The organism is Campylobacter sp. CH278 (assembly GCF_004378845.1).
Taxonomy (GTDB): Bacteria; Campylobacterota; Campylobacteria; order Campylobacterales; family Campylobacteraceae; genus Campylobacter_D; species Campylobacter_D jejuni.
In genome coordinates this window covers 1-221,627 of sequence record NZ_RYXZ01000003.1, presented here as the reverse complement: position 1 = coordinate 221,627, position 221,627 = coordinate 1, and the positions used below count along the sequence as shown (strand labels likewise).

Below are 221,627 nucleotides of genomic sequence, written 5' to 3'. Positions count from 1 at the left end.
GAATTGTGTTTAAAAAAGAGTTTGTTACTGGTTAGGGTTTTTAGAGAGAATAGGGTGTTTTTAGGGGTTTGGAAAGTAATAGAGGATAAAATTTAAAATTTTCTAAGTTAAAATTACATAGAATATATTAGCAATATTTTTGAAAAGATGTCGAAAATTTGAAGGCATCAAAATGGATTTTATAAATTTTCTTAATCATTTTCAACCCATATCTAAATCTTCTCAGCAAGCTAGTGTATATAAATCTTTTAAGTTGAATTTAAAACCAAAGATTCTTAATGAAAAAGACGAAAATTCCTCTTCATTTCAAGATCAAAAAACAGATGTAGCTCAAACTATGCTTCAAAGATTAGAAGATGAAAAAGTTTTCAATCAAAAGGTAAGTGATAAAGTGAAAAAAGCTGAAAGAGGTATGACTACTATATATTTTAGAGATCCTATTACAAATAAACTCGTTCGTAGTGCTTTAAGTTCAACAGCTATCAATAAAATGGGAATTGAATTTGATAAAGAAGATATGACTAAAAGACTTGATGGATCATATATATTAAGTGGAAAAGCTGAAAATTTCGTGGCTGGATGGTATGCTGATATAGCATATACTAGAGCTTATATGGCTAGCGATAGAAATAATGATGGATATTTAGAAGATTATGAGCTTGAAGATACGAAAAGTGGTTTTGTAGCACAGGAAACAAATTTAGGACTTTTTGTGCAATCTTATACACAATTAAATGGTAGCGTGGATACTCTATTTGGTTTTGAAAAAGATTTTAGAGAAATGCGTCCAGATGATACCAAAGATACAGATTATGCTGGTAGAACTATAGGTTTAGAGCTTGATAAAATGATAAGAAAAGATGGAGATTTTGATGGAGAGCTTAGTTTTAGCGAAACTGGCATGCAAGCAGTAAAAACCAAAGCTCCAAATTCTGGATGGACTGAAAGTGTAGGTATATTAACTTTAACTAAATTTGATCAAACTAATACAATAGAAATTAAAGATATCTTGGATAAATTAGGTAAAGGTGTAAAATATGATGATTTAAGTGAAGATGAAAAATCTCTACTTAAAATGCAATTATCTGATAAAATTTTTGATGAAGTTGAAGATAAAGAAACTGGTAATAAAAAACTTGTTTTTAATCTGGATAAATTTAAAATTTTCTATGAAGCTTTTGTGGATTTATTCAAACAAAGAAGTGCAAAAATGCTAGGTTTAAAACCTGAAGATGCAACTAAACTTAATTATGACAATCTTGGTGAAATTGTCAACGAAATGAAGCAAACTTATTTTGATACAAATTCTACAAGTTATGGAAAAATAGCTGATTTAATTAAAATTTGGGCTTAGTTTTTATAATTATCTTGTAAAGTGTATTGTTATTTTTATTTTGATATATTGATATATTGTATTCTTATAAAAAAGTAACTAATAAAAGTTTAGTCATATAGACTAAATAAAATTAAGTATATTTTTTTATATTTATACTTGACAAAATAACACTCAATGTTGTATAATACTTCTAGCAATCAAAAAATAGAGTGCTAAAAATTTAAGGAAAGAGCTATGAAAAGCCGAGATAAAAAGGATTTGATTTTAGATTCTATCATCCAAACTTATCTTTTAGATAATGCTCCTATTGGTTCAAATGAATTGAATTTAAATCTTTGCATCCCTGCTTCAACTATACGCGTCTATCTTAAAAGGCTTAGCGACGAGGGTTTGATCACTCAGCTTCATATAAGTAGTGGTAGAATTCCTACTATTTTGACAATGCAAAATTACTGGCAAAGTTTTTGGAAAAAAGAACAAGATCAAGATATCAATATCAAAAGTGAGAATTTTTTAAAAGAGTTGAGTAAAGAATTTGAAATTTACTGTCTTGTTTATGGTGGTAGAAGCTTAGTGCTTAAAGAAGTGCTTGATCTAAATGCTAAGTTTATAGTGCTTGATTTTAAAGAAGAAGAGCTCGTTTTAAAATATGAAAAAGAAGCATGGAATTTTTTACAAAGTCTTATAGGATTGGATCTTTTTAGCATAGAAAAAATAGCTTTGAGAGTTCATTTTATCGATCTTGTAGAAAAAATAGCTAGCTTAAGACAAAATTTGATTTGCTATAGAAGTAATGAAGAAAGAGCTTATCAAATTTATCAAAATGATGAATTTGTTAAGCTCTTAGATTGCGGAGTTCATCGTTATTTTAAAGAAAGTCTTGAATTTGAACCTTTATTTAAAGAAGGTTTTATGGGGCTTAAGGTGGATGCGCAGTTTTTGGGCGAAGATGTAAATATTATCTTAGCAGGTAGTGTTTATACGGATTATAAAAAAATATTACAATACATAAAGGAGGCGGCGTGAGCGAGCAAAAGCAAGAATTTGAAAACGAAAACGCAGAAAATTCTGAACATTTGCAAGATGAGAATTTGCAAAATATCGAAGATGTTGAGCAAAACAAATTGCAAAAAGACTATGATGAATTAAAAGACAAATATATGCGTGCAAACGCTGAATTTGAAAATATTAAAAAAAGAATGGAAAAAGAAAAGCTAAGTGCTATGGCTTATGCAAATGAAAGCTTTGCAAAGGATTTGCTTGATGTTTTAGATGTTTTAGAAGCAGCTATTAATGTCGAATGTCATGATGAAATTAGCTTAAAAATCAAAGAAGGAGTGCAAAACACTTTAGATTTGTTTCTTAAAAAACTTGAAAAGCATGGAGTGGCTCTTATCAAAGAAGAAAAAGAGTTCGATCCAAATTTACATGAGGCAATGTTTCATGTAGATAGTGAAAATCATCAAAGTGGTGAAGTGGTTACCGTGCTTCAAAAAGGCTATAAAATAGCCGATCGCGTAATCCGCCCAACCAAAGTTAGTGTAGCAAAATAAATTTTAATAAAAAGGATAAAAAATGAGTAAAGTTATAGGTATAGATTTAGGAACAACCAATTCTTGTGTTGCTGTGTATGAACGCGGTGAGAGTAAAGTAATTCCAAATAAAGAAGGTAAAAATACAACTCCTTCTGTGGTGGCTTTTACAGATAAAGGCGAGGTTTTAGTAGGAGATAGTGCAAAACGCCAAGCGGTAACTAACCCTGAAAAAACTATTTATTCTATTAAAAGAATTATGGGTTTGATGATCAATGAAGACGCGGCTAAAGAAGCTAAAAACAGACTTCCTTATCATATCACTGAAAGAAATGGTGCTTGTGCGATTGAGATTGCAGGGAAAATTTATACTCCGCAAGAAATTTCAGCAAAAGTTTTAATGAAACTAAAAGAAGATGCTGAAGCTTTCTTGGGCGAGAGTGTTGTAGATGCGGTTATTACTGTGCCTGCATATTTTAACGATGCGCAAAGAAAAGCGACAAAAGAAGCAGGAACGATAGCAGGACTTAATGTATTAAGAATTATCAATGAGCCTACTTCAGCAGCTCTAGCTTATGGACTTGATAAAAAAGATAGTGAAAAAATCGTGGTTTATGATCTAGGTGGGGGAACTTTTGACGTTACTGTGCTTGAAACTGGCGATAATGTAGTAGAAGTTTTAGCAACAGGTGGTAATGCTTTCCTAGGGGGCGATGATTTTGATAATAAACTTATTGATTTTCTAGCTAATGAATTTAAAGATGAAACAGGCATAGATCTTAAAAATGATGTTATGGCTTTACAACGCTTGAAAGAAGCAGCAGAAGATGCTAAAAAAGAATTAAGCTCAGCTAATGAAACTGAAATTAATTTACCATTTATCACAGCAGATGCAAGTGGGCCAAAACACTTGGTTAAAAAACTTACTAGAGCTAAATTTGAAGGTATGATTGATTCTTTGGTAGCTGAAACCATCACTAAAATCAATGAAGTAGTAAGCGACGCAGGTCTTAAAAAAGATGAGATTAAAGAAATTGTTATGGTAGGAGGCTCTACTCGTGTTCCTTTAGTGCAAGAAGAAGTGAAAAAAGCTTTTAATAAAGATCTTAACAAGTCTGTAAATCCTGATGAAGTTGTAGCTATTGGTGCGGCGATTCAAGGTGCGGTTATAAAAGGCGATGTTAAAGATGTGCTTTTACTTGATGTTACTCCGCTCTCTTTGGGTATAGAAACTCTAGGTGGGGTAATGACTAAGATTATCGAAAAAGGTACAACTATTCCAACTAAAAAAGAGCAAGTTTTCTCAACCGCTGAAGATAATCAAAGTGCTGTAACTATCAATGTTTTACAAGGGGAAAGAGAATTTAGTCGTGATAATAAATCTTTAGGAAATTTTAATCTTGAAGGAATTCCACCAGCACCACGCGGTATGCCACAAATCGAAGTTACTTTTGATATCGATGCAAATGGTATTTTAACTGTTAGTGCAAAAGATAAAGCAACAGGTAAGGCTCAAGAGATCAAAATCACAGGTTCAAGCGGACTTAGCGAAGAAGAAATTAATAACATGGTAAAAGATGCTGAACTTCACAAAGAAGAAGATAAAAAACGCAAAGAAGCTGTAGATTCTAGAAATGCAGCTGATAGCTTAGCGCATCAGGTAGAAAAATCTTTAAGTGAGTTGGGTGAAAAAGTTGCCGCTGCTGATAAAGAAAATATCCAAAAAGCTCTTGATGATTTGCGTGAGACTTTGAAAAATCAAAATGCAAGCAAAGAAGAGATTGAAAGCAAAATGAAAGCTTTAAGTGAAGTTTCTCACAAACTAGCTGAAAATATGTATAAAAAAGATGAGCCAAATACAGCTAATGATAAAAAGAAAAAAGATGACGATGTAATCGACGCTGAAGTTGAGTAATCCTAAAATCTCCATTCAAGCCTTTTTAAAAGGCTTGAAAATTTTTTAAAAATTTTTAGGAAATGACAAAATCTTTAAAATATAATCCTTTTATTAGCTTACTACCTAATTTTTCATTGATTTTTTTAAGCAATTCTCTTTGAAGTTCTAATTTAAAATCAGATAATTCATTTTCTTGTATTTCTTTTGCTAGAATGGTTTGAATAATGATATCTCTAATAACAGGCAAAATTCTTGTAAAATTTTCTGAAGAAATCTTACCTGTTAATTCCAAATCAATAGCACAATGTATATATTTTTGTCTGCCAGATTGTGATAGGTTAAGAGTAAAAGGTTCTAGGGAATAAAAATAGTTTGTATGAAAGCTATACGAAGAATTTTCTTGTCTTATATTTTTAGAAGATTTATTAAGTAAAAAGTAGGTGATAAAAACAATGCAAGATAAAATACATATAAATAAAAAAATAATCAATACTTCCAGTGGTTTTAGTATTTTTTTCTTGATGCTTTTTTCTTTTGAAATAAAATTGAAATTATGTGGATTATTTTTAAAATTAACAATATTTTGTTTGAGCTTTGGCAAATCATAGCGAATAAGGTTTGTTACGATATTTAAATCCATAGCTTGACTATTATGAGCCGCAATATTTCTACTTTTTGAGAGTCTTTTCATATCTTCTTCGCGAAAAATTACCATAACTTCAGCATCTGCGCTATCTTGAATATTTTTTATTGTTTCTTTAATATTGATTAGGGACATGAAAATAGCTTTTTGTTTGGTTTCATTTTTTAAAGCTTGCACAAGTTCGCCTTTAGTTTGTTCAAATATAAAATCAATTTCTTGAATTATTTTGTCTAATTTATATAAATTCTCTTTTTGCATCATTTTACCTAGTATTTAATTTACTTATTCTAACACAAGCAAACTAAACTTAGCGTAAAATAAAATCAGTCTAAAAACTTTTTAGATATAATCTTAATAAACATAAAAGGAAAAATTTGAATTTATCATTTAAAACCTTTGATATTTCAAATAATGAAAGATTAAAAGCTAAAAAAATACAGGGTAAAAAATATGAAATTTTTCTTAATGAAAATGAGCAAAGTCTTATAACTCCTAAAGTGTCTTTTAAAGAAATTTTGAGGTATTATTATCTTTATCCAAAAAATGCCATTCCTTCTTTTAAATTACCTTTTTTCAAGCCTGATTTGAGTAGTTTTAGCATTCCGCATATTACTTGGCTTGGACATTCTTCGCTTTTTATAAGTTTTAAAGAATATAAAATTTTGATTGATCCTATTTTTAACACTCATGCTTCGCCTATTTCTTTTATCAATAAGGCTTTTAAAAATACTCCTTTTATAATGTAAATGATTTTAATGAAATTTTTGCTGTGATTATCACGCATTCGCATTTTGATCATTTAGATACTAAGAGTATAAAAGCTTTAAAAGAAAAAGCACGATTTTTTATCACACCTTTAAAAGTGGGAAATTATCTAAAAAGCTATGGGGTGAGTGAGAAAAAAATCATAGAGCTTGATTGGTGGAGTGGAGTAGAATTTGGTGATTTAAAAATCATTGCAACACCTGCACAGCACAGTTCAAGTAGAGGAGATGGTAAAAACAAAACCCTTTGGGCTTCTTTTGTGATGGAATTTTTAAGTGTAGATAAGAGAGTGTTTTTTAGTGCAGATGGAGGATATTTTACACATTTTAAAAAAATAGGTGAATATTTTGGAAGTTTTGATCTAGCTTGTCTTGAAAGCGGACAGTTTAATATCGCTTGGCCATATTCACACTCTTTTCCTGAACAAATTTTAAAAGAAGCAAAAGATCTTAATGCAAAGGCTGTCATGCCTATACATTGGGGGAGATTTTTAGCAGGAACTCACGCGTGGAATGAAGTGATAAAATTTCTTTATGAAAATTTAGATTTACCGTTCTCACAAACCTATAAAATCCTATAAATAGATATAAAACTCTATAAATGGGATTTTTGTTGTATTCCTGTCTCAACCTTGCTGGTTATTAAATTATTTATTGCTAAATCCTTTAATAGAGCTGTCAAGTCTTCAGGCGTAAATTCGGCTTGAACTAAGCCTATTTTTTCTTGTGCAAAGTATTTTAAATTTAAAGAAGCGTTATAATCTCTATCAATGCTTAATCCGCATTCTTTACAATGATAAATTCTGTCTTTTAGCTTTAAATCTTCTTTTATACTTTTGCAAGAAGAACAAGTTTTAGAACTTGGATAAAATCTAGGAGCTTCAATAATTTTTCTTTTATGATATTGTGATTTATAACTAAGCATTCTTTTAAATTCATAAAAGCTTACATCGCTTATAGCTTTAGCTAAATGATGATTTTTTAGCATTCCTTTGATATTTAAATCTTCAAGTCCTATGTAGTTAAAATTTCTTATTATTAAACTTGATAATTTATGTAAAAAATCAGCCCTAATATTTGAAATTTTAGAGTGTAGTTTATTAAGCTTTATAGACGCTTTTTTATAGTTGTTAGACTTTTTAATACCTTGTAATATTTCTTGCTTGGTTTTTGCGTGTTGTTTCTTACTTAGTTGTCTAGCTCTTTTAACCAAAAGCCTATTTAGCTTATTTAAAGGCTTAGGTGCTTTTATCTGTAAGCCGTTAGATAAACTAATAAAGGATTTTAAACCTACATCTATACCTAGACAGTTATTAGTGTTTAAAACTTTTTTATGTGTCTTATGAAAGTTTTCTTCATTAATCTCTACACTAAAAGAAGCAAAGAATTTGTTAGCCTTTTGGCTAATAGTGACGGAGTTAATCTTACCTTCAAATCTTAATTTCTCACGCATTTTTACAAGTCCAAGATTTGGCACTTTAAGATACTTTTCTTTTTTAAAACTTACTTGGTCTCCGCTTATATAATAACTTCCAAAGCTTTCTCTTTTTTTTCTTAAATTTAGGATAGCTCACCTTAGCTTTTTTTAAGTCCCTGAAAAATGCTTGAAAGGCAAAGTTTAAATTTAAAAATGGCTGTTGTGTAGCATATTTGCTGACTTCATAGACAAAGGGAAACTGCTCTTTTTTAATGGCATTAAACTCTTTTTTAAGCTCAAGATGAGACTTTTTAATGCCTTGTTTATAATACTCTTGCCATTTGGCTAATCCCCAATTATAAGCTAAACGAGAGCAACCAAAAGCTTTTTTGAAATGTGTTTTTGCTTTATTGTTTGGAATTAATTCTATTTTATGAGAGATTGTCACTTATAACCTCTTGCATAGATGAAAGAAGCTTTTTATTTTTCTTGCTTCTACTGCCATAAAGTCTAGCTGAAAATACTGTAATAATCTCTAAAACATCTTTAGCAAGTTCTTCTTCAAATTTAATACTTTCATCGCCTTTATTAATAATAATAACTTCGACTTCTTTAGCTTCACAAATTGCAAATACAAGTTCAGCTCCAAATCTAAGCAACCTATCTTTATGGGTTAAAACTAATCTTTTTACTTGTCCTTCTAAAATAAGATTTAAAAGCTTAGTTAGTCCTTTTTTATAATAATTCATGCCACTGCCTAAATCTTGAATGATTTCATAATTAAATCCAGCTTTAGCACAATAAAGCTCTAAAACCTGCACTTGTCTTATTAAATCATCTTTTTGGTCGTGGCTACTTACTCTAGCATAAGTAATAGTTTTAAGATTATCGGCATTAAATTTAATATTTTTATTAATTCTTTTTATGGATTCTAATTTATACCTACGACTACCGCCTTTTGTGATTTCATCAGGCTTTAATAATCCCTGCTTATCCCAATTCCTAAGAGTTTGTATGGTAACACCAAGAAGCTTTGAAGCTTATCCTATTGCAATTAACTTATTCATAAAGAAATATTATCAAAAAATTACAATAAAGTCAATATTAAATATATAAATAATTAATATATTTTTACAGTTTTTTATATATTATTTAATTCAGTTTTTAACCCCTTATCACACCAAAAATGGGCGAGGCTTATGAAATAGGGGCTAAATTTAAACAGGATTTTTGGTGGAAAGAAGGATAAATTAACACAAGTTTATAATTTATATTTTGGTTTTTGCTATAGTTTTATAAAACTAAAAAAGGAGATTTTGTGAAAATCATTCAATGGAATAGGGCGGAATTTAACCCAAAAGAAGTGAAAATCAATGTTTTAATTGACAATGAAAAAGGTAAAGAAATTCAAATTTTATTAGCTAAAGACAGTGTGATGAAAGAGCATAAAGCTCCTTTTGCTATACATGTTCAAGTTTTAAGTGGTAAAATTTGGTTTGAAGTGGAAAAGGAAAAATTTGAATTAAATGTTTTAGATATGATAAGCCTAGAGGCAAATGTAGCGCATTCTTTAGGTGGATTGGAAAATTCTATAATAAGATTGAGTTTAAATAAATCAGATAGTGTTCAAAGGGTAAATGCTGTGCTTAAAAAGCCTTAAAGTAATTTTAAGGCTTTAGGGCTTAATAAGAAGCAATGAAATTTGCTATTCTTTTTAAACCTTTTTTGATAAGCTCATCGCTTGTGGCATAAGAAAGCCTAAAATATCCATCCATTCCAAAACCTATACCTGGAACAACGGCAACTTTTTCTTGTTCAAGCAATTTTTGGCAAAATTTCATAGAATCTTTTTCTATTTTTTGTATATTTACAAAAAGATAAAAAGCACCTTCTGGTTTATAAACACTGATATTTGGGATTTGTTTAAGCATATCTAAGGCTAAGTTACGGCGTTTTTCAAAGGCTTGACGCATTTTTTCTATATCTTTATCACATTCTCCATTTAAAGCAGGAATGGCCGCATTTTGAGTAATGGAGCAAATATTTGAAGTGCTTTGTCCTTGAAGTCTTTTAACGGCTGAAATTAGGGCTTTATTTTTACTTGCCATATAGCCAAAACGCCATCCCGGCATAGCTCCACATTTGCTAAGTCCGTTAATGGTCACAGTGCGTTTTAAAGCATCTTCGCTTATACTTGCAAAAGCTACAAAATCAAAACCATCATAGCGAAGTTTTTCATACATTTCATCACTTAAAACAGTAATTTGCATTCCTTCTAAAACTTTAGCAATTTGAGTTAATTCTTCTTTAGAATAAATCGACCCTACAGGATTTGAAGGAGAGTTTAGCATTAAAACCTTGGTTTTAGCTGTGATAGCTTTTTTTAATTGTTCAGCGGTAATTTTAAAGCCATTTTCTTCTAAGCCTTCTATAAATACAGGTTTTCCACCTGCAAATTTTACCATTTCAGGATAGCTTACCCAGTAAGGACTAGGGATAATGACTTCATCATCTTTTTCTACTAAACATTCTATACATTCAAAAAGAGAGTGTTTTGCGCCTACATTGGTGATAATTTCGCTTGTTTCATAATCAAGATTATTATCTTTTTTAAATTTGATTTGAATAGCTTTTAATACTTCAGGAATTCCCGCAACAGCAGTGTATTTTCCACATCCTTTTTCAATAGCACTTATGGCGGCATTTTTGATAGTTTGTGGTGTGTCAAAATCAGGTTCACCTGCTGAAAAACTAATGATATCTTCGCCTTTGGCTTTAAGTTCATTAGCAAGTGCAGTGATGGCTAAAGTGATAGATTCTTCTAAAACTTGAGATCTTTTTGTAAGCATTTTTCAATCCTTAATAATTTTTGTTTAATTTTAGCAGAAAATTGCATTTTTACAATAAATTTAATTTAAAAATGAGTTATAAATTTCAATAAATGTGAAAATTTGTATTAATTTTTAGGAAAAATTAATACGCATAATAATACATATAATTTTATGTATTATAAAAAATTATTATTTTTGTGATTCAGGTTGTTTTAATATAAGATTTTCAAGTTCTAAAATTTTCTTTTCTAACTTTTCTAGTTTGTCATCGCAATTTGCATCTATGGCTCTAATGTTTTTATTTTTACGCTCTTCGATAATATAAGCAGGAATTCCAACGGCAGTTAAATTTGCACCTACATCTTTAACCACTACAGCATTTGAGCCTATTTTGGCATTTTCTCCTATGGTGATATTGCCAAGTACTTTTGCGCCTGAGCCTATGATCACTCCTTTTTTTATGGTTGGATGGCGTTTAGTACCTTTTTCTAGGCTTGTTCCACCTAAAGTAACGCCTTGATAAATTAAAACATCATCTTCTATAATTGCTGTTTGACCTATAACCACTCCATTGGCATGATCTATAAAAACACGTCTTCCAAGTTCTGCGCCAGGGTGTAAATCTACCCCAGTTAAGAATTGTGAAATTCCACTAATCATTCTTGCAATACGTTTAAAATTTCTTATATAAAAAAAATGTGCAAAGCGGTAATTTACTACAGCCCACACTCCAGGGTAATTAAAAAAAAGTTCTATACAAGAATTAAAAGCTGGATCTTGTGCCTTTGGCTGAGAAAAATCTTCTTTTATAATACCCCAAAAATTCATCTAAACTCCTATGCTTTTTAAATAACCATTATCATTTAAGAAAAGATAAAGTTCCCCTAAAATATGCTTTTTTTGCTTGTCATTTACAAGCTTAGAATTACTTATGCGTTCATTAAGTATATCCATGATAGCGTGTATATCATAGTCTAAATCTTCTAAGGCATCAAGTATGGATTGTGCTTCTATAATCCCCTCAACTTCATAGCCTTTTTCATTGATACTTATAATAGCTTCAGTGGGATGAGTAAAAAGATTGTGTTTCATTCCAAGTACTTCTTGATAGGCACCTACAAGAAAAAACCCTAGAAAATAATTTTCTTTTTCTACATCTACATCGTGTAAAAATAAAGGTTTATCTTTAGAGTATGAAATTTCTCCATCACTATCGCAGGTTATATCCCAAATACTTGCACTTCGAGTCGGTTCTTCATCTAAGCGATCAAGTGGCATGATAGGGAAATTTTGTTCTAAGCCCCAAAAATCGGGTATGCTTTGAAAGAGTGAAAAATTTACCAAATACCTTTCTTGTACTTCATCTTGTATGGCAAGTAAATCCGCAGGATTTTGCTTATCGCCTAAAAGTAAGATGGCTTTTTTTGTAATCAAATGAGTTAAAATTTCAGCATTGGAACGATCTTGTAAATCCACATAGCCCAAATCAAAAAGAGTTAAAATACTTTCTAAATGATCTATGCTATCATGCAAGTATTCTAAAGCATTGGAAGGTTTTATGCTTTTATAAAGATCATAAAGCTCATCGATAAGTTTTGGATTTTGTTTTTTAAGTATGAGTTTGTTTTCTGCGTATTCTTGAGAAAAAAGTTCTAATACAGGAGCGATTAAAACAGCGTGATTGGCTGCTACAAAACGCCCACTTTCTATGAAAATATCAGGCTCTAAATCTTTTTTTTGTTCGGCTATGTTTTTTAGGATAAAAACTACATCGTTAGCGTATTCTCTTAAGGTATAATTTCTACTTTTTTCATTTTTAAATTGTGAGTATTCCACAGCTAAACCGCCACCAAGATTGATAGCTTTTAGATTTTTAGCTCCCATTTTTCTAAGTTCTGTGTAAATATTTCCTGCTTCGTTTAAGGCTTTTTTTAAAGGATGAATTTCGGTGATTTGTGAGCCTAGATGAAAGTGAATCATGGTAAATTGTTCTAAAAGTTTGTTTTCTTTGAGTAAATTTACCGCTTCTATGAGTTCAGTGGATGTAAGTCCAAATTTAGAATTAATCCCACCACTTTTTGCCCAAATTCCAACTCCAGCAGAATGCAAACGCACGCGTAAGCCTATATTTGGTTTAGGTTTAAAGCGTTCTTTGGCTATGTCTATGATAGCTTCAAGTTCATTAAGTCCTTCTATGGTTAAAGTGATATTATGTCCCATTTCAGCTGCGATAAAGCCTATATTGATAAGTTCTCTATCTTTAAAGCCATTTACGGTAATAGGTGCACCTTCGTTATTATAAGCCATAGCGAGTAAAAGCTCTGCTTTAGAACCTGCTTCAAGTCCGTAGTTATAGTCTTTTCCAAGCTTTACAAGATTTTTTACAAAACCAGGGTATTGATTTACCTTTAAAGGATAAACAGCGTTAAATCCTCCTTTATAGCCAAATTCCTTTCTTGCTTTATTGAAATTTCCGTAAATATTTTCAATTTGTTTTTGAATAAGATGAGGAAATCTTAAAAGTAAAGGTCCCTTATATCCATCATCTCTTAATTCTTTAACTATATCAATAATAGCGGGCTTTTTTTCGTGATTGATACAAACTTTACCATTTTTGATAATAAAATTTTCATTTCCCCAAATATCAATACCATAATCCATCATAAAACCTTCTTTAAGTCTGAAATTCTAATCATTTTTTCTTCTTTTTTTGCTAAATTTTTATAAAACAAACTTTCATTTTGTGCTTCATTTTCTCCCATACAAAGAAAAATTTCAGCATTATTTTTATCCGCGTTTTCAAGATGTTTAGCTAGTTTTCTTGCTTCATAGCTTAAAAGCACTTTATGTTCTTTTCTTAAATTTGTAGCGATATGCAAAAGTTTTTGGATATAAATTTCATCCATAGCACAAAGATAAATTCCTTCTCTTTGGACTTTTTCTTCTTTTTGTTCTAAAATGGCTATAATTCTTTCTATACCCATGGCAAAACCTACACCAAAACCACTTTTTCCATCAAGATATTCAATAAGTCTATCATATCTTCCACCCCCAGCAATAGCAGCTTTTGCACCAATTTCATCGCTAATGAATTCAAAAGCCGTTTTAGAGTAGTAATCAAGCCCTCTAACAAGCTTAGAATCCACTTCAAAATCCACTTCATTTTCTTTTAAAACGCTTTGTAAAATTTCAAAGTCTTTTTGGCAAGATGAGCATAAATTTTGATTTAAAAGCGGAGCATCGTTAAGTAAGCTTTGGCAATGTTCATTTTTACAGTCTAAAACACGAATAGGATTTAAGTTTTTTCTACGCAAACAATCCTCGCAAAAATCTTTTTTGCTATCTAAAAAATGTATTAAATTTTCACGATATTTTGGCATACATTCTAAACAGCCTAAAGAGTTAATCAGTAGTTTAAATTTAATATCTAAGCGTGAAAAAATTTCTACTAACATTAAAATAATACTTGCATCTTCATAAACGCTTGCGTTTCCAAAACTTTCAACGCCAAATTGATGAAATTCTCTTAAGCGTCCCTTTTGGGGTCTTTCATAGCGGAACATGGAACCATGATAAAACCATCTTTTCACACTAGTGTTTTTATCGAGTTTTTTTTCTATATAGGCACGCACCACCCCAGCAGTTCCTTCAGGACGCATGCAAACATGATTTTCGCCTTTATCGATAAATTCATACATTTCTTTGCCTACTATATCAGAACTTTCTCCTACGCTTCTTTTAAAAAGGGTGCAAAGTTCTAAATGCGGTGTGTTGATAAAAGTAAAGCCATAGTTTTTAGCTACTTCTTCACAGGTTTTAATCACTTTTTCATAATAATATGCATCTTTATCTAATAAATCTTTCATTCCTTTTAAAGCGTTAATCATTGTAAAAATTCCTTTATTTGTTGGTGTAATTTTTCTTTATTTTCTTTTGCGTTAAGTGTTAAAATTTCTATAGAAATTTTTTCTTTTAAAAAATGAAGCACTTTTTCGAGTTTATCTTGCACGCTTAAAAAATACTCAATGCCACGTTTTTCTATGCTATCTAGTTCTTTTTGATTGAGGCGTTCTTGGATAAGGTTTGCATCTCCTTTTAAAAAGATAATTTTTTGTGGAAAAAAATTTTCTAAAGCAAAACTATTTAAAGCAAAAAGCAAATCATTTTCAAAATCTTTGGCATAAGCCATACCTGAAATAAAACTTCTATCGCTAATAATGAGTTTGTTTTGATTGGTTTTTAAGATTTCTTCAAAATGTTGAGCACGATCAGCTAAAAAAAGCAAGAGTTCAGCTCTTTTGCTAATAGGATGAGTTTTATTAAGTAAAATTTCTCTTAAATGTTTTCCAAGTTCTGTTCCGCCAGGTTCGAGTGTGAAAATGGCGTCTTTATAAATTTCTTTTAAAAGTGAAATTTGCGTACTTTTTCCTACGCAGTCAATACCTTCAAAAACTACATACAAGATTGATCCTTTAAAAAAGGTAGAATTTCTTTTGGAACAAGAGAACTTACATCACCCCCATGTGCTACTATAGAACGCACAATAGAACTTGAAATAAAAGCATGTTTTAGACTTGGCATAAGATAAATGGTTTCCATATCTTCCCAAAGTGCGTGATTTGCATAGCCAATTTGCAATTCGTATTCAAAATCACTCACCGCTCTAAGTCCACGGATTATAGTATTAACTTTTAATTCTTTGGCTAAATCTACAAGTAAATTATCAAAAGCAATGATTTTAACATTTTTTAAATTTTGTGTTGCAAGCAGGGCTAGTTCTTTGCGTTTTTCTAAATCATAGCAAGGTTTTTTATGTTCACTTTTTGCTATGGCAACGATGACTTCATCAAAAATTTTTAAAGCCCGTTTTATAACATCTAAATGCCCGTTGGTAATAGGATCAAAAGTCCCAGGATATAAACAAGTCATTTTTGCTCCAATTTTTTTTAAAAATATAACAAATTTAAACTAAAAATTTTGCCATTTTTCATATAAATTGTGTTTTATTTCTAAAAGATCTAACCATTTACCTACGATAAAATTTTCCATTTGCTCTAGATTGTTTGCTTTAGAATAACTTGCGATAATAGGAGGTGCGATGATAACTCCCATTTGGCTAAGTTTTAACATATGTTCTAAATTTAAAGTAGAAAAAGGCATTTCGCGTACACCTAAGATGAGTTTTTTTCTTTCTTTTAGGGCTACTGCTGCAGCACGCATTAAAAGAGTGTCTGCAAAACCAGCGTGAATTTTTGCTAAACTTGAAATCGAACAAGGAGCAATGATAGTTTTTTCTATTTCAAAAGATCCACTTGCTACACTTAGACTTAAATTTTTATCATCTAAAAAATGAGTGTATTTAAAATTTTCTTGACAAATTTCTTCTAAATTTGCTTGATTTTCAGCTTTGAAGCTAAGTTTTGCACCTTGGGTTAAAATACAATAAAGTTCGCATTGATTTTCTAAATTTTTTAATAATTTTAAGCCTAAATTGACACTGCTTGAACCAGAAATTCCTAATAAAACCTTCATTGTATAATCATCCTATTTTTACCCACTACGATGCCTTGCATAACTTTACCTTCTTTGTTTTTTGCACGAATCCTTTCGCCCATATTTGCACTTTGCAAAGCCACAAGTTCGATTAAAACATCAACATTTGCTTCGCTTAAAACCCCGATTATAGGATCATTTCGGCGTATTAAAGCTGTGGTTTTAAACATATTTGCTCTTAAAATGGTGTTTTTGTTAATATTGCTTTTAGCTACAAGATTATCCACATCATCTAAGGTTAAGGCATTTAAAGGAACTTTATCAAAATCAATCAATACGCTTTTATAGTCAAAAGCTCCAAGTTTATCTCCTCTTTTTATAGTGCGTTCGCTTTTCAAAACTTCTAAATTTGCCTGAATGAAATATCTAAAAAATACATTTTTTTGTATATTTTGCGGAGTTTTAAATTCGGCCCTTAAAAAGCCTTGTGCTTGATTAAAACGCCCATTAGCGATTCTTAGAAATTCATATTGATCAAAATCTTTAGGTAGCGATGTTATTTTTAAATCAATTTGAGAAATTATAATTTTAGGGAAATTATTTCTAAATTCTTTAGCTAGTGCTGTTTTGATTTCTTCTAAACTAGCTGCTTGGATATAATTTATCACAATAAAAAAAGTTAAAAAAATAATTTTCATTTTTATCCTAAGAATTATAATGCAATAAATAGTATTTTAGCTTTTATAAGTTTAACAAAGCCTTTAGAAGGCTTTGTATAGAGTTAAAAAGTAGGGATAACAGAGCCTTTGTATTTTTCTATGATAAAATTTTTAATTTTATCGCTTGTTAAAATTTCTTTAATAACAAGACTTTTTTGACTTGTTTCTTCACCTTTTCTTGTAGCTAAAACAATAGCATATAAACTATCTTTATCTTCCATAAAAATACCATCTTTTAAAGGGTTTAAACCTGCTCCAAGAGCATAGTTTGTGGTAATAACAGCCAAATCAGTATCATTTAGGGCTCTTGGAAGTTGAGCGGCTTTAAGCTCTATAAATTTAAGATTTTTTGGATTTTTACTTATGTCAATAGGGGTTTTAAGGGTGCTTTGACTTTTAAACTCTATTAAATTTGCTTTAGCTAGTAAATCAAGAGCTCTGCTTTCATTGGTAGCATCATTAGGTATAGCGATTTTAGCACCATTAGGAATATCTTTTATATCTTTTATGGAGCTAGAATATATAGCCATAGGAACTAAAACAATAACACCTAAAGAACTTAAATTTGTTCCTTTGTGGGTATTAAAATCATCTAAAAAAGGTTTATGTTGATATAAATTTGCATCTAAATCTTTTTCATTTAAAGCGATGTTAGGTATATTATAGTCATTAAATTCCTTAACTATTAACTTCCAACCTTTTTCTTGAAATAAGGGTTTAGAGAAATTTAAAATTTCAGCATAAGGCGTTGGTGTTGCACCTATGATTATGGTTTTATCTGCTCCAAAACTAAGGCTAATTGTAAATAAAACACTTAAAAATATTTTTTTAATATTCATGCTATACTCCTAAAAAGCTGGGATTAATATATCTTTATAATGTTCATTAATGATGGCTTTAAATTTATCGCTTCTTAAAATTTCATCAATTACTTTGGTCTTTTCGCTATTTTTATCTTCTGAGCGTACCACAACATAATTTACATAAGGGCTATTTTTATCTTCCCTAAAAATAGTATCTTTACTTGGATTCAGACCAGCTCCAAGTGCGAAATTAGAATTAATTATAGCAATATCAACATCATCTAAAGCTCTTGGAAGTTGCGCGGCTTTAAGCTCTATAAATTTAAGTTTTTTTGGATTTTTGTTTATGTCCAATGGGGTTTTTAGAGTATTTTTGTTAAGCTCTATTAATTTTGCTTTCTCTAAAAGCTCTAAAGCTCTACTTTCATTGGTGGCATCATTAGGTATAGCAACTCTAGCACCTTCTTTAAGATTTTCTAAATTTTTGATTTTTTTACTATAAACTCCTACTGGAGCTATAAGTACAGACGTTGTTGCAATTAAATTTGAACCTTTCTTTAGGTTGTATTCTTCTAAAAAAGGTTTGTGTTGATATAAATTTGCATCAAGTTCTTTTTCCTCTAATGCACGATTGGGCAAAATATAGTCTGAAAATTCTACTATTTTAAGCTCATACCCTTTGTTTTTAAAATCATCTTTCATTAGTTCTAGTAAGCTACCAAAAGGATTTGGAGTGGCTCCTATAGTAATGTTTTGTGCAAATAGACTAGATAAATTTAGAATGCAAGCGAGTATAATAATTTTAAATAAATTCATAAAAACTCCTTTGTATTTAAGAAAAAAGTCCCTAGGTAAGGGACAAAATTAAAAAGCAGGTAAAACAGATCCGTTGTATTTTTCTATGATAAATTGTTTGATTTTATCACTTTGTAGAGCTTGGATTAAGGCTTTGATTTTTGGATCGTTTTCATGTCCTACTCTTACAACAAGAATGTTTGCATACGGGCTTTCTTTATCTTCGATAAATACGCTATCTTTTGCAGGATTTAGATTTGCAGAGAGAGCGTAGTTGGAATTAATTACAGCAAAATCAACATCATCTAAAGCTCTTGGAAGTTGTGCGGGCTTTAATTCTACAAATTTAATTTTTTTAGGATTGTCTATAATATCAAGAGGTGTTTTTAAAGCCTTATCTTTAAATTTTACCAAACCTTTTTTTGCAATAATATCTAAAGCTCTACTTTCATTGGTTGGATCATTTGGAATGGCGATTTTAACCCCTTCTTTAATATCATCTAGACTTTTGTATTTTTTGGAGTAAACAGCCATAGGTTCTATGTGTATGGCAGCTACTTTGATGAGTTTGGTGCCTTTGTTTTTATTAAATTCTTCCAAATAAGGAGTATGTTGGAAAAAATTTGCATCGGCTTCTCCGTTATCAACAGCTAGATTAGGTAAAACATAATCCGTAAATTCTTTGATTTCAAGTTTATAGCCTTGTTTTTCTAAATCAGGTTTTACTTGCTCTAGGATTTCAGCATGAGGGACGGGAGTTGCTGCAACTGTGATGGTTTCTAATGCATTTGCATTAAGACTTAATGTTAAAATACTTGCTATAAATAAAGATTTGATTTTCATTTTTTTCCTTTTTAGTCATTTTGTGCTTGCTTTAATCTTAATAAATTCACTCTGACTATCAGGAAGAAGCATATAAAAACTTGTTGATAGTCAGATTAACGCATCTGATACATCATTTTAATTCCTTTAATTTTTTGTTTAAATTTTACTTAAAAAAACTTATACTTATCTTAAAAGGAGATATAATCTCCTTATTTTTTGAAACCTTTATAAAGCAAACTTCCTAAAAATAAGATAAAAACAATTGCTTGCCAAAAGAAATTTTCATCATTGTTTATATTGATAACTATGCTAATTCCAAGTAAAATCAATAGAGTGGCGATGATATATGTAGTTTTACTATTTTTAGCCCAAGTATAAAATAAATTACCTAGAATTTGAACTAACTGAACTAATATAAGTAAAATAACTACAGTTTGAATCATAACTTCTTTGTTAAATCTTTCATAACCATAGCGAATAGCGACATCTCCCAAACCTCCACCACCGACAGTTCCAGCAAGAGCAGAAAAACCAATGGTAAAGATTAAAGTTAGGGTAATTCCGCTAATTATAGCAGGAAGAGCCTCACTAAAGATAACCTTGAAGATAATTTGAATATTGCTAGCACCATAACTTTTTGCAGCTTCTATGATTCCTTTGTCTATTTCTTTAAAAGCGCTTTCAAGCATCTTTGCCAAATAAGGAGCTATTCCGATAGCTAAAGGAACTATGGCAGCATTTGTACCTATGCTTGTCCCTACTATGATTTTAGAAAGTGGTAAAAGAACAACTATAAGAATTAAAAATGGAAAGGCGCGTAATATATTTGTAATAAAATCTAAAATACTATAAGCGATTTTATTTTCTTTAATTCCGTTTTTATCCCAAATAGCAAGTAAAATTCCAGGAATAATAGCCAATAAAAATCCAAATAGTACAGCCATTAAACTCATATAAATTGTTTCATTAAGCGCAGGTTTTAAAATGTTTTCATAATTTTCACTGAAACTTGTAATAGAACTTAAACTCACTTCTTTAATATCCTGCCAAGAAAATTCATTAAAAAATTGAGAAATTCTACTAAAAAAAGCACTGATGATAGAGATGTTTTCTTCATTCATGATGCCACCTCCCATAATACTCCACTTTTTTCTATGTAATCAAGAACCTTGTCTTTATCCTTTTCATTTATATTTATAACTAAATTTCCCAAGGCTTTTCCATTAAGTTTTTCTATTTTACCCCAAACTATGTTAAAGTCTATATTTAGAGTTCTTGCCATATGAGTGATGACGCTATTTTGGGCAACTTCTTTTGGAAAGTAAAGTTTGATATTAAGTCCGTGTTCAGGCAAGAAATCACTTTCCCCTAAAAATTCTTTCATTTTGGCATTAGGCCTTAAAAAAAGCTCATCAATTGCTCCACTTCCTATGATTTGTCCATGTTCAAGTAATAAAGCTTTTTGAGCTATGTCTTTTACCACATCCATTTCGTGAGTTACTAAAACAACAGTAATCCCAAATTCAGCATTGATTTTAGATATAAGCTCTAAAATATTTTTTGTAGTGTTTGGATCAAGAGCCGAAGTGGCTTCATCGCTAAGTAAAATTTTTGGGTTTAAAGCTAAGGCTCTAGCAATAGCCACGCGTTGTTTTTGTCCCCCACTCAGTTCTCTTGGATAGGATTTATTTTTATGATCAAGCCCTACGATTTCAAGTAAGGAATTGACTTTTTGGGCAATTTCTTTTTCGCTCATGTATTCTTTATTAAAAAGCTTGGCATGAAATTTACACTGAGTATAGTGTGTTCTTAAAGGCATAGCAACATTTTCAAATACATTTTTGCGTTCCATTAGGGCAAAATTTTGAAAAATCATCCCTATATCTTTTCTAAGCACCCTTAGCTCTTTTGATTTTTTTTGACTTAAATCTTTAATTTCCTGATCAAAGACTTTTAAGCTTCCTTCTTGATAATTCTCAAGTCCATTGATACATCTTAAAAGAGTGGATTTTCCAGCTCCACTATGACCTACTATGGCGTAAATTTCACCCTTTTTAATCTCCAAAGAAACATCGTTTATCACGAGTTCCTTACCATAATATTTTTTTAAATTTTTTATTTTTATCAAATTTTTTAACCTCTTAGATTTTGAAGTTCAACTGATATTTTTTCAAGCTGAATTTTTAAATTTTCTAGAGCTTCTTTATTTTGCTCCACCACCTCTTTAGGTGCGTTAGCGATGAATTTTTCATTTGAAAGCATGGAGTTAAGCTTGAAACTTTCTTTTTCAAGCTTATTTTTTTGATTTTCAAGTCTTGTTAAAATACCACTTAAATCAACATTTTCAAGCGTAATAAAAATTTCTAAATTCTCGCTAACATCACATATTGCCTTTGGTAATTTTTCTTCACTAAATTCTATTTGCTCGCACTTTGCGAGCATCATGATAAAATTCATATAAGCTTTGATTTCATCTTTGATTTTTTTATCGTTAAATTTGATATAAGCTTTTTCTATTTTAGAATTTCCAAGATCGATTAAACTTTTAGCACGGCGGATACCAACTATGCTTTCTATGAGCAAAGAAAAGATTTTTTCTATATTTTTATCTTGTTCTTTAAATTTTGGATATTTGCTTATCATAATAGAAGGGCTTGTTTTAAGTTCTGTATCGCTTAGTTTATGATACAAATATTCACTGATAAAAGGCATAAAAGGATTTAAGAGTTTTAAAGCTTCTTTGAAAATACTACCAAGTTCTTTAACGCTCGATTTTTCTGCTTTGCTAAGCTCTATACCCCAATCGCAAAAATCATCCCAAAAGAATTTATATAGAGTATTGGCTGCATCATTAAAGCGATAATTGTCTAAATTTTCTCTTACATCCTTAACACAAGTTTGAAATTTGGTATAGATATATTTTGCTAATTCTGAATGAAGTGTGATATTTTCCAAATCTTCAAATTTACTTTCATTTAAAAGCAGATAATTTGTAGCATTATAAATTTTATTTGTAAAATTTCTAACTTGTAAAAGTTTATCATTGTTAAGTTTAATATCGCGTCCTTGTATAGCAAGAAGTGCTAAAGTAAAGCGTAAAATATCAGCACTATATTCTTTAATACTTTCATTTGGATCGATGACATTTCCAAGACTTTTACTCATTTTTCTACCTTGCTCATCTTTCACAAGAGCATGTAAATAAATATCTTTAAAAGGCAGTTGATGTAAGGCATTGGTGCTTTGAAACATCATTTTAGCCACCCAGAAAAATAAAATATCAAAACCTGTAATGAGTAAAGAATTAGGATAAAAATCTTTTAAATCCTTTTCAGACCAAATTTTATCTTTACCCCAATTTTCATTCCCCCAGCCTAAAGTGCTCATAGCCCAAAGTCCTGAAGAAAACCAAGTATCAAGCACATCTTCATCTTGTTTGAAATTTTGACTTTGACATTTTGGACAAGTTTTAGGCGTATGTTGGCTTGCCCATTCATGAGAGCATTCGCAATAATACACAGGAATTTGATGCCCCCACCAAAGTTGTCTTGAAATACACCAATTTCTTAAATCTTTCATCCAGGCATTAAAGCTATTTATCCAGTGATTTGGGTAAAATTTACTTTCTCCAAGCGCAACTTTTTCTATACTTTCTTGGGCGATTTCTTTTTTTACAAACCATTGTTTGGAGATATAAGGTTCAACTATATTGTTGCAACGATAACAATATCCTATTTGATTGTTATGCTCTTCTATTTTTTCTATAAAACCAAGACTTTCAAGTTTGGCTACGATTTTTTCTCTTGCTTCTAAGCGTTCTAAACCTTGAAACTCTAAACAATGCTCGTTTAAAATTCCTTTTTCATCAAAAACACTTATAAAATCTAAATTATGTCTAAGTCCTACTTCATAATCATTCATGTCATGAGCGGGAGTAACTTTTACAACTCCTGTTCCAAATTCTTTTTCTACATGCTCATCAGCTATGATTTTAATGGCTTTTTTGCTTATAGGCAAAATCACTTCTTTACCCACAAATTTAGTATAGCGTTCATCATCAGGATGTACCATAACTGCAGTATCGCCAAAAAAAGTTTCAGGACGCGTTGTGGCTACTACTAAAAATTCATCGCTATCTTTTAAAAAGTATTTAATATGATAAAGTTTTCCTTTGTTTTCTTTGTATTCAACTTCTATATCACTTAAAGCGCCATCGTGAGTACACCAATTGATCATATAGTTTCCGCGTACAATAAGTCTTTTATCATAAAGTTCCACAAAGGCTTTTTTTACGGCATTAACCAAACCTTCATCCATAGTAAAACGCAAGCGACTCCATGCAGGAGTGATGCCTAGTGTTCTCATTTGGTCTAAAATTTTTCCACCGCTTTGCTCTTTCCACTCCCAGACTTTTTCTATAAATTTCTCTCTACCTAGTTCTTCTTTTTTAATGCCTTGAGCAAGGAGTTGTTTTTCTACAACATTTTGAGTGGCAATACCTGCGTGATCAAGCCCTGGTTGATAAAGAACCTTATAGCCATCCATTCTTTTGTAACGCGTCATAATATCTTGTAGAGTAAAAGTTAAAGCATGTCCTATGTGTAAAACTCCAGTGACATTAGGAGGAGGCATCATAATGCAGAAATTTTTATCTTTTTCTTGTATGGTTTTATTGCCATCGATCTCAAAATATCCGCGTTCTTCGCAAATTTGATAATACTCTTTTTCTAAATTTTTATCATACATTATTTGCCTTTATTGTTTTAGCTTATTTATATAGAGCTAATTTCTATAATTTCACAAAACGGGAAGAAATATTGTGCTGTATTAAGTCCAGTTTTCAAACTTTTGATATGTTTAGAAAAATCACTTCCTTTGCCATCTTTTCTAATTTGAAGTTTAAGTCTTTCTAAAATTTCTTCACGTGCTACATGTTCATTTAATTCTTTTGGATTGTTTAAATATGGGCTTAATCTATCTAAACTAATATATTTATAAGCTTTTTTCATATCTGAAAAGATAATTTCTTTGTTATAGATAGTTAATTTCATTTCCCCTTTTGGTAGCATTTTAACAAAAACACTTAGATAGTAATCTTTTGCATTATCTTGTATAACGCTTAGCATATCTTTTAACAAATTGATTCTGTATTGGCTTAAAAATTTTCCATCTAAAATATAAACTTTCATATTTTCTGTGCTAAGTTCAGGCTCTAAACGACTGTTTTTTCCTATGCTTAGATACTCTCTAGCAGTGTTTAGATATTTATTTTTGTTTGATTTATTTGATTGAAGTTCTTTTTTTACAGCTTTTTCTCTTTCTAAGATCTTTTGTTGTTTGCTGATTTCTTTTTTAAGGGCTTCTATTTTGGCTTGTTTATTTTCTTGTTTTAATTTTTCTTTATCTGTATCTAAATTTTGCTTATTTTCATTTGTGTTAATATTATTAGTTGTATTGGTGTCGTTATTTAAGCTTTGATTGTTTTCGCTTATTGATGTATTAAATATATCGTTATTTAAGCTTTGATTTTCATCTAATGGGTTTGTTTCTTGCTTTTGGATGGTATTGTTATTGGTATTTACATTTGATGAACTATTGTTGGTTTGGATCGAGGATGAATAGGAATTATCATAGTTATTGGTATGCGATTTTTGTTCGGTGTAAGTGTTGGTATTTAAGGTGTAATTCTTTGGTTTTGAATACTCAAAAAGATAATAATAGGTTCCACCTAATATTACAACAATAGCAATTAATATGCCAACAATAATAGAAAAAATTTTCAAATTCATTTGCTATCCCTTAAAAACAGAAAGTTAAATAATTTTAGCATTGTACTATAATCTAATATAAAGTAATTTTAAATTTTTATATTTTTAAGTAATTTTTTTTTATAATTTTAACTTTTATAAGGAAAATAATGCCACTTTCAAAATTAAATAATGAACAATATCTTGCTGCTACTGCTGATTTTGGACACAATCTTGTTATTGCAAGTGCAGGGACGGGAAAAACTTCTACTATTGTTGCAAGAATTTCTTATCTTTTAAGCAAGGGAGTGGCACCTCAAAAAATTATGCTTTTGACTTTCACAAATAAAGCCAGTAAAGAAATGATAGGGCGTTTAGGGAAATTTTTTGATAAAAATATTACCAGTAAAATACTTGCAGGAACTTTTCATAGTACGGCTTATACCTTACTTAGAAATGCGGATAAAAATATAGCCTTAAAGCAAGCAAGCGAGTTAAAAACTCTACTTAAAAGTGTCTATGAAAAAAGAACTTTTAGGCATTTAAGTGATATAAAACCTTATCAATCAAGTTATTTATATGATCTTTATTCTTTGTTTCAAAACAAAGCGCACAATCAAGATTTTTATACTTGGTTTTGCCAAAACTACGAAGATCAAAGTATTTATGCTGAAATTTATGAAGATATTTTAAAAGAATATGATAATGAAAAAAAGCGTTTTAATTATGTAGATTTTAATGACTTGCTTATCAATCTAAAAGATCTTTTAAAAGAAGAAAAATATGAATTTGATGAAATTTTAGTAGATGAATATCAAGACACAAATACTTTGCAAAGTTCCTTAATAGAGGCTTTTCATAGTAAAAGTTTGTTTTGCGTAGGGGATTATGATCAAAGTATTTATGCTTTTAATGGAGCGGATATTAATATCATAGGTGGGTTTAAAGATCGTTTTAAAGATGCAAAAATTTTTTCTTTAAATAAAAACTACCGTTCATCAAGAAGTATTTTAGCTTTGGCTAATAAAGTGATTTTAAATAACGAAAGATTATACCCAAAAGAACTTATTGTTACAAGAAATGATGAGTTTAAAGCCCCATCTTTGCTTACTTTTGAAGAATTATTTGATCAGTATCAAAATATAGCCAAAATGATACTTACAAGCGGAGTAAGTTTGGAAGAAATTGCCGTGATTTTTCGCAACAACTCAAGTGCTGATGGGGTTGAAGTAGCTTTAAGGGAGCAGGGCATTGCAAGTGTGAGAAAGGGAAGTGGAAGTTTTTTTGAAAGTTTAGAAGTTAAAGCTTTTAGCTCTATGCTTGCTCTTGTGGTAAATCCTAAGGATATTATGGCTTTTATTCATTTGGTTCAATACACCAAAGGTGTGGGTGGAGTTTTAGCAAAAGAAATTTTTGACGCACTTTTAAAATTAGGGCATGGAAATTTAATAAAAGGTTTTTTAGATCCTGATAAAAATGTAAATTTGCAAAATCATCAAAAAAGAAATTATCAACTTGGGCTTTTTGCGGATTTAGAAGAATTAGCCAGCGAAACTCGTTTTAAAATTGAGAGTGAATTTGATGCACATCCTATTTTAAAACTTTCAAAAATCAATGATTTATGTGCTAGAAATTTAGAAAAAATTTATCTTTTTTTAAAAAAAGCTATGGAAATAAAACATTCTTTGACTTTGGTAAATTTAATTTGTGAAAATTCTTTTTATAGAGAAATTTGTGAAGAACTTGCAACCAAAAGAGCAACAAATAAAGCAGGACAGGTGGATTTATTAAGAAAGAGTGAAAATTTAGAAAAAATAGAAACAAAATTCAATGTCTTAAAAGAACTTACAAAAAATTATAGCGATATTTATAAGTATTATAATTTTCTAACTTTAGGTGCAAGTGAAATGAGTAGTGGCAAAGGAGTTAATTTGCTTAGTGTACATGCAAGTAAGGGCTTGGAATTTGATCTTGTTTTTGTGATTGATCTTGCGCAAGGTCGCTTTCCTAATCAAAAGCTTATGGGAATGGGTGGAAGCTTAGAAGAAGAAAGAAGGCTTTTTTATGTTGCAGTAACTAGGGCAAAAAATATACTTTATTTAAGCTATGCTAAATATGATAAAAACAAAAAAACTTCTTTCGCCCCTTCTCGTTTTCTTATAGAAGCAGGGCTTTGCAAGGGAGAGTTAACTATAGATTGATAAAATTTCCTTTATATTATTATAAAGAAAGGTTTATTTTATGAAAAAAATATTAATTTTAAGTTTAGCAGCAGCAAGTTTTTTAAATGCTGAAATTTTAGTTTATGGTCCAGGTGGTCCCGCTCCTGTGCTAAAAGAGCTTGCTTTAAAATTTGAAGAAAAAACAAAAGAAAAGGTGATTGTAACCGCAGGTCCAACTCCAGCTTGGATAGATAAAGCAAAAGAAAATGCAGATTTGATTTTTTCAGGCAATACTTCAATGATGGATGATTTTGCTAAAAAAATTCCAAGTTTAAGTTTGGAAAATTTAAGCGTTTTAAATGTGCGTCCATCAGGTATTATCGTGCGTCCAAATAATCCAAAAAATATTAAAAATTTTGAAGACATTTTAAAAGATGACATAAATGTTATGGTGGTTGATGGCGCAGGACAAGTTGGACTTTATGAAGATATGGCTTTAAAAAGTGCAAAAAGAGAAAATTTGGTAAAATTACGTAAAAATATAAAAATTTATGCTAAAAATTCCAAAGCTGCTGTAGATGAGTGGAATAACAATCCAAATATTGATGCTTTAATCATTTGGTCTCATTGGGCAAAGGCTTTAGGCGATGATAAAGCTTTATTTATCAAAGATAAAAATGCAGTGATTTATCGTGCAGCTGAAATAGCTCCTACAAAAAAAGGTTTAGAAAATAAAAAAGCTTTAGAATTTGTAGATTTTATTAAGAGTAAGGAAGCTCAAAAAGTGTGGAAAAAATATACTTGGAAAGAAGTAAAATAATTTTGAGTGAAATTAAAAAATAATTAATATTTATAGGATATAATCACTCCTAAAACATTAATTGCAATAATGTTTAAAATATCAAAAAAGGAAATTAAATGAGTACAGTAAATTTTAAAGGAAATCCTGTAAAACTTAAAGGAAATTCAGTAGAAGTTGGAGCAGATGCTCCTAAGGTAAATCTTAAAGCTAAAGATTTAAGCGTGATTGAAATCGGTGCAGCGGGTAAAACTCAAATCATTTTAAGTGTTCCAAGCTTAGATACACCAGTTTGTGCTACAGAGGCTAGAGAATTTAATAAAAAAGTAGCCAGTTACAATGGTGCTGAAGTGATTGTAGTAAGTATGGACTTACCTTTTGCTATGGGAAGATTTTGCAGTACAGAAGGTATTGAAAATTTAAGTGTTGCAAGTGATTTTGTGGCAAAAGAATTTGGTGAAAAATATGGTGTTTTGATAAATGAAGGTGCTTTAGAAGGGCTTTTAGCTCGTGCCGTATTTGTGATTAAAGAGGGTAAAGTGGCATATAAAGAACTTGTAAATGAAATCACAGAAATGCCAGATATTGCAAAACTTGATGCATTTTTTGGTGGTTCTAGCTGCTGCGGTGATTGTGGTTGCCATTAATTTTGATTAAGCCCATTCTTAGGGCTTAATTTTTATATCTTCATTTTTTTATTATTTTAAGTTGATTATATTTTAATTGTCAAGTTGATTATATTTTAATATTTATTTTGTGTAAGAATAATATAAAAAGGACAATAAAACTCCTATAAAATAGAGCTTTAAAATTATTATTTTTATTAAAATTTCAAGAGATTTTTATACTTCATTTTTTATAATAAGATGATTTTTTTATTTTGGAGGAATAAGGATGAATAGAAGGGATTTTATTAAAAATACCGCTATTGCAAGTGCTGCTAGTGTTGCAGGGCTTAGTGTTCCAAGCTCTATGCTTGGCGCGCAAGAAGAAGATTGGAAATGGGATAAAGCTGTTTGTAGATTTTGTGGAACTGGCTGTGGAATTATGATAGCTAGAAAAGATGGCAAAATCGTAGCAACAAAAGGTGATCCTGCAGCACCCGTAAATCGCGGACTTAATTGTATCAAAGGTTATTTTAATGCTAAGATCATGTATGGTGAAGATCGTCTTGTTATGCCTTTGCTTCGCATGAATGAAAAAGGCGAATTTGATAAAAAAGGCAAATTTCAACAAGTTTCTTGGCAAAGAGCCTTTGATGAAATGGAAAAACAATTTAAAAAAGCTTACAATGAACTCGGCGTTACAGGTATAGGGATTTTTGGTAGTGGGCAATACACTATCCAAGAAGGTTATGCTGCTTTAAAGCTTGCAAAAGCGGGTTTTAGAACAAATAATATCGATCCAAATGCAAGACATTGTATGGCCTCTGCAGTGGTTGGTTTTATGCAAACTTTTGGTGTAGATGAGCCATCAGGCTGTTATGATGATATAGAGCTTACAGATACTATTATCACTTGGGGAGCTAATATGGCTGAAATGCACCCAATCCTTTGGTCAAGAGTAAGTGATAGAAAACTAAGTAATCTTGATAAGGTTAAAGTTGTTAATCTAAGCACTTTTTCTAACCGTACTTCAAATATTGCTGATATTGAAATTATTTTTAAACCAAATACAGATTTGGCTATTTGGAATTACATAGCAAGAGAGATTGTTTATAATCATCCAGAGGCTATGGATATGAAATTTATCAAAGATCACTGCGTATTTGCAACTGGTTATGCTGATATTGGTTATGGTATGAGAAATAATCCAAATCATCCAAAATTTAAAGAAAGTGAAAAAGATACGGTTGAAAAAGAAAATGTAATCACTTTAGACGATGAAGAGGCTACTTCTTTATCTTATCTTGGCGTTAAAGCGGGTGATAAATTTGAAATGAAACATCAAGGTGTGGCTGATAAAAACTGGGAAATTTCTTTTGACGAATTTAAAAAAGGTTTAGCCCCTTATACTTTAGAATACACTGCAAGAGTAGCCAAAGGTGATGATAATGAGTCTTTGGAAGATTTTAAGAAAAAACTTCAAGAATTAGCTAATCTTTACATAGAGAAAAATCGCAAAGTCGTAAGTTTTTGGACTATGGGCTTTAATCAACACACAAGAGGTTCTTGGGTAAATGAACAAGCTTATATGGTACATTTTTTGCTAGGAAAGCAAGCTAAACCAGGTAGTGGAGCCTTTTCTTTAACAGGACAGCCAAGTGCCTGTGGAACAGCTAGGGAAGTAGGAACTTTCTCACATCGTTTGCCTGCAGATATGGTTGTAGCCAATCCAAAACACAGAGAAATTTCTGAAAAAATTTGGAAAGTTCCTGCAAAGACTATCAACCCAAAACCAGGTTCTCCTTATCTTAATATCATGAGAGATTTAGAAGATGGAAAAATTAAATTTGCATGGGTGCAAGTGAATAATCCATGGCAAAACACTGCAAATGCAAATCACTGGATTGCAGCAGCAAGAGAAATGGATAATTTTATTGTTGTAAGTGATTGTTATCCTGGAATTTCAGCAAAAGTAGCTGATCTTATTTTACCAAGCGCTATGATTTATGAAAAATGGGGTGCTTATGGTAATGCTGAAAGAAGAACTCAACATTGGAAACAACAAGTCTTACCTGTAGGTGCTGCCATGAGTGATACTTGGCAAATTTTAGAATTTGCAAAACGCTTTAAGCTTAAAGAAGTTTGGAAAGAGCAAAAAGTGGATAATAAGCTTACCTTGCCAAGCGTTTTAGAAGAGGCAAAAGCTATGGGTTATAGCGAAGATGATACACTTTTTGATGTGCTATTTGCCAATAAAGAAGCAAAAAGCTTTAATCCAAACGATGCCATCGCAAAAGGCTTTGATAATACCGATGTTAAAGGTGATGAGAGAAAAATTCAAGGCAGTGATGGAAAAGAATTTACAGGCTATGGCTTTTTCGTTCAAAAATATCTTTGGGAAGAATATCGTAAATTTGGCTTAGGGCACGGACATGATTTAGCGGATTTTGATACCTATCATAAAGTAAGGGGTTTAAGATGGCCTGTGGTTAATGGCAAGGAAACACAGTGGAGATTTAATACTAAATTTGATTATTATGCTAAAAAAGCGGCTCCAAATTCAGATTTTGCTTTTTATGGTGATTTTAACAAAATGCTTACAAATGGGGATTTAATAGCTCCTAAAGATGAAAAAGAGCACAGTATTAAAAATAAGGCTAAAATTTTCTTTAGGCCATTTATGAAAGCACCTGAAAGACCAAGTAAAGAGTATCCATTCTGGCTTGCAACAGGAAGGGTTTTAGAGCATTGGCATAGTGGAACTATGACTATGCGTGTGCCTGAGCTTTATCGCGCTGTGCCTGAAGCACTTTGCTATATGAGTGAGAAAGATGGAGAGAAATTAGGCTTAAATCAAGGTGATTTGGTTTGGGTGGAATCTCGTCGCGGTAAAGTAAAAGCAAGAGTAGATATGCGCGGAAGAAACAAACCGCCTGTAGGACTTGTGTATGTGCCGTGGTTTGATGAGAATGTATATATCAATAAAGTTACTTTGGATGCGACTTGTCCACTTTCAAAACAAACTGACTTTAAAAAATGCGCTGTAAAAATTTATAAGGCTTAATTTAGGGTTTTGATTAAATGAAAGGTAGAAGAGAATTTTTTGTTAGTGCTTTTAAGGCTGCATGTTTATGTACAGGAGGTGGATTTTTGGCTAATTTGGCTTTAAAAGCCGATGATAATTATACCTTGCGTCCTCCTGGGGCTGAAGATGAAGCTAGATTTTTAAGCAAATGTATTCGTTGTGGGCTTTGTGTAAAAGCCTGTCCTTATGATACTTTAAAGCTTGCTAGCTTGTTAGATAGTCCAAAAAATGGCACGCCTTTTTTTAAGGCAAGAGAAATTCCTTGCTATCTTTGTAAGGATATTCCTTGCATTAGAGAATGTCCAACTGATGCTTTAGATAAAAAGCATTTAGAGCAGGGTATAGAATCTTTGAAAATGGGTATTGCTATTGTTGATAGTGCTTCTTGTGTGGCACACTGGGGAATTCAATGCGATGCTTGTTATAGAGCTTGTCCTTTGATAGATAGGGCTTTAAAACTTGAGCTTAAACGCAATGAACGCACCGCCAAGCACGCTTTTTTACTACCTAGTGTGGATCATGAAGTGTGTGTAGGTTGTGGGCTTTGTGAACTTGCTTGTATTACTGAAAAACCGGCCATTCGTGTTTTGCCAAGGGAGTATGTATTGGGAAAAGCAGGATCTCATTATGTAAAAGGTTGGGATGAAAAAGATGAAGGTCGTATAAAAAATGCAGATACTTCAAAACATTTTGATGCTAAAAAAGCAACCAATTATTTAAATGATGGAGAACTGTGATGAAGTATTTAATTGCTAGACGCATCGTTCAGCTTGGAATTTTAGCGCTTTTTAGTTTTAAAGCTACAGATTTTATCTTGCAGGGAAATTTAAGTTCTTCTAGACTTTTTAATACCATACCTTTAAGCGATCCTTTTGCGGTTTTGCAAATCATTCTAGCAAGCTGGAGTATAGATTTAGTGGCTTTAATAGGAGCTTTGATTATATTTTTTATCTATGGTTTGCTTTTAGGAAGGGTTTTTTGCTCTTGGGTTTGTCCTGTTAATTTAATCACAGATTTTGCTGCTTTTGTGCGAAATAAATTAACCCTTAATAATAAATTTTTAATTTTGCCTAAAAATTTACGCTATTTTGTATTGGTCTTGGTTTTAGTCCTTTCTTTTGTATTTTCATTGCCTGTGTTTGAAAGTTTTTCTTATATAGGAATGATACATAGAGGGATTATTTTTGCTACAAGTTCTTGGATTTTTGTAGCCTTTATACTTTTTTGTATCGATACTTTTTTAAGTCCTAGGGCAATTTGTTCACATTTTTGTCCACTAGGAGCTTTTTATGCTTTTATTTCTCGTTTTGCTTTGCTTAAAATAAAGCATGATAGTGATAAATGCACTAAATGTTATGAATGTATCCGTATTTGTCCTGAAAAACAGGTTTTGTGGATGGTTGGAAAAGAAAGTACTAGCGTGAAATCAGGAGAGTGTATAAGGTGTGCAAGATGTATAGAAGTTTGTAATGATGATGCTTTGAATTTTAATATTTTTGATTTAAGGAATAAATAATGAAGAAGAAATTGGTTTTATTAGGAAGTGCTGCAGTGGTATTTTTTGCTGCTTGTGCAATGAATAGTGGGGTAAGTTCGGAACAAATTGGACTTAGAAAAGCAAGTTTAGAAAATGAAAATAAAGTAAATTTAGTGGAAGCAAATTTCACAACTTTACAACCTGGGGAATCTACTCGTTTTGAGCGTTCTTATGAAAATGCACCACCATTAATTCCGCATGCTATTGAAGATTTGTTACCTATAACTAAAGATAACAATATGTGCTTAAGCTGCCATGATAAGGCTATAGCAGCAGATGCTGGTGCAACTCCACTTCCTGCTAGTCATTATTATGATTTTAGACACAATAAAACCACAGGAGATGTGATTAGCGATAGTCGTTTTAATTGCACTCAGTGTCATGTTCCACAAAGTGATGCAAAACCTTTAGTGGGAAATAGCTTTAAACCTGAATTTAAAAATGAACAATTAAAAAGTCGTTCAAATTTAATTGATGTGATTAATGAGGGTGTAAAGTAAATAAATGAAAAAATTTCTTTTTATTTTGAGTCTTTTTTGTGTTTTGTCTTATGCTTATGAGCTGAAATTAAATGCCAATATAACAGCTTTAAAGCTTGATAAGCAAAACTTATATATAGGCACTGATAAAGGTGAAATTTTGCAATATAACATTAAAGATAAAAGTTTAAAAGAACTTTTATCTTTGCCAAAGATTAAAAATTATTATGGTGATGATTTTGCTAAAATTTACAACATTGATATTTTTAAACATACACTTTTAATACTTAGCGAGGGTGATTTTGGTGCTAAAAATTTAAGTTTTTATAAGGAAAATTTACAAATCAAAAAGCTCGAAGAAAATAGCATAATAAAAGCATTTTTTATCAATGAAAATACTTATCTTTTGATTTCTATCGGTTCTGAAATAGAATTGATTGATAAAAGCTTAAAGAATATAAAAAAATTTAATTTTTCCCATTCTAGTCTTAATGATGCAGCTTTAAACGAAGATAAGAGTAGGCTAGTTGCAGGTTTTGAGAGTGGCGAAGTGGAACTTTTTGATTTGAAAAATTGGAAGATGTTAAAGAACTATGATAAAATACATAAAGATAATATCTATCAAGTAGATTTTAAAAATAATGTTATTTTAAGTTGTGGAACGGATAGGCGCATAGGAGTTGTAAAAAATGAAGAACAAAATTTTTTACAAAAAGATTTTTTGATATATGCTTGTGCTTTAAGTCCTAATGGAGAATTGGCTGTTTATAGCGATAATGAAGCTGGAATTAGTGAAGTTTTTAGCACAAGTGATTTTAAGTCTGTTAAAACTTTTAATAATGAAAATTTGATGAGTGAGTTTATTATTTTTTTAAACAATAAAGATTTTATCGTTTCAGGCTTTGGTGATAGTATAATGTTTAGGAGTATTGATGAATAATCTTTCTAGTGTTTTGATTTTAGCAAAAGAAGAATATATAAATGATTTAAAAAAGGCTATATCTGAAATTCCTTTTTGTTCTGTAGAACTTTGTGAAAATGAAAAGATTATAGTTGCGATTGAAAGTGAAAATTTAGAAGATGAATTAAATTCTTATAAAATGCTTGAGAAATTGCCAAATATTGTCAGTATTAATATGGTTTTTTCTTATCAAGATTTAAATGATGATATCCAAAAAGCAATCAATAGCGGCGCAATAGAAACGATAGAAAAAAATGAAAATGCTGAGAATATTCGCTACTATGGTAGTGTATTTAATCAATTTTCTTAAAGTGTAAAGTATATATGGTATTTTTAATCCCATTGCTTATTATAATTGGTGTTATTTTTGGAATTGATTATGTGTATTTTAAAAATCAAGATTTAAAAGTGCAAGTTAAAAAAGAACAAAAAGAATTAAATTCTAGTTTAGAGAAAGAAAAAAAAGAATATATAGAAAAATTGTTTAAAACAAAATAGACATTAAAAATCATATTATTTTCTTAAAGATAAATTAAAAAGCTTTTTGCTAGAATTAAAGAAAAATTTTAGGAAATAGTAATGAAAAATACAGTCACTGAAGCTTCTATCTATGAGGCTCAAGGGTTAAAAGATGAAGCTTTGGAAATTTATAAAAATATCTTAAAAGAAGATCCGGATAACCAAAACGCTATCGATGCGGTTCGTCGTCTTAGTGGTTTTAGATCCAAGCATAAAGATTTAAACACTCAAATGTTGGATTTTTTTATTAATATGAAAAGCGATGAAGAAATTAATGAATTTAAAAGGTGGTTGATAAAAATATGAATTTGGAAGATTTAGCCAAAAAAACTATTAGCGAAGTTAGCTCTATCATGGAAGAGCAAAGAAGACAAAATGAAATTTTAAAAGAGCAAGAATTAAATAGAAAAACTGAAATAAAAGATGAATTACCACCTATGGAGTTTGTATGCGAAGAGCTTGATACTCCGCAAGACTTAGAAGATAAAATTTCTATGGCAAAATTTGAAGAAGAGCAAAAAGTACAAAATAATATTGAAATTTCTACTCATAAAAATAAAGAGTTTAAAAAAGAAGAGCCTTTTTTACAAAGTGAAAATTTAAATCCTAGTGTTATGCCAGAGGTTCAAACACTTAATGAGGATATTTTTTTAAAACATCTTAGAGAGAGAATTTTAGTTCTTTTTGAAGGTTTAAATAGCATAAAAAAAGATGATCTTGAAAATAGGTTAAACTTGACCATAAATTTTTTAGAGTTTTTACTTGCAAATATCGAAGATAAGCTTAAAAAATAATCCCGATTTACAGTTTATTGCTGAGTTTTTAAAGCCTTATACTAAACGAGCGTATTTGGTTGGAGGTAGCGTTAGAGATTTGTTTTTAGGTTTAAAAATTTGCGACTATGATATAGAGCTTTATGATATAAAACCTAAAGATTTTGAAAAGATTATGCAAAAATTGGGCGCACAAGGCTTTGGAAGAAGTTTTTTTGTGTACAAGTTTAAAAATTATGATTTAGCTCTTGCTAGAACCGAAAACAAAATAAGCTATGGACATAAAGGTTTTGAAGTTCAAATTTGCAATGATGAAAAACTTGGCGCCAAAAGACGCGATTTTACCATAAATTCTATGATGATTAATCTTTTTAATGATGAGTTTTTAGATTTTTATGGAGGATTAAAAGATCTAGGAACAGGCTTTTTAAGATATATTGACAAACAAAGCTTTCAAGAGGATAGTTTAAGAGTATTAAGAGCGGTAGTATTTGCCTCAAGGTTTAACTTTAAGATAACTAGTGAAAGCTTGAAATTGATGCAAAGTATGGATATAACTGATCTTAGCAAAGATAGGATCAATGCGGAGCTTTATAAATTCTTTAAAAGCCCTAGACTTGATGTTGGCTATAGATATTTGCAAGAACTTGACTTAGAAAAACAGATTTTCGGCTTTGAGAGTATTTTTAAGAGTTTGGAATTTCAAAATTTACTCAGACAAAGTAGAGAATTTGTAACAAGCGATGCTTTATTTTTGTATTTGTATTTGAATTTTTTTAATTTAGAAAAAGATATATTTTTTAAAAGAACTAAACTTAAAAAAGAATACCTAAAATACGCAAATCAAGCTTTTTATCTTGATGATATAAGTGATTTTGAACTAGCAAAAATTGCTTTTGAAATGCCTTTGAAGGAGTGGCTTGGACTTTGGAGTAAAAAGCGTATTGAACAAGCTAAAAGATTAAGGCTTTATGAGAATAAGTTTGAAAGTAAAATTTTAGCAAAAGATTTCATAAATGCTGGATTTTGTGGTAAAATTCTTGGTTTAAAGCTTCAAGAAGCAAGAGAGAATGAATTAAAAGAATATATAAAAAGGTTTGGTTAAATGATTTCTGTATTAAAAATTTGTACCAAAGATCAAAAAGGTTTAATCTATAGAATTTCTGATGTTATTTTTAAATATCATATCAATATAGTAAAAAACGATGAATTTGTAGGCGAAGGAATGTTTTTTTTTCGTGCTCTTTTAGAAGGTGAATTTGATAAAGAAGCTTTTATAGGAACGCTTGAGGCTATGCTTGGACAAGAAGCCTTGATAGAGCTTTGCGAGAAGAGAAAAAAAGATATTGTTGTTTTTGCTACTAAAGAAAGTCATTGTTTGGGAGATTTGCTAATAAAGCATTATAGTAACGAACTTGAAGCAAATATCAAAGCTGTGATTTCAAATCACAACTCTTTAAAGGATTTAGTTGAGAAATTTGAAATTCCTTATCATTTTATCAGTGCTGAAAATTTAGATCGTAAAGAGCAAGAAAATCAGATTTTAAAATGTCTTGAACAATATAAATTTGATTATTTGGTTTTGGCAAAATATATGCGAATTTTATCTCCTGATTTTGTTAGGCATTTTGAAGGTAAGATTATAAATATTCACCATTCTTTCTTACCTGCATTTATAGGAGCAAATCCTTATAAACAAGCTTTTGAAAGAGGGGTTAAAATAATTGGAGCTACGGCACATTTTGTAAATAATAATCTTGATGAAGGTCCTATTATCACTCAAGCTGTTTCGCCTGTAAACCATGAATTTACTTGGCAAGATATGCAACAAGCAGGTAGAAATATAGAAAAAGATGTTCTTTCAAAAGCACTTGATTTGGCTTTTGAAGATAGAATTTTTATACATAATAATAAAACTATAATATTTTAATGCGATAATTTTATTATAGTTTTATTTAAAGCATTAAAAAAATAATCAATATCCTCTTTTTCATGCGTATAATGCAAGCTTATTCTTAACCAACCTGGTTTTGTTTTAAGTTTTTGATTATCTTTTAAGCCTAGCAAATCATGACCATAAGGCCCAGCACAAGCACATCCAGCGCGTGTTTCTATGTGGTATTTTTTGCTAAGTTCGTAAGCGATATCAAAAGGAGAAATTCCTTTGATATTGAAAGCAAAAATAGGCAATCGGGTTTTTAAATTCTTTGCGTATAAAATTAAATTAGGTATAGTTTTTAGTTTTTTAAAAAAATAATCTTTTAGAATTTCTTCTTTTTTTTCTATATTTTTAATCCCTATAGAATCTTTGATTTTAAAAGCTAAGCTAGCGCGAATGAGTTGTAAAATTCCAGGTGTTCCTCCTTCTTCTAAAGCTTCTTCATTGCAAAGGTAGCATTGTGAAGTGCGAGAAACATAGCCCACAGTTCCACCTGCTGCAAAGCTAGGCTTGTTTCCACAAAGATCTTTTTTGATGGCTAAAAGTCCAGAACCGCCAATGCCACCGATTAATTTATGAGAACTTATAAACAACGCATCATAGTATTGACAAGATATGTTTTTATAAGGAATGAAACTAGATGCATCAAAAGCAACTATCCCTTTAAATTTACGAACCATTTCAGAAATGCGTTTGTAATCACTTAATATCCCAGTAACATTTGAAGCTAAAGAAAAGCTAGCGATTATTTTTCTTTTTTTATTTTTTTGTAAAGTTTTTTCTAGAAAATCAAAATCAATTTCTCCATTTTTATCTAAGGGAATTCTAATACATTCACATAAGCCTTCTCGAAATGAAAGTTCATTAGAATGATGCTCATAAGGCCCTACGATAACTAAAGGTAAAGTATTTTTATCAATTTGCGTAAAATATCTTTCTTTTACAAGAGGAGGAATGTAAATGCCGATCAATTCTTGAAATTTTTTAATAGCACTGCTTGATCCTGTTCCGCAGGCTATAAGGGCAAAATTTTCATCTAATGATAAACTTTTTTTTATATCTTTTCTTGCTTGTTCGTAAATTTGTTGAGTTTTAAAAGAATTTAAAGAGCTATCAGAATGTGTATTTGCATAGGTTGGGAGAATTTTTGAAATTTCTTTTTCTACGCATTTTAGAGCTAAAGCACTTGCTGTGAAGTCAAAATGCAAAATACCTTTTTTTAAGATCAATTCTTTTTTTAAATCTGAAATTTGCAAATACAATCCTTATAAAAATTTGCTAAAATTATACTATAAAAATGCTTTATAAAAGGAAAAATATAAAATTTAAGAACTTTGTAGATTTGCATAAGAATTTGTCTTTAAGTAAGCTTTTTGATTTTTATAGTGTGTTTGAAGGTTTTGAAAAATTAAACATTTTAAATTTTGAAGACGATGTATTTACAAATATAGAGCGAATTTTGCTTGATGATTATCTAAAAATTAAAAGTTATTTCGCCTTGGATGAAACAAGTTCTTACGCTCTTACTTTACTAGCTAAAAACAATCGCAAGCGTTTTTCTATCAATAGAAAAATTCAGCATTTTAAAGCTTTATCTACACTTAAATATCTTTTAGAAACAGGTATAATAAAACTTGAGTATAGTAAGGAAGCCAAAAAAATAAAAGATAAAAGACAAAAAATCAAAAAAGAACTAAGATCTTATGTTGTCCAAGATAAGATTATATTTAGCAATCATTTTACTCGTTTCTTTTTTTATTTTTTAAAGCCCAATGAAAAGCTTATTTTGCAAAATCGTTATAAAGAAGTTTTAGAATGCATTAAAGAAAAATTTGAACTTTATCAAAGTTTTTGTTTTGAACAACTTTCTAGAGAATTGCTTGAGAAAAAATTCAATATCAATGGAGTGCAAAGTTACTGGGATAAGAATTTAGAACTTGATCTTTATTATCAAGATGAAAATTTGTGTTTTGTCGGAGAGGTTAAATTTAAAAATAAAAAAATTTGTAAAAATATTTTAAATCTTTTAAAATCAAAAGCAAAGTCTTTAAATTTGGCTCCAAATTATTACATTATAATCTCAAAAAATGGTTTTAGCAAGGAATTTGATAAAATATACGAACAGAATTTGCTTTTACTTGATTTGAATGATTTTAAGATTTTATTAGAGGAATGATAAATGAATGAAAGTATTTTAAAAAGTTTAGACTCAAATGAAAAAGAAACCCTACAAAAAGGCTTAGAAAGTCTTATAGAACAAACTTATGTAATAGAAAATGAATACAAAACTTTAAATGAAAACTATAATTCCTTACGCGCAATGGTTGATGAGATTATAGAGGTGTTGCCTAGTGCGCTTTGGATTTTAGATAAAGAAAAAAATATTATTTTACAAAATCAAGAAGCCTTGAAAAATCCAAAATTACTTAGTATTATTAGTCTTGATAAAATTCGCGATGAGCTTGAATTTGAAGGTAGGTTTTATGCGGTAAAAATCATAGCACATAATGAAAAAACTATAGTTTCAGCTACAGATATTAGCGATGAAAAACGCAATGAAAGGCTTGCAAGCATGGGTAGTGTAGCGGCTCATTTGGCACATGAGATAAGAAATCCTATTGGATCTATATCTTTACTTGCTTCAACCCTTTTTGCTCGTAGTGAGCTTAAAAATAAGCATATAGTTCTTGAAATCCAAAAGGCTATTGCTAGAGTAGAGCGTATCGTAAATTCAACTTTACTTTTTACTAAGGGTGTGCACATCAATGCTTTAAATTTTAATCTTTTAGAGTTAAAAGAAGAGTGTGAAAGTGCCATTAACTCTTATAATTTCACTTCTCAAATAGACTTTGAAATATCTTTTTTGGATAAGCAGATTTGTGCTGATAAAGCTCTTCTTGGTTTGGTTTTGCAAAATTTGATTTATAATGCTATTGATGCGATAGAAGAAAGCGAATGTGAAAAGCCTATGATTAAAATTTTAGCAAGTTGTGATAATGAAAAAATATGCATCAGAGTGTATGATAATGGTTGTGAAATAAAAGATGAGAAATTGGTTTTTGAAGCTTTTAAAACAACAAAACTTAAAGGCAATGGGCTTGGCTTGTCTCTTTCTAAAGAAATCATAAACGCTCATAAGGGAGAGTTAAGTTTTCAAAGCGATCCTAAGAATTTTTATTTTACCTTACCTTTGGTGTGATAAATATTTTCTTTTCACCTCAAAACGGAACAGATCTTGCTTATATTATTTTAATATATTTAGGTTGAAGGCAGAAAAATCTAAATTAAGGAATTAATATGAGTATCTTTAGCATCAATGATAACTCAAACTATGGTTCTATACTTTCACAAAGTAAAGCTAATAAAGAAAGTAAAGAAAATTCTAAAATAAGTTTTGCTAATGCTTTTTTAAAACAAAATGCCAGCAAGTTAAGTGATATAGAAAGTAAAAATTCACAAACTCTAGCAAGAAGTGAAATATTAAGTAACAACAATGCATTAAGCAATAATTCAAATTCTACTAATATATCAAATAGTAGTAATACTAACCTTAGTATTAATAATGCTACTAAAACAAATTCTCCTAATTATGATATATCAAGTGAATTTAAAAACTCTATTTATACTCTAAAATATAAACAAGTAGATTTAAGCACTGATACAGCCTATGGTTATAGTGTAGATAAAGATGGTTATATGGGAAGTGATTTTAACAAAGCCGCAGGATTACCTGAAGATTTTAAGATACATAAATCTACTTTGGATGAGATAGAGAGATTTAATCAACATGGTATGGCTGATGAAACTAGCGGAAACTATTATGATAGTTTTGATATGGCTTCTATTGTTAAATCCTATTATAATAGCTTTAATCAAGTAATAAGTGCATTTCCAAATGATAAAACAAGCTTTAGTGAAGCAGATTTGGAACAATTACCAAAAGGACTAAATTATGGTCGTAATGAAAACAAAGAAAAAATTGTAAAAAATATATTTAATGCGGAACAATTTCACGAAGCACAAGCGATTAAATATTCTACTATGAATTTGGATATGAACCTTATGAAACTTGACTTTTCTCCACAAAGCATGGAGCAAGGACCTTCAAATGAAGGTGAATTTAATCCTGATATGTCAGTTTATCCACAAAATGAAGATGGAAATTATTCTAAAGAAGCTTTATTTATGAGTTTTTTAAAATCCTATCCGCCTTTTCCATCTCCAAATCAAGTTGTTTTTAGTCCTGAAGCAAAAGTTCGTGAAGCAAAACTTGAGCTAGAAATGAAAGCAAATCCTTCTTTTAGCGTTTCCTTAGACGACATCATGACAGGAAAAGTTGATTTTGCAAGTTTATTAAAAGGTTATGCACAAGATGGCTGGCTTGATGCAGGTATTTATGCAATGGAAAAAGGAGTTAAATGGCAAAATGTATACGTAGGCAGTGGAATCTCTTTTGATAGAGAATTTCATCAAGCAAAAGCTAATGGTTGGAAAGCAAGTAGTGAAAGTATAAATTCTTTTGCTGATTCTATAGCGGATAGACTCAATAATCTTTTAGAACAAACTAGGGTTTAAGGAAGTATTTGCACGAAGTCAAATTAAAAATATGATGACATTTGCAAATACTTATGCGAATCACATAAAGCTAGGCGCATCGTTTGAAAAGAGTATTAAATCTCCGTTTTTTGTTTCTTTAGCTAGAGTTTGAACTAGCTGGCTTTTTTCTTTAAGTATAATGGTTTTTATTTTTAACTCTTTTTTGAAAATTTCAGCATTGATTTGTGCGCTAATGATAGCAAGATCAAAACACTCATTAATGATTTTAGCAAGTTTTATATTTTCTTCTTCGCTTACTTCCACTATACCAGGACTTACTAAAACTTTGCGTCCTTTATAGCTTTTACAAAGTTCATAGCTTGTGCTCATACCTTTAAAATTTCCATTAAAACCATCATCTATGATAAATTTAGGCTCTCTTGAAAGCACTTGCAAGCGATGTTCTACGGAGTTTATATTTAAAACTTGCTTTTGAATTTTTTCTAGTTTTATACCAAGATAATGAGCACAAAGTATACAAACACAAAGATTTTGCGCGTTAAAATCCCCTAAAATTTGACTTTTAAAATCATAGGATTTATTTTCTATATCGATTTTAAATTCTAAACCTTCAAGACTTGAATGAATAAGACTTAATTTATCATCATAAAGGCTGATGAGTTTATCTTCTTCTTTTTGGGTGCTAGAGTGTAAAAAAGCCTTTTCTAGTCTTTTGGAATTTAAGGCTTCAAGTTTGGTTGATCGGATATTTTCAACACTTTTAAAATACTCTAAATGTGCATTGCCTATCTCTCCTACTATGCTGATGTGAGGTTGTAAAAAACGAGTGATTTCATCAATATCGCCTTTAAGTCTAGCACCTGCTTCAGCTATGTAAATTTGAGTATCTTGACTTAAATTGGTATTGATATCAGCAACTATACCTAGCAAGGTATTGACAGAGCGTGGTGTTTTGTAGCTTTTAAAGTCATCTTTTAAAAGTTCGTATAAAAAATTTTTAATACTTGTTTTTCCAAAACTTGCGGTAATGAGTATGATTTTTAAATTTTCATTGGCTCTTAGTTTGGCTTTGGCTTGTTTTTTATAATATAAATTTGTAAAAAACTCATAAATTTTAAGACTAAATAAAGCAAAAGGAAGGCTAAAAAGATTAAAAAGAAAAGAAAAACGCAAAGCAAGTATAGCAAAAATAGCATTATAAACAAAAACAAAAACAAAAAACCATTTAACCTTACTTGTAAAAACAAGCTTTTTATCTATACCTTTGTTCCAAAAATACAAAATCGGAGTATGGATCAATGCAAAATATGCCAAAGAGTATAAAGGAAAAGCTAAGAATAAAAAATAAGGAATAAATAAAAAATACAAATGCCACAAAGGTTTATGATAATGAAAAAACACGCGTTTAAATTTATAAGAATACCATTGTAAAGCACTCATAAGATAAAAAGCTATACAAAAATTAAAAAATAAAGAATTGATAAAATAAAGAGTATTGATAAGCATTTAAATTTCCTTAATTTTTTGAGCAATGAAAGCAGAATGTTTTAAAAAGAAAAAATGATCCCCCTCTAAAGGATAAAAAGTACTATTTTTTAAAAATTGATGCATTTTCTCGCCACAATACAAAGGCGTAGCTTCATCGCTTTTTCCCCAAAAAATCAAGCTTTTAGCCTTTTGCTTGGCAAAAATTTCACTAAAATCCTCATCAACAACCCTTTTAAAGGTTTCATACATCATAGGACTAAGATTTGCTCCATCTTTACTAGCAAAATAGCGATAAAATTTTCCCAAACCAAAGAGTTTTAAAATTTTAAAAATACGGATTTTAAAACGCACTTTTAGGGATTTTTTAGCTAAAATTCCTGCACTTGAAAGTAAGATTAGGGTGTCTTTTTCCTTTGCGAGCAGGGTGCTTACTTTTCCACCAAAAGAATGCCCCATGAAAAAACAGACATTGAGTTTTTTTTGTTTTAAAAAAAGTTCTGTGATATTGGCATAATCTTGAGTGTTTAAAATTTCTTCCACGCTTGAATTTCCAAAACCTGCCAAATCCATATAAATTTGACAAAAATCTTTTAAAAAAGGGCAAAAACTTTGTTTCATAAGTTCTTTATTAGCTCCCCAGCCGTGTAAGATAAGTATTTGCGGCAAGGAAAGATCACCTAAAATTTCATAAGAAATTTGATAAGTTTTGTTTTTATAAGAAAGTTGAGTTTGAGCCATTTTAAGCCTTTTGATTTTTGTAGATATTTTCTAAAAGTTGCATGGCATTTTGTAAGCGTTCAAATTCTTTCATACTAAGCATTACAGCTTCAAATTTGTTATTTTTTAAAATAACTATTTTTCCACTTTCACTTTTTTTGAGTTTTTCCATAATGGGACTAAAATTTCTTACCACCTCGGTGGCAGTGTAAATTTCATCTTGTTTAAAAGAGAGCATTCTTCTTCCTAAAATACGCTAAATTTTATGTATAATTTAGCGTATTTTGACTTAAAAGCTTATAATTTTCCTTTTTGTCCATTGATGGAGTGAAGGAAGTTGTAGTTGATTTTTATCATTTTTTCAAGTGAAATTTGATCAGCTAAAGCGTTTAAAGTGGTATTAAAATCTTTAAAAAGATAATTAGCCAAAGAACCAGGGTTTGGGTTGATTTCATTTAAATATACTTCATTATCCAGTATAAAAAAATCGCAGCGTATTAAAGCACCTTTAAACAAAGGATTGTAGATCTTTTTAAAACTATCTTTGAGTTTTTCTTTTAATTCTTCGCTTAAATTTGCTTCTATAAGCTCATTGTGTCCTGAAAAGCTAAGATATTTTTGTTCAAAGTCTAAAAATTCTTTTTTCTTTGGCTCTTCTATGATGGAAAAAACAAACTCATCATTGATCATGCATCCTGCAAGATTGTATTCTTTGATATTGTTTTTAAATTCTTCTACCACAAGATCATTATCAAATTCAAAACCTACATCTTTGGCGTATTCTAAATCTTTTTCATCTTTTACTATGCTAATACCTATACTACTTCCAAGTCTTGCAGGTTTGATAATGCAAGGAAAATTAAGCTTTTCTTTAGAGTTTTGATTTTTTCTTAGCATGGTATAATCAAGTGTTTTTACTCCAACGCTTTTGGCATAAAGTTTGGTAAGTTCTTTGTTAAAAGATAATACACTAGCTTCAAGTCTAGGTCCTATAAATTTAATAGAATAAAACTCAAATAAAGCCGCAATTTTTCCATCTTCTCCATCTCTACCATGGATAAGATTGATCACGTATTCGCACTCTAGTTTATTTTCTTTTAAAAAACCTTTGCTAAAAAAACCTCCTTGTTTAATGAAGAGTTCTTTTTCTTTTTTATAAGCTTTGGTGCTAAAAGTTTTAGAATTCATTTTTTCACTTGGGATATGATAAAATCTTCTTTCTTCATCGCAAAAAATAAATTCTAAATTTTGATTGATAACTTTTTTAAGCACCACAGCACTTACTATACTGATCTCGTGTTCATAAGAATTTCCGCCAAAAAGTATTGCAAATTTCATTTTATTCCTTTATCCTAGTTTTTTAAGAGCTTCTTTGATGAGTTCGCTTGTGCTTGTTGCTTGAGCGCTTGCTAAAACACTTATGATTTTTTCTTGTTTAAAGCCTAGAGTAAGAAGTGCGGCTAAGGCTTCGCTTTTATCATCACTCACATTTTCAAGTTTGGTTTTTGTATCTGAAAGTTCTACTATAATGCGTTTTGCACTTTTTGGACCTATACCAGGTACTTTTTTAAGCGCACTTTCATCGCTTAAACTTAACGCTTTGTAAAAAGAATTTACATCAAGACTAGAGCATACCGCCATAGCAGTATTTGCACCCACTCCATTGACTTTTAAAAGCATTTCAAACATTTTTTGCTCGTCCTTATCCAAGAAGCCATAAAATTTATTAGAATCTTCTTTGATGATTTGAGTAATAAAAAACTCGTGCTTTTCTTGAGTTTGAATTTTAGCAGAACAAAAAAGCGAAATAAATATCCCATAGCTTAAACCACTAGCACATTTTACAATGATAAAAGTAGGTTCTTTTTTTGTGATTATTCCTTCGATGCCGACAACCATGCTATATCCTTTTCTTCATAATCTAATTTTTTATGTATTTCTATACTTTCTTGGTTGTTTTGTATGACTTTTTTAATGCTTATAAATTTAGCACTTTCATTAATAAATGAAGAGTAAAAAATATCTTCTTTGGGCTCTAGAAGTGAAAATTTGACCTCATTCATATCAGTCCATTTGCCACTTTTATTTATAAAAGTTGCTTCAAAAAGCATTTTTTGCAAATTGATTAATTCTAATTGTAAAGATTTTTTGCGTTCAAGAAGTTCTTTTTCTTCATTTTGTAGTTTATTTAATTCAAGATTTTGTAAAGAGAAATCTTTTAGGGCTTTTTCGTATTGTATAGGAACATTTTGACCTTGATTTTTAAGTTCTGTTATCTTTTTTTCAACACTTAAAATTCCATTTTTACTTGATAAAATGTATTGTCTTATTTTATTCATTTTATGATTTAACTTAGAAATTTGCTCTCCTAAAATCGCAAATTCTTCATCATAATTTTTATCAAGAGTTTTAATTTTAGCATGAAATTTATTGTTATCCCCGTTAATGCGTTCTATTGTGGTGTTTTCAAAAAACACACAAGAATTATTACTTTCTAAATTTTCTATATAAATTTTATCAGCTTGTATATTTCCACCTAGGCTTTGTTTAATTCTTACTTCTTTAGCTTTGACTGTTCCACCTTCGAGCAAATCTATATTTAAAATTTCGGCTTCTGCAAATCCTCTATGAGTTTTTATATAGGCTTGTTTGGCTTGAATTTTGGCTTTAGAGTGTGTAGTGCCTTCAATTTTCATTTTAGCGGCATTAAGTTGAGTGTTGCTTCCTACGCTTCCGACTACATTTAATTCTTCACATTCTATCCCAACGCCAGAATTTACAGCATCTTTTACTTCTGAAAGAAATTTTATATTGATTTTGACATTTTTGTCTAGTCCAGCTCTTATAATCCCTATATTTTTAAAATCTACCCCATTAAAATCTAGTTCATTGGCGATATCAAATTTTTCACCATCTTGTACTACATAACCTTTTTTTAAAGCTATATATTCTGTGTATCCATCTTGCTCTACTTGTTTAAAAGCCGAAGAACAAGAAAATTTAACTTTATTTTCATTTGCGGCTAAAACTTTTAAGGTGTGTAAATTTAAGTCTTTTCCTTCTTTACCTTGTTTAAATTTGACGTGTTTTAAAACAACTTCATTTTCATCAACAACAATAATACCTGAGCGTTTTTCATCGATAGTGTAGTTTTTGGTTTTTTCTTTATAAGTCAAGATCAGGGATTCATCTTGACTTTCTATAGGATCAATACCTTGTGCAACGGTGATTTGTATAGTTTTATTTAAAGGGGTATTTTTATGTTGGTTGCAAAAAGACACTAAATTTTTCTTAAAATCAAAAATGCGGATACCTATTAAAAATTTAAGTTTCAACATCTTTTTATAAATATTTTGCAAAAGTTCTAGTGCTAGTTTTTCATGAAAGTCTAAATTTGCAAAATCAATTTGAGCAATTATTTTGGTTAAATTTTTATTCGCAACCAGTTTGACTGCTTGAGATGCTTTGCTTTGGTTTATGCCGTGGAAAATTTCTATTTTGTATTCTTGCTTGATTTGAAGATCATTTTTTAAAAAAATTTCATCTTTATCAAAAAGAGTTAATTCTTTTTCAGAGATTTTTTCCCATTCTAATTCTCCAAAACGATATTGTGTAGAAAATGCCAATAAACTAAAATCAAGCTCATTTAAGCTAAGGTTTGTTTGTGAAGCTACGCTTAAAAGCTCTCGAGCTGGATTTTCTGTATAGGCAATAATTTTTTCATCCAAAGTCAAAACTTTCCCCTTGTAAAAAATTAAGAATGTAATTATAGTCAATTTTTAATCAATTTTAGTTAAAATAGTTCTCTTTATATTTTGAAATTTATGAAAAAAATTAATGAAGAGTTTAGTATTTAAAAATTTTATTGTCAATGCTTTAGGAATTTTATTTTCAAGAATTTTAGGGCTTGCTAGAGATGTTTTAATAGCGCTTTTTTTAGGAGCAGGGCTTTATAGTGATATTTTTTTTGTGGCTTTAAAAATGCCTGCTTTTTTTAGAAGAATTTTTGCAGAAGGGGCTTTTGGACAAAGTTTTTTGCCTAATTTTGTAAAAGCGAAAAAAAAAGGAGCTTTTTGCGTTAGTGTAATGATGCAATTTAGCCTTATAGTTTTTTTATTTTGTCTTTTGGTAAGTTTTTTTTCCTCTTTTTTTACCAAGCTTTTTGCTTTTGGATTTAACGCAGATACTATAGCTTTAGCGGCTCCTTTGGTGGCGATTAATTTTTGGTATTTGTTTTTTATTTTTTTAGTTACTTTTTTAGGAGCTATTTTAAATTATAGACAAAAATTTTTCATTACCTCTTTTTCTGCGGCATTATTTAACTTAAGTATTGTTATAGCTGCCTTTTTTGTGGATAAAAATGCACCGCAAAATACACTTTATTATTTTTCTTATGCAACGGTTTTAAGTGGGGTGGCACAGCTTATTTTACATTTGCTTGTTTTAAAAAACAATCCTGTAATCCGTGCTATGGCTTTAAGTATAAAATTTAAAAAAGCCAAGGCTAAATTACAAGGTTTTTATGGCAATTTTTTTCATGGAGTTTTAGGTTCTTCTGCGACTCAATTTAGCTCATTGCTTGATACAACCATAGCTAGTTTTTTAATGAGCGGGAGTATTTCTTATCTTTATTATGCAAATCGTGTATTCCAACTCCCCCTTGCACTTTTTGCTATCGCTTTAACTCAAGTTTCTTTTCCAAAAATTTTAAAACATTTAAAAAGTGGTCAAGAAAATTTAGCCTTAAAATTTATGCAAAGAGCATTAGCGCTTTTAAGCATTTTGCTTATTGCTTCTAGTATTATAGGTTCTGTGTTTGCTTTGGAAATTTCAAAGCTTTTATTTGAAAGAGGAAATTTCACTCACGAAGATAGTGTGATTACGGCTTATGTTTTGATTGCTTATCTTATAGGGCTTTTACCTTTTGGTTTGCAAAAGCTTTTTTCTTTGTGGCTTTATGCAAAATTTAAACAAAAAACAGCAGCTTGGATCGCGGTAAAATCTTTAATTATCAGTGCTTTATGTTCTATGGCTTTTATATTTTTGATTAAAGATGAAAGTTTAAAGGTTATTGCAGTAGCACTTTCAAGCTCTATTAGTGCTTTTTATTTGCTTGGAGCCAATATCAAAGAATTTGGTTTTAAGAAATTTTTTGCTTTAATATCTATTAAAATTTGCTTATTGGTTATAGTTGCTTTGATTGTTTTTACGATCTTACTTGTTTTGATTAAACCTTATATTTTAAGTTTTTTTATAGGAATTTTTACAAGTTTTAAAGGAGTTTTTTAATGAGATTATTAGACAGTGTAACAAAAGAGAAAATAAAACTTGATAAAAAAGATATTAGTATTTATTTATGCGGGCCTACGGTTTATGATGATGCACATTTAGGACATGCAAGAAGTAGTGTTTGTTTTGATCTTTTGCGTAGGGTTTTACTTGCTCAAGGCAATAGGGTAAAATTTGCTAGAAATTACACAGATATTGATGATAAAATTTTAAAAAAAATGGCTCAAAGCGGTCAAACTTTAGAGGAAATCACGGAATTTTATATTAAAAGTTATGAAGAGGATATGAGGGTTTTAAATGTATTAGATCCTGATTTTAAACCTCGTGCAACGCATTATATAACAGCTATGCTTGATTTGATTAAAAAGCTTGCTAAGGATGGGTTTGTTTATACTCTAGAAGATGGAATTTATTTTGATACAAGTAAAGATGAAAAATATTTAAGCCTATCAAATCGCAATTTAGAAGAAAATATCTCTCGTCTAAGTAATGAAGTGCAAAAAAGAAATGAAAGCGATTTTGTGCTTTGGAAATTTGATGAAAATTTTTACGAAAGTGAATTTGGCAAAGGGCGTCCAGGTTGGCATACTGAATGTGTTGCTATGATTGATTCTATTTTTGAAAATACTCTTGATATACATGCTGGAGGGATAGATTTGCTTTTTCCTCATCATGAAAATGAAGCTGCGCAATGTCGTTGTGGATGTAAGAGAAAATTAGCAAATATTTGGCTTCACAATGGTTTTGTAAAAATCGATGGCGAAAAAATGAGTAAAAGTTTAAATAATAGTTTTTTTATAAAAGATGCTTTAAAAGAATTTATGGGCGAGGCTTTAAGATTTTATCTTTTGAGTTCTCATTATAGATCTCATTTTAATTATTCTTTATCGGATTTAGAAAATGCTAAAAAACGTTTAGATAAATTTTATCGCCTTAAAAAAAGATTGGATTTAGGTGAAATTTCTGATTTTGATGTTTTAAATGATATTGAAATAAAAAGCGAAATTGCTAAGCAAATTTTAGAGATTTTAAATGATGATTTAAATATTTCTAAAGCCTTAGCTCTTTTGGATGATTTTATCAGTAGTGCAAATTTAGAGTTGGATAAAGAAAGCAAAAATAAAATTTTAAAACAAAATATCAAAGAAGCTTTAAGTGAGCTAGCTAAAATTTTTGGCTTTGGTTTTATGGATACAACTTTATATTTTCAATGGGGTGTAAGCAAAGAAGAACGAGAAGAGATTGAAAAGTTAATTTTAGAAAGAACTGAGGCTAAGAAAAACAAAGATTTTAACACAGCTGATGCAATAAGAGAGCAATTAAATAGTAAAAAAATCACTCTTTTAGATACTCCAAATGGAACAATTTGGGAGAAAATAAATGCATAATGAGATGAATTTAAAAGAGGTTTTAATACGCTTTAAGCCCTTTTATAAAAGATATTGGAAACAATTTGCTATAGCTATTTTTGGTATGATTTTAGCAAGCGGAGGAACTGCTGGAAGTTTTTATGCTTTAGAGCCTATTTTAAATTATATTTTCGTTGAAAAAAATGAAGCTTTACTTTATACAGTGCCTTTTTTGCTAGTATTGATGTATTTTTTTAAAAATCTTGGAACTTATTTACAAAGTTTTTATGTTTCCTTTATAGGAACAGATATGTTAAGAGTATTGCGTGCTAGGGTTTTAAAAAATGTTTTACGCTTGGATATGGATTTTTTTAAACGCTATAGAAGCGGAGAGCTTGTAAGTCGTTGTACTAATGATATTAATGCGCTTCAAAGCATAGTATCAAACATTATTCCTGATTTTTTTAGAGAGCTTTTAACTGCTATAGGGCTGCTTGCGGTAGTCTTGTATCAAAGTCCTACTTTGGCTTTTTTTGCTTTAGTGATTTTGCCTTTAGCTATTTTTCCTTTGGTATGGTTTGCTAAAAAACTTAAAAAATATGCAAGAAATATACAAGAAACAAATTCGGATTTGCTTTCTTATTTGGGTGAAATTTTTTCAAATATTGAATTGATCAAAGCTAATGATAATGAAAAAAAAGAAAGTGATAAATTTGCTAAGCATAATGATACTTTGTGTAAATTAAACCTAAAATCCGCACGTATTGACGCACTTACAAGTCCTTTAATGGATATGATGGGTTCTGTTGGGGTTGCTGTGGTGATTATTGTAGGGGGTAGAGAGGTTATCAATGGTTCTATGAGTGTGGGAAGTTTTATCAGTTTTGTTTCGGCACTTTTTGCGATATATACTCCTTTAAAGCGTCTTTCGTCTTTATATGGAAAACTTCAAGGTGCTGTTGCGGCAAGTGAAAGAACTTTTTATTTATTGGATTTAGAACCTCAAATTAAAGGTGGAAGCAAAGAATTAAAAAACATTGAAAAAATTAGCTTTGAAAATGTTGAATTTGCTTATGAAAACCCACATAAAAGTGTTTTAAAAGGCGTAAATTTTGATTTTGTTAAAGGGCAAATGCTTGCTCTTGTAGGGACAAGTGGGGGTGGTAAATCTTCTATTATTAATCTTTTGATGTATTTTTATGAAAAGCAAAAAGGTAAAATTTTACTTAATCAAGAAGATATTAGCACTTTTACCATAGAAAGCTTACATGCTAAAATAGGACTTGTAACGCAAAATATTTATCTTTTTAATGATAGTTTTGCTGCAAATATTGCTTATAGCGAAGAGTTAGAAGAAGAAAAAGTCATCCAAGCTTTAAAATTGGCCAATGCCTATGAATTTGTTAAAGAAATGGGCGGGATTTGGGCTGAAGTAAAAGAACATGGTAAGAACTTAAGTGGAGGGCAAAAACAAAGAATAGCAATCGCTAGAGCTTTATATAAAAATCCTGATGTGCTTATTTTTGATGAAGCAACTTCAGCTTTGGATAATGAAAGTGAAAAAGCAATAGTTAAAACTATAGAAAATTTAAAACAAGACAGATTGATTTTAGTGGTTGCACATCGTTTAAGCACTATAGAAAATGCAGATAAAATAGTAGTATTGGATAAGGGCAAGGTATTGGCAATAGGTAAAGATGAAGAGCTTTTGCAAACTTGTTCTTTGTATCAAAAATTTAAAAGTAAAGAAAAAACAAAGCCTAGCTTTAGTTAATTTTAGTTAGAATTTCAAAAAGGATTAAAAAATGGCTTATGAAATGATAAAACCTTTACTTTTTAAGTTAAACCCTGAGCATGCACATGCTTTGGTTGAATATAGCTTAAGGGCTTTAAGTGCTAGTTTTCCAGGAGCTTTAAGTTTTTTAGCACACAAATATATAGTTGATGATGAGAGTTTAAGGCAAAATTTACTTGGACTTGATTTTAATAATCCTGTAGGTTTAGCAGGAGGCTTTGATAAAAATGCCACTATGATAAGACCTTTGAGTGCTTTAGGATTTGGCTTTTTGGAAGTGGGAACTTTTACTCCAAAACCTCAAGAAGGCAATGAAAAGCCACGCCTATTTAGACTTGTAAAACAAGAAAGTATACAAAATGCTATGGGTTTTAACAACGAAGGTGCTGAAAAGATTGCTTTAAGACTCGCAAAAACTTATCCTTTTGTTTTGCCTTTAGGGGTAAATATAGGGAAAAATAAAATTACTCCAAATGACAAAGCCTTGGAGGATTATTTCACTTTGTTTAGAGATTTTAAGGATTTGTGTGATTATTTTATCGTCAATATCTCATCTCCTAATACTAAAAATTTAAGAGAGTTGCAAAATGATGATTTTTTAAATACCTTGCTTGAAGAAGCCAAAAAAATCACTTCTAAGCCTATTTTGATAAAAATTGCTCCTGATATGAAAATAGATGATGCTTTAAATTTATGTGAAAATGCTATTAAAAAAGGTGCAGATGGGTTTATGTTAGCCAATACTAGTGTTGATTATAGCTTGCTAGATAATAATCGTACTTTTGGTGGTATTAGCGGAAGGCTGATTACGGAAAAAAGTGGTATTTTTTTCAAAGAAGTAGCTAAGATTCTTTTTGGTAAAACCTTGCTTATTGCAAGTGGAGGGATTGATAGTGCTGATATTGCTTATGAGCGTATTAAAAATGGGGCTAATTTGGTGCAAGTTTATACAGCTTTGATTTTTAAAGGCCCTTCTTTGGTAAAAAATATCAATCAAAATCTTATAGAGCTTTTAAGAAAAGATGGTTTTTTACACATTAGCGAAGCTGTTGGGGTAAATTTAAAATGATTGCTTATGAAAAAATTCAATTAAAAAACAAGCTTGAAATTTATGCTTTGCCTGTAAATAAAAATAGCGATGTGATTAGCGTTGATATTTTTTATAAAGTGGGTTCAAGAAATGAGATCATGGGAAAAAGTGGCATAGCTCATATGCTAGAACATTTAAATTTTAAAAGTACTAAAAATTTAAAAGCTGGCGAATTTGATGAGATTGTTAAGGGTTTTGGTGGTGTGGATAATGCAAGCACAGGTTTTGACTATACTCATTATTATATTAAATGTGCGAAGAAAAATTTAGATAAAGCTTTGGAACTTTTTGCAGAACTTATGGCGAATTTAAATTTAAAAGATGAAGAATTTCAGCCTGAAAGAGCAGTGGTTTTAGAAGAGCGTAGATGGAGAACAGATAATAATCCTTTGGGATATCTTTATTTTAGACTTTTCAATCACGCATTTATGTATCATCCTTATCATTGGACTCCTATAGGTTTTTTTAAGGATATAGAAAATTGGAGCATTGAAGATATTAAAGAATTTCATAGTATTTATTATCAACCTAAAAATGCGATTTTACTTGTAAGTGGCGATATAGAAAGTAAAGAAGTTTTTGAGCTTTCAAAAAAACATTTTGAAAAGATTAAAAATACTAAGACTATACCTAAAATTCACACAAAAGAGCCTAAGCAAGATGGAGCAAAAAGAATATATTTGCATAAAAACTCAGATACTGAACTATTAGCCCTTGCTTATAAAATTCCAAATTTCAAGCACAAAGATATACCTGCTTTAAATGCTTTATCCGAGCTTTTAGGAAGTGGGAAAAGTTCTTTAATGAGTGAAATTTTGATTGATAAATTAAATTTAATCAATGATTATTATGCTTATGTTAATGATTGTATAGATGAAAATTTATTTATTTTTATTTGTAATTGTAATCCCAATGTTAATGCAGAAAAAGTAGAAAAAGAGCTTTTAAAAATCATTGATAAACTTAAAATGGGTAAAATTTCTCAAAAAGATTTGCAAAGAGTGAAAAATAATGTCAAAAGTGATTTTATTTTCTCGCTTAACAATGCTAGCGCAGTGGCAAATATTTATGGTTCATATCTAGCAAGAGGAGATATCAATCCTTTGTTAAATTATGAGAAAGATATACAAAATTTGGAATTAAAAGATTTGATTTCTTGTGCTAAAAAATATTTTATTCAAGAAAATTCAACTACGGTAATTCTAAGAAAGGATTCAAATGGATAAAAATATTATTATTGGGGCGATGACTGCTCTTATTACACCGTTTAAAAATGGAAAAGTTGATGAGCAAAGCTATGCAAGATTGATTAAAAGACAAATAGAAAATGGCATCGATGCAGTAGTTCCAGTAGGAACAACAGGAGAAAGTGCAACTTTAACCCATGAAGAACATAGAACTTGTATAGAAATAGCCGTTGAGACTTGCAAAGGAACTAAGGTTAAGGTTTTAGCAGGTGCGGGAAGTAATGCAACTCATGAGGCAGTAGGTTTGGCTAAATTTGCTAAAGAACATGGTGCCGATGGGATTTTAAGTGTGGCACCGTATTATAATAAACCTACACAACAAGGACTTTATGAGCATTATAAGGCTATTGCGCAAAGTGTAAATATTCCTGTGCTTTTATATAATGTTCCAGGAAGAACAGGTTGCGAAATTTCAACAGATACTATTATCAAGCTTTTTAGAGATTGTGAAAATATTTATGGAGTAAAAGAAGCGAGTGGAAATATCGATAAGTGTGTGGATTTGCTTGCGCACGAACCTAGAATGATGCTTATTTCGGGAGAAGATGCGATCAATTATCCTATACTTTCAAATGGTGGAAAGGGAGTGATTTCAGTAACTTCAAATTTATTACCCGATATGATTAGCGCTTTAACTCATTTTGCTTTAGATGAAAATTATAAAGAAGCTAAAAAAATCAATGATGAGCTTTATAATATCAATAAAATTTTATTTTGCGAAAGTAATCCTATTCCTATTAAAACGGCTATGTATATAGCTGGATTGATAGAAAGTTTGGAGTTTAGACTTCCTCTTTGTTCTCCAAGTAAGGAAAATTTTGCTAAAATTGAAGAAGTGATGAAAAAATATAAGATCAAAGGATTTTAATGAATACAGAATTTCAAGGAAAAACTTTAGTAATCAGCGGTGGAACTCGTGGGATAGGTAAGGCTATAGTTTATGAATTTGCTAAAGTGGGTGCAAATATAGCTTTTACTTATAATTCTAATGCACAAATTGCTGACGAAATGGTACAAGATTTGGAGAAAAATTATAAAATCAAAGCTAGAGCTTATGAATTTAATATTTTAGAACCTGAAACTTATAAAGAACTTTTTGAAAAAATTGATGCGGATTTTGATAGAGTGGATTATTTCATCTCAAATGCTATCATTTCAGGACGTGCGGTTGTAGGTGGTTATACTAAATTTATGAAATTAAAACCAAAAGGAATTAATAACATCTTTACAGCCACAGTTAATGCTTTTGTTGTGGGCGCACAAGAAGCAGCTAAAAGAATGGAAAAAGTAGGGGGTGGAAGCATTATTTCTATCTCATCTACAGGAAATTTAGTGTATATAGAAAATTATTCAGGTCATGGCACAGCAAAAGCTGCCGTAGAAGCTATGGCAAGATATGCGGCTACTGAACTTGGAGAAAAAAATATCCGTGTAAATGTCGTAAGTGGTGGGCCTATTGAAACTGATGCTTTAAGAGCTTTTACAAATTATGAAGAAGTAAAACAGGCTACTATAAATTTAAGCCCTTTAAATCGCATGGGGCAGCCTGAAGATTTGGCTGGAGCATGTCTTTTTCTTTGTTCAAGTAAGGCAAGTTGGGTAACAGGACATACTTTCATCGTTGATGGTGGTACAACTTTTAAATAAAAATTAAGAAAAATCAATGGATTTTTCTTAAAAATATTTTTCAATCAAGTTTTAATTTCCATCCTAAAAAAACACTTAATAATGCAAGTAAAAAAATAAAATTTAAAGTCCAATTGCCAAAACCTACAAAACCTATAGATAATACGCTGTAAAAAAATCCTCCCACAGCTGAATAAATACAAATCGTACTTAAAGATCCATTTTCTGCCATTTTTTTACATGGGCAGATTTTATAAAATTTTTTATCGTTAAATTGATTTTTCTTTTTATTTCCCAAAAATAAACCAAAAAGGGCAAAAAGATTTAAAAAAATAAAAGCATATAATAAAATTTGATCTAATTCCATTTTAATATACCTTAAAAGTATCTAAGCCAAGAGGGTAGATGGACTTGCTCTTCTTTTAAAGTAGTCTCTTGTCCATGTCCTGGTAAAAGTTTAAAATCTTCTTTGTAAGTCATAACTTTTTCTAAGCTTTGTTTCATTAAATTTGCATCTGAATAAGGAAAATCCCATCTTCCTATGCTTCTATAAAATAAAAAATCTCCACTAAACATGATATTTTTACCTACAATTTCTATCATAGTGCAACCTGGTGTGTGTCCTGGTAAAAAGTGAAATTTAAAATCAACTCCGCAAATATTTAAAATATCTTCATTATCTACTAAAAAATCCGCATCGCTAGAATCATAGCCTTGATTGAAATCATCATGTAGCATAAAAGCATCATTTTTGTGAATATAAATGGGGATGTTGTATTCTTTTTTAACCTTGGCATTATCCCAAATATGATCATAATGCCCGTGAGTATTTAAAATCGCCAAAGGTTTTTTTACATGTTTTTTGATAAATAAAAGTGCATCAGTTCCTGGATCAATGATAAATTCACCCTTTGGGGTAAATAAAATATAGCAATTAGTTTCATAAACTCCACAAGCTTGTTTGATAATTTGCATTTTTTACCTCTTTAATAAAAAATTTGCCTTAAATAAATATAATTATACATTAAATTTTTAAAAGGCAAGCTTTATGGATTGGCAAAAGATTACGGAAAAAATGTGTGATTTTATACAAGAAAAAGTGAAAAATTCTCAAAGTCAAGGTGTGGTTTTGGGGCTTAGTGGCGGGATTGATTCTGCTTTGGTAGCAACGCTTTGTAAAAGAGCTTTAAAAGAGAATGTTTTTGCTCTTTTAATGCCAACTCAAATTTCAAACAAAGCCAATCTTGAAGATGCTTTAAGGCTTTGTGCGGATTTAAATCTTGAATATAAAATCATAGAAATTCAAAGCATTTTAGATGCTTTTATAAAGCAAAGTGAAAATACCACTCTAGTATCTTTGGGAAATTTTGCAGCTCGTATTAGAATGAGTTTGCTTTATGATTATTCTGTTTTGAAAAATTCTTTAGTTATAGGCACTTCTAATAAAAGCGAATTACTTTTGGGTTATGGTACGATTTATGGAGATTTAGCTTGTGCTTTTAATCCTATAGGATCGCTTTATAAAAGTGAAATTTATGCCTTAGCAAAATACCTTAACTTGCATGAAAATTTTATCAAAAAAGCTCCAAGTGCGGATCTTTGGGAAAATCAAAGCGATGAGGCGGATTTGGGTTTTTCTTATGCAAAAATCGATGAAGGTCTAAAAGCCTTAGAAACTAATGATGAAAAACTTTTAAGAACGCTTGATCCTTCTTTGATTGCTATGCTAAAAAATCGCATGCAAAAAAATGCTTTTAAGGGAAAAATGCCTGAAATTTTGGAAATTTAAACAATGAGTGAAGAAAAAAATTATGAACTTTGGCTTGATAATTATTTTTTTAAGCCCAATTTTTGGCAAAAATGCCTTACTTTTGTACTTTTTCCCTTAAGTGTGCTTTATGCTTTTTTTGCGATTTTAAATACTTTTTTTCGTAAAAAAATAGTTTTTAAAAAACCTGTTATTAGTGTAGGTAATTTAAGTTTTGGAGGTAATGGAAAAACCCCGCTTTGCAAAGCTATAGCAAGGGAATTTGATGGCGTTTTTATAGTGCTTAGGGGCTATAAAAGAAAATCTAAAGGTTTGTTTGTTGTTAAAAATCAAAATGAAATTTTATGCACCTTAGCACAAAGTGGCGATGAAGCTATGGAGTATGCTTTTGAAGAAAATATCAAAGGCGTGATTGTGAGTGAAGATAGAGTAAAAGGTATTGAAAAAGCTTTTGAGTTGGGAGCTAAAATCGTTATACTTGATGATGCTTTTTCTAAATTTCATATTAAAAAATTTGATATTTTACTTGAAAGTAAAATCAAACCTTATTTTAATTTTACTTTGCCAAGTGGAGCTTATCGTTTGCCGAAAATTTATGAAAAAAGGGCTGATTTTATTGCATTAGAAGGCAGGGATTTTGTGCGTTATTCTTTTGTAAAAGAAAATCCAAAGGCTGTTTTGGTAACTGCTATTGCTAAACCTTTTAGATTGTATGAGCATTTTATCAAAGCAAGGGCTTGTTATTTTTTTAAAGATCATTATGAGTTTAAAAAAGAAGAATTAGAAAATTTGCTAAAAAAACATAATTGCGATACACTAATGCTTACTTTTAAGGATTTTGTTAAAGTTAAAGATTTTGGTTTTAAATGTCAAATTATAGAATTAAATATAGAATTAAAAGATTCATTAAGAGAAAAAATAAAAACTTATATCAAGGAGTTTGAACAGTGAAATTGGTCGAGAGTAGAAATGTAAATAATGTGTCAAGTTTTAAGGAAGCTTTGATTAACCCAAACGCTCCAGAAGGAGGGCTTTACTCACCTTTAAATTTGCCTATTTTTGAAGGAGAAAAATATGCCAATTTGTCTTATAAAGATTTTGCTTTAAAGCTTATAGAAAGTTTTGGTTTTGGCGAAGAAGAACTTTTTAAAAAGGCTTTGAAAAGTTACGAAAGCTTTGATGATAAAAATACACCTATTTCTTTGCAAAAAATCTCTGAAAAAACCTATATTAACGAGCTTTGGCATGGGCCTACAAGAGCTTTTAAAGATATGGCTTTACAGCCTTTTGGCGTGCTTTTAAGCGAATTTTCAAAGGATAAAAATATTTTAATTATCTGTGCTACAAGCGGCGATACAGGGCCTGCAACCCTAAAAAGTTTTGAAAATGCAAAAAATGTTAAAGTAGCTTGTATGTATCCAAAAGGTGGCACAAGTGGAGTTCAAGAGTTGCAAATGCGAGCTTTAGATAAGGATAACTTGAAAGTTTTTGCCATAGATGAGGATTTTGATGCAGCGCAACGCACTTTAAAAGAATTGCTTTTTTCAAAAGATTTTCAAAATGAAATTAAAGCTTTAAATTATGAGCTTTGCGCAGCTAATTCTGTAAATTTTGGGCGTATTTTATTTCAGATTATTTATCATTATTATGCGAGTTTAAAACTTTTTAATGAGTTTTTAGAAGAAGTACAAATCATCGTTCCAAGTGGAAATTTTGGCAATGCTTTAGGAGCTTTTTATGCTAAAAAAATGGGAGCTAAAATTTCAAAAATCAAAATCGCTTCAAACGCAAATAATATTTTGAGTGAATTTTTTAATCAAGGCGTTTATGATTTGCGTGAAAAAAGTCTTAAGAAGACTATTTCTCCAGCTATGGATATACTTATTTCATCTAATATCGAAAGACTTTTGTTTGCGAAATTTAAAGATAAAAGAACTAAAGAACTGATGAATTTGTTAAAAAATGAAAGATATTTTAAACTTGAAAAAGAAGAATTACAAAGTTTGCAAGAAGATTTTGAGGCGGATTTTTGCACCGATGAAGAATGTATGCAATTTATCAAACAAAGCAAGATTTTAATCGATCCGCATACCGCAACTTGTTTTAAAATGCTTGATCCTTTAAAACCTAGCATTATCACTTCTACAGCAGAATGGACAAAATTTACTCCAAGTATGATAAAAGCTTTATATGATAGGGATTCTAAGAATGAAAAAGAAGATTTAAAATTTATAGCTAAAGAGTTTAATGTCCAAGTTAAAGATGAAATTTTGGCTTTATTTGATTTGAAAAATAGTGATGAAAAGGTATTTGAAGCCAGAAATATAAAAAAAGAAATTTTAGATTGGATGCAAAAATGATTATTATTCCTGCAAGATTAAAATCAAGTCGTTTTCATGAGAAAATTTTATGTGATATAGGTGGAGTGCCTATGTTTGTGGCTACTGCAAGAAGAGTAAGTAGCGTGGATGAAGTTTGTATAGCTTTAGACGATGAAAAGGTTTTAAGTATCGCTAAAGAATATGGTCTAAATGCGGTTTTAACAAGCAAAGATCATGAAAGCGGTACGGATAGGATTAATGAAGCTTGTAAGAAACTAGCTTTAAAAGATGATGAGATTATTATCAATGTCCAAGCTGATGAGCCTTTTATAGAATGTGAAAATTTATTAAAATTTAAAGAATTTGCAAGTTCTTGCTTGGATAAAAAAGCTTTTATGGCGAGTTGTTATAAAAAAATCACTCAAGAAGAAGCTATGGATCCTAATCTGGTTAAAGTGCTTTGCGATAAAGAAGGGTATGCTTTGTATTTTTCAAGAGCTAAAATCCCTTATGAAAGAGAAAATTACGAGGAAAGTTTTAAAGGGCATTTAGGCATTTACGCTTATAGTGTAAAAGCATTAAGGGAGTTTTGTTCTTTATCAAGTTCTGCGCTTGAAAGAGCGGAAAAGTTAGAGCAATTAAGAGCTATAGAAAATGGTAAAAAAATCAAAATGCTTGAAATTTCAACAACAAGCATGGGGATTGATACTAAAGAAGACTATGAAAGGGCTTTAAAAATTTATTTAGAAAAATAACTCCACCCCAAAACGGAACAGATCTTGCTTATATTATTTTAATATATTTAGGTTGAAGGCAGAAAAATCTAAATCAAGGAATTAATATGAGTATCTTTAGTATCAATGATAACTCAAACTATAATTCTATACTTTCACAAGCAAAAGCTAATAAAGAAAGTAAAGAAAATTCTAAAATAAGTTTTGCTAATGCTTTTTTAAAACAAAATGCTAGTAAATTAAATGAAATTCAAAATGCAAATTCACAAACTCTAGCAAGAAGTGAAGTATTAAATTCTACTAATACAACAAATACTAGCAATAATACTAATTTTAGTATAAGTAGTAAGACAAGTTCTCCTAATTATGATATATCAAGTGAATTTAAAAACTCTATTTATACTCTAAAATATAAACAAGCAGATACAAGCAATATTGTATCTTTAGCTTATGGTTATGGAGTAGATGCTAATGGTTATATGGGAAGTGATTTTAACAAAGCCGCAGGATTACCTGAAGATTTTAAGATACATAAATCTACTTTGGATGAGATTAAAAAAGCTGCCGAAAATGATCCTGTTGCTTCAAGTATAAAAGAATACTTAGGCGTAAGCGAGTATTATACTAATATCGATATGGCTGAAACCATAAAACAATATTATAATCTTTTTTCTAATGCTTTAGGTCAAAGTTTTCCAAATGATAAAACAAGTTTTAGTGAAGCAGATATAAATTCTATGCCTAGTGGATATGCTATTGATGGATTTTATAATGGATATGGAGCTTTCAAACATCCAGATGCAATAAGAAATGATGATATTGCTATTAAGAGTATAGCTGACTATTCTAATGTTTTAATTTCAAATATTTATAGAAGTCAAGAGCAACTTAACGAAGCAAATAGTATTTACTCTGATTCTGCGGGATTAATAAGTGGAATTAAACCTGAGACTTTAGGTTTATCCTTAGAAGAAATCAAAAATGTTTCTAAAGGTGAAGATTGGCAGTTTAATCCTGATATGTCAGTTTATCCACAAAATGAAGATGGAAGTTATTCTAAAGAAGCTTTGTTTATGAGCTTAATAAAATCTCAAGAAGGGCGTATTTTATATAGTCCAAAAACCACACTTAATCCAACAATAGAAGCTTATAATAGGGCTATGGCTAAAGAGAGTTTTAGTGGTCCAGCCATACACTTAGATAGTATTATGACAGGTAAAAGTGACTTTAAAAGCTTTTTTAGATACTGGGCAGAGCGTGGCATAGCAGAAGGTGATTTATATATGTATGAAAATAACATTCCTAAAGAATCTGCTATGGGTAATTGGGCTTTAGACGCTGAAATTAAACAAGCTCTTGCTAATGGCTGGAAAGCAAAACCTAGCACCATTAATTCCTACGCTGATTCTATAATGGATAGACTTAATAATCTTTTGGGACAAACTAGGGTTTAGAAGTTTTAATTTTTTAAGTTTGAAGCAAATTGCTAATAACAAAATAAGATAAAATTAGTATAATTTTTTTACAAAAAATTTTGAAAGGAAATTATGAAAAAAATTATTTTGATTTTTATCTCTTTTTTTGCTTTAAATTTGAGTGCAAAAGATTTGGTTGTAGGAATGGAGCTTGGATATCCGCCTTTTGAAATGAGCGATAAAACAGGCAAAGCAAGTGGAATTAGTGTGGATTTTTTAGAAGCTTTTGCAAAGAAAAACGGCTATAAACTTGTAGTAAAAAATATCGCTTGGGATGGTTTGATACCTGCTTTAAAAACAGCCAAGATAGATCTTATCATGTCTTCTATGACAATTACCGATGAGAGAAAGAAAGTGGTGGATTTTAGCATTCCTTATGCTAAGGCAAATTTGGCTATTTTAACTCCTTTAAACTCTGATATTACAAATATCAAAGATTTAGATAAAAAGGGTAAAATTTTGGCTTTAAAGCGTGGTTCTACAGGGCATTTATATGCGGTTAAAAATTTAAAAAATGCAACTATTAATTTATTTGATAAAGAAAATGCTGCTATTTTGGAAGTGATTCAAGGCAAGGCTGATGGATTTTTTTATGATCAACTTACGATTTATCGCACTTGGCAAAAACATCAAGATACAACTAGAGCCATTTTGACACCTTTTCAAGAAAATCCTGAGTTTTGGGGTATAGCAGTGCAAAAAGGTAATGCAGAACTTAAAAAAGAGCTTGATGAATTTATTGCAGAAAGCAAAAAAGATGGGCTTTTTGATTCTTTAGGAGAAAAATATCTTAAAGATGTTAAAGATACTTTTAAAAAGAATAATTTAGAATTCTTTTTCTAAGAAGGATTTTCCTTCTTAGGTTACAAAGCTTTCCACAAGCCTTTGCACTAGCAAATTCCATCCATCCACTAATACAAAAATTAAGAGTTTAAAAGGTAAAGAGATCATAGTAGGAGGTAGCATCATCATACCCATAGCCATTAAAACTGAGCTTACAACCATATCTATGACTAAAAAGGGTAGGTAGATTAAAAACCCTATTTCAAAAGCAGTTTTAAGCTCTGAAATCATAAAAGCAGGAACTAAAACCGTAAGGGGAACATCATCTATGGTTTTGGGATTGGGTAGATTGCGTATGCGATAAAAAAGGGCTAAATCTTTTTCTCGAGTATTTTTAAGCATAAAATCTTTAAAAGGCTTTGCTCCTTTTATAAAAGCCTCTTCATAGCCTATTTTTTCTGCTAAATAAGGTTTTATACCTTCATTATAGGATTTTGTAGCTACAGGTTCCATGATAAAAAAAGTTAAAATTAAAGCCAAGGTTACTAAAATGGTATTAGGTGGCATACTTTGCGTCCCCATAGCTTGTCGCAAAAATGAAAATACCACAATAAGACGCAAGAAAGAAGTCATAACAAAAACTATACTTGGAGCGAGCGCAAGTATGGTTAAAACAATCACTATATTTAAAGTAGTAACAAGCTGATTAGGTGTATTGGGTGCACTTAAGCTTAAATTTACTGTAGGGATAGTTGCTTCAGCAGCAAATAAGCTCATGCTTAAAAGTAAAAATAATAATATTTTTTTCAAAATTTAAAAACCTTTTTTTGTTTTTTACTAAAGAAATTTAAATTTTATCTTTTGATGACTAAAAACTAGTTTAAGGGTATTAGGATTTTAACTTTAAACTGCTAAAATAGTCTTTTAGACTTCTTAATGACAAAGGTAAAAAATGAAAACTTCTATTTTGATTTTAGCGGCAGGATTAGGCACTAGAATGAAATCACAAAAGCCAAAGGTTTTGCAAGAGCTTTGTCAAAAAAGTATGATTTTACACATTTTAAAAAAGGCTTTTGCTTTAAGTGATGATGTAAGTGTAGTTTTATCGCATCAAAAAGAACGCGTTGAAAAAGAAATTTTAGAATATTTTCCAAAAACACAAATTTTAGAGCAAGACTTGCAAAATTATCCAGGAACTGCGGGAGCTTTAAGGGGGTTTGAGCCTAAAAATGAAAGAGTGTTGATTCTTTGTGGTGATATGCCTTTGGTTGAGCAAACAAGTTTGGAAGCTTTGTTGAGTAATAATGCAAAATTAAATCTAGCAGTTTTTAAAGCAAGAGATCCTAAAAGTTATGGTAGGGTGGTGATAAAAAACGATAGCGTTGAAAAAATTGTCGAATTTAAAGATGCAAATACACAAGAAAAAGAGATAAATACTTGCAATGCTGGGGTTTATGTGATTGACTCGAGGCTTTTAAAAGAGCTTTTACCTTTGATTGATAACAATAATGCGGCAAAAGAGTATTATTTAACCGACATTGTAAAACTAGCAAAAGAAAAAGATGTGATGATTAAAGCGGTTTTTGTAGATGAAGATGAATTTATGGGGATTAATGATAAATTTGAACTCAGTATAGCTGAAAATTTCATGCAAGAAAAAATTAAAAAATACTGGATGCAACAGGGTGTGATTTTTCATTTACCGCAAAGCACTTTTATAGGTACAGATGTTGAATTTATGGGTGAATGCGAAGTATATGAAAATGTAAGGATAGAGGGTAAAAGTAAGATTATAAACTCTATCATTAAAAGTTCAAGCGTGATAGAAAATTCCATTGTAGAAAATAGCGATGTGGGGCCTTTGGCACATTTGCGTCCAAATTGTGAGTTAAAAAACACTCATATAGGAAATTTTGTAGAATGCAAAAATGCAAAGTTAAATACCGTAAAAGCAGGGCATTTGAGCTATTTGGGAGATTGTGAGATAGATAGTGGAACCAATATAGGCTGTGGGACTATTACATGTAATTATGATGGGGTAAAAAAGCATAAAACCATCATAGGAAAAAATGTTTTTGTAGGTTCTGATACGCAATTTATCGCACCTGTAAAAATCGAAGATGAAGTAATCATAGCAGCAGGAAGCACAGTAAGTGTCAATGTAGAAAAAGGTGCTTTGTTTATCAATAGAGCAGAGCATAAAATGATAAAAGATTATTATTACAAGAAATTTCAAAAATGAAAACCATACTTTTAGCCATTAGCGGTAGCATAGCTTTTTATAAATCTTACGAGCTTATTTCTTTGTTTAAAAAAGAAGACTTTAGGGTGAAAGTTTTGCTTTCTAATGGTTTGTTAAAATTTGCTAGCAAAATGAGTTTTGAAGCCTTGGTTGATGAAGTTTTATGCGAGGAAAATGAAAGTTGGCAAAATTCAAACAATCACATAGCTTTTAGTAAGGATGTAGATCTTGTTTTATTTGCTCCTGCAAGTGTTAATTCTATCAATAAACTTGCTTTTGGTATAGCGGATAATCTTTTTATCCAAACCTTAATCGCAGCAAATAAACCTCTTATCATAGCTCCTGCGGCAAATACAAATATGTTTCATCATTTTAGCACACAAAATTCTTTAAAGATACTTAAAGAAAATAAAGCTTTGATTATAGAGCCTATTTGTAAAGTTTTAGCTTGTAAAGATGAAGGCGTAGGAGCCTTAGCTGAAGTTAAGGATATTTTTAATATCACCAAAAGAGAACTTTTAAAAGAAAAGTTTTGGTGCGATAAAAGCGTAGTTATCACAGGTGGTGGCACAAGGGAAAGAATCGATGATGTGCGTTGTGTGAGTAATTTTTCAAGTGGAAAAATGGCAAAGGCCATAGCTGATGCTTTTTATTTTTTAGGAGCTAGGGTAAAACTTTTAAGCTCTGTGGAATTTGATACGCCTTATGAGCTTTGCAAATTTGAAAGTTCTAAGGATCTAAAGGAGCTTTTGGATAAAAATTTAAATCATGATTTTTTGATTATGACGGCTGCAGTGAGTGATTTTATCCCTCAAAGTGTAAAAGGAAAAATTAAAAAAAATGAGCATTTGCAGGGTTTAAATTTACATCTATCTTTAAATGAAGATTTGCTTAAAACTTGTAAATTTCAAGGCAAAAAGATAGGTTTTAAGATGGAATTTGATTCTCAAAATGCCTTAGAAAATGCGAAAAAATCTCTAAAAGATAAACAACTTGATATGGTTTGTCTTAATATCATTGATCAAAAAAATTATTTTGGAAGTGATCAAAATGAACTTTATTTTATCACTTTAAACAATGAAAATAAAAGCACTTTGCAAAGCAAAGAAAAATTGGCATTTGAATTAGTGAAATGGTGTGAAAAATTATGAGTATGATTAATTCTACCTTGCCTATACAAATGAAAGTTTTGGCTAAATCAGGCTATGGACATTATACGCTTTTGTTAAATCACAAAAAGATTCAAACTAAAAGCATGATAGAGCTTGAAATTGGCGCTGAATATTTAGCTGAACTTTATATGCAAAATGGTGGAGTTATACAATTTAAACATCTTTCAAAGCGTCCTAATTTTAAACCTTTTGAAGAGGGATTGGCTTTGATAATCGCTATTTTAGAGGATAAAATTTCTTATAAAAAATTCATCATACAAAATCTTTTAGATTGTAAAGATATAGAGCGTTATCAGATATTAAAAGAAATGCTTTTTGCAAGTTTTGAAAATATTTATCATATTCCTTTTATTTTTGAAAATAAATCTTGCTTGTTTCAAATGCGTAAAAGAGCAAAATATTTAGAAATTTACTTATATTTTAGTGTTTTTGGAGCTTTGAAAATTTTAATAGACTCGCAAGGCATTAGTGTTTTTACACCTTTTGCTAAGGTGCAAAAATTTTTAAATGAACATTTAGATTTTAATGTATCGCAAGAAAACAAGATTGAACCTTTGTTTGTTTTTAAAAGGCTTTTTGATTTTAAAGGATGAAAAATGAATGAATTAAAACACCTTGCTGTTGTTATGGATGGCAATAGGCGCTGGGCTAGGGCTAAGGGTTTTTTGGCAAAACTTGGATATTCTCAAGGAGTCAAAACTATGCAAAAATTGATGGAAGTTTGCATGGAGGAAAATATTTCAAATTTAAGCCTTTTTGCTTTTAGTACGGAAAATTGGAAGCGCCCTAAAGATGAAATTGATTTTATTTTTGAACTTTTAGATCGTTGTTTAGATGAAGCTTTAGAAAAATTTGAAAAAAATAATGTGCGTTTAAGAGCTATAGGTGATTTATCGCGTTTGGAAGATAAAGTAAGAGAAAAAATTACCTTAGTTGAAGAAAAAACAAAGCATTGTGACGCACTTTGTGTTAATTTGGCTATAAGTTATGGTGCAAGAGATGAAATTATAAGAGCTGCTAAGCGTGTGATTGAAAAAAAACTTGAGCTAAATGAAGAAAATTTAACGCAAAATTTAGATTTACCTTTAGATGTGGATTTGATGCTTCGCGTTGGAAATGCCAAAAGACTTTCAAATTTCTTACTTTGGCAGTGTTCATATGCTGAAATTTATTTTAGTGAAACTTTATTTCCATCTCTTACCAAGAGAGAATTTAAAAGGATTATTAAAGAATTTAGAAATAGAGAAAGAACTTTTGGAAAATGATATTTTTCATAATAATTCTAGGGGCTTGTTTGGGTTCTTTTTGCACAAGTTTGGCAAGTAGGATAATTGAAAAAAAGCCTCTTTTTATCTCGCGCTCTTTTTGTTTTTCTTGCGATACAAAATTAAAATACTATGAAATTATTCCTATTTTTTCTTATATTTTTTTAAAGGCAAAATGTCAAACTTGCAAATGTCATTTGCCTATTTCTTTGTTAATCAATGAAATTTTAGGCATAATTTTGCTTATTTTGGCTTATTCTTTAAGTCAAAATTTTTATGATTTTTTATTTTTATCTCTATTTTTATTTAATCTTTTCTTGCTTTCTTTAATTGATATTAAACTCAAAGCCGTACCACAAATTTTACTTTGGAGCGCTTTTTTATTTGCTTTTTTTTACGCCTTTAGGGAAAGTGAAATTTTACATTTTTTGATTTTTAAAGAGTTTAGCGGAGGTTTTTTGCTAAATGCTTTTAGTTTTGGAGGATTTGTTTTTTTATTAAAAAGTTTGGTTTTTTTTCTAATGAATTTCCGAAAAAAAGATGAAATTTTAGAAAATTTGGGCGATGCTGATATTATCATTATGTCTTGTATAGGTGGAATTTTAGGTTTTGAGTATGGATTTTTAGTATTACTTATAGCTTCTATTTTAACTTTGCCTTTTTTTATTTTTTTTAAAATTAAAGCAATAAAAGAGCAAGAACTTGCTATGATACCCTTTTTAAATATCGCTTTTGTGGCAGTTTTATTTTATAAAAACTTAGGATTATTCTAATGAAGCTTAGTTTAAGATATGTTTTAAATCAATTTTTAAGTACGAATTTGTCTATATTTTTCGTACTTTTTGCTATTGTATCTATGGTGTTTTTTATTCAACTTGCAAAACTTACTTCAAGCATAGAGATTAGTTTTTTGGATCTTTTAAAGCTTTATGGGTTTATGTTGCCTAGAATTTTAATTTTTACCTTGCCTATATCTTTTTTTATTTCTTTAACTTTGGCTTTGTTTAGGCTTTCTAAGGAAAATGAAAGCATAGTACTTTTTACTTTGGGATTTTCACCAATGATTTTGGCAAAATTTTTCCTTAAAATTGCAAGCTTGATTAGTGCTTTTATGCTTGTTGTGGCTTTGGTAATGATACCTATAGTATTTGAACTTCAGGATAACTTTGTAAACTATAAAAGCACTCAAGTGAAATTTAACTACAAAACAGGAGAATTTGGACAAAAATTTTTAGACTGGATGATTTTTATAGAAAAACAAGATAGTGATAAGTATGAAAACATAATTATGTATCGCCCTAAACATAAAGCAGATGATAAAGAACAACTTATCATAGCCAAAGAAGCGCATGTGCAAAGAAAAGATGATAGCTTTGCTTTTAGCTTGAATCAAGGCAAAATGTATAATTTTGAGCAAGGTCAAAGTATTTTTAGTGGAGAATTTGACACTTTAGTAGTAAATACTCAGTTTAATACAGACAATCTTCAAACAAAGAAATTTTATGAATACTGGAATGATTTAAACGAAAATCCACAAAGAGCAAGAGAATTTGTGATTTATACAACTATAGCCTTGTTTCCACTTGCTAGTACGCTTTTTGCGCTTTGTTTTGGTTTGGTTACTTATCGTTATGAAAAAGGCTATGTGTATTTAGGTATGTTTGGAGTGATTGCTATATATTTTGGACTTTTAAGTTCTTTTTCTCAACCTCCAATTTTGGCTTGCCTTGGAATTTTTTCTTTAAGTTTATTTGTTTCGGCTTATTGTTTTAAGAAAATGATTTTGAGTCGTTATTGATGAAAATAAAAATTATATTTTCTTATGATGGCTCTGCTTTTTTAGGTTCTGCTACTCAGCCTCATAAAAAAGGTGTTCAAGATGCTTTAAGTGGGGCCTTATCGCATTTGGGTATTTTTTCACCTCTTTTGATGGCTTCTCGTACAGATAAAGGAGTGCATGCAAGCTATGCTGTAGCTAGTGTAGAATGTGGAGATCATTTTGTAAATTTAGAATATCTCCAAAAACAACTTAATAAATTTTCCCATCCTTTTATCCATATCAAAAAAATTGAAAAAGTAAAAGATGATTTTGAGGTAAGATTTGATGTAAAAAGTAGAGAATACCGCTATATATTTTCTCACTCTTCTTATAGTCCTTTTATGGCTTCTTATGTACATTTTTATCCTAAATTTGACCTAGGTAAAGCTAATGAGCTTTTGGGTTTTTTTGTAGGAAAAAAGGATTTAAAGTTTTTTTGCAAAAGTGGAGGAGATAATAAAACGACTTTAAGAGAAATTTTTATTGCTAGAGCTTATGCTTATAAAGATTTTAGCATTTTTCATTTTAAAGCTAATGGTTTTTTAAGAGGGCAAATTAGATTAAGCGTAGCAAGCGTTTTAAAGGTTTTAGAAGGAAAAATGAGTGAAAAAGAACTTAAAGAACAGATTGAGGCTAAAAAGCAATACAATCACTTTTTAGCACCGCCAAATGGGCTTTATTTAAGCCGTATATGTTATTAAAAACTTTCATAGAAATTAAAGGCCTTTTGGGTTAAAATTTTTCTTATTTCTTCTTGATGTTCTTTGCCTTTGGTTTCTAAAGTAATTGAAATCATCGCATCGCCATAATCAAGCTTGGTAGAAAATCTATCATAGTCGATTTTTACTATATTGGCATTGGCTATTTTTAAGCTGTCTGTAAGGTGTAATAATGCCCCAGGTTTATCTACTAAAGTAACATGAATTTGCATTTTTCTGTAAGATTTAAATAAACCTTTTTCTATGATGATATTTAGCATTTGTGCATCGATATTGCCTCCGCTTAAAACTACGCCAATTTTTTTATGATTTTGTGTATTTATTTTTTGATGAAGCAGGGCAGCTACACTCGCAGCTCCTGCACCTTCAACTATGATTTTATGTTTTTCGAGTAAAAACAATACCGCATTAGCTATTTCTTCATCATCAACTTGGATAAAATCATCTACACATTCTAAAATAATATTAAAATTAATAGGATTTGCATCACGCACAGCAATACCATCGGCTATAGTGCGTACGCTTTTTGCATTTTTGATTTTTTTAGCATGAAAACTTTCATACATTGCAGGAGCTCCTTTGGCTCCAACTCCGATGATTTTAATGTTTGGATTGATTTGTTTAGCTGCACTTGCGATACCGCTTATAAGTCCTCCGCCTCCAACAGGTGCGATAATCATATCAAGATCGCTTATTTCATCAAGCATTTCAAGCATCAAAGTTCCTTGTCCTGCCATTACAAATTCATCTTCAAAAGGATGGATAAAACTAAGATTATTTTCTTTAGCATAAGAGGTTGCAAAGGCATAGGCTTCATCAAAATTATCCCCTTTGAGTATCACCTCTGCTCCTAAGTCTTTTGTAGCAGAAACTTTTAAGAGCGGAGTGGATTCTGGCATTGCAATAACTGCTTTAATGCCAAATTTTTTTGCACTAATAGCCACGCCTTGAGCATGGTTTCCCGCGCTTGCGGCAATGACTCCATGTTGTTTTTGTTCAGTGCTAAGATTGGCTATTTTATTATAAGCTCCACGAATTTTATAAGCACCTGTAATTTGTAAATTTTCATTTTTAAGATAAATTTCACTTTGACAAATATCACTTAAAAAAGAAGAGTATATGAAAGGAGTTTTGTTTACAAACCCTGAAATTTGTTGTTTTGCTTTGTAAATTTTATTAAGCTCTAACACTATTTTTCCTTTGTTTTAAAATGCGGATATTCTAGCATAATGCAACGATTTTGTATAAAATTTATATCTAATTTTTTACATTCTTCTTTGGCTGTTTCATTACTAATACCAAGTTGAAGCCATAGGTTTTTAATATTTTTTTCAACAAGCTTAGGAAGAATTTCTAGTGCCACTTCGCCTTTTCTAAAAAGTATAAGTGTATCGATTTTTTCTTCTATTTGATCTAAATTTCTATAAACTTTTTCATTTAAAATAAACTCTTCTTTAGGATAAATAGGAAAAATTTTATAATTTTTTCTTTGTAAAAATTCTGCTACCCTATAAGAAGCTTTTGTCTTATCTGGACTTAAAGCAAATATGGCAATATTTTTACTTGTATTTATAATATAAGAGATAGTTTCTTTTTCATTCATTATTAACCTTTGTTTTGGTATTTTATCTTAAATGATTAAAAAATTAACTAAAGTGAATTCAAAAAATGAAAAAAGTGTTATAATATAGCAAATTCCGAAGTTTAATAAGGAGGGAAAAATGGAAGAATTTTATCCATATACTTTAACAATCCATCTTCTTTGTGCTATTTTGTTTATAGGTTATTTGTTTGTTGATGTATTTGTTTTGGGCGTAGTTAAAAAGAAAAATCCTAATTTTGACAAAAGTCTTTTTAGTGCTACTGGGGTTAAAATAATGCCTTTTGTGGTTCTTTTGCTTTTTTTAAGCGGAGGTGCTTTGGCAGGTTTTCATTTCAAACCTTTAAATTTACTTTTTGCTGTAAAAATTATTTTGGCTTTTGGAATTTTATCTTTAGTTGTTTTTTCTTTATTTTGTCATTTTATATTAAAGAAGAAAAACCCGCTTGGTGCTTTTATCCACCCTTTTGTATTTGTGCTTTGTATCGCGATAGTAATACTGGCTAAATTAATGAATTATTTTTTTATACCTTGCTAAGAAATACTCCACATTCAAGATGTGGAGTATTGGCAAATTGATCAAAAAGAGCAAACTCTTCCACTCTATGTGTTAGGCTTAATTCTTTTAAATTTTCTTTTAAAGTGATAGGATTGCAAGAAATATAAATAATATTTTCATATTTTTTTATTAAGTCAATTACGCTTTTATCAAGTCCTGTACGGGGTGGATCAACTAAAACATGAGAGAAATTAAAATCATCTAATCGAATATCTTTTAAACGAAAAAATTCTCTTTCTTTTTTGATAGCAAGACTTAATTCTTCGCTTGAAAGTCTTGCAAAGTAGATATTTGTTGTATTGTTAAGTTTGCAATTTTTTAAAGCAAAATTAATATTGCTTTTTGAAATTTCAGTGGCTAAAACTTTAAAAAAGAATGGTGCTAAAGCTAAAGTAAAATTTCCATATCCACAGTAAAGCTCAAGTAAATCCATTCTTTTTTGAGTATTTAAAATTTCACACACCCAAGTAATCATTTTTTCATTTATAGCAGTATTAGGCTGAATAAAACAATCGTTGTTAAATTCATAAAATATTTTTCTATCTTGAATATTTAAAGTTTGTCTTAGATTTTCTGTTTTAAAAATAAGTTTTTTGCCTTTACTTCTTGCTATAAGGTTGATATGAAGAATATTGCTTAAATTTTCTAAATTTGACTTTATATCCTCTATATTTTTATGATAGAGTAAGGTTACGCTAAGTTCTTGCTTTGTGGTTAAAAACTCCACGCCAAAAAGTTTTTCTTTTAATTTATTATCTTGACGCAAGTATTCTAGAAGTTTTGGCATAAAAGCACAAATTTTTTGATCAGCAAAATCTAAATATTCTATAATGTACTTTTTTTTGCTTTTTGGATCAAACATTGCATAAAAAAGCGTATCGTTTTCATGATAAAATGAAAGTTCAGCTCTTGTACGATAATGTTTATCTTTTGAGGCAAAAAGTTTAAAATCCTTTGTATAAAATTCTTTAAAATATTTTTTTATGAAAGAGTGTTTTTCATCTAAAGTGAGAAAATTTCCAAAATTTTCAAGACTCATGGAACTTTCTTTCCGATGAGTCTTAATAAAAGCGCAATAAGTATGAAATTTAAAGGCAAGACAAACCAAACGCTAAGTCCTAAAGATACAGGAATATATCCAGCGATTAAAGAAATGCCACAGATAAATAAAGCATAAGGAATTTGTGTTCTTACATGCTCCATATGATCGCATTTTGCACTCATAGATGAAAGGATTACATTATCTGAAATTGGTGAGCAATGGTTTCCAAAAATCGCACCTGTTAAAACGCAGCTTATATTAATAACCATATAATGATGCATAGCATTTGCATCCATACCATTGATTTTGGCGATTTCATGAGCTAAAGGCACAGCCAAAGGCATTAAAATCCCCATAGTTCCATAGCTTGTTCCTATGGCAAAAGAAATGGCTGAAGCAAAAGCAAAAATAGTAGCAGGTAAAATAAACTCAGGCAATTTATCTGCAAGCAAACTAGTGATAAATAAAGAAGTTCCTAGATCTTTTACTATACTTGAAAGCGACCAAGCAAATAAAAGCAATACTATGGTAAAAATCATGGTTTTCCAGCCATATATCCAAGTTTCTACCGCTTCTTTAAGATTGAAAATTTTACGACGCACCCCGATAAAAATCGCTACAATAGCAGCAAACAAAGCAGCTTGGAATAACACCACAGAAGAATCAGCATTTCCAAAAGCAGCCCTAAAAGTTTCAAAAGACAAAGGATTAGCACTTGCTTTTGCAAGTTCTTCGCCTTCTAAAGTGCTAAGTCCATTAAAATAAAATCCTAATATAGCTAAAATGATTAAAGTAAAAATAGGAACAATAGCATCAAAAGCACGAATTTTAATACTTTCTTTTGGTGCTAAAAATTGATCTTCTAATTCAGCAGTATCTAGTGTGCCTGATTTAGGTAGAGGAGCAATTTGTCCTGTGGTTCTTGCACGCACTTCAGCCTTGTACATAGAACCAAACTCACGTCCCATGATTGCAGTCATGACTACAAAAAAAAGCATGAAGATATTATAAAAACGATAAGGTATGGTTTCAACAAAAATTCCAAAAGCACTAATATCGCTAATGCCTATGTGTTCATAAGCGGTTTTAATTAAAGAAACTTCTAAGCCTATCCAAGTAGAAATTACAGCTATTCCTGCTACAGGAGCTGCGGTAGAGTCGATAATAAAGGCAAATTTTTCACGAGAAATTTTAAATTTATCCGCCAAAGGACGCATAATTGGACCTACGATCAGTAAATTAGCATAATCATCAAAAAATATTAAAAGCCCTAAAAACCAAGTGTTAACTTGAGCTGATACAGCTGATTTGGCTCTTTTGGCAAATTTTAATGCTACAGCTTTTGCACCACCCATTTTTGTGATAAGTGCCACAAGACCACCTATACAAAGAATTTGTAAAATGATTCCTGCATTTACTGGATCTGAAGTTGAACCTAAGATATAAGAAATAATCTTTGAAAAAGATTCTACTGCGGTATTATAAAAATTTATAAAAGCTAAATGTTGTGCTTTAAAAATATTTGCAGAAAGGCTAAGTAGAAAAGTTCCGCTTAAAACTCCAGCAAAGAGTGACAAAATAACATCTTTTGTGATAAAGGCTAAAGCAATAGCAACTAAAGGCGGTATAAGCGTAAAAGCTCCAAATAAATTAGCATTTGCAGCTGCTTCTGAGGAGTTTGCAAATGCAACTAAAGGTAAAAACAATAAAACTAAAAATTTATTCATTCATCTCTTTCTATATAAAATCCATTCCAAGTTTGTGTTACCGGCATCAGCTCGATTTCATTAACATTAATATGGCTTGGTAGGTTAATGATAGACATTACCACTTTGGCAATATCATTAGCACTGATAAATTGCGTATTTTCATACACTGCGTCAGCTTTTTGGATATCTCCTTTAAAACGCACTTCGCTAAATTCAGTTTTGCAAAGTCCTGGAGCAATGTTTGTTACTTTGATATTGCTTCCTCTAAGATCATTTCTTAAGGCCAATGAAAATTGTCCCACAAAGGCTTTGGTTCCACAATACACATTGCCTCCAAAATAAGGATTGCGTCCTGCAACCGAACCTAAGTTAAAAATATAAGCATTTTTTTGTTTACGAAGTATAGGAATAACAGCTTTTGCAACATATAAAAATCCTTTGATGTTTGTATCTACCATAGTGTTAATATCTTCAAGGTTTAATTTATCAAATTCATCTACCCCTAAAGCTAAACCTGCATTATTAAAAAGCACATCAATTTCTTGAAATTCTTTGGGTAAATTTTCAATAGCCTCAAAGATTTCTTTTTGATTTCTTACATCTATGCAAAGCGTGTAAATCTTATCTTTGTGAGCATTTTTTAACTCTTCTAGACGCTCTTTACGTCTAGCAAGGGCGATTACTTTGTAGTCTTCTTGTATAAAAGCTTCAACGCAAGCTCTACCAAAACCTGAACTAGCTCCTGTAATAAATGCGGTTTTCATTCTAAACTACCTCCGTAAAATAGATTTTCATTTGCTTTTAAACCCAAGCTTTTTAGATAATCAGCATTTTCTTTTTTACCTGCTGCTAGCGCAAAGTCAAGTGCATTAAAACCAAGATCATCAACAGCGTTAAGATTTGCTCCTTTTGAGATAAGAAGTTTTAAAATTTCAACATTTCCATAAGCTGCAGCATGCATTAAAACATTTTTTGAAGTGTGCTCTAGAGCACAAAATGTAATAAAATAAGGCGTATTTGAACCTATGTTCGCACTTAATGCTAATTTTTCATTGTTATTAATATATTTTTGATTAACATTTGCTCCATTATCAAGAAGTAGTTTTATGATATCAAGACGATTAAACTCTATGGCATAAAAAAGCGGAGTTTTACCAAAGGCATTGGCTTGATTAACATTCGCTCCATTTTGGATTAAAAAATTTGTATTTTCATAATTTTCCAATGCGTAAAAAATAGCACTTTCATAACCTTCGTCAATCCTAGTGCCAAAACGAATCAAAAGTTCTAAAATTTCTTTTTCTCTTTGATTTAGAAGCGCTGCTTGTAAGGCTATAGTAAGATCATCTTGACTTGGATTATTTGAAAAAATAAAATCTTGTATATAAGATACCGAATAATTTTTATTTGACATGATTTTTGCTAAAGGACTAATGTCTTTGTAAATTTTTGTTTCTCCAACAGCCCAATTTAAAAATTCGTTTAAGGCATTGCTAGTATAGTAAATATTGCTACCTTTGTCAAAATTAAAATTGCTTTCAAAATACTTTTCTAAAGGTTCTATAGCGTTATTGTATTCTTGCCAAAAAGCTTTGTAAAGTCTAAAATTTCCTATACTTTGATATGCCCAATATCTAAAGTAAGATTTTAAAATATCATATTTTTTTTCTAAATTCTCAGGTGTATCTAAAGTTTTTTGATAAGTGATGGGGTCGATGGCTATTTTTAACAATAGCAAATTAAATTGTTGTAATTTTGGTAAATAAGCTATACCATTACAAGAACTATTTCCTCCACGAATTTCATTGGAAATTGCATAGAGTTTTTTTGTAAAATCTTGATTTTTTAAAGATTCTTTGCAATTTAGATAATCTAAATTTGAACTTTCGTTTAGCAATGTTTTATTGTTTTTAATGTTGTCGCAGTTAATGGCATCGCTAGCCATTAAACTTGCAAAACAACAAAAGGAAGTGAATAATAACTTCAATATTTTTCCTTTGAAAATTTTAATTTTGTTATTTAATCCAAATAAGTATTAAATTTGAATTAATTTTCAAGTTTGAAATTTTCAATCTCATTAAAATTTAAATATCTATAGATATTTGCCTTATGTTCATCACTTAGCTTTTCGCTGACAATTTGTAAGTATTCTTCCTTGCTTGGAATTTTACCCAAAATAGCGCAAACTGCTGCAAGTTCTGCACTGCCTAAATATACTTTAGCACCCATTCCCATACGGTTATCAAAATTTCTTGTAGAGGTTGAGAAAACTACAGCTCCATCATTTACTCTAGCTTGATTACCCATACATAAAGAACAACCAGGAACTTCTATTCTAGCACCTGCTGCGCCAAAGATGCTGTAATAACCTTCATTGGTAAGTTGTGCTTTATCCATTTTTGTTGGAGGCACTACCCAAAGTCTGGTTTTAAGTATGCCTTTATCTTTTAAAATTTCTCCCAAAGCTCTATAATGTCCTATGTTTGTCATACAAGAACCTATAAAAACTTCATCTATATTTTTTGGACGCTTATCATCGGCTAAAATTTCGCTTAAGGTTGCCACATCATCAGGGTCATTTGGACAAGCTAGGATTGGCTCTTTAATGTCATTAAGATTAATATCTATAATATAAGCGTATTTTGCATCTTTATCTGCTCTTAAAAGAGTAGGGTTTTTAAGCCATTCTCTCATTTTTTCAGCCCTTCTAGCAAGGGTAGCTTTATTCTCATATCCTGCTTCTATCATAGCTTCAATTAAAGAAATATTGGATTTGATATATTCGCTTACACTTTCTATGCTTAAATCCACACTGCAAGCAGCTGCAGATCTTTCAGCACTTGCATCGCTGAGTTCAAAAGCTTGTTCGACTTTTAAGTTTGGCAAGCCTTCTATTTCTAAAATTTTTCCTGCAAAAATATTTTTCTTATTTTTCTTTTCAACAGTAAGTTGTCCTTGTTTGATTGCATAATAAGGTATAGCATTAACCAAATCTCTTAAGGTAACCCCAGCTTGCAATTCTCCGCTAAAACGCACTAAAACACTTTCAGGTACATTTAAAGGCATAGAGCCAGTAACCGCAGCAAAAGCTACAAGTCCGCTTCCTGCAGGGAAAGAAATTCCTATAGGAAAGCGTGTGTGAGAATCCCCACCCGTTCCTACGGTATCTGGCAATACAAAACGATTAAGCCAAGAGTGAATAACCCCATCACCTGGTTTTAAACTCACCCCACCACGACTTGTCATGAAATTGGGTAAAGTTTTATGTAAATTTGAATCGCTTACTTTTGGATAAGCAGCTGTATGGCAAAAGCTTTGCATCACAAAGTCTGCATTAAAACCTAGGCTTGCAAGTTCTTTAATTTCATCTCTAGTCATAGGACCTGTAGTATCTTGAGAGCCTACAGTTAAAGTCATAGGTTCTATATACATACCTGGACGCACACCTTCAACTCCACAGGCACGACCTAGCATTTTTTGAGCCAAGGTATAACCACCGCTTGAAGATTTAGGTTGTTCAGGTTTGGTAAAGATGTTTTCACTTTCCATTCCTAAAAATTCTCTAGCCTTAGCACAAAGCCCACGACCTATGATAAGTGGGATTCTTCCTCCTGCTCTAACTTCATCTAAGAGAGTGTTTGGACTGAGTCTAAATTCTGCGATTGTAGAGCCATTTTTTATGATTTTTCCCTCATAAGGATGAATTTCAAACTCATCGCCCATTTCTAAGTTTGTTACATCACAGATGATAGGTAAGGCCCCACTATCTTGAGCAGTGTTAAAGAAAATCGGTGCTATGGTTGAACCCATTACTATACCACCGCTGTGCTTGTTTGGTACACCTTCTATTTCTTTTCCTAAGTGCCATTGTATAGAATTTATTGCTGATTTTCTACTTGAACCTGTTCCTACAACATCACCTACATAAACTACTTCGCGACCGCTTTTTTTAAGCTCTTTGATTTTTTCTAAGGATCCTGCTTGTCTTACCTTTAGCATGGCATTTGCATGCAAAGGAATATCGCTTCTTGTAAAAGCATCTCCTGCAGGGCTTAGATCATCGGTATTTGTTTCCCCTGCTACTTTGAAAACTATACATTTAATCACTTGAGGTAATTTTTCTTTTTTGTTAAACCAGTCCGCATTTGCCCAGCTTTGTAAAACTTCTTTAGCGTGTGGATTGTTTTTGCTAAGTTCAGCTATGGTATGAAAATTATCATGTACAAAAATAATATTTTTCAACACTTCTGCAGCATCTTTGGCTATGTTTTCATCTTTTAAGGCATCGATTAAAACTTTAACATTATATCCGCCTAGCATAGTTCCAAGCATTCTTAAGGCTCTTTTTTTGTCTATGTTCGGAGTGCTGATTTTACCTTTAAGTATAGAATCTAAAAATTCACATTTTACTAAAGCTGCATCATCAACACCAGGATTTACTCTATTTTCTAAAAGATTTGCAAGCTCTTCATTATTTTCATTTTCAAGTAATTTACAAAGTTCTCTAGTTTGATTTGCATTTAAAGAAAGGGGTGGTATACCCAAAGCGGCTCTTTCTTCAACAAGTTTATTGTATTCTTGCATAAAAGACATTTTCTACTCCTTAAATATTTTTTATTATAATTGTAGCTCTTTGAAGGATAAAAAATGTTTAAAGTTTATTATAAAATGCCTTTATGTTACCTATCTTTACATAGTGATGGAAAATTTTTAACTAGAGTTGATTTTTGTGATAATAAAAGATCAGAAAAAAATTGTAGTTTGCTTGACTTAGCAAAATATGAACTTGATTTATATTTTACTCATAAGCTTAGAAAATTTAGCATTCCTGTTTTGATACAAGGTACAGATTTTGAATCAAAGGTTTATAAGGCTTTAATGAAAATTCCTTATGGTAAAATAGCTACTTATAAAGATATAGCAGAAAAAATTAATCATCCAAAAGCTTTTAGAGCTGTCGGAAATGCAAATTCTAAAAATCAGATTCCTATTTTTATACCTTGTCATAGAGTTATTGCAAGTAATGGCATAGGAGGATATAATGGAGGGCTTGAAATAAAAAGATTTTTGCTTGAAAATGAAGGAGTGAATTTAAAATAAGCTTGGGGTTTGATTTTCTTTGTTTTCAAATTCTTGTTCAAAAATATCATAATTTTCAAGAATTAAACAATATTTAAAATTTTTTAATTTTCTTAAATCTGAAAGCTGATTATAGGAAAAATCACAAAATAAAGAATTTTTAGAAGCAATTTTAAAGTCTTTTATGTTTTTAAATTTTTCTTTCCAGAATTCAAAGGTATTTTGGTTGTTGCTTACAATAAACGCTTGAGAGCTTGAACCAAAAGGAGTGATTTCAAATTTATCATCAATAAAATAAATTTTAAAATCATCAATCTTATTAAAATCAAATATTATTTTTTGATTTTTTTCTTTTAAAAAAGAAATAATTTTTGCAAAACTATTTGCGTAAAAAAAAGGTAAATTAAGATTTTTAAAATATAAATTTTCACAAATCAAAGTTGTAAAAAAGAAGCTAGATCGCGATAATAAGGTAAAATTAGCATCTTTTAGACTATGAGAATAGGCGCAAAGTTTATTTAAGTAATTTTCTTCACAGTAGCAAAAAATTTCACCCTTTTTTGCTTTGATTAGTTTTTCAAAATCAGCAAAAATATTTCCTTTTAAAATGTTAAAATAAAAAGCCTTGCAAAGACTTAGTTCGTAAGATTTAAAAAGTAAAAATTCATATTCTTTATCTTCACAAAAAAAGCGTAAAAATCTTACAAGAGCTTGTTCTAGATTTTCTACTCTAAAGTAAAAAATGTCTTTATCTTCAATAGTAATGTCATTTTCTGTAATTATAGCATAAGCGCCTTTTTTTACAGCTTGGGTAATTTCTTTTTTATCGTTATTAAAGAAGGCAAAGCCTGCTTTAAGTTCGTTTAAATTTATGGCAAAACCTTCCACACTTAAAACGCTACCTTCATGAATGAGCGTTGCATTTAAAAGTTCACCTAAATTGCTAATTTGCATATTTTAACCCACTAAAGAACCGTTTTGTACAAGTTGTTCAGGGGTGATTAAAACAAGTTTATCTCCGCTTTTTGCAGAAAGTATCATACCATCGCTTTCATGTCCAAAAATTTTAGCTTTTTTAAGATTGCTTATAATGCAAACTTGTTTACCGATTAAATCACTGGCTTTATAGTATTTTGCTATGCCTGAGAGTACTTGACGGATTTCTTTATCGTCAAGTTCGAGTTGAAATTTCAAAAGTTTTTCACTCCCTTCTATATTTTGACAATCAAGTATCTTAGCGACTTTGATTTCAATTTTTGCAAAATCATCGATTTTTATTTTAGGACTTTCTTCTTTTTTAGGTTCTTCTTTAATTTCTTGTTTTAAAAGAGCTTTTTCTACTTTTGGAAATAAAGCTTCGCAAGGATTTGCTTTGAAATCTAAAAGTTCATTGCCAAGTATCATTTTTGCGTAATTTGCAGGCGAAATTTCAAAATTTAAAGCTAAAGCCACTTTTTCACAGGACTTTGGTAGAGTAGGGCTTAATAAAAGGCTTGTTTTGGCTAAAATATTTGCACAAAGTGCTACTAAAGCATTAGCTTGTTCGTGTTTGTTTTCTTTGATTAAATTCCAAGGTTCGTATTTGCTAATGGCTAAATTTGCTACGCTTAAGGCTTTAAAAAGTTCTTCTAAATAACGATTACACTGTAAGTTTTCTAAAAATTCTACCGCTAAATTTAAGTGTTCTTTTGCTTGATTTAATTCAGCATTGTAAAATTTTAAAACACCTTCTTTTGAAATATTTCCTTGAGAATATTTTGTACTCATACCTATAATGCGATTAAGTAAATTCCCAAATTCATTGCTTAGTTCAGCATTGATACGATTTATCAGCATATTTTCGCTAAAATCCCCATCATTACCAAAAGGTACTTCTCTAAGCAAGAAATATCTAAAAGCTTCGCTTCCATAGGCATCAACCACTTCTTTAGGTTTTACAACATTGCCTTTAGATTTGCTCATTTTTTCGCCTTCTTTAGTCCACCAGCCATGTGCACCTATAAATTTTGGCAAAGGTAAATCTACGCTCATTAAAAAAGCTGGCCAATAAATGGCATGAAAACGCAAAATATCTTTTCCTACTAAATGCACATGCGCAGGCCAAAATTTAGCATTTTCTCCCTTGCTTTGAAAATCAAGAGAGCTTATATAGATAAAAAGTGCGTCAAGCCATACATAAATAATATGTTTATCATCATTAATTTCTTGAGGCAGTTTAATCCCCCAATCAAAACTTGTTCTTGTAATGGAAAGATCTTTAAGGCCGCTTTGGACAAAATTTATAAGTTCGTTTTTTTTGTTTTTTGGTAGGATGGGATCTTTTTCTTCATACCATTGTAAAATTTTATCTTGGTATTTTGAAAGTTTAAAAAAATAACTCTCTTCTTTTAAAATCGTAGTGTTTTTGCCACAATCTGGACAAGAACAATCATTGATAAGCTGACTTTGAGTAAAAAAGCTTTCGCAAGAAATACAATAGTGTCCTTCGTATTCATCTTTATAAATATCGCCTTTTTGCCACATTTTTAAAAACATAGCTTTAACAAATTCAATATGCCTTGTATCAGTTGTTCTTGCGTAAATATCATAGGTGATTTCAAATTCATCCCATAATTTTTTAAATTCAAAACTGATTTTATCAGCATATTCTTGAGGAGTGGAATTTCTTAGTTTGGCAGCTTCTTCGATTTTTTGTCCATGCTCATCTGTTCCTGTTAGAAATCTTGTTTCATGTCCTTGCAAACGATAAAATCTTGCTAAAGTATCGGCTATGATGGTAGTATAAGCATGACCTAAATGAGGCACATCATTTACATAATAAATTGGTGTTGTAATATAACGCATTTTTTTCCTTTAAAAGTCAAATCCGCCTTCGGTTTTACCCTTAGACATACTGTTATAGACTGCATCAACATAATTTTTTCTAGTTTGGCAGTTAAAAATTTCATCGCAATTATAACAAGAGTTTAGGTTTTTTGAGTTTTGACATGAAAGTAAAATTTCTTTTTTTTTATCCATATCTTGCTCAAATTCATCTCTAGCTTCATTCATTGTAAGCCTTTAAAAGTTTTGAAATTTCATATTCTGAGCCAAAAAAACAAGGAGTTGTCGCATGGATTTTATCAAATTCAAGTTCAAGTAAGGAGCGGTTTTTTCCATTTGTAGTTTTTCCGCCTGCTTTTTCTATGATAAAGGCTAGAGGAAAGACTTCAAAAAAGGCACGAAGTTTGCCATTAGGCGCATCTTGTGTTGCAGGATAGCTAAAAATGCCACCCCCTTTTAATAAAATTTGATTGATATCGCTTACCATGGCCCCAGAATATCTTAAGCGATATCCTTCATCAAAAAGACTTTTGATAAATTTAGCGTGTTTTTCTTCCCAAAATTTTTGCGTTCCGCCTGTAGCATTAATCTTGCCTTTTTCATTCATTTTAAGATCTTTTATAAAAATAAATTCATTATTTGCATTTAAGCGATAAAGTTTTGGCTGATCTTTGCAAATCACAAGTTCTAAGCGCGCTCCATACATACTATAAAGTGCAGCTCTTAAATTTTTAGCACTTGCTTTTTCTTCATAGATGGCAAAAATAGAACCTATGGCAAAATTAACATCCATTAAACTAGAACCATCTAAAGGATCATAAGCTACGATAAAATTTGCCCTTTCGTTAAGCGTTAAAATTTCGTCTTTTTCTTCACTTATGATGGCTTTAATGCTTGAACATTGACTTAGAGTTTTTGTGATGATTTCATCGCTTAAAACATCAAATTTGAGTTGGGTATCGCCTGTAAAATTTTGATTTTGACTGTAGCTTGTATCGGGAAATTTTAAAGCGTTAGAAATTTCTAAAACCGCTTTTTGTATATAAGAAATCACTTCTTGCATTTTATAATTCTCCTTGTAAATTTTTAGCATTTTTAAGTATGTATCGACAAATAGCTTGTATATCGTTTAAATCAAGCCAAGTAAGATAAGGGTGAGAAATTTTTTCATAGCTTGCAATAGCGTTTGAAAAAGTAAAATAACTTTCATCAATTTCTTTGCAAAATACGCTAATGCGTGGTAAATCAAGAGTTTTTAATCCTTCAACCAAACAAATGTCAAAATCAGGGCTTAATTTTAAAGCTTTTAAAATATCTCTATTTTCATGAGAAAAAAAAGTTGTTCTTGTAGGACTTAAAACCATGACTTCAGCCCCACTTTGAAAAAATTTAAAACTATCTTTACCGTTAAAATCAAATTGAGCTTTATCGGCAGGATCATGTTTAATGATTAAAACTTTTAAATTTTGTTGCAAAAAATTATCAGCTATTTTTGTGATAAGTGTAGTTTTACCTGAATTTGACGGGCCGCTAAAAGCCATGATAAGTTGTTTCATAAAATATACTCTTAATTTTTTTGTAAAATTATATCTTTTTAAACCAAAAAATAGGGTTAAAAGGCTACAATAATACTAAAAAATATGGAAAAAGAATGAAAATTTATAGTGTAATTTTAGGTGCTTTTTTGCTTGGAGCTTGTTCTTTAAAAGATCAGGCGATTGTGGATACAAATTTAAAATCTCAAACTTTAATGTTTACTCAAAAATACAAAATCACACAAGATAAGATTAATGCCATTATAACCATGTCTTATTTAAACCCAATTCTAGATAAGACAAGCAAAGATGATGTATTGGCCTTGTCTTTTACTCCAAATACATTAAAAATTCAAAATTTAGAAGTTTTTATCAATAATAAAAAAGCCAATATTGAAAAACTGGATGATGAGTACTTAAAATATATAATACAAAACAACTATACTGATTATTTTAAAGTATCTCTCCCTAATGTCAAGGAAGAGACTAGGCTTGTAGCTAAGATTTGTTTAGATCATTTGCCTTGTTTTGAATTAAATTTTCAAAAATATCCGAAATCTTTATACTATCGTTCAGAAGATGTCGATACACAATATAATTAGCTAGAACTTTTTTTCCGTAAATTCGGCTTTCTTGATAAGGAACTAGCTCCATAGACAAGAAAGGTTCAAATTTGCCTGTCTTAAACATATCATTTCTTGCAAGCATACGGTTAGTAAATCCTATACCGCCATTATAAGCATAAGCGACAAAAAGTGGAGATTTTAAACGCGATTCAAGGTAATTTAGATGATAGTTTCCAAAGTAATATGCTATTTCAGGTTTAAACATAAAATCTTGATCGAAATTTGGAATTTTTAATTCTTTTTCCCCTATGTGATTGGCTAAAAATGGCATAAATTGCATCATGCCTAAAGCATAAGAAACTGAAATAGCAGTTGGAATAAAACGACTTTCTTGTCTGGCAATAGCCAAAATTAAAGCTTGTCTTGTTTTGTTATAGTCTTTTATATTATCATAATAAGGCATTATAAAATAATGTTTTTTAAAATTATTTTTGCGTTCTAATATGTAAGCATAAATAGGCAAGGTTTCTTGTGTGTCAAATTCTTTTGCCAAGACATCTAGTTGACTTGCGTTAGCATCGCGAATTTGTTTGTTTATTTTTTGCCAAGCAAAAGGATCTTGCATATTAAAATTATTTTTTTTCTTGCTTGGATTAAGGCTTTCTATCTTTGGAAAAGGTGTGTTAGTAAGTTCTTTTGCGTAAAGACTATAAATATTTAAAGAAGAACTTTGTGATAAAGTTTTTAAATCTTCTTCATTGTTTTTAATCAACCACATCCAAAATATAGCATTGTCTTTATTGCTTTGCGATTTAAAACTTTGAGCCGCCTTTTTAAAAAAGTCATAAGCAAGCTCTGTTTTATCATAAGTTAAGGCATTGACTCCCAAATAGAAAGCAGAATCTTCACTTACATTTTCAGGATTTATTTCTAGCATAGAATGTCTAAATTTTGGATTTTCTTTTTTAATAATAATATTTTGTGCAAAATCTTTAAAACCAATGTGGTTTGGTAGTTTATTGACTAAACTTGTATTTAAATCTAAGTCGTATTTTTTAGAATAATTATAAAGTTTAAAAAAACCATTAATATCTTCTTTTTGTACTATATAGCTCATAGGATCAGAAGTATTAAAAGCTAGCAATAAATTTGTCAAATCAGGTCTTTGATTTTTAAAGGTTTGAGCTAAAGTCGTTCGGTCTTTGGAATTTAAACTCGCTATAAAAACTAATGAATTTAAGCGCACACTTTGACAAGTTAAATTTGCATCTAAGATAGTATTTGCTGTATAGGTATAGCATTTAGCATATTTTGGGTTGATATAAGGCTTTAAAGGGATGATTTTTTCAAGTTCGGATTTAATTTTTCCTATATAGCGAAAAATATGAGAATTTAAATCTTGCGCATCTTTTTTACTGATTTTATTTTTTTCTAAAAGCCTATAAATATAATAATCCTTAGCAAGTGAATTTTCTTCCTTTTTGAGTTTTTCTATACTATATTGTGTAGCATTTAAACTTGAAAAAATAAATAAAAAAACGAGTATTTTTTTTATCACAATATACTCCTTAAGATATTCCCAAGAAAAATGCCAAGAAACTGCAATGCTAAGACTATAATCAAAGGCGCAAGATCAATATTACCAATGCGTGTTGGAATTTTTCTAACTAAGGCGTAAGCAGGATAACTTAATTTATATAAAATTTGCACTATGGGATTATAAGGATCAGGGTTTACCCAGCTTAAAAGTGCTGTGATGATAATAATCCAAGTATAAATGTTAATGACAATTTGTAGTACTTGAAAAATAGAAATAATAAAAGAGTCTATAACCATAGTTAAATCCTTGCTAATTCGTGAATAAAATTTTTAATATAAGGATAAAGATCACCAAGCTCAGGTCCGTGGATATTTCCTGTTAAAATTATCCTTAAAGGCATGAAAAATTTTTTACCTTTTAAGTCGCTTTTGCTTAAAAGTTCATTTTTAAAATCTTCATAGTTTTCAAAAAGTTCAATATCTTTTAAGAGTTCTTTTAAAATTTTACATTCTGTTTCAAACTCTCCAAAGTCTTTTGTGCTAAAAATAGCTTGCATTTTTTCTTTAAGTTCTTTTATGGTGCTTGCTTCTTGAGTGTAAAATTTAGCAAGTTGTGCAAGATCTTTGTTTAAATCTAAAATTTTATTAAGCTCATCATCTTTGATCATTTTGATATGTTCACGATTGATTTGTAAGAGTTTTTTAAGATCAAATCTTGCGGGAGCTTTTGAAACTTTAGAAATATCAAACCATTTTATAGCCTCTTCTAAGGTAAAAATTTCACAAGGAGTTTTATTGCCTAGCATGATCAGATAATTTGCGATTGCGCTAGGTAAAATTCCACTTTCAAGTAGCCATTTTACAGAAGAATGTGCTTCTCTTTTACTCATTTTAACACCTTCTTCGTTTAAAATGATAGGCAAGTGTGCATAAGTCATAGCTTTATTATAACCTAAGCTTGCGCGGATATGTTCTTGTTTTGGAGTGTTTGAAACATGATCTTCTCCGCGTATAATACAAGTGACATTTTCAAGCATATCATCAACCGCACAAGCAAAATTATAAGTTGGAGTTTTATCTGTTCTCATGATGACAAAAGAGTCTATATTTTCAGGCTCAAAACTTAATTCACCTTTGATAAAATCAGTAAATTTCATAGTATGAGTAGGTTTTTTAAGGCGGATAACAAAGGGTTTTTCGCATTCTAAAACATCAATATCGGCTAGTTTTTCACAAGTGCCATCGTAGCGATAAGCTTTACCTTGTTTTTTAGCTAGTTCTTTTTTTGCTTCAAGTTCTTCTTCGGTGCAAAAACAAGCAAAAGCTTTCTTTTCGCTTACAAGTTTTAAAGCCATTTGGCGATGGAATTTTAAATTTTCACTTTGTATATAGTAATGCTGCCATGAAATACCAAAAAGATTTAAAATTTCTTTGATTTCTTCTTCTTTTCCTGCTATATTTCTAGCCTTATCAGTATCTTCAATACGTAAGATAAAATCCATATTTTTTTGTCTTGCACAGATATAATTAAAAATTGCTGCGCGTAAATTTCCTATGTGCATATCACCTGTGGGAGAAGGTGCAAAACGGTACATTTTATAGCCTTTAAAATTATTTAAAAGCTTATTATAACAGAAAAATTTATACGGATATTTAATTTTACTTGGTTATAATACTTTTATGATATTTTTAATTTTTTCTTTCATTGTATTATTGATTTTTGGCTTAGCAAATGTTTATATTTATAAAAGATTAATCAAGAAAATTACTCTTTTTAAGTATTTTTATAAAATTTTTGCCTTTATTTTTATTGTGCTTTTTTTAGCCCAAGCTGTGTTTTTAATATTTCGTAGAGATGAATATTTAAGTGATGCTTGGTATGAAATTTTAGCCATGCTTTATGCGCCGACTTATTGTTTGTTTTTTATGACTTTAGCTTGGGATTTTATTAAATTGATTTTAGCTCTTATGGGTAAAAGAGATAAAAAATATAATCTTATTTTGCGTTTGATTTTTGAGTTTTCTCTTATAGTTTTAAGTGTGTTTTTAATTTATGTAAGTATAAATAATGCTCTAAAAACACCTGAAGTAAAGAGTGTTGATGTTGAAATACCAAATCTTAAACAAGATTTAAAAATTGCCATGCTTACTGATATACATTTGGGTAAAAATTTGCATGAAAATTTTTTAGATAAGCTCATCACTAAAGTGAATTTGCAAAGTCCTGATATGGTTGTAATAGTAGGAGATCTGATTGATACTAATCCTAAAGATTTAAAAAATTACATCTCAAAACTTAATGATTTTAATTCCACTTATGGAACTTTTTATGCCTTGGGAAATCATGAGTATTATCATGGTATCAATGAAGTTTTGGATTTACTTAGAAAACATACTAATATGAAAATTTTAGTCAATCAAAATTTAGATTTAGGTTTTATAAATATTGCTGGAATTGGAGATTTAGCCGGACTTAATAAGGGTTTATATGCTCCTGATTTAGCAAGAATAAAAGTGGATTTAAATACAAGTAAAGCTAGTATTTTACTCACACATCAACCTAAAACAGCTTTGCTTTATGATTTAAGTGATTTTGATCTTGTTTTAAGTGGGCATACGCATGGAGGGCAAATTTTTCCTTTTATGTTTTTAGTTAAACTTCAGCAAGGTTTTGTTCATGGGCTTTATAATTTAGGAGAAAAAACTAAGCTTTATGTGAGTAGTGGCGCAGGATTTTGGGGGCCAAGTCTTAGAGTTTTTGCTCCGAGTGAAATAGTGATTTTAAATTTAAAAGGAAAAAAATGAGTTTTTCAAAAGAAAGTTCAAGGCTTTTTGGTTTTGTAGCGGGGATTAAATTTCCTAAAATGATACAAAAAGTTATTAATGAAAATTATGTTAAGTATTTTAATATCGATATGAGCGAATTTAAAGCTCCTTGTGAATACGAGAGTTTAAATGCTCTTTTTACAAGAACTTTGCACATTCCAAGGAAACTTGAAGAAGGTTTTATCAGTCCAAGTGATGGTAAAATTTTAGAGTGTGGAAGTACTTTTTTGGCAAATGAAGAACATTTTGCTTTTTCTATAAAAGAGCATACTTATAGCGTTGAGGAGCTTTTAAAAGATAGCTTTGAAAAAGATGAGCTTAAAAATGGGCTTGATTATGTCAATATCTATCTTTCTCCAAAAGATTATCATCGTTATCACAGCCCTTGTGATATGCAAATTTTGAGTGCAACTTACATAAGTGGCGCCCTTTATAGTGTAAATGAAAAGCATTTAGAACGCATTAGTAATTTGTATGTAAAAAATGAAAGAGTGAGTTTAAAATGTCAAAATGAAAAAGGTATTTTTTGGCTTGTTTTTGTAGGAGCGCAAAATGTAGGAAAAATGCGTTTTAATTTTGATACAAGCATACAAACCAATGCTAAAATTTCTCATAATTTTACTAGAAAATATGAAAATTTAAATTTCAAAAAAGGCGAAGAACTAGGAAATTTTGAACTGGGTTCTACTATAGTTTTAATCTCTCAAAAAGGGATTTTAAATTTTAATTTAAAAGCAGGGCAGGGTATTAAATTTGGAGAAAAAATAGCGGATTAGTTTTTAGGAGTTTTATTTGCCATTTGATAGATAAAGGCAAAAACTTCAGCCACAGCTTTATACATATTAGGTGGAATTTCATCACCTAAGTCAAGTTTGCTTAAAATTTCTATTAAATCTTCATCTTCTTTAATGGGAACTCCGTATTCCTTGGCTAAAGAAATAATTTTAGCAGCACTTTCACCTTTGCCACTTGCAAGCACTTTTGGGGCAGAGTTTTTTTCTTTTTGATAGCCTAGAGCTACAGCTTTTTTAATCGATCTTTTGATTTTACTCATACTTTTTTATCCATACCCATTTCAAGATCTAAATTTTTCATATTTCTAGTATCAAATTTACTTCTTATGATATCACCTACGAAGAAATTTGCACTTAAAAGTCCTGCTTTATTGATATTTCTTTTAAGCTCATGGGCATTTTCATAGATGGTTTTTCTAAATTCAATATTTTCTGCCATAATATTAATATCTATATATTTTTCATTATTTAAAGAAATAAGAATTTCCAAATCCCCAAGTTTTGCAAATTTGAGTTTAATCTGAGCAAAAAATTTATCCTTTTTTCCGCGTCTAAACATAATTTTAGAATCATTTAAATCATCCCAAGAAAAAGGCAGATAAGTATTGATAGAATCATTAGCTAAAGACATAAGCTGATTGATTTCAATTTGCGCTAAAAGACGATTAGCTTGATTATATATAGCTTCATTGCCTTCATTTTTAGCTAAATTTGAAATTTGCAAAAGTGTTGATTTTACATCATGATGTAAAGATTCAGCTATATCTTGTTCTGTTTTTGGTTTAATTTGCGCTAGATCTTTGGTAGAAAGATTGAGTTTGTGTTCGAGATTTTTAAGTTCTGCTTGATTAAGCTTGGCATTTTGAGTATAGGGTTCAAGTTCTTTTAAGCTTTCATTAAGTCTACGAGAAAGATTGCTTAAATTTTTACTTAAATCTTGCACTTGTTCTAGATCTAAATTTTCTACATTAAATGCTAAATTTTTTACAATATTTTGTTTTATAAATTCCTGATTTTTAAAAATATTTTGCATAGTTTGGTTATTGTTAGATTGAATATTTTGAGAATTATTTAAATTTTGCGTGTTGTTTGTGTTAGGATTTGAAGTGTTGGTATTTGTATTGATTGAAGTTTTGTTTTCTGTTTTTGTTTCATAAAATTTTGGATTTTCTTTGATATTTTCTTTTGATTTTTCTTGTTTTCCATCTTTAATTTTTTCTTGGTTTGGAGTAGAGTTTTTTATATCATTGTCTGGCTTATTTTCTGTTTCATTGTTTTGAATATCATTTTTTGTATCTTGGGTATCTTCTTCGTGAGTTTTTATATCAGAATCTAAATTTTCATCTTCTTTTATATCAGTTTCTTTTGCATGCGAATTTTCTTCGTTTTTTGAATCTTGCTTAATATCGGTTTTAGTATCATCTGTGAGAGTTTCTTCTTTTGATGCTTTTATATGTTTTTCTTCATCTTGGTTTTTTGTGTTATGATTAAGTTTTTCTTCTTTCATATTTTCTTTGTTACTTAAAAGATTTTCTAAAATATTTTCTTTATCTTGTATTTTAGAAGCTTGATTGCCTAGTATATTTTTTAAAGTATTTTCAAGTTTTTCAAAGGCGGTAGCAGTTTGCTTAAGGATGTTTGGATCTTTTATCATTAAATTTTCTGGCTTATTAAGAGCTTTGAAAAAATCATTTTTGATGGAATTTAATTCTTTTAAAATTTTATTAGCTATAGGGGTGATTTTTTCTTGAGCATGACTGGGATTTTTACTTATATAATTTTTAAAATTTTCCAATTTAGAACTTAAATTTAAAAGTGCTTTAAAAGAACTTTGATTTAAAATTTGCTTATTTTCAATTTTGCTAGAATTAATAATATTTTTTAATTCTTTTAAAGTGTCTTTTGGGCTTAAATTTGTATTTGCAAGCTGGGCTATCTGAACGCTTAGTTTTTTACTACTAAGACCTTTGATTGTACTTAAAAGAGAGTGAAAACTTTTGGGTAGTAATTCTTCGTTTAGAGCATCTTTTAATTTAGCTTCTAAAAATACGCCTGAATTTTTAAACAAAGGAGCTAAGTTATTGTTTTTTATTTCACTGGCAGGTTTTAAAATTTGATTTAATCTGTCTAAAACTTGTGTAAAAGTATCACTTTTTGCAAGTTCTGTACTTAAGATTTTTAATTCATTAGCAAAATTAGGAGCTAAATTTAAATTTTTTCCTTGTTTAAGTACAGGGGAATCGGGATTTTTTTGAGCATTGATTTGATCTAAAAGTTTATTAACAAGTTCTTTTAATTTGATACCTGTTTCATTTTGAACAAATTTTGCTAGTATTTCTTCACTACTAGCGTCCTTGCTTAAACCTAAGTTTTGCTTTAAAGCTTGTGCAAGTGCTTCTTTTGGATTGTCCTTTAAATTTGTTTTATCTTTTGAGGTAGAGTTATCTACTTTTAAATCATTTTTTTGCGTATTGGCAATTTGACTTGCTAGTTGAGTATTAATCATCAAATATCACCATATTTCCAGGCTTTTTCTTAAATTTTTTATTTAAAATATTTGGTTTATTGATAGCAAAAAGAATTAAAAATGCTAAAGAAACTATATAAAACCATATAAAACCTTTGATTTCAAAATATTGCATTAAAAAACCTAAAATTAAAGGGCCAAACAAAGAGCCCAAAGAATAACAAAAAAGAACCCCACGACCTAACTCTACACCTTTATTTTTGTTTACTAAAACATCATTTGCTCTAGCAAGTGCTAAAGCATATAAACAAAATATTCCTATACCAAGAGTAATTCCTAAAAAATATTGCATATACAAATGAAGTTTAAAAAAGATAAATATAAGTATAGTGATAAATCCTATGCTTGCACAAGTGATAATGGCAAATTTGCGACCAAGTTTGTCTGAAATAGTTCCTATGATGGTTTGTGCAATAAAACCACCTAAAACCCCACAAAATATAAAATAAGAAACCGCTTTTGTATCAAAACCTTGCAAAAGTATAAATAAAGATGCCATAGAAAAAAAGCCATTTATAAGCATTCCAGCTATAAAGCTTGTGACGATAGCTAAAGGAGCTATATCAAAAATTTTAGGTATAGAAATAGGACTTGATGCGGGTAAAACAGGTTCTTTGATTTTAATTAGATTTAAAGGTAAAGATGAAAGTAAAATTAAAGTTGCACTGAGAATAAATACACTATGTTTGCTCAAATTTAACGCTATGATTAAAACTCCAATACCAAACGCAAGATAAAAAACAATTTCATAAAAACCTAAAATTCTAGATCGAATGGCATTTTTGCTTTTTTCATTAAGCCATGATTCTATGACCATTAAAAGTCCATAGTAGCAAATTCCTATGAAAAATCTTAAAACAGCCCAAAAAATAAGATTTTCGCTTACTGTATGAAGCATAGCTGAAATTCCAAAAATAGCACCAAATAGCCCAAAAGAGCGTATATGACCTATACGAGAAATAATTTTATGAGCACTGATAGTTCCAACAAGAGCGCCTACAAAAAAACAAGAACTTACTACTCCAACAGCTAAAGAACTTTCTCCGTTTTCTTTTAATATAACACCTATAGAGCTTACTATCAAGGCATTACCTGCAAATAAAAATGCCATACCAGCAAAAAGTGCTGTCATTGATTTAATAATTTTTTTTGGACTCATACTTTTTTATATATAAAATAAAAATAAACACACAAACTAGCAAGGATGAAATTCCACAAATATAAGCAAAGATATCTAATTTATCTTGGCGATGTAAAAATAAAAATCCAGCAACCAATATTACATAAGCCATCAATTTAAAGAGAGTAAAAAACATAGCAAAAAAATGGATTTTCTCTTTAACATTTGGCTTTAAATCGTCTTTTAGAACTTTAAAATGAATAATTTTTGATAAATTTTGTTTTTTTTTGATAAAAAGCGATGAAATGAAATTAAAATTTTTTTCATAATTTTTTGATTTTTTTATAATGACTTTTTTATAATTTAAATAAGAAGCAAAAATAATCAATAAAACACTAAAAAAAGCTATTTCATAGCTTAAAAATGTATCTAATTTAAAATGATTTAACGATGAAAATATGATCCAAAAAAATAAATGAATAATGGCAAAAATACAAAATAGAGCTTTTTTATGTTCCATTATTTGTTCTTTTCTTTTTGAATTTTTTCTTTGATCAACTCATCTCTTTCTTTAAATTCTTCATAGCTTTTTACTTGAACTTTATAAGCTTTGTAAACATTAAGTATAGCAGCACTGATCCCCCAAAAAACTCCAAGCCAAAAAAGCCAAGGATAAGGAGTAAATTTTTTAAGTAAATATCCTATTCCCACACCTATAAATACAGCAACAACCATAGAGATACCAAGACTTAAACCATCCGCAGCTTCAAGAGTTTTGCGAATGATTTTTTGTCTTTTGCTGTTGGAATTTTCTAAGTGATTTTTTTCTTCTTTTAAAATATTGCTCATATTCTTTTAAAGCTTTCCCTAACAGCCTCTAGTGTTGTATCTACAATTTTATCATCCATTTTTGAACATATAAAGCCTGTTTCAAATTGAGAAGGTGCTAAATAAATTCCATTTTCAAGCATATTTTTGTGAAATTTTGAAAATAATGCTAGATCAGATTTTAATGCATCTTGGTAGTTTGATACAGGATCTTTGGTGAAAAAGTATCCAAACATAGAACCTACATGACAAGCTTGCAGCGGAAGTCCTTTTTCATCTGCTAATTTTTTCATTCCTTGGGTAAGTTTTTTTGCTAATTTTCCAAGTTTGTCATAAAGCTTGGTTTTCTTTTTGGCTTTTGTAAGACTTGCTATACCTGCAGCCATTGCCAAAGGATTTCCACTTAAAGTTCCTGCTTGATAAACTCCACCCAAAGGACTTAAAATATCCATAATTTCAGCTCTAGAAGCAAATGCTGCTGCAGGTAGACCACCTCCTATTACCTTACCAAAAGTAATTATATCTGCTTGGATATGATTGATTCCATAGGAACCAAGGTAAGATGCTCTATATCCACTCATTACTTCATCAAAAATCAGCAGAGTTTGATTGTTTTTACAGATCTTAGCAAGTTCTTCTAAAAAATCTTGTTTAGCTGGAACTAACCCCATATTTCCAGCAATAGGCTCAATGATAACACATGCAATATCTTTATTTTTTTCAAAAAGCTCTTTAACGCTATTTATATCATTATATTTCGCTACTAAAGTGTGTTTAGCTACATCTTCTAAAACACCTAAAGAACTAGGAGAGTTAAAAGTAGCAGCACCACTTCCTGCACTCACCAATAATGAATCAGAATGCCCGTGATAACATCCTTCAAATTTTAAAATTTTATCTTTTTTAGTAAAGCCACGGGCAAGACGAATAGCACTCATGGTTGCTTCCGTTCCACTGCTTACAAAGCGGATTTTTTCTAAATGTGGAAAATCAGATAAAACAAGCTTGGCAAGTTCAGTTTCTAATAAAGTTGGAGCTCCAAAACTTGAACCTTTATGAAGTGCTTTTTGACAAGCTTTTTGTATATCTTTATCGCAATGTCCAAAAAGTAAAGGCCCCCAGCTTTGAACATAGTCTATATAAGAATTTCCATCTATATCGAAAATATAAGCACCTTTTCCATGAGAAATAAATTTTGGCTCACTTTGAACATTTGCAAAAGCACGAACTGGAGAATTTACACCACCTGCGATGAATTTACACGCTTCTTTAAAAGCTTTTTTGTTTGTCATTTTTCTTCCTTGCTAAATTGCTTGATGTAATTATATAAAGTTACAATTTCATCATTTGTTAAAGAGTAATTTGGCATGATTGATTTTGCGTCTTTACTCTGATTAAGAGAATTTTTAAAATTCTCAAAACTAAGATTTTGTATACTTGGAACTTTATAAGCTGTTTTAATACCATTTTTCATATAATATCCTAAAATTTGTTCGCTTCCATCTGCCCCATGACACTCTTTGCAGCTAATGCCTCTTGGATTTTCATAAAGCATTTTAGAGTATTCTTTAAGAGTGATAAAATCAGCACCAAAAAGACTGATGCTAAATAAAAAAAACATTAAAACAATTTTCAAAGTTTCACCTTGTTAATGAAGTTTTAATATGATACAATTTTTACTTTAAAAAAGTGATTAAATTTATAGAAGGAAAATAATGACTTTGCTTGATGGTAAAGCTTTAAGCGCAAAAATCAAAGAAGAATTAAAAGAAAAAAATCAATTTTTGAAAAGCAAAGGGATTGAAAGCTGTTTAGCTGTTATCTTAGTTGGAGATAATCCTGCAAGTCAAACTTATGTAAAATCTAAGGCTAAAGCCTGTGAAGAATGTGGAATTAAATCTTTAGTTTATCATCTTAATGAAAATACTACACAAAATGAACTTTTGGCATTGATTAATACCTTAAATCACGATGATAGTGTTCATGGAATTTTGGTTCAGCTTCCCTTACCTGATCATATTTGTAAAGATTTAATACTTGAAAGTATTATAAGTAGTAAAGATGTTGATGGCTTTCATCCTATTAATGTAGGATATTTAAATTTAGGTTTAGAAAGTGGGTTTTTGCCTTGTACTCCACTTGGAGTTATGAAGCTTTTGAAGGCTTATGAAATTGATTTAGAAGGAAAAGACGCTGTTATTATAGGTGCTTCAAATATAGTAGGTCGTCCTATGGCTACTATGCTTTTAAACGCTGGAGCTACAGTAAGCGTTTGTCATATTAAAACCAAAGATTTGAGCCTTTATACTAGGCAAGCTGATTTGATTATAGTAGCAGCAGGTTGTGTGAATTTACTTCGATCGGATATGGTAAAAGAAGGAGTGATTGTTGTTGATGTTGGAATCAATCGTCTTGAAAGTGGAAAGATAGTTGGAGACGTGGATTTTGAAGAGGTATCTAAAAAATCTAGTTATATAACTCCTGTTCCAGGTGGAGTAGGTCCTATGACTATAGCCATGCTTTTAGAAAACACAGTTAAATCTGCTAAAAATAGACTTAATTAGGGAAAATCTATGGAAATTTTAAAGAAATTATATAAATTTTCACAGTCTTGGACTGGAACTGTAGTTATTGTTCTTTTGGTGATTTTTTTCTTTATACAAGCTTTTGTTATTCCTTCTGGTTCTATGAAAAACACCTTGTTGGTAGGGGATTTTTTATTTGTTAAAAAATTTAGCTATGGTATCCCAACTCCTCATATTCCTTGGTTGGAAATTCCTGTTTTGCCGGATTTTAATAAAGATGGGCATTTGATAAAAGCACAAGGGCCTCAAAGAGGAGATATAGTTGTTTTTAGAAATCCTAGAAATGAAAAAGAACACTTTGTAAAGCGTTGTGTAGGCATAGGAGGAGATAGGATAGTTTATGCAAATAAAACACTTTATGTAAGAATGCATGAGGGTGATGATTTCATGAGAGAACATTATCCGAATGATCTTGTTACTCTTGGAGGGCAAATTTATGTAAAAGAACCTTATAAACAAAAAGGTATTCATTATGATCCAAAAAAAGATATAGAAAGTGATATTTTACGCTTTCTTAGCATAGGTGATTTTGCCATGTCTCCAACTTATATTAAAGAACTTGGAAATCATATAGGTTTTAGCGGCGGAAATGCTTATGTTTTTGATGTACCTGAAAATGAGTATTTCATGATGGGTGATAATCGCGATTATTCTTATGATAGTCGTTTTTGGGGTTCTGTTCCTTATAGGTTGATAGTAGGTAAACCTTGGTTTGTATATTTCTCTTGGGATAAAGATAAAAATGTTCGCTGGGAAAGGATAGGGCGTTTTGTTGATACCTTGGAAAATGATGAACAATATATCCATGATCATGATGATGAGGATAAATTAAGCTAATGTTTGTGAAAAACACAAACATTATATTTTTAAAAGCGTGATTTCATCACCTTTTTTTAATTCACTTATATTTTCTTCACTTATAAGTAAAAATTCACTTTTAATAAGTGGAAGTATCATACCAGATCCAAATTTATTTTCATTAAATGGTGTAAAAATATCTTTTTCTAAATTTCCTAAAATGAGATTATTTCTTCCGCTTTTAAGCTTTAAATCCATACCCATTGTAGCATGAAATTTTAAAGGATTGTCTAGGTTTCCACTTAATAAAGCAATAATTTTTTTAGCAAAAATAAAACAAGAAAGATAGGCCGCCATAGGATTTCCTGGTAAAATCAATACGAAATTCTCACCCTTTCTATAAAGCTTAGTAGGTCTTGCAGGGCGTGCTTTTAGTCCTTTAAAAAGCGGAGTAAAGCCTAATTCATCTAAAGCTTTTTCCATAAAATCAGCCTCGCCAACGCTTGCACCTCCTGAAGTGATTAAAAGATCAAAATTTGTATTTTCTAAAGCCTCTTTAGTGCTTTTAAAATTATCTTTGATAATACCTAAATAAGAAGCATTTTGAAGCATGGTTAGTAAAGGCAAAGCATTAGCATTATAAATACTTTCTTCATCGCATTCTTGCCAAGGTTCTTTTAGCTCATTTCCACTTGAAAAAATTCCTATGCGAATTTTTCTTATGACTTCTATTTTATAAAGCCCTTGAGAAGCAAGTAGGGCGATATGTTTATCATTAAGTTTAGTGCCTTTTTGAAGCAAAAGTTCGCCTTTTTTTAATTCTTCGCCTTTGTAGCGATAGGCATTGTATTGTTTAGGAGCTTTTTTAATGATGAGTTTATTTTCTTTTATACACTCATCTTCTAACATTAAGATAGTATCAGCATTTTTGGGCATTTTAGCCCCTGTCATAATTTTATAGCATTCATTTTTAGCAATTGTATAAAAATTTTTATCTCCTGCGAAAATAGTCCCTTTAATCTCCAAAGCCTCATTGACATCAGCATAATTAAAAGCATAGCCATCAAGAGCAGCATTGTCAAAACTAGGTAGATTTTTTCTAGCGTATAAATCTTTAGCTAAAATTCTATCTTTTGCTTTTTCAAGGTTAATAAGCTCACTTTCATCTAAATATGAAATTTGGTTCTCTAAGTCTTTTAAGGTTTCAAAGATATTTTTCATTCTTTAAGCCTTGCGATTTTCACACCTAAACTTTTAAATTTTTCTTCCAAATTTTCATAACCCCTATCAAGATGATAAATTCTATGTACTTTGCTTGTACCTTTAGCTGCAAGAGCTGCTAGGATAAGTGCTGAAGAAGCACGCAAATCTGTAGCCATAACATCAGCAGCATTAAGTTCTTTTCCGCCTACTATAGTAGCAATATGACCATTTAGCTTAATATCTGCACCCATTCTTAAAAGTTCACTTACATGCATAAAACGATTTTCAAATAGTCTTTCATCGATAATGCTAGTTCCATTAGCCTTTAAAGCTAGCGCCATAAACTGTGCTTGCATATCGGTTGGAAAGCCTGGATATTCGCTTGTCATGATTTCTATGGGTTTAATTTCTTTAGCAGGAAGTAGAGTGATACTATTTTCTGTATTCAAAGTTTCAAAACCCATTTGATGAAGTTTTGCTAAAACTGCGTTTAAATGTGAAGCATTAACTTTATCTAAAGTGATTTTAGAATTTGTAATGGCTCCAGCACAAAGATAAGTTCCTGCTTCAATTCTATCAGGTATAACACTAAATTCTTTAAATTCTAAAAGTTCTCCATCAGTGCCATAAATTTCAAGCTCATCTGTACCTATGCCTTTGATTTCAAGTCCTGCGTCTTTTAAAACTTCGCAAAGTTGAACAACTTCGGGTTCTTTTGCAACATTTAAGAGTTTGGTTTTGCCCTTAGCTAAAGCCGCTGCCATGATGATGTTTTCACTACCTGTAACCGTGATTTTATCAAAAAGAATTTCATTGCCTTTTAAATTTCCACTAGCTACAACATAGCCTTGCTTGATTTGTATATTTGCCCCCATTTTTTCTAAGGCTAAAAGATGTAAATCAATAGGTCTTTGTCCTATAGCACATCCTCCAGGCAAAGATACTTCACAATGCCCAAAACGAGCAAGTAAAGGCCCTAGGGTAAGTATGGAAGCACGCATTTTGCGTACAATGTCATATTTGGCTATGGTTTGATTAAGGGTGTTTGTGTTTAATAAAGCACTATTATTTTGAAAATTGACTTTAGCTCCTAAATTTTCTAGCAAAGATATAAGAGTTTTTATATCAGCAACATTAGGAACATTGTTGATTTTTACTTCGTTTTTAGCAAGTATGCTTGAAACGATCAAGGGTAGGGCGGCATTTTTTGCCCCGCTTATTGCAACATTTCCGCTTAAATGATTTGTGCCTTCGATTTCTAGATAAGTCATATTTTTCCTTGAAAAAGTTTAAAAATGCACCATTATAGCATTCTTAAACTTTTGAAAAAATATAATCAAGCTTGTTGGCTTTGGAGTTCTTGAATTTGAGCTTGAATTACATCTGCTTGAGATTTTAGCACATCAATTTGTTTTTGAAATGTCGTTTTCATTTGTTCGTTAGCGTTTGTCATTTTTTGAGTAAGTTCTGCAATTTTAGCTAAAATTTCAGCTAATTTTGCTATTAAAGCCTCTAATGCGGGATTTACGCCACCTTTGCTACTTTGAATGGAATTTTGGTCTTTGCGGTTTTCTATTTTTTCTTGACTTGCTTTGATTTCGTATTCTTTTTCATTATTTGAATTTGCTTGACTTAAACTTCTTGCTTCATCTGAAATTTGAATTTTAACCACATTGTCACCATGAATATTACTTGCCAAATCATTGTCTTTGTTTATTTGTGTTTGATAATTGCTAAAATTTTTTATCAAAGTATCTATTTTCATCTTAAATCTTTTTAAATTAATTTATATTGTTATCGGTTTTTTTATTTATAAATTTATATTAATGATAATTATTTTAAGGATATTTTGTTTTAAATTTTTATATTTATATTTTAAATGCAAAAAAGACTAAAGTTTCATAAAGTTTTTAAGTATTTTTTTACCTTTTTGAGTTAAAACCGCTTCAGGGTGAAATTGCAATCCATAAATAGGATATTTTTTATGTTTAATTGCCATAATAATATTTTCTGAATTATGAGCTAAAATTTTGCATTTTTTAGGCATAGAGCTAATATGTAAAGAATGATATAAACAAATTTCAATTTCTTTTTTAATACCTTTAAAAATAGGATCTTTTTTAAAATAAAGTTTAGAAATTTTACCATGCATGGGATTTTGCATTTTAGAAACCCTACCGCCAAAAATTTCAGCTATACACTGATGTCCTAAACATATACCTAAAATTTTTTTATTTTTTTTAAAATATTTGATTGCTTTTAAGCTTAATTTAGATTCCTTAGGAGAATGAGGACCAGGAGAGATGATAAGATGAGTGAAATCAAATTTTTCTAATTCTTTAGCTTTTTTAAAGGCATCGTTTTTTATCACTTTACATTCAAAACCAAGTTCTTTAAGATAATAGATGATGGTATAACTAAAAGAATCATAATTATCTATAAATAAAATTTTCTTCATTGTAATTTTACCTTTTTTAAACTACGCACGGAATTAATGCAATAAATATTTTCTGCTTCAAATAAATCTTGTTTAAATAATACTTTTTCTTTTATCAAACCAAGATTGATTAAGAAATTTCTATATACGCCATTTAACATACCGCTTTGAATTTGTGGAGTATAAAATTGAGCGTTTTTTTCTAAGATGAGATTGGTTCTTGAGCCTTCGCAAAGTTCATCTTTTTCGTTAAAAAAAGCTATGTCATAACACAAGTTTTGCTGCCATTTGTATGAGTGTTGATTATAAAAAGTACGTAAAGAGCTTTTGTGATAGAGATTGTCACTTTTTGAGTTAATTTTATCATCACTTAAAAGCAAAATATCGTTTGAATTTTGTTTTAAGGCACTTTGTTGAAAATCGTATCTTCCGTCTTTGTATAAAATAAGCTTTAAAATTCCTTCTTTATGTGGATTTTTAAAGGGTAGGGGAAAATTATAAAATAAAGAATGTTTTTTGTGGAAAATTTTTTCATCGAGTTTAAAAAGTGTAAAATTTTGATATTCTTTATAAGAACTTTTTTGGTTTAAAATATTATAAAAATCTTTAAAGAGCTTGTGAGTATTAAAATTAAATTTAAGAGCTGAATTTATAAGCCTTAATAAATGTTCTTTTAAAAATAAAATTTGAGAATTTTTAAAATACATGGTTTCAAAAAGATGAAAATCACAAGGATTTAAGATCGCGCTTTTAAGTTTTAATTCTTCAAATTCATCTTTGAATTTTGAGTCCCAAACCAAGCCACTACCGGTGCTATAAGTATAAATTTCATCTTGTTTTTCTAAGGTGCGTATGGCTACGCTAAATTTATTTTTATTTTTGTGTATTAAACCTATAGTTCCGCAGTAAATACCACGATCTCTTTGTTCTAATTCTTCAATAAATTTAATGCTTTCAAGCTTTGGAGCACCTGTAATAGAACCACAAGGAAAGAGAGCTTTAAAAATTTGATATAAAGAAATATTTTTTTTAAGTTTTCCTTGTACGCTTGAAGTCATTTGATGTAAAGTAGGGTGACTTTGAATTTCAAAAAGTTTGGTTTTTAAGCTTTTTTTTGTGATGATTTTTGAAAGATCGTTGCGTAAAAGATCACAAATCATAATATTTTCACTTAGATTTTTTGTATCATTTTGCAAGAAAATTTTATTTTCTTCATCTTTTATAGGATCTTTATCACGCTTAATTGTGCCTTTCATAGGTTTTGTAAATATTTTTCTTTTTTTGGTCTTGAAAAAAAGTTCAGGAGAGAAGGATAAAATTTCTCTTGTTTCATCTTTTATAAAAGCTTTAAATTCAGTATCTTGTCTAGAAAGCAAAAGTTTAAAAAGTTTAAAAGAATCCATTTTGCTATGAAATTTAAAATTTTGAGTGAGATTGATTTGATAAACTCTTCCTTTGGAGATTGCCTCTTTAACCTTGATGAAATTTTCTTTGTAATTATCTTGATCTAAAAAATTTATAAATTCAGGAAGAAATTTTTCTTCATCAATATCTTCTTTTTGAAATTTTTTTCTTTTTTTAAAAGCAAATATAGACAAATAAGCTTTTTTACTTATGAAATTTTTATCTTGAAAATATCTATATAGCTCATAATCAGCAAGCATTAAAATATAAAAATCATTTTTATATTTTTCTATAAATTTAAAGCACTTTTTACTTTCTTTGTGGTTAAAGGCTTTTAAAGTGTGTTTTAAATCATGGTAAAAATATTTATCAAAAACAGCATAGTTTTCAAGAGTCACTTAATTCCTTTGCAACCTGTGCGGCAAGTTTTAATTTATCATTATCAAAATGAGTATAAATTCTTGAAGTATTTAAACTCGCATGCCCTAAAGCTTCTTGAACTAAAACTAAATCTTTTTGCTTTTTATAAAGTAGGGTGGCAAAAGTATGACGCAACATGTGAGCACCATTTTTTTGTTTGCGAATTCCTGCACGAAATAAAAGCTGTTCTACTATGCGACTGACATAAGATTGAGTCAGTGGAGTGCCTTTTTTATTGACAAAAAGTAGGGCGTCTTTGCTCATATAATTAATACTTACATTTTTAAGCAAATCGTAAATAAGTTCTTTTTTTATCATTACAACACGATATTTATTGCCTTTAGCTCTTATTCTTATGATATAAAGATCGTTTTCTTCACTAATATCACCCATTTTGATATTGATAGCTTCGCTTACCCGTATGCCTGTAAAAATGATGATTTTAATAATAAGTTTATTGCGTACAGTATTGTTTCTAAAATCTGCATTTTCAATAGCATCAAGAAATTTTTTAAGCTCTTCTTCACTCATAAATTCAGGTAATTTTACCCCTTTAGAACCCGCTATACCTGCCCAGTTTTTAAGATTAATATCGAAAATATGCGCTTTTTCATCTTCTTCATTTTGCTTGTCTAAAAAATCAAAAAAATTAATCACAGCAATACGGTAATTTTTTTTACTTGCATCTGATAAAGCACCTGTTATACTTGCTAAAACTTCTACAATGAGTTCTTCATCAATCTGTTTTAAAGAGTAAAGCTTGTAAAAATTTAAATATTCAAATACTTTTTTTAAGGGGTTAAAATAAGTATTAACTCCACTTAAACCAGCATTTCTTGCTTTTTTTGCTAGAGCATCAAGTTCATCAATATTTTTTACACCTTTTGTAAGAGCAAAATTAACTTCTGCTAAAGCTTGTGGATTTTTTAGCTCTTTATTAGATAGCGAATTGAGTTTAAATTTTACATATTTTGCCAGCCAAAATAAGAATGATTTTTCAAAATTTTCTTCACAATCTAAAGGGTATTTCATAAAAACTTTTCCTAAAATCTAAAATTTTTAGCTTTTTAACTATAAAAGGTATTTTAGTATTAACTTAGTAAAAAAAAGCTTTTTTAGGAAAAAGTTTGTTTTTATATGCAAGGCAAAAAGATTGAAATATTTTTATTAAATAAATCTTATATCAATCATAAAAAGATATGATAAAAGGTAAAAATATGTAAAATTTATAATTTTGTATTGAAAACTGTAATTTTCAAACTTTTTTATATGCACCTAGATTATTCTACTTTAATATAGATTAAGCTACTATTTTTACATACTTTTATGATTTTACCTTTTGAGTGAAATAAACTTATCCATAAAATATAATGTAAAAAATTGATAATTTTATTTTGTAAATTAAAATTATATTTTACTTTTCTTGAAAACTATAAAGAATATTTAAAAATTAAATTATTTTATATTATTATCAAAATATACATAAAAATGATAACTTGTGCATTAAATTTTTTAATCCCCTATTCTTGATTTTTAGTTAAAGTAAATATTCTTAGTTATAAAATTTTTAAGAATATTTTTATTTTAATAGTTTTATAATGGTTATTACATAAAAACTTAATAAAAAGTTTTATCAAAACCAAATTTCAAGGAGAAGGTAATGAAATTTCCAGTAAAATTAGCAAGATCTATTGTTGTATGTGCTTTTTTAGCAGGTATAAGTGCTAGTGCATTAAGTGAAGGTAAAGAATATGTAATTCTTAAAAATCCTATTGCTAACGCTGATAATTCATTGATTGAAATTTTTTCTTATCGCTGTACTCATTGTTATGATCATCACAAATTTAATACCATGGGTAAAGTTAAAGAAAAATTACCCAATTTAACTTATAAATTTTTATCCTGTAAGTTCTATGGGAGATTATGGAAAGCAAGCTAATGAAATTTTTGCTTTTGCAGCATTTAAGGATGGTGTAAATAAAATTGATCCTACGGATAAAAATAGTTTAACTCATAAAGTTGCTGAAGCTTATTTTAATGCATATTTTAAGAAAAAACAAAGATGGGAAAATGGTAAAAATCCTGAAGCTTTTTATAGTGTCGGTTTAAAAGCAATGAATGTGAGTAAAGCTGATTTGGAAAATTTCTTAAAAACTCCAGAGGCTGCAGAGCTTTTAAAAAGTTATGAAATTGCCAATCTTATTTCGCAAAATTATGGCACCCCTGCTTTTGTTGTTAATGGAAAATATCAAATCATTCCAAGTGCAATCAACTCTCCAGAGGCTTTGATTGAAATTACTAAAGAACTTAGTAAGCAAAAATGAGTTGTATAAAAATGAAAGATAAATGCAGAAATTTTTCACTTTCCAAATGGCAAGATACGCGTGAACCTTGGTTAATTTTGATTATAGTTACTATAGGACTTACTTGTATAGCACATTTTTTATTTCAAGAATATCTTTTTATGGAACCTTGTGAACAATGTGTGTATATAAGATTTGATATGCTTGTTATGGCTATAGGTGGTATGATTGCATTAATCAACCCTACAAATAATATTATAAAAATTTTTTCTTATAGCTTAGCTTTTTATGGAATTTGGCTTGGCTTGGAGCATTGCCTAACTTTAAATCATATTCATGAAGTGGTTCATTCTGAAAATCCTTTTGCAGGTGTAGATGGATGTCGTGAAATTCCTATTTATCCATTTAATTTACCTTTGCATGAATGGGCTCCTAGTTGGTTTTTGCCAACAGGAGAATGTGGGATGGATACCCCTGTAGTTCCAGAAAATGCTTATAATCATCTTAATGCTTTTCAAAAATTTTTTATAGGAACTCCACCTGATTTTGAAAATGGGCTTTATAGTAATGGTTGGTATTTCATTCCTGGTTTAAAGTTTATGAATATGACAATTTGCTGTCTTATAGCATTTTTATGTTGTTTTATTGTGCTTTTTGCAATGTTTATAGCCTATGTTTTAGATAAAAATAAACCTAATGCTAAAATTTTTGCATTGGTGATTGTTATTTTGGTTTTGGTGCTTAATTTTATAGGCGAACCAAAAAATCCAAATCAAAATATAGCTAGTTTAAATCATTTAAATCAAGTTGTTTAAGGATACTCTTAAAATACGCAACAAATTATTTTTGTTGCGTATTATTAAAATTTTATTAAGCTATTTTAGGATGGCTTAAATAATTTTAAAGGATTGATCATGAGGCTTAGCAAAACTCTTTGTATGGCACTTTTGGCGGGTTCTACCCTACTTGCACCTAATGCTTTAATGGCCATGGGTGGTCCTAGTGGAGCGAAAATAGATTGGCAAATTCAAGGACAAATAGGTGCAATTAAAATGAATCCTTATGGATTGTCTCCTTTGACCGCTATTATCATGGATAATGGTTATGTCTTAAGTGATATAAAAGTAACCATTGTTCCTAAACCAAATGGTCAAACTATTTCTTATAATGTGAATTCTAAAATGGCTAAGACTTATGGTGGAATTCCTATTTTTGGACTTTATCCTTCTTATTTAAATACAGTAAAGGTAAGTTATACTAAAACTGCAAATGGTAAAAGTCAAAAAGTCGTTGATGAGATTTATAAAATTACAACTCCAGGGGTTAGCATAGAACCAAGTGGAAGCACTGATCAAAGAGGAACTCCTTTTGAAAATGTGAAAGTATTAAAAATGGATCCAAAATTTTCAGATAGGTTATATTTAGTAAATAATGCTCCTGGAAAACAATCTGGCAAAGGCTCACAATCTGTATGGAATAATCCTGTAGGTGGTGCTATGGAATGGGATGAAAATTCAAATGTCTTTATCATAGATACCAAGGGTGAAATCAGATGGTATTTTGATAACGATAAGCTAATGAACTGGGATAATATTTACAATCGTGGAATTATGATGGGTTTTCATCAAAACAAAGATGGAGCTTTAACTTGGGGATTTGGCCAAAGATATGTAAAATACGATGTTTTGGGAAGAGAAATTTTCAATCGTAAATTACCTACTGCCTATATAGATTTTTCTCATGCTATGGACAATATGCAAAATGGACATTATTTATTAAGAGTAGCTTCAGCAAATACCTTACGTCCAGATGGCAAGCATGTACGCACAGTGCGTGATACTATTATAGAAGTAGATAAGAATGGTAATGTTGTCGATGATTGGAGATTGTATGAGATTTTAGATCCTTATAGAAGTACTATTATAAAAGCTTTAGATCAAGGTGCAGTGTGCTTAAATATAGATGCAAGCAAAGCGGGTAAAACTTTAAGTGATGAAGAGCTTGCCAAAATGGATGAAAGTGACAAATTTGGAGATATAGCAGGTACAGGTATAGGTAGGAATTGGGCTCATGTAAATAGTGTTGATTATGATCCAAGTGATGATAGTATTATTATTTCTAGTCGCCATCAAAGTGCTGTTGTTAAAATTGGTCGTGATAAAAAAATAAAATGGATTTTAGGGGCACATAAAGGGTGGAATAAAGAATTTCAAAAATATTTATTGCAACCTGTAGATAAAAATGGCAAAAAAATTGTTTGCGATGATGATTATAGCAAATGCCCAGGTTATGAAAATGAAAATGGTGGATTTGATTTCACTTGGACACAGCATACAGGCTGGAGAATTGATAGTAAATCAAACAAGCGTTATATTTATATAAGTGTTTTTGATAATGGTGATGCAAGAGGAGCTGAACAACCTGCATTTGCAAGTCAAAAATATTCTCGTGCTGTAATTTATAAAATCGATCAGCAAAATAAAACTGTGGAACAAATTTGGGAATATGGTAAAAATCGTGGAAATGAATGGTTTTCTCCTGTAACTTCTTTAACTCAATATGAACCAGATAAAGATTCTATTATGGTTTATAGTACAACAGCCGGAATGGCTTTTGATCTTAGTAAAGGTGTAAGTGTTGGAGAGCCAAAACCTGAAATTGATGAATTTAACTGGGGTGCTAAGGAACCTTCAGTTCAAATTCAATTTAGCGGTTCAGGAACGGGTTATCAAGCAATGCCTTTTAGTGTTGATCAAGCATTTAATCCTAAAAAATAATAACAATAAGCCCAAAAAATAAATTTGGGCTGCTTATTTATTTTTTTTAAATAAAATTATCTTTGAAAATTTTATTTAACTAAGGATATAGTATGCGTAAATTTTTTTGCAAATTTGTTTTAACGCTTGTATTTTGTTCAAGTTTTGCATTAGCAAATAATAGTTTTATTACTCTTAATCCAAGTTTGCCTAACTCTGAAAATAGTGTAATAGAAGCATTTTCTTATAAATGTATACATTGTTATAATCATCATAAATTTGGAACTCTTGAAAAATTAAGAGAAGCTTTTCCAAATTTACATTTTAAACTCTATCCTGTAAGTTTAATGAATGGAGATTTTTCCAAGGAAATGAATGAGCTTTTTGCCTTTGCTCAATACAAAGATGAACAAAATGGTAAAGACGCGAGTTATTCTGATAGTTTATCTCATAAACTTGCCGATGCTTATTTTGTTTCTTATTTTTTAAACAAGCAAAGAAATTTTTCAAATTTAGATGAATTTTACGACATAGGCTTAAAGGCTATGAATGTAAATAAAAATGAAGTATTAAATTTTTTAAATACCCTAAAAGCTAAAGAAATTTTAAGTGAGTTTCAAAGAGCTAATGACATAGCTAAAACCTATGGCACCCCTGCTTTTGTTGTTAATGGAAAATATCAAATTAACCCAAGCGCAATCAATTCAATGCAAGATTTAGAAGATCTAGTTAAAAAATTAAGCAATATGAAATAATAAATTTTTAAGGCAATAAAATTGCCTTAAAATTATTTTTTGATCATATTTGTATAAGGTCCATAGCGATGTTGGGTTGTAGAAAAGCTATCATCATAAGGTCCTACATCCATATCTAAAGGCTTAACCTTTCTATCTGGAAAGTCTTTATCTCTATTTGCTTTAATAGGACGAGCTTGTGAATTCATGTAAGCTGCTACATCATAAGCATCTTCAAGACTTAAGTCAGGCGCACCTTGAGGCATATTTTCTTTAATATAAGAAGCAGCTTTGATAAGACGATACATTCCAGCCCCTGTATTATAACTATCATCACCCCAAAGTGGTGGATAAAGATAATACGCCCCTGCGCTATCCTCATTTTTAAGCCCTAATCCATTTTCTTGATGACAAACAGCACATTTATCCATATAAATTGCCTTGCCTTTTTTAGGATCAGCTGCTCTTGAGATGAAATCTATCTTTTTAAGTCCCTGCCCTTCTATCTTAGCTCCTACTGGAACTCCTTGAGATAACCATTGCATATAAGTTAGCATGGCTTTCATTTCAGGCGCATCACTAGGCATTCTTTTGCCATTCATAGAGCGTTCAAAACAGCCATTGATCCTATCTGCTAAGGTAATTACTTTATCTCCTCTGGCATTATATTGCGGAAATCTTGCCCAAATTCCTACAAACCCTGATTGATTTTGCACACTTCCACCATTAGCATGACAGCTTGAACAAGAAAGATTATTTCCCGCAAATCTTTTTTTAGGATCTTTGGCATGCGGACCCACATATTTGCTTGTTTCATTAAGAATTTTATTTCCCAAAATAACCATTTTACTATATTCTGAATTTTTTGGCATTTTAGTTTCATCTATAGTGCCATCTTCATTTAAAGCCTTAGGCAAATTCCATTTAGCAACGGGTAGATCAATACCTGTTGCACTTTTAGTTTTTTCCAAATTTAGATCTAAGGCTAAGGCACAACTTCCACATAACAACAAAGTTAAAACTATAGAAAATTTATTCATCAATTTTCCTCCTTATTTTGCGTAATTTAAATTCAGTATAAGACTTTATTTAAAAAAAGTCAATAAAACCTAATTATATTTTAAGAAAAAAGCTTTAAACCTTAAAATAATATTTATATTTAAAATAGAACTTATAAATATTTAAAGCAAAAATAAAGTTTTTTTGCTATAATAAAATCTTGCAATATTTTTAAAGGTTAGGTTAATGAAAAATTTAAGCATTCAAGAAAAAAAAGACTTAGACAACTGCGTTTTTCAAAATCTTGGAAGGCAAGATGCTTTTACTTTAAGTGCGATTTTTAAAAATTTTTATTTAAAAATTAAAGCATTTATTTATTCTAAATAATACCACTTAAAATCTTTTTTTGTGTAAGAAAGATCTTTAAAAGAAGGCGATTGGATAAATAGTTTGCACTCTTTATCCAAATTTTCTATTCCGTATATTTTCATAGCCATTCTTGAGTCATGTTTTGTAAGTTCTATTCCAACGCAATCTTGATTGTTGATTTTGTAAAGCAAAGTACCACCGTCTTTTTCATCTATATTTAAAATATCCAAATTCTTATTTTTACTCATATCTTTTACATCTTTACTAAAAGAATATCGGAGTTTATAATATATCATAATATCCTGCATGGTATTTTTCAAATTTTGCAAATTTTCATTAATCAAATATCCATTATTTTTATAAAGTTTTAAAAAATCTTCATTAAGAAATTTTTGAAAACTTTCATCTTTAGATAATTTTTGACAAGAATTGTAGCTATTTAAAATTCTAACTTGACTGGCTTCTATTAAAAGTTCAAGGCAATCTTTATTTTCTTGTGAAAATTGCACTAATTTAACTTCTTGAATCTTAAAATCTTTGTTTGGTTTTTTTTCATAAGCAAAATCATTTAATTTTTCATAAATATTAGCAAAACTTAAAGAATATAAACTAAAAAAAAATAAAATACACTTTTTCATTGAAAAAAATCTTTGTATTTATTTTTTAAAAATTCCACCACTTCTAAAATTTCATCAACTCCTTCTTTATTGGAATTTTCGAGCACATTATCTATATTATCAATATAAGCTTCTATTGCATTTTCTAATTTTTCTCTTTTAACTCCAGCGTATAAAAGCATAGCTTCTAAAACTATGCTAAGTTCATATTGTAAATCTTCTAGTTCATTTTTTAAGGTTTTATTATTGTTTTGATTCATTGTTTTCCTTTTTAAGTTCTTTGCTTTTGATTAAATCAATAATTTGAGCCTTAATATAGCTATAATTTGTCCCATCTTTAAATGTTGCAAAAAGTCCACCACTAGCATTTTTATGTCCACCACCACCTACTAAATTTTTAGCCATTAAACTTACATCTATTTTTCCGTTTGCACGAAAACTTAAGGTTTTTCTAGAACTAACATCAATAAAAAAATCATAATCAGGATTTTTTACTAAAAAATCATTTCCAATAACAGAAGTATTGCCTATATTTGAAGTTAAGATACCTTTATGGCCTTCATATTCTATGCTAAAATTTTCTTTTAGCTCACTTAGTTTTTCAACTACAAAATAAGAAATTAAATTAGAAAGAGTATCATCATTTTTTCTGGAAAAATAATCCTTTTTTATAAAATGAGTAGCATTATCGAGTAAAATATTCGCATTTTCTTTTCCTATAAATTTCCAAGCCTTATCAAGCAAGAAAAACATATAATCAATTTGCGATTCTTTAAACATCACGCGATTTATTTCTTTTGCATTGGCAATCAAGCCTAAAAAAACCTTTCCAAGTTCAAAATTTTCATCCTCGCTTAGCCAAATATCAACAGCATTAACCACATCAACAAATTTTGAAAGCTCTAAAACAGGGGTGCAGATTTTAGAGAAAAAATCATAAACAATTTTAGTTGCACATCTTTTAGAATCAAGTAAATACCAAGAATATTTTTGAGCACATTCTTCGCCGCTCTGATGATGATCAAGAAGAAAAATTTTAATATTTTTCTCTTTACATTTTTTTTCAAATTCTTCGCATTGATTTAAATTTAAATTTAAATCTGTTATTAGAATAATAGCTTTTCCGAAATTTTCATCTTTTTCTATATCACCTATAATAGAGTCAAAATTTTCATTAATTTCTTTACCATAATTAGAATTATAAAATTTCACATTTTTAAAATAAAAATTTACTACAAATTGACAAGCATAACCATCAAGATCTGTGTGCGAAAGATGATAAATTTTCATTATATTCCTTAAAGTTCTATCCTAATAATACCCTCTGTATTAAAATTTGTATTTTCTGCAATTTCTGCAAAACTTAACACTACTATATTAATGCTAAAATTATAACAAATATCAGCAATGAATTTTCTAAGTTGCGGTTCAACGCAAAGTATAAAAGGCTTAATACGACCATTTGCTACTGCGGCAACTTCAGCCCTTAGAGTATCTACTAAAGTGCCTGTTTGAGCTACACTTAAAGGCAAGTGATAACTTCCATCTCTAAATTGTACATTTTCCATTAAAACTGCAGAGCTAGCAGAGTCTAAGATAAAAATATCCAAATTTCCTTTATCATCTAAATACATATTTGTAATCATCCTAGCTAAAGACGCCCTTACATGTTCAATAATCATATCAAAACTCTTGCTTACTTCTGCTATATCACTTACAGATTCTAAAATAGTAAGCATATCTTTAATTGGTATGTGATGTTTAAGCAAGTCTTTGAGAATTTTTTGAATAAGACTTACAGGTGCAACACCTAAAGCACCTTCTACGATGATTGGATAATCATTTTTAACCTTATCAAGAAGATTTTGCACCTCTTGGCGTGTAAGAAGTTCACTTGCATGCGCTTTGATAAGTTCGCTCATATGTGTTGAAATAACACTTGCAGGATCTATTACTATATAGCCATTTAATGTTGCTTCATCTTTTAAATTCGCATCAATCCAAAGTGCATCGGAGTTAAAAGCGGGTTCTTTTGTAGCAATCCCTTCTATCTCTTCTGTGATAAAACCACTATCCATGGCTAAATATTTATCCGGATAAATTTCAGCACTTGCTATAGACACGCCCTTAAGTTTAAAACTATACTCATTTGGTTTAAGTCTTAAATTATCTCTTATTCTTATTTTTGGCATTAAAAATCCTAAACTTTCAGCAATACTTCTTCTCATTGAGCGAATTCTTTCTGTAAGTTCGTTTTCAGCAAGCTTAATAAGTCCGTATCCAAGTTCAAGTTCTAAAATTTCAACTTTAAGTATGTCGTTAATCTTGTGCTCTTCTTCTTTGAGAATTTCTTCTTCGCTTTTCTTAGTAGGTGCTGCCGTTGTCCCACCTGCTCCACTTTGAGATGCAGCTGCAGCACTTGGTTTGCTTTTTTTAACTGTAGTTATATCAATTTTACCTTCCTTAACCTGCTTGGTAAGATAGCCAAGACTTAAAAATACTAAAGCCATAAAGCCCAAGGATAAAGTTGGTAAACCAGGCACTAACGCAAAGATAAAAAGTACAAAACCTACTATTAAAAGCGTGCGATATTCGCTTAAAAGTTGAGTTAAAGTTCCTTCTGCAAAATTTTCCTCATCTTTGCTTGCACGAGTGATAATTATAGCGGTTGCGGTAGAAGTAATAAGCCCTGGAATTTGCGATACAAGTCCATCACCTATGGTTAAAATAGTATAGGTAGAAGCAGCATCGCTTAAAGCCATATCGTGCTGAAAAGATCCTATTAAAAAACCACCTATGATATTTATAATAGTTATGATAATTCCTGCAACAGCATCTCCTTTGATAAATTTAGAAGAACCATCCATTGCACCATAGAAGTTTGCCTCAGCAATAACTTCTTGACGTCTTGCTCTAGCGGTTTGTTCATCAATAAGTCCTGCATTTAAATCGGCATCAATAGCCATTTGTTTACCTGGCATCGCATCAAGTGTAAATCTTGCTTGTACTTCAGAAACCCTTGTACTACCTTTTGTCACAACCATGAAATTAATCAATACTAAGATACAAAATACAATCACACCAATGACCATATTTCCACCAACAACAAATTCTCCAAATGCTGCTATAATCTCACTCACAGCTTCAGGGCCGTTTTGCCCTTCGCTTAAAATCATCCTTGTAGTAGCTATGTTTAATGAAAGCCTAAATAAAGTAATAATCAAGATTAAAGTTGGAAAAGTTGTTAAATCTGTCGGCTTAGGTATATAAATAGAAATTAAAATAATTAATACCGATAAAGCTATACTTAAAGCTAAGAAAAAGTCCAAAATAGGACTTGGTAAAGGAACTATAATAATAGCTAAAATACAAACTAAAAAACCAACAATAGTCAAGCTTTTAGCTTTTAAAACAGGAGCGATTAAAGGCCCCAAGAAAGGAAAAACTAAATCGACTATTTTATTTTTTGCCATTATTTTTCATAATATCTTCTAAAGTAATAGAATCTAAAAATTCATCTACTTTATTTTGTAAATTTACTAACATAGGCATTAAGGTGCAATTTTCTTCTTTATTATTTGGACAAGTGCCACCACTGCATTCAAATACACTGATATCCTTTTTTTCAGCACTATTAACAATTTCTTTTATAGTATATTGACTTGGTTCTTTGATTAAAACAAAACCACCTTTTGCCCCTTTAAAGGATTTTAACAAGCCATCTTTAGCTAAAGTTTGTAAAATTTTAGCTAAAAAACTTTTAGGAATATCAAGCTCTAAAGCTAAAGAATCTACATCTTGAGGTGTTTCTTTTTGAGAAATATAAATTAAAGAAAGTAAAGCGTATTCGCTAGCTTTGGTAAATAGCACAGATTCTCCTTATTATAACTATAGAAATAGCTGTAATTATAATAAATAATTCTTAGAAAAAGACTTAAATTTTAACAAAACCTTCTAAAAAAGATAAATTCAGTTTATTTTTTGCTTTTTAAGATAAAATTATAGTTCTTTAATTTTATTATTTTACCAATCAGGAGGTCTATCATGGCTTTGGATTCGGCCAAAAAAGCAGAAATAGTTGCGAAATTCGCTAAAAAACCAGGTGATACTGGTTCAACAGAAGTTCAAGTAGCTCTTTTAACTGCAAGAATTGCAGAACTTACAGAACATTTAAAAATCTACAAAAAAGACTTTTCATCAAGATTAGGACTTTTAAAACTTGTAGGTCAAAGAAAAAGACTTTTATCTTACCTTAAAAGAAAAGATTATAATTCTTATAGTAAGCTAATTACCGAATTAAATCTTAGAGATAAATAATTTCAAGCCCTTTTTATGGGGCTTTTGCCTTTTAAATTTCTTCTTTTGTAATCAGTTTTATATATTAAAAATACAAGAAAATCTTACAAGATTTCCCTTTGTCCTTTGGCATCAGGTTCGCTTAAAATCCCGTTTTGCGTAAGTTGCTCGATAATATTTGCAGAGCGGTTATAGCCGATTTTTAAACGGCGTTGCAAATAAGAAATGCTTGTTTTTCCATCTTCTAAGATTACTCTTTTAGCTTCTTCATAAAGCTCATCTACTTCCCCATCAAAGCTTTCATTTGTTGTAACACCCACGCTTTGCTGATCTTTTAAAAAGCTTTCATCATATTCTACGCTTTGTTGATCCTTTAGAAAATCGACAATTTTTTCTATTTCAAATTCACTTGCAAAAGGTGCATGCAAACGCACTATAGAGCTTGTTCCAGGAGGAGTAAATAAACAATCCCCTCTTCCAAGTAAACTTTCAGCACCCATAGCATCTAAAATAACTTTAGAGTCAATTTTTTGCCCTACTTTATAAGAAATTCTACTTGGTAAATTTGCTTTAATTAACCCCGTTACAACATCAACAGAAGGTCGTTGTGTAGCTACAATCAAGTGAATTCCACTTGCTCTTGCCATTTGTGCAAGTCTTCCTATATAAAATTCTACATCCTTACCCGCAGTCATCATCAAATCAGCAAGTTCATCGATAATTACTACAATAAAAGGAAGTTCTTCTCCGCCTAATTCTTTCATTTTTTCATTGTAATTTTCTATATTTTTGGTTTTTGCATCAGCCATTAAACGATAGCGTCTTTCCATTTCAGCCACCATATTTGAAAGCGCATTGACTGCTTTTTTTGGATCTGTGATAACAGGAGTTAAAAGATGAGGAATATCATTATAAATGCTAAATTCAAGCATTTTAGGATCTATCATCATCAAACGTAAGGTTTTTGGAGAGTTGCGATACAAAAGACTTAAAAGCATAGAATTTATCCCCACGCTTTTACCACTACCTGTAGTTCCTGCGATGAGTAAATGCGGAAGTTTTTTAAGATCAGTTACAAAAGCATTGCCTACTATATCTTTACCTAAAGCTATGGTTAAAGGACTTTTAGCGTTTTTAAAAACTTCGCTTTGTAAAATTTCTCTTAGATAAATGGTTTGAATTTCATCATTTGGAACTTCTATACCTACAACATCTTTTCCTGGTATTGGAGCTTGAATACGGATTGATTTTGCCATTAAAGCCATAGTTAAATCATCTTGTAAATTTAAAATACGACTTACTTTTACATCTGCACTAGGGCGAAATTCAAAAGTGGTTACCACAGGGCCAACATAAGTGCTTATAACATCGCCGCCTATTTTAAAACGACGCAACTTTTCAAGAAGATTATAAATTTTTTTATCTATTTCACTTTCATTAATCTCTTGTCTATACTCTTTTGGGTTAGCCAAAAAATCTAATGGCGGCAAGGTGAAATCTTTTGGTTTTTCTACTTCACCTTGCTCTATTTCACGCAATAAAGCTTGATTAATAGCAATTTCTTTAGCTAAAACTGCTTTTTGAAGTTTAATTTCTTGATCATTTGTTTTTTCATCATCAATTTTAGTTTCTGTATTTTGGATAAAATCGAGTGTATTTTTATCTTCTATAACTATTTCATTTATATTTTTTATAGGAGTAGGTTCTACATAAGGATGATTTAACTCTTCTACAATGGGAGCAAATTCAAAGATATTGTCTGCTTTATCTGGATTTTTATTTTCATTTATTTTGTTTAATTCTTCTGTTTCTGTTTTAATCGTTTTTGAGTTGTTAAAACTATATTTATCCCCTTCTATAATATCACTTGAATTTATTGCATCATATTCTTCTAATTTTTTAATTTCCTGTTTTACTTTATTTTCTAAAATTTCATTTTGATAAGCTTTGTATTCTTGTTCTAGTTTTTCTTTTTTTATCAAATTTTCTCTAAGTTCAAGCTCTTTTGTAAAAATTTTTGGTTTAACTTCTTGTTTAGAAACTGGAATTTCAATATTTTTACGCTTATAACTTGGTTCATCTAAATTTTTATTTGTATCTATTTGCTTTATATCTTCAAGTTTTTTAGGTTTTAAAAAACGTTCAGGAATCATATCTACCTCTTCTTCTGAAATAAAATTAAAATCTTCATCAAGACTAATGCTCATTTTACTAGCCTTTTGTGCGAAATTTCGCACTTGTTGAGAATGCTCATAAACAAAACTTCTCGATTCTTTTAAGCTTTGTTTATCAATCTCTATGGTTTCATCTAAAATTTGATTTTTTAGTTTTTCAAAGTTTTCCTTAGCTGTGGTAATTGAATTTTTACTTGCGTTGATATTGCTATCTTTAATTATCTGTTTTAAGTTATTGGTTTTTTCTTTTTCATTTATTTGTGAATTTTCGTATATATTATCTTGTAAAATATTTAATTTTGGCGCTATAGGTTCTGATTTGCCTATATCTTCTTTCTCGCTTTCTCCACCAAATACACGCATAAGTAAAGATTTAAAAGCTTTCTCTACTTTTAATAAATAAGTAAAATCTAATTCTATTTTTAAAATTTCTTTTGCAAATTTTGGAAACAATAAGATCAAAGAAAATAGCAAAAGCAAAAGAGCGAAAATTCCACTCCCTGTATGCCCTAAGATTATAGAAAAAAATCCGTATACAATTTCTAAAATATACCCAAACCCTCTATAAAAGACAGAAAATAAAAGCAAAGTAGAAAAAAGGGCTAAAGAAAAACCAAAAAGCTCTCTACGCTTAAAATTTTCTATTTTATAATTTTTTTTATAATAGAGATAATTTAATATAAGCAAAGAAAATGGATAATAATACCCAAATTCTCCAAATAAAAATAAATTAGCCTTGTAAACCCATTCTCCCATGCCAGGTGCTAGCATACAAAGACAAAGATAAAAAATAACAAGCGTGGAGCTGGTAAAAATGGCTTCTTTTTTAATATTCTTTCCTTGAAAATAAAATCAAAGCCAAATTATACCATAAAAAATTTTACATATAATTTAATAAGCTAAGTTGAGAAATTGTTGTGCTAGCTTTAAGAGAAGCTTGATATGCAAGTTGAACTTGCATTAAATTCATCATTGCCTCACCATAATCTACATCAATCACATTTGATTTTATACTTTGGACATTAACGCTTAAAAAGGATGTGCGTGTATTAACACCTTCGATAGTATTATGATATGCTCCCATAGTTGTATTAAGCTTGTTAACATGATCTGCTAAATGATCAAGTCTTTCTAAAGCTCCTTGCATACCTGTATTTCTAGGGTTTTCACTTTCAGAGTCTGCTCTCATATTACCTTTTAAAACAGCATCAATCATCGAATCTAAATCCTTAATAATATCCACATTTGGCTCATCAATAACCAAAGAGTTGTTTGCACTAAAACTAAAATTTGGACCATTTGTTACTGAAGAAGTTGTACTAAATGGTGGTTGTGGAAAGTGTCCACTTTGAGAATCACTAAGAGAAATTTCTATATTAGTGCCTGAAGAAAGTTTATCAGTAACACTAATACGGCCTTTATAATCCATACTTACATCAACAGTAGCTTGTGAATCTTTCATGAGTTGTTTTAAATTATTATAACCATTTGCATCAACTTTTCCATTTGTAGCTGTTATGCTTTGGGTTGGAATTTTATCTGCAGCAAACATACCTATAATATCATTAATTTGACCATAAGTTATTTCATTTGGAGGGGTTACCACTCCACTATTTCCAGTTGTAGGATCGGTATGGGTTATAGGAAAACTTATAGTTTGATTTGGATTATTAGGATCAGGGTAGCTTACAGTTGAAGTTTGTAAATTTATAGTAACATTATAAGAATTTCCACCTTTGGAATTGACTTTTAAATTTAAAGTAGTACCATTTAGGCTATCTCCAGCCATTACTTCGCTAAGCTTGGTTGAATCAGTTGCATAAGCATTGCTTCCTTTGATAACTTGAGAAACATTACCGTAAACAGTATTTCCATTTTTTTCAAAATATACATTATCATAATCAGCTCCATTAGTAGCATTTCCATCTGTATCTGTCATTTTACTTTTGATAAAATCAGTTTGTTTTAAATCGATTTCAAAGTCTTGTCCGTTAATTTGAATGGTTACAGGACTGTTTAATTTCGTTATATCTCCGTTACTAGGAGCAGCTGTAGCGGCTTGCATAACCCTATTTGTAACTTCATCCATTGAAATGCCTTCATCCTGTGCTGCTTGGATAATATTATTTAATTCAGTTTTATCATCAGCTTGTGGTGTGAAAGCTACAGCATGAAAATCGAGTTTATTATTACCTTGCTTTAGATCTGTAATTTGAATTTGGCCACTATCATTCATACTTACTTCTACTACTTTATTATTTGGAGTATTACCATAAAGAGCTCCGATATTTTCCATTACATCTTCTAAAGTATCTTCAGGTTTTACAAGTACAGCGCTTTTAAAGCTTGTTCCATCAGGTTTAGTACCTTGAACATAAAGAGTTGTTGGAGGAAAATCTAGTTTATTATCATATTCAAAATCTTTATCAGGATCCAAACCATTATCTTTTACATAACCTTGCCCGATAAGCTGTTGCCATTTAGAATCTCCTGTGAGATATTTAGTTTTATCAGGATTTTGAGTAAGATTCCAACGATTATCTGTAAAACTAACATTGGTGCTTATTTGTTTTTTATAGTCTCCGTCTGCTTTAAAAAATAAATCCCAACCTGGTATATTGTATGGGCTTTCAGTTCCAGCTCCAGTTACTACATTAATATTATTTTTATCTCCATAATAATTTCCATTAGAATCAAAAGGTTTGTTTGCAACTTGAGAACCTGCAAAAAGATACTGACCATTAACACTGGTATTTGCAAGCTGAACTATACTTTCTTTTATGCGTTCTAGTTCTTTTGCTATAGCCTCTCTTGAGGTTTGAGAATTGCTATCGCTTGCAGCTTGAGTTACTTTAACTTTAAAATCTTCAAGAAGTTTAACCATGTCTTGTAAAGCTTTCATGCTATTTTGAGTCATTTCTTGAGCTCTACTAGTTGATTCTTTTACTTGCTCTAATGTTTTAATTTCATATTCAAGACGCGTATTATCTATATAAGTGCTTGCATCTTCATATGAATTTTGAATTTTTAAACCTGAAGCAAGTTGTTGAGATATCTGATATAAAGCACTTTGACCGCCCATAGAATTATTCACACTATTTGTGAAGTTAAGTTTATTTGTAATTCTCATTTTTTTCCTCTAAAGTATTAAAGTTAAAATCTTTTCAAATATTGCTAATAAACAAAAGCAATAACTGTTCCAAAAATTTAAATTATATAATTTTATATCGTCTTTTTGAAAATACTTTTTATTTTTAAAGTATTTTTTAGCCTAAAAAAGTATAATTTTAGCTTTAAATCTTAAAAATGAGCCCGAGTGGTGAAACTGGTAGACGCGCCAGACTCAAAATCTGGTAAGGGCAACCTTGTGTCGGTTCGAGTCCGACCTCGGGCACCATTTATTTTTTGCGGGAATAGCTCAGGGGTAGAGCACAACCTTGCCAAGGTTGGGGTCGCGAGTTCGAATCTCGTTTCCCGCTCCATAGAGTAAAAAAATATAAAATCTTTTTAATTATAAATTCTCGCTTTTCTCTAATACTAAAAAATACTCATTTTCTAGAATTTCAAGTTCTTTTTGCATCACTTCAAGTTCTTGATAAAGCTTGTTAATACCTATTTCTTGATATATATTTGGATCGGATAAATCTTGATTTAATTTAGCTATCTTTTGCTCTAAAAAATCTATTTTTTCAGGATGGTTTTTTAATATCTCATTTTCTTTGTAGCTTAATTTTTTAGAGCTTTTTTCTTTTTGGTTATTATTTTGCTCTTGGGTTTGAAGCTCTAAAGCAAAATTATCCAATTCTTCAATTTCTTTTTCATTTTCAAGATATTCAGTATAAAGAGTGTGTAAAATATTTATATATCCATTTCCCTCAAAAGTATAAAGTTTTGTTGCGATTTTATCAACAAAATATCTATCGTGTGATACTAGCAAAATAGCCCCTTCAAAACTAAGTAAATATTCTTCTAATATATTAATCGTAGCTATATCAAGATCATTAGTTGGCTCATCTAAAATCAAAACATCATATTCTTTAGTAAAAAGCAAGGCTAAAGCAACGCGATTTTTCTCTCCACCACTTAAAAGAGCTACGCTTTTATCTAAAAATTCCTTAGGAAATAAAAAATTTTTCAAATATCCATAAACATGCATATTTTTACCGCGAACTTCAACCCTATCTCCACCATTGGGACAAAAAATTTCAAGCAAGCTTTTATCAGAATTTACCAAGCTTCTAGTCTGATCAAAATATCCTATCTTAAGCTCTCCGCGTTTTATTTCACCGCAATCTTGTTTTATTTGCCCTAGAAGAATTTTTAACAATGTTGATTTCCCACAACCATTTCTTCCTACGATAGCTATGCGTTCACCTTGTAAAATACGCGTTGAAAAATCTTTAAAAAGATTTTTATTGTTTATATTTTTGCTTATATTTTTAAGCTCAAAAAGCATTTTTTTACGATTAATCGTTTTTTCTCCATTAAAATTTAAAGCTGCTCTTGAAATTTCAAGTTTTAAGCGTTTGATTGCTCCAGGATTTTTTTTTGCTTCTTCACGCATTTTGAAAATACGTTCTTTTCGTCCTTCATTTCTTTTAAGTCTTGCTTTAACTCCTCTTCTAAGCCATTCTTCTTCGCTTTTTAATTGCTTTAAAAGAGTTTCGTGGCTCTTAGCAAGGCTTTGTAAAATTTCTGTTTTTTTCTCTAAATAATTCGCATAACCACCTTTAAAAATACTAAGTTTACCCTGCTCTACTTCTACACATTTGTGTGCTATAGCGTCAATAAAATATCTATCATGGGAAATAAAAATCACACACATCTTTGAATTTTTTAGCAATTCTTCCAAAAAGCTTGTCATATATACATCTAAATGATTAGTTGGCTCATCAAGCAATAAAATATCAGGATTTTTTAGCAAAAGTATGCAAAGTCCAACGCGGCGTATTTCTCCACCGCTTAAAGTAGATATTATACGATTTTCATACTCAAGTAAACTAAATTCTTTTAAAACGCGTATTATTTTAGATTCTATATTCCAAGCATCTTTACTATCAATCAAAGTCATAAGTGTATCTATTTTTTTAAGATAATCTTTATTACTAGGATCTTCTTCTAATTTTTTATGCAGTATTTCATATTCTTCTAAAGCATTGTAAATTTCTAAAAGCTCTTGCTTGATAGCTTCTTTTACACTTAAATTTGCATTAAAATCAACGGTTTGTGAAAGCATGGCTATACTTTTTCCATTTTGTCTTATCACTCTGCCGCTATCTAAAGGAAGTGTGCCTAAAAGCGTTTTTAAAAAAGTAGATTTTCCTTCTCCATTTTTCCCTATAATGGCAATCTTTTCTCCCTCATTTGCGCTAAAATTTACTTCATTTAAAACTATTTTGTCTCCAAATTTTTTTGAAGCTTCAATTAAATCTATAAGAGCCATTTTTATCCTTGATTGAGTTTAAAGCTAAAACTAGAACCATAACCTAAAGTGCTAGAAATTTCAAGATAACTTTTATGTATATTTAAAATTTTCTTTACTAAAAAAAGTCCCAAACCAAAAGAATTATCACTTTTTACATCAATTTTATAAAATTTTTTTGTAATCAATTTTATTTTATCTTCTTCTATGCCTTTTCCAAAATCTTGCACTATTATCTTTTGATCTCTTGCCGTTAAAATGACTTCTTTTTGACTATATTTTAAAGCATTAGAAAGCAAATTTATAATCACTTGCTCGATTAAAAATTCATCAGCCTTAACTTTCGTGCTTTTACCTTGCAATGCAACTCTTTCAAAGCCTGGGTTTTTAGTGATTTTTTCACACAGAGAAAAAAGATCAAATTCTTGCATCTGCAAGGCTTCACTTTTAAGATTAAAAACAAAATTAAGCTTATGGGTCAAAGCATTAAGTTTAACGCTTTGACGTGAAATTTTTTCCAGTAATTCCTTTTTTAATTTTTTATCTTCCAATTTCTCGTCTTTTAACATCTCTAAACTAAGATCAATCACGCTCAATGGATTTTTAAGCTCATGAGAAATAGCAGAAATCACACTAGCAAGCTGAGTATTTTTTAAAGTGATTTTATCGCTTTGTTTTTTATTTTTTTGGGTATTCTTTAGAATTTTATCCTTAGTTTTTAAAAGTTTCTCATTTAGTAAATTAAATTCTTTAAACATTCCTTTTTCTAATATAACAACTTTATGATCCCCTATAGAATCCAAAAAATCCAAAATTTTATTAAAATTTTTCTCTATTCTTCTACCTAACAACAACATTAAAATAAAAACAGACAGCAAGCATACTCCAAAACTGATTACCATTTTTGTCCAAAAAAGTTTTAAATCTAAAAAACGAGGATAAACAATAATAATATATTTATATCCTTTGTAAATAAAGCTTTTAGTGAGAATTTTTTTTGAATTGAAATTTAAAATTTCTCCTTCTTTAAGATTTAAAAAAAAATCAGGATTTTTTACAGAACTTATTTTCATATCATTGTTTAGGATAATAAAATCAGCTCTAGTATCTTTAGCAAAATCCTTGATATTAGCATCATTTAAATGCTCTAAGAGAGAAAATTTTAAAACATCATCAAGGCTTTTGATTTTTTGTTCATATTGTTTTATAAGTAAGAAATTAAGATAAGAGTTAGTAAAAGTATAAAAAATAAACCCAAAAATCAAAGCCAATACAACAAAAAAAACTATAAAAATATTTTTAGTTTTTAGCATAATTTGTAGCCAACACCCCTAACACTTATAATATGATCTTTTAGTTTTGGAAATTTATTTCTAAGTCTTGTTAGAGCTATATTGATTGTTTTATCACTTGTAGTATCATCTTTCCAAACGCTTTCGCTTAAAAATTGTCTAGTAAGTAAGGTATTTGGATTTTCAAAAAAATATTTTAAAAGCTCATAGTCAAGATTTGAGATTTCTAATTTTTGATTTTTGTAAAAGAATTCATAATTAGCCAAATCTAAAATAAAATCACCAAAAGATAGTTTTTCTTCTTCTTTTTTATGGCGTTTTAAAATTGCTTTAATGCGAAGCAAAAGCTCATTAAAATCAAAAGGTTTGCAAACATAATCATCACAACCACTTTCAAAGCCTTCGAGTAAATCTTGATGCAAAGCTTTAGCTGTAAGAAAAATAACTGCTTCTTTGTATCCTTGCTCTCTTAAATCTTGAATTTTTTCTAAAGAATCTCCACTGGGCAAATTTCTATCGACTATTAAAAGATCGATTTGCTCATTATCGAGCAAATCTTCAACTCCAAAAAAATCCGCTAAAGATATAACTTCATAACCACTAGATTTTAACTTTAAAACAAGCAGTTCGTTTAAATCTATATCATCTTCTATAATTAAAATTTTAAATTTCAACATATTGGACAAATACACACGCCTCTAATTGTTTTAGTTCATCTAATACTTCTTTTTGAACTTTTTCATCAATCAAAACAACAGCCAAAGCATACCCAAAACCATCTCTACCAAGCCTAAAATCAGCTATGTTGATATTTTTAGCTGCCAAAACGGAACTGATTTTAGCTATAACTCCTGGTATGTCTTTGTTTTTAAAAATAATCATTTTTCCCTTTGGCTTAAAATCAGTTTTAAAGCCATTTAATCCAACTATGCGTTGTTCATTTTCATTAAATACTGTTCCTGAAACACTGATATTTGAATTTTCGGTGATAATTTTAACGCTAAGTTTATTATTATAACCACTATTTGGAAGAGTTTCGCAAGATAATTCAACTCCTTTTTCTTTGGCAACAAATTCTGCATTAACATAATTAATTTTCTCTCCTAAAATTCCACCCAAAGCACCAACAGCTGCAAAGGTTAACATAGAATTTGCATACTCGCCAATAATTCCTTCAGCCTCTAATTTAATACTTTTTATAGGATTTTTATCAATTTGAACAGCTAAAAAAGCCATTTTAGAAACAAGTTCTATATAAGGAGCTACAAAAGGTGGTAAATCTTCAGTTTTAATTGGCAAATTTAAGGCATTAGGATAAGCCACGCCTCGTGCTGCATTTAATGCTTGCTCACAAGCTTCTCTTGCGATATTGTCTTGACTTTCTAAAGTATTTGCACCTAGATGGGAAGTAACTGAAATATTTTCGAAGTCTAAAAGAGGATGATTAGTCGCGGGTTCCTTATCAAACACATCTATACCAAGCCATGCTATTTTACCACTTTTTAAACCTTCATATAAAGCCTCTTCTGTGTACAATCCTCCGCGAGCACAATTTATTAATCTTATTCCATCTTTCATTTTTGCAATTTCTTGCTTTCCTATCATACCATTGGTTTCTTTGGTTTTTGGTGTGTGAATGGTAATAAAATCACTTTTTTCTAAAATTTCATCCAAATTTTTTGCTTGCTCCATATCTAAATCTGTTATCTTAGAAGCAGAAATATACGGATCATAGGCTAAAATTTTCATACCAAACGCTTTAGCACGGATAGCTACTCTTGAACCTATATTTCCAAAACCTATAACCCCTAGCGTTTTATTCATCAATTCAATGCCATACCATTTTTCTCTTTCCCATTTTCTTTCAATTTTTAAAAAATTATGAGCATTGACAAAGCTTCTAGCCGATGTTAAAAGATGCGCCATTGTTAGTTCAACTGCGGCAATAGTATTTGCAGTTGGGACATTCATCACAATCACTCCTCGTTTAGAACACTCTGGAATATCAACATTATCTACGCCCACCCCAGCACGCACAAGCGCTTTTAATTTTTTGGCATGATTTAAGAAATTTACATCTACATCCGTAGAACTTCTAGTAATAGCAACTTCAACATCGCTTAGCATTTGCATAAGTTCATCTTTTGGAAATTTTGCAGCTTCTATAAGTTCAATATCTTCAGCTTTTCTTAGAATATCGACACCTTTATCCAAAATAGCATCACACACTATAATCTTTTTTTTCATAACCAAATTTCCTTTACTTCTGTATTTATTTTATATTTTTTTAATTCTTTGATAATATCATCTATAAGTTTTTCATTGCCTGTATCCAAAAAGATTTCTGGACTATCGCCAGATTTAAGAAGAAAATACTTCACATTAAAAGAATTTAAAGTCTGCCTTAAGCAAAACATAGAATAAATATCATATTTACCAACTATAAGTTGATAATATTTATTTTTCTCCTTAAGCTCGCTAGTATCCGCGTCAAAATATAAGGTAAATTTTTCTGCTGCTGGGGTAAAATCTCTTGTAGGCCATTTTGCTAATTCTTCTTGCCATGAAAGATCTTGATTTTGGGTTTGAATGCTTGGCTGCGTATTTGTATCTTTAGCAAATTGTGGAATGAAATTTACATTAGCTTTAAATTGCCAAAGCAATGTAAAAACAACAGCAAGCAAAATGAGTAATAAAATACTCAAAATGCTTATTGTAATGTATTTTTTCATTAAGCTAGCTGATCTTTAATGATATCACCTAAAGTTACTTTATCATCATTATTGATTTCATTAAGAACTTCTCTTTCTTTCATTCTAACAAGATTTTTGACACTTAGGCGAATTCTATTTTTCTTTTCATCAATAAAAACTATAGCAGCTTCAATATCGTCGCCAATTTTTAAATTTTCAAGCATAGAAGTGCTTATATCTTCTTTATGAATTAAAGCATCAACATTTTTACTTAACTCTACAAAAACACCAAAATCTTTAATATCACGGATAGTGCCTTTTACAATATCGCCGACTTTATGAATTTTGGCATATTCTTGCACTGGAGAACTGTTTAATTCTTTTGTGCTTAATGATATTTTTTGGTTTTCTTCATCTATTTTGATAATTTTTACTTTGATTTTATCCCCTTGAGAGAATTTGTCTTTGCATTTATCGTTTCTATCCCAAGAAGCATCTTCATTATGCAATAAACCTTCAATACTGCCAAGTTTAACAAACGCACCAAAAGAAGTTACCGAGGTGATCTCTCCTTCAACCACATCTGCGATTTTGTAAGATTTCATAAATTCATCAAAAGGTCTAGAGAGTAAATTTCTTAAAGAAACTCTTAAGCGTCTTTCATTTGGATTGATTTCAATTACTTCAACATCAATTTCTTGACCTTTGTTGATATAATCTTTTGGATTTTTAATATTTTTATCCCAAGAAATTTCACTGATATGTAAAAATCCTTCTATATCATTTCCTAAATCCACAAAAGCACCATAAGGCTCTATATTTGATACTATTACTTTAATGGTATCACCTACATCAAGAGTATCTTTTATCTCACTCCATGGATCAGGTAAAGCCGCTTTTATAGACAAGGATAAATGTTTGCGTTCTTTATCATACTTTATAACTTTAACTGGAACCTTATCACCCTCTTTATAAAGTGTTCCAGGATTTACAGGTCCTTTGTAAGAAATTTCGCTGTAATGAACAAGACCATCAACACCTCCTACATCCACAAACATACCATAAGTAGTAATTTTTTTCACAATACCTTCAATTAAATCTTCTTGTTGTGCTACATTATTGATCAATTCTTTGCGTTTTCTTCTCTCGTCATCTAAAGTTTTTTTACGAGAAACAATGATACTTTGCTCATCTTTGTCGATTTTAATAATTTTAACTTTAAACGTTTTACCTATAATATTATTTGTTTCTTTGAAGCCATATTGAGATTTTGGTAAGAAAAATTCAACATCGTTTTCATCGACAACTATCAATCCACCTTTATTTTTTCCAACTACTTTTACGGTAAAAATATCATCTTGATTTTCTTGATAGTTTTTAATAAATTCGATAACTTTTTCTTTTCTCAAAGCTTTTTTATGAGAAAGTAAAGATCTGCCACCACGAGAACCCATAACAGCAACTTTAATACTATCGCCTACATTAAATAATAGCTTAGAATTGTCATCTTGTATTTCGCTAAGAGCTAAAATACCTTCAGATTTTTTACCTATATCTACATAAACTTCATCATTTTTGATCTCTACAATCACACCCTCTGTTGTAGCCTCTTCTCTTGATTTATCAAAAGCTTCTAAAAGCTGGCCAAAATCTTCTTCCTCAAGATAATCATCTACGCCGCCTTGAACTTTTTTGTTCACCTCGCTCATTATGGTCCTTTAAAATAATTTTTAGAAATTGATTGATTTTACCTTATTTTTCTTTAATTAGTGTTAAGTTTTTTTATTTTTGTTAATTTTTTTTAAATTTTTGACTTTTTTATTCTATTTGAAAACATTTTTTAATTAATTTCAAAATTTTCTATTTTGGCGATAACTTTTTGTATAATCCAATCAGGAGTACTAGCACCTGCACTAATGCCGCAATGTTTTTTATCCAAAAACCATTCTTTTTTTAACTCTTCTTCGGTTTCAATTAGATAACTATCTTCACAATTGGTTTTTGCAATCAAAAAAAGTTGTTTTGTATTGGCTGAGTTTTTACCCCCTACAACAACCATAACATCACTTTTAAGCGAGAGTTCTTTAATGGCATCTTGATTTTTAAAGGTTGCATCGCATATAGTATTAAAAACTCTTACTTCTTTGGTTTTAAGTATTAAAAAATTTACTATCTCCATAAAATGTTCAGGCTTCTTAGTTGTTTGGCTTACTACAGCTATTTTATTAGGAAGTTTTATATTTTGAAGTTCTTTTTTATCCAAAACTACATAAGCTTTTGTACTTACATAACTTTTTACTCCTTTGACCTCAGGATGATTTTCATCTCCAAAAATAACAACTTCATAACCCTCCTTACTCATTTGCTCGCAAATTTGTTGTGGTTTTGTAACAAAAGGACAAGTAGCATCAAAAATTTCTATATCTTTTTTTCTCAATTCTTCTAAATCTTGCTTTGTAATACCATGAGTTCTTATAATAGCTTTTTTTTCATTGCTTAAAGCTTTTATATTTTCTAAGGTTTTGACATTAAAATTTTTCTGCAAACGAGAAATTTCTTCGTTATTATGAATAAGAGGACCTATAGTTGCGGCATCTTTTATTTGTTCTGCCTTTTTAATAGCTCTTTTAACACCAAAACAAAAACCATAATTTTTTGCTAATTCAATAATCAATCTTAGCTCCTAAATTTGATAAAATCTCTATAAAATTTGGAAAAGAAGTTTTTATACAATCACTATCATCAATCTCAATTCCACAAAGCAAACCTAAAATAGCAAAACTCATGGCAATACGGTGATCTCCATAGCTTTTAATTTTTGAAGATTTTAGTTCGCATCCACCTTCTATTTCAAAACCATCATCAAGTTCTCTAGCTTCAACACCACAAAGCTTTAGATTTTTAACCATCGCAGCAATCCTATCGCTTTCTTTAACGCGTAATTCTTTAGCATTTATTAAACTAGATTTACCCTTAGCCAAAGCAAAAGCTATAGCCAAAGCAGGCGCTTCATCTATTAACCAAGAGATATTATCTTTAACTTCTATGCCATTAAGCTTGCTAGACTCCACCCTGATCTCACCAATAGTTTCAAAATCATTTTGAGTTATTGTCATTTCAAGTTTGGCGCCCATTTTTTGCAAAATTTTATACGCCTCTATACGAGTAGGATTAAGTAAAATATTTTTTAAAATAATTTGAGATTTAGGCAAAATAATAGCTGCTAAAACAAAATAAAAAGCCGAAGAAGGATCATTAGGAATGATTATATTTTGAGCTTTTAAAGGTTTTTTTAAAGGATTTATTTCAAAACTTAAGCCATCATTACTAACCCTTATTGGAGCTTTCATAGCCTTTAGCATGTTTTCACTATGATTTCGACTAAGAGAAATTTCACTAAAAGTGCATACATTATCAGTTCTAAAAGCAGATAAAATCATAGCTGTTTTAACTTGAGCCGAAGAAATTTCGCTTTTATAATTAAAAGCTCTTAAATTTTGACCTTCTATGCAAAGTGGAGCTAAATTTGCCTCATTTCTTCCATAAATTCTAGCACCTATTTGAGTAAGTGGTTTACTTATCCTTCTCATAGGGCGATTGTTTAAATACTTATCTCCACTTAAAACAAAAAACCCAGAAATTCCTGCTAAAAATCCTATCATCAAACGCATAGCAGTTCCTGAATTTCCACAATCTAAAATACAATTTGGAGATAAAATTTCTTTAGGAGGTATAATTTTTACGCAAGAATCTTTTTGTTCAATTTTAGCTCCAAGATTTTTTATAATCTCAAGAGTATTTAAAGTATCTTGTGCTAAGAGATAATTTTGAGCCTTATTTTCTTCTTGTGTTAAAAGCGAAAATATAGCAAAACGATGAGATATGCTTTTATCTGCTGCTATATTTTCAAGTATAGCATTTACAGGGGTTTGCAATTTGTAAATTTTCATCTTAAATCAAGACCCAAATTTTTAAGAGTATTTAAAATTTTATCCATACATTCATTTACTTGACTATCTTCTAGAGTTTTATTTATATCCCTAAAAGAAAAACTTATGGTAATGCTATAAAATTCTTTAAGGTTTTCATCACTATAAATATCGACTAAACGAAAATTTTCAAGTATTTCTAAATTCAATTCTTCGATACAGTTTTTAATCTGATTATATTCAAAACCTTTAGGTATTAACACACTAAGATCTCTAGTAATGGCTGGAAATTTGGAGTAAGGCTTAGCTATTTTAAAATCTTGTTTGATTAAATCTAAATCAAGTTCGCAAATATATGTTTTTGGCAAATCTCTCTCATTTTCTATTTTTAAATGCAAACGGCCTATAAAACCTACTTTAACATCTGATAAATAAATATCTGCTTGTTCATAAGGGCTTAAAATATTATATTTTGATGATTTTAGTTTAAAATCACCTATAATATTTTTAATGTCTAAAAGAAAATCATAAAATTGCACTGATTCAGGTTTGGCCTTGTTGGAAATTTTAGCTTCTTCTTTTAAGCCAGAATGGATAAATGCGATACGATTTAATTCTTGATTATTAACATTGAAAACAGCCCCTAGTTCAAAAAGTTTAATAATTTTTTTAGAATTTTTTGCATTTAAACTTGCTGCATTTAACAAATGATTTAAAAGGGTTGTTCTTAAAGTATTAAGTTCTGCTGTAATTGGATTGATTAGTTTTAATTTAACAGAGTCAAAACCTAATTTTTTAAGTTCTTCTTCATTATCCAAAACATAATGCAAGCTTTCAAAATAACCACTAGCTACTGCTCTTTTTCTTAAATTTAAAAACTCAATATAACTTTTATATGCAGAATTTAAACGATTTTTTTCTACAAATTCTAAACCCTTAGAAGCAATATTATCAATACCTATAATTCTTACAACTTCCTCGCAAATATCTGATAAATTTTTAATATCAGGACGATGTAAAGGTGCTTTAACATTAATAAGCCCTTCACCTGAAAGTATGAGTTCAAAACCTAATTTCTTTAATATTTTTAATACTTCGTCTTTATCAACATTTTGCCCTATTATATCGCTAATACCTTCAATACTTATTGGTATGATTGGTAATTCTTTATCGATTAAAATTTGTTGAGAAGAACTATAAATAACAAGATCTGGAATCTGATCAAAAATACTAAGTAAAAAATCCATTCCTAAATTTAGTTTAGGCTCACTCCCTCTAAAGCTTCTATAAAGTGTTTTTTCATCCTGATCTTTATGATACATTTTAGCATTTGCAATTACTAATGGATCAGTATAATTAGCCTCAATAATAACTATTTTAGAATCATTTTTACATTTGCTTTCATCATTTTGAAAAATTCCACTAAAACTCAAAAACTTATCTTTACAAGATACTTTTGTTTCTCCATGTGCTTGCTTAGTTAAATTAATGGTAAATTCTTCATCTTCCCCAGAAAGACTATTTAAATCATAAGCATTAAAAAGAACACCAGTTGAATGTGTTGCATAACTTAATAAATTTTCTATAGAATTTTTTCCCAAACTCTCAATTTGCACAAGTCTTAAACTAAGCAATAAATTTATTTGAAATTGACCTTTTAGTTCTATGGCGCGATAATTATAAAGCCCATTAAGCTCCTTCTCAGCCGCTAAACGCAAGATTCTACCAATACCTAAAACATTTTCACCTTCTTTAAATGGTTTTGGTTCTTTTAAATTTAAATTTAAAGCTGTAGCTAAATCACGAGCAATACCATAAATACTTAAACAATCACCCCTATTAGGAGTAAGTTCTACTTCTATTAGCTCATCGTTAAAAATTTCATAAGTATTTAAAGCTCTCCCAAGTTCTAATTTCCCTATACTCTCATCTAAAAGCATAATCCCTTCATTGATTTTTTCAAAACCAAGTTCTAAACTAGAACAAAGCATACCACAAGAATCCACTCCTCGTAATTTTGCTTCTTTTATTTCCATACCATTTGGCATGATAGCACCTTTAGTTGCAACAGCTACAAATTGTCCTGCATCAACATTCGCAGCACCGCAGACAATTTGCAAGGTTTCACTTCCGATATCAACTTGACAAATGCTTAATTTATCTGAATTTTCATGTTTAATTTTTTCCTTAACATAGCCTACAACAACTTTATCTGGAGCCTTTAAAGCACTAACCCTATCAACTTCTATGCCTATGGAGTTTAAAGTTTTAGCTATTTTATCTGAACTTATTTCTTCGAGTTCCAACCAATCATTCAACCAACTTCTAGTAATTATCATCTAAACTGCTCCAATAATCTCAAATCACCTTCAAATAAAGATCTTAAATCTGGAATTTGATGTAAAAGCATTGCAAAACGCTCTACTCCCAATCCAAAAGCATAACCACTTACATTTTCATAGCCAACAAAATTATAAACATTAGGATCAACTATTCCACATCCTAAAACTTCAAGCCAACCTGTATGTTTACAAACCCTACAACCCTTTCCTTTGCAAAATACACAAGAAATATCAACTTCAGCAGACGGTTCTGTAAATGGGAAAAAACTTGGACGAAAACGAACTTTCACATCTCCAAACATATAGCGCAAAAAATCTTCCAATACACTTTTTAAATTTGCAAAGCTAACCTTTTGTCCTTCTTCCACCACAAGGCCCTCAACTTGATGAAACATAGGAGTATGTGTAATATCAAAATCTCTTCTAAATACAGCACCAGGGGCTATCATCCTAATAGGAGGTTTTTGCGCAAGCATTGTCCGTATTTGCACTGGTGAAGTTTGTGTTCTTAAAAGCCTTTTATCATCAAAATAAAAGGTATCTTGCATATCTCTTGCGGGGTGAGATTTAGGTAAATTTAACGCTTCAAAATTATGGAAGTCATCTTCTATTAAAGGCCCTTTTTCTATGCTAAAATTCAAAGCTATAAAATACTCTATGATTTTATCCATAGTGCTCATAACAGGATGTAAGGCACCTGTTGTAATATTTTCATCAAAATAGTTAAAATTTAAAGCACCTTGTTTCATTCTTTCTTCTAAAGCAAGATTTTCCAAATCTTTAAATTTGGCTAAATAAGCCTCATTAAATATTTCTTTTTGTGCATTTAGTTTAGCAGCAAATTCTTTTTTCGCATCATCTTCTAACTCTTTAAGCTTTGTAAAGCCTTCTGTTAAAATACCTTTTTTTCCAAGAACGGAAATCCTAATAGCTTCCAAATCATTTAAATTCTCACATTTTTGAATCTGTTCTATAAAATTTTGCAATTTTCTTACCTTAAATAAAATATTTCAAGTTCTAATTCTATTAAAAACTATTTTAAATTCAGCATAAAAACCAAACTTTAAAGATATAATTGTATCAAACTAACAATAAAAAAGGATAAATAATGCAAGAAAAAACAATTTTTGAACTCATAGTTGAAGGTAAACTTCCATGCAATAAAGTGCTTGAAAGTGATGATTTTCTAGCATTTCATGATATTGCACCCAAAGCACCTATACATATACTTATAATCCCTAAAAAACATTTTAAAGACTTTCAAGAATTTGATCCTGAACTTATGGCCAAAATGACAAGTTTTATACAAGAATTAGCTGTTCTTTTAGGCGTAGATAAAAGTGGATATCGCTTAGTAACAAACTGTGGAAAAAATAGCGGACAAGAAGTTTTTCATTTGCATTTTCATATGCTTGGAGGTTTTGAACTGCCTAAGGAAAAAACAAAAAAAGAAAATCCTCAAGCTTTATTTTAATTTAAATGGTAGAAAAACTACCATTTAAATTATTTTGTCAGAGGTAGCAACATTCCCTCGTATAATTTTTGATAAATTTCATCACCGCATAACTTTTTAGCTAGTTCTAAACCAAAAAGAATTGCCGTAGCTGGACCTGCTGAAGTTATAACATTTTTATTTACAACTACAGCCTTGTTAACACGATTTCCATTAAGTCCAACTTCACAACTAGGATAGCAAGCAAACTCGCCCTCTAAAACACCTGCTTCATTTAAGACTATAGGAGAAGCACAGATTGCGGCAACAATTTTATTTTTGCTGTGAAGTTGTTTAATGATATTTAAAATAACATTTGAATTCTTAAGATTCATCATACCTTCAAAGCCACCCGCTAAAGCAATGGCATCTAGATTTTCTATATCAACACTCTCTATAGAACAATCTGCTTTTATACTAATGCCATTAGCACCTTTTACTAATAACTCGCTATTTAGCGAAGCTATAACAACTTCCAAATCTGGATTTAATTCTCTTGCTCGTTTTAAAACATCTGCAATTCCTATAAATTCAGCTTCTTCGAAACCTTGAGCCAATGGAATTAATACTTTTTTACTCATTTTGTTCTCCTTTTTTATATTTTTTAAATCTTTCTTCTCTTTCTTTGTTTTTTTGCATCATTTGACGATTAAAACCTATAATCAAAACAATCATTAAAAACACAAAAATAACTATTAGAATGAAATCTAAAATTTCCATAAATACAACCTTATTTTTGAGAAATTCTAACACATTTTTTTAAATCTTTAGAGAAAATTCAAAGATATTTCTATAAAATCTTTTCTTTAAATAATTTCTCTGAAAAGGTTTAAAAATTGAATCAAAAAAATATAAGAATTTTTGTTTTTTTTGTTATTATTATTTTATGGGGCTATTTTTCTTTCCCAATAGAAATATTAAAAATTCAAGATCCTAGTGGAGTTGTGAGCTATGGCTATACAGAAAATGTAAAAGCTTATTTAAAAAGTTATCTTATTACGCTTTTATTAACTGCTTGTGCTGTTATTATCGGAGTGATTATTGGTTTTAGTTTAGCTATTTTACACTTCTCTAAATTTAAAACGCTTAATTTTATTATAGATGAATATATAGACATTATACGAGGAACACCAGTAATTTTACAATTAATGATTTTTGCTTTTGTAATTTTTACTTTTATAGATAACCTTTATGCAGCTATTCTTGCACTAGGACTTAATAGCTCGGCTTATATAGCAGAAATTGTAAGAAGTGGCATTAATAGTGTAGATAAAGGACAAATGGAAGCTGCAAGAGCAATGGGACTTGATTATAAAACTTCAATGAAAGAAATTATTCTTCCTCAAGCTACTAAAAATATTTTACCTGCATTAGCTAATGAATTTATTTCTTTATTTAAGGAAACTTCTGTTGTAGGATTTATTAGTGTTATTGATATTACTATGCAAAGTCAAAGCTTACAAGCCGTACTTTACAATCCAAAACCTATTATTTTCACTGGGCTTGTTTATTACGTAAGTGTAAAAATTTTTAGTTATTTTGCAAAAAAACTTGAACTTAGGATGAATAAAAATGATTGAAGTTAAAAATTTACAAAAAAAATATGGAGAATTAGAAGTTTTAAAAAATATTAACACTACAATCTCAAAAGGCGATGTGATAGCTATCATAGGTCCAAGTGGAGGCGGAAAAAGTACATTTTTACGCTGCATCAATCGCTTAGAACTAGCTGATAGTGGGGAAATTTTAATTAATAAACAAAACATACTTGATAAAGAAATCGATATTAATAAGATTAGGCAAAAAGTTAGCATGGTGTTTCAGCATTTTAATCTTTTTGCTAATAAAAATGTTATGGAAAATTTATGTTTAACACCCATTAAAACGGGAATTTTAAGTCAAGAAGAAGCCATAAAAAAAGCAAAAATACTTCTTACCAAGGTGGGTTTAGCAGACAAAGAAAATATAATGCCCCATAAGCTCTCTGGTGGACAAAAACAACGCATAGCTATTGCTAGAAGCTTGATGATGAATCCTGATGTTATTTTATTTGATGAGCCTACTTCAGCTCTAGATCCTGAAATGATAGGCGAGGTTCTAAGCATTATGAAAGATGTTGCAAAAGAAGGTTTAACTATGCTTGTAGTAACTCATGAAATGGGTTTTGCTAGAAATGTTGCCAATCGTATATTTTTTATGGATAAAGGAAAAATCGCTGTTGATGCAAGCCCTAAAGAAGTATTTGAAAATCCTAGCAATGAAAGATTGAGAGAATTTTTAAACAAGGTTTTAAATCATTAATTCATAAGCCATTAAGGCTTATGAATTTTAATCCCAACATTCAGCGTTTTTAATTCCAAGTTTGCTAGCATTAAATTTAGGATCTATACCAGATTTTTGTTGCGTATTAAAATCTTTTAAAACTTTATTTACTATACCACCTAAAAGCAATAAAGATATAATATTTGTCGTTGCCATGAAAGCCATAGTTAAATCAGCCAAATTCCAAGCAAGTTTTAAATTCATTTGCGAGCCAATAAAAATCATAGCCACAGCTGTAATTCTAAACAAATTCATTACAAATTTGGAATTTGTTAAATATTTAACATTAGCTTGAGCATAATAATAATTTCCTATTAAAGAAGTTATTGCAAAAAGAACAATAGCTATAGTAATAAAATGGATTCCAAAGCTACCATAATACTCACGCATAGCTTCTTGAACTAAAGGCATTCCACCATCAATTTTACTTTCTCCAAGTCCTAAATATGCCATAGAAAAAAGAACTAAAAATCCAGAACTTGTACAAACAACAACATCAATTAAAACTGAAAAGGCTTGTATAACACCTTGTTTAGCTGGATGACTTGTCAAAGCTGCTGCAGCTGCATTAGGTGCTGAGCCCATACCCGCTTCATTTGAAAAAAGTCCTCTTTTAATCCCTATAACTAAAGCAGAACCAGCAAAACCACCAAAAATCGCTTTAAAATCAAAAGCACTTTGTAAAATCATATGAACCACAGAAGGAATTTTATCAAAATTCATTAAAACAGCAATCACAGCAAGCAAAACATAAGCTAAAGCCATAAAAGGAACAATTAAAGAACTAATTTTACCTATTTTAGCATGGTGAGAAAAAAACATCCATGCGCCAAAAATAGTTAAAACAATACCAATGATCATTGGCCAAGAACTTGATGCAAAATCTACAGCAGCATTTGGATTAAACATATCATAATAAACTTTAAAAGATGAAGTCATTGTTTGACTTTGAAGTCCGTTAAATCCATAAGCATAAGTAATAATAAGAATAAAAGCAAAAAAAGCTCCAAAAAAATGTGAGCCTAAGGCTTTTTTTATATAATAGGCTGGACCACCTTTAAATCCACCTGTATCATCTTTTGATTTGTAAACTTGAGCTAAGGTACTTTCAGCAAATGCTGAGGCACCACCAAAAAATGCCATAACCCACATCCAAAATAAAGCACCAGCGCCACCTGTAGCCAATGCCAAAGAAATTCCAGCGATATTTCCTATACCAACTCTAGAAGCAGTTGAGATCATCAATGCCTGAAAAGGTGAAATATGTTCTTTAGTGTGTCCTTCGTTTTTTTCTGTAAGAATTTTAAATACAGAACTCAACATACGAAACTGAACAAAGCGAGTTAAAAAGCTATAATAAAGTCCACAAACAATAAGCAAAACCACCATGATAATGTCTGTATTTGGGACAATCTTATTAGCTATAATATCAGACGCTTTATTGGCAAAATCTAGCATAATATCTAAATTCATCCAAACTCCTCAAAAAATAATCTAAATTTTACTTTAACATAATTTTTATAAAAAGGACTTTATGATTTTATTTGTTTTAAGTTATTGTGTAAATTTGAAACTTTTAAGAAACAAAATTACTAAAATTTTGTCTTAAAGCTTCATAAGAGATTATACCAACGCTTGTAGCTAAATTTAAACTTCTTCCATAAGATTTCATAGGTATAGTTATAGCATTTTGCCAATTTAATTGCATTAATTCCATAGGCAAACCATAACTCTCACTTCCAAAGAATAAGAAATCATTTTTTTGAAATTCTGCATCAAAATAAGCTTTTTGACTCTTGGTTGTTGCGAAAAAAAAGCGATTTTTATAAATCATATTTTCATTTAAAAATTCTTCAAGATTCTCCCAAATAATGGGTTCTAATTTATCCCAGTAATCAAGCCCTGCTCTTCTAACAGCCTTTTGAGAAATATCAAAAACAGTTGGTTTAACGATATGAAGTTTAAAACCAGCATTAAAACACATTCTACCTATACTACCTGTATTTTGCGGTATTCTAGGGTGAACTAAAACTATATTAAACATATTTATACTAGAACTCTTTGAATGTTAGGATTTAGTTTTACTAAAATTTCATAGTTAATAGTATGAAAAAAATCAGCCCAAATATCAGCATCTTTAAACACGCAAATTTCCTCACCAGAATTTTCACAAGAAAAACTATCCATTGACATCTTTCCAAGTATTACTTTTCCATTTCCAAGCACTAACTCCCCTTTTCCATTGTAACGGAAAAGACCATCAGCATAACCCAAATCATAAGTTGCTACTTCCATATCCTTTGTAGCAGTAAAAATACCTCCATATCCTATACTCTGTCCTTTTTGTAAAATCCTTTGACTTAATCTATGAGCATACAAGCTTAAAACTCTTTTTAAATTTGAATCCCCATATCCAAATTGAACAAGCCCAACTCTACAATATTCATCTTCAGGAATTTTCCCTCTAAATAATGCTGCAGAATTATGCGAATGAAATAATAAATTTGAAAAATATTTTTTTACTATCTTTTTAGCTTTTTGAAAATTTTCTTTTTGAACAAAAAAACTTCCATCCATTTCATCTGCACTAGCAAAATGTGTAAACATTCCAGTAAGTTTTAAATCACTACTTTGAATAAGATCTATAGCATACTCTAAATTTTCTACACAAATTCCATTGCGATGCATGCCTGTATCTATTTTTAGATGTATTTTTACATCTTGCTTGTATTTTTTTACTTGGGAAATATCATTTAAAGCATAAATAAATCGAGAATTTTCATTACCATGAGGACGATGTGATAGTATTAATATATTCTCAAAAAATTCTTCGATTTCTTGAGCTTCTTCTTCACTCTTAACAGCAACAAAAGAAACTCCTAAATTTTTGGCTAATGGAGCTAAAAGCTTAGCTCCATGTCCATATGCATTATCTTTAAAAACGCAAATTAATCTTTGAAAACTTCCTATTTTTTTAGCAATATGTCTTAAATTATATTCATAAGCTTTTTGATCAATTTTTATTAAAGACATTTATTGCTCTGCTAAAATTTTCATTTTACCTTTACTATCTATCTTAACGTATAAAATTTTATCGCCTCTAAACTGATAGTTTTTAGTGTAATAATCCTCATAAAATGAAATTCTATACATAGTTTCATTTTCTAAATTCGGATAAGGGCTGATATTAATATCTGAAAATTTAATTTTTTTATCTTCTTTACGAGAAAAAATAGATTTTTTCATGGAAGCAAACTGTTCAAATTTCATTTTATCAAAACGTTTAAATTCTTGCTCATCATAAAAACTCAAATAGGTATTAGTGTCACTATTTGTCCAAGCTAGTTTCCATGTAAAAAGATCAGCCAATAAACTAGCTATTTGATCCTTTTTAGCTCTAATTTTTTCTTTTTCTTCTGTCATAACAAAAATTTTTTTATCTTGTACAACTTGTGCAAATTTCTCTAAATTATTATTAAATAAAGCAATACACCCTCTTGTTTTAAATTCATCAAGTCTAGAACCATCTAAAGGATAGCCATGGATCCAAATACCACCACCTGTTTTTCCTTGTACTTTATCAAGTAAATTTGGATAAGTTGTAGCAAAAGCAAAGGGACCATAATAAGGATCACCTGGATTAAATTTACGACCTAACTCATAAAAACCTACTGGCGTTTTTAAATCTCCTTCTATTTTTTTATCGCCCATTAATCCAGTTATTATGTCTTTTTGTTCAAAATCTTTTCTTATTTTTCCGTCCTCGTAAGAATAAACACGAAGAATTTTATCTGTTTTATTTGTAAGCACAATAGCAACATTATCATCATAGTATCCAAGTGAAATATTTTTATCTCCTATTTCACTTAACCAAAAATCCTTTTGAGTCAATTCTTTTTCGATTGCCGCACCAACAGCATCTAGTCCTTGGTTAAGGTAAATTTTAACAAGATCTGAAGCATGCAATATCATTGTAGAAAGCGTAATTAATAAAGTAAGTCGTTTTAGCAATGTTTTTCCTTAAGTATTTCAAAATTTTTTAAGTTAAAAATGTTTGTGATTATAGTATTTTTTTTCTTAAAAAATATTAATTATGTTAACAATGAATCTTAATTTATGATATAATTTTTAATAAATCACACAAGGCTTATTTTAAAAGGTTATCTACAATGATAAAAAATTTTTTTATAGGAATATCTTTTTTAGGAATTTTATTTTTGGCTTTTTATGCTTTATATGATAAAAAGAAAGAAAGTGTATTTAGCTTAAACACTTGCCAACTTCTAACTTGTGACTTAAATTTACAAGATTGTGTTTTTTCTTTTAATAAAAAAAATATTGAAGTTTCAGCCTACCCAAAACCTATAAAAATTTTCAATAAAACTACTATAAAAATTAAAAATTTTCCTCATTATTCTAATTTAAAGATTAAAATTTATAGTTTAAATTCCTATATAGGCGATATCATTCCTAAATTTAATATAGTTAATGGTGATATTCTTATAAATTTTATAGGTAGAAGCATTACCGATGATTCTAGATTTAGGGTTGATTTTTTAAACAATAATGCTCCAACTGGTTTTTTCTTTGATTTTGATGTTACTATGCAAAAAAATTTTCAAACAGGTAACACACATTGAAAAATTTTCAAAATTTTATATTCAAATAAAAATATTTTTTGATATAATGAACAAATATTTAATATTATAAAAATAAGGATACAATATGAAAAAAATTCTTCTCTTAGGCACTCTTTTTGCCTTAAATCTTTGGGCTGTTAATGATATAGAGGTAAAAAATGCTTTTGTAAAACAAACTCCACCTCATGCACAAAATAGTGCTATTTTTCTTACCATTTTTAACAATACTGATAAAGACATTGCCCTAATAAATGTTAAAAGCAATATCAGTGAAGTAAGTGAACTGCATACACATATACATAAAGATGGAAAAATAATGATGCAAAAAATTCCTGAAATTATTATAAAAGCTCATTCAAGCACAGAGCTTAAATCAGGAGGTTACCATATAATGCTTTTAAAACTAAAAAAACCTATTATTAAAGACACGAAGGTAAATTTAGTTTTAAAATTTAATAATCACAAAACCATAGAGTTAAAAAATATTGATTCTAAAGAATTTTAATTAATGAGAAAAATTATTTTTATCCTAGCTTTTGCTTTTGTTATTGCTATTTTATATATTATTTTTGATTTTTATGTAATAAAAGATTCTCAAAAAATAACAAAAGCTGATTTTTCTACCCCATTAACTTGCGATCTTAATGTTAAAGACTGCACATATAGTTTTAATAATAAAGAAGTCTTAATTTCCCTAAATCCCAAACCTTTACAATCTTTAGATGTTACAAACCTAAAGATTGTAAATCTAGGAAATTATAACAACTTAGGAATTAAAATTTATGGATTGAATATGTATATGGGTGAAATTAAACCTAAAATACATCAATTAAATTCAACAGATTATGAAAGCAAAATAGTTCTTGCTACTTGCGTTTTGGATACTATGCGTTTTAGGGTAGAATTTATGGATAATAATAAACCCATAGGGTTTTATTTTGATTTTGAGCTAAAAAAATGAAAAAAAATATTATTTTGTTTATAGCTATAGTTGCCATTATTTTAGGTGTAATATTTTTTCTTAAAAATCATCAAAATTCTTATGATTTTATCTTAAAATCAGATTTAAAAGAGGAAACCACCCTAAAAGATTTTAAAGGAGATAAGCTTATTATCTATTTTGGATACACTTATTGCCCTGATGTTTGTCCAGCAACTCTTAGTTTAGTAGGCAAAGCCTTAAAGCAAATCAATAATCCTAAAGCTCACATTCTTTTTATTTCTTTAGATCCAAATAGAGATAATAACTTAAGCAATACAAACGAATGGTTACGATACTTTTACCCAAAAGCAGACGCCTTAATTGCAAAAGATGAAAAAACTCTTCAAAAAATAACAAAACAATATAATGTTCAATATCAAAAAATAAATCTAAATGATTCTTTTATGGGTTATTCTATAGCACATAGCAATATGCTTTATCTTATTGATGAAAAAGGTCATTTTTATAAAGAAATTAGCGATTTAAATCCACAAGAAATTTTAAGAGAACTTAGAATTTTTCTAAATTCTCAATAATTATACTTAAGCAAAAAGATCAGTTGAAAGGTATCTTTCAGCCGTATCATTTAGCATAGTTAAAATTCTTTTATCTGGAAATTTCTTTGCTAACATACTTGCGACAAATACATTTGCTCCACTTGATATACCTACCATTAAACCACTTTTGGCAAGTTCTTTAGCTGTATTTATAGCATCTTCATTGCTTACCGTGATCACTTCATCTATAACTTCTTTATTTAAAATAGTAGGTATAAAATTCGCCCCTATTCCTTGTATTTTATGACTCCCTGCTTCACCTTTGCTAAGCAATGGAGAATTTAGAGGCTCGACTCCAACAATATACACTTTTTCTAATTTTTCTTTTAGTATTTCCCCAACTCCACTGATAGTACCGCCGGTTCCAAAACCAGCTACAAAAATATCAAGTTCATTATCCAAATCTCTTAAAATTTCTAAAGCCGTACTCTTACGATGCGCATTTTTATTTGAGATATTTTCAAATTGAGAAACCATAAAAGAATTTGGAGTATTTAATAATATTTCATTTGCTTTATCAACCGCTCCTTTCATTCCTAAATTTGCAGGAGTTAATTCCAACCTAGCACCAAAGAGTGTTATCATTTGTCTTCTTTCTAAACTCATAGATTCAGGCATTACAACAATAAATTTAAGTCCCAAATCTGCACAAATCATAGCCAAAGAAATTCCAGTATTTCCACTAGTTGCTTCAACTATTGTAGTATCTTGATTAATTTTTTTGCTATCTAAAGCATCTTTAATCATTTCAAAAGCTGCTCTATCTTTTATAGAATGACTAGGATTTAAAAATTCGCATTTAGCAAAAACATTAATACCAAATTTTTTCAAATGTATAATAGGAGTATTTCCTATAAGTTCACTTACTTTTTCATATACTTTCATAATTTTAATATCCTTTTTTATTTAATAATGCATAGTTTTATAAAAGTTTAAAAAAATAAAGTAAATAAAAGATATAAAATATCTGAATTAATTGAGAAAGAAGGCTAGAATTTATCTAGCCGAAGTTTTATTTTTTCTTTTTGCCGCTTGCTTTTGCAACAGCTTCTTTAAGGTTTTTACCTACCTTAAATTTTGCAACTCTTGTAGCAGGAACTTTGATTGTTTTTCCTGTGCTTGGTACTCTAGCTTCTCTAGCAGCTCTTTCTTGAGTTGAAAAAGTACCAAAACCAATAAAACTGATGCTATCACCTTTAGCTAAAACATCAGTAATAGTAGAAATAACTGCATCAGTAGCAGTAGTAGCGTCTTTTTTTGTTAGCCCAGCTGTTTGAGCAACTAATGAAATAAAATCTGCTTTAGTCATAAAAGCTCCTTTGTTTTAATTGAAACGCCTAATTTTAGCATATTTAAAAAACAATATCAAGTAAAAAACAGTTTTTTTAAGTTTTTTTCAAAAAATTTTATTATTTTTTCTTATATCTTTCAAATTCTCCGCTATTATCAATTTCATTACCAATTTTCTCGTATAAATCATAATAAAATTTAACAAATTCTTTACACTTAGGCATAATAGGAAGAAAAATATTATCTTCAATTTCACAAAATCTACTTAAAAACTCTTTTGCATCAAGTCTTAAAGCATAGTGTTTTGCTAATTCATGATAATTTTTTAAAGTTAGTTCTTTAAATTTTTCATAATGCTCTAAGTCAAAATTTATCTTCAAATTATTATTTTCAAAAATCAATACTTCGCTTTCAAAAAGCAAGCTAAGATGAATAAGTCCTTCTGTATAATAAGGTCTAACTTCATCAACCCTTTGCCAAGAAATAAGTCCAATAGCTCTTTTTATAAGTTCATGAAAAACAGGCATTATCAAGTCATCTTGTTCATGATAAAAGAAATTTATAAGTCCACCTGTAGTAGCTTTATATTCTTCTATATTTTTAAAAAAACCACTCTGATTCATTGTTTTTTCAGTATCATTAGCAATAAAAAATATATGACCAAATTCATGGCCTATAGTTGATACTTCATAAACCCTTTTCCAAATTTTTTCCTGATAAAATAAAATATTTCTTCCAAAATCCAAAAATTCTTTATCAAAAACCTCGCTAGAAATTCTCATAAAAGGCTTTATTTTAGCATTTTCATATACAAAATTTATAAAGGCAAATATTTTTTTACCCGCCTTAGAACTTACAAACTCATCATTTGGAACGACTTGAGCTGAGAATAAACCTTTAAGTTCAGCACCATAAAATATCATCGGAGTGCAAATATAAAGTTGAGTTTTTTCTATATTAGATAAAACTTCTTTTTCTAATTCACAATCTTCAAGTCCTATATTTTTATAAACATGTTCAAAACTTTCCTTAATTTCACTGCCAAATTTCAAAACATCAAAATCATTCTCATCTTCTATTCTTATATCCCATTCTAATGCTACCGCATGAGTATAATTATCTTCATAATATTCTAAAGGATGTCCCACTTGTAAAGGTGATTTTACTTTCATCCAAGCAAATTCAGCTTCTTGCCAAGCTTTTATAACTCTATCTTCATCTTTTTCACAAAACGCTAATTTTAATTTTTCAAAATATTCTATATAAGCTTTTTCCTCTTCGTTGCTAGCAAATATTTTAAGCTGATCAATCATATTTTCAAAAGCAAATTCTAATTTTAAAATTTCATTTTCAAAAAATCTCGCATAAGGAACAAATTTCCATAAATTTCCTATTCTAACTAAAACACCATAGCTTCGCTCACAAATTTTTCCTTCTGGAGTTTTTTGATATAAATGATTTTTACGTAAAAATTCCATTGCATCATCTAAATTTGGAAATTGAGTAGATAAAATTTTATTATTTTTTTCTATAATTTCTTTAGTCCAAGAAATTTCAAAAATATTCATAATTAAACCTATATTATGCACTCCTTGTATTAAAGACTGATAAAAATTATTTAAAAGTTTTTTCTCTTTTATTTCATTAATTAAATTTTGATGTTCTTTTTCATAAAACTTTCTAACCTCTTCATAGAACTTATGTTTTAACTCTATAATCTTATCTTCCTTAAAATTGTTTTTTTTCCACTCTTGAACTAAATTTTCTTCCTTTAAATCAACCAAACGCCTAAGTATGGCTAGCATGGTTGTTTTATCTTGTTTTAATTCGCTTAAAGAAATCAAAGATCTAAAATACTCGCCCACATCTTCTTTGTCTAAAAACTCATATAACGCATTATTTCTTTCTTTGTATTTTCTAATCAATTTAGCTATTTCTTTAAAATTATTCATACTTTTATTCTCCTTTTTAACTTTTTTAATTATAATTCATTTTTTAAAATAAGGAGTAAAAATGAGAGATATGGGAGAGCCAAAATTAAAAATTGTAGCTATGCCAAGTGATACAAATCCAGCGGGAAATATTTTTGGCGGATGGATACTTTCACAAATCGATTTAGCAGGAGCTATCGCAGCAAGAGAACTTTCTCCTGAACGCGTTGTAACCATCTCTATGGATAAAGTAGTTTTTAAAGAACCTGTTTTTATAGGCGATATAATTTCTTGTTATTCTAAAGTTGTAAATGTGGGTAATACTTCAATCAGCGTTGAAGTAGAAGTCACAGCTCAAAGAGTGGATTCTCAAGGTTGTACTTCTTGCATTAATGTAACTTCGGCTTTAGTAACTTATGTAAGTGTTACAAGAGATGGAAAGAAAAAGCCTATTAGTGAAGAACTCAAAAAAATTCATGGCTTTTTAAATGCTTAAAGCTTATTTTGTATGATAAAACTTTATCCTTTAAGCTTATCAGCATTTATTTAAACCGCCGCTATTGTATTTTTTATCTAGACATTCTTTGAAAAATTCCTCTCTGGTTTTTGGAATTTTTCCTGGATGTTTTTGTTTCATGTGTTCTAAATACTTATCATAACTAGAAAGTCCCACCAAGGGATGAAAAAACCTTTCGGCTTTTTCATAATAATACTTAAATTTTTTGAAATTCATCAATCTTAATATACTTAGTTTCTTTAAGAGGAATTTTAATTTTACCTAAACAAATTCCTATGCAAGAAATTATAACAAGCAAGGTAGCTATCATAAAGAACACACAAAGAATTGCATTAAGCAAATTTCCAACTTTACTTTGAGTGGCTATTGAAATTTCTTTTTTAATTGTAGAAATTTCTTTTTCATCTTTAGTATTATTTAATTTAAATTCTAAATCTTTAATTTTTTGACTTTGTATGCTAACGGCGGCTACGTGACTTACCGCATTTGCTATTTCATTGCCTTCCTCATAAGGCATAATTTTTTGAATTCCTCCATACAGAGTTGCCACTAAGACAAATACCGCAGGTACTAAAGTAACCCAAGTATATCTTGCCTTGCCCATTTTTACAAGTATAGTTGTAGCAAGAAGCAAAGCCATACCCGCAAGCATTTGATTGCTCACGCCAAAAAGAGGCCAAAGTGTATAAATTCCTCCCTTAGGATCAATGGCACCTTGATAAAGAAAATATCCCCAACCTGTAACACTTAAAGCCGTAGCCAAAAGTCCAGCTGGATAATTATGAATATCTCCTAAAGGTTTATAAACATTACCCAATATATCTTGCACCATAAAACGACAAGCCCTTGTTCCAGCATCTACCGCTGTTAAAATAAATAAAGCTTCAAACAATATAGCAAAATGATACCAAAAAGCCATCAAATCCACGCCGCCAAAAAGTTCATGCAAGATCAAAGCTACACCTATAGCAAAAGTTGGAGCTCCACCTGTCCTTGAAAGTATAGTATGCTCTCCTATATTTGTAGTTAAAGTAGTAATTTCTTCAGGAGTAATACTAAATCCCCAACTTGAAATAGTTTGTGCTACATTTACAACATCTGTTCCTATCAAAGCAGAGCTTGAATTTATAGCAAAATAAAGACCCGGATGTAAAATACAAGCACAAATTAAAGCCATAATCGCCACAGCACTTTCAGCAAGCATAGAGCCATATCCAACAGTCAAAGCATGAGTTTCGTTTTCAAGCATTTTAGGAGTAGTTCCACTAGAAATCAAAGCATGAAAACCACTGATCGCACCACAAGCAATGGTAATAAATAAAAATGGAAACACTCCACCTGCAAATACTGGACCTGTTCCATCAAAATACTGAGTATTTGCTTTTGGCATTTGCAAATCAGGAGCAACCAAAACAATAGCTATAGCCATTACCACAATAACACCGATTTTCAAAAAAGTTGAAAGATAATCTCTTGGAGCAAGTAAAAACCACACAGGTAAAACAGAAGCAATGAAACCATAAGCCATCATAACAATTGCCAAAGTTGGAGCTTCTAAAGTAAATATTTTAGCCAAATAAGGATCAGCAGCTATAACGCTACCATAATGAATAGCTAAAATTAAAAGCACAAAACCTATTATAGAAGCCTCCCCTACTCTACCTGGACGGATAAAACGCATATAAATTCCCATAAATATTGCTATAGGAATAGTCATTGCGATAGTAAATAAACCCCATGGAGATTCTGCTAAAGCTTTTACAACCACCATAGCTAAAATGGCAATAATAATAAGCATAATGCCAAAAATCGCCACCATAGCAACTCCACCTGTAAATTTACCCATCTCATCCTTAATCATCTCGCCAAGACTTCTACCTTTTCTGCGAGTAGATATAAAAAGAACAACAAAATCATGTACAGCACCTGCTAAAACTCCTCCTACTAAAATCCAAAGCATAGAAGGCAAATATCCCATTTGAGCAGCCAAGATAGGTCCTACCAATGGACCTGCTCCTGCAATAGCAGCAAAATGATGTCCAAATAATACAGCTTTATTTGTAGGCACAAAATCACGTCCATCATTTTCTACAAGTGCTGGTGTTGCACGATTTTTATCAAGTTCTAAAACCTTATAAGCTACAAAACGCCCATAAAATCTATATCCTATCATATAAATACATACAGCAGCAACCACCAAATAAATCGCTGATACACTTTCGCCATTTTGTAAAGCTAAATAACCAAAACAAATAGCGCCTAAAGTTGCAACAAATAACCATAAAAATTTAGTACTTAACTGAGTCATATTTCTCCTAAGAAAATAAAATATTTTCAAAGAATAGCAGATTTATAAATTAAATTATGTAGAAAGATGTTTAGTTTTTTCACATTTTAAAAAAATATATGTTTTTTGTTTCTTTAAGTAGCATAAAAACGAAAAGCTTAAAAATAATCTTTAAGCTTTTTTAATCTAAATAAAAAGAGAATTTACACTTTCGTTATGATAAACACGACGTATTACTTCAGCAAAAACAGGTGCAACGCTTAATACTTTAATATTTGGTAATTGCTCTTTTAAAGGTATAGTATCTGTTACCACAAGCTCATCTAAAACTCCGCTTGCTATTCTCTCGTGGGCTTTTCCACTTAAAACTGCATGAGTACAGCAAGCCATAACAGATTTTGCACCTTTTTCTTTTAAAGCTTCTGCAGCTTTAACTATAGTGCCAGCAGTATCAATAATATCATCCACTAAGATAACTTCTTTATCTTTTACATCTCCAATAATATTCATTACTTCACTTTCATTGGCTTTTTCGCGACGCTTATCAACTATAACTATATCAAGTCCTAAATGCTTTGCAACACTCCTAGCTCTTGCGACACCACCTATATCCGGACTTCCTATAATAGCATTTTTAAAATGTTTGGCTTTAATATAATCATTAAAAACTATACTTCCATAAAGATTATCTACTGGAATATCAAAAAAACCCTGAATTTGGCCTGCATGCAAATCTATCGTAGCTACACGATCAATCCCAGATGCTTGAATCAAATTAGCCACAAGTTTAGCAGTAATTGGTACTCTAGGATTTGCTTTTCTATCTTGTCTCGCATAGCCAAAATATGGGATAATAGCCGTAATTGAATTTGCACTTGAGCGACGTAAAGCATCTGTAAGAATTAAAAGTTCCATTAAATTATCGTTTGTAGGAGCGCAAGTACTTTGAATAATAAAAACATCCTTTCCGCGTACACTCTCATCAATTTGAACGCTAATCTCTCCATCACTAAACCGCTTTACTCCAGCATCACTTAAAGGCAGGGAGAGATATTTAGAAACTTGCCTTGCAAATTCGACATTAGCTGAGCCTGAAAAAATTTTATAACCTCGCATAAAAAACCTTAATCAATAAAATTATGAATTAATACAAAAGATTTTAATAAAAAAAATGTTAAAAACTGCTGTAAATTTAAAAAGCTTATATAAAAATATAAGCTTTTTTAAGAAATGTAAGCTGTCTTTTTGGCATAATATCTTACCAACATAGAAAGTGAAAAACATATTATAAAATAAATTCCCGCAACAACACCTATCATCGCTAAAATTTCTTCAAAACTTGTTAGTTTTGCCAATATAGTTTTTGAATTATAAGTAAGTTCAGCTATACCTAAACCCGCTAAATAAGCTGTATCCTTTACAGTGGTTACAATTTGAGATAATAAAGCAGGTATTATTTTTCTAAAAGTTTGTGGTAAAATAATATAAAAAAGAGTAAAAAATTTATCAAAACCTTGAGAATAAGCTGCTTCAAACTGACCTTTTGGTATAGAATTTAATCCACCTCTAATAATTTCAGCCATAACCGAACTCGTATAAAGTGAAAATCCTATAGTACCCCAAAAAGCTTGAGGAAATTGTCCAAAAAATACAGGTAGAACAAAACAAGCTGCAAGCATCCATAATAATAAAGGAGTATTTCTAAAAATATCTATATAGCAAGCTGCTAAAAATTTACTTAATCTATCCCCATAATTTTTAGTTATAGCTAAAAAAGTTCCAAAAACAATCGAAATAATACAAGTTGCTAAGGCTATTTTTAATGTCAGAAATAAACCTTGCATTAAAAATTCAATATTTTGTGCATTAAAAACATTTTCCATTAACAACCCTTTATCTCGTTAAATGTGCTTTTTTTAATTTATTTTCATAAGCCTTTGCGAAATAAGCCAAAGGATAACAAATTATAAAATATAAAACCGCTGCAAATATATAAGCTGGCGCATAATTTCCATAATCAGCTGCATAACTATCAGCAGAATGCATTAACTCAGCTCCACCTACAATAAGCAATACAGAGGTATTTTTGATTAAATTTACCATTTGATTTGTCATCGGTGGTAAAATAATTCTAATAGTTTGAGGTACTATAATATAACGCATTTGCTGAATATAAGTAAACCCTTGAGAAGCAGAAGCTTCAAACTGACCTCTTGGCACAGCCAAAATTCCACTTCTAACCACCTCGCTTACATAAGCTCCGTGATAAGCCCCAACACCCAATACACCAATAGTAAATATATCAAGTCTTATACCTAAAACGGGCAAGGCATAAAACAAAAAGAAAATTTGTATTACCAAAGGAACATTTTGAAAAAGCTCTACGTAAATTCTAGTGTAGGCTCTGATAATTTTAAATCTACTTGTAGCCATAATTCCACCTATAGTTCCAAAAATTGTAGCTATAAGCAAAGCAAGAATGCTTACTTCTAAAGTATAAATAAAACCATTAATAAAAGCATCTTTATTATCCAAAGTATCTAAAAATTTCCATACCGCAAAAGGGCTTATACTATTTTCATCATATAAACCCCAAGAAGTAAGAATTTGTCTTAAATGTTCAACAAAACCTACACTTTCATTCATATTATAAACCCCATTTTTTCGCTAAAGCATCAATTTCATTTTTATGTTCTTTTACAAAATCATCAACATATTTTGCAAAAGCTGGATCATCTTTTTTGGTTACAATACCATAACTTTGTGGTTCAAAACTATTTGGCAAAATTTCACTTTTATCATCCACATAGCCTAACAATATCGATTTGTCTACAGAAAACGCATCAACTCTTTTAGCATCTAAAGCAGCTTTTATACTTGGATAATCAGGAAATTCACTAAATTTAACATCAATGCCAATTTTTTTAGCAGCTTCACCTATAGCTTTTTTTGTAGTTGCAGCTTGAGCCACTCCAATATTTGCACCTTTCATATCAGCTAAAGATTTATAATTTTTTTCTTTTAAAACTAAAAGCCCTATAGCATCTTGATAGTAAGGCTCTGAGAAATTATAAATTCTTTTTCTCTCAGGAGTAATAGTAAAAGTTGCTATCACTGCATCTACACTACCATTATCAAGCAAAGGGCCTCTTGTTTTAGCATTAACTGCAACTAGTTTTATTTTTTTATCATCACCCAATATACTTTTAGCTAGCAATTTGGCAACATCTACTTCGAAACCTTTAATTTCACCTGTTGCTTGATCAAGCAAAGCATAATGCGGAACATCATTTTTAACACCAACTATTAATTGTCCTTTAGATTTAATAGACTCAAGTTTACCTTCTGCTGCATTAGCATTGCTAAATGCAATACAAGCACCTAGAGCAAAAACTGCCAACTTTAACAAAGATTTTCTAAAAACCATTTTTTCTCCTTTCAATTTTGGTTAATTTTTAAGAATTTTCCCTAAAAAGAGTCGCGCTCTTTCAGTTTTTGGATTTGAGAAAAATTCACTAGGAATATTTTCTTCCACAATAGCACCATCTTCCATAAAAATAATCCTATCTGCTACTTCTTTTGCAAAACCCATTTCGTGCGTAACAACCACCATGGTAGTATTGCTTTGATGTGAAATTTCTTTCATTACATCTAAAACCTCTTGTATGGTTTCTGGATCAAGGGCTGAAGTAGGTTCATCAAATAAAATATAGGGTTTTTTAGTACAAAGTGATCTTGCTATAGCAACGCGTTGTTGTTGTCCGCCTGAAAGGGTTGCTGGATAAACATTTGCTTTATCCACTAAACCTACGACTTTTAAATACTTAAAAGCTGTTTCTTCAGCTTCTTTTTTAGATTTTTTTTGAAGTTTCATTGGAGCTAAGGTCAAATTTTGCAAAACCGTCATATGTGGATATAAATTAAAATGCTGAAAAACCATTGCACAATATTTTCGACAAATTTCAATTTTATTTTTATGATTTAAAACAAGATTGTTAACTACAACTTCACCCGAACTAACTTCTTCAAGCCCATTCATACAACGGATAGTTGTACTTTTTCCACTTCCACTTGGACCTATAATAACAAGCTTCTCACCTTCTTTAATAGAAAGATTGATATTTTTTAGAACATGATGAGTTCCGTAGTATTTGTTTACATTTTTTAATTCAATCAAGTTTTTTCCTTTATTTTAACTAAATATAAAATTAATTAGAATTATTTTATCATTAAATAAAGAAAATCACTTCAAAATATAACTTATTTTTACTGATAAATTTAGAAAGTGTAACTTTTTGTAATTTTTATATTTTACACTTTCTCATAGTAAACACCTCTTGGAGAAAAAAACTTTTTAAAATAAATAGTCTCTGGAATCAAATCAGCATTACCAACATAAAGCCGTCCTTTATCATTTAAAATTTTATGAAATTTCTCCATAAGCTTTAGTCTTGATTCATGATCAAAGTAAATAATCATATTTCTAGAAGCTATAATATCAAATTTTCCCAATCTTGAAAATTTTTCTTCAAAAACATTACAAAGTTCAAATTTGCAAGTGCAAAGTTCATTTTTATTAATAGCGTAGAATTTATCTTCGCATTCTATAAAAAATCTTCTTTTTTCACTCTCGCTCAATCGCTGCAAAGTTCTTCCTTGATATTTTCCAAGTTTTGCTTTTTCAATCACGCTTGAATTAATATCAATGCCTAAAATATACATATCTTTAATAAAATTTTGCGCAGCTAATAATGCTAGGGAATACACCTCTTCTCCGCTTGAACAAGGAGCGCTTAGAATATTTACTCTCTTCTCTAAACTTTTAGCATAATAAATTATTTCTTTTAATTGAGCCAATTCTCTTAAAAAATAAGTTTCACCTATAGTTACAAAATCTAAAGTTTCTTGTTTAAGCTGTCTATTGCTTTTTAATTTTCCTAAAAATTCTGAAAAATTTTTAGTATTAGTCCCTTCAAGAAATTTATGCAACTTTAAAGCTAATATATTTTTTTTATCGGTTAAATCAATACCGCTCATTTCGTTGATAATTTTTATAAATTCATTAAGTTCTAATTCGCTAGGAGTTGTTTTCTTTTCCATGCAATTTTCCTCGTTATTAATCTTGTTCAATAAAGTTTATAATTTCTTTTTTAATTTCTTTTAAGCTCATAGGTTTTAAATGTGGATTCATATCTTTTGCTCTTTTTGGCATACCATAAACGACACTATCTGCTTCATTCTCGCATAAACATCTAACTCCAGCTTTATAAAGCTCAAATAAACCTTTTACACCATCATCTCCCATGCCCGTTAAAATAATAGCAAGTATTTTATTTGTCTTTGCCAAAGAAACAGCTGAATGAAAAAGTAGATCCACACTCGGTTTAAAACTTGAAGCCACATCTTTCCAAGTAGCTACAATATTTAAATTTCCAGACAAAATAGTATTTTTAGGGCAAATATAAATTTTACTACTCAACATCTCTTTATCATTCAACAAAGACACTTCGCTAAAAGCTTCTTTATTAAATTGCCCCACAAAAGATGGAATAAAACTAGCACTCATATGTTGAGCTATAACCACACAAGTATTTTTTATATCAATATCTTTTAAAAGAAATTTAAGCTGATTAGGACCGCCTGTTGAAGATCCTATAAGTATAAGCTTCATTTTCTTCATCCCCTTAGTTTATTGAAATTTTATTTTTCTTGTCACATAATTCTAACATAATTCTAACATATATAAAGAAAAATAAAACTTATTTTAAAAAAAAGAAAAGCTATTTTTATGATTTAATATGATAAAATTAAGTCTTTAATCTTTATTTTACATGTGAGAAGCCAATGCTTAGAGAAAAAATTTATATTGCTAGCGATCATGCTGGTTTTGAATTAAAAGATAAAATTTGCCTATTTTTAAAAGAAAAAAATATAATTTTTAACGATTTGGGAACAAATACTTGTGCAAGCTGTGATTATCCTGATTATGCACATTTACTTGCTGAAAAAATAGATGAACAAAGTTTTGGTATTCTTATTTGTGGGAGTGGGATTGGAATTTCTATTGCGGCAAATCGTCATAAAAACATTCGTTGCGCATTATGCCATGAAAGCTTAAGCGCAGAACTTGCAAGAAGGCATAATGATGCCAATGTTTTGGCATTAGGCGGAAGATTAACCGGGGTTGAATTAGCTATAGATATTATAGAAAAATTCATTCAAACTCCTTTTGAAGAAGGGAGACATATGCAAAGAATTCAAAAAATTGAGGTAAAAATATAATGTTTGCAAACTGGCTTGTTTTAACTATATTGATTTGTGCAACTATCTATCTTATTGTAATGTTGTTTTACTATAAAACTCTACTTAATAAAGAAAAAACATCAAAAGATTTTATCAAAAACAATCTTGATGATACTGAGATTGTCATTAGAAAATTACAAATTCAACTTCAAAGAAGTCTTGGAAATATAGATATACTCACAGAAGAACTTAATAAAATCAAAGCAGACCTTACATCTTTAAGAACTAGAAATTCTCAATATCGTTTGGAAAATGACAAACTAAGACAAAGAATTAAAGAATTAGAAGCAAAAATCGAGGCATTATTATGATAAAACTAACACAAGAAGAACAAAAATACCTGCTTGATAGCATTAGGATTATTCCTGATTTTCCAAAAAAAGGAATTATTTTTAGAGATATTACCACTCTACTAAATAACAAAGAGGCTTTAAATTTTCTACTTAAACATTTAAAAGAACGCTACAAAGATTACAATCTAGACTTCGTAGCAGGAACAGAAAGCAGAGGATTTATCTTTGCATCTATGATTTGTGCAAAACTTAATCTTCCTTTTGTACCTATTAGAAAACCTGGAAAACTCCCTTTTGAAACCTTTAGCTGCGAATACGATCTTGAATATGGCAGCGATAAAGTAGAACTTCATAAAGATGCATTTAAAAATATTCAAAACGCAAGAGTTTTACTTGTAGATGATTTAATAGCAACTGGCGGAACAGCTATAGCTTCATATGAACTTATTCAAAAAGCTGGAGCAAAATGTGTTGAAGCTTGTTTTTTAATGAATCTTAAAGATTTAAATGGAGCAAATAAACTTGAAAAACTTACTTCAGTTTATAGTGTTTTAGAAATTTAAAACTATAGAAAGGTATAAATGGAAGAATTCTTAAAAAATTTACTTTACCAATACAAAGATCTAGCTTATATTATTATTTTTTTATGGTGCATTTTAGAAGGAGAGTTAGCTTTAATTTTAGCAGGTATTTTTGCTCATCAAGGACATGTAAATTTAGGTTTTGTTATATTTATAGCAGGACTTGGTGGTTTTGTAGGTGATCAAATTTATTTCTATATAGGAAGATATAATAAACGCTACATACAAAAAAAATTAAAAACTCAAAGGCGTAAATTTGCAGTAGCGCACCTACTTTTACAACGTTTTGGTTGGCCTATCATTTTTATACAACGCTATATGTATGGCTTTAGAACCATTATACCTATGAGTATAGGAATCACGCGTTATAGTGCAAAAAAATTTGCTATTATCAATCTTTTTAGTGCTTGGGTTTGGGCATCAATCACTATACTTCTAGCTTGGTATTTTGGAGAACAAATTTGGAAGATGGTGACTTGGGCTGAAGAACATTGGTATTATGCAGCCATTATTATTATAGCTTTTTTATCCCTTTTATTATTTGGTTTTAAACAAATGGAAAAAGCTATACTTAAAGACAAAAGGAAAAATCATGAAATTTGAATTAAACGATAAAAAACTAGATGCTATAAAAGCAGACTTTGAACTTGTTTTTATACAGGATAAAAATTTAAAAATTTTTAACAAAGAAAAAGATTTTTTTAAACTTAATAATTACAAAGGCGAAGGTGCATTATTAGACTTAAACAATAAAAAGCTTTATTTAGAGCTTAAAAGTCTTGCTTATGAGGATATAAGATTAAGTCTTTGCACAGCATATAAAACTCTTGAGAAACTTAATATTAAAAGCGTAAAACTTCCTAGCATAATAGGAGATTGTGTAGTTAGAAGTTTTGCATCTTTAGTTGAAGGCGTACTTTTTGGAGCTTATAAATTTGACAAATATAAAAGTGAGAAAAAAACAAGTACTTTAGAAAGATTTATTATTTCAAGCGAAGAATTAAATGGTAAGAAATTTAATAAAGATGAAGCTAAGATAGGTTTAGAGCGTGGAGAAATTTTAGCTAATGCCACAAATTTTACTAAAAATATAGTCAATGAAATTCCTGAAATTTACACCCCTTTAAAAATGGCAGAAGATGCACAAAATTTAGCTAAAGAAAATAAAAACATCACTTGTAAAATTTATGATGAAAAATTTTTAGCCAAAGAAAAAATGAATGCCTTTTTAGCAGTAAATCGCGCCTCAGTACATCCTCCACGCCTCATTCATCTAAGTTATAAAGCCAAAAATGCAAAAAAACGTGTTGTATTTGTTGGAAAAGGCTTAACTTACGATAGCGGTGGATTAAGCTTAAAACCAGCTGATTTTATGCTTACAATGAAAGCTGATAAAAGCGGTGCAGCAGCAGCAATGGGAATCATAAAAGCCGTAGCTGAACTTGCTTTAGATTTAGAAGTGCATTGCATTTTAGGTGCAACTGAAAATATGATAGGTGGCAATGCTTATAAGCCTGATGATGTGTTAATCAGTCGCGAAGGTATAAGCATAGAAGTAAGAAATACAGATGCTGAAGGACGCTTGGTTTTAGCCGATTGTCTTTCTTTTGCACAGGATTTAAAACCTGATTTACTTATCGATATGGCAACTCTTACTGGAGCTTGCGTTGTAGGACTTGGAGAATTTACAAGTGCTATTATGGGAAATAATGAGGAATTGCAAAATGATTTTTATCTAAGCTCTAAAAAAAGCGGAGAATATACTACAATCTTACATTTCAACCCTCACTTAAGAGAACTTATAAAATCAAATATTGCCGATGTTAGCAATACTGCCTCTAGTCGCTACGGAGGTGCAATTACCGCAGGGTTATTTTTAGATAAATTTATTCGTAAAGAATATAAAGATAAATGGCTACATCTTGACATAGCAGGACCTGCTTATACAGAAAAATCTTGGGGATATTCTAGTTTTGGCGCAGGTGGAGCTGGAGTTAGAATGTGTGTTAATTATTTAATTCAAATTTTAAGGAAAGCTAAATGAGTTTAAGTGTAGGTATAGTAGGACTTCCAAATGTTGGCAAATCAACAACTTTTAATGCTTTAACTAAAGCACAAAATGCCCAAAGCGCAAACTATCCTTTTTGCACTATAGAGCCTAACAAAGCCATGGTTGAAGTTCCTGATTTAAGACTTAATGAACTTGCCAAAATCGTAAAACCTGAAAGAATTATGCATTCTTTAATAGAATTTGTAGATATCGCTGGACTTGTTAAAGGTGCAAGTAAAGGCGAAGGCTTGGGAAATAAATTTCTTTCAAATATACGCGAAACTGAGGTTATTTTACACATAGTGCGTTGTTTTGATGAAGAAAATATCACCCATGTTGAAGGTGGAGTTGATCCTTTACGTGATGTAGAAATTATCAATACAGAGCTTATTTTAGCAGATATTGAACAACTTAGTAAAAAAATAGAAAAACTCACCAAAGAAGCCAAAGCCAATCAAAAGGGTGCTAAAGAAAGTCTCGAACTTGCAAATTCCTTACTTGATCATTTAAACAAAGGCTTAGCTGCAAGTTCTTACCCTGAAAAAGAAAGTGAAATTTATCAAGCCTTAATTAAAGAATTAAGACTGCTTTCTGCTAAAGAAGTGATTTATGGTGCAAATGTTGATGAAAATGGTATTAGTGAAGATAATGATTATGTAAAAGCTTTAAAAGAATATGCTAAAAAAAATGATCATGAAGTTATCAAGCTTTGTGCAAAAATCGAAGAAGAATTAGTAGGATTAAGTGATGAAGAAAGTCATGAATTTTTAAGTTCCCTAGGAGTTAACGAAAGCGGTCTTGATCAAATCATACGCACTGCTTTTGCTAAGCTTGGACTGACCAGTTATTTTACCGCTGGTGTAGTTGAAGTGCGTTCTTGGACAATCAAAAAAGGCTGGAAAGCACCAAAAGCAGCAAGTGTAATTCACAATGACTTTGAAAAAGGTTTCATAAAAGCTGAAGTTATTTCCTATGAAGACTATATCCAATACAAAGGCGAAAATGGTGCCAAAGAAGCAGGAAAGCTACGCCTTGAAGGAAAAGACTATATCGTTTTAGATGGCGATGTAATGCATTTTAGATTCAATGTTTAGGCAAAATAGCCTAAACAATATTTATAAATTTTGAATAAAACCTTCCAAAATTTGAATTTGCTTTTCTACACTTGCAATAGAACTTGAGCCTTCACTTTGCTTAGAATTTAAAGAAAATTCAAAATTTAAAAGTTCCATAGCTTTTTCATCAAATACAGGATCTATTTTTGAAAGATCTTTAATTTCACTTATATCAATACCTTGTGCTTCAGCTTGTGCAACAACATTTCCCACTATAAAATGTGCTTTTCTAAAAGGAATATTTTTTTCACGCACCAAATAATCTGCCAAATCGGTAGCCAACAAATGACCTTTTTTACAAGCATTAAGCATATTTTCTTTGTTGATTTGTATTTCTTTTAACATTGCATTTAAGATAATTAAGCTATCTTTAGCGGTTTTTACACTATCAAAAAGCCCCTCTTTATCTTCTTGCATATCTTTATTATAAGCTAAAGGTAAAGCTTTCATTATAGTTAAAAGAGAAATCAGATTTCCATAAACACGCCCTGTTTTTCCACGTATAAGCTCACAAACATCGGGATTTTTTTTCTGAGGCATAATAGAACTTCCCGTTGAAAAACTATCACTTATGGTTATAAAAGAAAATTCTGAGCTTGAAAATAAAATCATTTCCTCGCAAAGTCTTGAAGTGTGTGTAAAAATAACTGCTATATCATAAAGCAAATCAAGAGCAAAATCCCTATCACTCACTCCATCCATAGCATTTGGCATAATATCTTTAAATCCTAAAATTTCAGCACTCAACTCACGATTGGTAGCATAGCTTGTTCCTGCACATGCACAAGAACCAAGTGGCGAAAAGTCTGCAAGTCCTAGGCTATTTTGTAAACGCTTAATATCTCGCATTAACATAAAAGCATAAGCTAAGATATAAAAAGAAAAACTCACAGGCTGAGCGTGTTGTAAATGTGTAAAACTTGGCATAATAGTTTTTTTATGCACTTTAGCATGTTCGAGCATGGTTTGAATCAATTCTTTTAAAAGTTTTAAAAGTTCTATGTGAGATTTTTTTACAAAAAGTTTAAAATCAGTAGCCACTTGGTCATTTCTACTTCTTGCAGTATGTAGTCTTCCACCAATTTCACTGCCTATAATCTCGCTTAAACGCTTTTCTATAGCCATATGTATATCTTCATCTTTGATATCAAAAACAAATTTACCTTGCTCTATTTCACTTTTAACTTGTTCTAAGCCTTTTATAATAGCATCTAATTCTTCTTTTTTTAAAATACCACAACTTTCAAGCATTGTAGCATGCGCTATAGATCCTTGTATATCTTCATTAAACAAAGTTTTATCTACATTTAAACTCGCATTAAATTCTTTTAAAAGCTCATCGCTTGCACCGCTAAAGCGTCCTGACCACATTTCATTTTTCATTTAAATACCTTAAATTTTTGGTCCAAATTTGCTAAATTCAATACCTTCTTTGACATCTTCATAGCGTTTGAAATTTTGCACAAACATATGTGCTAGCTTATCTCTTGTTTCAGCATAGGCATTTTTATCTAACCAAGTATTTATAGGATTTAAAAGCGTGCTTTCTACACCTTCTAAAGCTTTTGGAATAGCTAAATTAAACACTTCAAAATTTTCAAATTCACATTTTGCAATACTCCCATCTAAAATAGCATTAATGCAAGCCCTAGTAGCCTTAATACTCATTCTTTTACCCACACCGTAACTTCCACCGCTCCAACCCGTATTAACAAGATAAACATTAACTTCATGTTTTTCAATCTTTTCACCAAGCAATCTAGCATAAACCGTTGGATGCAAAGGCATAAAAGGTTCTCCAAAGCAAGCTGAAAAAGTTGCTTGAGGCTCTGTTATACCACGCTCAGTTCCAGCTACTTTTGCTGTATAACCGCTTAAAAAATAATACATAGCTTGCTCTTTACTTAATTTACTCACCGGAGGCAAAATTCCAAAAGCATCTGCACTTAAAAATATAATATTTTTTGGATGCCCTGCTTTTAAGCTAGGCTCATGATTTTCAATATGCTCTATAGGATAAGAAACTCTCGTATTTTCTGTTTTTGAAGCATCAGCATAATCAACACTCTTATCAGCTCTTAAAACTACATTTTCCAAAAGTGCATTTCTTTTAATAGCTCCATAAATTTCAGGCTCATGCTCAGGATCAAGATTGATTGTTTTTGCATAACAACCGCCCTCAAAATTAAATACACCTTCATCATCCCAGCCATGCTCATCATCACCTATGAGTCTTCTTTTTGGATCGGTTGAAAGCGTAGTTTTTCCTGTACCGCTAAGTCCAAAGAAAAGTGCCACATCGTCTTTTTCTCCGACATTTGCGCTACAATGCATAGAAAGTTTATTTTCTAGTGGCAGCCAATAATTCATCATAGAAAAAATACCTTTTTTCATTTCTCCACCATACCAAGTTCCACCAATAACCGCTATATTTTCTTTAACATTAAAGATCACAAAAACCTCTGAATTTAAACCATCTTGTTTGTAATCTTCATTGATACATTTGCAAGCATTATAAACAATAAAATCTGCTTTAAAATTCTCAAGTTCCTCTTGACTTGGGCGAATAAACATATTTTTAACAAAATGCGCTTGCCATGCAATTTCAGTAACAAATCTTACTGCTTTGCGACTTTGCAAAGAAGCACCGCAAAAAGCATCTTGAACATAAATTTTCTTTCCACTTAACTCTTGCTTTGCTTTAGTTAAAAGTTTATCAAATAATTCTTTTGTAATAGGCTGGTTTATCTTCCCCCAAGCTATATATTTACTAGATGGATCTTGTTTTACAAAATATTTATCTTTAGGACTTCTACCTGTAAAAATTCCCGTATCCACACAAAAAGTATCATTATCCGTGCTTAAACCTTCATTATTTGCTTTTTCATGAGCATTTAATTCATCATAACTTAAATTATGAAAAATTTCCTTTATGTTATCTAAACCTAAATTATCAAATTTTTTCATTTTTCCCTCACTTTAATTCTTGTAAATAGCTAATACTTCGCCTTCATTAACAGTATCGCCTATTTTAATACAAAGCTCTGAAATAATTCCATCTTTTGGAGCATTAACCTCAATCTCCATTTTCATTGCTTCTAAAACCATGATAGCTTGACCTGATTTTACTTCTTCGCCTTCGTTAACATAAATTTTAAAAACATTACCCGAAATACCTGCTAAAACTTCATTTTCAGCATCTACAGAACTTGTCGAATTTGAAGAAATAATATTTTTATTTTCTTCTACTTTTTTTACACTCTTAACATTAACATCTTTATCAAAGCCATAGCTTACTTCTACATGATATTTATTACCATTTACAGCTACGGTAAATTTGTTTTCATCTACACTCATAGGTTTTGGCATACTGGCTAATTTGCGTATATTTACCTTTGCCTCTCCTTTTAAAAATGCTATACCTTTTTCTTTACAAGCTGCTGCAATAAATATATTTTCTTCACTCGTTTCTATACCCTCTTTTTCAAGTAAGGTTTTGGTATAAGCTATACTTTTACTCTCATCTTTATCGGCTATATTTATAGCAAGCTCTGTAGTAGGTTCTAAATTAAGTTGTTTTGAAGCAAGTTCAATAATATTTGCATCGGGTGTAACAGGAGTTTTTCCAAAATAACCAAGCACCATTTTTCCATAACCTTCTGCGATTTTTTTCCAAGGTCCAAACATAACATTATTAAATGCTTGTTGAAAATAAAATTGAGAAACTGGAGTAACTGAAGTACCAAATCCACCTTTTTCCACAACTTCTCTCATAGCATGAATGACCTGTGGAAATTTATCTAAAATATTATTATCCCTCATCATTTGTGTATTTGCTGTTAAAGCTCCTCCTGGCATAGGAGAAAAAGGAATAAGTGGATTTACCATAGTAGCTTCTGGAGGTAAAAAATACTCTTTTAAACAATCTTTTAAAACTTCTTCGTATTTTAGAATTTTTTCTTCTTCAAGTCCACCTAAATCATAATCTTTACCTTTTAAGGCATGCATCATGGTTAAAATATCAGGCTGAGAAGTTCCACCACTTACAGGAGCTGCAGCCAAATCGACACCATCAACACCTGCTTCAAGTGCTGCAAGATAGCAAGCTATACTCACTCCTGCAGTTTCATGCGTATGAAGCCTAATGTGTGTATCTTGAGGTAAAATTTTTCTAGACATTTTAACGGTTTCATAAATTTTATTTGGATTAGAAGTTCCACTTGCATCTTTGAAACAAATACTATGAAAAGGAATTTCTGCTGCTAAAATTTCTTTTAAAATTTTTTCATAAAAAGGCACATCATGGGCACCTTTACAATTTGGCGGTAAATCCATTAAAGTGATAGTAATTTCATGCTTTAACCCATGTTTTACTATACATTCGCCACTAAATTTTAAATTATTTACATCATTAAGGGCATCAAAATTTCTTATCGTTGTAGTACCGTGTTTTGCAAAAAGTTTTGCATGCAAATCAATAAGCTCACTACTTCCAGTGTCTAAAGTAACGGTATTGACCCCTCTTGCTAAAGTTTGAAGATTGGCATCTTTTCCTACAATAGCTCTAAATCTATCCATCATGGTAAAAGCATCTTCATTAAGATAAAAATACAAGCTTTGAAATCTAGCACCACCACCAAATTCAAAATGAGTAATACCCGCTTCTTTTGCTGCTTCTACTGCAGGAAAAAAATCATCCATTAAAACCCTAGCTCCATAAACAGACTGAAAACCGTCCCTAAAGCTTGTATCCATTACATCGATGAATTTTTTAGCCATTGTTTTTCCTTAAAAAAATATTTTTTCATTATTATACAAAAATTTGATAACACATTACCAAAATTATTGCTATAGGCGATATAAAACGAATAAAAAACAACCAAATTAAGAAAATTTTTCGACTTATAAATTTAGAAAAAATTTTATAAATTTGTTTTTTATTTATAAAAAAACCTACAAATATAGAGCATACTATAGCACCAAGTGGAAGTAAAAAATTTGAAGTTAATTTATCTAATAAAGTAAAAAAATCTTTGCCAAAAAAACTAAACATAGAAAAAAAATTTAAATTTAATGACAAGATACAACAAATTCCAAAAACAAAAACAAATAAACCTATTAAAAATAGAGCTTTAACACGAGAAATTTGATAGTTATTAATCATATAAAAAGTTAAAGGCTCTATCATTGAAACAGCTGAAGTAATACCAGCAAAAAAAAGTGCTAAGAAAAAACAAAATGCAAAAATATAGCCTAAAGCTCCAAGTTGATTAAACAAACTCATCAAGGATACAAAAACAATTCCTGCTCCTTGAGTATGCGGATTGGCTCCAAATTCAAAGATAAAAGTAAAAACAATAAGTCCCATGATAAAAGAAATCAATAAGTTAATCAAAACAATATACACTGAACTTTTTATAAAATTTGTTTTTTTATCCAAGGCTGATGAATATGTAACTATACAACCTATTCCCAAGCATAAGGTAAAAAATGCAAGCCCTAAAGCTTCGGCAATAGAGCTAAATTTAAAATATGAAAAATCAGGATAAAATAAATAAGAAAAAGCATTTGCAAAACCTTGCTTAAATCCCATACAATAAAACAACATAAAAACAAGCATTAAAAATAAGCTAGGCATTATAACAACGTTTAATTTTTCAATCCCTTTGATTAAACCTTTAGATACTATTAATAAAGTAAGAAAAAAAGATAAAGTGAAGAAAAAAACAGAACTTGTCAAATTTGTAGTAATTAAATTCTGAAAATTACTTGCTGCTTCATCTAAGGTTTTAGGAAGATAATAAAGACTAACTACAGTATATTTTAAAACCCATCCCATAATAACTAGATAAAAAGAGAGAACAAAAATACCACCTAACATAAAAACGCCGCCATATCGCCATCTATTGCCATATTTTATGGCAAGATTTGAATAAGCATTTGCAAGATCACTTTTACTTAAACGTCCCATAGCCACTTCAGCCAAAAAAATACTAAATCCTATGGTTAAAGTAAAAAACAAATATAAAAGCACAAAAACAAAACCACCATTTTCTGCACTTAAAGTTGGAAATTTCCAAGCATTACCTAAACCAACGGCTCCACCAGCAACAGCCAATACAAAACCGATTTTTGAAAAATATGTTCTCATTATTTTTCAAACTCACTTTAAAAAAGCGGCTATCATAACTATAACAACAGCCAAAGGGGAAATAAATCTCAAAAACACATACCAAAGTTCAAAAAATATACCCCTCATATAAGGTTCAAATAAAATTTTTAAAGCTTCTTTTTTCATCACAAATCCCACAAAAATAGCTGCCAAAATTCCACCTAAAGGCATAATAACCTTGCTTGAAACACTATCAAGCAAATCAAAAAAACTCATTCCAAAAAATCCAAACTGAGTACTTTTTAAAGAAGATAAAATACACAACATTCCTAAAATATAAACAACAATTCCTATTAAAATCAAAGCTTTTTTACGGCTCATGCCAAAAGTATTAATAAGATAAAAAGCAAAAGGCTCTATCATTGAAACAGCTGAAGTAATACCAGCAAAGATTAAAGAAATAAAAAATGCTGCTCCAAAAATACAACCAATCACCCCAATTTTTTCAAATAAAGTAGCCAAGGAAATAAAAACAAGTCCTGGTCCTTGCTGGTTAGGATTGTAACCAAATTCAAAGATAAAAGTAAAAACAACCAAACCCATTAATAAACCAACTAAAAGATTGATAAAAATAATATTTAAAGTACTGGTAATAAAATTAGTTTTATCAGGCAGACTAGCAGAATAAGTAATAATCGTTCCAACGCCCAAAGAAAGACTAAAAAAAGCAAGTCCTAAGGCTTCAAGAACATTTGAGGTGTTGATTTTGGAAAAATCAGGTACAAAAAGAAATTTAACCGCCATTATAAAACCATCTTTGCTAATAGCATAAACAAGCATCAAACTAAGTAAAATAAACAATGAAGGCATCATCCAAACATTTAACTTTTCAATCCCATTCTTAACACCTTTAGAGACAGTATAAAAAACACATAAAAAAACCAAAGTAAAACAAATAAACTGACTTAAAAAATCCTCACTTGTAAAAAATCCAAACTGTGCTTTACTTACTTCTAGATCCATAGGCAAATTTCCAGTGATACTTAAAAACACATATTTAACTATCCAGCCAATCACCAAGGTATAAAAAGAAACTATTAAAATCGCTCCCACCATAGTAAAACCAACATAAGACCAAGCTTTTTTATTTGAAGGTGCTAACTTTTCATAGGCATTAACCGGATCTTTTTCACTAATTTTTCCTATGCTAAGCTCAGCTAAAAATATCACAAAACCTACACCTAAAGTAAGAATTATATAAAGCAAGATAAAAGCAGATCCACCACTTTGACCTACTAGTGTTGGAAATTTCCAAGCATTACCTAAGCCCACCGCTGAACCTGCTACCGCTAAAATGAAACCTATTTTTGAAAATTTAGAACTCAATGTTGCAACCTTAACTTAAAAATTATTTTAAAATATTATTAAAGCAAAAAAACTTTTAAGCTTTATTGAAAACAATCAAATTTAAATCAAAAATGTGAATTTTTGTAAATTTCAATAAAAATAAAGATACTTTTGGTTATAATTCGGCTTTATTTTTAAGTCTTAAGTAGGGATACGCAAGCCGAACTGATTTAAAAATTGAAAAAATTTTTTTATAGAAAGGTTAAGATAATGAAAAAAGTTCTTTTTTTATTATTAGCATGTGCAGCAGTAGCTTTTGCAGCTGAAACTAATGCTCCAGTAGAGCAAGAAGCTATTAATGTATGGATTAAAGCATTTTCAGTTCTTGCAGCAGGCTTAGGTCTTGGTGTTGCAGCACTTGGTGGTGCTATCGGTATGGGTAATACTGCAGCGGCAACAATTGCAGGAACAGCTAGAAACCCTGGCCTTGGGCCAAAATTAATGACAACCATGTTTATCGCTTTAGCGATGATTGAAGCACAAGTTATCTATGCTCTTGTTATCGCGCTAATAGCACTTTATGCAAATCCTTTTATAGTTTTACAATAAAACTTATTAAAGCCCTTTTTTGGGCTTTTTTCTATGCGGTTATGGTGGAATTGGTAGACACGCCATCTTGAGGGGGTGGTGCGCTCCGCGTGTGCGAGTTCAAATCTCGCTAACCGCACCATTGATACTATAAATATCATACTTCTAAAATATCGATAAAATAGGCATTTATAGCTATATAAAGCCTAAATTAAAGTTTTTCCGTTAAAATCCATTTTAAAAAATTTTTTCCTAACTTTTTATTTTTTACTCTAAAAAGTTAGGAGAAATTACCACAAGGAGCCTATTTTTAAATGCTTACACAGAAAGATATAGCAAATATTAGTCCAAAAGATAAAAAATTTTTAATTAGCAATAGCGATAATTTATTTGTATTAGTTTATCCTAGTAGCAAAAAATCTTTTGTATTTGATTATAAAAATCCAAAAACAATAAAATTAAAAAGAATAACTTTGGGGCAATTTCCACAAATATCGATTAAAGAAGCTCGAGATAAAAAAATGAGATAAAAATTTTACTAAAAACTAATGAAAGCATAAGAGAAAAAGAAGAATGCGATACAAGTTTTAGAAAAATTGCTGAACAGTACTTTCTTCAAAGAAATGACATAACAAAGCGCACCCTCAATGAGTCTATTAAGCGAATGGAAAATCATTGTTATCCCATTATAGGAGATATTCCCATTAGTAATCTTAAAAGAAGCGACATTTTAAATGTTCTTGAAAAAATAAAGCTACAAAAAAAACTGAAGTTTGTAAAAAAATATTTACAACATTAGATTCTATATTAACTTATGCAGTTAACAAAGAGATGATTGAAAATAATGTTATGCTTGGCATAAAAAGAAAAGATTTGGTTTATAATAAAAAAACAAGGCATTTTGCAACCATTACAGAAACTTCAAAAGTTAAAGAATTAATTGAAAATATTATTTATGTACAATGTGACACAAATACAAAAATGGCAATCTTATTATCGCTTCTTACTGCGCAAAGAAGTTTTAGTATAAGAAGTGCTGCTTGGGAAGATATTGATTTAGAAAATGGCTTATGAAACATACCTGCTTCAAAAATGAAAATGAAAAAAGCGCATTGTATACATTTTTAAGTGATATTGCAGTGCGATTCTTGAAAGAATACAAACAAATAATTCATCATAATCTTTTATTTAAATCCATTAGAACAAAAAAGAAAGGCGATGGACTAAATGAGATCTTGAGTGATAATACAGTAAGAATGGTATTTAGAAGAATGGGATATTCAAATGAAGATTTTACTCCACATGGTTTTAGATCTATGTTTAGTACTCTAGCTCACGAAAATATTCAAAAACATCAGTTTAGTAGCAATATTATAGAAATGTGTTTGGCACATACGGAAAAAAATAAGGTTAAAGCTTCATATAATTTTGCACAAAATTTAAAAGAGAGAAAGGGGTTGATGCAATGGTATAGTGATTATTTGTGCGAAATATGCTCAAAATTAAAAGATTTTATTTTACTTGATTTTATATAAAAAGGAATAATATGAAAAAAGAAAATACAAAAGAAGTGCTTATGGAGGGTGAATTTTTTGAAAATAAAAAAAATAGAGAAAAACTCATAAAAACCCTAATAATACACTTAAATTCTTATTTGGAGGCTGAAAATAATCTACAAAAAATCAAGATTTTAGTCAAAATATATCAAAATTTACAAAAATGTAGCCGAACTCCTGATCTTATTGATATAGAAGAACTTGAATTTAACAAAGAAGACATTTTCGAAGAATTATTTTATGCTTTAGGCGGTTTAGGAGGTATGTATTCCGTAGAAATGATACAATCAAGAATTGCAAATTTCATCAAAATACTTGGCGGAGAACCTAAACTTTTATTAGAACAATTTTAAACACATAGACTTCTTCTTGAAGTCTATGCAAATACTCAATTTTAGAAAAATTAATTATTCAATAACGCAGCTTTTACTGTATCATTTGTTGCTTTGGCATATATAGTAGTAGTATTTAGATTTGCATGTCTTAGAATTTTTTGTATGACCACAAGGTTTGTTCCTTTGGCTGTTAATCTCATGGCTAAAGTGTGTCTAAGCAAATGAAGTCCTTTTTTGCTGATCAAAGCTTTAGCGTAAATATTATTTACAATCAAAAAAGCATTACTTCTATTTAAATGTTTTCCTGTGCTAGTTTGCATTATGTAATCACTATCTTGGATATTTTCTTTAAAATATTCAAGCTCATCATCTACTTCTTCTTTTTTAATAAATGCAAATTGTTCTTTACCGCCCTTGCCTATTATGGATATTTTTAATATTTCATCATCAACCTCTTCAAAATCACAAAGTTTTACATTTAAAACTTCAGAAATTCTAAGTCCTCCATAAAGCATAAGTTTTATCAGTAAAGAGTTTCTAAAACTATTATAAACTTCTTTTTTTGCTTTTTCTTTCTCTAAAACATTATTTAGCCTTATAATTTCATTTTCATTAAGATAATTTAATTTTTCTTCTGATTTTTCTGTTCTAAATCTAATTTTCTTCATATCAAAGGAAAAAACAAACAAATCATCATTATTATCGCTTATAAAAGAAAAAAAGCTAGTTAATACTCTCAAATAAGTTATTTTTGTTTTTTTTGATAGTTTATTGCCATTTTTTGAATTATTTTCTAAATAATTAATAAAATTGACTAAAAAAGTCGTTTTTATATCGTTTATTTGCATTTCATCTTGATAATCTAAAGAATATTCTACAAATTCTAGTAAAATACGCCTATAAAGTAAAAAAGTATTATTTGAATAGGATAATGCTTGAATATGTTTCAAATAAGCTTCTATCCAACGCTCTAAATCTTCGCTTATTGTAGTATTTTTAAGTTTCATTTTATTTACATCCTTTTTTTATAACATAATTTCTAATTATGTTATATTTATTTGCTTGTGTTAATATCAAAATATATATTTTAATAGGCTTATTTTGATATAAGATTATGTTATATATTTTAAATTATACCATAAAAATATTTATATTTTTGCATTATTTGTCTATTTATACAATTTTTTATTAAAATTATGGTATAATTTATATATTTTAACAAATAAAGGATAAAAATGGAAAAAAATACAATAAATAATGAAAATATTCAAAAAAATGAAATATTAATTCCAAAAAGAGTATTATTTGATGAAAAAACATTAAAAATGATAGAAATGATGATTCCTACTTACAAAGATGAAATTTCTAATACAAATAAAGAAAATGAGAAAATTAATCAAATGATTAAGCTTGCTATAGAAAAAATGTTTAAAAATGATTTTTTGAATAAAATAAATAATTTTTAATTAGGTTTTTTTACGAATAATGTTTTGTTGCACAGAATAACTGAGAAAGGAAACATTCGCTATTATAGCATAGAAATTATTGCAACTCTATTTGAGGAATATATTGTTGAGAGAGTTTACGGAAATGTGTGTTTTAAAAGTTGCACAGGAAGAAAAAATAATGTATTTCCAAGTTTTAATGAGGCACAAATTTTTTTGAGAGGTTAAAGAAACAAAAAATGAAAAAAGGGTATGCGTAAGTTTTTGCTCAAAAAATAAGAAAAAACATTGATAAAATAGGCTTTTGAGATAAGCTTTTAGCTAAACTCTCAAAAACAGGTAAAAAATCCTTATCAAATCCGCTAATTTCAATTTTTATAGCCATTTGTATCCTTTCTTATATAATTTTTATTTTTATTATACCATAAAGGATTTTGTTGTAAAATTGGAAAAAACTTTTTTTATATATAAAATTACATAAATAAGACAATCAAAATACAATATAAAAGATTAAAGAATAGTAAAAACGGTTTTTTAAAAAAACTAATATAAATATATGGCTAATTATATAATTAATCCTCCTCTAAGCCATCATTAATTCCTGCTTCTGCAAGTTCAAGCTGTTCTTTTTGATACACTTTATCATCTTTAAAGGCTTCAAAACTTTTTTCCCATAAAACCTTTCTTTGCTCTATATATTCTTGATCTTTACACATATTAATCCTTTTTATTTATCAGGTTTAAAACCACTATCTAAAATTATTTTTGTCATTGCACCTTTAAGTTTATCAAAACGATTTAAAGCTTGCATATTACTAACTCTAAGCAATCTTATTTTATCATCTTTTTTATAAAACACTTTAAAAACTTCATCGCTTTGTTTGCATTTCACCATGTCATCTGAAGTAGGACTATCTATGAATTCATATTCTTTGGTAAAATCTTCATTTAAAACATCGAATAAATCTTGTTTATAAGCATTTGATGAATGGGGATCGCAAGAATGAACATCAATAATATAATCTTGTATATTTTTTTGCATAGCAAATCCTTTAAAAAATAGTATAAATTTTTATTTTTAGAATGACTTAAAATCTTTTTTAATTTTTATAAATATTAAGGATATTATTTTTTTATATTATGTTGATGATCTTTTTTATCAAAGTCATAAAATGTAACAAATATGGCTACGGCTATTGCAAAAGCTAAAATAATATATTGTCCTAATGAATGAGATAAATCCATATTGTTTCCTTTGTAATATGTTATTTTAACATATAAATTATAATAAAAAAGAAAAAAATAAAATGAAAATAATAAGAAATTGATTTTTTATTATTTATTATGATAATCTTATTTGAGTACTTTTAAAAAGCTTAGAGTATAAAGTGTTGTGATGTAGCTTTTAAAAAGAAGAATAAAAACAAAGAAGCAGAAAACACCCTTATAAAAATTATTAATTATATTCACTAACCATAGATGTAATAAAAAATATTGAGTAAAATATAATCAAAACAAATTTCTATTTATTTTTATAAAAACTGCATTTTTAAATTTGCTATGTTATAATTAAAAAAAGGTTGTATAAATATGAAAAATTATTATATTTCAGAAGGTGTAAAAGCTTTATTTTCTATCTATTTTAAAGATCAAACTGAAGAAAATTTCATTAAAGCTCTTAACGAATTTGCTAAAGAAAGCCAAATAAATTCTCAAGAAATAAAAGACAAATCTTTTAGAGAATTTAAAGAAGCCATTTCTAAATTACCAACTATAGATCTTTTGAATACTAGATTTGATAAGCTTGAAGATTCAGTAGGTGCTAAACTTGATAAGCTTGAATATTCAGTATGTGCTAAACTTGATAAGCTTGAAAACAAACTAGATAGCTTTAAAAGAGAAGTTAGAACATATGTAATTATTCTTGCTGCTTTAATGTTTATTTTACAGCCTACAATTTTTGATTTAATTTTGTCTATCTTTAAATCATTTCTAAGACAATAAGGTTTTTAGTTTTCACTTTCGTTAGTGTGTTTATCATTGAGATAATGAGCTACTAAAACCAATGTGCCAAAAACGAGAGTGATAGCACCAATTAAAATAGCTATATTATAACCATCCATTTTTTTCTCCTTTTTTCAAAAAAAGTTCAATCTTTAAGAAAGATTGATGATAATGCAACTATCGTAAAATTAGCAAACTTTCGATGAGGATAATAAAAGCTCGACTATCGCCTGTTTGTAAACCATAAAGACTATTTACAAACAATCCTATGCCAATAGATTCCATGAATCTTAAGATTGCTTTTGTAGGTATTTTTGTAAATATTACTATTTTTTTTTGAAAAAATCCTTCTTTTTTCTTCTTATCTTATAACAAAAAAATACTAAAAGTCAAGGGATAAAATATCCCACCTTAGGGTTAAGTTAGCACTAGATTGTTTCTAGTGCGAGAGTATTATTTTAAGTGTTCTACCATAAAGTCCATTATTGCCCAAACACTTGAAATTATAGTGGCAATGCTAACAACACAAGCTCCTATAAGCCAATAGATTCCTTGTTGTTTTAATGAACTTATTGATAGTTTGATTTCACTTTGTAAGGAACTTTCCATTCGTTTGATTTCGGCTTCAAGTCCTTTAGTCTCAGATTGGAATAAATCCTTGCTAACCAACTCATTTCTTATTTGCTCAATGGCTTCTTGCTTTAAATTCTCAAAATTAAGCCTTTGCGTTGTTGCTCTACCATTAGCAAATTCTTCAAAAGCTTGAATGAGCTTTTTAGCTTGATCAGTATCTGAAAAAATACTTTCCAATAATGCTTTAAAGCTCTCATTGAGTGTAATTTCTTTTTTCATGGCATATCCTTGCATACTAACTCCTAAATTATAACATATTTTCATGTGCGTTCTTAGGCTACATTTCCAATTTGTTTCCACCATGTTTTTTTCTCAGGGTGAAATCTATAACCTAATTGCTTGATTTTTTCATTTAAACCATAGGTATTTCCTACAATCCAATAATAACCATCTTCATTTTTCACTTCGAGTCCCAAAGATAACAAAACTTGTCTTTCATCTTCGCTAAAAGTTGTAGCGTTTGATTGTGAAAAGTTTTGTGAGAAATCAACTTTCTTTTTGTTTTCCTGAGTATTGTTTTGGTAAGCTTCAATATCGATAATAATATTGCTACTTTCAGTAACTCCAACACCCATTTCTTCAGAAGAATATAATCCACTAAGTTGGAATTTTACCACTAGCCCAAGTATTTATTGTAGAAGCAGAGACATCTAATTGTCTTCCTAATTCAGTTTGAGTAATGTTTAACTCTTTACACACTTCTTTAATAATATTTTCTTTCTCTTCTGTCATGCTAATCCTTTATTTTAGATTAATATTTTTTAGTAATAATTTTTTCATTACTTTTCAGAAATGAAAGGATTTGGCTCATTTTTTGAATTTCCCTGTCTTAGTGCAGGGCTTATTATATTTTCTACTATTTTATTTTTAATCATTTCAAAATCTTTGTCATTGATTTTTCCTATGTAAGTTTTTATCCTTTTAGTATCAAAAACTCTCATTTGTCCTAAAAGTGCAACTTGTAAAGCGCCTTTATTATCCTTAAATTTGTGAAATAAAAAGCCTTTTTTTGTTTTTAGTCTTAGAACTTAAAGGTGCGCCTAAAAATGTACCATTATAAAAACTATTTATTACCAAAACAGGACGCGTAAAAAACTCATTTTTACCTTAAACTTCAGCACCGATATTTAAACCAATGCTAAGCCAATAAATCTTTTTTTACACTAACTTTTCTGATTAATTTTACTTTGTTTAAGCTCTTTTTTCGTTCGTTCCAGCTGTCAAATTGCACTTCGTTCATTTTATTTCCTTTATATCTTTTGACATAATGCTATGTAATGCTGCAAGCAGAAGTTTTATCTTTAAATATTTCTTTTCTATATTTTTCTAAGTTTTTTTCATTGTTTCTCCTGCCTTTTTAAAAATTAATTCTCGATTTGTTTTTCAACTAATTTTCTCTTTCTTTTTTTAATTTATTGGTATTTTGGTTTATGATTTATATAAAAAGCAAGATCCTTATTATAACAGTTCCATTTTTTTAAATAGCGAAAAATGAAAGGAGTGATAAAAATTTTGAGATTTTTCCATGTATAAAATAAGGCAGATTTTTATTTTATCAATAGCAATTATTATTAAAAAAAATAGCAGAAAATTTCATTTGCCTATATTAATGTAACTTTTTATTACAATCAGCATTTTCAAAAAACTTTATCATTATTTCAGCTTAAATTTTATCATTTAAAATTAAACTTGATATAAATCTTTTCGTATACTTTGCTTGCTCGATTTAAATATATAAAAGCATAATATTGAATAACCTCTTTTAATACTATGTAATTTTAAACAAGGCATGGTTTTTGATAAAATTTTTAGATGAAAAAATCTACAAGCTTGATTGTTTTATTGATTAATTCCAAAACAAGAACTAAAAATTAACAATCTTAGTCTATTAAAATTCTTTTTATACAATTAAAAAATAATTATTATATACTAATGTGAAAATATGGATAATACGCAAAAATATGCAGCTATAGATCTTAAGTCATTTTATGCTTCTGTTGAATGCATTTTAAGAAAATTAGATCCTCTAAATACCAATCTTGTAGTTGCGGATGAAAGTAGAACTGAAAAAACAATATGTCTTGCGGTATCTCCCGCATTAAGATCTTATAATATATCAGGCAGATTAAGACTATTTGAACTAATACAAAAAGTAAAAACAATCAATTACGAGCGCTTAAAAATTGCTAAATATTTCAGTGCAAAATCATACAATCATCTTGAACTAATAAATAATCCCAATTTAGAGCTTGATTACATTGTCGCAAAACCTAGGATGTCAACATATATAGACTATAGTTCTAAAATCTACAGTATTTATTTAAAGTATTTTGATCCAAAAGACATTCATATTTACTCCATTGATAAAGTATTTATTGATTTAACTCCTTATATCAAACATTATAAGCTATCTGCTGACAAACTCATTGAAAACATATTATTTGAAATTTTAAAAACAACTCAAATAACAGCAACTGCGGGAATAGGAACAAATCTTTACTTAGCAAAAATTGCAATGGATATATTAGCCAAAAAACAAAATACTAATAAAGATGGACTTTGCATAGGGTATTTGGATGAAATGCTTTATAGAAGAAAATTATGGCAACACACGCCCATAAATGATTTTTGGCGTATAGGCAAAGGATATGCAATAAAACTAAAAAGCATAGGCATTAACAATATGGGAGATTTAGCAAGATACTCTCTTAATAACGAGGATAAACTTTATCAAATTTTTGGAGTAAATGCTGAGTTATTAATCGATCACGCTTGGGGATTTGAAAGCTGTACAATGCAAGCTATTAAAGAATATAAAAGCAAACATATCTCTAAGGTAATGGCTAAGGTTTTGCCTAAGCCTTATAGTTTTAAAAAAGCTAGAAATATGCTTAAAGAAATCGTCGATCATATGGTTCTTGAGCTAATTGAGCAAAATTTAACATGCAATCAAATCGTTTTAGATGTACAATATGATAAAGAAAGCTTAGAAAAGGTACAAAGCTACAATGGTCCAATGAGCAAAGATTCCTATGGAAGATCTATTCCAAAAAATGCACATTCAACAATCAATTTGGATTACCACAGCTCTTCCTTGGAAACTATTTGCAATAAAGGTTTAGAATTGTTTGATTTAATAGTTAATGCTGATTTTTTAATTAGAAAAATAAGTCTTACTCTTAATAATGTTGTAAAAAATGACACGATAAAAAAAATTAAAGAACCCAGTCTTTTTGCCGACATAGAACAGAAGGAAAATAAAAATTTTATAAAAGAAGAGAAATTACAAAAAGCTAGACTCGCGATTGTTCACAAATATGGAAAAAAATCTATTTTTAAAGCCTCGAGTCTTGAAAATGGCTTAAAAATTAATTCGCAAATAGGAGGACACAATGCCTAATAACCACGATGATATTATTAATATTAAATACAAAAAATCTACAAAATATCCTCTTATGCCATTAGAAAAAAGAGCGGCACAGTTTGCTCCATTTTCAGTGCTTAAAGGATTTGATGAAGCAATTGAAAAAAAGAAAAAAGAAATGGAAAGAAAGCTTGAAAAGTCTATCTATATAAACGAGTAATCATGTTTTTATGAGAAAAATATTTTAGATATAAAAATCAATTAAAAACAAGTAAAAAAATAAGTATTTTTTAAATAGTGTATTTTTTATACCACTTTTATCTCTATATATTTTAGACTTAAAATAAAATTAATTAAAATTAGTATTAAAATTTTATCTTTTTTTTCTGTGAATTTTCATATAAAAAATATTGTTTTTTAAATGATTTAAAAAAACAAAAAATTATCTTGTACTTTTCACGAGTAAAAATTCAAAGAGAAAATTACAGCAAAACTATATTTATTTTGATTTATTTTTTTTGTTTTTTTATCTATCATTTTTTATTTTTATTTTTATTTTTTTTACCTATCTTTACTCTAAAATTTTTGTAAATTTTTCAATTAAAAAATACTCCAAATCCAAACCCACGAAAAGACAAAAAATAGTTTTAATTAAGCATTAAAAAGTCTAGCCTTTAGTAATGGCATTTTTATACCTACCCTAAAGCAAAGAATGCCTATTTTTAGGGACTTTATAGCATAACTTATTGCGATTTGTCTTTTTTGAAATATTGCACCCAAAAAATTTTTGTACCTACCATACATTAACTTCGTAAATATATTGCCATTTTTATACCTACCCTAACCCTAAATTAGAAAAGTATTCTTCTCACCCTTTATCACCTCATTCTTTCTCATTTACTCCCTATCTTTGCCATTTTTTAAACATATTTCTAGCATAAACTTTCCCTGATATATAAAAATACTCATTTCATACCCAAGTTAAATAAAAATACGGTATAATTTCATAAAGCACTAAAACCATAGGAGAAAACTTATGTCAAAACTAATACACGCCCAAGCGAAAAAAACAAAATGCACAAAGCCATAGAAACTTGGTTTACCAAAATATACCTAAACAAAATAATCCACAAAGAGAAAAACGATAAATTATTTATCAATATAACTAGCTGTCTAGCATTCATACTCTCAATCTATGGCAAAACCGAAGAAAACAAAAGCAAAATGACACCTGCTGTTATGGCTTATATCAAAAAAACAAAAAACACTTTTATTGCCAAACTAAAAAGAGTTAAAAACCATGAGAGCATTATCGATTTACAAGCCAAATACCCAAAGCTTGATATAGTTTCAGCCTATCAGTTTCTAACACTCAAAGACAAATTCAAAATCACCAAATCAGAAATCCAAGATTTTGAAACACTAATCGATATTCTTTCAAAAAACGCCCAAAAATCAAAAAAATAACCCTAAAACGATAAAAACATTAAAAAAATCATTTTAGCCTTTTAAAGGCTAATTCTGTCATTTTAAACCCTATATCCATTCAAGATACCCACTTGCAATCAAAAAAACACAAAAAAACCTACAAAAATCGCAACACAAAACAAAAACCACAGCCCATTTCAAAACTGCAAAGCATTTTTGAAAATTCGCAAGAACTTCTAAAATAAGCCCTTGATCTCATATTATCGCTATAAATCAAGCACAATCAAAAATACACGCCATGAAGAAAATCTCGATTATCAATAATGCTTAAAAACCTACAAAATAGATATTTTAAAAGCTTTTTACAAATCGCAAAATGTCGGTAAAACATTAGCATAATTTGCCTACAACAATAAGATTTAAACGCCTATATTTAGGCTATATTATTGCATTATGCCCATTGGCTCAACTTTTTACATTTTTTTCAAAAAAAGCAAAAGAGCCTAAAAATAAGGATTTTAGCATAATAAGCCCTAAATATTGATATTTTATTTTTTTATTACACTTTTTAGTATATTTTTTTCAACAATAAAAATTAAATTAATATTAAAAACCCTATGAAATAGTATTTTAAACAAACTCTTTTTTGTAGTTAAGTTGTAATAAAGTTGCACTCAAGTTGTAGTAAAAATAACATTAACTACATATTAACTACACTTTTACTTCAAAAAACATGCAAATTTTCACATTTTTGTAGTTAAAGTGTAGTGAAAGTGTAATAAAGTTGAACTCAAATTGTAGTTAAGTTGAAAATAATTGTAATAAAGTTGAATTCAAGTTGTAGTTATGTTGTAGTAAAAGTGTAGTTAAGTTGAAATAAAAATTTACATAAACATAAACTATACTTGAAGTAAAGTTGTATTAATGTGTATCACATATTGAAATAAAATTACATATTGCTTGAAAACAACTTGTAATATATGTATTTTATTTAGTTGATTTGTAATTAACTCGCAACAACTTATATTTTAACTCCAACAGGAAAAGTAATAGGCACTCCTATTGAAGGAGCGGTTGATTCTGACATACTTTTTGGACTATTGAAAGGTTTAGAAGATTATAAGAAAGGACAATTAGGTTTTTAGCGTGGAAAGAAACATAGAAAAATTAATTTTAGAAGCCTATGAAGATAGTAAGACTAAATTTGACCATGTTACTACAGGACATATCAGTCAATATTTGAAAAGAAAATATGATTTAAAAATCAATTGTAGTAAGGCATTAATAGAAGCAGGTTTTGATCTTGAAAAAGATGAAAACGAACCTTCTTTAGTTTATGTTAAAAAAGCTACCACAAGAAACAAGACTTCAAATCGTGATCAAATTCAAAACAAAGTTGAAGAGAAACCTTTGTTGTTTCAATTTGCCTATTTTCCAAATTTTCTAAATACACTCCAAGAGCTTTCTAATATAGCTCAAAAAGAATTTTGGGGAAACGGAAATAATATTTTATTTTCTTATCTATTTAAATATTTTGAGTTCATTTATGAAAATAAAAGCTATCCTGATATTATTACTTATAATAAAGACAAAACAAAGGCATGTTTCAATACAGGTTTGTATAGTACAGGTGTTTTTCCAATATTTGCATACTTTGAAATTCAAGAAAACGGAGGATATGTTTTTAGAAAATTTTGTTCTAATGGAGATAGAGTTTTAGATGATTTAGAAATACCTAAATCTTTAAGCGATTATGATACATTCAAAAATGAAATCATTTTTGACAGTAAATTGGATTTTAGGGTAAATCATTTGCATCTTTTTGAGAGAAAAGAGCGATTACCTGAAATTGTGAAAAAACTAAATGATAGGTTCATAGGACACATTATTAATGGTGAATTGAAAATCATCAAAGATAATTATAATCTTCAAAAGATGATTATTCCTGCAGCTTATAAGCAAAGGGTAGTTTTATACATTCCTTTGAAACTTCAAGAAGAATCAGTTGATACGATAGTTGTAGTTGAAAAAGAGGAAGTTAAAAACGAACAGTATTACGCTGTGAGAACTATACTAAATCCGCAAGATAATATTTACAAAACCGCAAGAGTTCTTTCGATAGTTGAATCTGAATGGGTAAAAAACACCATTTGAAAGTGAAAACATTGGTAAAATAGGCTTTTGAGATAAGTCATTTTACCATATAATTTTATTTCCAAAAAAAGAAATGGAAAGAAAGCTTGAAAAAAGTACTTACAAGTGTGAATAATAATATTTTTTGTAAAAATTTGATATGATTTAAGAATATTAATCCAATATTAGAGAAATTCATGCCAACAGAACAGACCGATCTTGAATATTTGTTTTCTAAAGAAAGATTAGAATCTTATAATAATATTTACGAACATTTTGATAATTTAAAAATGATTGCAAGCATAACAACAAAAATAGCAATACTTGAACTAGTATTAAGAAATTTACTAGATAAACATATGAAAGAAAAAGATTTAGAATGGTTAAGAAATTATAACGAAGAAAACATCAAACAAAAAATAATTAAATTGCAAAACAAAGAAATATTAGATAACAATCAACTCATTTCAAGAATTTCTTTAGGAGATGTAATATTTATAATTAAGCTAGAACACTTAGAGGCAAAAATAATTAATTCTTCTAATATAAATTTTAAAAAATATTATGCACACAACAAAGAATATTACTTTCACTATGTAAATAATAAAAAATATTATGCACACAACAAAGAATATTACTTTCACTATGTAAATAATAAAAAATATAAAAATAGTTTTAGCAATATAGAAAAAGCAAATACTGTTCTTAACCTTTTACTCACAATCAGAAATAGAAGTTTTCACTGGGAAAATTTATATAAAACAAAAATAACAAATCAAAAGGCTTTAGCTCCTAGAATCACCACAAAATCACATAATACCTTTATAGGCGTTATGCCAAATAAAATCAATACTTTTTTAAGTGATTTAATAGAGAGTTTTGAAAAAGATTTGAATAGCTACTTAAAATAGTATTTAAGATGGGCGATCTCGATCCGCCCTTATAATGATTTTAAATTATATCATACAATAAAAAAATTGTCAATTTAGTTTATGAGGAACTAAAAAATAAAGAAATTTTTATAGAAGTTTTATAATAGAACATATTAACGATAAAGACTTTGCAAGAACAAATAGCCGAAAGCCACGCCTCTTTCGGTTAAGTGTTTTTTGTTACAATTGTATTAAGCTTAGACTAAGTGTGGTTTTTATAGAATTTTCAACGGTTTTTTTAAGTAAGATAATCAACAAGCTTGATTATCTCGTTAATTAATTCTAAGACAAGAACTAAAAAATCAATGACTACTCATCATGTCTCCTTCTTATAACCGAAAGAGTAGCCATGCTTAATACGCTTTAATTATAGTATTTTTAAATGAATAAGTTTTAATGTTTTATATGAAAATTTGAGTGTTATCTCAATTCTTTCCTATAATTTGTTTTTTCTTCATCATTATGAAAAACCATTGTTTCAATACAATTTTCTTTACAAAATTGTTTTATTTCATAATTATTGTTTGTTTCATAGAATTTAACAAGATGGGTAAAAAACTCATTCATATCATTCTTAGCAATTGCCAAAATACCGAATCCATTTTCAATTAAAATTTTATTAGCAATTAGCATTGAAGTTCTTTTATTTCCATCAAAAAATAATTGACTTCTCATAAGATATAACATCAAATCCAATGCTACTTCTTTTTTATTTTCATTTTTTAAAATTGTTTCTATATTTTCACTAACCTCATAATCAATAGGTAATTTTGGTTTAAAATTTGTTCCACTTATTTTAACATCAGCTGTTCTTAAAAATCCTGATTTATGAACCAAATCTCTGCCTACAATCCTATTAAAGTCCTGTATCAAACTCAAACTAACTTTTTCATTAATGGTATCAAACAAATAATTCCAAGCTCTTTTGAGATTTAAAATTATTGTTAAATCTTGTATTGTTTTATCAGGAACACTAAAGCCATCTATAATCATTTGAGTTTCAGGAAAAGTAACATTTACACCTTCTAAATTCGCGGATTTCCAAATAATATCTACAAGGTTTCTTTTTGCTAAAAATATATTTTCTTCTAAAGTTAAATTTCTCATTTTAAATCTTTCCTTCATAAAAATCCGCCTTGAGTTTTAACTCTTGGCGGAAATAACCCTAAAGGCTTAACTATGAAACGACATAGTAAGCGTTTTGTGAGATTATATCTAAACTTTATTAAAAGAATTGCGTTCGGTTTATAAGTGATGCTTAATAAAAAGTGTGTATAATACATACTCATAAGGATATTATAGTGAGTAAAAAAGATAAAATTATTAAAGATTTAAAAAATAATCCTAACAATGTGCGCTTTGAAACGCTTAAGATTTTATTAGAAAGCGAAGGTTATGAATGTTTTAATAAAGGCGGTTCACATTATCAATTCAGAAAAGAAGAATGTGATCTTATTACTATTCCATTTAAACGCCCTATAAAGGCTATATATGTCAAAATGGTTTTAAAAGCTATAACAGGAGAATGAATGATGAAAGACTTAGATTACTATCTTAATCTACCTTATGAAATTATTATAAAAAAACTTGATGAAAAAGATGGTGGAGGATATTTTGCAAGATATAAAGATTTCCCTTATATTATGGGAGATGGTGAAAATGAAATAGAAGCCTTAAAAGATCTCAAAGAAGCATTTAAAGGAGCATTAGAAGTTATGCTTGAAAAAGGTGATTATATTAAAGAACCTATTGATAATGAAGCAAAAATTAGAATTAATATTACCTTGCCTAAAAGCTTAGTAGAGGCAATAGATACAATAAGCGATAATAGAAGCAAATTCTTAGCCGATCTTGCAAATAGTGCTATAAAGTCTTATAAAATAAGCACTTAAAAATTGACATAGTTAAATAAAAAAATCCGTTTCAAACCCCTAAAAAATAGGTATTTTATAGCAAAAATACTTGCAAAAATTATTAAAAATGGTATAATTATGTTATATAAATTGAGAAAGGAGTTGCTTATGACTCTTATTATTGAAAATGTTAATGAAGATTTTTTACCTGCATTCAAGGGTTTAGCAAAAAGCATAAATGCCAAATGTAAAATTTCTAAGCCTAAGTTGAGTAGTTTTGAAAGTAAGATATTAAATGCAAGCAAAGAACTTGATAAAGAAAAAAAAGTCAATACTGCATTAAGCTTTAATTCGCATCAAGACTTTGTGAAAGCTTATCAAAATGGCAAAATATAAAATTTATTACCATAAAGATTTTATAAAAGCTTACAAAAAAATAAGCGATGAAGAGCGTAAAATAACTGATGAAGTTATTGTAAAACTTTCTAATGATGAGAATTTAGAACCTAAATATAAAGATCATCAATTAAAAGGTGTATTAAAAGATTTTAGAGAATGTCATATAAAGTCTAACTTGTTATTAATTTATCAAAAACATAATAATGAGTTAGAGCTAAATATTTTAAAACTAGGTAGTCATAGTAAGTTATTTAAAAAATATTGAAAGGAATAAAGATGGATAAAGCGCACTTAATTATTTATTTAGCAGTATTTGCATCTATCGTTAGTGTTTTAATAACTTGTTGTCTTTTATATCTAATCAGAGATAGGTTAAGCAAATTGTATCCTAAAAATACATTATTGAAAATCAAGAAGTTTTTAAAAGAGAATGTTAGAGTTGTTAATCGCCCATTAGATGAATTAGATAAAGATGATTATAGTTTTATAAAAAAAGATATTTTAGGATATGTATAAATACTAAGCCTAGTTAAAACTAGACTCAGTGCATTATTATTTATAAGTATCATTGATTTTTTCATTTCTTTCTTTAATAGCAGTTCCTGCTTTTTTCTCAGTTGCACCTGCTGCTTCTTGCACCTCAAATGCTATTCCTTCTGATTCAATTTTAGTAGGAGCATTTCTTGTTTTTAAGAAACCTTGATATCTTGAATTTAAATCATCTATGGCTTTATTGTGATCAGTCATAACGCCTTTTGGATCATAATAATTATGTTTTGATTGATCGTGTAATCCATTTGAATTGACATTAGAGTTTACTCCTGCATAGTGTGATAATCCTTGCATATCTCCCCTTGCAGCCATATTTTCAACAGCATTCACAGCAGAAGCCACATTTTCTTTATTAACTACGCCACCATAATTTTCATTGATATAACCTTGAACGATAGAAGCTCCACCATCATAACCCACTGAATTATTAAGTGTTTTAGCTTCATTATAGCTATCCATAGAACTTTTGATGCTAGCAGAATTTGTAACATTTCCTGTTTTAAGAAGGTTATTAAATGAAGAATTTGCATCTCTATTTTTACCAATTTCATTAGAAATACTTTCATTGAATGATTTTTGGAATGTTTCTTTTTGATCTTTGCTTAGATTTTGATACCAAGCTTCAGATTCTATTGAATTTGTAGATGCACTACCTCCTGCATCAACATTTATTTTAACTCCTTTTATTTCTTTGCTAAAGCCAATACCACCGCCAATTTTTCCACTCATCATATCTTGATAAGCTTGTTTTACATCCACACCTGTTGCTTTAGAATAAGCATTAGCTAAAGCATGTTGCGTTGCATTGGTAATAGCACTTCTATCGTTTTCTGATAAGGCTAAGCTATCTCCTTTTCCGCTAGCAACTTCTAAAGCTCTTTGAGATAGGTTAGAATTTTGAATCGCATCACTTAGAGCGTGTTGTCTAGTTTCTAAATTGCTTGCAGTCATACCCGCATTTAATCCTTTAATAGAAGCATTACCTATAGAACCATTAGCATTGATTACAGCGGAACTTCCTGTCATATTATCTTTAACTAATTCACCACCATGTTGCATATCTCTTGTTCCCATAAAACTTCTACCACCTACACCAAACGAAGATTGAAGAGTATTATAACCTGCACCCATAGCCCAAACTTCATCTCCTCTAGGAGCGGCTATACTTGTTTGTGTAGATAGAGCTTGCTGATTTGCAAAACTTCCTGCTGCTCTTGAAGCACCTGTTAGAGCTTGAGATAATCCAGAAGCAAAAGTTACAAATCCTTGCTCACTTGCTTTAGCTATGGCATAAGCTAAAACAGGAGTACTCATTACAAGATAATTCATGAAATTTGATCTACTTGCTACTTCTTTAAAGATAAGCATATTATCTCCTAAGCTTAAAGCTGCTTTTCCACCTGTTATTACTTGCGCAACTTTCATAAGATTATAATCATTTAGATAGTTAATAATACAAAGAATAGGAGTCCAAAGCACTATCCAAATACATAGAGTAAAAAACATCTTAATATGTGCGTAAGAGCCAAACACAATAGAAAGCAAAGCAACAAGCCAAGACAAACCTATGATAATGGCTGTTAAATAAGCTTTAGCTAAAGGCAAATAAGTTTGCGCCAAGTGTCCTTGTGCTTGCATACTTGCATAAAATTGCTGATCCGCATAAGCAGTATTTGCAGCCACAGAAGCAGGATTTAATCCTACTGATTTAGCGGTATTAATGATTGCATCTTGAGAAGCAAGCATTACCATGGATTGTTGCAAATAAGATCTAGCACTTACAGCTTGTTCATTATAGATTTGTGCAGCGCCTAAGAACTTTTTCTCATAATTTGTCATATCATCTACCATACCAAGCAAAGCAGCATGAATCTTCATAGCTTCATCTGTATCTTTTTGAATCATTTCAACGATTTGAGGACCTGCATCAGAACAAGGCGCAACACTTTGTTCTTCAACATTATTGTTATTTGTAAACAAAGGAGTAAGCTGAGAGCCATTGCCTATGTTTGTGAAAAGATCTTGCATTAAATTATCAGAGTTTTGAAAAAGATTTCTACCTTGTTGATTAAGCAAGATACCTACTGAAACGCAGTTTCTAAAATAAAAATCAATATTTTTTTTGTAAAGTTGCATCAATAGCCGAAAGCTTTACACTTGGTAAAGTACTCATCACTTGAAGTGAAAAACCTAAACCTGCGTTAGAAAAATTTGTAGATTGTGGAGTTGAAAAATGTTTTTCCATAGCTTCTAGGATAACCTTCTCAAATTGCGTCATCAATGCAAAGCTTTTTCCTATGCCTATAGGAATTTGAGAAATGACATAATCTTTGCTAGTGACTTCATCGTGAATCATGAAGCGGTGATTATTGTCATTTAGTGCTTTTAAAAACATGACCCACACTACAGCAAAAAGTACAAACATTTTTCCAAGTTCAAACACAGGACTTGTTTGTCCATCCATTGCTTTTTTAATACTAAAAAGTAACAATGAAATAGCTAAGACTGCATTAACGATATAACCTGTTTCAGTGGTTATTCCTTTAACAGCTTGCATGATTTCATTCATCACATCGCCATAACCCCAAGTATAAATTAGATTTCAGTTGCACCAAATAAAAATGAAGGTGCAAAAAACAAAGTGCTAAAGAATAACAAGTAAAATCTTTTCATGGGCTATATTAAAGAAGTTAAAGAGTTTGTTTGGTATAATTATAAAAGGTAGATGCCAAAGGCGGCTACCTTTGGCATTAATCATAACCTAGAAAGGCGGTAATTAAATTGTCCAATAAAATTATAGTAATAATTATACTACTTTGTATAATTATAGTCAAGTGTTATTAACACTTGATTTCCCCTTTTTTAAAGGGGAGCTATAATTTTCCTTTGGCTTACCAAACAAACTTTTAACTAAGCTTCTCTTCTTCTATTGAATTTCTATATTTTTTTATATTTTTTATTTGAACTAAATAATAAACTTAACAAGATTTAAATTTACCAAATCTACTATCTTTTTACTTCAATCTCACATTCATAATCATATTAGATAAAAAGATACTATCTTTATCAAAGTCTTTTGAGTTATATTCATTTTTTGATTGTATATTTTGCATAGTTTGCATTAAAGTTGAAAGATTGTATAAACTTAAACTTTCTAATATATTTATGAGTTCTATCTTGCTTAAAGTATTAAAATCATTTAACAATCTAAGATAATTACTTATAATAGAAGAAGAGTGAATACTATGAAATAAAATTTTATTTTTTATATCTTTTTTAATAAAAAATTGATTATTTTTTATATAAAAATAATTTCTAAAATGATTATTGCTTATTATTTGATTATAAAAACTTAAAAGACTTTCTTTGCTGTTTAAATCTATAAAATTAAGATAAAAATTCTTTTCTTCTAAGGCTAATTTTAAAGCATTAAGATTTGCAAAAGAAGCATTAAGATTTTCATTATTTTTTAAAGCATAAACGATATTTTCTTGTTCTTGTTTTTGGGTAATAGCATATTGTAATAAAGGATTTTTATAATGTGTATCGCTATTGATTAAAACATTGATATAAAAAGCTTCTTTGCTTTTCTTAGTTAATTGAAGCAAAGATAAAAGTGTAGAAGGGATATAAAAAGAATCAAGCTTTAAATTTAAATACTTATCATAAGTATTTATATAAGTTAATTCTTGACTAAAATCCAAAGCTTGTTCTTTTAAATTTAAAAGCATTGTTCCACCTAATCCTAATAAAGCTAGATTTTTGAAATTCTCTAAAGCTTTTCTTTTTTCTAAATCGATTTGAAGTATTTTTTGCATTGTTTTTCCTTTTGTTTTTATTTTACTTTAAATATTTTTTTATTTTGATTAAATTACTCTTTTATATTATGCTCTTTAGCATAAGCTAGTATTTTAGCTCGAAGTTCTTGCGGAAAATTATATCTATAAATAGCAGGAATTCTTGGGTCAAGAAGTTTATCAAGCTTATGTCTTTTATAATACCATTCTAGTTTTTCAGAAAATGAAAGAACTCACCCTAAAGGAGAATAAAAATGGTTAAAAAATATTACAATAGAGAAGAAATAGCAAAGATGCTTAATGTAAATATCCTAACAATTGGAAATTGGGTTAAATCAGGATATATTAAGGAATATAAAATTAGTACAAATATAAGAAAACCATTGTACAATCTTGAAGAAATTGAAAAAAATTAAACTCCAGTTCAAACAATATATAACAATCAATCACTCGCCTATGCTCTCGCTTCTTTTAGTGGGAGCGGTATATATTCAATCAACTTTTTAATAGACACTTTTAAATACAATGGTAAAAAATATTAAAAAACAGGAATAAACATAATGTTTATAATTTCCCTAACTTTTATCCTAATTTTTTATTTTTATACTATTTATAAATATTGTATAGTAGTGTTTTTATTAGCATTATTCAAATCTCGCTAACCGCACCATTATTTAAAATTATAATCATTCAACTTAAAATACTAACTATTTAAAATCAAATTTCAACTTACAATTTCTTAAAGTTACAAAAAATAAAAAATATTAGTTTTTTTTAAAAAACTTAAAAAATATTAAGATTTTTTTTAAGTATAAAGAATATAATTCTATCCGTTTTCAAAAACCATCCCTTAAAAAGGATTATTCAATGTTTGTTTTTATACCATTATTTACAATTTTTATTTTACTTGCAGGCGGATATTTTGCCAAAAGAATTGGCGTTTTAAAGCAAAAACAAGCTAGGACTTTTTTAGATTTTGCTATTATTTTTGCTTTACCTTGTTTGATTTTCGATAAAGCATATCATTTAAATTTTGATTTTTCATTGATTATTTTTATTTTTATTGGATTATTTAGTTGTATATTGGCAGCTTTTTTTGCTATTCTTATTGGAAAAGTTTTTCACTTTTCTAAAGTAACTTTAGTCAGTATGTTTTTGCTTTCTTGTTTTGGAAATACTATATTTGTGGGTATGCCTATTGTTGCTGGTGTATTTAATGACCCACAATTTAGCGCTGAAGTTATATTTTACGATGCTTTAGCCACAACTTTACCTATATCACTTTTTGGACCTTTTATACTTTCTTTGGGAAATGGAGAAAAAGTCAGTTTGCTTGCTAATGTTAAAAAAATTCTTAGCTTTCCACCTTTTTTAGCTTTGCTTTTTGGTTTTTTGTGTAAATTGATTACTTTACCTGAATTTATTTTCTCTCCTATTCGTTTATTTGGTGCTTCTGCAACCCCTGTTGCACTTTTTGCCATAGGTTTAGGACTTGGTTTTATGGCAATTAAAACCTCTTACAAACCTACAATAGTTGTCATCTTTGCTAAAATGATTTTAGCTCCTTTATTTTTTGTATTTTGTTTAAAAATATTTAATTTAGAATTAAAAGATTCTACCATCGTTGCTATTATAGAAAGCGCAACTCCTACTATGACCTTAGCAGGAGCTATGGTAATGAAAGCTAAACTAGATAGCAATTTAGCCGTGAGTGCTGTAGCCTTTGGAGTTCTTTTTGCTTTTGTTTCTATGCCAATTTTGATTTGGGCTTTACTATAAGCTCAAATTATATGGCTAAATTTTTAGCTAATTCTTTAACTTTTTTAAGATCAACTTTTCCTGAACCTAGGAGGGGAATTTTTTCTATTTGAAAATAATATCTAGGTTTAAAAAGTGTAGGTATATTAGAATTTTTTATAGCCTCACATACTCCTTCAAAAATTTCATTATTACATTCTATGAGTAAAACAATTTGTTCCCCTTTTTTCTCATCTTCTAAAGATGTGGCACAAAATTTAACCACTTCAGTGTCTATAAATTTAGCAATTTCTTCTTCTATTGCACCCAAAGAAATCATCTCTCCGCCAATTTTTGCAAAGCGAGAATAACGATCGACAATATATAAAAAACCATCTTCATCCAAATGTCCCTTGTCTCCCGTGTTATACCATCTTATACCATCAATTTCTTTAATAACTTCATCGGTTTTTTCTTTGTCATTAAGATAACCTACCATAACTTGATGACCGCCTATAAGTATGAGTCCATCTTCATTTGCTTTTAAATTTTCATAATTATTTGGATCAACAATACGCACTGCAGTTCCAGGTAGAGGCATTCCTACGCTTCCTTCTTTATTGGCACGATGTATAAGCCAATAATCTGCATCAAAACGATTCGGTAAATTTACACTCGCTACAGGTGTGGTTTCCGTAGCCCCATAACCTTCAAAAATGCTTTTTTTAAACTTCATTTCAAAAGCAATTCTTACTTCATTTTTTAGTTTTTCAGCACCTGATACAACTATTCTTAAACTTTCAAACATTAAAGCATCAAGCTTTTTATTTCTTGCATAAACTCCTAAAAAGGTTGAAGTTCCACACATAATAGTGACATTATTTTTAGCAACAGCTTTGGCAACCCCTAAGGCATCAGTTGGATCTGCAAAAGTGATACTTTTAATACCTTCAAGCAAAGGCAAAAACGTAGTTACTGTAAGTCCAAAAGCATGAAAAGGTGGCAAAGATGAGAGAATGACATCATTATTTCTTGTACAAAGCACATCAGAAATTTGTGCTATATTGCTTAAAATATTACGGTTATTTAGCATAACACCTTTTGGAGAACCTTCGCTTCCACTGCTAAATAAAATAGCTGCGATGGCAAGATTGTTTTTTGAAGGGGTAAAGATACTTTTAAGTATAAAACTAGGCATAATACTAACTGCTAACATCATGCTAAAAATTTTAGTTTTTTGCATTTTAAAATCTTCTACAATATCTTCAAAATAAATTAAATGTATATTTGTATCGAAATTTAGGTTTATACCTTTATTTGATAATTTTTCTAAAAAAGTTTTAGAAGTATAAATTTGTGAAATTTGCGCATTTTTTATAGCTGCTTTTAAAGCTTTTTCTCCAGCAGTAAAATTAAGATTTACTGCAATTTTTTCTGCGATTAAAACAGATAGATTGGTTAAAGAACTTGCAAAAGAAGCAGGTAGTAAAATTCCTATAGCTTCCTCTTTAGGGGCGTAACTTCCACGCTGAGGGTTAATGTTTAATTCTTTGGATTTTCTTTTAATAAAAAAACTAAGAAATAAGCTAAGAGTCAACATTTTTCTATAAGAAATATCTCCAGCTAATGTATCGATAATAGCTATTTGATTTAGATTTTTTTTAGCTGTATCTATCCAAGCTCTTGCTATAGTATGCATAGCTTCGCATTGTGATTTCCAAGCCATAAAAGAAAGTTCAAAAACTTTAGCTTTAACTTCATCTTTTTTAGAATGCAAAGGCATAGCTTTACCAAAAGCTATAGCAATTTTTCTTTTATTTAAAGTGCGGTTTCTTGCCGAAAATTCTTCATCACTCCTTGAAAAAGCGCTACCCCAAAGCCCTCTTATATAAAAAGGAATAATTTTTCCATCATCTTCACTTAAACATTCACAAGCTAATTCAAATCCTGCTTTAAATTCATTTAATTGTCCATGTCGCGAAAGTGTACCTTCAGGAAATAAGCAAACTAAATCACCTTCTTTAATATGCTTTGCTATCAGTTCTAAACTCGTCTTACTCCCTGTACTTGATACAGGAATAATACCAAATTTATCAAGAAAAATTTTAATATACCATTTAGAATAAATGCTTCTTTCCATAACAAAATAAATTTTTCTTGGAATTGCCATTTGTACAACAGCCCAATCAATAAAAGAAATATGATTACCCAAAAGCAAAGCTCCGCCTTTTTCTGGTATATTTTCAAAACCTTCTACAAGTAAGCGGTATCGTTGCAAAAAAGCTATGCTTAAAAGTATGCGTACTAAAGAAAAGGGAAGTTTTAAAAGTATGTAAAAACTTCCTATAAAAGTTACCAAAGCAATAAAATAAAACAAATAAATCACATTGATTTCAAATTTTGCAAATAAAGTTGCCAAGTGCAAAAATCCCAACATAGCAATATTTTGAAAAAAATTATTTCCTGCAAGAATTTGTCCTAATTCATTTTCTTTGGCATGAAATTGGATTAAAGTATTTAAAGGAATGATAAAAAGAGCTCCGCAAAATCCAAAAAAGAAAAATAAAAAACTATAACTTAATAAACTTATAAAATAAGGCATTAAAAAAGCCATTAAAAACATACCCAATGCACCAAGTGGAATAAGTCCAAGTTCTATATAATTTTTTGAAAATTTACCAGCTACTAAAGAGCCTAAAATCACTCCCATACCAGAAAAAGCGAGTGAAAATTGCACATAAAAAGTATTTTCTATGAAAAGTTCATTTTTGGCAAAGACAGGAAAGCTGACAAGATAAAGTTGAGATATAGCCCAAAAAAATGAAATTCCAATTATGCAAAGCCAAATAGTTTTATTTTTAAAAACAAGCTTAAGATTATTTATTAAAAGTTTTCCACGAATATAGTCTTTTTTATTAAAAACTAAATTTTTATTTGTTTGTTTAAGCCTAGGTAAACGCCACGCAAAAAATACTTCGATACAAGAAAATAAAATTAGCACAATTCCTAAAGGCGCTACTTCTTTTAAAATTTCATCTGTTTGATTATATGTAGAACTATAAAGACTTTCAAAACTTAAAGAAAACAAAGCCATTCCTGCTAAGATTGCCACAATGCTTACTGCATTAATTACACCATTACCCATAGCAAGAAAGTCTTTTCCTACGAGTTCTTTAATAAAACCATATTTACTCGGCGAATAAATCGCTGCTTGTACTCCCATTATAAAAGTAAAAATAAAAGCCATCCAAAAAGCACCGCTATAGTAACAAATGCAAATTATTAAAGTGAGTATAACATTAAAAATTGCTGAAATTTTCATTACAATATTTTTTGGATATTTATCCGCTAAAAAACCAGAAGGAGAAAGCATAAGAATAAAAGGAAGTAAAATCAAAGCATTAACTATAGCATTTAAAAATAACTGCTCACTTCCTTCATAAGCTTTATAAATAGTATTTTGAATAATAATTTTATGCCCTAAATCTACAAAAGCATTGATGAATGCTATAATTAAAAAAGGAATTAATCCGTAAATTTTCAAAAAAGATTTTTTTTGCATTATTTAAACCTCGTCAATTAGCACTTATTTTATAAAAGAATTTATCAGTTTTTAGGAAAATTATCTATATTATCTTTTAAAATAATTCCATCGATTTTTAATTTATAAAATTTTTTAAAATTCTCTAATTTATCAACAATCATTAAAACCCTACTATCAAAAACATAAAATTCTGCAACCTTGCTAGCAAATTTTGCAAGTTTTTTATCATTACAAAGCAAAAACTTAGCTCCTAAAGCATTGGCTAAAAATATCTCGTCTTTATTTTGAACTAAAATAGCAAATTCAAAATCATTTTGACTTAAATAAGAAATCAATTTTTCATCATAAACAATACAATAAACTTTATTATCTTTAACTTCTTCAACACTTTCAATAAAAGAAAAATCTAAATTTTTTAATAATTTATGTCCAATAATAAGCATTTTTTTCCTTAGCTCTATTTTTTATTATTTTGCAAATTATACTTATAAAATTGTTACCAAGCAAGATGGCGCAGCGGACGGGGCTCGAACCCGCGACCTCCGCCGTGACAGGGCGGCATTCTAACCAGCTGAACTACCGCTGCATCCAAAGTAAAGAAGTAGAGATTATAAAACCTATTTATGATTTTATAAAATGGTGGTCACTATAAGACTCGAACTTATGACATCCACCTTGTAAGGGTGGCGCTCTACCAACTGAGCTAAGCGACCTATGATTGGCGACCCCTAGAGGATTTGAACCTCTGTTTCCACACAGAGAGAGTGTTGTCCTGGGCCACTAGACGAAAGGGTCATAACCCTAACAATAAAAATGGTGTCCCGTGTTGGATTCGAACCAACGGCCCCCTCCTTAAAAGGGAGATGCTCTACCGGCTGAGCTAACGAGACAAGATGGCGCAGCGGACGGGGCTCGAACCCGCGACCTCCGCCGTGACAGGGCGGCATTCTAACCAGCTGAACTACCGCTGCATCCAAAGTAAAGAAGTAGAGATTATAAAACCTATTTATGATTTTATAAAATGGTGGTCACTATAAGACTCGAACTTATGACATCCACCTTGTAAGGGTGGCGCTCTACCAACTGAGCTAAGCGACCTTTATAATGGTGTCCCGTGTTGGATTCGAACCAACGGCCCCCTCCTTAAAAGGGAGATGCTCTACCGGCTGAGCTAACGAGACATTTTCTGAAATAAAAATGTGATTATGCCAAAATTAACTCTATTTGTCAAGCTTTTTTAAATCATTTTTGGCATTTTCTCTCCAAACAACGAGAAAATATACTTATAGGTAAAGTCAAAACAAGATATGTAATAGCCAAAATTACATAAGCTTCAAGAGTAGCAAAAGTATAAGAATTTATCTCTTGCGCACTTTGGGTTAATTCATTTACAGCAATAACACTTAATAAGGAACTATCTTTAATTAAATTTGCAAATTGTCCACTCAGCGGTGCTAAAATATTTTTTAAAGCTTGGGGAAAAATTACATACGCAAAAACCTGTATCTCTTTTAACCCTAAAGCCCTAGCGCTCTCAAGCTGAGATATAGAAATACTTAAAATTCCAGCTCTAAATATTTCAGCTAAGTAAGCAGCAGAAAAACATGATAAAATAATAACTCCAGCCACATATCGATTATCAAGTCCTAAATTATTTGCAATGATATAATATATCAATAATACCTGCACTAGTAAAGGGGTTCCTCTGATAAGCTCTATGTAAAATGTAGATAAAAATCTTAAAAAAACAATTGAACTTAAAGAAAAAGCACAAAAAACTCCACCCAAAATTATACTCAATAGTAAAGAAAAAAAACTGATTATTAAAGTATTTAAAAAACCTTGAAGAAATTTTTCTTTATAGGTCGCAATTACGCTAAAATCAAAATGATAAGCACTTATACTAAAACTACAATAACAAAACAATATTAAAAATAAAATCAAAAGAATTAAATTGGTGATTATTTTTGACTTTGATAGAGGTTTTAAAGGTTTAAAATTCTTATTTTTTTGAATAAACAAAGACAATAAAAATCTCCAAAATTACAATTTATTCATTTCTTAAAGTATCTAAAATATTAATTTGAGTTGCTTTTTTTGCAGGATAAAAAGATGATAAAGCTATGATTATTAAAGCACCCACAATGGTTAAAGAAAAATCCATTAAAGACAAATCAAGTGGTAATTTACTGGTTCCATAAACATCAGCAGGTAAAGTTACAATATCAAAATTTCCCAAAAGCCATAAAGCAAAAAATGCAAGCACCACACCCACTATCATACCACCGCCACCAATAAGCATACCTAAGGCAAAAAAACTCTTTTTTACCTCATTTTTGCTTGTACCTAGAGCAAGTAAAAGTGCTATTTCACTGCGACGATTCATTACTATCATCAATAAAGAACTTACTATATTTAAACTTGCAACCAAAATAATAAGCATCAACACTATAAAAAGCGCTCTTTTTTCAAGTTCTAAGGCTGAAAAGAAATTTTTATTTTGTTCCCACCAACCTACCACAGCATAATCATCTTTTAAATAAGATTTAATTTTTTCAACATCTTTAAAAGCATTATCACTATATACATGAGCTCCATCATAATTTGGATTTTTGGGCATTCCAAGTACTTTTTTCAATGCATCAACATCTGTGTACATATAAGCTTTATCATAAAATGCAAGCCCTGAAGTAAAACGCGCTTTAACATCAAAACGTTTAGTTTGCGGTACTAAAGAAAATCCACTAGGATTAAGATTTGAAAAAATAAGTGAAAGTTTGTCATTTTTATGCAAACCAAATTCATCGGTAAGTGCTGATCCTACAAGTATATCAAAACCACTTAAATTCTCATCCTTTAAAGCTTTAGCAACCACTTCGTTTATTTTTTTTTCATCATTAAAATTAACGCCAAAAAGCACACCACCTTCAAAACGATTATCTCCCTTTACAACAACTTGAGTGCTTATATAAGGGCTAAATAACAAATTTGGAAATGTTTTTCTTAACTCATCTATAAATTCATCATTTACAGGAGCGTAAAATTTAGGCAAAATAGTAATAGGATAATTCATCACAAAAAAGCGTTTTTCAAATTCTTTATCAAAACCATTCATAATTGCCATAGCTACAAGCAAAACGCAAAGTCCTACACAAACTCCTAAAAAGGCCAAAAGCATAGAAAGATTGATAAAGGGTTGTTCTTTATCAAATCTTAAATATTTAAAAAGTAAATATTTTAAAACGCTTTTATTCAAGCTAAAATTCCTTGCTTAGGACCACTTTTTCCATGGCATTCTTTAAATTTTTTTCCACTTCCGCAAGGACAAGGAGCATTGCGTGGAACTTTTTTAAACTCAGCTTCGCCAAGATTATCTTCGCTTGCACCCATTTCTACTGAGCTTTGAAGTAGCTTTTCATTTTCTTCATTGGCTTTATTTTCTAAATTTTGTACCTCTTCTTGATTAAATTGCACGCTAAAAAGTAGTTTAATACTATCAAATTTAATACGATTAACCAACTCCAAGAAAAGATTATAACTTTCTTTCTTATATTCCACAAGAGGATCTTTTTGATTGTATCCACGAAGCCCTATTCCTGTTTTTAAAATATCCATTTGATACAAATGCTCTCTCCAAGCATTATCCAAAACTTGCAAATATAAAATACGCTCTATATTACGCAATTCTTTAATCTCAAGTCTTGACATCTTTTCGTTATAAGAATTTTCAAGAATTTGACTTAGCTTATCTTGCATTTCAATGACGCTTAAATTCTCAAAATCTTTTTCACTAATCTGAGTTGAACATTCATATAAAATTTTTGCTTTCAAATTTTCAAAATTTACATTAGAACCGCTTTCATCAAGTATATAATCATTCATTACATTTGCACTATATTCAGCGATATTTTGAGAAATTTTAGCTCTAATATCATAGTTTTCATCTAAAAGCTCATTGCGATAACGATAAATAGTTTTTCTTTGTTCATTTGCTACATCATCGTATTCTAACAAATGCTTTCTGCTTTCAAAATGTAAGCTTTCTACTTTTTTTTGCGCATTTTCAACCGCTCTTGTAACAATTCTTGACTCTATGCTTTCGCCCTCTTCTATGCCCAAGCGATCCATAATACTTTTAATACGATCCCCGCCAAAAATTCTTAAAAGATTATCTTCTAAACTTAGATAAAAACGACTTATTCCAGGATCGCCCTGCCTTCCTGCACGACCACGAAGTTGATTATCAATACGGCGGCTTTCATGTCTTTCTGTACCGATGATATAAAGCCCACCCAAAGCCCTAATCTCATCATCGATTTTTATATCCACACCACGACCTGCCATATTTGTAGCGATAGTTACAGCACCTTTTTTACCTGCATCTTGGATAATCAAAGCTTCTTGCTCGTGGTTTTTAGCATTTAAAACATGATGAGGGATTTTTTCTTTTACAAGCATATTGTGAAAAACTTCACTGCGTTCTATACTTGCAGTTCCCACAAGAACAGGCTGACCTTTGGCGTTGGCTTTTTTGATCTCTTCAATTACAGCTTTAAATTTTTCATTTTGAGTTTTATAGATAAGATCATCTTTATCTTGTCTTTTAATAGGAATATTTGTCGGTATAGAAATAACATCTAAACTATAAATTTGAGAAAATTCAGTCGCTTCTGTTTGTGCAGTTCCTGTCATACCTGCGAGTTTGTTATACATTCTAAAATAATTTTGAAAAGTAATATCTGCTAAAGTTTGGCTTTCTTCTTGAATTTTTACATTTTCTTTGGCTTCTAAAGCTTGATGCAACCCTTCGCTAAAACGACGCCCTTCACTTAAACGCCCTGTAAATTCATCAACGATGATAACTTCATTATTTCTTAAAACATAATGCACATCTTTTTCAAAAAGATTATGCGCCTTTAAAGCTTGATCAAGCTGATGTGCTAAGATAGCATTATCAAGACTGTATAAATTTTCTACACCAAAAAGTTTTTCAGCCTTAGCAATACCTGCTTCCGTGATTAAAATATTACGATTTTTCTCATCTACTACAAAATCACCCTCAGGTTTTGCAGGGGGTAAAACTGCTTCGCCTTTTTGCATTTGCTTGGCTACTTCATTGGCTTTAATATAACCATCTAAAGTGCGATTTGTAGGACCGCTGATGATAAGCGGAGTTCTTGCCTCATCAATTAAAATACTATCTACTTCATCTACAATAACAAAATTATGCTCTCTTTGAACTTTTTCAACTTTTGAAAATTTCATATTATCACGCAAATAATCAAAACCAAACTCATTATTGGTTCCATAAGTAATATCGCAATCATAAGCTTGCTTGTGCTCTATGTCACTGTTTTGAGAAGAAAGAATCACGCCTACACTAAAACCTAAAAAGTTATAAATCGCACTCATTTGCTCAGCGTCTCTTTTGGCTAGATAATCATTTACTGTAATGACATGTACGCCTTTTCCACTCATGGCATTTAAAACAACAGGCAAGGTCGCTACAAGGGTTTTACCCTCCCCTGTTTTCATTTCTGCAATTTTTCCATCGTGCAAAACCATACCACCGATTAACTGCACATCAAAATGACGCATATTTAAAGTTCTCTTACCTGTCTCTCTGACTATAGCAAAAACATCATTTAAGATATCATTTTCGTTTTTTTCTCCGCTTAAAATTTGCTCTTTAAATTTTGCAAATTCGGCTTTTAATTCATCATCGCTTAAATTTTGATATTTGCCTTCTAAAGCATTGATTTGTGCTACACGCTTAAAGTATTTTTTAACTTCACGATCATTTTTTGTTCCAAAAACGGCTTTTAAGGTATTTAAAAACATTTTTAAACCTTTATAAATTTTTCAAACTATTATTATAACAATTATTTAATTAAAATTAGCTAGAATGATATAAAAAATATAATTTTTTTAAGGGAAATAAATGAAAAAAACATTCTTGATATTTTTTATTTTTATAGGACAACTTTTTGCCCTTGATCTTAATTTTAATACCTTTTCAAGCAATTTTACCCAAATAGTGAAATCCAAAAACTCTACACTTTCTTATTCTGGGCATTTTATACTGAGTAAAGATCAAGCATATTGGAGTTATGATACTCCTAGTAAAAAAGAGATTTATATCAACAAAAATCAAGTAACCATAGTAGAGCACGATCTAGAACAAGTCATTTTCTCTCATCTTGATAACATTCCAAATCTTAATGAAATTTTCAAAAAAGCAAGTCTTATAGACAAAGATAAACTTGTAGCAAAATATGATAATATAAATTATACAATTAAACTCAATCAAGAGCAAATTCAAAACATATCCTATAAAGATGAATTTGAAAATGATGTTATAATCAATCTAAACAATCAAATTAAAAATCCAAAAATTAATTCCGATGTTTTTAAGGCAAAAATTCCGCAAAATTATGATATAGTTCGCTAATTTTGCGTTGAATTTTCATCAAGCTTTATATCATAGCCTGTTTGTGGCAAATGATAAGGCTTGCTTGCATTATTTTCTTTGAATATTTGCGGAGGATTGGCGATTAAATCTCTTTTAATTTTTTCTTCTATATCTGGAGTCATTTTAGGTGTATTTAAATTATCTATATTGATTTCTCCATTGTCATTTTTATTTTCTTCATCTGAATCTTTGAAAAGCTGTTCAACTTGTTTGGCTTCTAAATTTGGAACACTAGGAGCTGGGATCTTTTCAACACTGGGAACTTGAGTTTTAGGAACTTCTAAGTTTTCAAGTGCTTTTTTTACCTCGCTACCCATACCTTTCTCTTTAGCCTCAGTGCTTTCTAAAAAGCGTTTAAACTCCTCTAAATCAAATTTTTCCACTCCGCTTAAAGATATGATATATATATCATCTAATTTAATCTTATACTTCTTATCTAAAAATTTTTCTAAAGTTTTTTTAAAATTATTTTTTCCAATTTCTGTAAAAATATCTTCATAAAAAAACCCTGAAATTACTGTATTTACAGCATCAATTAACTTATTTTCATTTTCTTTTAAATTATTCCCATCAAATTCCAAAGAAATTTCAACTTTTTTAAGAACATTTGCCCCACTTTTAGAATACAAATCTGTTCTTATTTTATCTATTTCAAGATTTTGAGCATTTAAACTCAAAACCAAAAAAACACTTAAAAATATTTTTTTCATTTAATGCCTTTAAATGATTTGTTCTTATATTTCAAGATCTAAAAAATTATGTTTTTTATAAAATTCGATCACATTAGAATCTATTTTTAAAATATTAGCAAAATAAAATCCAAAATTTATCTTTTTTGTAGAATAAATTTTTAAAGTATTTGGGTTTGTAGCGCGAGAAAGAGCGACATAAAGCTGTCCATTTTCAAAAATATGATCAATATCACACACTAATTTTTCAATGCTCATACCTTGTGATTTATGTATAGTAATAGCATAAGCTAATTTAATAGGAAACTGTGTAACACTTGCGAGAATATTAACAACAAAATCTTTACCTGATTGCTCAAGTTCTTCCATAAAAAAAGTATAAGGTTCAAGTAAAATTTTCATCCCATTATTTTTAATAATGCTAATATAAATTTTCTCCTCTTCATAAAGAATATCTTCTATAATGCCTTGCTCTCCATTATAATAATTCTTATCCCAATTATTTACACAAAAAATAATACGAGCGCCTATTTTAATATTTAATTCTTCCAATATATTTAAGCTTCTAATCCAAGAATCAAGCTCTTCATCTTTTATTCCCTTATCTTCTTTTTTAACCTGAGCCTTAAAGCATACAAGTGGGGTCTCAAGTTTGCTTAATTTTTCTTGATTAATATTGTTTACTTTTTTATTGATACCACAAAGTAAAGTATAATCATCTTCTAAATTTTCTAATTCTTTATAATCAATTCGCAAAGATTCAAAAAAGCTTAAAATTTTTTCATCTAAAAAACCTTGTCTAATCAAAGATAAATAGTTATAAAATTCCATATTTTGTGTTCTTTTAGGTTGAGAAAGTTTAATATTCTTAAAATTCAAATCTTGCCAAAAAAATGAAGAAAAAGCATAATAAGAATGATTAAATAAAGTTTCTTTTTTTTCTTTAATTACGGGAGGCAGTTGAAAAAAATCTCCTACAACTAAAATTTTTCCATTAAATTGAGAATTTTTAAGTCTAAAGCCTATCATTTCAAAAACACTTGCGCTAACCATGGAAATTTCATCGATAATAATAAGCTCAATCGTTTTTAAAAGCTCTTTAAGTTTTGTTAATTTTTCTTTTTGTTTTTGATTGCGATCCAATACGCTTAATTTCATCATATCATCACAATACCCTAAACAAAAAAAGCTGTGTAAGGTAACACCGCCTATATTAAACGCCGATAGAGCACTAGAACCAAGAGCTATGGCTAATTTTTTTTGTTTTCTATAAGATTTGATAAGCTCATTTGTCAAAAAGCTTTTACCAACTCCAGCACCACCACTTAAAAAAACATTATCATAAGCTAAAATTTTTTCTAGTTTATCAAGCATTATATTTCCTTGGCTTTAATTATAACTATTTTTTCTAAAAGGTTGATTATGAAATCTTGTTTATATTTTACTTTTATAGTGCTATTTTTAACAGCTTGTTCAACAAAAAATTTAACTTCACTTCATCATGAAAATTTAGAACAAAAAAATGAAAATCAACATTATGCAAAACTTGAATACGAACAAAATGTAAGCATTTTGCCACAATTTGCTTACGATATTAATTTTGATGCAAAACGATATAAAAAATATTTCTTTAACCCTTGGCATGATTCGTTTAAAAATTACAAAGGACAAAATATTTTTTGGTCCTTTCCTTTATATTTAAATTCAAAAAATACTTATTATTTTTTCAATAAACAAATTATTCCACTTTCATGGTTTAAAAACGCTATAAATAACGCAAATATCCAAGAATTCGGTAAACTTAATCAAAAAGCTTTAATTATCCAAAATACAATCATTAAAAATCTTCCAACCCAAAGAGCTATCTTAAAAAATCCTTTTTTTGAAAATGAAGGAATTCCTTTTGACTATGCAAGCGATGGCATTTTAAATGCTGGAACCCCTGTCTTAATTTCACATTTTAGCAAAGATAAGCGTTATGCTTTTGTTTTAGGTGAAGCTGGATTTGGATTTGTTGAAAGTAAAAATTTGGAATTTTTCTCAAACGATAGAGCGAAAATCTATGAAAATCTCAACTTTATCACACCACTAAAAGAAAAATTTCCTATCTATAGCGAGGATGGTAAATTTTTCTTTGAAAGTAGAATTGGCGCTATTTATCCTTACTACAAAGAAGATAAAAACTATTTTTATGGAAAAATAGGTTCTAAAAAATATAAAATTTCTAAAAAAGATGTATCTAAATTTCCTTTACAATTCAATGATAAAAATTTAAAAAATCAACTTTCACAAGTTTTAAATTTGCCTTATGGCTGGGGCGGTTATAATTTTGAAAGAGATTGTTCTTTACTAACTCGTGATATCTTTTCAGCTTTTGGACTTTATCTACCAAGAAATTCAGCTGCACAAAAAAATTCTTTTAATCATTTTGATATAAGCACTCTTAGTAATTCTCAAAAAAAAGATTTTTTAAACCGCTTTGGGAAAGCTTATCTTAGTTTACTTTATTTACCTGGACATATTATGCTTTATGCAGGACAAATTACAGATAATAATATTGCCATACATAATATATGGGGCTTAAGAAAAGATACAACCCAAAGACTTCTCATAAGTTCTAGCGTCATCACTTCTTTAGAAATAGGAAAAAATGAAATTTTAGAAGATAATTTGCTTTTATCAAGACTTAAAGAAATAAGTTTTATAAATTTAAACGAACAAGAAAAAGAGCAAATAAAAAGCTATCTTGAAAATTACAAAACAAATAAGATTTATTGATTTAATCAATAAATCTTTTAGTTAAATCTGCAAAATATTCTATGCGTCTATCTCGCAAAAAAGGCCACCAACGACGCACATTTTCACTTCTTTTTTTATCTATTTCTATGATTTTTACACATTCGTTTTGAGAATCTAAAAGACAAAGTTCTTCACCTTGAGGGCCAAAAACAAAAGAATTTCCCCAAAATCTAATGCCCTCTTCTACCTCACTTACATCTTTTTCAAAACCTACTCTATTGATAGCTACTACATATAAACCATTAGCTATAGCATGTCCTTTTTGTACGCCAAGCCAAGCATTGAGCTGTCTTTGTTTTTCTTCATCTTTATCCTTATCAAACCAACCAATTGCCGTGGGATAAATAAGAATCTCAGCTCCTTTTAAAGCCATAATTCTTGCTGCTTCAGGATACCACTGATCCCAACAAATAAGCACTCCAAGCTTGCCTAAACTTGTATTTATAGGTTCAAAACCCAAATCTCCAGGAGTAAAATAAAATTTTTCATAAAAACAAGGATCATCAGGTATGTGCATTTTGCGATATTTGCCTGCTATAGAACCATCTTTTTCAAAAACCACTGCAGTATTATGATAAAGTCCAGCACTTCGTTTTTCAAATAATGAAGTAATAAGCACTATTTGATTTTTTCTAGCTATATTTGCCCAAAATTTCACATCTTTTTCATAATCATTAGCATAGTCAAAAAAATCCACATTTTCACTTTGACAAAAATACTCACTTTGATGAAGTTCTCCCAAACAAATAAGCTCAGCTCCTTGTTTAGAGGCTTCTTCTATAAATTCGCAAGTTTTTTTTATAGTTTGTTCTTTGTTTGAGTGAAATTTTTGTTGTATTAAAGCGATTTTCATTGTCTTTGCCTTTCTTGTTCTGCATCATCATAAGGATCTAAATGAATTTGTATATCCCATTTTTCATTTTCAAACATCTTACGCACACCTTCTTCTATTTCATCTGAAATTTTATGCGCATTTAAAAGCGAAATTATAGGGCAAAAAACCAAATGCACGCTTAAATAATTACAACTTGGAGTTTTACGCGTCTTTAATTCATGATAGGAAATTATTTCAGGATTATTAGAAATCAAAGTACAAATTTTATCCACTTGTTCCTTAGGTAAAGCCTCATCCATTAAAAAAGCCAAAGCTTTTTTAATGATTTTAAAAGCAGAAAACGCCGTATAAAGACTGATCACTATCCCAAAAATAGCATCAATAATATGTAAATTTGTAAAATAAATCAAAACCAAAGCCCCTAAAGTACAAGCATTGGTTAAGCAATCTGTTTTGTAATGCAAAGCATCACTTTCTATAATCAAACTTTTGGTTTTTTTAGCTGCATAATTTAAAAAAAGTACAAGAAAAAAAGTCATAATTAAAGCAAAAATCATCACATAGATGCTTGAATTTAAATCTTTAATTTCTTCTTTATAATAAATCTTTAAAATACTCTCATAAAAAATAAAAATCCCCACGCCAACTATAAAAACACCTTCTAACAAACCCATTAAAGCTTCAATTTTAGAAAAACCAAAATTATAATTTTCATTCGCCTTTTGTGAGCTTTTTTTAAGAGCTAAAAAATTAAAAGCAGAAATAGCAAAATCCATTAAAGAATCAATCGCACTTGAAAGCACCGCAACAGAACCACTTGTTAAGCCTACTATAAATTTAACCAAGGCTAAAACAATAGCACATAAACTTGCTACAAGAGTTGCTTTTTTTTGCAAACTCATCTTAAACCTTTGAAACGATTTTGACAAGAACAATGCAAAGAACCGTTTTGTCGTAAAAACACTCTTGCATCTACTCCTATAATTTTATGATTAGGTAAAGCTTTAGAAAGTCTTTTAGCTATGATTTCATCATTTTTATCCTTGTAAAAAGGCACAATTAAAGCATTATTTATAAAAACAAAATTCGCATAAGTCGCCCCCAATCTTCTTCCTTCATAGTATAAAGGCTTAGGTATAGGAAGTTCTATTAAATCAAAGCCTGTTTTTTTAAGCTCTTCTTTCATTTTTTGCAAAGGCAAATAATGCTCATCCTCTTCATCTTCACAAATACAATGCGCTATGGTATTTTTATCTATAAATCTTGCTAAGGTATCGATATGATGATCTGTATCATCACCTTTTATAAAACCATTTTCTAGCCAAATAATTTGTTTTAAGCCAAAAATTTCTTTTAATTTTGTATCAATTTGAGTTTTGTTTAGATGAGAATTTCTATTTTCATTTAAAAGACAATGAGAGCTTGTAAGCATCACACCCTCTCCATTAAAGTCAATACTTCCTCCTTCTAAAATAAAATCAACCTTTTTAAGCTCCTCTTTAAATTTTTCTTTAAAAAGCTTAGAATTTACAGCATTATCAAGCTCGCTTTGAAATTTATTTCCCCAAGCGTTAAAAGTAAAATCAAGAGCCTTTAAACGACCATTTTCCACTATATCTATAGCTCCAAAATCGCGTATCCAAGTATCATTGGTATCACATTTAAAATACTCTACATTTTTTATATCTTTAAAATTTTCAAAATCACTCTGTTTAGGGGCTATAAGTAAAACTTTTTGAAATTCACTCACTGCTTTTACAAATTCTTTATAACTTTGCAAAATTTCCTCTAAATAGGGATTCCAATCGCTTTTTTTATGAGGTAAAGAAAGCATGAGGTATTCTTGCTCACTCCATTCAGGAATTGATTTTATCATTTAACTACCTTTTTTGATAATAAAATTATAATTGTATCATTTTTTAGACTTTTGTCAAATTTAAGAAGATTACCTCGATATTTCGAGGCTTTAGGGTATTATTTAAAAAAGATTTTCATTTCATCATTGCTTAAAACAAGTTTTCCATTTTCATTTGAAATTTTAAAAGTTCCTTTGAAATTTGAAAGGAAAGAATTTTCAAAATCCATTACATCCATTGGGTGACAAAGCATTTGAGTTGAAGCTACGCGATCATCTTCGATTTGTAAAGTATCCGCCTTAGTTTGGTAAGAACCAAAAAAACGATTGCATCCTGAATAACCATAAAATTTATTATTTTCAAAACTGATATTTGGACTTTCCTCTGCGTTTTTTGGATCAAAAGTTTTACCATTAACTATAATTTTTTCTATTTTGAAAAGCTGATTTTGCACAAGTTCATTATTACCTTTAGAAGTAGATGAAGTAACAGAAGTACTAGCACAACCTGCAAAAAAAGCTGCAGCTAAAGCAATTTGAAGCGTTTTTTTCATTTTATTCCTTTAAATTTGAAATTGGTTAAGTTCGCTTTCGAGATTATGACACACTATTTTTAACTCATCTGCAACTTGAAGTAGAATTTTAGAAATTTCTTCATTCTTTTCACTTACTTCAACATTTTCTTGCATACGAGAAAGTAAATTTTGTATATTCTCTTGGGAAATTTTTATTTTTTCAGTACATTGAGTTACCAAAGCCCTAGCATCTTCGTTACATAATTTAACCTCATTAGCATCATCAACCAATAAAGCGGTGTCATCATTTAAAGCTTGTACACTTTGAGCATTTTTCTTTAATTCTGTGCTAACCTCATTAATACTTTGCAAAAGCTCTTTTGTAATTTGAGCTACATTTCCCAAAAATTCTTCACTGTTCTGAGCCAACTGCCTAACATCCTCAGCAATTACAGAAAAACCTCGTCCAAATGCACCAGCCCTAGCTGCTTCTATGCCAGCATTTAGAGATAGTAAATTGGTTTTATCTGCGATCTCATCCATCATTTGAGTTGCTTTTTGTATATTACCTGCTTGATTGACCATGTTTTCAACTTTTTTAGCCAATTCATTTTCATTTTGGGATACTGTTGATACTTTATTAGCAACATTAAACAAAGATTTAAGCATTTGTTCTAATAATAAAAAGGATTTTTCATTGGCACTATTTGCTTTATTTGACAAACTAGCAAGTTCTCCAAGTTCATTGCCAACATTTGCACCAAGTTTAAAACTTTGATCTATTTGCTTATGACTTTGTGAACTGATATCACTTAAAGAAATAGCATTTGAATTTAAAAGATTGCTTTGTTTTTCTACATTTTTTGAATTATGACTTGCACCGCTAACTGCCTTGTGAGTTTTTTCGATAAATTGATTGATATATCCACAAGCTAAAGCAATTTCATCTTGACCTTTAACTGAAATACGAGCTTTTAAATTGCCACTTCCTTGAGCTAATTCTTTAGCATGATTTAAAAGCTCTAAAACAGGCTTTCCAACAACAACTTTAAGCATTAAAAGAACCACACAAAGGGTAAAAATCAAAGCAATAGTAAATATTATAATATAAGATTGACTGGTTTTACTTATATCTTTTTGAACACCTTCTAAAGAATGCGATATATCCATAACCCCTATCACACTCCCTACATTAGCATTTGCATGACAAGCAACACAACTTTCATCTGCAATCAAAGGGCGTATCAATCTTAAATGCACAACACCATTTACATTTTCTTCTAAAGCTTGAATTTTAGGATTTGAAAATTGTTCTATAATACGCTTATCATTTGAAATTTGAGGGGCTTTCATCTCAAAAAGATCTATAGTATCTTTTGAAGGATAAATTTTAATATCACTAATACCCTCTATACTTTTTGCATCTTCAATGGCTTCTTTAATTTTTTCAGGATCTCCTAAATTCATAGCCATTCTCATTGTTTGAAAAACAGAAGTACTTACGGTATCTAAATTTGCCCTGCTCATTTTATTGGCAGTATTTTTAAAATCCAAATTTAAAATCACTTGCATTACAATAAAACTTATAAGCAACACCACAAAAATTGCAGCAGAAACCTTAAATCCTATAGTTTTAAACATCATAGTTTCCTAAAAATAAAATTTTTCGGAAATATTTTACACATAATTTATTTAATTTTTATTGAATTATGTGTAAAAAACATAACATTCCATTAAACTTAATGTAAGAAATGTCTTACTCCTGTAAAATAAAGCGCCATACCATACTCATCAGCCGCCTTTACCACTTCATCATCTCTTATACTTCCGCCTGGTTCTACTATAGCTTTAACCCCTACTTTACTTGCTTCATCTATGCTATCTCTAAAAGGAAAAAAGGCTTCACTTGCTAAAACGCAACCTTGCAAATCAAGTCCCATTTCTTTAGCTTTAGCGATTGCTGCCTTTGCTGCATCGATTCTACTTGTCATACCCATACCTATAGCCACCATAGCGCCATTTTTTACATAAACAACATTGTTTGATTTGGTAAACGCTGCTATTTTCATAGCGATTTCAAGATCTTTTAATTCTTCCTTACTTGCCTCTCTTTGACTCATAAGCTTTGCATTTTTAAGCTCATCTTCGCCCACTTCATCACTGTTTTGATACACAAAACCCCCATCAATATGTTTAAAATCATATTTATCAAAACTGCGGATTAAAAACGGACTTTCTTGAGTGAAAATTTTAATGCGTTTTTTACCTTCAAACACGGCTAAAGCTTTTTCATCTACATTGGCTGCAATGATTACTTCTACATAAATTTCATTGATTTTATTTGCTAAAGCCTCATCAAGAGTTCCATTGATTGCAATCACTCCTCCATAAGCACTGACGCTATCGCATTTTAAAGCATGTATATAGCTTTGTACTAAATTTTCTTTTATAGCAAAACCGCAAGGATTTCCATGTTTTACTATAGCAATAGCTGGAGCTTTATCGAAACTACTAGCTAAATTTAAAGCTGCGTTAATATCGGTTAGATTGTTAAAACTTGCTTCGCCTTTAAGGGCTTTGAAATTTGCGCTAAAAAAGGCATCAAACTCGTATAAAGCCCCTTTTTGATGTGGATTTTCTCCATATTTTGTATCAAATACTTTTTGTCCTACTATAAATTTACTCGCTCCAAAACCTCCGTTAAAGCGTTCATTCATATAATTTGCAATATAAGCATCGTAATTTGCTGTATGCTCATAAGCTTTTATCATCAAATTTAAACGAAAATTCTCATCATTTTGACCTTTTTTTAAAGTCTCAATCACTTTTTCATAATCAAGCGGATCACAAAGTACCATCACATCTTTATAGTTCTTTGCTGCACTTCTTATCATTGCAGGCCCACCTATGTCGATATTTTCTATAATTTCATCAAAATCATCGCTCATGATGGTGGTTTTTTTAAAAGGATATAAATTCACACAAACTAGATCAATGCCTAAAATTTCATTTTCTTTTGCTTGTTTGATATGATTTTCATCGCTTCTTTTATGCAAAATCCCACCGTGAATCTTAGGGTGCAAAGTCTTCACACGCCCTTCAAAAAGCTCAGGACTCTTTGTAAAATCACTCACTTCTATAACTTTTATTCCATTTTCTTTTAAAAGCTTAAAAGTCCCCCCAGTTGAAAGAATCTCAAAACCTAAATTTTCAAGCTCTTTGCCAAATTCTACTATGCCTTCTTTATCACTCACACTAAGTAATGCTCTCATTTTTACCTTTCTAAATGTTTTTTAACTTTTTCATAAGCTTCGTTGATTTTTTGAAATTTCTCTACGCCGATTTTAAGCTCTTCTTCGCTAACATTGTTTGCATTTAAAATATCAGGATGATATTTTTTTGCTAAATTGCGGTATTGTTTTTTTACCGCATTTAAATCTGCATTATTTGGAAGTTCTAAAATAGCAAAAGCTTCATCAAGACTTAATTCTTTTTTAGAACTTTTTAAATTTGAAAGACTTGCAATAAAAGCATCTAATTCGCTTTTTGCTATATCAAAGGCTTTAGCGATTTGCTCTAAAATTTCACGCTTTTTAGCATTAAAATCTGCATCGATTAAAGCCATAAAAACAAGCACACGCAAGACATTAAAACGCTCATTTTTAGGTAAAGGCACTTCTTTTAAAAAATCTTTTGCCACATAAAAAGCATCGCTTAAATTTTCTTTATGTTCGTTAAAACTTGCTTTTAAAAAAGCTCTTTCTTTTTCATCTTTGGCATTTGCATCTAAAAGATCTTTGATCATTTCAGCTTCATTTTCACTTACTCTGCCATCGCTTTTTGCAATTTTTGCCAAAAGTGCGATAACATAGTAATTCATACGCCTTTTAAACTCATCCATTCTTTCTTCCATAACCCCACGAGCAAAACCCTTAGCAAAGCCTTTAGCTCCTCTTGTAGCTGAGTTTAAAAAATCCTGTTTTCCCCAAGTTTTATAATACCAGTAAAACACCAAAACAACAAGTATAATTAAAACTAAAGTCATTGGATTTGCTCTTTAAAACTTTCAAAATAAAGCTTATCAAGTTCAGCCTTGCTTAACTCAATGCTATCAAGTTTAAAATGTTTTTGGCTTGTACTCACACCTAATTTATAAGCTTTTACTCCAAATTCTTTAGCTAAATTTAAAAAAGCTTCTTCATTTTCTTTACTAAGCCCTACTATAGCACGACTTGCACTCTCATCAAAAATCATTTTTTCATCATCAAAACCACTTGTTAAATTTGCACCTACACTAGAAATAGCAAACATTTTTGCCAAAGTCATAGCAATACCCCCTATTCCTACGCTATTGGCACACTCAAGTAAAGAATTTTGATTGGCTTTATAAAGCAAATCCCAAAGTGCAAGTTCAGCTTTATAATCAAGCTCTTTAAGACTTCCTGATACTTTTTTATCTTGGATTTTCATTACCATAGATCCGCCAAATTCTCCTAAACTTTCACCCAAAAGATAAACGCTTAAATTTTCTTTTTCAAAACTAGCTTTTAAGGTTTTATTTGTATCTTCTAAAACCCCTACGCTTACTATAGTAGGACTTGGATAAATACTTACGCCTTCAGTTTCATTATAAAGTGAAACATTGCCACTGACTACTGGGGTATTTAACTCTTTACAAGCTTCTTTAATACCTTCGCAACCTTGTGCGAATTGCCACATCACTTCAGGATTTTGCGGATTTCCATAATTTAAACAATCACTTATTGCCAAAGGCTTAGCTCCTGTGCAAGCAACCTTTCTTCCTGCAGAAGCTACTGCTAAAGCTGCTCCTATTTTAGGATTTACATAATTTAAGCGTGAATTACATTCTATAGCCATAGCCACACTTGCACCATTTTCTTTGATACGAATAACACTAGCACCTAATTTTCCATCAGCTTTTATGGTATTGGTTTGCACGCTTGAATCAAATTGATCATAAATAAAAGCTTTATTATTAATATTTTCATTTTGAAGCATTTGTATAAAAAGCTCTTGAACGCTTGATTTTAACTCAAATTTATAGTCTTTAATTTCACTTAAATATTTTGGCTCGCTTGTAGGGCGACTTAAAATCGGCGCTTTCTCACTTAAAGGCTCGATAGGAATAAGCCCTACAAGCTCATCATGCCAAAAAAGCTCCATTTTTCCTGTATTGGTAACTTCACCCATAACCACAGCATCTAAATCCCATTTTTTGAAAATTTCTATAACCTTATCTTCATAGCCTTTTTTCGCACAAATAAGCATTCTTTCTTGAGATTCGCTAAGCATTAACTCATAAGGAGTCATACCGCTTTCACGCATAGGAGTTTTATCTAAGTAAAGTTTCATGCCACTGCCACTTCTTCCTGCCATTTCAAAAGAACTTGAAGTAAGCCCTGCAGCACCCATATCTTGAATACCCACAATATAATCGGTTTTAAAAAGCTCTAAACAAGCCTCCATAAGAAGTTTTTCACTGAAAGGATCGCCAATTTGCACTGTAGGACGCAAAGATTTGCTTTCTTCATTGAAGCTATCACTTGCCATAACCGCTCCACCAAGTCCATCACGCCCTGTTTTTGAACCCACATAAATCACAGGATTTCCTACACCTTCAGCCTTAGCATAAAAGATATCTTCACTTTTACAAACCCCTAAAGCAAAGGCATTAACTAAGATATTTCCATTAAAACACTCATCAAAAGCACATTCTCCACCTATAGTTGGCACACCCATGCAATTTCCATAATGAGAAATTCCATTTACCACACCTTTAACAAGGTATTTTTGATGTTTGCCGCATTTTTCATCATGAATATTGCCAAATTTTAAAGAATTTAGCCCTGCAACCACTCTTGCACCCATAGTAAAAACATCACGCAAAATTCCCCCTACTCCTGTAGCCGCACCTGCAAAAGGTTCGATAAAGCTAGGGTGATTGTGACTTTCTACCTTAAAAACTGCTGCCATACCTTGCCCGATATCAATAACCCCTGCGTTTTCTCCTGGGCCTTGAATCACCCAAGGTGCTTTAGTTGGAAAACCATTAAGATATTTTTTACTGGATTTATAAGAGCAATGCTCACTCCACATCGCAGAAATAACCCCAAGTTCTAACAGATTTGGTTCTCGTCCTAAAATTTCTAAAATTTGTGCATATTCTTCATCGCTGATTTTATGTGCTTTTATGGTTTCTTTATCCATTTTTATCCTTTCATTTTCCTAAACAAAAATTACCAAACATTTCGTCTAAAATTTCATCTCTTTGAAAATCTTTGGTAAATCTTGCAAGTTCATTAATAGCTAAATTAAGTTCAAAAGCAAAAAGTTCTAAAGAACTTTCCTCTAAAAGTCCTTTAGCTCTAAAAATCGCTTCACTTGAAATTTTACAAGCATTAATAAGATCTAAAGAACTTACCATAATACCTTCGCTATCAAAAGAATTAAGATAATTTTGCAATTCTTCTTTTAACAAAGTGATATCTTTTTGAGCACTAAGCTTGATAAAATTTTTATTTTGAGTATTTTTGAAAACATTTTCTAAATCACTTTTATTTAAAATCCAAAAGATTTTTTTATCAGTATTTGCTAATAAGTCAAAAATTTTCTCATCTTCTTTATCTTGCACTCTTGAAGCATCAAAGACTGCCAAAATAATATCTGCATCTTCTAAACTTTTTTTACTTAAAGCTACGCCGATTTGTTCTATAACATCTTTACTTTCCCTAATACCCGCTGTATCTATAATGCGTAATAAATGCGTTCCTAATTTAAAGCTCTCTTCTATAGTATCACGAGTGGTGCCTGCTATATCTGAAACAATAGCTCTTTCATAAGAAAGCAAGGCATTTAAAAGCGAAGATTTGCCTACATTTGGCTTACCTACAATAGCGATTTTAAAACCTTCTATGAGTCCTTTTTTGCTTTGAGAAAGTGTATAAATTTCTTTTAAAATTTTAGAATTTTCTTCACACATAGTAGAAATTTGTTCTAATAAATCAGAAGGTAAATCATCATCAGCATAATCAATGCTAGTTTCTACAAAAGCCAAGGTTTTAACCAAATCTGTACGAATTTTTTCTAAAAGTTCTCCTAAGTTTCCTTGCATGTTGCGTGCTATAATTTTAGCTGCAAGTGCAGATTTTGAAAGTATGAGATCTTGTATATTTAAAGCTTTTAAAGGAGTCATTTTACCATTTAAACACGCTCTTTTGCTAAATTCCCCTGCTAAAGCAAGTCTTGCTCCTAAACTCACAAGTTCTTCGAGTAAAACTTCACTCACACTAAATCCTCCATGAGTTTGAAACTCTACTATATCTTCCCCTGTAAAACTATAAGGGGCTTTAAAATATATCATTATAGCTTCATCGATAATTTCATTATTTTGATTAAAAAGTTTTGTAAAAGTAGCATGGCGGGGGGTGAGTTTGGTTTTGTGGCTAAGCTTTAAGGCAAATTCTAAAGCCCTTTCACCGCTTAATCTTACAATAGAAATCGAACCCACACCATGAGCTGTGGCAATAGCCGCTATAGTATCACTCATCTTTTTTGAAAAAGTCGTTTATTACAACAAATCTTTGATCATTATTTTGCTTAATTCCTACATACTTATCTGGAAATTCAGCTCTTAACTGCTCTAAAGCGATTTTTATCAAAACCCCATCTAAAGGTTTGGTTTGTCCACGTCCATGAATTTTAATTTTTTCAATCACGCTTTGTAAATAAAGCTGCATACCTTGAATTTGATTTTCTAAAAATTGAGCGATCTCAAGGCGCACTAAAAGATTATATTTTAAATTGATCCAATTATGCAAAAGATAAGAAATAGCCTTGTAACGATGTGCTTCTTTGCCTATCATCAAAGCAGCATCTTCCCCATCCAATCGAATCAAAACACAATCTTCATCATACATTCTAAGTTCACTAAGCTCTATTTTAAACTGGGAGCTTTCTAAAAGTTTTACAAGCTGAATACGAATCTCATCTAAAATATCCTGAGTATTACGCACTCCTTTGCTTTCTCGATGAAAACTATCAAAAATTTCATCACTTTTTACTGTGTATTTTTCTTTTTGACTTTTATTTTTTTCATTTTTTATTTCAATCTTGTTTTCTTGTTTTGGCTCATGTGTTTCTGGTTTGTGATTTTTTGAACTTGTAATTTTTTTTTTAGGATTTTTTTTCAAAATCCTTTTTTTTGCTTTAGCCTCTATAATTGCCTTTTTTCTTCCAAATCCAAAAAAACCTTTTCTTGGATGCTGAATAATCTCATATTCTAAGTCCATCACAGAACATTCTAAACTTCTTGAAGCTTCTGTTAAGGCGCTTTGAAGATCAATGGCTTCGATTTTCATTTTTCATGCTCCGCTTGTTTTTTGTGATGTTCTTTAGCAAATATTTTATTGATAACCCATTGTTGAACCAAAGAACAAAGGTTATTTACAAACCAATAAAGCGTAAGTCCTGCTGGGAAAGTGATAAAGAAAAAAGTAAAAATCACTGGTAAAAATTTCATAATCTTAGCTTGCATAGGATCCTGTATAGTCATAGGTGTAATAAGCTGTTGTAAAAACATCGTTGCACCCATTAAAATAGGCAAAATAAAATAAGGATCCATTACCGATAAATCATGTATCCAAAACGCCAAAGGAGCTGCTTTTAACTCAATAGCATTAAGCAAAACGCGATAAATAGCAAAGAAAATAGGAATTTGTAAAAGTATAGGCAAACAACCACTCATAGGATTTGCACCATGTTTTTTATAAAGCTCCATCATATGCATATTCATTTTTTGTGGATCGCCTTTATAACGCTCTCTAATATCTTTCATTTTAGGAGCAAGATCTTTAAGTTTATTCATAGAAATCATAGACTTATAAGTTAGTGGGAATAAAATAATACGCACAATTAAAGTCATCACAACGATAGCCCAACCCCAATTTCCTATATACTGATGCAAGAAATTCAAAAACTCAAACATAGGCTTAGCAATAAAAGTAAACCAACCATATTCAACAACTGCTTCAAGGCGTGGATCTATACTTCTTAAAATCACATGTTCTTTAGAACCTATATAACCCCCTGCTTTAAATTCATTATCACTATAAGCAAAAACTATAGGGTTTTTATTAGCATCCTTGCTGATTGCCACATTTAAAGGTTTATCAAAATTATAAAAGAAAGTTGCATAGTATCTATCAAAAGCCGAAGTCATTACGACATTATTAGCACTTTCATCCTTTTCTACATCTCCATCTTTATAAGTTTCGATGGTTTCTTTATTATCCATTACCAAGGCACCATGAACTGTATAACTATCTACGGCAATATTTGGACGATATCCTGGACTTATAAAATAATTTGCATTCTTGCTGAGTTTAACTTCTATCTCATAATTTCCTTTTGGATAAAAAGTAATATCTTTTTCGATTTTCAATCCAGAAAGATTTTGAGTGAGTTTTAAAACTTGACTTCCATTTTCATCAACAAAAAGATTACTAGCGTTAGCAATATAAGGAATTTTAAAAGCCTCTGAGTTAATACTTGGATCACTAAAACGCATTTCTAAAGGATAAGGACTATTTTCCTTGCTAACAAGATTTATAAATTCCCCTTTCTCATTTTGGTATTTTTTATCTTTCAAATAAAAAGTAGAAATTCTACCAAAAGAGTCAATTTGTGCTTCAAAATGCTTGCTTTGAACCTTAGATATCACACTATCTTGCGAAACTAAAGCTGCACTTGGAGTATTTGTGGTGGTATTTTGTATATTAGGAGTGTTATTTATGCTTGTGTTTTGTTGATTTTGTTGTGTAATGTTTTGTTCTATTTTTAAAGGTTGCTTTGGAATGAAAAAATAATCATAAACAACAAAAAATAAAAAAGAAATCACAACAGCCAAAAGTATACGCTTTTGCTGAAAAATATTATTTGAATTATTCACTGATTTGTCCTTTTAAAGATGATTTTTATAAGATAAAAACTTTTATTTTTATAGGGTATATATAAAAAACAAAGTTGTTTTTTTGCTAAAAATATAGGCTTAAAACATAAATTCATAGGATAAAAATTTTTAGAAACTCTAGGATAATCAAAACCCCCTTTAAAAAAAGGGTTACATCTTAAAATTCTAAAAAAAGTAGAAAAAAAAGCTAGAAAAAAATTCTTTTTTTGAAACTGCCAAAGCGCATACTCAGAACAACTAGGATAATACCTACAAACAGCGGGTTTTAAAGGGCTTAAGAATTTCTGATAAAAACGGAGTATTTTTAGGCATATCATTTGAAACATTCTAGTTTTTTCAATCCCCATTTTAGATTTTTTTCTAACCTAGAAAAAGAAAGTTCAGTGATTTCATTTTTAGCTACAAAAATATATTTGCCATCTTGAAGATATCTTTCAAACTTAGCAAACAAAGCCCTTAAAATTCGTTTTGAACGATTTCTAACCACTGCTTTTCCAACTTTTTTACTAGCAACAACTGCTATTTTTTTTTCATAACTATTCAGATAAAAAATGATCGCACCTTCGCAATGCCATTTTTTACCTACTTTATATACAGATGAAAATTCCTCGTTTGTGCTAAATTTATCAAAATTTTTCACACAGCAAGTCTTTTTCTACCTTTAGCGCGTCTTGCATTGATCACCTTGCGACCATTTTTAGTTTTCATACGAACACGAAAACCATGAGTACGTTTTCTTGGAGTGCCATGTGGCTGATAAGTTCTTTTCATTTGATTTTTCCTTAAAAAATTATAAAATAAACTTGTATTTTATCTTAATCTTACTTATAAATTGCTTTTGATTAAGAGTAATTTTTAAATTCTTTTGATAAATTTTGAAATTATTTTTAAAAGGTTAAAAATGTCAGAATTTAAAATTATTGATTTAAGACAAGAAGATTTAGATATTTTACAAGAAATGATCATAGAATTTGCAAAATACGAAGATATGTTAGATTTTCTTCAATGCACGAAAGAAAAACTGGAACATTCTTTACTAAAAAATAAATTTGCTCGTGCTTTTTTGTTAAAAGAAAATGAAAAAACTATAGGCTATATGATTTATTTTTATACTTTTTCGTCTTTTTGGGGCAGCGGTGGAATTTACCTTGAAGATATTTATATACGAGAAGATTTTCGTAAAAAAGGTTATGGAAAAGCTGTTTTTAAATTTTTAGGAGAAATTTGCAAAAAGGAAAATTTAAAAAGACTCGACTGGGTTTGCTTAAATGATAATATTTTAGGTATTAATTTTTATGAAAGTTTAAACGCTAAACATCTTAAACAATGGAGAAATTATCGTCTAAGTGGAGAAAATTTAGAAAAATTGTGTGATTTATGATAAGAAGTCTTTATTATTTAAAAGCTATGGGGTTTAACTTTGTTGATACACATATAAACCACTTTGAACAAGTACAAAATTTTCAAGAATTAAAACAACTTGTTTCATCTTGCACCTTATGCCAATTTTCCAAAACAAGAAAATTTAGTCTTATGGAACCTAAGATAAAAAATGCCAAACTACTAATTCTTGATGTTTTTGGGCAAAAGAGTGAAAATGAAAGCGGAATTTTACTTAATTCAAAAAAAGGTGAAAAATTAAAACACTATATTTATCAAATTTTAGGGCTTTGCGATGAAGATTTTTATTTTTCTTATTTATTTAAATGTTTTTGTAATGGAAAATTTGATGATTTTTCGCTACAATCTTGCTTACCATTTTTCTGGAACGAACTAAAACTGATTCAACCTGCTTTTTTGCTTTGTCTAGGAGAATACACATTTAAAAGCTTGGGATTTAAAGATTATCACATTTTAAAAGGTGAAGTTTTTGCTTATAAAAATTTTTTCATAATGCCAAGTTATGATTTAGATTTTATAGAAAAAAATCCAAGTTATGAAAAAAATTTCATACAAGATTTAAAAAAAATTAAAGGATTTTTATGAAAAAAATATTTCTAATATTTTTCTTATCTTGCTTTTTGCTTAATGCAAAAGAGCAAAAATTAGTCGATATAAAACCTGTTGAAAATTTTTATCCTAAATTAAGCGTTCAAGAATGCAACACAAATTGTCTTTTTGATCTTTTAGAATCAAGATTGTATCTTAGTTTTTTAAGTGAATTTGCAGATCAAAACGATCAATTTCTATCTAATGTTTATGCAAAATTATTAAATTCCATTACTGATTTTGAAAAAAATGTTCAAAAAATTACTTCTGTTAAACTTGCGATAATTATCCCAGAAAAAACTATAAAAAGTTACTCAAATACTATAATAAATTCAAGCATAGCTTATCTTTTAAGACAAAGAGCCGAAATCAAAGTAAAAGTTTTTTTAACCGGCACAGAAGATAGTGATAAAATCCGAGCCGCACTTGATGCAGCACAAGCTGAAGGATATCAGTATGCCATAGCTGGATTTACTCTAAAAGGTGCTAATGAGTTGAAAAATTACTCAGGAAATATGAAAATTTTCATACCAACTATCCATAAAAACAACATACAAATTTCAAATCAAAATATTATTTTTGGAAGTATTGACTATGATGCTCAAATTGCCACACTTTTAAGCAAATCAAATGCTAATATCGCAATATTTAGCGATGGCTCTGCCTTATCAAGCAATCTAAATTCAAGAATTCTTGCTCAAAATAACAATGCTAAAATATACGCCATAGAAGGCGACAAACTTGATTTTAGCAGGCTTTTAAGATCACAAGGTGGAGTTAATAATGCCTCAATATTTTTTAACACTCCATTGATCAAAACAGCTCTAGCAAGTTCTCAACTAAGAATTTATAACATTCATCCTTATGTGCTTTTATCCACTCAAATCAACTATAATCCAACATTTTTAAGTTTAACACAACAAGGAGATAGAGAAAATTTCATCATTGCTAATTCCATCAATAACCACGATGATAACTTAGTCTATCTTAATGAAATTTTTAATCAAAGTATAGATTATAACTGGATTGCTTATGCTACTAGTATAGGAGTTGATTACTTTTATACCGAATTCTTAAATAAAAAAAGCGAAAGTTTATTTGATGAGAAAATCAAAAATTCTCAAGTTGATTACAAAGTGCGTCTTATGCAAGGCAAACAAGCAAGCTTTGAAGAATTAAAATAATTCTTCAAAGAGCTTTTTTAACTGCATATCCATTCTAGCTGGTTTTTCGTTTTTAATAAAAGCTAAAGTTAATTCCATTTTAAAAAGCAAAATTTCATCTTTATAAATTTCTTGTAAAATTTCCACAGAAGCATTTTTGACTTCTAAAATTTTTGTTTTAATCTCTATCATATCTCCAAGTTTTGCAGGTTTTAAGAAATTGCAATTTGCTTTTGCAAGCAAAAAATGTCCCTTAAACGCATCAAAAATATCTACTTTTTTATTGAAAAAAATTTCACTTCTTGCTCTCTCGCAAAATTTTAAATAATTACTATGATACACCACTCCACCCGCATCAGTATCTTCATAATACACACGCATTTTCATCGCTTTACCTTAAAAAATATTTTACATTTAAAAAACATTAGATTATACAACGGAAATTCTTTGATATCGCTTTTTAGTTTATATTAAAAAATTCCGTCCAATCTTAATTTAATGAAGCTTTTTAATAATATTAAATATATATTATAAAAATAAAATTAAAAAATAACTTTTTTATTATTAATATTATTTAAATATTTTATTTATAATTAATATATATTTAAGAATATTATAATTATAATTACGCTTACTTTTAATGGTATTTACAGATATTGTTAAATAGTTAAAATATAATAATCAATATTCAAGGACATCTATGCCAGCTATTAAGCTTTTTAACTTCACGGGGGGAGGGTATAGAGAAATTTTGTTTTAAACTTTC

General features: G+C 29.7%; 221 protein-coding genes, 10 tRNA genes and 4 pseudogenes. 98 read left to right on the top strand and 137 right to left on the bottom strand.

Features of this window, described 5'->3' with window-relative positions:
- The first annotated feature begins 172 nt into the window (after nucleotides 1-172).
- The 4 genes from ELQ04_RS04015 (at nucleotide 173) to dnaK (ending at nucleotide 4,783) form a co-directional block, all read left to right on the top strand.
- Nucleotides 173-1,354, top strand: a complete 1,182-nt coding sequence (locus ELQ04_RS04015; protein WP_044778126.1) for a hypothetical protein — start codon at nucleotides 173-175, stop codon at nucleotides 1,352-1,354.
- 216 nt (nucleotides 1,355-1,570) lie between these two features.
- A complete protein-coding gene (locus tag ELQ04_RS04010) occupies nucleotides 1,571-2,362 on the top strand; it encodes an HrcA family transcriptional regulator (protein ID WP_002938654.1) in 792 nt (263 codons plus the stop codon).
- Complete coding sequence (gene grpE / locus ELQ04_RS04005; RefSeq protein ID WP_002938655.1) at nucleotides 2,359-2,889, top strand: nucleotide exchange factor GrpE; 531 nt, start codon at nucleotides 2,359-2,361, stop codon at nucleotides 2,887-2,889. The genes ELQ04_RS04010 and grpE overlap by 4 nt, the downstream gene beginning before the upstream one ends.
- A 22-nt stretch (nucleotides 2,890-2,911) precedes the next feature.
- On the top strand, nucleotides 2,912-4,783 hold the full coding sequence (gene dnaK / locus ELQ04_RS04000) for a molecular chaperone DnaK (protein ID WP_002938658.1): 1,872 nt from the start codon (nucleotides 2,912-2,914) through the stop codon (nucleotides 4,781-4,783).
- A gap of 55 nt (nucleotides 4,784-4,838) precedes the next feature.
- Here the strand turns inward: dnaK and ELQ04_RS03995 are convergent, their stop codons facing one another.
- Nucleotides 4,839-5,666: a flagellar basal body-associated FliL family protein gene (locus tag ELQ04_RS03995; RefSeq protein ID WP_002938661.1), complete on the bottom strand. Its 828-nt coding sequence runs from the start codon at nucleotides 5,664-5,666 to the stop codon at nucleotides 4,839-4,841.
- 116 nt (nucleotides 5,667-5,782) lie between these two features.
- On the opposite strand from ELQ04_RS03995, the pseudogene ELQ04_RS03990 reads away from it, so the two are divergent.
- Nucleotides 5,783-6,753: pseudogene (locus tag ELQ04_RS03990) on the top strand (MBL fold metallo-hydrolase).
- A 14-nt stretch (nucleotides 6,754-6,767) separates the two neighbouring features.
- On the opposite strand, the pseudogene ELQ04_RS03985 reads toward ELQ04_RS03990, so the two are convergent.
- Nucleotides 6,768-8,037, bottom strand: a pseudogene (locus ELQ04_RS03985) (RNA-guided endonuclease TnpB family protein).
- Nucleotides 8,021-8,656 (bottom strand): annotated as a pseudogene (locus ELQ04_RS03980) (IS607 family transposase). The pseudogenes ELQ04_RS03985 and ELQ04_RS03980 overlap by 17 nt, the downstream one beginning before the upstream one ends.
- Nucleotides 8,657-8,907: 251 nt before the next feature.
- On the opposite strand from ELQ04_RS03980, the gene ELQ04_RS03975 reads away from it, so the two are divergent.
- Nucleotides 8,908-9,249 carry a cupin domain-containing protein gene (locus tag ELQ04_RS03975; protein ID WP_002934448.1) on the top strand — a complete coding sequence of 114 codons (342 nt, stop codon included), beginning with the start codon at nucleotides 8,908-8,910 and terminating at the stop codon, nucleotides 9,247-9,249.
- 22 nt (nucleotides 9,250-9,271) lie between these two features.
- On the opposite strand, the gene ELQ04_RS03970 is transcribed toward ELQ04_RS03975, so the two are convergent.
- The 15 genes from ELQ04_RS03970 to ELQ04_RS03900 form a co-directional block, all read right to left on the bottom strand.
- Nucleotides 9,272-10,438: a pyridoxal phosphate-dependent aminotransferase gene (locus ELQ04_RS03970; RefSeq protein WP_044778125.1), complete on the bottom strand. Its 1,167-nt coding sequence runs from the start codon at nucleotides 10,436-10,438 to the stop codon at nucleotides 9,272-9,274.
- A 171-nt stretch (nucleotides 10,439-10,609) separates the two neighbouring features.
- Entirely contained in the window at nucleotides 10,610-11,248 is a 639-nt protein-coding gene (gene cysE, locus ELQ04_RS03965; protein WP_002893248.1) for a serine O-acetyltransferase, read from the bottom strand.
- Nucleotides 11,249-13,084, bottom strand: coding sequence for a biosynthetic arginine decarboxylase (gene speA, locus ELQ04_RS03960; protein WP_032595244.1), 1,836 nt, complete (start codon nucleotides 13,082-13,084; stop codon nucleotides 11,249-11,251). It lies immediately after the preceding gene.
- Nucleotides 13,081-14,307: a histidine--tRNA ligase gene (gene hisS / locus ELQ04_RS03955; RefSeq protein ID WP_004316949.1), complete on the bottom strand. Its 1,227-nt coding sequence runs from the start codon at nucleotides 14,305-14,307 to the stop codon at nucleotides 13,081-13,083. The genes speA and hisS overlap by 4 nt, the downstream gene beginning before the upstream one ends.
- Nucleotides 14,304-14,882, bottom strand: a complete 579-nt coding sequence (tmk, locus tag ELQ04_RS03950; RefSeq protein WP_004316950.1) for a dTMP kinase — start codon at nucleotides 14,880-14,882, stop codon at nucleotides 14,304-14,306. The genes hisS and tmk overlap by 4 nt, the downstream gene beginning before the upstream one ends.
- Complete coding sequence (gene coaD / locus ELQ04_RS03945; protein ID WP_002852633.1) at nucleotides 14,873-15,349, bottom strand: pantetheine-phosphate adenylyltransferase; 477 nt, start codon at nucleotides 15,347-15,349, stop codon at nucleotides 14,873-14,875. The genes tmk and coaD overlap by 10 nt, the downstream gene beginning before the upstream one ends.
- Nucleotides 15,350-15,388: 39 nt before the next feature.
- Nucleotides 15,389-15,952, bottom strand: coding sequence for a UbiX family flavin prenyltransferase (locus ELQ04_RS03940; protein ID WP_004316951.1), 564 nt, complete (start codon nucleotides 15,950-15,952; stop codon nucleotides 15,389-15,391).
- A complete protein-coding gene (flgA, locus tag ELQ04_RS03935) occupies nucleotides 15,949-16,611 on the bottom strand; it encodes a flagellar basal body P-ring formation chaperone FlgA (RefSeq protein ID WP_004316953.1) in 663 nt (220 codons plus the stop codon). The genes ELQ04_RS03940 and flgA overlap by 4 nt, the downstream gene beginning before the upstream one ends.
- Nucleotides 16,612-16,694: 83 nt before the next feature.
- Nucleotides 16,695-17,471 (bottom strand): MetQ/NlpA family ABC transporter substrate-binding protein, encoded by a 777-nt coding sequence (locus tag ELQ04_RS03930; protein WP_004316955.1) that lies wholly within the window; start codon nucleotides 17,469-17,471, stop codon nucleotides 16,695-16,697.
- 9 nt (nucleotides 17,472-17,480) lie between these two features.
- On the bottom strand, nucleotides 17,481-18,251 hold the full coding sequence (locus tag ELQ04_RS03925; protein ID WP_044778124.1) for a MetQ/NlpA family ABC transporter substrate-binding protein: 771 nt from the start codon (nucleotides 18,249-18,251) through the stop codon (nucleotides 17,481-17,483).
- A gap of 48 nt (nucleotides 18,252-18,299) precedes the next feature.
- Nucleotides 18,300-19,073: a MetQ/NlpA family ABC transporter substrate-binding protein gene (locus ELQ04_RS03920; RefSeq protein WP_002872575.1), complete on the bottom strand. Its 774-nt coding sequence runs from the start codon at nucleotides 19,071-19,073 to the stop codon at nucleotides 18,300-18,302.
- A gap of 191 nt (nucleotides 19,074-19,264) precedes the next feature.
- The gene (locus ELQ04_RS03915) at nucleotides 19,265-20,176 is read right to left on the bottom strand and encodes a methionine ABC transporter permease (protein WP_002893142.1); all 912 of its coding nucleotides are present in this window, start codon (nucleotides 20,174-20,176) and stop codon (nucleotides 19,265-19,267) included.
- Nucleotides 20,173-21,183 (bottom strand): methionine ABC transporter ATP-binding protein, encoded by a 1,011-nt coding sequence (locus ELQ04_RS03910; protein ID WP_002893140.1) that lies wholly within the window; start codon nucleotides 21,181-21,183, stop codon nucleotides 20,173-20,175. Before ELQ04_RS03910 ends, ELQ04_RS03915 begins: the two co-directional genes overlap by 4 nt.
- 5 nt (nucleotides 21,184-21,188) lie before the next feature.
- Entirely contained in the window at nucleotides 21,189-23,801 is a 2,613-nt protein-coding gene (locus ELQ04_RS03905) for a valine--tRNA ligase (protein WP_134224444.1), read from the bottom strand.
- Nucleotides 23,802-23,827: 26 nt separating this feature from the next.
- Nucleotides 23,828-24,844 (bottom strand): hypothetical protein, encoded by a 1,017-nt coding sequence (locus ELQ04_RS03900; protein ID WP_002938428.1) that lies wholly within the window; start codon nucleotides 24,842-24,844, stop codon nucleotides 23,828-23,830.
- Nucleotides 24,845-24,972: 128 nt separating this feature from the next.
- Here ELQ04_RS03900 and ELQ04_RS03895 point away from each other — a divergent pair, with 128 nt between their 5' ends.
- From ELQ04_RS03895 to purU, 14 genes are all read left to right on the top strand, one after another.
- On the top strand, nucleotides 24,973-27,003 hold the full coding sequence (locus ELQ04_RS03895) for an ATP-dependent helicase (RefSeq protein WP_002938427.1): 2,031 nt from the start codon (nucleotides 24,973-24,975) through the stop codon (nucleotides 27,001-27,003).
- A 40-nt stretch (nucleotides 27,004-27,043) separates the two neighbouring features.
- Complete coding sequence (gene peb2 / locus ELQ04_RS03890; RefSeq protein WP_002867970.1) at nucleotides 27,044-27,784, top strand: AcfC family adhesin PEB2; 741 nt, start codon at nucleotides 27,044-27,046, stop codon at nucleotides 27,782-27,784.
- Between the two features lie 98 nt (nucleotides 27,785-27,882).
- Nucleotides 27,883-28,410, top strand: a complete 528-nt coding sequence (tpx, locus tag ELQ04_RS03885) for a thiol peroxidase (protein WP_134224443.1) — start codon at nucleotides 27,883-27,885, stop codon at nucleotides 28,408-28,410.
- Between the two features lie 247 nt (nucleotides 28,411-28,657).
- Entirely contained in the window at nucleotides 28,658-31,432 is a 2,775-nt protein-coding gene (gene napA / locus ELQ04_RS03880; RefSeq protein ID WP_002852404.1) for a periplasmic nitrate reductase subunit alpha, read from the top strand.
- 17 nt (nucleotides 31,433-31,449) lie between these two features.
- On the top strand, nucleotides 31,450-32,190 hold the full coding sequence (gene napG / locus ELQ04_RS03875) for a ferredoxin-type protein NapG (protein WP_002859812.1): 741 nt from the start codon (nucleotides 31,450-31,452) through the stop codon (nucleotides 32,188-32,190).
- The gene (napH, locus tag ELQ04_RS03870) at nucleotides 32,187-32,969 is read left to right on the top strand and encodes a quinol dehydrogenase ferredoxin subunit NapH (RefSeq protein ID WP_074470854.1); all 783 of its coding nucleotides are present in this window, start codon (nucleotides 32,187-32,189) and stop codon (nucleotides 32,967-32,969) included. Before napG ends, napH begins: the two co-directional genes overlap by 4 nt.
- A complete protein-coding gene (locus tag ELQ04_RS03865) occupies nucleotides 32,966-33,490 on the top strand; it encodes a nitrate reductase cytochrome c-type subunit (RefSeq protein ID WP_072227270.1) in 525 nt (174 codons plus the stop codon). The genes napH and ELQ04_RS03865 overlap by 4 nt, the downstream gene beginning before the upstream one ends.
- A gap of 4 nt (nucleotides 33,491-33,494) precedes the next feature.
- On the top strand, nucleotides 33,495-34,409 hold the full coding sequence (locus tag ELQ04_RS03860) for a WD40 repeat domain-containing protein (protein WP_002938424.1): 915 nt from the start codon (nucleotides 33,495-33,497) through the stop codon (nucleotides 34,407-34,409).
- Nucleotides 34,402-34,740: a chaperone NapD gene (locus tag ELQ04_RS03855; RefSeq protein WP_002938423.1), complete on the top strand. Its 339-nt coding sequence runs from the start codon at nucleotides 34,402-34,404 to the stop codon at nucleotides 34,738-34,740. Before ELQ04_RS03860 ends, ELQ04_RS03855 begins: the two co-directional genes overlap by 8 nt.
- Before the next feature lie 14 nt (nucleotides 34,741-34,754).
- Nucleotides 34,755-34,928 carry a Sec-independent protein translocase subunit TatA2 gene (gene tatA2, locus ELQ04_RS03850; protein WP_002852615.1) on the top strand — a complete coding sequence of 58 codons (174 nt, stop codon included), beginning with the start codon at nucleotides 34,755-34,757 and terminating at the stop codon, nucleotides 34,926-34,928.
- A gap of 81 nt (nucleotides 34,929-35,009) precedes the next feature.
- Complete coding sequence (locus ELQ04_RS03845; RefSeq protein ID WP_002856910.1) at nucleotides 35,010-35,255, top strand: tetratricopeptide repeat protein; 246 nt, start codon at nucleotides 35,010-35,012, stop codon at nucleotides 35,253-35,255.
- Entirely contained in the window at nucleotides 35,252-35,743 is a 492-nt protein-coding gene (locus ELQ04_RS03840; protein ID WP_002938420.1) for a hypothetical protein, read from the top strand. Before ELQ04_RS03845 ends, ELQ04_RS03840 begins: the two co-directional genes overlap by 4 nt.
- Nucleotides 35,712-36,827 carry a CCA tRNA nucleotidyltransferase gene (locus tag ELQ04_RS03835; protein WP_032595211.1) on the top strand — a complete coding sequence of 372 codons (1,116 nt, stop codon included), beginning with the start codon at nucleotides 35,712-35,714 and terminating at the stop codon, nucleotides 36,825-36,827. Before ELQ04_RS03840 ends, ELQ04_RS03835 begins: the two co-directional genes overlap by 32 nt.
- Nucleotides 36,828-37,652, top strand: a complete 825-nt coding sequence (gene purU, locus ELQ04_RS03830) for a formyltetrahydrofolate deformylase (RefSeq protein WP_002852510.1) — start codon at nucleotides 36,828-36,830, stop codon at nucleotides 37,650-37,652.
- Here purU and ELQ04_RS03825 read toward each other — a convergent pair.
- Nucleotides 37,649-38,923, bottom strand: a complete 1,275-nt coding sequence (locus ELQ04_RS03825; RefSeq protein ID WP_079263773.1) for an aminotransferase class V-fold PLP-dependent enzyme — start codon at nucleotides 38,921-38,923, stop codon at nucleotides 37,649-37,651. The two genes, purU and ELQ04_RS03825, sit on opposite strands and share 4 nt — an antisense overlap.
- 35 nt (nucleotides 38,924-38,958) lie before the next feature.
- On the opposite strand from ELQ04_RS03825, the gene ELQ04_RS03820 reads away from it, so the two are divergent.
- The 3 genes from ELQ04_RS03820 to ELQ04_RS03810 all read left to right on the top strand — a co-directional run bounded on the left by ELQ04_RS03820 (nucleotide 38,959) and on the right by ELQ04_RS03810 (nucleotide 42,236).
- On the top strand, nucleotides 38,959-39,837 hold the full coding sequence (locus tag ELQ04_RS03820; protein ID WP_079264683.1) for a DUF234 domain-containing protein: 879 nt from the start codon (nucleotides 38,959-38,961) through the stop codon (nucleotides 39,835-39,837).
- A 3-nt stretch (nucleotides 39,838-39,840) separates the two neighbouring features.
- Nucleotides 39,841-40,860: a fla regulon two-component system sensor histidine kinase FlgS gene (flgS, locus tag ELQ04_RS03815; RefSeq protein WP_002859823.1), complete on the top strand. Its 1,020-nt coding sequence runs from the start codon at nucleotides 39,841-39,843 to the stop codon at nucleotides 40,858-40,860.
- A gap of 98 nt (nucleotides 40,861-40,958) precedes the next feature.
- Nucleotides 40,959-42,236 carry a hypothetical protein gene (locus ELQ04_RS03810; protein ID WP_044778122.1) on the top strand — a complete coding sequence of 426 codons (1,278 nt, stop codon included), beginning with the start codon at nucleotides 40,959-40,961 and terminating at the stop codon, nucleotides 42,234-42,236.
- A 60-nt stretch (nucleotides 42,237-42,296) separates the two neighbouring features.
- Here ELQ04_RS03810 and murF read toward each other — a convergent pair whose 3' ends face one another.
- Genes murF through ELQ04_RS03780 form a run of 6 tightly spaced genes read right to left on the bottom strand, consistent with a single transcriptional unit; the run spans nucleotide 42,297 to nucleotide 48,157 of the window.
- On the bottom strand, nucleotides 42,297-43,724 hold the full coding sequence (gene murF / locus ELQ04_RS03805; RefSeq protein ID WP_044778121.1) for a UDP-N-acetylmuramoyl-tripeptide--D-alanyl-D-alanine ligase: 1,428 nt from the start codon (nucleotides 43,722-43,724) through the stop codon (nucleotides 42,297-42,299).
- Entirely contained in the window at nucleotides 43,725-44,444 is a 720-nt protein-coding gene (locus tag ELQ04_RS03800) for an alpha/beta hydrolase (protein WP_044778120.1), read from the bottom strand.
- A gap of 1 nt (nucleotide 44,445) precedes the next feature.
- On the bottom strand, nucleotides 44,446-44,661 hold the full coding sequence (locus tag ELQ04_RS03795; RefSeq protein ID WP_002852622.1) for a type II toxin-antitoxin system Phd/YefM family antitoxin: 216 nt from the start codon (nucleotides 44,659-44,661) through the stop codon (nucleotides 44,446-44,448).
- Nucleotides 44,662-44,720: 59 nt separating this feature from the next.
- Nucleotides 44,721-45,761, bottom strand: a complete 1,041-nt coding sequence (locus tag ELQ04_RS03790) for a D-alanine--D-alanine ligase (RefSeq protein ID WP_002938081.1) — start codon at nucleotides 45,759-45,761, stop codon at nucleotides 44,721-44,723.
- Between the two features lie 9 nt (nucleotides 45,762-45,770).
- Nucleotides 45,771-46,322 carry a Holliday junction branch migration protein RuvA gene (ruvA, locus tag ELQ04_RS03785; RefSeq protein ID WP_044778119.1) on the bottom strand — a complete coding sequence of 184 codons (552 nt, stop codon included), beginning with the start codon at nucleotides 46,320-46,322 and terminating at the stop codon, nucleotides 45,771-45,773.
- Complete coding sequence (locus ELQ04_RS03780) at nucleotides 46,298-48,157, bottom strand: flagellar assembly protein A (RefSeq protein ID WP_002938085.1); 1,860 nt, start codon at nucleotides 48,155-48,157, stop codon at nucleotides 46,298-46,300. Before ELQ04_RS03780 ends, ruvA begins: the two co-directional genes overlap by 25 nt.
- Before the next feature lie 103 nt (nucleotides 48,158-48,260).
- On the opposite strand from ELQ04_RS03780, the gene murJ reads away from it, so the two are divergent.
- Genes murJ through ELQ04_RS03745 form a run of 7 tightly spaced genes read left to right on the top strand, consistent with a single transcriptional unit; the run spans nucleotide 48,261 to nucleotide 56,840 of the window.
- Nucleotides 48,261-49,712 (top strand): murein biosynthesis integral membrane protein MurJ, encoded by a 1,452-nt coding sequence (gene murJ / locus ELQ04_RS03775; RefSeq protein WP_002938087.1) that lies wholly within the window; start codon nucleotides 48,261-48,263, stop codon nucleotides 49,710-49,712.
- Nucleotides 49,712-51,100: a cysteine--tRNA ligase gene (gene cysS, locus ELQ04_RS03770; protein ID WP_002938088.1), complete on the top strand. Its 1,389-nt coding sequence runs from the start codon at nucleotides 49,712-49,714 to the stop codon at nucleotides 51,098-51,100. The genes murJ and cysS overlap by 1 nt, the downstream gene beginning before the upstream one ends.
- Nucleotides 51,093-52,835 (top strand): ABC transporter ATP-binding protein, encoded by a 1,743-nt coding sequence (locus ELQ04_RS03765; protein WP_002858782.1) that lies wholly within the window; start codon nucleotides 51,093-51,095, stop codon nucleotides 52,833-52,835. The genes cysS and ELQ04_RS03765 overlap by 8 nt, the downstream gene beginning before the upstream one ends.
- 31 nt (nucleotides 52,836-52,866) lie before the next feature.
- Nucleotides 52,867-53,925 (top strand): quinone-dependent dihydroorotate dehydrogenase, encoded by a 1,059-nt coding sequence (locus tag ELQ04_RS03760; protein WP_002938091.1) that lies wholly within the window; start codon nucleotides 52,867-52,869, stop codon nucleotides 53,923-53,925.
- On the top strand, nucleotides 53,922-55,172 hold the full coding sequence (locus ELQ04_RS03755; RefSeq protein ID WP_044778118.1) for a pitrilysin family protein: 1,251 nt from the start codon (nucleotides 53,922-53,924) through the stop codon (nucleotides 55,170-55,172). The genes ELQ04_RS03760 and ELQ04_RS03755 overlap by 4 nt, the downstream gene beginning before the upstream one ends.
- The gene (gene dapA, locus ELQ04_RS03750) at nucleotides 55,165-56,061 is read left to right on the top strand and encodes a 4-hydroxy-tetrahydrodipicolinate synthase (protein ID WP_002938093.1); all 897 of its coding nucleotides are present in this window, start codon (nucleotides 55,165-55,167) and stop codon (nucleotides 56,059-56,061) included. Before ELQ04_RS03755 ends, dapA begins: the two co-directional genes overlap by 8 nt.
- Nucleotides 56,061-56,840 carry an enoyl-ACP reductase gene (locus tag ELQ04_RS03745; protein WP_002938094.1) on the top strand — a complete coding sequence of 260 codons (780 nt, stop codon included), beginning with the start codon at nucleotides 56,061-56,063 and terminating at the stop codon, nucleotides 56,838-56,840. Before dapA ends, ELQ04_RS03745 begins: the two co-directional genes overlap by 1 nt.
- A gap of 40 nt (nucleotides 56,841-56,880) precedes the next feature.
- On the opposite strand, the gene ELQ04_RS03740 is transcribed toward ELQ04_RS03745, so the two are convergent.
- On the bottom strand, nucleotides 56,881-57,186 hold the full coding sequence (locus ELQ04_RS03740) for a hypothetical protein (RefSeq protein ID WP_002852583.1): 306 nt from the start codon (nucleotides 57,184-57,186) through the stop codon (nucleotides 56,881-56,883).
- Between the two features lie 11 nt (nucleotides 57,187-57,197).
- On the bottom strand, nucleotides 57,198-57,794 hold the full coding sequence (locus ELQ04_RS03735) for an MBL fold metallo-hydrolase (protein WP_002856956.1): 597 nt from the start codon (nucleotides 57,792-57,794) through the stop codon (nucleotides 57,198-57,200).
- A 73-nt stretch (nucleotides 57,795-57,867) separates the two neighbouring features.
- Between ELQ04_RS03735 and ELQ04_RS03730 the strand changes: the two genes are divergently transcribed.
- The 6 genes from ELQ04_RS03730 (at nucleotide 57,868) to ELQ04_RS03705 (ending at nucleotide 63,960) form a co-directional block, all read left to right on the top strand.
- Complete coding sequence (locus ELQ04_RS03730) at nucleotides 57,868-58,608, top strand: NAD+ synthase (RefSeq protein ID WP_002938095.1); 741 nt, start codon at nucleotides 57,868-57,870, stop codon at nucleotides 58,606-58,608.
- 3 nt (nucleotides 58,609-58,611) lie between these two features.
- A complete protein-coding gene (locus tag ELQ04_RS03725) occupies nucleotides 58,612-59,538 on the top strand; it encodes a tetraacyldisaccharide 4'-kinase (RefSeq protein ID WP_002856993.1) in 927 nt (308 codons plus the stop codon).
- Nucleotides 59,535-60,947: a threonine synthase gene (thrC, locus tag ELQ04_RS03720; RefSeq protein ID WP_002852451.1), complete on the top strand. Its 1,413-nt coding sequence runs from the start codon at nucleotides 59,535-59,537 to the stop codon at nucleotides 60,945-60,947. The genes ELQ04_RS03725 and thrC overlap by 4 nt, the downstream gene beginning before the upstream one ends.
- On the top strand, nucleotides 60,944-61,663 hold the full coding sequence (gene kdsB / locus ELQ04_RS03715) for a 3-deoxy-manno-octulosonate cytidylyltransferase (protein ID WP_002856736.1): 720 nt from the start codon (nucleotides 60,944-60,946) through the stop codon (nucleotides 61,661-61,663). Before thrC ends, kdsB begins: the two co-directional genes overlap by 4 nt.
- An 86-nt stretch (nucleotides 61,664-61,749) precedes the next feature.
- On the top strand, nucleotides 61,750-63,096 hold the full coding sequence (locus ELQ04_RS03710) for a hypothetical protein (RefSeq protein ID WP_044778117.1): 1,347 nt from the start codon (nucleotides 61,750-61,752) through the stop codon (nucleotides 63,094-63,096).
- Between the two features lie 93 nt (nucleotides 63,097-63,189).
- Nucleotides 63,190-63,960, top strand: a complete 771-nt coding sequence (locus tag ELQ04_RS03705; protein ID WP_002937595.1) for a transporter substrate-binding domain-containing protein — start codon at nucleotides 63,190-63,192, stop codon at nucleotides 63,958-63,960.
- Between the two features lie 15 nt (nucleotides 63,961-63,975).
- Here the strand turns inward: ELQ04_RS03705 and fliP are convergent, their stop codons facing one another.
- Nucleotides 63,976-64,710, bottom strand: coding sequence for a flagellar type III secretion system pore protein FliP (fliP, locus tag ELQ04_RS03700; RefSeq protein ID WP_002852529.1), 735 nt, complete (start codon nucleotides 64,708-64,710; stop codon nucleotides 63,976-63,978).
- 142 nt (nucleotides 64,711-64,852) lie between these two features.
- On the opposite strand from fliP, the gene glmU reads away from it, so the two are divergent.
- From glmU to truA, 7 genes are read left to right on the top strand one after another with little or no spacing between them, the layout of a single operon-like run.
- Entirely contained in the window at nucleotides 64,853-66,142 is a 1,290-nt protein-coding gene (gene glmU / locus ELQ04_RS03695; protein ID WP_002866966.1) for a bifunctional UDP-N-acetylglucosamine diphosphorylase/glucosamine-1-phosphate N-acetyltransferase GlmU, read from the top strand.
- Nucleotides 66,139-67,293, top strand: coding sequence for a bifunctional phosphopantothenoylcysteine decarboxylase/phosphopantothenate--cysteine ligase CoaBC (gene coaBC, locus ELQ04_RS03690; RefSeq protein WP_002937598.1), 1,155 nt, complete (start codon nucleotides 66,139-66,141; stop codon nucleotides 67,291-67,293). Before glmU ends, coaBC begins: the two co-directional genes overlap by 4 nt.
- Nucleotides 67,290-67,907, top strand: a complete 618-nt coding sequence (locus ELQ04_RS03685) for a hypothetical protein (protein WP_002877171.1) — start codon at nucleotides 67,290-67,292, stop codon at nucleotides 67,905-67,907. Before coaBC ends, ELQ04_RS03685 begins: the two co-directional genes overlap by 4 nt.
- 3 nt (nucleotides 67,908-67,910) lie before the next feature.
- A complete protein-coding gene (gene uppS, locus ELQ04_RS03680) occupies nucleotides 67,911-68,579 on the top strand; it encodes a polyprenyl diphosphate synthase (RefSeq protein ID WP_002852565.1) in 669 nt (222 codons plus the stop codon).
- Complete coding sequence (locus tag ELQ04_RS03675) at nucleotides 68,576-69,352, top strand: A24 family peptidase (RefSeq protein ID WP_032595149.1); 777 nt, start codon at nucleotides 68,576-68,578, stop codon at nucleotides 69,350-69,352. Before uppS ends, ELQ04_RS03675 begins: the two co-directional genes overlap by 4 nt.
- The gene (locus ELQ04_RS03670; protein WP_002856798.1) at nucleotides 69,352-70,377 is read left to right on the top strand and encodes an LptF/LptG family permease; all 1,026 of its coding nucleotides are present in this window, start codon (nucleotides 69,352-69,354) and stop codon (nucleotides 70,375-70,377) included. The genes ELQ04_RS03675 and ELQ04_RS03670 overlap by 1 nt, the downstream gene beginning before the upstream one ends.
- Complete coding sequence (gene truA / locus ELQ04_RS03665; protein WP_074469222.1) at nucleotides 70,374-71,099, top strand: tRNA pseudouridine(38-40) synthase TruA; 726 nt, start codon at nucleotides 70,374-70,376, stop codon at nucleotides 71,097-71,099. The genes ELQ04_RS03670 and truA overlap by 4 nt, the downstream gene beginning before the upstream one ends.
- On the opposite strand, the gene ilvA is transcribed toward truA, so the two are convergent.
- Together ilvA and ELQ04_RS03655 are read right to left on the bottom strand one after the other, a co-directional pair.
- Nucleotides 71,096-72,307, bottom strand: a complete 1,212-nt coding sequence (gene ilvA / locus ELQ04_RS03660; protein WP_002937613.1) for a threonine ammonia-lyase — start codon at nucleotides 72,305-72,307, stop codon at nucleotides 71,096-71,098. The genes truA and ilvA overlap by 4 nt on opposite strands.
- The gene (locus tag ELQ04_RS03655; protein WP_002881532.1) at nucleotides 72,307-72,720 is read right to left on the bottom strand and encodes a CoA-binding protein; all 414 of its coding nucleotides are present in this window, start codon (nucleotides 72,718-72,720) and stop codon (nucleotides 72,307-72,309) included. The genes ilvA and ELQ04_RS03655 overlap by 1 nt, the downstream gene beginning before the upstream one ends.
- A 118-nt stretch (nucleotides 72,721-72,838) precedes the next feature.
- On the opposite strand from ELQ04_RS03655, the gene ELQ04_RS03650 reads away from it, so the two are divergent.
- Entirely contained in the window at nucleotides 72,839-73,255 is a 417-nt protein-coding gene (locus ELQ04_RS03650) for a membrane protein (protein WP_002856751.1), read from the top strand.
- On the opposite strand, the gene trmA is transcribed toward ELQ04_RS03650, so the two are convergent.
- Genes trmA through ELQ04_RS03625 form a run of 5 tightly spaced genes read right to left on the bottom strand, consistent with a single transcriptional unit; the run spans nucleotide 73,242 to nucleotide 80,620 of the window.
- The gene (gene trmA / locus ELQ04_RS03645; RefSeq protein WP_002937621.1) at nucleotides 73,242-74,315 is read right to left on the bottom strand and encodes a tRNA (uridine(54)-C5)-methyltransferase TrmA; all 1,074 of its coding nucleotides are present in this window, start codon (nucleotides 74,313-74,315) and stop codon (nucleotides 73,242-73,244) included. The genes ELQ04_RS03650 and trmA overlap by 14 nt on opposite strands.
- Nucleotides 74,312-76,045 carry a Na+/H+ antiporter NhaC family protein gene (locus ELQ04_RS03640; protein WP_002937623.1) on the bottom strand — a complete coding sequence of 578 codons (1,734 nt, stop codon included), beginning with the start codon at nucleotides 76,043-76,045 and terminating at the stop codon, nucleotides 74,312-74,314. The genes trmA and ELQ04_RS03640 overlap by 4 nt, the downstream gene beginning before the upstream one ends.
- Nucleotides 76,042-76,791 carry an SDR family NAD(P)-dependent oxidoreductase gene (locus tag ELQ04_RS03635; protein ID WP_002937624.1) on the bottom strand — a complete coding sequence of 250 codons (750 nt, stop codon included), beginning with the start codon at nucleotides 76,789-76,791 and terminating at the stop codon, nucleotides 76,042-76,044. Before ELQ04_RS03635 ends, ELQ04_RS03640 begins: the two co-directional genes overlap by 4 nt.
- On the bottom strand, nucleotides 76,788-78,014 hold the full coding sequence (locus ELQ04_RS03630; protein WP_002937626.1) for an ankyrin repeat domain-containing protein: 1,227 nt from the start codon (nucleotides 78,012-78,014) through the stop codon (nucleotides 76,788-76,790). The genes ELQ04_RS03635 and ELQ04_RS03630 overlap by 4 nt, the downstream gene beginning before the upstream one ends.
- 59 nt (nucleotides 78,015-78,073) lie before the next feature.
- The gene (locus tag ELQ04_RS03625; protein ID WP_002937630.1) at nucleotides 78,074-80,620 is read right to left on the bottom strand and encodes a bifunctional aconitate hydratase 2/2-methylisocitrate dehydratase; all 2,547 of its coding nucleotides are present in this window, start codon (nucleotides 80,618-80,620) and stop codon (nucleotides 78,074-78,076) included.
- 54 nt (nucleotides 80,621-80,674) lie between these two features.
- Here ELQ04_RS03625 and ELQ04_RS03620 point away from each other — a divergent pair, with 54 nt between their 5' ends.
- Complete coding sequence (locus ELQ04_RS03620; RefSeq protein ID WP_002856786.1) at nucleotides 80,675-81,127, top strand: methylated-DNA--[protein]-cysteine S-methyltransferase; 453 nt, start codon at nucleotides 80,675-80,677, stop codon at nucleotides 81,125-81,127.
- On the opposite strand, the gene ELQ04_RS03615 is transcribed toward ELQ04_RS03620, so the two are convergent.
- From ELQ04_RS03615 to mobB, 5 genes are read right to left on the bottom strand one after another with little or no spacing between them, the layout of a single operon-like run.
- Nucleotides 81,119-82,060 carry a hypothetical protein gene (locus tag ELQ04_RS03615; RefSeq protein ID WP_002937632.1) on the bottom strand — a complete coding sequence of 314 codons (942 nt, stop codon included), beginning with the start codon at nucleotides 82,058-82,060 and terminating at the stop codon, nucleotides 81,119-81,121. The two genes, ELQ04_RS03620 and ELQ04_RS03615, sit on opposite strands and share 9 nt — an antisense overlap.
- 3 nt (nucleotides 82,061-82,063) lie before the next feature.
- Complete coding sequence (gene metG / locus ELQ04_RS03610; RefSeq protein ID WP_002937634.1) at nucleotides 82,064-83,950, bottom strand: methionine--tRNA ligase; 1,887 nt, start codon at nucleotides 83,948-83,950, stop codon at nucleotides 82,064-82,066.
- Between the two features lie 9 nt (nucleotides 83,951-83,959).
- A complete protein-coding gene (locus tag ELQ04_RS03605) occupies nucleotides 83,960-84,157 on the bottom strand; it encodes a hypothetical protein (RefSeq protein ID WP_002892523.1) in 198 nt (65 codons plus the stop codon).
- On the bottom strand, nucleotides 84,150-84,992 hold the full coding sequence (locus ELQ04_RS03600) for a class 1 fructose-bisphosphatase (RefSeq protein WP_002868153.1): 843 nt from the start codon (nucleotides 84,990-84,992) through the stop codon (nucleotides 84,150-84,152). Before ELQ04_RS03600 ends, ELQ04_RS03605 begins: the two co-directional genes overlap by 8 nt.
- Before the next feature lies 1 nt (nucleotide 84,993).
- The gene (gene mobB / locus ELQ04_RS03595) at nucleotides 84,994-85,485 is read right to left on the bottom strand and encodes a molybdopterin-guanine dinucleotide biosynthesis protein B (RefSeq protein WP_002937641.1); all 492 of its coding nucleotides are present in this window, start codon (nucleotides 85,483-85,485) and stop codon (nucleotides 84,994-84,996) included.
- Between the two features lie 95 nt (nucleotides 85,486-85,580).
- Between mobB and ELQ04_RS03590 the strand changes: the two genes are divergently transcribed.
- Entirely contained in the window at nucleotides 85,581-86,066 is a 486-nt protein-coding gene (locus tag ELQ04_RS03590) for a hypothetical protein (RefSeq protein WP_002937642.1), read from the top strand.
- On the opposite strand, the gene ELQ04_RS03585 is transcribed toward ELQ04_RS03590, so the two are convergent.
- From ELQ04_RS03585 to gltX, 3 genes are read right to left on the bottom strand one after another with little or no spacing between them, the layout of a single operon-like run.
- Nucleotides 85,963-87,588 carry a lytic transglycosylase domain-containing protein gene (locus ELQ04_RS03585; protein ID WP_002861483.1) on the bottom strand — a complete coding sequence of 542 codons (1,626 nt, stop codon included), beginning with the start codon at nucleotides 87,586-87,588 and terminating at the stop codon, nucleotides 85,963-85,965. The genes ELQ04_RS03590 and ELQ04_RS03585 overlap by 104 nt on opposite strands.
- Nucleotides 87,585-87,866, bottom strand: a complete 282-nt coding sequence (locus tag ELQ04_RS03580; protein WP_002852501.1) for a YggT family protein — start codon at nucleotides 87,864-87,866, stop codon at nucleotides 87,585-87,587. The genes ELQ04_RS03585 and ELQ04_RS03580 overlap by 4 nt, the downstream gene beginning before the upstream one ends.
- 2 nt (nucleotides 87,867-87,868) lie before the next feature.
- Nucleotides 87,869-89,164, bottom strand: a complete 1,296-nt coding sequence (gene gltX / locus ELQ04_RS03575) for a glutamate--tRNA ligase (protein ID WP_002881550.1) — start codon at nucleotides 89,162-89,164, stop codon at nucleotides 87,869-87,871.
- Nucleotides 89,165-89,249: 85 nt separating this feature from the next.
- Between gltX and ELQ04_RS03570 the strand changes: the two genes are divergently transcribed.
- The gene (locus tag ELQ04_RS03570; RefSeq protein ID WP_044777842.1) at nucleotides 89,250-90,374 is read left to right on the top strand and encodes a metallophosphoesterase; all 1,125 of its coding nucleotides are present in this window, start codon (nucleotides 89,250-89,252) and stop codon (nucleotides 90,372-90,374) included.
- The gene (locus tag ELQ04_RS03565; RefSeq protein ID WP_002937664.1) at nucleotides 90,371-91,171 is read left to right on the top strand and encodes a phosphatidylserine decarboxylase; all 801 of its coding nucleotides are present in this window, start codon (nucleotides 90,371-90,373) and stop codon (nucleotides 91,169-91,171) included. The genes ELQ04_RS03570 and ELQ04_RS03565 overlap by 4 nt, the downstream gene beginning before the upstream one ends.
- Here the strand turns inward: ELQ04_RS03565 and ELQ04_RS03560 are convergent.
- The 7 genes from ELQ04_RS03560 to ELQ04_RS03530 are packed head-to-tail and all read right to left on the bottom strand — an operon-like array spanning nucleotide 91,168 to nucleotide 97,300.
- Nucleotides 91,168-91,449: a FlhB-like flagellar biosynthesis protein gene (locus ELQ04_RS03560; RefSeq protein WP_002937672.1), complete on the bottom strand. Its 282-nt coding sequence runs from the start codon at nucleotides 91,447-91,449 to the stop codon at nucleotides 91,168-91,170. The two genes, ELQ04_RS03565 and ELQ04_RS03560, sit on opposite strands and share 4 nt — an antisense overlap.
- Nucleotides 91,446-93,695: a flagellar hook-length control protein FliK gene (locus ELQ04_RS03555; protein WP_044777843.1), complete on the bottom strand. Its 2,250-nt coding sequence runs from the start codon at nucleotides 93,693-93,695 to the stop codon at nucleotides 91,446-91,448. The genes ELQ04_RS03560 and ELQ04_RS03555 overlap by 4 nt, the downstream gene beginning before the upstream one ends.
- Entirely contained in the window at nucleotides 93,688-94,875 is a 1,188-nt protein-coding gene (locus ELQ04_RS03550; protein WP_044777845.1) for an MFS transporter, read from the bottom strand. Before ELQ04_RS03550 ends, ELQ04_RS03555 begins: the two co-directional genes overlap by 8 nt.
- A complete protein-coding gene (locus tag ELQ04_RS03545; RefSeq protein WP_002877200.1) occupies nucleotides 94,853-95,356 on the bottom strand; it encodes a membrane protein in 504 nt (167 codons plus the stop codon). Before ELQ04_RS03545 ends, ELQ04_RS03550 begins: the two co-directional genes overlap by 23 nt.
- Nucleotides 95,356-95,685 carry an AtpZ/AtpI family protein gene (locus ELQ04_RS03540; RefSeq protein WP_002852414.1) on the bottom strand — a complete coding sequence of 110 codons (330 nt, stop codon included), beginning with the start codon at nucleotides 95,683-95,685 and terminating at the stop codon, nucleotides 95,356-95,358. Before ELQ04_RS03540 ends, ELQ04_RS03545 begins: the two co-directional genes overlap by 1 nt.
- Nucleotides 95,682-96,956: a glutamate-1-semialdehyde 2,1-aminomutase gene (hemL, locus tag ELQ04_RS03535; RefSeq protein WP_044777847.1), complete on the bottom strand. Its 1,275-nt coding sequence runs from the start codon at nucleotides 96,954-96,956 to the stop codon at nucleotides 95,682-95,684. The genes ELQ04_RS03540 and hemL overlap by 4 nt, the downstream gene beginning before the upstream one ends.
- Nucleotides 96,953-97,300 (bottom strand): c-type cytochrome, encoded by a 348-nt coding sequence (locus ELQ04_RS03530; RefSeq protein ID WP_002852485.1) that lies wholly within the window; start codon nucleotides 97,298-97,300, stop codon nucleotides 96,953-96,955. Before ELQ04_RS03530 ends, hemL begins: the two co-directional genes overlap by 4 nt.
- Nucleotides 97,301-97,379: 79 nt before the next feature.
- Here ELQ04_RS03530 and folD point away from each other — a divergent pair, with 79 nt between their 5' ends.
- Both folD and lepB read left to right on the top strand, forming a co-directional pair.
- Nucleotides 97,380-98,228, top strand: a complete 849-nt coding sequence (gene folD / locus ELQ04_RS03525; protein ID WP_002852542.1) for a bifunctional methylenetetrahydrofolate dehydrogenase/methenyltetrahydrofolate cyclohydrolase FolD — start codon at nucleotides 97,380-97,382, stop codon at nucleotides 98,226-98,228.
- Between the two features lie 9 nt (nucleotides 98,229-98,237).
- Nucleotides 98,238-99,086 carry a signal peptidase I gene (gene lepB / locus ELQ04_RS03520; RefSeq protein ID WP_044777849.1) on the top strand — a complete coding sequence of 283 codons (849 nt, stop codon included), beginning with the start codon at nucleotides 98,238-98,240 and terminating at the stop codon, nucleotides 99,084-99,086.
- A gap of 21 nt (nucleotides 99,087-99,107) precedes the next feature.
- Here lepB and ELQ04_RS03515 read toward each other — a convergent pair whose 3' ends face one another.
- From ELQ04_RS03515 to ELQ04_RS03490, 6 genes are all read right to left on the bottom strand, one after another.
- Entirely contained in the window at nucleotides 99,108-100,268 is a 1,161-nt protein-coding gene (locus ELQ04_RS03515; protein WP_002937689.1) for a molybdopterin molybdotransferase MoeA, read from the bottom strand.
- Entirely contained in the window at nucleotides 100,265-101,521 is a 1,257-nt protein-coding gene (gene murA / locus ELQ04_RS03510) for a UDP-N-acetylglucosamine 1-carboxyvinyltransferase (protein ID WP_002937692.1), read from the bottom strand. Before murA ends, ELQ04_RS03515 begins: the two co-directional genes overlap by 4 nt.
- Nucleotides 101,522-101,586: 65 nt before the next feature.
- Nucleotides 101,587-102,015, bottom strand: a complete 429-nt coding sequence (fspA2, locus tag ELQ04_RS03505; protein ID WP_002937694.1) for a flagellum-secreted nonflagellar protein FspA2 — start codon at nucleotides 102,013-102,015, stop codon at nucleotides 101,587-101,589.
- Nucleotides 102,016-102,141: 126 nt separating this feature from the next.
- Entirely contained in the window at nucleotides 102,142-102,708 is a 567-nt protein-coding gene (locus ELQ04_RS03500; protein WP_002871815.1) for an aminodeoxychorismate/anthranilate synthase component II, read from the bottom strand.
- Nucleotides 102,705-104,489: a bifunctional anthranilate synthase component I family protein/aminotransferase class IV gene (locus ELQ04_RS03495; protein ID WP_002937697.1), complete on the bottom strand. Its 1,785-nt coding sequence runs from the start codon at nucleotides 104,487-104,489 to the stop codon at nucleotides 102,705-102,707. Before ELQ04_RS03495 ends, ELQ04_RS03500 begins: the two co-directional genes overlap by 4 nt.
- Nucleotides 104,479-105,543: a tyrosine-type recombinase/integrase gene (locus ELQ04_RS03490; protein WP_002871813.1), complete on the bottom strand. Its 1,065-nt coding sequence runs from the start codon at nucleotides 105,541-105,543 to the stop codon at nucleotides 104,479-104,481. Before ELQ04_RS03490 ends, ELQ04_RS03495 begins: the two co-directional genes overlap by 11 nt.
- A gap of 628 nt (nucleotides 105,544-106,171) precedes the next feature.
- Between ELQ04_RS03490 and ELQ04_RS08840 the strand changes: the two genes are divergently transcribed.
- The 5 genes from ELQ04_RS08840 to ELQ04_RS03470 all read left to right on the top strand — a co-directional run bounded on the left by ELQ04_RS08840 (nucleotide 106,172) and on the right by ELQ04_RS03470 (nucleotide 110,325).
- Complete coding sequence (locus ELQ04_RS08840) at nucleotides 106,172-106,450, top strand: hypothetical protein (RefSeq protein ID WP_243833003.1); 279 nt, start codon at nucleotides 106,172-106,174, stop codon at nucleotides 106,448-106,450.
- A complete protein-coding gene (locus ELQ04_RS08835) occupies nucleotides 106,425-106,835 on the top strand; it encodes a hypothetical protein (RefSeq protein ID WP_243833001.1) in 411 nt (136 codons plus the stop codon). The genes ELQ04_RS08840 and ELQ04_RS08835 overlap by 26 nt, the downstream gene beginning before the upstream one ends.
- Nucleotides 106,832-107,629 (top strand): protein-disulfide oxidoreductase DsbI, encoded by a 798-nt coding sequence (dsbI, locus tag ELQ04_RS03480; RefSeq protein WP_044777752.1) that lies wholly within the window; start codon nucleotides 106,832-106,834, stop codon nucleotides 107,627-107,629. Before ELQ04_RS08835 ends, dsbI begins: the two co-directional genes overlap by 4 nt.
- 99 nt (nucleotides 107,630-107,728) lie before the next feature.
- Nucleotides 107,729-109,591, top strand: coding sequence for an aryl-sulfate sulfotransferase (locus ELQ04_RS03475; protein ID WP_134224442.1), 1,863 nt, complete (start codon nucleotides 107,729-107,731; stop codon nucleotides 109,589-109,591).
- A 92-nt stretch (nucleotides 109,592-109,683) separates the two neighbouring features.
- Complete coding sequence (locus tag ELQ04_RS03470; RefSeq protein WP_044777754.1) at nucleotides 109,684-110,325, top strand: thiol:disulfide interchange protein DsbA/DsbL; 642 nt, start codon at nucleotides 109,684-109,686, stop codon at nucleotides 110,323-110,325.
- A 32-nt stretch (nucleotides 110,326-110,357) separates the two neighbouring features.
- Here ELQ04_RS03470 and ELQ04_RS03465 read toward each other — a convergent pair whose 3' ends face one another.
- Nucleotides 110,358-111,344, bottom strand: coding sequence for a c-type cytochrome (locus ELQ04_RS03465; protein ID WP_044777756.1), 987 nt, complete (start codon nucleotides 111,342-111,344; stop codon nucleotides 110,358-110,360).
- A gap of 205 nt (nucleotides 111,345-111,549) precedes the next feature.
- Here ELQ04_RS03465 and ELQ04_RS08695 point away from each other — a divergent pair.
- A pseudogene (locus ELQ04_RS08695) lies at nucleotides 111,550-111,700 on the top strand (hypothetical protein).
- On the opposite strand, the gene ELQ04_RS03460 reads toward ELQ04_RS08695, so the two are convergent.
- From ELQ04_RS03460 to ELQ04_RS03440, 5 genes are read right to left on the bottom strand one after another with little or no spacing between them, the layout of a single operon-like run.
- Nucleotides 111,678-112,310, bottom strand: a complete 633-nt coding sequence (locus tag ELQ04_RS03460) for a hypothetical protein (protein ID WP_044777760.1) — start codon at nucleotides 112,308-112,310, stop codon at nucleotides 111,678-111,680. The pseudogene ELQ04_RS08695 and the gene ELQ04_RS03460 sit on opposite strands and share 23 nt — an antisense overlap.
- On the bottom strand, nucleotides 112,307-112,549 hold the full coding sequence (locus ELQ04_RS03455) for a hypothetical protein (protein ID WP_002852415.1): 243 nt from the start codon (nucleotides 112,547-112,549) through the stop codon (nucleotides 112,307-112,309). The genes ELQ04_RS03460 and ELQ04_RS03455 overlap by 4 nt, the downstream gene beginning before the upstream one ends.
- Nucleotides 112,533-113,579, bottom strand: a complete 1,047-nt coding sequence (locus tag ELQ04_RS03450) for a DHH family phosphoesterase (protein WP_044777769.1) — start codon at nucleotides 113,577-113,579, stop codon at nucleotides 112,533-112,535. The genes ELQ04_RS03455 and ELQ04_RS03450 overlap by 17 nt, the downstream gene beginning before the upstream one ends.
- 8 nt (nucleotides 113,580-113,587) lie before the next feature.
- Nucleotides 113,588-115,762: a flagellar biosynthesis protein FlhA gene (gene flhA, locus ELQ04_RS03445; protein ID WP_044777771.1), complete on the bottom strand. Its 2,175-nt coding sequence runs from the start codon at nucleotides 115,760-115,762 to the stop codon at nucleotides 113,588-113,590.
- Entirely contained in the window at nucleotides 115,749-116,159 is a 411-nt protein-coding gene (locus ELQ04_RS03440; protein ID WP_002852609.1) for an RrF2 family transcriptional regulator, read from the bottom strand. The genes flhA and ELQ04_RS03440 overlap by 14 nt, the downstream gene beginning before the upstream one ends.
- 174 nt (nucleotides 116,160-116,333) lie before the next feature.
- Between ELQ04_RS03440 and rpsO the strand changes: the two genes are divergently transcribed.
- Entirely contained in the window at nucleotides 116,334-116,606 is a 273-nt protein-coding gene (gene rpsO / locus ELQ04_RS03435) for a 30S ribosomal protein S15 (RefSeq protein WP_002852579.1), read from the top strand.
- A gap of 83 nt (nucleotides 116,607-116,689) precedes the next feature.
- On the opposite strand, the gene ELQ04_RS03430 is transcribed toward rpsO, so the two are convergent.
- A complete protein-coding gene (locus tag ELQ04_RS03430) occupies nucleotides 116,690-119,530 on the bottom strand; it encodes a DNA translocase FtsK (RefSeq protein WP_134224441.1) in 2,841 nt (946 codons plus the stop codon).
- Nucleotides 119,531-119,639: 109 nt separating this feature from the next.
- Nucleotides 119,640-121,889 (bottom strand): flagellar hook-associated protein FlgL, encoded by a 2,250-nt coding sequence (gene flgL / locus ELQ04_RS03425; protein ID WP_134224439.1) that lies wholly within the window; start codon nucleotides 121,887-121,889, stop codon nucleotides 119,640-119,642.
- Nucleotides 121,890-122,069: 180 nt separating this feature from the next.
- Between flgL and ELQ04_RS03420 the strand changes: the two genes are divergently transcribed.
- Together ELQ04_RS03420 and ELQ04_RS03415 are read left to right on the top strand one after the other, a co-directional pair.
- Nucleotides 122,070-122,156: transfer RNA gene (locus ELQ04_RS03420), tRNA-Leu, on the top strand.
- 10 nt (nucleotides 122,157-122,166) lie between these two features.
- A tRNA-Gly gene (locus tag ELQ04_RS03415) sits at nucleotides 122,167-122,241 on the top strand.
- 29 nt (nucleotides 122,242-122,270) lie between these two features.
- Here ELQ04_RS03415 and abc-f read toward each other — a convergent pair.
- From abc-f to pheS, 10 genes are all read right to left on the bottom strand, one after another.
- Nucleotides 122,271-124,202 (bottom strand): ribosomal protection-like ABC-F family protein, encoded by a 1,932-nt coding sequence (gene abc-f, locus ELQ04_RS03410; protein WP_044777784.1) that lies wholly within the window; start codon nucleotides 124,200-124,202, stop codon nucleotides 122,271-122,273.
- A 2-nt stretch (nucleotides 124,203-124,204) separates the two neighbouring features.
- Nucleotides 124,205-125,494 (bottom strand): HAMP domain-containing sensor histidine kinase, encoded by a 1,290-nt coding sequence (locus ELQ04_RS03405; protein ID WP_044777787.1) that lies wholly within the window; start codon nucleotides 125,492-125,494, stop codon nucleotides 124,205-124,207.
- Nucleotides 125,488-126,150: a response regulator transcription factor gene (locus ELQ04_RS03400; protein ID WP_044777789.1), complete on the bottom strand. Its 663-nt coding sequence runs from the start codon at nucleotides 126,148-126,150 to the stop codon at nucleotides 125,488-125,490. The genes ELQ04_RS03405 and ELQ04_RS03400 overlap by 7 nt, the downstream gene beginning before the upstream one ends.
- Nucleotides 126,137-127,720: a phosphoglycerate dehydrogenase gene (serA, locus tag ELQ04_RS03395; protein WP_004316396.1), complete on the bottom strand. Its 1,584-nt coding sequence runs from the start codon at nucleotides 127,718-127,720 to the stop codon at nucleotides 126,137-126,139. The genes ELQ04_RS03400 and serA overlap by 14 nt, the downstream gene beginning before the upstream one ends.
- Nucleotides 127,717-128,205, bottom strand: coding sequence for a hypothetical protein (locus ELQ04_RS03390; RefSeq protein WP_002856886.1), 489 nt, complete (start codon nucleotides 128,203-128,205; stop codon nucleotides 127,717-127,719). Before ELQ04_RS03390 ends, serA begins: the two co-directional genes overlap by 4 nt.
- Complete coding sequence (locus ELQ04_RS03385) at nucleotides 128,205-129,875, bottom strand: 30S ribosomal protein S1 (protein ID WP_004316395.1); 1,671 nt, start codon at nucleotides 129,873-129,875, stop codon at nucleotides 128,205-128,207. The genes ELQ04_RS03390 and ELQ04_RS03385 overlap by 1 nt, the downstream gene beginning before the upstream one ends.
- A gap of 131 nt (nucleotides 129,876-130,006) precedes the next feature.
- Nucleotides 130,007-130,840, bottom strand: coding sequence for a 4-hydroxy-3-methylbut-2-enyl diphosphate reductase (locus ELQ04_RS03380; RefSeq protein WP_004316394.1), 834 nt, complete (start codon nucleotides 130,838-130,840; stop codon nucleotides 130,007-130,009).
- Complete coding sequence (gene aroA, locus ELQ04_RS03375; RefSeq protein ID WP_044777794.1) at nucleotides 130,830-132,116, bottom strand: 3-phosphoshikimate 1-carboxyvinyltransferase; 1,287 nt, start codon at nucleotides 132,114-132,116, stop codon at nucleotides 130,830-130,832. The genes ELQ04_RS03380 and aroA overlap by 11 nt, the downstream gene beginning before the upstream one ends.
- Nucleotides 132,113-134,434 carry a phenylalanine--tRNA ligase subunit beta gene (gene pheT, locus ELQ04_RS03370; protein ID WP_044777796.1) on the bottom strand — a complete coding sequence of 774 codons (2,322 nt, stop codon included), beginning with the start codon at nucleotides 134,432-134,434 and terminating at the stop codon, nucleotides 132,113-132,115. The genes aroA and pheT overlap by 4 nt, the downstream gene beginning before the upstream one ends.
- Nucleotides 134,431-135,423: a phenylalanine--tRNA ligase subunit alpha gene (gene pheS / locus ELQ04_RS03365; protein ID WP_004316391.1), complete on the bottom strand. Its 993-nt coding sequence runs from the start codon at nucleotides 135,421-135,423 to the stop codon at nucleotides 134,431-134,433. Before pheS ends, pheT begins: the two co-directional genes overlap by 4 nt.
- Nucleotides 135,424-135,545: 122 nt before the next feature.
- On the opposite strand from pheS, the gene ELQ04_RS03360 reads away from it, so the two are divergent.
- Nucleotides 135,546-135,911 carry a histidine triad nucleotide-binding protein gene (locus ELQ04_RS03360; protein WP_002857192.1) on the top strand — a complete coding sequence of 122 codons (366 nt, stop codon included), beginning with the start codon at nucleotides 135,546-135,548 and terminating at the stop codon, nucleotides 135,909-135,911.
- Nucleotides 135,912-135,940: 29 nt separating this feature from the next.
- On the opposite strand, the gene ELQ04_RS03355 is transcribed toward ELQ04_RS03360, so the two are convergent.
- Nucleotides 135,941-136,510, bottom strand: a complete 570-nt coding sequence (locus ELQ04_RS03355) for a DJ-1 family glyoxalase III (protein WP_004316389.1) — start codon at nucleotides 136,508-136,510, stop codon at nucleotides 135,941-135,943.
- Complete coding sequence (locus ELQ04_RS03350; RefSeq protein ID WP_079264644.1) at nucleotides 136,503-136,682, bottom strand: hypothetical protein; 180 nt, start codon at nucleotides 136,680-136,682, stop codon at nucleotides 136,503-136,505. The genes ELQ04_RS03355 and ELQ04_RS03350 overlap by 8 nt, the downstream gene beginning before the upstream one ends.
- A gap of 83 nt (nucleotides 136,683-136,765) precedes the next feature.
- Between ELQ04_RS03350 and ELQ04_RS03345 the strand changes: the two genes are divergently transcribed.
- Together ELQ04_RS03345 and ELQ04_RS03340 are read left to right on the top strand one after the other, a co-directional pair.
- A complete protein-coding gene (locus tag ELQ04_RS03345; RefSeq protein WP_004316387.1) occupies nucleotides 136,766-137,509 on the top strand; it encodes an amino acid ABC transporter permease in 744 nt (247 codons plus the stop codon).
- Nucleotides 137,502-138,230: an amino acid ABC transporter ATP-binding protein gene (locus ELQ04_RS03340; RefSeq protein ID WP_002921723.1), complete on the top strand. Its 729-nt coding sequence runs from the start codon at nucleotides 137,502-137,504 to the stop codon at nucleotides 138,228-138,230. The genes ELQ04_RS03345 and ELQ04_RS03340 overlap by 8 nt, the downstream gene beginning before the upstream one ends.
- 27 nt (nucleotides 138,231-138,257) lie before the next feature.
- Here the strand turns inward: ELQ04_RS03340 and ELQ04_RS03335 are convergent, their stop codons facing one another.
- From ELQ04_RS03335 to ELQ04_RS03320, 4 genes are all read right to left on the bottom strand, one after another.
- Entirely contained in the window at nucleotides 138,258-139,724 is a 1,467-nt protein-coding gene (locus tag ELQ04_RS03335; RefSeq protein ID WP_044777801.1) for a sodium:alanine symporter family protein, read from the bottom strand.
- Between the two features lie 103 nt (nucleotides 139,725-139,827).
- Nucleotides 139,828-140,295, bottom strand: a complete 468-nt coding sequence (locus ELQ04_RS03330; protein WP_044777803.1) for a tRNA (cytidine(34)-2'-O)-methyltransferase — start codon at nucleotides 140,293-140,295, stop codon at nucleotides 139,828-139,830.
- A gap of 2 nt (nucleotides 140,296-140,297) precedes the next feature.
- Nucleotides 140,298-141,284 (bottom strand): alanine racemase, encoded by a 987-nt coding sequence (locus ELQ04_RS03325; RefSeq protein WP_004316385.1) that lies wholly within the window; start codon nucleotides 141,282-141,284, stop codon nucleotides 140,298-140,300.
- The gene (locus tag ELQ04_RS03320; RefSeq protein ID WP_004316384.1) at nucleotides 141,285-142,262 is read right to left on the bottom strand and encodes a murein L,D-transpeptidase family protein; all 978 of its coding nucleotides are present in this window, start codon (nucleotides 142,260-142,262) and stop codon (nucleotides 141,285-141,287) included.
- A 158-nt stretch (nucleotides 142,263-142,420) separates the two neighbouring features.
- Here ELQ04_RS03320 and ELQ04_RS03315 point away from each other — a divergent pair, with 158 nt between their 5' ends.
- The 4 genes from ELQ04_RS03315 (at nucleotide 142,421) to ELQ04_RS03300 (ending at nucleotide 144,409) form a co-directional block, all read left to right on the top strand.
- Nucleotides 142,421-142,891, top strand: a complete 471-nt coding sequence (locus ELQ04_RS03315; protein WP_044777804.1) for a hypothetical protein — start codon at nucleotides 142,421-142,423, stop codon at nucleotides 142,889-142,891.
- Nucleotides 142,892-142,976: 85 nt separating this feature from the next.
- Complete coding sequence (locus ELQ04_RS03310; RefSeq protein ID WP_044777806.1) at nucleotides 142,977-143,396, top strand: copper chaperone PCu(A)C; 420 nt, start codon at nucleotides 142,977-142,979, stop codon at nucleotides 143,394-143,396.
- A 3-nt stretch (nucleotides 143,397-143,399) separates the two neighbouring features.
- Entirely contained in the window at nucleotides 143,400-143,852 is a 453-nt protein-coding gene (locus tag ELQ04_RS03305) for a hypothetical protein (protein WP_004316381.1), read from the top strand.
- Nucleotides 143,849-144,409, top strand: coding sequence for an SCO family protein (locus ELQ04_RS03300; RefSeq protein ID WP_004316379.1), 561 nt, complete (start codon nucleotides 143,849-143,851; stop codon nucleotides 144,407-144,409). The genes ELQ04_RS03305 and ELQ04_RS03300 overlap by 4 nt, the downstream gene beginning before the upstream one ends.
- Before the next feature lie 6 nt (nucleotides 144,410-144,415).
- On the opposite strand, the gene cysM is transcribed toward ELQ04_RS03300, so the two are convergent.
- The 3 genes from cysM to ciaB form a co-directional block, all read right to left on the bottom strand.
- The gene (gene cysM, locus ELQ04_RS03295; RefSeq protein ID WP_004316377.1) at nucleotides 144,416-145,315 is read right to left on the bottom strand and encodes a cysteine synthase B; all 900 of its coding nucleotides are present in this window, start codon (nucleotides 145,313-145,315) and stop codon (nucleotides 144,416-144,418) included.
- Nucleotides 145,316-145,442: 127 nt separating this feature from the next.
- Nucleotides 145,443-145,739, bottom strand: a complete 297-nt coding sequence (locus tag ELQ04_RS03290) for an HU family DNA-binding protein (protein WP_002859562.1) — start codon at nucleotides 145,737-145,739, stop codon at nucleotides 145,443-145,445.
- 100 nt (nucleotides 145,740-145,839) lie between these two features.
- Entirely contained in the window at nucleotides 145,840-147,672 is a 1,833-nt protein-coding gene (ciaB, locus tag ELQ04_RS03285) for an invasion protein CiaB (protein ID WP_004316375.1), read from the bottom strand.
- A 61-nt stretch (nucleotides 147,673-147,733) separates the two neighbouring features.
- On the opposite strand from ciaB, the gene ELQ04_RS03280 reads away from it, so the two are divergent.
- Nucleotides 147,734-148,147 (top strand): acyl-CoA thioesterase, encoded by a 414-nt coding sequence (locus tag ELQ04_RS03280; RefSeq protein WP_002897484.1) that lies wholly within the window; start codon nucleotides 147,734-147,736, stop codon nucleotides 148,145-148,147.
- Nucleotides 148,148-148,186: 39 nt separating this feature from the next.
- Here the strand turns inward: ELQ04_RS03280 and kcuS are convergent, their stop codons facing one another.
- From kcuS to ELQ04_RS03235, 9 genes are all read right to left on the bottom strand, one after another.
- The gene (kcuS, locus tag ELQ04_RS03275) at nucleotides 148,187-148,384 is read right to left on the bottom strand and encodes a KCU-star family selenoprotein (RefSeq protein ID WP_002897482.1); all 198 of its coding nucleotides are present in this window, start codon (nucleotides 148,382-148,384) and stop codon (nucleotides 148,187-148,189) included.
- Nucleotides 148,365-150,476, bottom strand: a complete 2,112-nt coding sequence (locus ELQ04_RS03270) for a carbon starvation CstA family protein (RefSeq protein WP_044777810.1) — start codon at nucleotides 150,474-150,476, stop codon at nucleotides 148,365-148,367. Before ELQ04_RS03270 ends, kcuS begins: the two co-directional genes overlap by 20 nt.
- 165 nt (nucleotides 150,477-150,641) lie before the next feature.
- On the bottom strand, nucleotides 150,642-151,571 hold the full coding sequence (locus tag ELQ04_RS03265; protein ID WP_004316371.1) for a ribose-phosphate pyrophosphokinase: 930 nt from the start codon (nucleotides 151,569-151,571) through the stop codon (nucleotides 150,642-150,644).
- Nucleotides 151,572-151,678: 107 nt separating this feature from the next.
- Nucleotides 151,679-152,338 carry an amino acid ABC transporter permease gene (locus ELQ04_RS03260; protein WP_004316369.1) on the bottom strand — a complete coding sequence of 220 codons (660 nt, stop codon included), beginning with the start codon at nucleotides 152,336-152,338 and terminating at the stop codon, nucleotides 151,679-151,681.
- A gap of 10 nt (nucleotides 152,339-152,348) precedes the next feature.
- On the bottom strand, nucleotides 152,349-153,101 hold the full coding sequence (locus ELQ04_RS03255) for an amino acid ABC transporter permease (protein ID WP_134224438.1): 753 nt from the start codon (nucleotides 153,099-153,101) through the stop codon (nucleotides 152,349-152,351).
- 1 nt (nucleotide 153,102) lies between these two features.
- Nucleotides 153,103-153,882, bottom strand: coding sequence for a bifunctional adhesin/ABC transporter aspartate/glutamate-binding protein PEB1a (gene peb1A / locus ELQ04_RS03250; protein ID WP_004316363.1), 780 nt, complete (start codon nucleotides 153,880-153,882; stop codon nucleotides 153,103-153,105).
- A gap of 21 nt (nucleotides 153,883-153,903) precedes the next feature.
- Nucleotides 153,904-154,632 (bottom strand): amino acid ABC transporter ATP-binding protein, encoded by a 729-nt coding sequence (locus ELQ04_RS03245; protein ID WP_115794509.1) that lies wholly within the window; start codon nucleotides 154,630-154,632, stop codon nucleotides 153,904-153,906.
- 134 nt (nucleotides 154,633-154,766) lie between these two features.
- Entirely contained in the window at nucleotides 154,767-155,555 is a 789-nt protein-coding gene (locus tag ELQ04_RS03240; RefSeq protein WP_004316358.1) for a CheR family methyltransferase, read from the bottom strand.
- A 16-nt stretch (nucleotides 155,556-155,571) separates the two neighbouring features.
- Nucleotides 155,572-156,126, bottom strand: a complete 555-nt coding sequence (locus ELQ04_RS03235) for a chemotaxis protein CheB (RefSeq protein WP_004316356.1) — start codon at nucleotides 156,124-156,126, stop codon at nucleotides 155,572-155,574.
- Between the two features lie 173 nt (nucleotides 156,127-156,299).
- Here ELQ04_RS03235 and rpiB point away from each other — a divergent pair, with 173 nt between their 5' ends.
- The 6 genes from rpiB to ychF are packed head-to-tail and all read left to right on the top strand — an operon-like array spanning nucleotide 156,300 to nucleotide 160,776.
- Nucleotides 156,300-156,737 (top strand): ribose 5-phosphate isomerase B, encoded by a 438-nt coding sequence (gene rpiB / locus ELQ04_RS03230; protein WP_004316353.1) that lies wholly within the window; start codon nucleotides 156,300-156,302, stop codon nucleotides 156,735-156,737.
- Nucleotides 156,737-157,069, top strand: coding sequence for a membrane protein (locus ELQ04_RS03225; protein ID WP_004316351.1), 333 nt, complete (start codon nucleotides 156,737-156,739; stop codon nucleotides 157,067-157,069). The genes rpiB and ELQ04_RS03225 overlap by 1 nt, the downstream gene beginning before the upstream one ends.
- Nucleotides 157,066-157,614, top strand: coding sequence for an adenine phosphoribosyltransferase (apt, locus tag ELQ04_RS03220; protein WP_004316348.1), 549 nt, complete (start codon nucleotides 157,066-157,068; stop codon nucleotides 157,612-157,614). The genes ELQ04_RS03225 and apt overlap by 4 nt, the downstream gene beginning before the upstream one ends.
- 18 nt (nucleotides 157,615-157,632) lie before the next feature.
- Nucleotides 157,633-158,235, top strand: coding sequence for a DedA family protein (locus ELQ04_RS03215; RefSeq protein ID WP_004316345.1), 603 nt, complete (start codon nucleotides 157,633-157,635; stop codon nucleotides 158,233-158,235).
- Nucleotides 158,225-159,676 carry a leucyl aminopeptidase gene (locus tag ELQ04_RS03210; RefSeq protein WP_004316344.1) on the top strand — a complete coding sequence of 484 codons (1,452 nt, stop codon included), beginning with the start codon at nucleotides 158,225-158,227 and terminating at the stop codon, nucleotides 159,674-159,676. Before ELQ04_RS03215 ends, ELQ04_RS03210 begins: the two co-directional genes overlap by 11 nt.
- Nucleotides 159,673-160,776: a redox-regulated ATPase YchF gene (gene ychF / locus ELQ04_RS03205; protein ID WP_044777814.1), complete on the top strand. Its 1,104-nt coding sequence runs from the start codon at nucleotides 159,673-159,675 to the stop codon at nucleotides 160,774-160,776. Before ELQ04_RS03210 ends, ychF begins: the two co-directional genes overlap by 4 nt.
- A gap of 21 nt (nucleotides 160,777-160,797) precedes the next feature.
- Here the strand turns inward: ychF and argH are convergent, their stop codons facing one another.
- The 5 genes from argH to ELQ04_RS03180 are packed head-to-tail and all read right to left on the bottom strand — an operon-like array spanning nucleotide 160,798 to nucleotide 168,295.
- Nucleotides 160,798-162,180: an argininosuccinate lyase gene (gene argH, locus ELQ04_RS03200; RefSeq protein ID WP_002936530.1), complete on the bottom strand. Its 1,383-nt coding sequence runs from the start codon at nucleotides 162,178-162,180 to the stop codon at nucleotides 160,798-160,800.
- A 9-nt stretch (nucleotides 162,181-162,189) separates the two neighbouring features.
- Nucleotides 162,190-163,764, bottom strand: coding sequence for a phosphoenolpyruvate carboxykinase (ATP) (gene pckA, locus ELQ04_RS03195; RefSeq protein ID WP_002936529.1), 1,575 nt, complete (start codon nucleotides 163,762-163,764; stop codon nucleotides 162,190-162,192).
- Between the two features lie 12 nt (nucleotides 163,765-163,776).
- The gene (locus tag ELQ04_RS03190) at nucleotides 163,777-165,576 is read right to left on the bottom strand and encodes a biotin/lipoyl-containing protein (RefSeq protein ID WP_002936528.1); all 1,800 of its coding nucleotides are present in this window, start codon (nucleotides 165,574-165,576) and stop codon (nucleotides 163,777-163,779) included.
- A gap of 31 nt (nucleotides 165,577-165,607) precedes the next feature.
- A complete protein-coding gene (locus ELQ04_RS03185) occupies nucleotides 165,608-166,948 on the bottom strand; it encodes a sodium-dependent transporter (RefSeq protein ID WP_052780817.1) in 1,341 nt (446 codons plus the stop codon).
- Between the two features lie 12 nt (nucleotides 166,949-166,960).
- Entirely contained in the window at nucleotides 166,961-168,295 is a 1,335-nt protein-coding gene (locus ELQ04_RS03180; RefSeq protein WP_044777818.1) for a sodium-dependent transporter, read from the bottom strand.
- A gap of 231 nt (nucleotides 168,296-168,526) precedes the next feature.
- On the opposite strand from ELQ04_RS03180, the gene ELQ04_RS03175 reads away from it, so the two are divergent.
- The 6 genes from ELQ04_RS03175 (at nucleotide 168,527) to ELQ04_RS03150 (ending at nucleotide 170,753) form a co-directional block, all read left to right on the top strand.
- Entirely contained in the window at nucleotides 168,527-168,865 is a 339-nt protein-coding gene (locus tag ELQ04_RS03175; RefSeq protein ID WP_002853683.1) for a F0F1 ATP synthase subunit C, read from the top strand.
- A gap of 35 nt (nucleotides 168,866-168,900) precedes the next feature.
- Nucleotides 168,901-168,986, top strand: a tRNA-Leu gene (locus ELQ04_RS03170).
- Between the two features lie 172 nt (nucleotides 168,987-169,158).
- A complete protein-coding gene (locus ELQ04_RS08760) occupies nucleotides 169,159-169,374 on the top strand; it encodes an Arm DNA-binding domain-containing protein (RefSeq protein ID WP_002938930.1) in 216 nt (71 codons plus the stop codon).
- 301 nt (nucleotides 169,375-169,675) lie between these two features.
- Nucleotides 169,676-169,918, top strand: a complete 243-nt coding sequence (locus ELQ04_RS08755; RefSeq protein WP_050552878.1) for a hypothetical protein — start codon at nucleotides 169,676-169,678, stop codon at nucleotides 169,916-169,918.
- Complete coding sequence (locus ELQ04_RS08750) at nucleotides 169,915-170,379, top strand: hypothetical protein (RefSeq protein WP_050552877.1); 465 nt, start codon at nucleotides 169,915-169,917, stop codon at nucleotides 170,377-170,379. The genes ELQ04_RS08755 and ELQ04_RS08750 overlap by 4 nt, the downstream gene beginning before the upstream one ends.
- 41 nt (nucleotides 170,380-170,420) lie before the next feature.
- Nucleotides 170,421-170,753, top strand: coding sequence for a hypothetical protein (locus ELQ04_RS03150; protein ID WP_044777831.1), 333 nt, complete (start codon nucleotides 170,421-170,423; stop codon nucleotides 170,751-170,753).
- A 50-nt stretch (nucleotides 170,754-170,803) separates the two neighbouring features.
- Here the strand turns inward: ELQ04_RS03150 and ELQ04_RS03145 are convergent, their stop codons facing one another.
- On the bottom strand, nucleotides 170,804-171,742 hold the full coding sequence (locus tag ELQ04_RS03145) for a tyrosine-type recombinase/integrase (RefSeq protein WP_134224437.1): 939 nt from the start codon (nucleotides 171,740-171,742) through the stop codon (nucleotides 170,804-170,806).
- Between the two features lie 228 nt (nucleotides 171,743-171,970).
- Between ELQ04_RS03145 and ELQ04_RS03140 the strand changes: the two genes are divergently transcribed.
- Nucleotides 171,971-172,201 carry a hypothetical protein gene (locus ELQ04_RS03140; RefSeq protein ID WP_002779694.1) on the top strand — a complete coding sequence of 77 codons (231 nt, stop codon included), beginning with the start codon at nucleotides 171,971-171,973 and terminating at the stop codon, nucleotides 172,199-172,201.
- A gap of 551 nt (nucleotides 172,202-172,752) precedes the next feature.
- Here the strand turns inward: ELQ04_RS03140 and ELQ04_RS08685 are convergent.
- Nucleotides 172,753-172,896 (bottom strand): hypothetical protein, encoded by a 144-nt coding sequence (locus tag ELQ04_RS08685; protein ID WP_002807233.1) that lies wholly within the window; start codon nucleotides 172,894-172,896, stop codon nucleotides 172,753-172,755.
- A gap of 11 nt (nucleotides 172,897-172,907) precedes the next feature.
- Nucleotides 172,908-173,222, bottom strand: a complete 315-nt coding sequence (locus tag ELQ04_RS03130) for a hypothetical protein (RefSeq protein ID WP_044777825.1) — start codon at nucleotides 173,220-173,222, stop codon at nucleotides 172,908-172,910.
- Between the two features lie 548 nt (nucleotides 173,223-173,770).
- On the opposite strand from ELQ04_RS03130, the gene ELQ04_RS03125 reads away from it, so the two are divergent.
- A complete protein-coding gene (locus ELQ04_RS03125) occupies nucleotides 173,771-174,184 on the top strand; it encodes a hypothetical protein (protein ID WP_002938905.1) in 414 nt (137 codons plus the stop codon).
- 453 nt (nucleotides 174,185-174,637) lie between these two features.
- Here ELQ04_RS03125 and ELQ04_RS03120 read toward each other — a convergent pair whose 3' ends face one another.
- The 4 genes from ELQ04_RS03120 to ELQ04_RS08680 are packed head-to-tail and all read right to left on the bottom strand — an operon-like array spanning nucleotide 174,638 to nucleotide 175,758.
- Nucleotides 174,638-175,036, bottom strand: coding sequence for a hypothetical protein (locus ELQ04_RS03120; RefSeq protein WP_243832999.1), 399 nt, complete (start codon nucleotides 175,034-175,036; stop codon nucleotides 174,638-174,640).
- Between the two features lie 53 nt (nucleotides 175,037-175,089).
- Nucleotides 175,090-175,392, bottom strand: coding sequence for a hypothetical protein (locus ELQ04_RS03115; RefSeq protein ID WP_002938895.1), 303 nt, complete (start codon nucleotides 175,390-175,392; stop codon nucleotides 175,090-175,092).
- Between the two features lie 22 nt (nucleotides 175,393-175,414).
- On the bottom strand, nucleotides 175,415-175,549 hold the full coding sequence (locus tag ELQ04_RS03110) for a helix-turn-helix transcriptional regulator (protein WP_002813602.1): 135 nt from the start codon (nucleotides 175,547-175,549) through the stop codon (nucleotides 175,415-175,417).
- A 47-nt stretch (nucleotides 175,550-175,596) separates the two neighbouring features.
- Nucleotides 175,597-175,758 carry a hypothetical protein gene (locus ELQ04_RS08680; RefSeq protein ID WP_002834683.1) on the bottom strand — a complete coding sequence of 54 codons (162 nt, stop codon included), beginning with the start codon at nucleotides 175,756-175,758 and terminating at the stop codon, nucleotides 175,597-175,599.
- Nucleotides 175,759-176,759: 1,001 nt separating this feature from the next.
- Between ELQ04_RS08680 and ELQ04_RS03105 the strand changes: the two genes are divergently transcribed.
- The 5 genes from ELQ04_RS03105 to ELQ04_RS03085 all read left to right on the top strand — a co-directional run bounded on the left by ELQ04_RS03105 (nucleotide 176,760) and on the right by ELQ04_RS03085 (nucleotide 182,653).
- A complete protein-coding gene (locus tag ELQ04_RS03105; protein ID WP_044777829.1) occupies nucleotides 176,760-178,217 on the top strand; it encodes a DNA methylase in 1,458 nt (485 codons plus the stop codon).
- A complete protein-coding gene (locus tag ELQ04_RS03100; RefSeq protein WP_002779581.1) occupies nucleotides 178,210-178,401 on the top strand; it encodes a hypothetical protein in 192 nt (63 codons plus the stop codon). Before ELQ04_RS03105 ends, ELQ04_RS03100 begins: the two co-directional genes overlap by 8 nt.
- An 854-nt stretch (nucleotides 178,402-179,255) precedes the next feature.
- Nucleotides 179,256-179,648 (top strand): hypothetical protein, encoded by a 393-nt coding sequence (locus tag ELQ04_RS03095; protein WP_032595228.1) that lies wholly within the window; start codon nucleotides 179,256-179,258, stop codon nucleotides 179,646-179,648.
- 1,107 nt (nucleotides 179,649-180,755) lie between these two features.
- Nucleotides 180,756-181,763: a DUF3825 domain-containing protein gene (locus ELQ04_RS03090; protein ID WP_002938542.1), complete on the top strand. Its 1,008-nt coding sequence runs from the start codon at nucleotides 180,756-180,758 to the stop codon at nucleotides 181,761-181,763.
- 338 nt (nucleotides 181,764-182,101) lie between these two features.
- Entirely contained in the window at nucleotides 182,102-182,653 is a 552-nt protein-coding gene (locus ELQ04_RS03085; RefSeq protein ID WP_208359022.1) for a hypothetical protein, read from the top strand.
- 441 nt (nucleotides 182,654-183,094) lie between these two features.
- On the opposite strand, the gene ELQ04_RS03080 is transcribed toward ELQ04_RS03085, so the two are convergent.
- Nucleotides 183,095-183,781 (bottom strand): Fic family protein, encoded by a 687-nt coding sequence (locus ELQ04_RS03080; RefSeq protein WP_172671906.1) that lies wholly within the window; start codon nucleotides 183,779-183,781, stop codon nucleotides 183,095-183,097.
- A gap of 194 nt (nucleotides 183,782-183,975) precedes the next feature.
- Between ELQ04_RS03080 and ELQ04_RS03075 the strand changes: the two genes are divergently transcribed.
- The 5 genes from ELQ04_RS03075 to ELQ04_RS03055 all read left to right on the top strand — a co-directional run bounded on the left by ELQ04_RS03075 (nucleotide 183,976) and on the right by ELQ04_RS03055 (nucleotide 185,442).
- Nucleotides 183,976-184,203: a type II toxin-antitoxin system HicA family toxin gene (locus tag ELQ04_RS03075; RefSeq protein ID WP_002854037.1), complete on the top strand. Its 228-nt coding sequence runs from the start codon at nucleotides 183,976-183,978 to the stop codon at nucleotides 184,201-184,203.
- Nucleotides 184,204-184,206: 3 nt separating this feature from the next.
- On the top strand, nucleotides 184,207-184,566 hold the full coding sequence (locus tag ELQ04_RS03070; RefSeq protein WP_002779573.1) for a type II toxin-antitoxin system HicB family antitoxin: 360 nt from the start codon (nucleotides 184,207-184,209) through the stop codon (nucleotides 184,564-184,566).
- A gap of 129 nt (nucleotides 184,567-184,695) precedes the next feature.
- On the top strand, nucleotides 184,696-184,923 hold the full coding sequence (locus tag ELQ04_RS03065; protein ID WP_002819580.1) for a hypothetical protein: 228 nt from the start codon (nucleotides 184,696-184,698) through the stop codon (nucleotides 184,921-184,923).
- Nucleotides 184,910-185,191 (top strand): type II toxin-antitoxin system YafQ family toxin, encoded by a 282-nt coding sequence (locus tag ELQ04_RS03060; RefSeq protein WP_002782140.1) that lies wholly within the window; start codon nucleotides 184,910-184,912, stop codon nucleotides 185,189-185,191. The genes ELQ04_RS03065 and ELQ04_RS03060 overlap by 14 nt, the downstream gene beginning before the upstream one ends.
- 11 nt (nucleotides 185,192-185,202) lie before the next feature.
- On the top strand, nucleotides 185,203-185,442 hold the full coding sequence (locus ELQ04_RS03055; RefSeq protein WP_002835408.1) for a hypothetical protein: 240 nt from the start codon (nucleotides 185,203-185,205) through the stop codon (nucleotides 185,440-185,442).
- Nucleotides 185,443-185,478: 36 nt separating this feature from the next.
- Here ELQ04_RS03055 and ELQ04_RS03050 read toward each other — a convergent pair whose 3' ends face one another.
- From ELQ04_RS03050 to ELQ04_RS03045, 3 genes are all read right to left on the bottom strand, one after another.
- The gene (locus ELQ04_RS03050) at nucleotides 185,479-187,614 is read right to left on the bottom strand and encodes a conjugal transfer protein TraG N-terminal domain-containing protein (RefSeq protein WP_250488271.1); all 2,136 of its coding nucleotides are present in this window, start codon (nucleotides 187,612-187,614) and stop codon (nucleotides 185,479-185,481) included.
- Complete coding sequence (locus tag ELQ04_RS08955; RefSeq protein ID WP_279586390.1) at nucleotides 187,589-188,047, bottom strand: conjugal transfer protein TraG N-terminal domain-containing protein; 459 nt, start codon at nucleotides 188,045-188,047, stop codon at nucleotides 187,589-187,591. The genes ELQ04_RS03050 and ELQ04_RS08955 overlap by 26 nt, the downstream gene beginning before the upstream one ends.
- Nucleotides 188,048-188,492: 445 nt before the next feature.
- The gene (locus ELQ04_RS03045; protein WP_004316923.1) at nucleotides 188,493-189,296 is read right to left on the bottom strand and encodes a hypothetical protein; all 804 of its coding nucleotides are present in this window, start codon (nucleotides 189,294-189,296) and stop codon (nucleotides 188,493-188,495) included.
- 233 nt (nucleotides 189,297-189,529) lie between these two features.
- Here ELQ04_RS03045 and ELQ04_RS08675 point away from each other — a divergent pair, with 233 nt between their 5' ends.
- Together ELQ04_RS08675 and ELQ04_RS03040 are read left to right on the top strand one after the other, a co-directional pair.
- Nucleotides 189,530-189,691 carry a hypothetical protein gene (locus ELQ04_RS08675; RefSeq protein WP_004316922.1) on the top strand — a complete coding sequence of 54 codons (162 nt, stop codon included), beginning with the start codon at nucleotides 189,530-189,532 and terminating at the stop codon, nucleotides 189,689-189,691.
- 451 nt (nucleotides 189,692-190,142) lie between these two features.
- Complete coding sequence (locus ELQ04_RS03040) at nucleotides 190,143-191,054, top strand: AEC family transporter (RefSeq protein WP_004316921.1); 912 nt, start codon at nucleotides 190,143-190,145, stop codon at nucleotides 191,052-191,054.
- Between the two features lie 7 nt (nucleotides 191,055-191,061).
- Here the strand turns inward: ELQ04_RS03040 and ELQ04_RS03035 are convergent, their stop codons facing one another.
- From ELQ04_RS03035 to secA, 12 genes are all read right to left on the bottom strand, one after another.
- Nucleotides 191,062-194,574 (bottom strand): acyl-[ACP]--phospholipid O-acyltransferase, encoded by a 3,513-nt coding sequence (locus ELQ04_RS03035; protein ID WP_004316920.1) that lies wholly within the window; start codon nucleotides 194,572-194,574, stop codon nucleotides 191,062-191,064.
- Nucleotides 194,575-194,618: 44 nt separating this feature from the next.
- A complete protein-coding gene (locus ELQ04_RS03030; RefSeq protein ID WP_002853267.1) occupies nucleotides 194,619-194,999 on the bottom strand; it encodes a hypothetical protein in 381 nt (126 codons plus the stop codon).
- Between the two features lie 66 nt (nucleotides 195,000-195,065).
- Nucleotides 195,066-195,142, bottom strand: a tRNA-Asp gene (locus tag ELQ04_RS03025).
- A 51-nt stretch (nucleotides 195,143-195,193) separates the two neighbouring features.
- Nucleotides 195,194-195,269, bottom strand: a tRNA-Val gene (locus ELQ04_RS03020).
- A gap of 6 nt (nucleotides 195,270-195,275) precedes the next feature.
- A tRNA-Arg gene (locus tag ELQ04_RS03015) sits at nucleotides 195,276-195,351 on the bottom strand.
- Nucleotides 195,352-195,370: 19 nt separating this feature from the next.
- Nucleotides 195,371-195,446 (bottom strand) — tRNA-Lys (locus ELQ04_RS03010).
- A 4-nt stretch (nucleotides 195,447-195,450) separates the two neighbouring features.
- Nucleotides 195,451-195,527 (bottom strand) — tRNA-Asp (locus ELQ04_RS03005).
- Nucleotides 195,528-195,578: 51 nt separating this feature from the next.
- Nucleotides 195,579-195,654 (bottom strand) — tRNA-Val (locus ELQ04_RS03000).
- A gap of 7 nt (nucleotides 195,655-195,661) precedes the next feature.
- Nucleotides 195,662-195,737, bottom strand: a tRNA-Lys gene (locus ELQ04_RS02995).
- A 61-nt stretch (nucleotides 195,738-195,798) separates the two neighbouring features.
- On the bottom strand, nucleotides 195,799-196,584 hold the full coding sequence (locus ELQ04_RS02990) for an amino acid ABC transporter permease (protein WP_002938144.1): 786 nt from the start codon (nucleotides 196,582-196,584) through the stop codon (nucleotides 195,799-195,801).
- Between the two features lie 22 nt (nucleotides 196,585-196,606).
- A complete protein-coding gene (locus ELQ04_RS02985) occupies nucleotides 196,607-197,812 on the bottom strand; it encodes an ABC transporter permease (protein WP_002938142.1) in 1,206 nt (401 codons plus the stop codon).
- Nucleotides 197,809-200,397, bottom strand: coding sequence for a preprotein translocase subunit SecA (gene secA, locus ELQ04_RS02980; protein WP_002938140.1), 2,589 nt, complete (start codon nucleotides 200,395-200,397; stop codon nucleotides 197,809-197,811). Before secA ends, ELQ04_RS02985 begins: the two co-directional genes overlap by 4 nt.
- A 100-nt stretch (nucleotides 200,398-200,497) precedes the next feature.
- Between secA and lolA the strand changes: the two genes are divergently transcribed.
- Nucleotides 200,498-201,007: a LolA-like outer membrane lipoprotein chaperone gene (lolA, locus tag ELQ04_RS02975; protein WP_002938139.1), complete on the top strand. Its 510-nt coding sequence runs from the start codon at nucleotides 200,498-200,500 to the stop codon at nucleotides 201,005-201,007.
- Here the strand turns inward: lolA and ELQ04_RS02970 are convergent.
- Nucleotides 201,004-201,738: a hypothetical protein gene (locus tag ELQ04_RS02970; RefSeq protein ID WP_002938138.1), complete on the bottom strand. Its 735-nt coding sequence runs from the start codon at nucleotides 201,736-201,738 to the stop codon at nucleotides 201,004-201,006. The two genes, lolA and ELQ04_RS02970, sit on opposite strands and share 4 nt — an antisense overlap.
- Nucleotides 201,739-201,762: 24 nt before the next feature.
- Nucleotides 201,763-203,091, bottom strand: coding sequence for an ATP-dependent DNA helicase Pif1 (gene pif1 / locus ELQ04_RS02965; protein ID WP_002938136.1), 1,329 nt, complete (start codon nucleotides 203,089-203,091; stop codon nucleotides 201,763-201,765).
- 48 nt (nucleotides 203,092-203,139) lie between these two features.
- Here pif1 and ELQ04_RS02960 point away from each other — a divergent pair, with 48 nt between their 5' ends.
- Nucleotides 203,140-204,495, top strand: coding sequence for an SH3 domain-containing C40 family peptidase (locus ELQ04_RS02960; RefSeq protein WP_002938134.1), 1,356 nt, complete (start codon nucleotides 203,140-203,142; stop codon nucleotides 204,493-204,495).
- A gap of 1 nt (nucleotide 204,496) precedes the next feature.
- Here ELQ04_RS02960 and ELQ04_RS02955 read toward each other — a convergent pair whose 3' ends face one another.
- The 14 genes from ELQ04_RS02955 to rpmH form a co-directional block, all read right to left on the bottom strand.
- A complete protein-coding gene (locus tag ELQ04_RS02955; protein ID WP_002938131.1) occupies nucleotides 204,497-205,369 on the bottom strand; it encodes an N-carbamoylputrescine amidohydrolase in 873 nt (290 codons plus the stop codon).
- Complete coding sequence (locus ELQ04_RS02950; protein WP_002938130.1) at nucleotides 205,366-206,253, bottom strand: cation diffusion facilitator family transporter; 888 nt, start codon at nucleotides 206,251-206,253, stop codon at nucleotides 205,366-205,368. Before ELQ04_RS02950 ends, ELQ04_RS02955 begins: the two co-directional genes overlap by 4 nt.
- The gene (locus tag ELQ04_RS02945) at nucleotides 206,250-207,227 is read right to left on the bottom strand and encodes an agamatine deiminase (protein ID WP_002938129.1); all 978 of its coding nucleotides are present in this window, start codon (nucleotides 207,225-207,227) and stop codon (nucleotides 206,250-206,252) included. The genes ELQ04_RS02950 and ELQ04_RS02945 overlap by 4 nt, the downstream gene beginning before the upstream one ends.
- A gap of 98 nt (nucleotides 207,228-207,325) precedes the next feature.
- Nucleotides 207,326-207,760, bottom strand: a complete 435-nt coding sequence (locus ELQ04_RS02940; RefSeq protein WP_044778217.1) for an META domain-containing protein — start codon at nucleotides 207,758-207,760, stop codon at nucleotides 207,326-207,328.
- 9 nt (nucleotides 207,761-207,769) lie between these two features.
- Complete coding sequence (locus ELQ04_RS02935; protein WP_002871739.1) at nucleotides 207,770-209,362, bottom strand: methyl-accepting chemotaxis protein; 1,593 nt, start codon at nucleotides 209,360-209,362, stop codon at nucleotides 207,770-207,772.
- Between the two features lie 98 nt (nucleotides 209,363-209,460).
- Nucleotides 209,461-210,993 carry a bifunctional phosphoribosylaminoimidazolecarboxamide formyltransferase/IMP cyclohydrolase gene (gene purH / locus ELQ04_RS02930; RefSeq protein WP_134224435.1) on the bottom strand — a complete coding sequence of 511 codons (1,533 nt, stop codon included), beginning with the start codon at nucleotides 210,991-210,993 and terminating at the stop codon, nucleotides 209,461-209,463.
- 2 nt (nucleotides 210,994-210,995) lie between these two features.
- Nucleotides 210,996-211,766, bottom strand: a complete 771-nt coding sequence (locus ELQ04_RS02925) for a DnaJ family molecular chaperone (protein ID WP_002892960.1) — start codon at nucleotides 211,764-211,766, stop codon at nucleotides 210,996-210,998.
- A complete protein-coding gene (gene purL, locus ELQ04_RS02920; RefSeq protein WP_002938124.1) occupies nucleotides 211,763-213,949 on the bottom strand; it encodes a phosphoribosylformylglycinamidine synthase subunit PurL in 2,187 nt (728 codons plus the stop codon). The genes ELQ04_RS02925 and purL overlap by 4 nt, the downstream gene beginning before the upstream one ends.
- 10 nt (nucleotides 213,950-213,959) lie before the next feature.
- Nucleotides 213,960-215,288: a tRNA uridine-5-carboxymethylaminomethyl(34) synthesis GTPase MnmE gene (gene mnmE / locus ELQ04_RS02915; RefSeq protein ID WP_002853495.1), complete on the bottom strand. Its 1,329-nt coding sequence runs from the start codon at nucleotides 215,286-215,288 to the stop codon at nucleotides 213,960-213,962.
- Nucleotides 215,281-216,099, bottom strand: a complete 819-nt coding sequence (locus ELQ04_RS02910; protein ID WP_002938122.1) for a Jag N-terminal domain-containing protein — start codon at nucleotides 216,097-216,099, stop codon at nucleotides 215,281-215,283. Before ELQ04_RS02910 ends, mnmE begins: the two co-directional genes overlap by 8 nt.
- Nucleotides 216,096-217,688, bottom strand: a complete 1,593-nt coding sequence (gene yidC, locus ELQ04_RS02905; RefSeq protein WP_002938117.1) for a membrane protein insertase YidC — start codon at nucleotides 217,686-217,688, stop codon at nucleotides 216,096-216,098. The genes ELQ04_RS02910 and yidC overlap by 4 nt, the downstream gene beginning before the upstream one ends.
- Complete coding sequence (gene yidD, locus ELQ04_RS02900) at nucleotides 217,685-218,026, bottom strand: membrane protein insertion efficiency factor YidD (RefSeq protein WP_079861371.1); 342 nt, start codon at nucleotides 218,024-218,026, stop codon at nucleotides 217,685-217,687. Before yidD ends, yidC begins: the two co-directional genes overlap by 4 nt.
- Nucleotides 218,023-218,349, bottom strand: a complete 327-nt coding sequence (gene rnpA / locus ELQ04_RS02895) for a ribonuclease P protein component (RefSeq protein ID WP_002938114.1) — start codon at nucleotides 218,347-218,349, stop codon at nucleotides 218,023-218,025. The genes yidD and rnpA overlap by 4 nt, the downstream gene beginning before the upstream one ends.
- Entirely contained in the window at nucleotides 218,346-218,480 is a 135-nt protein-coding gene (gene rpmH, locus ELQ04_RS02890) for a 50S ribosomal protein L34 (RefSeq protein ID WP_002776864.1), read from the bottom strand. Before rpmH ends, rnpA begins: the two co-directional genes overlap by 4 nt.
- Nucleotides 218,481-218,610: 130 nt before the next feature.
- Between rpmH and ELQ04_RS02885 the strand changes: the two genes are divergently transcribed.
- The 3 genes from ELQ04_RS02885 to ELQ04_RS02880 are packed head-to-tail and all read left to right on the top strand — an operon-like array spanning nucleotide 218,611 to nucleotide 220,882.
- The gene (locus tag ELQ04_RS02885; protein ID WP_002853404.1) at nucleotides 218,611-219,090 is read left to right on the top strand and encodes a GNAT family N-acetyltransferase; all 480 of its coding nucleotides are present in this window, start codon (nucleotides 218,611-218,613) and stop codon (nucleotides 219,088-219,090) included.
- Nucleotides 219,087-219,695 carry a uracil-DNA glycosylase family protein gene (locus ELQ04_RS08745; protein ID WP_002922565.1) on the top strand — a complete coding sequence of 203 codons (609 nt, stop codon included), beginning with the start codon at nucleotides 219,087-219,089 and terminating at the stop codon, nucleotides 219,693-219,695. Before ELQ04_RS02885 ends, ELQ04_RS08745 begins: the two co-directional genes overlap by 4 nt.
- The gene (locus ELQ04_RS02880; RefSeq protein WP_002938111.1) at nucleotides 219,692-220,882 is read left to right on the top strand and encodes a hypothetical protein; all 1,191 of its coding nucleotides are present in this window, start codon (nucleotides 219,692-219,694) and stop codon (nucleotides 220,880-220,882) included. The genes ELQ04_RS08745 and ELQ04_RS02880 overlap by 4 nt, the downstream gene beginning before the upstream one ends.
- Here ELQ04_RS02880 and ELQ04_RS02875 read toward each other — a convergent pair.
- Nucleotides 220,874-221,248 (bottom strand): thioesterase family protein, encoded by a 375-nt coding sequence (locus tag ELQ04_RS02875; RefSeq protein ID WP_044778220.1) that lies wholly within the window; start codon nucleotides 221,246-221,248, stop codon nucleotides 220,874-220,876. The two genes, ELQ04_RS02880 and ELQ04_RS02875, sit on opposite strands and share 9 nt — an antisense overlap.
- Between the last annotated feature and the right edge of the window lie 379 nt (nucleotides 221,249-221,627).

Excerpts from the sequence above, each read along its gene's own strand:
- ELQ04_RS03260 (WP_004316369.1), bottom strand. The coding sequence starts at position 152,338 with ATGGAAAATGTTTTTAATGCACAAAATATTGAATTTTTAATGCAAGGT.
- ELQ04_RS03210 (WP_004316344.1), top strand. The coding sequence starts at position 158,225 with ATGAAATTTGAATTAAACGATAAAAAACTAGATGCTATAAAAGCAGAC.
- aroA (WP_044777794.1), bottom strand. The coding sequence starts at position 132,116 with ATGAAAATTTACAAATTGCAAACCCCTGTAAATGCTATACTTGAAAAT.
- ELQ04_RS02970 (WP_002938138.1), bottom strand. The coding sequence starts at position 201,738 with ATGAAAAAAATATTTTTAAGTGTTTTTTTGGTTTTGAGTTTAAATGCT.
- ELQ04_RS08840 (WP_243833003.1), top strand. The coding sequence starts at position 106,172 with ATGAAATTTCCAGTAAAATTAGCAAGATCTATTGTTGTATGTGCTTTT.
- ELQ04_RS02885 (WP_002853404.1), top strand. The coding sequence starts at position 218,611 with ATGTCAGAATTTAAAATTATTGATTTAAGACAAGAAGATTTAGATATT.
- flgL (WP_134224439.1), bottom strand. The coding sequence starts at position 121,889 with ATGAGAATTACAAATAAACTTAACTTCACAAATAGTGTGAATAATTCT.
- ELQ04_RS03050 (WP_250488271.1), bottom strand. The coding sequence starts at position 187,614 with ATGCAACTTTACAAAAAAAATATTGATTTTTATTTTAGAAACTGCGTT.
- ELQ04_RS02925 (WP_002892960.1), bottom strand. The coding sequence starts at position 211,766 with ATGACTTTAGTTTTAATTATACTTGTTGTTTTGGTGTTTTACTGGTAT.
- ELQ04_RS03685 (WP_002877171.1), top strand. The coding sequence starts at position 67,290 with ATGAGTATGATTAATTCTACCTTGCCTATACAAATGAAAGTTTTGGCT.
- tpx (WP_134224443.1), top strand. The coding sequence starts at position 27,883 with ATGAGTACAGTAAATTTTAAAGGAAATCCTGTAAAACTTAAAGGAAAT.
- ELQ04_RS03625 (WP_002937630.1), bottom strand. The coding sequence starts at position 80,620 with ATGTCTTTTATGCAAGAATACAATAAACTTGTTGAAGAAAGAGCCGCT.
- rpiB (WP_004316353.1), top strand. The coding sequence starts at position 156,300 with ATGCTTAGAGAAAAAATTTATATTGCTAGCGATCATGCTGGTTTTGAA.
- ELQ04_RS03470 (WP_044777754.1), top strand. The coding sequence starts at position 109,684 with ATGCGTAAATTTTTTTGCAAATTTGTTTTAACGCTTGTATTTTGTTCA.
- flgS (WP_002859823.1), top strand. The coding sequence starts at position 39,841 with ATGAATGAAAGTATTTTAAAAAGTTTAGACTCAAATGAAAAAGAAACC.
- ELQ04_RS03640 (WP_002937623.1), bottom strand. The coding sequence starts at position 76,045 with ATGAATAAATTTTTAGTTTTATTGTTTTTACCTTTAGTTGCATTTGCA.
- ELQ04_RS03105 (WP_044777829.1), top strand. The coding sequence starts at position 176,760 with ATGGATAATACGCAAAAATATGCAGCTATAGATCTTAAGTCATTTTAT.
- ELQ04_RS03925 (WP_044778124.1), bottom strand. The coding sequence starts at position 18,251 with ATGAATTTATTTAAAATTATTATACTCGCTTGCATTCTAAATTTATCT.
- ELQ04_RS03860 (WP_002938424.1), top strand. The coding sequence starts at position 33,495 with ATGAAAAAATTTCTTTTTATTTTGAGTCTTTTTTGTGTTTTGTCTTAT.
- uppS (WP_002852565.1), top strand. The coding sequence starts at position 67,911 with ATGAATGAATTAAAACACCTTGCTGTTGTTATGGATGGCAATAGGCGC.
- napA (WP_002852404.1), top strand. The coding sequence starts at position 28,658 with ATGAATAGAAGGGATTTTATTAAAAATACCGCTATTGCAAGTGCTGCT.
- ciaB (WP_004316375.1), bottom strand. The coding sequence starts at position 147,672 with ATGAATAATTTTAAAGAAATAGCTAAATTGATTAGAAAATACAAAGAA.
- ELQ04_RS03460 (WP_044777760.1), bottom strand. The coding sequence starts at position 112,310 with ATGAAAAAGTGTATTTTATTTTTTTTTAGTTTATATTCTTTAAGTTTT.
- glmU (WP_002866966.1), top strand. The coding sequence starts at position 64,853 with ATGAAAACTTCTATTTTGATTTTAGCGGCAGGATTAGGCACTAGAATG.
- ELQ04_RS03735 (WP_002856956.1), bottom strand. The coding sequence starts at position 57,794 with ATGCAAATTATCAAACAAGCTTGTGGAGTTTATGAAACTAATTGCTAT.
- ELQ04_RS03225 (WP_004316351.1), top strand. The coding sequence starts at position 156,737 with ATGTTTGCAAACTGGCTTGTTTTAACTATATTGATTTGTGCAACTATC.
- ELQ04_RS03115 (WP_002938895.1), bottom strand. The coding sequence starts at position 175,392 with ATGGGTGTTGGAGTTACTGAAAGTAGCAATATTATTATCGATATTGAA.
- dapA (WP_002938093.1), top strand. The coding sequence starts at position 55,165 with ATGGATAAAAATATTATTATTGGGGCGATGACTGCTCTTATTACACCG.
- ruvA (WP_044778119.1), bottom strand. The coding sequence starts at position 46,322 with ATGGTTGTCGGCATCGAAGGAATAATCACAAAAAAAGAACCTACTTTT.
- hisS (WP_004316949.1), bottom strand. The coding sequence starts at position 14,307 with ATGATTAACGCTTTAAAAGGAATGAAAGATTTATTAGATAAAGATGCA.
- abc-f (WP_044777784.1), bottom strand. The coding sequence starts at position 124,202 with ATGGCTCTTATAGATTTAATTGAAGCTTCAAAAAAATTTGGAGACAAA.
- dnaK (WP_002938658.1), top strand. The coding sequence starts at position 2,912 with ATGAGTAAAGTTATAGGTATAGATTTAGGAACAACCAATTCTTGTGTT.
- ELQ04_RS03405 (WP_044777787.1), bottom strand. The coding sequence starts at position 125,494 with ATGCTAAAAACTAAAAATATTTTTATAGTTTTTTTTGTTGTATTGGCT.
- fspA2 (WP_002937694.1), bottom strand. The coding sequence starts at position 102,015 with ATGAAAATAGATACTTTGATAAAAAATTTTAGCAATTATCAAACACAA.
- ELQ04_RS03620 (WP_002856786.1), top strand. The coding sequence starts at position 80,675 with ATGTTTAAAGTTTATTATAAAATGCCTTTATGTTACCTATCTTTACAT.
- peb1A (WP_004316363.1), bottom strand. The coding sequence starts at position 153,882 with ATGGTTTTTAGAAAATCTTTGTTAAAGTTGGCAGTTTTTGCTCTAGGT.
- secA (WP_002938140.1), bottom strand. The coding sequence starts at position 200,397 with ATGTTTTTAAATACCTTAAAAGCCGTTTTTGGAACAAAAAATGATCGT.
- peb2 (WP_002867970.1), top strand. The coding sequence starts at position 27,044 with ATGAAAAAAATATTAATTTTAAGTTTAGCAGCAGCAAGTTTTTTAAAT.
- ELQ04_RS03800 (WP_044778120.1), bottom strand. The coding sequence starts at position 44,444 with ATGGCTCAAACTCAACTTTCTTATAAAAACAAAACTTATCAAATTTCT.
- ELQ04_RS03255 (WP_134224438.1), bottom strand. The coding sequence starts at position 153,101 with ATGAATGAAAGTGTAGGTTTTGTTGAACATTTAAGACAAATTCTTACT.
- ELQ04_RS03190 (WP_002936528.1), bottom strand. The coding sequence starts at position 165,576 with ATGGCTAAAAAATTCATCGATGTAATGGATACAAGCTTTAGGGACGGT.
- ELQ04_RS03355 (WP_004316389.1), bottom strand. The coding sequence starts at position 136,510 with ATGAGTAAAAAAGTATTAATTCCATTGGCTCAAGGTTTCGAAGAAGCT.
- kcuS (WP_002897482.1), bottom strand. The coding sequence starts at position 148,384 with ATGAATTTCAAAAAATTTAAGTATTATTATGAAAAAGCCGAAAGGTTT.
- serA (WP_004316396.1), bottom strand. The coding sequence starts at position 127,720 with ATGAAAAAAAAGATTATAGTGTGTGATGCTATTTTGGATAAAGGTGTC.
- metG (WP_002937634.1), bottom strand. The coding sequence starts at position 83,950 with ATGCGTTATATTACAACACCAATTTATTATGTAAATGATGTGCCTCAT.
- hemL (WP_044777847.1), bottom strand. The coding sequence starts at position 96,956 with ATGACAAACAAAAAAGCTTTTAAAGAAGCGTGTAAATTCATCGCAGGT.
- ELQ04_RS03545 (WP_002877200.1), bottom strand. The coding sequence starts at position 95,356 with ATGGAACATAAAAAAGCTCTATTTTGTATTTTTGCCATTATTCATTTA.
- ELQ04_RS08750 (WP_050552877.1), top strand. The coding sequence starts at position 169,915 with ATGAAACATACCTGCTTCAAAAATGAAAATGAAAAAAGCGCATTGTAT.
- ELQ04_RS02945 (WP_002938129.1), bottom strand. The coding sequence starts at position 207,227 with ATGATAAAATCAATTCCTGAATGGAGTGAGCAAGAATACCTCATGCTT.
- ELQ04_RS08685 (WP_002807233.1), bottom strand. The coding sequence starts at position 172,896 with ATGTGTAAAGATCAAGAATATATAGAGCAAAGAAAGGTTTTATGGGAA.
- ELQ04_RS03335 (WP_044777801.1), bottom strand. The coding sequence starts at position 139,724 with ATGAATTTAGATATTATGCTAGATTTTGCCAATAAAGCGTCTGATATT.
- ychF (WP_044777814.1), top strand. The coding sequence starts at position 159,673 with ATGAGTTTAAGTGTAGGTATAGTAGGACTTCCAAATGTTGGCAAATCA.
- ELQ04_RS03030 (WP_002853267.1), bottom strand. The coding sequence starts at position 194,999 with ATGCTTATTATTGGACATAAATTATTAAAAAATTTAGATTTTTCTTTT.
- ELQ04_RS03855 (WP_002938423.1), top strand. The coding sequence starts at position 34,402 with ATGAATAATCTTTCTAGTGTTTTGATTTTAGCAAAAGAAGAATATATA.
- purH (WP_134224435.1), bottom strand. The coding sequence starts at position 210,993 with ATGAGAGCATTACTTAGTGTGAGTGATAAAGAAGGCATAGTAGAATTT.
- ELQ04_RS02880 (WP_002938111.1), top strand. The coding sequence starts at position 219,692 with ATGAAAAAAATATTTCTAATATTTTTCTTATCTTGCTTTTTGCTTAAT.
- ELQ04_RS03465 (WP_044777756.1), bottom strand. The coding sequence starts at position 111,344 with ATGAATAAATTTTCTATAGTTTTAACTTTGTTGTTATGTGGAAGTTGT.
- murJ (WP_002938087.1), top strand. The coding sequence starts at position 48,261 with ATGAAGAGTTTAGTATTTAAAAATTTTATTGTCAATGCTTTAGGAATT.
- ELQ04_RS03605 (WP_002892523.1), bottom strand. The coding sequence starts at position 84,157 with ATGAATGAAGCTAGAGATGAATTTGAGCAAGATATGGATAAAAAAAAA.
- ELQ04_RS03310 (WP_044777806.1), top strand. The coding sequence starts at position 142,977 with ATGAAAAAAATTCTTCTCTTAGGCACTCTTTTTGCCTTAAATCTTTGG.
- ELQ04_RS03840 (WP_002938420.1), top strand. The coding sequence starts at position 35,252 with ATGAATTTGGAAGATTTAGCCAAAAAAACTATTAGCGAAGTTAGCTCT.
- ELQ04_RS03675 (WP_032595149.1), top strand. The coding sequence starts at position 68,576 with ATGATATTTTTCATAATAATTCTAGGGGCTTGTTTGGGTTCTTTTTGC.
- ELQ04_RS03385 (WP_004316395.1), bottom strand. The coding sequence starts at position 129,875 with ATGAGCGAGGTGAACAAAAAAGTTCAAGGCGGCGTAGATGATTATCTT.
- ELQ04_RS03290 (WP_002859562.1), bottom strand. The coding sequence starts at position 145,739 with ATGACTAAAGCAGATTTTATTTCATTAGTTGCTCAAACAGCTGGGCTA.
- ELQ04_RS03795 (WP_002852622.1), bottom strand. The coding sequence starts at position 44,661 with ATGCTCTCTTTTAAACAAGATGAAATTTACACTGCCACCGAGGTGGTA.
- ELQ04_RS03490 (WP_002871813.1), bottom strand. The coding sequence starts at position 105,543 with ATGAAATACCCTTTAGATTGTGAAGAAAATTTTGAAAAATCATTCTTA.
- ELQ04_RS03070 (WP_002779573.1), top strand. The coding sequence starts at position 184,207 with ATGAAAGACTTAGATTACTATCTTAATCTACCTTATGAAATTATTATA.
- ELQ04_RS03080 (WP_172671906.1), bottom strand. The coding sequence starts at position 183,781 with ATGAGAAATTTAACTTTAGAAGAAAATATATTTTTAGCAAAAAGAAAC.
- ELQ04_RS03725 (WP_002856993.1), top strand. The coding sequence starts at position 58,612 with ATGAGTGAAGAAAAAAATTATGAACTTTGGCTTGATAATTATTTTTTT.
- ELQ04_RS03845 (WP_002856910.1), top strand. The coding sequence starts at position 35,010 with ATGAAAAATACAGTCACTGAAGCTTCTATCTATGAGGCTCAAGGGTTA.
- ELQ04_RS03790 (WP_002938081.1), bottom strand. The coding sequence starts at position 45,761 with ATGAAATTTGCAATACTTTTTGGCGGAAATTCTTATGAACACGAGATC.
- mobB (WP_002937641.1), bottom strand. The coding sequence starts at position 85,485 with ATGAAACAACTTATCATGGCTTTTAGCGGCCCGTCAAATTCAGGTAAA.
- ELQ04_RS03300 (WP_004316379.1), top strand. The coding sequence starts at position 143,849 with ATGAAAAAAAATATTATTTTGTTTATAGCTATAGTTGCCATTATTTTA.
- ELQ04_RS03765 (WP_002858782.1), top strand. The coding sequence starts at position 51,093 with ATGCATAATGAGATGAATTTAAAAGAGGTTTTAATACGCTTTAAGCCC.
- ELQ04_RS03120 (WP_243832999.1), bottom strand. The coding sequence starts at position 175,036 with ATGAAAAAAGAAATTACACTCAATGAGAGCTTTAAAGCATTATTGGAA.
- murA (WP_002937692.1), bottom strand. The coding sequence starts at position 101,521 with ATGACTTATCTAGAAATCGAAGGCACAAATCATTTAAGCGGAAATGTT.
- pheT (WP_044777796.1), bottom strand. The coding sequence starts at position 134,434 with ATGATAATTACTAGAAGTTGGTTGAATGATTGGTTGGAACTCGAAGAA.
- speA (WP_032595244.1), bottom strand. The coding sequence starts at position 13,084 with ATGATGGATTATGGTATTGATATTTGGGGAAATGAAAATTTTATTATC.
- ELQ04_RS03145 (WP_134224437.1), bottom strand. The coding sequence starts at position 171,742 with ATGAAACTTAAAAATACTACAATAAGCGAAGATTTAGAGCGTTGGATA.
- ELQ04_RS03710 (WP_044778117.1), top strand. The coding sequence starts at position 61,750 with ATGAGTATCTTTAGTATCAATGATAACTCAAACTATAATTCTATACTT.
- argH (WP_002936530.1), bottom strand. The coding sequence starts at position 162,180 with ATGAAAAATGAAATGTGGTCAGGACGCTTTAGCGGTGCAAGCGATGAG.
- mnmE (WP_002853495.1), bottom strand. The coding sequence starts at position 215,288 with ATGAGTGATACTATAGCGGCTATTGCCACAGCTCATGGTGTGGGTTCG.
- kdsB (WP_002856736.1), top strand. The coding sequence starts at position 60,944 with ATGATTATTATTCCTGCAAGATTAAAATCAAGTCGTTTTCATGAGAAA.
- cysS (WP_002938088.1), top strand. The coding sequence starts at position 49,712 with ATGAGATTATTAGACAGTGTAACAAAAGAGAAAATAAAACTTGATAAA.
- ELQ04_RS03580 (WP_002852501.1), bottom strand. The coding sequence starts at position 87,866 with ATGGTTATAGACTCTTTTATTATTTCTATTTTTCAAGTACTACAAATT.
- ELQ04_RS03940 (WP_004316951.1), bottom strand. The coding sequence starts at position 15,952 with ATGAAGGTTTTATTAGGAATTTCTGGTTCAAGCAGTGTCAATTTAGGC.
- ELQ04_RS08675 (WP_004316922.1), top strand. The coding sequence starts at position 189,530 with ATGGTTAAAAAATATTACAATAGAGAAGAAATAGCAAAGATGCTTAAT.
- pif1 (WP_002938136.1), bottom strand. The coding sequence starts at position 203,091 with ATGCTTGATAAACTAGAAAAAATTTTAGCTTATGATAATGTTTTTTTA.
- pckA (WP_002936529.1), bottom strand. The coding sequence starts at position 163,764 with ATGAAAAAATTTGATAATTTAGGTTTAGATAACATAAAGGAAATTTTT.
- cysM (WP_004316377.1), bottom strand. The coding sequence starts at position 145,315 with ATGAAAGTATATGAAAAAGTAAGTGAACTTATAGGAAATACTCCTATT.
- ELQ04_RS03130 (WP_044777825.1), bottom strand. The coding sequence starts at position 173,222 with ATGCAAAAAAATATACAAGATTATATTATTGATGTTCATTCTTGCGAT.
- ELQ04_RS03705 (WP_002937595.1), top strand. The coding sequence starts at position 63,190 with ATGAAAAAAATTATTTTGATTTTTATCTCTTTTTTTGCTTTAAATTTG.
- ELQ04_RS03995 (WP_002938661.1), bottom strand. The coding sequence starts at position 5,666 with ATGCAAAAAGAGAATTTATATAAATTAGACAAAATAATTCAAGAAATT.
- ELQ04_RS03500 (WP_002871815.1), bottom strand. The coding sequence starts at position 102,708 with ATGAAGAAAATTTTATTTATAGATAATTATGATTCTTTTAGTTATACC.
- napG (WP_002859812.1), top strand. The coding sequence starts at position 31,450 with ATGAAAGGTAGAAGAGAATTTTTTGTTAGTGCTTTTAAGGCTGCATGT.
- ELQ04_RS03565 (WP_002937664.1), top strand. The coding sequence starts at position 90,371 with ATGAGTTTTTCAAAAGAAAGTTCAAGGCTTTTTGGTTTTGTAGCGGGG.
- flgA (WP_004316953.1), bottom strand. The coding sequence starts at position 16,611 with ATGAAAATTATTTTTTTAACTTTTTTTATTGTGATAAATTATATCCAA.
- ELQ04_RS03600 (WP_002868153.1), bottom strand. The coding sequence starts at position 84,992 with ATGCAAGAAGTGATTTCTTATATACAAAAAGCGGTTTTAGAAATTTCT.
- ELQ04_RS08955 (WP_279586390.1), bottom strand. The coding sequence starts at position 188,047 with ATGAATGAAATCATGCAAGCTGTTAAAGGAATAACCACTGAAACAGGT.
- ELQ04_RS03635 (WP_002937624.1), bottom strand. The coding sequence starts at position 76,791 with ATGAAAACCGCATTTATTACAGGAGCTAGTTCAGGTTTTGGTAGAGCT.
- ELQ04_RS03270 (WP_044777810.1), bottom strand. The coding sequence starts at position 150,476 with ATGACTCAGTTAAGTACTAAATTTTTATGGTTATTTGTTGCAACTTTA.
- rpsO (WP_002852579.1), top strand. The coding sequence starts at position 116,334 with ATGGCTTTGGATTCGGCCAAAAAAGCAGAAATAGTTGCGAAATTCGCT.
- lolA (WP_002938139.1), top strand. The coding sequence starts at position 200,498 with ATGAAAAAAACATTCTTGATATTTTTTATTTTTATAGGACAACTTTTT.
- ELQ04_RS02955 (WP_002938131.1), bottom strand. The coding sequence starts at position 205,369 with ATGAAAATCGCTTTAATACAACAAAAATTTCACTCAAACAAAGAACAA.
- ELQ04_RS03745 (WP_002938094.1), top strand. The coding sequence starts at position 56,061 with ATGAATACAGAATTTCAAGGAAAAACTTTAGTAATCAGCGGTGGAACT.
- ELQ04_RS03390 (WP_002856886.1), bottom strand. The coding sequence starts at position 128,205 with ATGAAAAAATACATTACAATAAGCATTTTGAGTATTTTATTACTCATT.
- ELQ04_RS02910 (WP_002938122.1), bottom strand. The coding sequence starts at position 216,099 with ATGAAAATCGAAGCCATTGATCTTCAAAGCGCCTTAACAGAAGCTTCA.
- ELQ04_RS03215 (WP_004316345.1), top strand. The coding sequence starts at position 157,633 with ATGGAAGAATTCTTAAAAAATTTACTTTACCAATACAAAGATCTAGCT.
- ELQ04_RS03905 (WP_134224444.1), bottom strand. The coding sequence starts at position 23,801 with ATGTATGATAAAAATTTAGAAAAAGAGTATTATCAAATTTGCGAAGAA.
- ELQ04_RS03235 (WP_004316356.1), bottom strand. The coding sequence starts at position 156,126 with ATGAAGCTTATACTTATAGGATCTTCAACAGGCGGTCCTAATCAGCTT.
- ELQ04_RS03065 (WP_002819580.1), top strand. The coding sequence starts at position 184,696 with ATGACTCTTATTATTGAAAATGTTAATGAAGATTTTTTACCTGCATTC.
- ELQ04_RS03755 (WP_044778118.1), top strand. The coding sequence starts at position 53,922 with ATGATTGCTTATGAAAAAATTCAATTAAAAAACAAGCTTGAAATTTAT.
- ELQ04_RS03650 (WP_002856751.1), top strand. The coding sequence starts at position 72,839 with ATGGAAGAATTTTATCCATATACTTTAACAATCCATCTTCTTTGTGCT.
- cysE (WP_002893248.1), bottom strand. The coding sequence starts at position 11,248 with ATGAATTTTTGGGGTATTATAAAAGAAGATTTTTCTCAGCCAAAGGCA.
- ELQ04_RS03930 (WP_004316955.1), bottom strand. The coding sequence starts at position 17,471 with ATGAATATTAAAAAAATATTTTTAAGTGTTTTATTTACAATTAGCCTT.
- ELQ04_RS08760 (WP_002938930.1), top strand. The coding sequence starts at position 169,159 with ATGCTTACACAGAAAGATATAGCAAATATTAGTCCAAAAGATAAAAAA.
- rpmH (WP_002776864.1), bottom strand. The coding sequence starts at position 218,480 with ATGAAAAGAACTTATCAGCCACATGGCACTCCAAGAAAACGTACTCAT.
- ELQ04_RS08755 (WP_050552878.1), top strand. The coding sequence starts at position 169,676 with ATGATTGAAAATAATGTTATGCTTGGCATAAAAAGAAAAGATTTGGTT.
- murF (WP_044778121.1), bottom strand. The coding sequence starts at position 43,724 with ATGCTTATCAATACTCTTTATTTTATCAATTCTTTATTTTTTAATTTT.
- ELQ04_RS03315 (WP_044777804.1), top strand. The coding sequence starts at position 142,421 with ATGATAAAAAATTTTTTTATAGGAATATCTTTTTTAGGAATTTTATTT.
- ELQ04_RS03045 (WP_004316923.1), bottom strand. The coding sequence starts at position 189,296 with ATGCAAAAAATACTTCAAATCGATTTAGAAAAAAGAAAAGCTTTAGAG.
- ELQ04_RS02950 (WP_002938130.1), bottom strand. The coding sequence starts at position 206,253 with ATGAGTTTGCAAAAAAAAGCAACTCTTGTAGCAAGTTTATGTGCTATT.
- ELQ04_RS03450 (WP_044777769.1), bottom strand. The coding sequence starts at position 113,579 with ATGAAAATTTATCATCTTTCGCACACAGATCTTGATGGTTATGCTTGT.
- ELQ04_RS03125 (WP_002938905.1), top strand. The coding sequence starts at position 173,771 with ATGAAAAATTATTATATTTCAGAAGGTGTAAAAGCTTTATTTTCTATC.
- ELQ04_RS03475 (WP_134224442.1), top strand. The coding sequence starts at position 107,729 with ATGAGGCTTAGCAAAACTCTTTGTATGGCACTTTTGGCGGGTTCTACC.
- ELQ04_RS03820 (WP_079264683.1), top strand. The coding sequence starts at position 38,959 with ATGCTTTATAAAAGGAAAAATATAAAATTTAAGAACTTTGTAGATTTG.
- purU (WP_002852510.1), top strand. The coding sequence starts at position 36,828 with ATGATTTCTGTATTAAAAATTTGTACCAAAGATCAAAAAGGTTTAATC.
- ELQ04_RS04015 (WP_044778126.1), top strand. The coding sequence starts at position 173 with ATGGATTTTATAAATTTTCTTAATCATTTTCAACCCATATCTAAATCT.
- ELQ04_RS03515 (WP_002937689.1), bottom strand. The coding sequence starts at position 100,268 with ATGAAAAATATCTTTGAAACCTTAAAAGACTTAGAGAACCAAATTTCA.
- ELQ04_RS03330 (WP_044777803.1), bottom strand. The coding sequence starts at position 140,295 with ATGTTTAATATAGTTTTAGTTCACCCTAGAATACCGCAAAATACAGGT.
- ELQ04_RS08835 (WP_243833001.1), top strand. The coding sequence starts at position 106,425 with ATGGGAGATTATGGAAAGCAAGCTAATGAAATTTTTGCTTTTGCAGCA.
- folD (WP_002852542.1), top strand. The coding sequence starts at position 97,380 with ATGACTTTGCTTGATGGTAAAGCTTTAAGCGCAAAAATCAAAGAAGAA.
- ELQ04_RS03055 (WP_002835408.1), top strand. The coding sequence starts at position 185,203 with ATGGATAAAGCGCACTTAATTATTTATTTAGCAGTATTTGCATCTATC.
- ELQ04_RS08745 (WP_002922565.1), top strand. The coding sequence starts at position 219,087 with ATGATAAGAAGTCTTTATTATTTAAAAGCTATGGGGTTTAACTTTGTT.
- ELQ04_RS03550 (WP_044777845.1), bottom strand. The coding sequence starts at position 94,875 with ATGAGTCCAAAAAAAATTATTAAATCAATGACAGCACTTTTTGCTGGT.
- gltX (WP_002881550.1), bottom strand. The coding sequence starts at position 89,164 with ATGTACCGTTTTGCACCTTCTCCCACAGGTGATATGCACATAGGAAAT.
- apt (WP_004316348.1), top strand. The coding sequence starts at position 157,066 with ATGATAAAACTAACACAAGAAGAACAAAAATACCTGCTTGATAGCATT.
- ELQ04_RS03110 (WP_002813602.1), bottom strand. The coding sequence starts at position 175,549 with ATGACAGAAGAGAAAGAAAATATTATTAAAGAAGTGTGTAAAGAGTTA.
- ELQ04_RS03240 (WP_004316358.1), bottom strand. The coding sequence starts at position 155,555 with ATGGAAAAGAAAACAACTCCTAGCGAATTAGAACTTAATGAATTTATA.
- ELQ04_RS03400 (WP_044777789.1), bottom strand. The coding sequence starts at position 126,150 with ATGTTGAAATTTAAAATTTTAATTATAGAAGATGATATAGATTTAAAC.
- ELQ04_RS03305 (WP_004316381.1), top strand. The coding sequence starts at position 143,400 with ATGAGAAAAATTATTTTTATCCTAGCTTTTGCTTTTGTTATTGCTATT.
- ELQ04_RS03555 (WP_044777843.1), bottom strand. The coding sequence starts at position 93,695 with ATGATTAATACTCAACTAGCAAGTCAAATTGCCAATACGCAAAAAAAT.
- ELQ04_RS03100 (WP_002779581.1), top strand. The coding sequence starts at position 178,210 with ATGCCTAATAACCACGATGATATTATTAATATTAAATACAAAAAATCT.
- yidD (WP_079861371.1), bottom strand. The coding sequence starts at position 218,026 with ATGATATGCCTAAAAATACTCCGTTTTTATCAGAAATTCTTAAGCCCT.
- ELQ04_RS03970 (WP_044778125.1), bottom strand. The coding sequence starts at position 10,438 with ATGCTTACAAAAAGATCTCAAGTTTTAGAAGAATCTATCACTTTAGCC.
- ELQ04_RS02875 (WP_044778220.1), bottom strand. The coding sequence starts at position 221,248 with ATGAAAATGCGTGTGTATTATGAAGATACTGATGCGGGTGGAGTGGTG.
- ELQ04_RS03095 (WP_032595228.1), top strand. The coding sequence starts at position 179,256 with ATGCACAAAGCCATAGAAACTTGGTTTACCAAAATATACCTAAACAAA.
- ELQ04_RS03560 (WP_002937672.1), bottom strand. The coding sequence starts at position 91,449 with ATGAGTAAAATCAAAAGATCGATTAAAAAAGCTGTAGCTCTAGGCTAT.
- ELQ04_RS03060 (WP_002782140.1), top strand. The coding sequence starts at position 184,910 with ATGGCAAAATATAAAATTTATTACCATAAAGATTTTATAAAAGCTTAC.
- ELQ04_RS03040 (WP_004316921.1), top strand. The coding sequence starts at position 190,143 with ATGTTTGTTTTTATACCATTATTTACAATTTTTATTTTACTTGCAGGC.
- ELQ04_RS03915 (WP_002893142.1), bottom strand. The coding sequence starts at position 20,176 with ATGAATGAAGAAAACATCTCTATCATCAGTGCTTTTTTTAGTAGAATT.
- ELQ04_RS03655 (WP_002881532.1), bottom strand. The coding sequence starts at position 72,720 with ATGAATGAAAAAGAAACTATCTCTTATATTATAAATACAAGTAAAAAT.
- ELQ04_RS03280 (WP_002897484.1), top strand. The coding sequence starts at position 147,734 with ATGAGAGATATGGGAGAGCCAAAATTAAAAATTGTAGCTATGCCAAGT.
- ELQ04_RS03740 (WP_002852583.1), bottom strand. The coding sequence starts at position 57,186 with ATGGAATTAGATCAAATTTTATTATATGCTTTTATTTTTTTAAATCTT.
- ELQ04_RS04010 (WP_002938654.1), top strand. The coding sequence starts at position 1,571 with ATGAAAAGCCGAGATAAAAAGGATTTGATTTTAGATTCTATCATCCAA.
- ELQ04_RS03570 (WP_044777842.1), top strand. The coding sequence starts at position 89,250 with ATGATATTTTTAATTTTTTCTTTCATTGTATTATTGATTTTTGGCTTA.
- ELQ04_RS03265 (WP_004316371.1), bottom strand. The coding sequence starts at position 151,571 with ATGCGAGGTTATAAAATTTTTTCAGGCTCAGCTAATGTCGAATTTGCA.
- ELQ04_RS02940 (WP_044778217.1), bottom strand. The coding sequence starts at position 207,760 with ATGAAAAAAACGCTTCAAATTGCTTTAGCTGCAGCTTTTTTTGCAGGT.
- ELQ04_RS03340 (WP_002921723.1), top strand. The coding sequence starts at position 137,502 with ATGATTGAAGTTAAAAATTTACAAAAAAAATATGGAGAATTAGAAGTT.
- dsbI (WP_044777752.1), top strand. The coding sequence starts at position 106,832 with ATGAGTTGTATAAAAATGAAAGATAAATGCAGAAATTTTTCACTTTCC.
- ELQ04_RS03035 (WP_004316920.1), bottom strand. The coding sequence starts at position 194,574 with ATGCAAAAAAAATCTTTTTTGAAAATTTACGGATTAATTCCTTTTTTA.
- ELQ04_RS03455 (WP_002852415.1), bottom strand. The coding sequence starts at position 112,549 with ATGAATCAAAACAATAATAAAACCTTAAAAAATGAACTAGAAGATTTA.
- ELQ04_RS03175 (WP_002853683.1), top strand. The coding sequence starts at position 168,527 with ATGAAAAAAGTTCTTTTTTTATTATTAGCATGTGCAGCAGTAGCTTTT.
- ELQ04_RS03900 (WP_002938428.1), bottom strand. The coding sequence starts at position 24,844 with ATGAATTTGAAAATTTTTTCTATTATTGTTGGCATATTAATTGCTATT.
- ELQ04_RS03760 (WP_002938091.1), top strand. The coding sequence starts at position 52,867 with ATGGCTTATGAAATGATAAAACCTTTACTTTTTAAGTTAAACCCTGAG.
- lepB (WP_044777849.1), top strand. The coding sequence starts at position 98,238 with ATGGAAATTTTAAAGAAATTATATAAATTTTCACAGTCTTGGACTGGA.
- ELQ04_RS03085 (WP_208359022.1), top strand. The coding sequence starts at position 182,102 with ATGAAAGAAAAAGATTTAGAATGGTTAAGAAATTATAACGAAGAAAAC.
- ELQ04_RS03140 (WP_002779694.1), top strand. The coding sequence starts at position 171,971 with ATGGAAAAAAATACAATAAATAATGAAAATATTCAAAAAAATGAAATA.
- ELQ04_RS02935 (WP_002871739.1), bottom strand. The coding sequence starts at position 209,362 with ATGTTTAAAACTATAGGATTTAAGGTTTCTGCTGCAATTTTTGTGGTG.
- tatA2 (WP_002852615.1), top strand. The coding sequence starts at position 34,755 with ATGGTATTTTTAATCCCATTGCTTATTATAATTGGTGTTATTTTTGGA.
- purL (WP_002938124.1), bottom strand. The coding sequence starts at position 213,949 with ATGGATAAAGAAACCATAAAAGCACATAAAATCAGCGATGAAGAATAT.
- ELQ04_RS03360 (WP_002857192.1), top strand. The coding sequence starts at position 135,546 with ATGCAAGAAAAAACAATTTTTGAACTCATAGTTGAAGGTAAACTTCCA.
- ELQ04_RS03430 (WP_134224441.1), bottom strand. The coding sequence starts at position 119,530 with ATGCTAGCACCTGGCATGGGAGAATGGGTTTACAAGGCTAATTTATTT.
- ELQ04_RS03185 (WP_052780817.1), bottom strand. The coding sequence starts at position 166,948 with ATGAGAACATATTTTTCAAAAATCGGTTTTGTATTGGCTGTTGCTGGT.
- trmA (WP_002937621.1), bottom strand. The coding sequence starts at position 74,315 with ATGAGTCTTGAAAATTTTGGAAATTTTCTCACTTTAGATGAAAAACAC.
- ELQ04_RS03920 (WP_002872575.1), bottom strand. The coding sequence starts at position 19,073 with ATGAAAATCAAATCTTTATTTATAGCAAGTATTTTAACATTAAGTCTT.
- ELQ04_RS03670 (WP_002856798.1), top strand. The coding sequence starts at position 69,352 with ATGAAGCTTAGTTTAAGATATGTTTTAAATCAATTTTTAAGTACGAAT.
- flhA (WP_044777771.1), bottom strand. The coding sequence starts at position 115,762 with ATGGCAAAAAATAAAATAGTCGATTTAGTTTTTCCTTTCTTGGGGCCT.
- ELQ04_RS03590 (WP_002937642.1), top strand. The coding sequence starts at position 85,581 with ATGAAAATTTATAGTGTAATTTTAGGTGCTTTTTTGCTTGGAGCTTGT.
- ELQ04_RS03615 (WP_002937632.1), bottom strand. The coding sequence starts at position 82,060 with ATGCAAATTAGCAATTTAGGTGAACTTTTAAATGCAACGCTCATTCAT.
- ELQ04_RS03810 (WP_044778122.1), top strand. The coding sequence starts at position 40,959 with ATGAGTATCTTTAGCATCAATGATAACTCAAACTATGGTTCTATACTT.
- ELQ04_RS02960 (WP_002938134.1), top strand. The coding sequence starts at position 203,140 with ATGAAATCTTGTTTATATTTTACTTTTATAGTGCTATTTTTAACAGCT.
- coaBC (WP_002937598.1), top strand. The coding sequence starts at position 66,139 with ATGAAAACCATACTTTTAGCCATTAGCGGTAGCATAGCTTTTTATAAA.
- ELQ04_RS03325 (WP_004316385.1), bottom strand. The coding sequence starts at position 141,284 with ATGTCTTTAATAAAAATTGATCAAAAAGCTTATGAATATAATTTAAGA.
- ELQ04_RS03895 (WP_002938427.1), top strand. The coding sequence starts at position 24,973 with ATGCCACTTTCAAAATTAAATAATGAACAATATCTTGCTGCTACTGCT.
- coaD (WP_002852633.1), bottom strand. The coding sequence starts at position 15,349 with ATGACTTGTTTATATCCTGGGACTTTTGATCCTATTACCAACGGGCAT.
- ELQ04_RS03730 (WP_002938095.1), top strand. The coding sequence starts at position 57,868 with ATGGATTGGCAAAAGATTACGGAAAAAATGTGTGATTTTATACAAGAA.
- ELQ04_RS03150 (WP_044777831.1), top strand. The coding sequence starts at position 170,421 with ATGGAGGGTGAATTTTTTGAAAATAAAAAAAATAGAGAAAAACTCATA.
- ELQ04_RS08680 (WP_002834683.1), bottom strand. The coding sequence starts at position 175,758 with ATGAGAGTTTTTGATACTAAAAGGATAAAAACTTACATAGGAAAAATC.
- ELQ04_RS03540 (WP_002852414.1), bottom strand. The coding sequence starts at position 95,685 with ATGAGCAATATTTTAAAAGAAGAAAAAAATCACTTAGAAAATTCCAAC.